This window comes from Campylobacter sp. JMF_04 NA10 (assembly GCF_027737655.1).
Classification (GTDB): Bacteria; Campylobacterota; Campylobacteria; order Campylobacterales; family Campylobacteraceae; genus Campylobacter_B.
In genome coordinates this window covers 57,672-288,357 of sequence record NZ_JAOVTZ010000002.1, presented here as the reverse complement: position 1 = coordinate 288,357, position 230,686 = coordinate 57,672, and the positions used below count along the sequence as shown (strand labels likewise).

At 41.2% G+C, this 230,686-nt stretch carries 220 protein-coding genes, 1 tRNA gene and 2 pseudogenes (2 of these 223 only partly in view); 99 read left to right on the top strand and 124 right to left on the bottom strand.

All coding sequences use genetic code 11. The features are described from left to right. Nucleotides 1-558, top strand: partial view of an HdrB C-terminal domain-containing protein gene (locus OFO12_RS04340; RefSeq protein ID WP_270869607.1) — the 3' portion only. It extends 483 nt beyond the left edge of the window; the window shows 558 of its 1,041 coding nt (coding positions 484-1,041); its start codon lies off the left edge, out of view; its stop codon occupies nucleotides 556-558. A 69-nt stretch (nucleotides 559-627) separates the two neighbouring features. Then, nucleotides 628-969, top strand: coding sequence for an LPXTG cell wall anchor domain-containing protein (locus OFO12_RS04335; protein ID WP_270869606.1), 342 nt, complete (start codon nucleotides 628-630; stop codon nucleotides 967-969). Nucleotides 970-1,002: 33 nt separating this feature from the next. Here the strand turns inward: OFO12_RS04335 and OFO12_RS04330 are convergent, their stop codons facing one another. Then, a complete protein-coding gene (locus OFO12_RS04330) occupies nucleotides 1,003-3,579 on the bottom strand; it encodes an ATP-dependent Clp protease ATP-binding subunit (RefSeq protein ID WP_270869605.1) in 2,577 nt (858 codons plus the stop codon). 184 nt (nucleotides 3,580-3,763) lie between these two features. Here OFO12_RS04330 and OFO12_RS04325 point away from each other — a divergent pair, with 184 nt between their 5' ends. From OFO12_RS04325 to OFO12_RS04285, 9 genes are all read left to right on the top strand, one after another. Continuing rightward, complete coding sequence (locus OFO12_RS04325; RefSeq protein WP_442867877.1) at nucleotides 3,764-5,110, top strand: S41 family peptidase; 1,347 nt, start codon at nucleotides 3,764-3,766, stop codon at nucleotides 5,108-5,110. 1 nt (nucleotide 5,111) lies between these two features. Next, entirely contained in the window at nucleotides 5,112-5,828 is a 717-nt protein-coding gene (purC, locus tag OFO12_RS04320; RefSeq protein WP_270859019.1) for a phosphoribosylaminoimidazolesuccinocarboxamide synthase, read from the top strand. A 3-nt stretch (nucleotides 5,829-5,831) separates the two neighbouring features. Then, entirely contained in the window at nucleotides 5,832-6,068 is a 237-nt protein-coding gene (gene purS / locus OFO12_RS04315; protein WP_270859018.1) for a phosphoribosylformylglycinamidine synthase subunit PurS, read from the top strand. Continuing rightward, nucleotides 6,065-6,730: a phosphoribosylformylglycinamidine synthase I gene (gene purQ / locus OFO12_RS04310; protein WP_270869604.1), complete on the top strand. Its 666-nt coding sequence runs from the start codon at nucleotides 6,065-6,067 to the stop codon at nucleotides 6,728-6,730. Before purS ends, purQ begins: the two co-directional genes overlap by 4 nt. After that, nucleotides 6,724-8,016, top strand: coding sequence for a hypothetical protein (locus OFO12_RS04305; protein ID WP_270869603.1), 1,293 nt, complete (start codon nucleotides 6,724-6,726; stop codon nucleotides 8,014-8,016). The genes purQ and OFO12_RS04305 overlap by 7 nt, the downstream gene beginning before the upstream one ends. Continuing rightward, nucleotides 8,003-8,725, top strand: coding sequence for a lysophospholipid acyltransferase family protein (locus tag OFO12_RS04300; protein ID WP_270869602.1), 723 nt, complete (start codon nucleotides 8,003-8,005; stop codon nucleotides 8,723-8,725). The genes OFO12_RS04305 and OFO12_RS04300 overlap by 14 nt, the downstream gene beginning before the upstream one ends. A gap of 23 nt (nucleotides 8,726-8,748) precedes the next feature. After that, nucleotides 8,749-9,822, top strand: coding sequence for a CapA family protein (locus tag OFO12_RS04295; RefSeq protein WP_270869601.1), 1,074 nt, complete (start codon nucleotides 8,749-8,751; stop codon nucleotides 9,820-9,822). Between the two features lie 21 nt (nucleotides 9,823-9,843). Beyond that, entirely contained in the window at nucleotides 9,844-10,605 is a 762-nt protein-coding gene (locus OFO12_RS04290; RefSeq protein WP_270869600.1) for a TSUP family transporter, read from the top strand. A 91-nt stretch (nucleotides 10,606-10,696) separates the two neighbouring features. Further along, nucleotides 10,697-11,071 carry a RidA family protein gene (locus OFO12_RS04285; RefSeq protein WP_270859012.1) on the top strand — a complete coding sequence of 125 codons (375 nt, stop codon included), beginning with the start codon at nucleotides 10,697-10,699 and terminating at the stop codon, nucleotides 11,069-11,071. 95 nt (nucleotides 11,072-11,166) lie between these two features. On the opposite strand, the gene OFO12_RS04280 is transcribed toward OFO12_RS04285, so the two are convergent. Then, nucleotides 11,167-12,570, bottom strand: a complete 1,404-nt coding sequence (locus OFO12_RS04280; protein ID WP_270869599.1) for a DUF4139 domain-containing protein — start codon at nucleotides 12,568-12,570, stop codon at nucleotides 11,167-11,169. 98 nt (nucleotides 12,571-12,668) lie between these two features. Here OFO12_RS04280 and OFO12_RS04275 point away from each other — a divergent pair, with 98 nt between their 5' ends. Beyond that, nucleotides 12,669-13,310 (top strand): Crp/Fnr family transcriptional regulator, encoded by a 642-nt coding sequence (locus OFO12_RS04275; protein ID WP_270869598.1) that lies wholly within the window; start codon nucleotides 12,669-12,671, stop codon nucleotides 13,308-13,310. 119 nt (nucleotides 13,311-13,429) lie between these two features. On the opposite strand, the gene OFO12_RS04270 is transcribed toward OFO12_RS04275, so the two are convergent. Beyond that, nucleotides 13,430-15,718 carry a hypothetical protein gene (locus OFO12_RS04270; RefSeq protein ID WP_270869597.1) on the bottom strand — a complete coding sequence of 763 codons (2,289 nt, stop codon included), beginning with the start codon at nucleotides 15,716-15,718 and terminating at the stop codon, nucleotides 13,430-13,432. Nucleotides 15,719-15,825: 107 nt separating this feature from the next. Between OFO12_RS04270 and OFO12_RS04265 the strand changes: the two genes are divergently transcribed. Further along, nucleotides 15,826-16,734, top strand: a complete 909-nt coding sequence (locus tag OFO12_RS04265) for a helix-turn-helix transcriptional regulator (protein ID WP_270869596.1) — start codon at nucleotides 15,826-15,828, stop codon at nucleotides 16,732-16,734. 29 nt (nucleotides 16,735-16,763) lie between these two features. On the opposite strand, the gene OFO12_RS04260 is transcribed toward OFO12_RS04265, so the two are convergent. From OFO12_RS04260 to OFO12_RS04245, 4 genes are all read right to left on the bottom strand, one after another. Further along, the gene (locus tag OFO12_RS04260; RefSeq protein WP_270869595.1) at nucleotides 16,764-17,165 is read right to left on the bottom strand and encodes a hypothetical protein; all 402 of its coding nucleotides are present in this window, start codon (nucleotides 17,163-17,165) and stop codon (nucleotides 16,764-16,766) included. Between the two features lie 42 nt (nucleotides 17,166-17,207). Then, nucleotides 17,208-19,484, bottom strand: coding sequence for a DUF262 domain-containing protein (locus OFO12_RS04255; protein WP_270869594.1), 2,277 nt, complete (start codon nucleotides 19,482-19,484; stop codon nucleotides 17,208-17,210). After that, entirely contained in the window at nucleotides 19,481-21,280 is a 1,800-nt protein-coding gene (locus tag OFO12_RS04250) for a DUF262 domain-containing protein (RefSeq protein WP_270869593.1), read from the bottom strand. The genes OFO12_RS04255 and OFO12_RS04250 overlap by 4 nt, the downstream gene beginning before the upstream one ends. A gap of 103 nt (nucleotides 21,281-21,383) precedes the next feature. Next, entirely contained in the window at nucleotides 21,384-22,991 is a 1,608-nt protein-coding gene (locus tag OFO12_RS04245) for a WG repeat-containing protein (protein ID WP_270869592.1), read from the bottom strand. Nucleotides 22,992-23,088: 97 nt separating this feature from the next. Between OFO12_RS04245 and OFO12_RS04240 the strand changes: the two genes are divergently transcribed. Continuing rightward, on the top strand, nucleotides 23,089-23,703 hold the full coding sequence (locus tag OFO12_RS04240; protein ID WP_270869591.1) for a DUF1643 domain-containing protein: 615 nt from the start codon (nucleotides 23,089-23,091) through the stop codon (nucleotides 23,701-23,703). 19 nt (nucleotides 23,704-23,722) lie between these two features. Here the strand turns inward: OFO12_RS04240 and OFO12_RS04235 are convergent, their stop codons facing one another. Continuing rightward, nucleotides 23,723-25,720, bottom strand: coding sequence for an ATP-binding protein (locus OFO12_RS04235; RefSeq protein ID WP_270869590.1), 1,998 nt, complete (start codon nucleotides 25,718-25,720; stop codon nucleotides 23,723-23,725). Between the two features lie 181 nt (nucleotides 25,721-25,901). On the opposite strand from OFO12_RS04235, the gene OFO12_RS04230 reads away from it, so the two are divergent. After that, entirely contained in the window at nucleotides 25,902-26,078 is a 177-nt protein-coding gene (locus tag OFO12_RS04230; protein ID WP_270864919.1) for a YgaP family membrane protein, read from the top strand. A 32-nt stretch (nucleotides 26,079-26,110) separates the two neighbouring features. Here OFO12_RS04230 and OFO12_RS04225 read toward each other — a convergent pair whose 3' ends face one another. Genes OFO12_RS04225 through OFO12_RS04210 form a run of 4 tightly spaced genes read right to left on the bottom strand, consistent with a single transcriptional unit; the run spans nucleotide 26,111 to nucleotide 28,901 of the window. After that, nucleotides 26,111-27,184: a TRAP transporter substrate-binding protein gene (locus OFO12_RS04225; RefSeq protein ID WP_270869589.1), complete on the bottom strand. Its 1,074-nt coding sequence runs from the start codon at nucleotides 27,182-27,184 to the stop codon at nucleotides 26,111-26,113. 31 nt (nucleotides 27,185-27,215) lie between these two features. Next, entirely contained in the window at nucleotides 27,216-27,449 is a 234-nt protein-coding gene (locus tag OFO12_RS04220; RefSeq protein ID WP_270861813.1) for a hypothetical protein, read from the bottom strand. Beyond that, nucleotides 27,439-28,485 carry a DHH family phosphoesterase gene (locus OFO12_RS04215; RefSeq protein WP_270869588.1) on the bottom strand — a complete coding sequence of 349 codons (1,047 nt, stop codon included), beginning with the start codon at nucleotides 28,483-28,485 and terminating at the stop codon, nucleotides 27,439-27,441. The genes OFO12_RS04220 and OFO12_RS04215 overlap by 11 nt, the downstream gene beginning before the upstream one ends. Then, nucleotides 28,485-28,901, bottom strand: coding sequence for an Rrf2 family transcriptional regulator (locus OFO12_RS04210; protein WP_270858996.1), 417 nt, complete (start codon nucleotides 28,899-28,901; stop codon nucleotides 28,485-28,487). The genes OFO12_RS04215 and OFO12_RS04210 overlap by 1 nt, the downstream gene beginning before the upstream one ends. Before the next feature lie 108 nt (nucleotides 28,902-29,009). On the opposite strand from OFO12_RS04210, the gene rpsO reads away from it, so the two are divergent. Next, a complete protein-coding gene (gene rpsO, locus OFO12_RS04205; RefSeq protein ID WP_270858995.1) occupies nucleotides 29,010-29,282 on the top strand; it encodes a 30S ribosomal protein S15 in 273 nt (90 codons plus the stop codon). Between the two features lie 442 nt (nucleotides 29,283-29,724). Beyond that, nucleotides 29,725-30,546, top strand: a complete 822-nt coding sequence (locus OFO12_RS04200; RefSeq protein ID WP_270861811.1) for a hypothetical protein — start codon at nucleotides 29,725-29,727, stop codon at nucleotides 30,544-30,546. Nucleotides 30,547-30,554: 8 nt separating this feature from the next. On the opposite strand, the gene OFO12_RS04195 is transcribed toward OFO12_RS04200, so the two are convergent. The 3 genes from OFO12_RS04195 to OFO12_RS04185 are packed head-to-tail and all read right to left on the bottom strand — an operon-like array spanning nucleotide 30,555 to nucleotide 34,631. Beyond that, nucleotides 30,555-30,923 carry a hypothetical protein gene (locus OFO12_RS04195; RefSeq protein ID WP_270861810.1) on the bottom strand — a complete coding sequence of 123 codons (369 nt, stop codon included), beginning with the start codon at nucleotides 30,921-30,923 and terminating at the stop codon, nucleotides 30,555-30,557. Nucleotides 30,924-30,972: 49 nt separating this feature from the next. Further along, nucleotides 30,973-32,037, bottom strand: coding sequence for a tyrosine-type recombinase/integrase (locus tag OFO12_RS04190; RefSeq protein WP_270869587.1), 1,065 nt, complete (start codon nucleotides 32,035-32,037; stop codon nucleotides 30,973-30,975). Further along, complete coding sequence (locus OFO12_RS04185) at nucleotides 32,034-34,631, bottom strand: YhdP family protein (RefSeq protein ID WP_270869586.1); 2,598 nt, start codon at nucleotides 34,629-34,631, stop codon at nucleotides 32,034-32,036. The genes OFO12_RS04190 and OFO12_RS04185 overlap by 4 nt, the downstream gene beginning before the upstream one ends. 107 nt (nucleotides 34,632-34,738) lie before the next feature. Here OFO12_RS04185 and mltG point away from each other — a divergent pair, with 107 nt between their 5' ends. From mltG to OFO12_RS04170, 3 genes are read left to right on the top strand one after another with little or no spacing between them, the layout of a single operon-like run. Then, nucleotides 34,739-35,695, top strand: a complete 957-nt coding sequence (gene mltG, locus OFO12_RS04180; protein WP_270869585.1) for an endolytic transglycosylase MltG — start codon at nucleotides 34,739-34,741, stop codon at nucleotides 35,693-35,695. A gap of 15 nt (nucleotides 35,696-35,710) precedes the next feature. Beyond that, complete coding sequence (locus tag OFO12_RS04175; protein ID WP_270869584.1) at nucleotides 35,711-37,894, top strand: NADP-dependent isocitrate dehydrogenase; 2,184 nt, start codon at nucleotides 35,711-35,713, stop codon at nucleotides 37,892-37,894. Then, nucleotides 37,894-38,775, top strand: coding sequence for a lactate/malate family dehydrogenase (locus tag OFO12_RS04170; protein ID WP_270869583.1), 882 nt, complete (start codon nucleotides 37,894-37,896; stop codon nucleotides 38,773-38,775). The genes OFO12_RS04175 and OFO12_RS04170 overlap by 1 nt, the downstream gene beginning before the upstream one ends. A 40-nt stretch (nucleotides 38,776-38,815) precedes the next feature. Here OFO12_RS04170 and OFO12_RS04165 read toward each other — a convergent pair whose 3' ends face one another. The 5 genes from OFO12_RS04165 to OFO12_RS04145 form a co-directional block, all read right to left on the bottom strand. Further along, nucleotides 38,816-39,112: a hypothetical protein gene (locus tag OFO12_RS04165; RefSeq protein ID WP_270869582.1), complete on the bottom strand. Its 297-nt coding sequence runs from the start codon at nucleotides 39,110-39,112 to the stop codon at nucleotides 38,816-38,818. Between the two features lie 77 nt (nucleotides 39,113-39,189). Further along, nucleotides 39,190-39,486 (bottom strand): radical SAM protein, encoded by a 297-nt coding sequence (locus OFO12_RS04160; RefSeq protein ID WP_270869581.1) that lies wholly within the window; start codon nucleotides 39,484-39,486, stop codon nucleotides 39,190-39,192. A gap of 41 nt (nucleotides 39,487-39,527) precedes the next feature. After that, entirely contained in the window at nucleotides 39,528-40,418 is an 891-nt protein-coding gene (locus tag OFO12_RS04155) for a radical SAM protein (protein WP_270869580.1), read from the bottom strand. A gap of 91 nt (nucleotides 40,419-40,509) precedes the next feature. Then, the gene (locus OFO12_RS04150; RefSeq protein WP_270869579.1) at nucleotides 40,510-40,830 is read right to left on the bottom strand and encodes an ArsR/SmtB family transcription factor; all 321 of its coding nucleotides are present in this window, start codon (nucleotides 40,828-40,830) and stop codon (nucleotides 40,510-40,512) included. Between the two features lie 83 nt (nucleotides 40,831-40,913). Next, nucleotides 40,914-41,417, bottom strand: a complete 504-nt coding sequence (locus OFO12_RS04145; RefSeq protein ID WP_270858980.1) for a hypothetical protein — start codon at nucleotides 41,415-41,417, stop codon at nucleotides 40,914-40,916. 87 nt (nucleotides 41,418-41,504) lie between these two features. Between OFO12_RS04145 and OFO12_RS04140 the strand changes: the two genes are divergently transcribed. Next, nucleotides 41,505-42,383: an aminotransferase class IV gene (locus tag OFO12_RS04140; protein ID WP_270869578.1), complete on the top strand. Its 879-nt coding sequence runs from the start codon at nucleotides 41,505-41,507 to the stop codon at nucleotides 42,381-42,383. A gap of 669 nt (nucleotides 42,384-43,052) precedes the next feature. On the opposite strand, the gene OFO12_RS04135 is transcribed toward OFO12_RS04140, so the two are convergent. Next, nucleotides 43,053-44,396, bottom strand: coding sequence for an ATP-dependent DNA helicase (locus tag OFO12_RS04135; protein ID WP_270869577.1), 1,344 nt, complete (start codon nucleotides 44,394-44,396; stop codon nucleotides 43,053-43,055). 55 nt (nucleotides 44,397-44,451) lie between these two features. Here OFO12_RS04135 and OFO12_RS04130 point away from each other — a divergent pair, with 55 nt between their 5' ends. After that, nucleotides 44,452-45,783 carry an SH3 domain-containing C40 family peptidase gene (locus OFO12_RS04130; RefSeq protein ID WP_270869576.1) on the top strand — a complete coding sequence of 444 codons (1,332 nt, stop codon included), beginning with the start codon at nucleotides 44,452-44,454 and terminating at the stop codon, nucleotides 45,781-45,783. Then, nucleotides 45,780-46,730, top strand: coding sequence for a hypothetical protein (locus OFO12_RS04125; protein WP_270869575.1), 951 nt, complete (start codon nucleotides 45,780-45,782; stop codon nucleotides 46,728-46,730). Before OFO12_RS04130 ends, OFO12_RS04125 begins: the two co-directional genes overlap by 4 nt. 50 nt (nucleotides 46,731-46,780) lie before the next feature. Here OFO12_RS04125 and OFO12_RS04120 read toward each other — a convergent pair whose 3' ends face one another. The 5 genes from OFO12_RS04120 to OFO12_RS04100 form a co-directional block, all read right to left on the bottom strand. Then, nucleotides 46,781-48,124, bottom strand: a complete 1,344-nt coding sequence (locus OFO12_RS04120) for an anaerobic C4-dicarboxylate transporter (protein ID WP_270868255.1) — start codon at nucleotides 48,122-48,124, stop codon at nucleotides 46,781-46,783. Between the two features lie 70 nt (nucleotides 48,125-48,194). Continuing rightward, nucleotides 48,195-49,604: an aspartate ammonia-lyase gene (locus OFO12_RS04115; RefSeq protein WP_270858973.1), complete on the bottom strand. Its 1,410-nt coding sequence runs from the start codon at nucleotides 49,602-49,604 to the stop codon at nucleotides 48,195-48,197. Between the two features lie 133 nt (nucleotides 49,605-49,737). Continuing rightward, nucleotides 49,738-50,340, bottom strand: coding sequence for a DedA family protein (locus OFO12_RS04110; protein WP_270869574.1), 603 nt, complete (start codon nucleotides 50,338-50,340; stop codon nucleotides 49,738-49,740). Nucleotides 50,341-50,418: 78 nt separating this feature from the next. Next, nucleotides 50,419-51,231, bottom strand: a complete 813-nt coding sequence (locus OFO12_RS04105; RefSeq protein ID WP_270858971.1) for a peptidylprolyl isomerase — start codon at nucleotides 51,229-51,231, stop codon at nucleotides 50,419-50,421. A gap of 113 nt (nucleotides 51,232-51,344) precedes the next feature. Next, nucleotides 51,345-52,121, bottom strand: a complete 777-nt coding sequence (locus OFO12_RS04100) for a MetQ/NlpA family ABC transporter substrate-binding protein (protein ID WP_270869573.1) — start codon at nucleotides 52,119-52,121, stop codon at nucleotides 51,345-51,347. A 188-nt stretch (nucleotides 52,122-52,309) separates the two neighbouring features. Between OFO12_RS04100 and OFO12_RS04095 the strand changes: the two genes are divergently transcribed. Next, nucleotides 52,310-52,957, top strand: coding sequence for a ferritin family protein (locus tag OFO12_RS04095; RefSeq protein ID WP_270869572.1), 648 nt, complete (start codon nucleotides 52,310-52,312; stop codon nucleotides 52,955-52,957). Between the two features lie 94 nt (nucleotides 52,958-53,051). On the opposite strand, the gene OFO12_RS04090 is transcribed toward OFO12_RS04095, so the two are convergent. The 10 genes from OFO12_RS04090 to OFO12_RS04045 form a co-directional block, all read right to left on the bottom strand. Beyond that, entirely contained in the window at nucleotides 53,052-53,285 is a 234-nt protein-coding gene (locus OFO12_RS04090; RefSeq protein WP_270869571.1) for a hypothetical protein, read from the bottom strand. Nucleotides 53,286-53,306: 21 nt separating this feature from the next. Beyond that, complete coding sequence (locus tag OFO12_RS04085; RefSeq protein WP_270869570.1) at nucleotides 53,307-54,098, bottom strand: tetratricopeptide repeat protein; 792 nt, start codon at nucleotides 54,096-54,098, stop codon at nucleotides 53,307-53,309. A 62-nt stretch (nucleotides 54,099-54,160) separates the two neighbouring features. Then, nucleotides 54,161-54,688 (bottom strand): hypothetical protein, encoded by a 528-nt coding sequence (locus OFO12_RS04080; RefSeq protein ID WP_270869569.1) that lies wholly within the window; start codon nucleotides 54,686-54,688, stop codon nucleotides 54,161-54,163. Continuing rightward, entirely contained in the window at nucleotides 54,685-55,188 is a 504-nt protein-coding gene (locus tag OFO12_RS04075) for a hypothetical protein (protein WP_270869568.1), read from the bottom strand. Before OFO12_RS04075 ends, OFO12_RS04080 begins: the two co-directional genes overlap by 4 nt. Nucleotides 55,189-55,315: 127 nt before the next feature. Next, the gene (locus OFO12_RS04070) at nucleotides 55,316-56,254 is read right to left on the bottom strand and encodes a tetratricopeptide repeat protein (protein WP_270869567.1); all 939 of its coding nucleotides are present in this window, start codon (nucleotides 56,252-56,254) and stop codon (nucleotides 55,316-55,318) included. A gap of 34 nt (nucleotides 56,255-56,288) precedes the next feature. Next, nucleotides 56,289-56,618: a DUF455 family protein gene (locus OFO12_RS04065; protein ID WP_270869566.1), complete on the bottom strand. Its 330-nt coding sequence runs from the start codon at nucleotides 56,616-56,618 to the stop codon at nucleotides 56,289-56,291. Between the two features lie 14 nt (nucleotides 56,619-56,632). Further along, nucleotides 56,633-58,657 (bottom strand): ATP-dependent helicase, encoded by a 2,025-nt coding sequence (locus tag OFO12_RS04060; RefSeq protein ID WP_442868085.1) that lies wholly within the window; start codon nucleotides 58,655-58,657, stop codon nucleotides 56,633-56,635. 221 nt (nucleotides 58,658-58,878) lie between these two features. Continuing rightward, nucleotides 58,879-60,216 (bottom strand): M48 family metalloprotease, encoded by a 1,338-nt coding sequence (locus OFO12_RS04055; protein WP_270869565.1) that lies wholly within the window; start codon nucleotides 60,214-60,216, stop codon nucleotides 58,879-58,881. A gap of 12 nt (nucleotides 60,217-60,228) precedes the next feature. Then, nucleotides 60,229-60,822: a LemA family protein gene (locus OFO12_RS04050; RefSeq protein ID WP_270869564.1), complete on the bottom strand. Its 594-nt coding sequence runs from the start codon at nucleotides 60,820-60,822 to the stop codon at nucleotides 60,229-60,231. Nucleotides 60,823-60,887: 65 nt separating this feature from the next. Beyond that, the gene (locus tag OFO12_RS04045) at nucleotides 60,888-61,979 is read right to left on the bottom strand and encodes a D-alanine--D-alanine ligase (RefSeq protein ID WP_270858963.1); all 1,092 of its coding nucleotides are present in this window, start codon (nucleotides 61,977-61,979) and stop codon (nucleotides 60,888-60,890) included. A 124-nt stretch (nucleotides 61,980-62,103) separates the two neighbouring features. On the opposite strand from OFO12_RS04045, the gene OFO12_RS04040 reads away from it, so the two are divergent. The 9 genes from OFO12_RS04040 (at nucleotide 62,104) to msrB (ending at nucleotide 78,947) form a co-directional block, all read left to right on the top strand. Continuing rightward, on the top strand, nucleotides 62,104-64,533 hold the full coding sequence (locus OFO12_RS04040; protein ID WP_270869563.1) for a transglycosylase domain-containing protein: 2,430 nt from the start codon (nucleotides 62,104-62,106) through the stop codon (nucleotides 64,531-64,533). A 79-nt stretch (nucleotides 64,534-64,612) separates the two neighbouring features. After that, nucleotides 64,613-69,766, top strand: coding sequence for an alpha-2-macroglobulin family protein (locus OFO12_RS04035; protein WP_270869562.1), 5,154 nt, complete (start codon nucleotides 64,613-64,615; stop codon nucleotides 69,764-69,766). A gap of 124 nt (nucleotides 69,767-69,890) precedes the next feature. Beyond that, nucleotides 69,891-71,036, top strand: coding sequence for a hydrogenase small subunit (locus OFO12_RS04030; protein ID WP_270858960.1), 1,146 nt, complete (start codon nucleotides 69,891-69,893; stop codon nucleotides 71,034-71,036). A 2-nt stretch (nucleotides 71,037-71,038) separates the two neighbouring features. Continuing rightward, the gene (locus tag OFO12_RS04025; RefSeq protein WP_270868243.1) at nucleotides 71,039-72,763 is read left to right on the top strand and encodes a nickel-dependent hydrogenase large subunit; all 1,725 of its coding nucleotides are present in this window, start codon (nucleotides 71,039-71,041) and stop codon (nucleotides 72,761-72,763) included. A gap of 2 nt (nucleotides 72,764-72,765) precedes the next feature. Then, nucleotides 72,766-73,434: a Ni/Fe-hydrogenase, b-type cytochrome subunit gene (gene cybH / locus OFO12_RS04020; RefSeq protein WP_270861780.1), complete on the top strand. Its 669-nt coding sequence runs from the start codon at nucleotides 72,766-72,768 to the stop codon at nucleotides 73,432-73,434. After that, nucleotides 73,431-73,979 (top strand): HyaD/HybD family hydrogenase maturation endopeptidase, encoded by a 549-nt coding sequence (locus OFO12_RS04015; protein WP_270858957.1) that lies wholly within the window; start codon nucleotides 73,431-73,433, stop codon nucleotides 73,977-73,979. The genes cybH and OFO12_RS04015 overlap by 4 nt, the downstream gene beginning before the upstream one ends. Further along, nucleotides 73,976-75,547, top strand: a complete 1,572-nt coding sequence (locus OFO12_RS04010) for a hypothetical protein (protein WP_270869561.1) — start codon at nucleotides 73,976-73,978, stop codon at nucleotides 75,545-75,547. The genes OFO12_RS04015 and OFO12_RS04010 overlap by 4 nt, the downstream gene beginning before the upstream one ends. Then, complete coding sequence (gene hypF / locus OFO12_RS04005; RefSeq protein ID WP_270869560.1) at nucleotides 75,537-77,831, top strand: carbamoyltransferase HypF; 2,295 nt, start codon at nucleotides 75,537-75,539, stop codon at nucleotides 77,829-77,831. The genes OFO12_RS04010 and hypF overlap by 11 nt, the downstream gene beginning before the upstream one ends. An 84-nt stretch (nucleotides 77,832-77,915) precedes the next feature. Further along, the gene (gene msrB, locus OFO12_RS04000) at nucleotides 77,916-78,947 is read left to right on the top strand and encodes a peptide-methionine (R)-S-oxide reductase MsrB (RefSeq protein WP_270869559.1); all 1,032 of its coding nucleotides are present in this window, start codon (nucleotides 77,916-77,918) and stop codon (nucleotides 78,945-78,947) included. 55 nt (nucleotides 78,948-79,002) lie between these two features. On the opposite strand, the gene OFO12_RS03995 is transcribed toward msrB, so the two are convergent. From OFO12_RS03995 to OFO12_RS03950, 10 genes are all read right to left on the bottom strand, one after another. Further along, the gene (locus tag OFO12_RS03995) at nucleotides 79,003-79,386 is read right to left on the bottom strand and encodes a tetratricopeptide repeat protein (protein WP_270869558.1); all 384 of its coding nucleotides are present in this window, start codon (nucleotides 79,384-79,386) and stop codon (nucleotides 79,003-79,005) included. 159 nt (nucleotides 79,387-79,545) lie between these two features. Further along, on the bottom strand, nucleotides 79,546-80,484 hold the full coding sequence (locus OFO12_RS03990) for a carbon-nitrogen hydrolase (RefSeq protein ID WP_270869557.1): 939 nt from the start codon (nucleotides 80,482-80,484) through the stop codon (nucleotides 79,546-79,548). A gap of 16 nt (nucleotides 80,485-80,500) precedes the next feature. After that, entirely contained in the window at nucleotides 80,501-81,481 is a 981-nt protein-coding gene (locus OFO12_RS03985; RefSeq protein WP_270869556.1) for an agmatine deiminase family protein, read from the bottom strand. 69 nt (nucleotides 81,482-81,550) lie between these two features. After that, nucleotides 81,551-82,342, bottom strand: coding sequence for a DUF3298 and DUF4163 domain-containing protein (locus OFO12_RS03980; protein WP_270869555.1), 792 nt, complete (start codon nucleotides 82,340-82,342; stop codon nucleotides 81,551-81,553). A 24-nt stretch (nucleotides 82,343-82,366) separates the two neighbouring features. After that, a complete protein-coding gene (locus OFO12_RS03975) occupies nucleotides 82,367-84,076 on the bottom strand; it encodes a proline--tRNA ligase (protein WP_270869554.1) in 1,710 nt (569 codons plus the stop codon). Continuing rightward, the gene (hemA, locus tag OFO12_RS03970) at nucleotides 84,066-85,373 is read right to left on the bottom strand and encodes a glutamyl-tRNA reductase (protein WP_270858945.1); all 1,308 of its coding nucleotides are present in this window, start codon (nucleotides 85,371-85,373) and stop codon (nucleotides 84,066-84,068) included. Before hemA ends, OFO12_RS03975 begins: the two co-directional genes overlap by 11 nt. After that, nucleotides 85,373-86,275, bottom strand: a complete 903-nt coding sequence (locus OFO12_RS03965; protein ID WP_270869553.1) for a polyprenyl synthetase family protein — start codon at nucleotides 86,273-86,275, stop codon at nucleotides 85,373-85,375. The genes hemA and OFO12_RS03965 overlap by 1 nt, the downstream gene beginning before the upstream one ends. A 61-nt stretch (nucleotides 86,276-86,336) precedes the next feature. Then, the gene (locus OFO12_RS03960; protein ID WP_270869552.1) at nucleotides 86,337-86,957 is read right to left on the bottom strand and encodes an HAD family hydrolase; all 621 of its coding nucleotides are present in this window, start codon (nucleotides 86,955-86,957) and stop codon (nucleotides 86,337-86,339) included. Next, entirely contained in the window at nucleotides 86,938-87,651 is a 714-nt protein-coding gene (locus OFO12_RS03955; protein ID WP_270869551.1) for an SIR2 family NAD-dependent protein deacylase, read from the bottom strand. Before OFO12_RS03955 ends, OFO12_RS03960 begins: the two co-directional genes overlap by 20 nt. Before the next feature lie 121 nt (nucleotides 87,652-87,772). Then, the gene (locus tag OFO12_RS03950; RefSeq protein WP_270869550.1) at nucleotides 87,773-88,105 is read right to left on the bottom strand and encodes a hypothetical protein; all 333 of its coding nucleotides are present in this window, start codon (nucleotides 88,103-88,105) and stop codon (nucleotides 87,773-87,775) included. A 202-nt stretch (nucleotides 88,106-88,307) separates the two neighbouring features. Here OFO12_RS03950 and OFO12_RS03945 point away from each other — a divergent pair, with 202 nt between their 5' ends. The 4 genes from OFO12_RS03945 (at nucleotide 88,308) to OFO12_RS03930 (ending at nucleotide 91,936) form a co-directional block, all read left to right on the top strand. Then, on the top strand, nucleotides 88,308-89,600 hold the full coding sequence (locus OFO12_RS03945; protein WP_270869549.1) for an O-acetylhomoserine aminocarboxypropyltransferase/cysteine synthase family protein: 1,293 nt from the start codon (nucleotides 88,308-88,310) through the stop codon (nucleotides 89,598-89,600). A 9-nt stretch (nucleotides 89,601-89,609) separates the two neighbouring features. After that, the gene (locus OFO12_RS03940; RefSeq protein ID WP_270858939.1) at nucleotides 89,610-90,023 is read left to right on the top strand and encodes an RrF2 family transcriptional regulator; all 414 of its coding nucleotides are present in this window, start codon (nucleotides 89,610-89,612) and stop codon (nucleotides 90,021-90,023) included. A 141-nt stretch (nucleotides 90,024-90,164) separates the two neighbouring features. Then, nucleotides 90,165-91,079 (top strand): cysteine synthase A, encoded by a 915-nt coding sequence (cysK, locus tag OFO12_RS03935; protein ID WP_270869548.1) that lies wholly within the window; start codon nucleotides 90,165-90,167, stop codon nucleotides 91,077-91,079. A 260-nt stretch (nucleotides 91,080-91,339) separates the two neighbouring features. After that, nucleotides 91,340-91,936, top strand: coding sequence for a hypothetical protein (locus OFO12_RS03930; RefSeq protein ID WP_270869547.1), 597 nt, complete (start codon nucleotides 91,340-91,342; stop codon nucleotides 91,934-91,936). 10 nt (nucleotides 91,937-91,946) lie between these two features. Here the strand turns inward: OFO12_RS03930 and OFO12_RS03925 are convergent, their stop codons facing one another. The 13 genes from OFO12_RS03925 to cmoB form a co-directional block, all read right to left on the bottom strand. Further along, nucleotides 91,947-92,099, bottom strand: a complete 153-nt coding sequence (locus tag OFO12_RS03925) for a hypothetical protein (protein WP_270869546.1) — start codon at nucleotides 92,097-92,099, stop codon at nucleotides 91,947-91,949. A gap of 250 nt (nucleotides 92,100-92,349) precedes the next feature. After that, a complete protein-coding gene (gene cmoA, locus OFO12_RS03920; RefSeq protein ID WP_270869545.1) occupies nucleotides 92,350-93,054 on the bottom strand; it encodes a carboxy-S-adenosyl-L-methionine synthase CmoA in 705 nt (234 codons plus the stop codon). Beyond that, on the bottom strand, nucleotides 93,044-93,964 hold the full coding sequence (locus OFO12_RS03915) for a bifunctional riboflavin kinase/FAD synthetase (protein ID WP_270869544.1): 921 nt from the start codon (nucleotides 93,962-93,964) through the stop codon (nucleotides 93,044-93,046). Before OFO12_RS03915 ends, cmoA begins: the two co-directional genes overlap by 11 nt. Further along, nucleotides 93,946-94,461 carry a lipocalin family protein gene (locus OFO12_RS03910; RefSeq protein ID WP_270869543.1) on the bottom strand — a complete coding sequence of 172 codons (516 nt, stop codon included), beginning with the start codon at nucleotides 94,459-94,461 and terminating at the stop codon, nucleotides 93,946-93,948. Before OFO12_RS03910 ends, OFO12_RS03915 begins: the two co-directional genes overlap by 19 nt. Then, the gene (tlyA, locus tag OFO12_RS03905; protein ID WP_270869685.1) at nucleotides 94,462-95,166 is read right to left on the bottom strand and encodes a 23S rRNA (cytidine-2'-O)-methyltransferase TlyA; all 705 of its coding nucleotides are present in this window, start codon (nucleotides 95,164-95,166) and stop codon (nucleotides 94,462-94,464) included. It abuts the gene before it with no gap. Further along, nucleotides 95,156-97,102 carry an NAD-dependent DNA ligase LigA gene (ligA, locus tag OFO12_RS03900; protein WP_270869542.1) on the bottom strand — a complete coding sequence of 649 codons (1,947 nt, stop codon included), beginning with the start codon at nucleotides 97,100-97,102 and terminating at the stop codon, nucleotides 95,156-95,158. The genes tlyA and ligA overlap by 11 nt, the downstream gene beginning before the upstream one ends. A 1-nt stretch (nucleotide 97,103) precedes the next feature. Next, a complete protein-coding gene (kdsB, locus tag OFO12_RS03895; RefSeq protein WP_270869541.1) occupies nucleotides 97,104-97,817 on the bottom strand; it encodes a 3-deoxy-manno-octulosonate cytidylyltransferase in 714 nt (237 codons plus the stop codon). Continuing rightward, nucleotides 97,814-99,265 carry a threonine synthase gene (gene thrC / locus OFO12_RS03890; RefSeq protein WP_270869540.1) on the bottom strand — a complete coding sequence of 484 codons (1,452 nt, stop codon included), beginning with the start codon at nucleotides 99,263-99,265 and terminating at the stop codon, nucleotides 97,814-97,816. Before thrC ends, kdsB begins: the two co-directional genes overlap by 4 nt. Before the next feature lie 9 nt (nucleotides 99,266-99,274). Further along, nucleotides 99,275-100,123: an acetylglutamate kinase gene (gene argB, locus OFO12_RS03885; protein ID WP_270869539.1), complete on the bottom strand. Its 849-nt coding sequence runs from the start codon at nucleotides 100,121-100,123 to the stop codon at nucleotides 99,275-99,277. Nucleotides 100,124-100,137: 14 nt separating this feature from the next. Continuing rightward, the gene (locus OFO12_RS03880; protein ID WP_270869538.1) at nucleotides 100,138-101,079 is read right to left on the bottom strand and encodes a tetraacyldisaccharide 4'-kinase; all 942 of its coding nucleotides are present in this window, start codon (nucleotides 101,077-101,079) and stop codon (nucleotides 100,138-100,140) included. After that, a complete protein-coding gene (locus OFO12_RS03875) occupies nucleotides 101,072-102,208 on the bottom strand; it encodes a DegT/DnrJ/EryC1/StrS family aminotransferase (protein WP_270869537.1) in 1,137 nt (378 codons plus the stop codon). Before OFO12_RS03875 ends, OFO12_RS03880 begins: the two co-directional genes overlap by 8 nt. An 8-nt stretch (nucleotides 102,209-102,216) precedes the next feature. Continuing rightward, a complete protein-coding gene (nadE, locus tag OFO12_RS03870) occupies nucleotides 102,217-103,020 on the bottom strand; it encodes an NAD(+) synthase (protein WP_270869536.1) in 804 nt (267 codons plus the stop codon). A gap of 163 nt (nucleotides 103,021-103,183) precedes the next feature. Beyond that, nucleotides 103,184-104,077, bottom strand: a complete 894-nt coding sequence (gene cmoB / locus OFO12_RS03865) for a tRNA 5-methoxyuridine(34)/uridine 5-oxyacetic acid(34) synthase CmoB (protein WP_270869535.1) — start codon at nucleotides 104,075-104,077, stop codon at nucleotides 103,184-103,186. Nucleotides 104,078-104,213: 136 nt separating this feature from the next. Between cmoB and OFO12_RS03860 the strand changes: the two genes are divergently transcribed. The 5 genes from OFO12_RS03860 to OFO12_RS03840 are packed head-to-tail and all read left to right on the top strand — an operon-like array spanning nucleotide 104,214 to nucleotide 107,458. After that, on the top strand, nucleotides 104,214-105,299 hold the full coding sequence (locus OFO12_RS03860) for a transglutaminase-like domain-containing protein (RefSeq protein ID WP_270869534.1): 1,086 nt from the start codon (nucleotides 104,214-104,216) through the stop codon (nucleotides 105,297-105,299). Beyond that, on the top strand, nucleotides 105,296-105,619 hold the full coding sequence (locus tag OFO12_RS03855; RefSeq protein WP_270869533.1) for an aryl sulfotransferase: 324 nt from the start codon (nucleotides 105,296-105,298) through the stop codon (nucleotides 105,617-105,619). Before OFO12_RS03860 ends, OFO12_RS03855 begins: the two co-directional genes overlap by 4 nt. Then, complete coding sequence (locus OFO12_RS03850) at nucleotides 105,612-105,887, top strand: heavy-metal-associated domain-containing protein (RefSeq protein WP_270869532.1); 276 nt, start codon at nucleotides 105,612-105,614, stop codon at nucleotides 105,885-105,887. The genes OFO12_RS03855 and OFO12_RS03850 overlap by 8 nt, the downstream gene beginning before the upstream one ends. 8 nt (nucleotides 105,888-105,895) lie before the next feature. After that, nucleotides 105,896-106,168: a cation transporter gene (locus tag OFO12_RS03845; protein ID WP_270869531.1), complete on the top strand. Its 273-nt coding sequence runs from the start codon at nucleotides 105,896-105,898 to the stop codon at nucleotides 106,166-106,168. Between the two features lie 9 nt (nucleotides 106,169-106,177). Continuing rightward, nucleotides 106,178-107,458 (top strand): M20/M25/M40 family metallo-hydrolase, encoded by a 1,281-nt coding sequence (locus tag OFO12_RS03840; protein ID WP_270869530.1) that lies wholly within the window; start codon nucleotides 106,178-106,180, stop codon nucleotides 107,456-107,458. Here the strand turns inward: OFO12_RS03840 and nth are convergent. Next, complete coding sequence (nth, locus tag OFO12_RS03835) at nucleotides 107,453-108,085, bottom strand: endonuclease III (protein WP_270869529.1); 633 nt, start codon at nucleotides 108,083-108,085, stop codon at nucleotides 107,453-107,455. The two genes, OFO12_RS03840 and nth, sit on opposite strands and share 6 nt — an antisense overlap. A 77-nt stretch (nucleotides 108,086-108,162) precedes the next feature. On the opposite strand from nth, the gene OFO12_RS03830 reads away from it, so the two are divergent. From OFO12_RS03830 to OFO12_RS03785, 10 genes are all read left to right on the top strand, one after another. After that, nucleotides 108,163-108,972, top strand: coding sequence for a peptidyl-prolyl cis-trans isomerase (locus tag OFO12_RS03830; protein WP_270869528.1), 810 nt, complete (start codon nucleotides 108,163-108,165; stop codon nucleotides 108,970-108,972). A gap of 124 nt (nucleotides 108,973-109,096) precedes the next feature. Next, nucleotides 109,097-109,918, top strand: coding sequence for a peptidylprolyl isomerase (locus tag OFO12_RS03825; protein ID WP_270858917.1), 822 nt, complete (start codon nucleotides 109,097-109,099; stop codon nucleotides 109,916-109,918). Nucleotides 109,919-109,938: 20 nt separating this feature from the next. Further along, nucleotides 109,939-111,003 (top strand): class II fructose-bisphosphate aldolase, encoded by a 1,065-nt coding sequence (gene fbaA, locus OFO12_RS03820; protein ID WP_270858916.1) that lies wholly within the window; start codon nucleotides 109,939-109,941, stop codon nucleotides 111,001-111,003. A gap of 10 nt (nucleotides 111,004-111,013) precedes the next feature. Then, nucleotides 111,014-112,297, top strand: coding sequence for a MotA/TolQ/ExbB proton channel family protein (locus tag OFO12_RS03815; RefSeq protein ID WP_270869527.1), 1,284 nt, complete (start codon nucleotides 111,014-111,016; stop codon nucleotides 112,295-112,297). After that, entirely contained in the window at nucleotides 112,287-113,297 is a 1,011-nt protein-coding gene (locus tag OFO12_RS03810) for an OmpA family protein (RefSeq protein ID WP_270869526.1), read from the top strand. Before OFO12_RS03815 ends, OFO12_RS03810 begins: the two co-directional genes overlap by 11 nt. Further along, a complete protein-coding gene (locus OFO12_RS03805) occupies nucleotides 113,275-114,264 on the top strand; it encodes a 1-aminocyclopropane-1-carboxylate deaminase (protein ID WP_270869525.1) in 990 nt (329 codons plus the stop codon). The genes OFO12_RS03810 and OFO12_RS03805 overlap by 23 nt, the downstream gene beginning before the upstream one ends. Next, nucleotides 114,265-117,342, top strand: a complete 3,078-nt coding sequence (locus tag OFO12_RS03800) for an Eco57I restriction-modification methylase domain-containing protein (protein WP_270869524.1) — start codon at nucleotides 114,265-114,267, stop codon at nucleotides 117,340-117,342. Between the two features lie 412 nt (nucleotides 117,343-117,754). After that, complete coding sequence (gene hisD / locus OFO12_RS03795; RefSeq protein WP_270869523.1) at nucleotides 117,755-119,047, top strand: histidinol dehydrogenase; 1,293 nt, start codon at nucleotides 117,755-117,757, stop codon at nucleotides 119,045-119,047. Next, entirely contained in the window at nucleotides 119,040-120,227 is a 1,188-nt protein-coding gene (locus tag OFO12_RS03790; protein ID WP_270869522.1) for a hypothetical protein, read from the top strand. The genes hisD and OFO12_RS03790 overlap by 8 nt, the downstream gene beginning before the upstream one ends. After that, nucleotides 120,227-121,303 carry a hypothetical protein gene (locus tag OFO12_RS03785; RefSeq protein WP_270869521.1) on the top strand — a complete coding sequence of 359 codons (1,077 nt, stop codon included), beginning with the start codon at nucleotides 120,227-120,229 and terminating at the stop codon, nucleotides 121,301-121,303. Before OFO12_RS03790 ends, OFO12_RS03785 begins: the two co-directional genes overlap by 1 nt. Nucleotides 121,304-121,834: 531 nt before the next feature. Here the strand turns inward: OFO12_RS03785 and OFO12_RS03780 are convergent. The 5 genes from OFO12_RS03780 to metK form a co-directional block, all read right to left on the bottom strand. Beyond that, nucleotides 121,835-122,197, bottom strand: coding sequence for a hypothetical protein (locus tag OFO12_RS03780; protein WP_270866288.1), 363 nt, complete (start codon nucleotides 122,195-122,197; stop codon nucleotides 121,835-121,837). A 160-nt stretch (nucleotides 122,198-122,357) separates the two neighbouring features. Further along, complete coding sequence (locus OFO12_RS03775) at nucleotides 122,358-122,720, bottom strand: tetratricopeptide repeat protein (protein ID WP_270868198.1); 363 nt, start codon at nucleotides 122,718-122,720, stop codon at nucleotides 122,358-122,360. 133 nt (nucleotides 122,721-122,853) lie between these two features. Next, entirely contained in the window at nucleotides 122,854-124,296 is a 1,443-nt protein-coding gene (gene pyk / locus OFO12_RS03770) for a pyruvate kinase (protein WP_270869520.1), read from the bottom strand. Between the two features lie 72 nt (nucleotides 124,297-124,368). Beyond that, nucleotides 124,369-125,715 (bottom strand): FAD-dependent oxidoreductase, encoded by a 1,347-nt coding sequence (locus OFO12_RS03765; protein WP_270869519.1) that lies wholly within the window; start codon nucleotides 125,713-125,715, stop codon nucleotides 124,369-124,371. Nucleotides 125,716-125,878: 163 nt separating this feature from the next. Further along, on the bottom strand, nucleotides 125,879-127,078 hold the full coding sequence (metK, locus tag OFO12_RS03760; RefSeq protein ID WP_270858903.1) for a methionine adenosyltransferase: 1,200 nt from the start codon (nucleotides 127,076-127,078) through the stop codon (nucleotides 125,879-125,881). A gap of 155 nt (nucleotides 127,079-127,233) precedes the next feature. Between metK and sstT the strand changes: the two genes are divergently transcribed. The 13 genes from sstT to OFO12_RS03695 all read left to right on the top strand — a co-directional run bounded on the left by sstT (nucleotide 127,234) and on the right by OFO12_RS03695 (nucleotide 141,816). Beyond that, the gene (sstT, locus tag OFO12_RS03755; RefSeq protein ID WP_270865003.1) at nucleotides 127,234-128,499 is read left to right on the top strand and encodes a serine/threonine transporter SstT; all 1,266 of its coding nucleotides are present in this window, start codon (nucleotides 127,234-127,236) and stop codon (nucleotides 128,497-128,499) included. Between the two features lie 91 nt (nucleotides 128,500-128,590). Next, nucleotides 128,591-130,306, top strand: a complete 1,716-nt coding sequence (locus tag OFO12_RS03750; protein WP_270869518.1) for a M3 family oligoendopeptidase — start codon at nucleotides 128,591-128,593, stop codon at nucleotides 130,304-130,306. A gap of 2 nt (nucleotides 130,307-130,308) precedes the next feature. Continuing rightward, entirely contained in the window at nucleotides 130,309-130,710 is a 402-nt protein-coding gene (locus tag OFO12_RS03745; RefSeq protein ID WP_270869517.1) for a hypothetical protein, read from the top strand. Nucleotides 130,711-130,717: 7 nt separating this feature from the next. Continuing rightward, complete coding sequence (locus OFO12_RS03740; RefSeq protein WP_270869516.1) at nucleotides 130,718-132,769, top strand: ATP-dependent helicase; 2,052 nt, start codon at nucleotides 130,718-130,720, stop codon at nucleotides 132,767-132,769. Beyond that, a complete protein-coding gene (gene truB, locus OFO12_RS03735) occupies nucleotides 132,766-133,599 on the top strand; it encodes a tRNA pseudouridine(55) synthase TruB (RefSeq protein ID WP_270869515.1) in 834 nt (277 codons plus the stop codon). Before OFO12_RS03740 ends, truB begins: the two co-directional genes overlap by 4 nt. Further along, complete coding sequence (locus OFO12_RS03730) at nucleotides 133,596-134,351, top strand: 4-(cytidine 5'-diphospho)-2-C-methyl-D-erythritol kinase (RefSeq protein WP_270869514.1); 756 nt, start codon at nucleotides 133,596-133,598, stop codon at nucleotides 134,349-134,351. The genes truB and OFO12_RS03730 overlap by 4 nt, the downstream gene beginning before the upstream one ends. A gap of 4 nt (nucleotides 134,352-134,355) precedes the next feature. Further along, nucleotides 134,356-134,811: an SsrA-binding protein SmpB gene (gene smpB, locus OFO12_RS03725; RefSeq protein ID WP_270858896.1), complete on the top strand. Its 456-nt coding sequence runs from the start codon at nucleotides 134,356-134,358 to the stop codon at nucleotides 134,809-134,811. 25 nt (nucleotides 134,812-134,836) lie between these two features. Further along, nucleotides 134,837-135,457, top strand: coding sequence for a TlpA family protein disulfide reductase (locus OFO12_RS03720; protein ID WP_270869513.1), 621 nt, complete (start codon nucleotides 134,837-134,839; stop codon nucleotides 135,455-135,457). Beyond that, nucleotides 135,441-135,737 (top strand): ATP-dependent Clp protease adaptor ClpS, encoded by a 297-nt coding sequence (locus OFO12_RS03715; RefSeq protein ID WP_270858894.1) that lies wholly within the window; start codon nucleotides 135,441-135,443, stop codon nucleotides 135,735-135,737. The genes OFO12_RS03720 and OFO12_RS03715 overlap by 17 nt, the downstream gene beginning before the upstream one ends. Beyond that, on the top strand, nucleotides 135,734-138,085 hold the full coding sequence (locus OFO12_RS03710; RefSeq protein ID WP_270869512.1) for an AAA family ATPase: 2,352 nt from the start codon (nucleotides 135,734-135,736) through the stop codon (nucleotides 138,083-138,085). The genes OFO12_RS03715 and OFO12_RS03710 overlap by 4 nt, the downstream gene beginning before the upstream one ends. Nucleotides 138,086-138,087: 2 nt before the next feature. Next, nucleotides 138,088-138,759 carry a leucyl/phenylalanyl-tRNA--protein transferase gene (aat, locus tag OFO12_RS03705; protein ID WP_270869511.1) on the top strand — a complete coding sequence of 224 codons (672 nt, stop codon included), beginning with the start codon at nucleotides 138,088-138,090 and terminating at the stop codon, nucleotides 138,757-138,759. Continuing rightward, nucleotides 138,756-140,570 carry a peptidoglycan D,D-transpeptidase FtsI family protein gene (locus OFO12_RS03700; protein ID WP_270869510.1) on the top strand — a complete coding sequence of 605 codons (1,815 nt, stop codon included), beginning with the start codon at nucleotides 138,756-138,758 and terminating at the stop codon, nucleotides 140,568-140,570. Before aat ends, OFO12_RS03700 begins: the two co-directional genes overlap by 4 nt. A gap of 10 nt (nucleotides 140,571-140,580) precedes the next feature. Next, complete coding sequence (locus tag OFO12_RS03695; protein WP_270869509.1) at nucleotides 140,581-141,816, top strand: nucleotide sugar dehydrogenase; 1,236 nt, start codon at nucleotides 140,581-140,583, stop codon at nucleotides 141,814-141,816. A gap of 19 nt (nucleotides 141,817-141,835) precedes the next feature. On the opposite strand, the gene hemH is transcribed toward OFO12_RS03695, so the two are convergent. Both hemH and OFO12_RS03685 read right to left on the bottom strand, forming a co-directional pair. Further along, the gene (gene hemH, locus OFO12_RS03690; RefSeq protein WP_270869508.1) at nucleotides 141,836-142,777 is read right to left on the bottom strand and encodes a ferrochelatase; all 942 of its coding nucleotides are present in this window, start codon (nucleotides 142,775-142,777) and stop codon (nucleotides 141,836-141,838) included. Next, nucleotides 142,774-143,634: a Gfo/Idh/MocA family protein gene (locus tag OFO12_RS03685; RefSeq protein ID WP_270869507.1), complete on the bottom strand. Its 861-nt coding sequence runs from the start codon at nucleotides 143,632-143,634 to the stop codon at nucleotides 142,774-142,776. Before OFO12_RS03685 ends, hemH begins: the two co-directional genes overlap by 4 nt. Before the next feature lie 120 nt (nucleotides 143,635-143,754). Between OFO12_RS03685 and alaS the strand changes: the two genes are divergently transcribed. The 4 genes from alaS to OFO12_RS03665 are packed head-to-tail and all read left to right on the top strand — an operon-like array spanning nucleotide 143,755 to nucleotide 149,252. After that, the gene (alaS, locus tag OFO12_RS03680; RefSeq protein ID WP_270869506.1) at nucleotides 143,755-146,307 is read left to right on the top strand and encodes an alanine--tRNA ligase; all 2,553 of its coding nucleotides are present in this window, start codon (nucleotides 143,755-143,757) and stop codon (nucleotides 146,305-146,307) included. After that, nucleotides 146,304-146,798 (top strand): hypothetical protein, encoded by a 495-nt coding sequence (locus OFO12_RS03675; RefSeq protein ID WP_270866300.1) that lies wholly within the window; start codon nucleotides 146,304-146,306, stop codon nucleotides 146,796-146,798. Before alaS ends, OFO12_RS03675 begins: the two co-directional genes overlap by 4 nt. Further along, nucleotides 146,795-147,355, top strand: a complete 561-nt coding sequence (gene maf, locus OFO12_RS03670) for a septum formation inhibitor Maf (RefSeq protein ID WP_270866301.1) — start codon at nucleotides 146,795-146,797, stop codon at nucleotides 147,353-147,355. The genes OFO12_RS03675 and maf overlap by 4 nt, the downstream gene beginning before the upstream one ends. Next, a complete protein-coding gene (locus OFO12_RS03665) occupies nucleotides 147,336-149,252 on the top strand; it encodes a transglycosylase domain-containing protein (RefSeq protein ID WP_270869505.1) in 1,917 nt (638 codons plus the stop codon). Before maf ends, OFO12_RS03665 begins: the two co-directional genes overlap by 20 nt. Before the next feature lie 54 nt (nucleotides 149,253-149,306). Here the strand turns inward: OFO12_RS03665 and OFO12_RS03660 are convergent, their stop codons facing one another. Together OFO12_RS03660 and OFO12_RS03655 are read right to left on the bottom strand one after the other, a co-directional pair. Further along, nucleotides 149,307-149,627 (bottom strand): hypothetical protein, encoded by a 321-nt coding sequence (locus OFO12_RS03660; RefSeq protein ID WP_270869504.1) that lies wholly within the window; start codon nucleotides 149,625-149,627, stop codon nucleotides 149,307-149,309. Nucleotides 149,628-149,790: 163 nt separating this feature from the next. Beyond that, the gene (locus OFO12_RS03655; protein ID WP_270865020.1) at nucleotides 149,791-150,552 is read right to left on the bottom strand and encodes a pyridoxine 5'-phosphate synthase; all 762 of its coding nucleotides are present in this window, start codon (nucleotides 150,550-150,552) and stop codon (nucleotides 149,791-149,793) included. A 55-nt stretch (nucleotides 150,553-150,607) separates the two neighbouring features. Between OFO12_RS03655 and OFO12_RS03650 the strand changes: the two genes are divergently transcribed. The 7 genes from OFO12_RS03650 (at nucleotide 150,608) to OFO12_RS03620 (ending at nucleotide 155,682) form a co-directional block, all read left to right on the top strand. Continuing rightward, nucleotides 150,608-151,651, top strand: a complete 1,044-nt coding sequence (locus tag OFO12_RS03650) for a Ppx/GppA phosphatase family protein (protein WP_270869503.1) — start codon at nucleotides 150,608-150,610, stop codon at nucleotides 151,649-151,651. 50 nt (nucleotides 151,652-151,701) lie between these two features. Further along, nucleotides 151,702-152,142 carry a GatB/YqeY domain-containing protein gene (locus OFO12_RS03645; RefSeq protein WP_270869502.1) on the top strand — a complete coding sequence of 147 codons (441 nt, stop codon included), beginning with the start codon at nucleotides 151,702-151,704 and terminating at the stop codon, nucleotides 152,140-152,142. Between the two features lie 148 nt (nucleotides 152,143-152,290). Beyond that, complete coding sequence (gene groES, locus OFO12_RS03640; protein ID WP_270858878.1) at nucleotides 152,291-152,554, top strand: co-chaperone GroES; 264 nt, start codon at nucleotides 152,291-152,293, stop codon at nucleotides 152,552-152,554. Between the two features lie 11 nt (nucleotides 152,555-152,565). Further along, entirely contained in the window at nucleotides 152,566-154,203 is a 1,638-nt protein-coding gene (gene groL, locus OFO12_RS03635; protein WP_270869501.1) for a chaperonin GroEL, read from the top strand. 143 nt (nucleotides 154,204-154,346) lie between these two features. Beyond that, nucleotides 154,347-154,673 carry a hypothetical protein gene (locus tag OFO12_RS03630; protein WP_270858876.1) on the top strand — a complete coding sequence of 109 codons (327 nt, stop codon included), beginning with the start codon at nucleotides 154,347-154,349 and terminating at the stop codon, nucleotides 154,671-154,673. Between the two features lie 14 nt (nucleotides 154,674-154,687). Continuing rightward, the gene (locus tag OFO12_RS03625) at nucleotides 154,688-155,023 is read left to right on the top strand and encodes a DUF4298 domain-containing protein (RefSeq protein ID WP_270869500.1); all 336 of its coding nucleotides are present in this window, start codon (nucleotides 154,688-154,690) and stop codon (nucleotides 155,021-155,023) included. After that, nucleotides 155,020-155,682: a tetratricopeptide repeat protein gene (locus OFO12_RS03620; protein ID WP_270869499.1), complete on the top strand. Its 663-nt coding sequence runs from the start codon at nucleotides 155,020-155,022 to the stop codon at nucleotides 155,680-155,682. Before OFO12_RS03625 ends, OFO12_RS03620 begins: the two co-directional genes overlap by 4 nt. Before the next feature lie 48 nt (nucleotides 155,683-155,730). On the opposite strand, the gene OFO12_RS03615 is transcribed toward OFO12_RS03620, so the two are convergent. From OFO12_RS03615 to murA, 14 genes are all read right to left on the bottom strand, one after another. Next, nucleotides 155,731-156,537, bottom strand: a complete 807-nt coding sequence (locus tag OFO12_RS03615; protein WP_270869498.1) for a M48 family metallopeptidase — start codon at nucleotides 156,535-156,537, stop codon at nucleotides 155,731-155,733. Then, nucleotides 156,530-157,000 carry a YbjQ family protein gene (locus OFO12_RS03610; protein ID WP_270858872.1) on the bottom strand — a complete coding sequence of 157 codons (471 nt, stop codon included), beginning with the start codon at nucleotides 156,998-157,000 and terminating at the stop codon, nucleotides 156,530-156,532. Before OFO12_RS03610 ends, OFO12_RS03615 begins: the two co-directional genes overlap by 8 nt. A 3-nt stretch (nucleotides 157,001-157,003) precedes the next feature. Beyond that, nucleotides 157,004-157,345, bottom strand: a complete 342-nt coding sequence (locus tag OFO12_RS03605) for a YbjQ family protein (RefSeq protein ID WP_270858871.1) — start codon at nucleotides 157,343-157,345, stop codon at nucleotides 157,004-157,006. Nucleotides 157,346-157,399: 54 nt separating this feature from the next. After that, on the bottom strand, nucleotides 157,400-158,569 hold the full coding sequence (locus OFO12_RS03600) for a pyridoxal phosphate-dependent aminotransferase (RefSeq protein ID WP_270869497.1): 1,170 nt from the start codon (nucleotides 158,567-158,569) through the stop codon (nucleotides 157,400-157,402). Continuing rightward, complete coding sequence (locus OFO12_RS03595) at nucleotides 158,566-159,039, bottom strand: hypothetical protein (protein WP_270869496.1); 474 nt, start codon at nucleotides 159,037-159,039, stop codon at nucleotides 158,566-158,568. The genes OFO12_RS03600 and OFO12_RS03595 overlap by 4 nt, the downstream gene beginning before the upstream one ends. An 11-nt stretch (nucleotides 159,040-159,050) precedes the next feature. Then, the gene (cysE, locus tag OFO12_RS03590) at nucleotides 159,051-159,746 is read right to left on the bottom strand and encodes a serine O-acetyltransferase (RefSeq protein WP_270869495.1); all 696 of its coding nucleotides are present in this window, start codon (nucleotides 159,744-159,746) and stop codon (nucleotides 159,051-159,053) included. A gap of 9 nt (nucleotides 159,747-159,755) precedes the next feature. Continuing rightward, nucleotides 159,756-161,591: a biosynthetic arginine decarboxylase gene (speA, locus tag OFO12_RS03585; protein WP_270861697.1), complete on the bottom strand. Its 1,836-nt coding sequence runs from the start codon at nucleotides 161,589-161,591 to the stop codon at nucleotides 159,756-159,758. Beyond that, on the bottom strand, nucleotides 161,588-162,829 hold the full coding sequence (hisS, locus tag OFO12_RS03580; protein ID WP_270869494.1) for a histidine--tRNA ligase: 1,242 nt from the start codon (nucleotides 162,827-162,829) through the stop codon (nucleotides 161,588-161,590). Before hisS ends, speA begins: the two co-directional genes overlap by 4 nt. Then, complete coding sequence (tmk, locus tag OFO12_RS03575) at nucleotides 162,822-163,451, bottom strand: dTMP kinase (protein ID WP_270869493.1); 630 nt, start codon at nucleotides 163,449-163,451, stop codon at nucleotides 162,822-162,824. Before tmk ends, hisS begins: the two co-directional genes overlap by 8 nt. Beyond that, entirely contained in the window at nucleotides 163,451-163,924 is a 474-nt protein-coding gene (gene coaD / locus OFO12_RS03570) for a pantetheine-phosphate adenylyltransferase (protein WP_270858864.1), read from the bottom strand. Before coaD ends, tmk begins: the two co-directional genes overlap by 1 nt. Next, a complete protein-coding gene (locus OFO12_RS03565; protein ID WP_270869492.1) occupies nucleotides 163,921-164,481 on the bottom strand; it encodes a UbiX family flavin prenyltransferase in 561 nt (186 codons plus the stop codon). The genes coaD and OFO12_RS03565 overlap by 4 nt, the downstream gene beginning before the upstream one ends. A 31-nt stretch (nucleotides 164,482-164,512) precedes the next feature. Then, a tRNA-Gly gene (locus tag OFO12_RS03560) sits at nucleotides 164,513-164,587 on the bottom strand. Nucleotides 164,588-164,648: 61 nt separating this feature from the next. Then, nucleotides 164,649-165,821 carry a molybdopterin molybdotransferase MoeA gene (locus tag OFO12_RS03555; protein WP_270869491.1) on the bottom strand — a complete coding sequence of 391 codons (1,173 nt, stop codon included), beginning with the start codon at nucleotides 165,819-165,821 and terminating at the stop codon, nucleotides 164,649-164,651. Next, nucleotides 165,818-167,086, bottom strand: a complete 1,269-nt coding sequence (gene murA, locus OFO12_RS03550; RefSeq protein ID WP_270869490.1) for a UDP-N-acetylglucosamine 1-carboxyvinyltransferase — start codon at nucleotides 167,084-167,086, stop codon at nucleotides 165,818-165,820. Before murA ends, OFO12_RS03555 begins: the two co-directional genes overlap by 4 nt. A 121-nt stretch (nucleotides 167,087-167,207) precedes the next feature. Between murA and OFO12_RS03545 the strand changes: the two genes are divergently transcribed. The 3 genes from OFO12_RS03545 to OFO12_RS03535 are packed head-to-tail and all read left to right on the top strand — an operon-like array spanning nucleotide 167,208 to nucleotide 168,978. After that, the gene (locus tag OFO12_RS03545; protein ID WP_270869489.1) at nucleotides 167,208-167,861 is read left to right on the top strand and encodes an NlpC/P60 family protein; all 654 of its coding nucleotides are present in this window, start codon (nucleotides 167,208-167,210) and stop codon (nucleotides 167,859-167,861) included. Nucleotides 167,862-167,880: 19 nt separating this feature from the next. Further along, nucleotides 167,881-168,456 (top strand): rhomboid family intramembrane serine protease, encoded by a 576-nt coding sequence (locus OFO12_RS03540; protein ID WP_270869488.1) that lies wholly within the window; start codon nucleotides 167,881-167,883, stop codon nucleotides 168,454-168,456. A 33-nt stretch (nucleotides 168,457-168,489) separates the two neighbouring features. Continuing rightward, the gene (locus tag OFO12_RS03535; protein WP_270869487.1) at nucleotides 168,490-168,978 is read left to right on the top strand and encodes a SixA phosphatase family protein; all 489 of its coding nucleotides are present in this window, start codon (nucleotides 168,490-168,492) and stop codon (nucleotides 168,976-168,978) included. A gap of 86 nt (nucleotides 168,979-169,064) precedes the next feature. On the opposite strand, the gene OFO12_RS03530 is transcribed toward OFO12_RS03535, so the two are convergent. From OFO12_RS03530 to OFO12_RS03470, 13 genes are all read right to left on the bottom strand, one after another. Further along, entirely contained in the window at nucleotides 169,065-169,550 is a 486-nt protein-coding gene (locus OFO12_RS03530; RefSeq protein ID WP_270867934.1) for a hypothetical protein, read from the bottom strand. A gap of 96 nt (nucleotides 169,551-169,646) precedes the next feature. Next, entirely contained in the window at nucleotides 169,647-170,126 is a 480-nt protein-coding gene (locus OFO12_RS03525; RefSeq protein ID WP_270869486.1) for a hypothetical protein, read from the bottom strand. A gap of 179 nt (nucleotides 170,127-170,305) precedes the next feature. After that, complete coding sequence (locus OFO12_RS03520; RefSeq protein WP_270869485.1) at nucleotides 170,306-170,593, bottom strand: type II toxin-antitoxin system RelE/ParE family toxin; 288 nt, start codon at nucleotides 170,591-170,593, stop codon at nucleotides 170,306-170,308. Continuing rightward, nucleotides 170,586-170,849 carry a hypothetical protein gene (locus OFO12_RS03515; RefSeq protein ID WP_270869484.1) on the bottom strand — a complete coding sequence of 88 codons (264 nt, stop codon included), beginning with the start codon at nucleotides 170,847-170,849 and terminating at the stop codon, nucleotides 170,586-170,588. Before OFO12_RS03515 ends, OFO12_RS03520 begins: the two co-directional genes overlap by 8 nt. A 47-nt stretch (nucleotides 170,850-170,896) precedes the next feature. Continuing rightward, the gene (locus tag OFO12_RS03510) at nucleotides 170,897-171,391 is read right to left on the bottom strand and encodes a hypothetical protein (RefSeq protein WP_270869483.1); all 495 of its coding nucleotides are present in this window, start codon (nucleotides 171,389-171,391) and stop codon (nucleotides 170,897-170,899) included. A gap of 444 nt (nucleotides 171,392-171,835) precedes the next feature. Next, on the bottom strand, nucleotides 171,836-172,564 hold the full coding sequence (locus OFO12_RS03505; protein ID WP_270869482.1) for an alpha/beta fold hydrolase: 729 nt from the start codon (nucleotides 172,562-172,564) through the stop codon (nucleotides 171,836-171,838). Continuing rightward, nucleotides 172,554-172,778, bottom strand: a complete 225-nt coding sequence (locus OFO12_RS03500) for a prevent-host-death protein (protein WP_442867895.1) — start codon at nucleotides 172,776-172,778, stop codon at nucleotides 172,554-172,556. Before OFO12_RS03500 ends, OFO12_RS03505 begins: the two co-directional genes overlap by 11 nt. 51 nt (nucleotides 172,779-172,829) lie before the next feature. Next, nucleotides 172,830-173,867 (bottom strand): D-alanine--D-alanine ligase, encoded by a 1,038-nt coding sequence (locus tag OFO12_RS03495; RefSeq protein ID WP_270869481.1) that lies wholly within the window; start codon nucleotides 173,865-173,867, stop codon nucleotides 172,830-172,832. 24 nt (nucleotides 173,868-173,891) lie between these two features. Next, on the bottom strand, nucleotides 173,892-174,446 hold the full coding sequence (ruvA, locus tag OFO12_RS03490) for a Holliday junction branch migration protein RuvA (protein WP_270869480.1): 555 nt from the start codon (nucleotides 174,444-174,446) through the stop codon (nucleotides 173,892-173,894). Continuing rightward, entirely contained in the window at nucleotides 174,443-175,003 is a 561-nt protein-coding gene (locus OFO12_RS03485) for a hypothetical protein (protein WP_270858846.1), read from the bottom strand. Before OFO12_RS03485 ends, ruvA begins: the two co-directional genes overlap by 4 nt. Nucleotides 175,004-175,005: 2 nt before the next feature. After that, nucleotides 175,006-175,911: an MlaD family protein gene (locus OFO12_RS03480; RefSeq protein ID WP_270869479.1), complete on the bottom strand. Its 906-nt coding sequence runs from the start codon at nucleotides 175,909-175,911 to the stop codon at nucleotides 175,006-175,008. Nucleotides 175,912-175,920: 9 nt separating this feature from the next. Beyond that, complete coding sequence (locus OFO12_RS03475) at nucleotides 175,921-176,661, bottom strand: ABC transporter ATP-binding protein (RefSeq protein WP_270866320.1); 741 nt, start codon at nucleotides 176,659-176,661, stop codon at nucleotides 175,921-175,923. Beyond that, the gene (locus OFO12_RS03470; RefSeq protein WP_270869478.1) at nucleotides 176,658-177,776 is read right to left on the bottom strand and encodes an MlaE family ABC transporter permease; all 1,119 of its coding nucleotides are present in this window, start codon (nucleotides 177,774-177,776) and stop codon (nucleotides 176,658-176,660) included. Before OFO12_RS03470 ends, OFO12_RS03475 begins: the two co-directional genes overlap by 4 nt. A gap of 66 nt (nucleotides 177,777-177,842) precedes the next feature. Here OFO12_RS03470 and murJ point away from each other — a divergent pair, with 66 nt between their 5' ends. The 4 genes from murJ (at nucleotide 177,843) to OFO12_RS03450 (ending at nucleotide 183,819) form a co-directional block, all read left to right on the top strand. Next, nucleotides 177,843-179,240: a murein biosynthesis integral membrane protein MurJ gene (murJ, locus tag OFO12_RS03465; RefSeq protein WP_442868084.1), complete on the top strand. Its 1,398-nt coding sequence runs from the start codon at nucleotides 177,843-177,845 to the stop codon at nucleotides 179,238-179,240. Next, nucleotides 179,227-180,630: a cysteine--tRNA ligase gene (gene cysS / locus OFO12_RS03460; protein ID WP_270869477.1), complete on the top strand. Its 1,404-nt coding sequence runs from the start codon at nucleotides 179,227-179,229 to the stop codon at nucleotides 180,628-180,630. The genes murJ and cysS overlap by 14 nt, the downstream gene beginning before the upstream one ends. Nucleotides 180,631-180,649: 19 nt before the next feature. After that, nucleotides 180,650-182,365 carry an ABC transporter ATP-binding protein gene (locus tag OFO12_RS03455; protein WP_270869476.1) on the top strand — a complete coding sequence of 572 codons (1,716 nt, stop codon included), beginning with the start codon at nucleotides 180,650-180,652 and terminating at the stop codon, nucleotides 182,363-182,365. Between the two features lie 302 nt (nucleotides 182,366-182,667). Next, nucleotides 182,668-183,819, top strand: coding sequence for an MFS transporter (locus tag OFO12_RS03450; RefSeq protein WP_270869475.1), 1,152 nt, complete (start codon nucleotides 182,668-182,670; stop codon nucleotides 183,817-183,819). Between the two features lie 243 nt (nucleotides 183,820-184,062). Here OFO12_RS03450 and OFO12_RS03445 read toward each other — a convergent pair whose 3' ends face one another. Further along, a complete protein-coding gene (locus tag OFO12_RS03445; RefSeq protein ID WP_270869474.1) occupies nucleotides 184,063-185,265 on the bottom strand; it encodes an MFS transporter in 1,203 nt (400 codons plus the stop codon). A gap of 155 nt (nucleotides 185,266-185,420) precedes the next feature. Here OFO12_RS03445 and OFO12_RS03440 point away from each other — a divergent pair, with 155 nt between their 5' ends. Genes OFO12_RS03440 through recG form a run of 5 tightly spaced genes read left to right on the top strand, consistent with a single transcriptional unit; the run spans nucleotide 185,421 to nucleotide 190,913 of the window. After that, nucleotides 185,421-186,356 carry an SPFH domain-containing protein gene (locus OFO12_RS03440; RefSeq protein WP_270866362.1) on the top strand — a complete coding sequence of 312 codons (936 nt, stop codon included), beginning with the start codon at nucleotides 185,421-185,423 and terminating at the stop codon, nucleotides 186,354-186,356. Next, the gene (locus tag OFO12_RS03435) at nucleotides 186,353-186,751 is read left to right on the top strand and encodes an NfeD family protein (protein WP_270869473.1); all 399 of its coding nucleotides are present in this window, start codon (nucleotides 186,353-186,355) and stop codon (nucleotides 186,749-186,751) included. The genes OFO12_RS03440 and OFO12_RS03435 overlap by 4 nt, the downstream gene beginning before the upstream one ends. An 18-nt stretch (nucleotides 186,752-186,769) precedes the next feature. Next, on the top strand, nucleotides 186,770-187,819 hold the full coding sequence (locus OFO12_RS03430) for a dehypoxanthine futalosine cyclase (protein ID WP_270869472.1): 1,050 nt from the start codon (nucleotides 186,770-186,772) through the stop codon (nucleotides 187,817-187,819). Continuing rightward, complete coding sequence (locus OFO12_RS03425) at nucleotides 187,816-189,078, top strand: M16 family metallopeptidase (protein WP_270869471.1); 1,263 nt, start codon at nucleotides 187,816-187,818, stop codon at nucleotides 189,076-189,078. Before OFO12_RS03430 ends, OFO12_RS03425 begins: the two co-directional genes overlap by 4 nt. Further along, nucleotides 189,075-190,913, top strand: coding sequence for an ATP-dependent DNA helicase RecG (gene recG / locus OFO12_RS03420; protein WP_270869470.1), 1,839 nt, complete (start codon nucleotides 189,075-189,077; stop codon nucleotides 190,911-190,913). Before OFO12_RS03425 ends, recG begins: the two co-directional genes overlap by 4 nt. Before the next feature lie 475 nt (nucleotides 190,914-191,388). Here recG and OFO12_RS03415 read toward each other — a convergent pair whose 3' ends face one another. From OFO12_RS03415 to secA, 12 genes are all read right to left on the bottom strand, one after another. Continuing rightward, nucleotides 191,389-192,204 (bottom strand): transporter substrate-binding domain-containing protein, encoded by an 816-nt coding sequence (locus OFO12_RS03415; RefSeq protein WP_270869469.1) that lies wholly within the window; start codon nucleotides 192,202-192,204, stop codon nucleotides 191,389-191,391. 189 nt (nucleotides 192,205-192,393) lie between these two features. Next, a complete protein-coding gene (ychF, locus tag OFO12_RS03410) occupies nucleotides 192,394-193,497 on the bottom strand; it encodes a redox-regulated ATPase YchF (RefSeq protein ID WP_270869468.1) in 1,104 nt (367 codons plus the stop codon). Then, on the bottom strand, nucleotides 193,497-194,960 hold the full coding sequence (locus OFO12_RS03405) for a leucyl aminopeptidase (RefSeq protein WP_270869467.1): 1,464 nt from the start codon (nucleotides 194,958-194,960) through the stop codon (nucleotides 193,497-193,499). The genes ychF and OFO12_RS03405 overlap by 1 nt, the downstream gene beginning before the upstream one ends. Next, a complete protein-coding gene (locus tag OFO12_RS03400; protein WP_270867955.1) occupies nucleotides 194,929-195,552 on the bottom strand; it encodes a DedA family protein in 624 nt (207 codons plus the stop codon). Before OFO12_RS03400 ends, OFO12_RS03405 begins: the two co-directional genes overlap by 32 nt. 1 nt (nucleotide 195,553) lies before the next feature. Next, a complete protein-coding gene (gene apt, locus OFO12_RS03395) occupies nucleotides 195,554-196,117 on the bottom strand; it encodes an adenine phosphoribosyltransferase (protein ID WP_270864995.1) in 564 nt (187 codons plus the stop codon). After that, complete coding sequence (locus OFO12_RS03390; RefSeq protein ID WP_270858827.1) at nucleotides 196,114-196,356, bottom strand: hypothetical protein; 243 nt, start codon at nucleotides 196,354-196,356, stop codon at nucleotides 196,114-196,116. Before OFO12_RS03390 ends, apt begins: the two co-directional genes overlap by 4 nt. An 8-nt stretch (nucleotides 196,357-196,364) precedes the next feature. Further along, on the bottom strand, nucleotides 196,365-196,883 hold the full coding sequence (locus OFO12_RS03385) for an RpiB/LacA/LacB family sugar-phosphate isomerase (protein WP_270869466.1): 519 nt from the start codon (nucleotides 196,881-196,883) through the stop codon (nucleotides 196,365-196,367). A 9-nt stretch (nucleotides 196,884-196,892) separates the two neighbouring features. Beyond that, nucleotides 196,893-197,738, bottom strand: a complete 846-nt coding sequence (gene lepB / locus OFO12_RS03380; protein ID WP_270869465.1) for a signal peptidase I — start codon at nucleotides 197,736-197,738, stop codon at nucleotides 196,893-196,895. Further along, entirely contained in the window at nucleotides 197,739-198,593 is an 855-nt protein-coding gene (folD, locus tag OFO12_RS03375; protein WP_270869464.1) for a bifunctional methylenetetrahydrofolate dehydrogenase/methenyltetrahydrofolate cyclohydrolase FolD, read from the bottom strand. It lies immediately after the preceding gene. Nucleotides 198,594-198,718: 125 nt separating this feature from the next. Continuing rightward, on the bottom strand, nucleotides 198,719-198,922 hold the full coding sequence (locus OFO12_RS03370) for a hypothetical protein (protein WP_270858823.1): 204 nt from the start codon (nucleotides 198,920-198,922) through the stop codon (nucleotides 198,719-198,721). A 24-nt stretch (nucleotides 198,923-198,946) separates the two neighbouring features. Further along, entirely contained in the window at nucleotides 198,947-200,137 is a 1,191-nt protein-coding gene (locus OFO12_RS03365; protein WP_270858822.1) for an ABC transporter permease, read from the bottom strand. Between the two features lie 38 nt (nucleotides 200,138-200,175). Further along, nucleotides 200,176-202,860 carry a preprotein translocase subunit SecA gene (gene secA, locus OFO12_RS03360; protein ID WP_270869463.1) on the bottom strand — a complete coding sequence of 895 codons (2,685 nt, stop codon included), beginning with the start codon at nucleotides 202,858-202,860 and terminating at the stop codon, nucleotides 200,176-200,178. Between the two features lie 121 nt (nucleotides 202,861-202,981). On the opposite strand from secA, the gene lolA reads away from it, so the two are divergent. From lolA to hemC, 4 genes are read left to right on the top strand one after another with little or no spacing between them, the layout of a single operon-like run. Continuing rightward, nucleotides 202,982-203,494: a LolA-like outer membrane lipoprotein chaperone gene (gene lolA, locus OFO12_RS03355; protein ID WP_270864989.1), complete on the top strand. Its 513-nt coding sequence runs from the start codon at nucleotides 202,982-202,984 to the stop codon at nucleotides 203,492-203,494. A 9-nt stretch (nucleotides 203,495-203,503) separates the two neighbouring features. Continuing rightward, entirely contained in the window at nucleotides 203,504-203,980 is a 477-nt protein-coding gene (locus OFO12_RS03350) for a low molecular weight protein-tyrosine-phosphatase (protein WP_270869462.1), read from the top strand. A gap of 35 nt (nucleotides 203,981-204,015) precedes the next feature. Continuing rightward, on the top strand, nucleotides 204,016-204,456 hold the full coding sequence (locus OFO12_RS03345; protein WP_270864987.1) for an FxsA family protein: 441 nt from the start codon (nucleotides 204,016-204,018) through the stop codon (nucleotides 204,454-204,456). Then, nucleotides 204,457-205,398 carry a hydroxymethylbilane synthase gene (gene hemC / locus OFO12_RS03340; protein ID WP_270869461.1) on the top strand — a complete coding sequence of 314 codons (942 nt, stop codon included), beginning with the start codon at nucleotides 204,457-204,459 and terminating at the stop codon, nucleotides 205,396-205,398. Nucleotides 205,399-205,557: 159 nt separating this feature from the next. On the opposite strand, the gene OFO12_RS03335 is transcribed toward hemC, so the two are convergent. From OFO12_RS03335 to aspS, 11 genes are all read right to left on the bottom strand, one after another. Then, nucleotides 205,558-205,698 (bottom strand): hypothetical protein, encoded by a 141-nt coding sequence (locus tag OFO12_RS03335; protein WP_270869460.1) that lies wholly within the window; start codon nucleotides 205,696-205,698, stop codon nucleotides 205,558-205,560. A 492-nt stretch (nucleotides 205,699-206,190) separates the two neighbouring features. Further along, nucleotides 206,191-206,391, bottom strand: a complete 201-nt coding sequence (locus OFO12_RS03330; protein ID WP_270869459.1) for a hypothetical protein — start codon at nucleotides 206,389-206,391, stop codon at nucleotides 206,191-206,193. A gap of 57 nt (nucleotides 206,392-206,448) precedes the next feature. Beyond that, the gene (locus tag OFO12_RS03325; RefSeq protein WP_270869458.1) at nucleotides 206,449-207,633 is read right to left on the bottom strand and encodes a replication-associated recombination protein A; all 1,185 of its coding nucleotides are present in this window, start codon (nucleotides 207,631-207,633) and stop codon (nucleotides 206,449-206,451) included. 93 nt (nucleotides 207,634-207,726) lie between these two features. Continuing rightward, nucleotides 207,727-207,900, bottom strand: coding sequence for a DUF1328 domain-containing protein (locus tag OFO12_RS03320; protein ID WP_442867994.1), 174 nt, complete (start codon nucleotides 207,898-207,900; stop codon nucleotides 207,727-207,729). A 177-nt stretch (nucleotides 207,901-208,077) separates the two neighbouring features. Further along, nucleotides 208,078-213,246 carry an autotransporter outer membrane beta-barrel domain-containing protein gene (locus tag OFO12_RS03315; protein WP_270869457.1) on the bottom strand — a complete coding sequence of 1,723 codons (5,169 nt, stop codon included), beginning with the start codon at nucleotides 213,244-213,246 and terminating at the stop codon, nucleotides 208,078-208,080. Between the two features lie 509 nt (nucleotides 213,247-213,755). Beyond that, the gene (locus OFO12_RS03310; protein ID WP_270869456.1) at nucleotides 213,756-214,139 is read right to left on the bottom strand and encodes a YgiW/YdeI family stress tolerance OB fold protein; all 384 of its coding nucleotides are present in this window, start codon (nucleotides 214,137-214,139) and stop codon (nucleotides 213,756-213,758) included. A gap of 60 nt (nucleotides 214,140-214,199) precedes the next feature. Further along, nucleotides 214,200-214,622, bottom strand: coding sequence for a Sua5 YciO YrdC YwlC family protein (locus OFO12_RS03305; RefSeq protein WP_270869455.1), 423 nt, complete (start codon nucleotides 214,620-214,622; stop codon nucleotides 214,200-214,202). A 39-nt stretch (nucleotides 214,623-214,661) separates the two neighbouring features. Then, complete coding sequence (gene ppa / locus OFO12_RS03300) at nucleotides 214,662-215,180, bottom strand: inorganic diphosphatase (RefSeq protein ID WP_270869454.1); 519 nt, start codon at nucleotides 215,178-215,180, stop codon at nucleotides 214,662-214,664. A 29-nt stretch (nucleotides 215,181-215,209) separates the two neighbouring features. Then, on the bottom strand, nucleotides 215,210-215,374 hold the full coding sequence (locus OFO12_RS03295; RefSeq protein ID WP_270869453.1) for a hypothetical protein: 165 nt from the start codon (nucleotides 215,372-215,374) through the stop codon (nucleotides 215,210-215,212). 23 nt (nucleotides 215,375-215,397) lie between these two features. After that, the gene (locus tag OFO12_RS03290) at nucleotides 215,398-215,973 is read right to left on the bottom strand and encodes an adenylate kinase (RefSeq protein WP_270858806.1); all 576 of its coding nucleotides are present in this window, start codon (nucleotides 215,971-215,973) and stop codon (nucleotides 215,398-215,400) included. Then, nucleotides 215,970-217,724 (bottom strand): aspartate--tRNA ligase, encoded by a 1,755-nt coding sequence (aspS, locus tag OFO12_RS03285; RefSeq protein ID WP_270869452.1) that lies wholly within the window; start codon nucleotides 217,722-217,724, stop codon nucleotides 215,970-215,972. Before aspS ends, OFO12_RS03290 begins: the two co-directional genes overlap by 4 nt. Before the next feature lie 86 nt (nucleotides 217,725-217,810). Between aspS and OFO12_RS03280 the strand changes: the two genes are divergently transcribed. From OFO12_RS03280 to OFO12_RS03260, 5 genes are all read left to right on the top strand, one after another. Continuing rightward, nucleotides 217,811-218,692, top strand: coding sequence for an NAD(+) kinase (locus tag OFO12_RS03280; protein WP_270858804.1), 882 nt, complete (start codon nucleotides 217,811-217,813; stop codon nucleotides 218,690-218,692). Further along, on the top strand, nucleotides 218,686-220,206 hold the full coding sequence (locus tag OFO12_RS03275; RefSeq protein WP_270869451.1) for an AAA family ATPase: 1,521 nt from the start codon (nucleotides 218,686-218,688) through the stop codon (nucleotides 220,204-220,206). The genes OFO12_RS03280 and OFO12_RS03275 overlap by 7 nt, the downstream gene beginning before the upstream one ends. 110 nt (nucleotides 220,207-220,316) lie before the next feature. Further along, nucleotides 220,317-221,108 (top strand): TatD family hydrolase, encoded by a 792-nt coding sequence (locus tag OFO12_RS03270; protein ID WP_270858802.1) that lies wholly within the window; start codon nucleotides 220,317-220,319, stop codon nucleotides 221,106-221,108. Next, the gene (locus OFO12_RS03265) at nucleotides 221,108-222,160 is read left to right on the top strand and encodes a lytic transglycosylase domain-containing protein (protein WP_270869450.1); all 1,053 of its coding nucleotides are present in this window, start codon (nucleotides 221,108-221,110) and stop codon (nucleotides 222,158-222,160) included. Before OFO12_RS03270 ends, OFO12_RS03265 begins: the two co-directional genes overlap by 1 nt. Before the next feature lie 14 nt (nucleotides 222,161-222,174). Beyond that, entirely contained in the window at nucleotides 222,175-222,933 is a 759-nt protein-coding gene (locus OFO12_RS03260; protein ID WP_270867974.1) for a septal ring lytic transglycosylase RlpA family protein, read from the top strand. A gap of 170 nt (nucleotides 222,934-223,103) precedes the next feature. Here OFO12_RS03260 and OFO12_RS03255 read toward each other — a convergent pair whose 3' ends face one another. The 4 genes and pseudogenes from OFO12_RS03255 to OFO12_RS03240 all read right to left on the bottom strand — a co-directional run bounded on the left by OFO12_RS03255 (nucleotide 223,104) and on the right by OFO12_RS03240 (nucleotide 228,804). Beyond that, a complete protein-coding gene (locus OFO12_RS03255; protein WP_270869449.1) occupies nucleotides 223,104-224,339 on the bottom strand; it encodes a multidrug effflux MFS transporter in 1,236 nt (411 codons plus the stop codon). A gap of 462 nt (nucleotides 224,340-224,801) precedes the next feature. After that, a pseudogene (locus OFO12_RS03250) lies at nucleotides 224,802-226,160 on the bottom strand (replicative DNA helicase); the annotation flags it as partial. A 59-nt stretch (nucleotides 226,161-226,219) separates the two neighbouring features. Beyond that, nucleotides 226,220-227,281 (bottom strand): flavodoxin-dependent (E)-4-hydroxy-3-methylbut-2-enyl-diphosphate synthase, encoded by a 1,062-nt coding sequence (ispG, locus tag OFO12_RS03245; protein ID WP_270869447.1) that lies wholly within the window; start codon nucleotides 227,279-227,281, stop codon nucleotides 226,220-226,222. 149 nt (nucleotides 227,282-227,430) lie between these two features. Further along, entirely contained in the window at nucleotides 227,431-228,804 is a 1,374-nt protein-coding gene (locus tag OFO12_RS03240; RefSeq protein ID WP_270869446.1) for a hypothetical protein, read from the bottom strand. Nucleotides 228,805-229,128: 324 nt separating this feature from the next. Here OFO12_RS03240 and OFO12_RS03235 point away from each other — a divergent pair. Both OFO12_RS03235 and pta read left to right on the top strand, forming a co-directional pair. Then, a pseudogene (locus OFO12_RS03235) lies at nucleotides 229,129-229,363 on the top strand (IS1595 family transposase); the annotation flags it as partial. 143 nt (nucleotides 229,364-229,506) lie between these two features. Continuing rightward, nucleotides 229,507-230,686, top strand: partial view of a phosphate acetyltransferase gene (gene pta, locus OFO12_RS03230; protein WP_270869445.1) — the 5' portion only. The gene runs 221 nt beyond the window's last position; 1,180 of the gene's 1,401 nt are visible here — the first part of the coding sequence; its start codon is at nucleotides 229,507-229,509; the stop codon falls past the right edge of the window.

Below are 230,686 nucleotides of genomic sequence, written 5' to 3'. Positions count from 1 at the left end.
GATTTTATCTGCCCGCAGCTTGTGTATTTCACGCCGTGCAATGCCCTAAATTTGGACTATGATTGCGATTTGATTTATGATAGGCTTTGCGAGCTTTGTGGGATTGATCCGGCGCGCGTGGATAAAATTTATAGCGCACAAAGCCTAGCCGAGATAGACGCAAACACTGCCCCGCACCGCTACACGGGCTTTAAAATCGCTGTTTGGGGCGATGAGGGCGCGCGGGATTTGGTGTGCAGATTTGGCGGAGATGTCGTGAGATTTGAGCGCGAAAACGAGGCGTTAAGGGCTGAAATTTACGGCGCCGAAAAGGAGTGCGCGTTGCGATTGGCTGGTGAAATTCTCTTTGACGCGTTTGATAGCGGGGCTGATTTTTTGCTGGTAAATTCTAAAAATGCGTTTGGTTTTATCGATGGCAAAAGTGATGAAATCTGCGCGCTAATGGGGCGCGAGCTAATTGATTTTTACCTGCTTAGCACGGACGAGTTTATCGCCCTTGCTCAGGGTGAAAAACCAAAAACTTTGGCGTCGCATAAACTAAAAGTCGCGTTGGTGTAGAGCGGTTTGTGAATATGAAATTTCAAATGAAAGCTAAGATTTTTTTATTTTTTATAAAAAGAACTCAAAATGATTAATGAAAAAAATTTACTTGCAGTGGTTATGATTATCGCTGGATTTAAAGTGCTTTTTGTTAAACAATTTTGGTCGCAAGGAGCCTTTCACGATTTTTCAAATCCATTATTATACATACCAATAAGTGGATTTTTGATTATTGGTGGGGCAATGTTATTGTTTAGTAAAAAAAGAAAAAATTTAAAAAATAATTTTCATTTTGTAAAACCAAAAAATAAAAAACAACCCAAAAAACCAAAAGGCGAAAAAGTCAAATTTGATAAAGCAAAAAATAAGTTAAATTTGAAAAATGTAAAATTTAAAAATCAAAAAGGCAGTATCGATGAAATGGATTAAATTTAAGGCGCAAATTCGCGCCTTAAATTTTACCTATGAGATGACCTTGATCTCGATATCCTCACCGTTGGCGTCGATTAGGATTGCATTTCCTTCTTTTAGCTCGTCGTTTAAAATCATATCGGCGATTTTATCCTCGACCAAATCATAAAGTGCGCGTCTTAGCGGTCTGGCTCCGTATTCCGCGTCAAATCCAGCCCCGGCAATGAGCTTTTTGGCATTTTCGCTTAGAGTTGCGCTGATACCGCGCTCTTCGAGCAAATGCGCTAGCTCTTTAAACATAATTCCCACGATATCGATGAGATTGTCTTCGCTAAGGGCGTTGAAAATCACAATGTCATCGAGCCTGTTGATAAATTCAGGTCTGAAATAGTTTTTCAGCTCGTCTTTTACGGCGTTTTCGCGCTCATTTTCGCCCAGACTCATAATCTTATCCGAGCCGATATTGCTCGTAAGGATTATAATGGTGTTTTTAAAATCCACGACCACGCCCTTGTTATCGGTCGCGCGCCCGTCATCGAGTATGCCAAGTAGGATATTAAAGACATCTTTGTGCGCCTTTTCGATTTCGTCGAAAAGTAGCACGCTATACGGACGGCGGCGCACAGCCTCGCTTAGCTGACCACCCTCATCGTATCCCACATATCCCGGAGGCGCACCAAGCAAGCGTGAGACGCTGTGTTTTTCCATGTATTCGCTCATATCAAATCTAATCATCGCTCGCTCATCGTCGAATAAAAATTTCGCTAGTGTTTTGGCGCTCTCTGTTTTGCCCACGCCAGTAGGTCCTAAAAACAAAAAGCTTCCAATCGGGCGATTTGCGCTAGCAAGGCCAGCCTTGTTTCGCTTCACAGCGCGCGCTATGGCGTGAAGCGCGGCGTCTTGACCCACGACGCTTTGTTTTAGGTGAGATTCGATATTTAGGTATTTTTCGCGCTCTGATGAGAGCATTTTGCTTACGCTAATTCCTGTCCATTTGCTAAGGATTCCTGCGACCATCTCCTCATCGACGCGGTTTTTGAGCAAAACTCCGCTTTCCTTCATATCCTCCCATTTGGCTTCTAACTCTTTGACTTTGGCGTTTGCGGCTGGGATTTTGCCGTATTCGATCTCGGCAGCCTTGCTTAAATCACCTTTGCTTCTAGCGTTTGCGGCTTCGATTTTTAGGCTATCTATTGATTTTTTGGCTTCGCTTATGCCGTTAAATACAGCCTTTTCGTTTTCAAATTTAGCCAAAAGCGAATTTTTGGTTTCGTTTAAATTCTCGATCTCTTTGTCGATTTGATTTAGCCTTTTGTCGTTTTTGGCGTCGTTTTCCATTTTTAGGGCTTCTTTTTCGACTTGGAGTGTTAGAATTTCTCTTTTTGCCTTGGCTAGTTCGTAAGGCTCGCTCTCGATTTGCATTTTTAGCTCAGCGGCGGCCTCGTCGATCAAATCAATCGCCTTATCAGGCAAAAATCTATCGCTAATATAGCGGTGGCTAAGCTTGGTGGCAGCGACTAGCGCGCTATCTGTGATTGTGACATTGTGATGAACCTCTAAGCGCTCTTTTATACCACGAAGTATCGCCGTAGCCTCGCTCACGGTCGGTTCAGCCACGATGACAGGCTGGAAACGGCGTTGCAAGGCGGCGTCTTTTTCGAAGTATTTGCGGTATTCTTTGAGCGTAGTCGCGCCGATAGTGTGTAGCTCGCCTCGCGCCAAAGCAGGTTTTAGGATATTTGCAGCGTCCATACTGCCTTCACTTGCCCCAGCGCCTACGATAGTGTGAATTTCATCGATGAAAAGTATCACATCGCCAGCTTTTTTGACCTCGTCGATGACGGCTTTTAGGCGGTCTTCGAACTCGCCTCTGTATTTCGCACCGGCAATGAGCGCGCTCATATCAAGTGCCATTACGCGCTTGTTTTGCAGGCTAAGTGGGACATCTTTTTGCGCGATTAACTGCGCCAAACCTTCGACAATGGCGGTTTTACCCACACCTGGTTCGCCAAGAAGTATTGGGTTGTTTTTCGTTTTGCGAATTAAAATTTGCATCATACGGGTGATGACTTCATCGCGCCCGATAATAGGATCTAACTCGCCATTTATCGCTTTTTGTGTCAAATTTAGCGCAAATTTGCTAAGCGCTTCAAGTGTGTCATCGCCTGTTTTGGTGGTGATATTTTTGCCCGCTCTTAGCATTTCTAGCTCTTTTTTTATCTCGCTAAGATCGGCAAATTTAGCCAAAATTTCTTTTAGCGGAGATTTGTCTAAATTCGCCACTAACCAAGTATCAATAGCGATAAATTTATCCCCAAGGCTCGTCATTAGGCCTTTTGCGCTCTCTAATGAATTTACCACTTCGCGCGAAATTTTGATATTATCGCGCGTGACATTTGAGCTAGTTGGCAGGGTTTGTAGCGCGCTTTTGATTTCTAATTCAACCGCGCTTTTGCTGATGTCAAATTTGTTAAAAATTTGATTTAGCACAGAGCTTGAATCCACGCACAATGCCCACAAAATGTGCAAATTCGCAACCTCGCCATTTTTGGAGTGGATAGCTAGGGAGAGCGAACTTTCGAGTAGTGAGTGCATTTTGTCGGTTAAAATTTCAAGTGTTTCGTTCATAAAAAACTCCTTAAAGTTGATTTTGTCTGTATTATATATATTTAGTCTAATTATGTCAAGGTTTTTTAGTAAATAAATTTAATCTTTCAAATTTTTTGCTCTGAATTTTAAAATTTTATCGCTAAAAATGGCTTAAATTTAACTAATATTTAGCGAAATTTTTATAGAATTTCGCCTATTTCAAATTAAGGACAAATTTTTGCAACAAAAACATCTCTTTTTTGGCTTTGGTTTTGTATTTTCACTACTTTTTGGTCTGTTTTTTGTAGGAAATTTGGAGGCGAAAGAGGCAAATTCGACCAAAAAACCTGACAGCGAAAAAACAAGGCTTGAAGCGCTGGCAAAGCTTACTAAAACCCTAGCAATCGTGGAAAATAACTATGTCGAACAGATGAGCTTTTCGGAGCTTGTGGATAAGACAATTTCTGGTCTTATGGGAAATTTGGACGCCCATTCTAGCTTTATGGATCAAAAAGCTTACAATGATACTAAGGTGCAAACTCAGGGCGAATTCGGCGGTTTGGGCATTCAGGTCGGTATGAAAGATGGCGCACTAACGATAATTTCGCCGATTGAGGGCACACCGGCTGATAAAAAGGGGCTCAAAGCAAATGATGTGATTTTGCGAATCGACGGAAATGCGACACTTGGGATTACAATCGATGAAGCTGTAAGCAAAATGCGTGGCAAACCAAAAACCAAAATCACGCTTACAATCGTTCGCAAAGGCGAGAGTAAGCCCTTTGATGTGGAGATCGTGCGCGATATAATCAAGGTCGAGTCTGCGTATTCGAAAATGATAGATGATGAGAAAATTTTGTATTTGCGCGTGACAAATTTCGACCAGCATGTTACGGCTGATACGGCCAAATTTATAAAAGAACACCCTGAGGCAAAGGGGATAATCCTTGATTTGCGAAACAACCCTGGCGGACTTTTGGAACAGGCAATTGGACTTGTGAATTTATTCGTGGATAAGGGCTTAATCGTATCGCAAAAAGGTCGCAACAAAGCCGATACCGAGGAGCATAACGCAGATCCTAAGAAAAAGGTAACCGACCTGCCACTTGTCGTGCTAGTAAATGGCGGAAGTGCGAGTGCAAGCGAGATCGTAAGCGGGTCGTTGCAGGATCTAAAACGCGCTGTAATCGTGGGCGAGAATACTTTCGGCAAGGGTAGCGTGCAGGTGATTTTGCCTATCGAAAACAAAGAAGCCTTGCGACTAACAATCGCGCGGTATTACCTTTCTAGTGGTCGCACAATCCAAGCTGTGGGCGTTACGCCTGATTTGATTGTAGCAGCTGGCAAGGTGCCTCAAAAGAGCGAAAATGAATTTTCAGTCAAAGAAGCCGACCTTAAAAAACACCTAGAAAGCGAGCTTGCAAAGGTCGAAGAGCCGAAAAAAGAAGAAGAAAAAAAAGAGAAAAAAGATGAGAAGAATTTCATCTCAAAAGAGCAGATTAACGACGATATTCAGTTAAAAACCGCAATCGATGCGATTAAAATTTTAAGACTAAGCAAAGGAGAGTAGCATGGCAAGCAAAAAAGAGCTTATTTACGAGGGCAAAGGCAAAAAAATGTGGTCTGTGGAGGGCAACGATGATTTGCTAATTAGCGAATTCAAAGATTCCCTAACTGCATTTAACGGCGTGAAAAAGGCAGAAGAGGCTGGAAAAGGTGCGCTTAATTGCAAAATTTCAACTCAAATTTTTCATTTATTAGAGAAAAACGGCATCAAAACTGCGCTAGTTGAGACGCTAAACGAAACCGAGCAATTAGTCAAAAAATGCAAAATTTTCCCACTTGAAATCATCGCGCGAAATGTCGCTACTGGCTCACTTACAAAACGCCTTGGTATCAAAGAGGGCACGATTTTGCCATTTACTTTGGTCGAGTTTTGCTACAAAGACGATGATTTGGGCGATCCGATCCTAAACGACGAACACGCCATAATCCTAGGCGCGGTAAAAGATCAAGCCGAACTTGACGAGCTTAAAGTAATCGCAAAGAAAATAAATGAAATTTTGGTTAAATTTTTCGATGAGAGAAATTTGCGCCTAATCGACTTTAAAATTGAACTTGGCAAAGATAGTAAAGGCGAAATTTTGCTAGCTGATGAGATTAGCCCTGATAGCTGCCGTTTTTGGGATAAGGATACGAACCAAAAACTAGATAAAGATGTATTCCGCCAAGGGCTCGGTGATGTAAAAGTCGCTTATGAGGAAGTTTTAAAAAGAATTTTAGGATAAAAAATGAAAGTAATCGTAAATGTAAAATTGAAAAATGGCGTTTTAGATCCACAAGGCAAGGCCGTCAAACACGCCCTAACTTCGCTTGGTTTTAGCGGTGTAAATTCTGTAAGCGTGGCTAAACAAATCGAGCTTGACATGCAAGGCGAGAACAAAGAGGCGATTTACAAAAATGTAGAGCAAATGTGCGAGGACCTGCTAGCCAACACCGTTATCGAAGATTACGAGATTGTGCTATGAAGGTAGCGGTTATCAATTTTCCGGGCACGAACTGCGAACGCGACACAAAGTATGCTTTTGAGCGTCTTGGTTGCGATGTGGAAGTGATTTGGCATAAGGATACTACGCTAAATGCCGATTTGGTCGTGCTTCCTGGCGGTTTTAGCCATGGCGATTATCTAAGAACGGCTGCGATTGCGAAATTTAGCCCTATCATGGAGGCTGTGCGCGCTCACGCCAAAAAGGGCGGGTATTTGCTCGGTATTTGCAATGGATTTCAAATGCTTTTGGAGCTCAAACTCTTAGAGGGCGCGATGAACCGCAACATAAATTTGAGCTTCATCTCTAAATATCACTATCTAAAAGTCATTAGTAATGACAATAAATTTCTTGCTTGTTGCAAAAATGGCGAAATTTTAAATATCCCTATCGCACACGGCGAGGGCAATTACTATGTCGATAGCGAAAATTTGAAAAAAATGTATGATAATGACCAAATTTTGCTTAAATACTGCGACGAAAATGGCAATGATTTAAACCCAAATGGCTCGGTTGATAGCATAGCTGGTATTTGCGATAAAAACAAAAAAATTTTTGGTCTTATGCCGCACCCTGAGCGCGCTATCGAGGAAATTCTCGGTGGAACGGACGGCGAAAAAATGCTAAAAGGGCTAGTTTGTTAAGAAGAGTTTTAGCCCTTTTTGGAATTTGCGCACTTAGCCTAGCTGCGCCAGAGGTTAGCATAGATTCGCTTGATGATTTGAGCAAATACGCTCCGAAAAAATCGGAGCAAACTAGCTCTACTGAGGGCGCACAGCGTGATAACTCTCGCGTAATGATGAAAATGAACAAGCGCGAGGTTATGAATAAAAATCTAAGCCTTGATGATTTAAAGGCGCTCGCGCCGACAAATGAGGTGGATTTGGATATTTCAGATGATAAAATTTATGAGGATATCAAACCCAAAGAACTCACCCTTAAAGTCGATGGAGCGCCTAAAAAAGCCTATTATAATGAAATTTTTAGGATAAATTTCAGCGTGTATTTAGGTCAAAAAGTAACCGTTACGCCAAAGCTAGCGATTGATCGCACGGAGAATTTAATCTGGCTAAACGAGGATAATCTCTCGTGGATACAGGGCGATGAGATGTTTGAAACGACGCTGTATTTTAGCGCAAACGGCGAGGGTGCGAAGATAAATGACATTATTCTAACCTTAGAGCGAAATGGCGAATTTTTTGAAAAAAGCTCGATTAAACCGCGCAATCCTGAGTTTATCAAGCTAGAAAAAAGGGAAAATTTCGTCCATATTTCAGCCGATGATTTGAAGCTGAAAAACTACAAAACCGCTAAATTTGATGATAATTCAAATTTACTCACCTTAGATTTAAGCGTGCGAAACGGCGCGCTTGCCTCATTTAGCGTGGATAATCCAGCCATTATCAAGCAAGGCGTGGATTCTGTGCGTGGCGGATACGCTAGCCAGAGTGGGTATTATTTCGCTGTAATCGACAAAAATGTGAAAAATTTCGATTTTAGTTATTTTAATCTGCAAACGAAAAAATTCGAAAATTTCGGTATCGAGCTAAATCCGCAGGCCGAGGATCTTAGCACGCAAATCGGGCTCAATCCGAAAGAATCCAAATTCGAAGCTTACAAACAAATCGCCATTTACACCCTTGCAGCGGTGCTTTTGGTGATGTTTTTGCTCAGCAAAAATATCACTCCGCTGATTTTTGCGGTGATTGTTTTGGCGCTAAATTTGTATTATCAAAACCCTTATGGAAACGGCAAAATCGCCAAAAATACCGCTGTGCATATCCTGCCGATACCGACATCTACGGTGTTTTATGTCACCAAAGAGCCTCAAAAGGTCGAAATTTTGGGCGAAAACAAGGGATTTTATAAAATCATGCTAAGTGGCAGCAAAATCGGCTGGATCAAAAAGGACGAAATTGTCAAGGATTAAGGCGCTTTTTTACTCGTTTTGGTTCATCGCTACGGTAATGGTCGTAATCGTGCTGATGTGGGCGAAAAACAGCTCGCACCGCACATTTCGCCGTATGTGGGGCAGGTGGCAAAGATACGCCGTGGGTTATGATATCGAAATCATCGGCTCGCCAGACCCGCAGGTGGGGCTTTTTATCGCAAATCATCAAAGCATTATGGATATCGTGGTTTTAGAAGAAACGCACCCTGCAAACATCTGCTGGATAGCCAAAAAAGAGATTGGCGAACTGCCGATAATCGGCAAAATTTTAACCCTGCCAAAGATGATTGCCGTCGATCGCAAAAACCCTCGCGAGCTCGTGCGAATCGTGCATGAAGTAGATGATCGCATAAAAAATGGCCGTGCTATCGTGATGTTTCCAGAAGGCACCAGACATCGTGGCACGAAAATGCTCAAATTTCAAAATGGCGCAAAAATGATAGCAAACAAACTAGGCCTTAAAGTCCAGCCTATCGTGCTTATCGGCACTGGGGCGATTGCGGATTCGAAGGAATTTCGCGTGCGAAGCGGGCATGTGAAAATCATCTACCTAGACCCCGTCGATACGAGTGATAGCGCATGGCTAGAAAATACCCGCGCTAAAATGCAAGCTATCATCGACGAGTACGAAAATTCAGGGCAAAATTCAGAGCAAAATTCGGCTAGTAATAGTAGCGGACAGTGTTAAATTTGGCTAAATTTGGGGAAATTTTGAAAATTTTAATTCTGTTTTTTTCATTTTTACTTTTTGGCTGTGCTAGCGAAAACACCCTCTCTCTCATCGCTGTGGGGGACAATCTAATTCACTCCAAGCTAATCGAGGGCGCGCATGATAAAACCGCCAAAAGCCACGATTTTAAGCCGTATTATCGCTTTATCAAAGATGAAATCAAAGACAAAGATATCAAAATCATAAACCAAGAAACAATCCTAATCGAAGATAAAAAAAAGCTCTCTGGCTACCCAAATTTCGGCTCTCCGCTCGAAGTAGGCGAGGCTGTGAGGGACGCTGGGTTTAATCTAATCGCCCATGCGACAAACCACGCGCTCGATAAGGGTGAAGAAGGCATACTAGATAGCGCGAAATTTTGGTCTGACTTCGAGGATATCGCGTATATCGGCATTTCGCCAGATCAAAATAGCAGTAAAATCGTTAAAATTTTGAAAAAAAACAATGTTAGCGTCGCGTTTTTGAACTACACTTATGGGCTAAACGGCCACATAATGCCAAAAGGCAAAGGGTATTTGGTGAATTTGTTAAGCGACGAGGAAGAAATTTTAAGCGACTTAGAGCTTGCGAAAAAACACGCCGATTTTGTGGTGGTTTTGCCACATTGGGGCGTGGAATACACGCACAAACCAACAGCCACGCAGAAAAAGCAGGCGCAGTTTTTGGCAAACTCTGGCGCAGATCTCATCATCGGCACACACCCGCATGTAATCCAGCCATTAGAGCTCATCACCACAGATGATAACAGAAGCGTGCCGTGCTTTTATTCGCTAGGAAACTTCATTTCTAATCAAGACGAAAGCGCGCGCATGCTGGGCGCCATGGCTGATATCGTAATCGAAAAAGAGGGCAACGCGACAAAGATAAAAAGTCTGCGCGCAGTCCCGCTAATCACGCATATTAGCCCATACTCGCACGATTTTTCGGTGCATTTGCTCGCTCGCTACCCTGAAATGCTTGCGATGACGCACAGGCTTAGGCGTGTTGGGGACTTTAAAACCGAAAATCTTAAAACGCTTTGGAACAGCGTTTTTCCTGAGTTTGAAATTAAATAAATTTGATTAAAAGGGGAGAGTGTGGAATTTGAAATTTGGCAAATTTTGATTTTAGTTGCTGCGGCGTTTGCTGGTGGATTTATCGACGCAATCGCAGGCGGAGGCGGGCTGATATGCCTACCTGCACTGCTTGCAGTGGGTATCCCGCCACACCTCGCCCTTGGCACGAACAAGCTTCAAGGCACATTTGGCACATTTTCTGCGGCGCTAAATTTCACGCTCAAAGGACTCGTCGATCCGCGCAAAATCGCCCTAGCGATAGTCTGCACGCTCATTGGCGCATTTATTGGCACGCGCGTGGTGCTTTTAATCGACGCGAAATTTCTAAACTACATTATCCCGGTTTTGCTTTTAGCACTTTTTATCTACACTGTGCTAAGCCCAAATTTAGGCGAGAGCGAGCGCGCAGCCAAGATGAGCAAAAATTTTTTTTATGTTTTATTTGGTCTGCTTTTGGGATTTTATGACGGATTTTTCGGACCTGGGGCTGGGTCGTTTTGGACTTTTGCGCTAGTTGGCGTGCTAGGGCTTCACATGAAAACTGCCGTCGCGCAGACAAAAATTTTAAATTTCGTCTCAAATATCGTATCGCTAGGCGTGTTTATTATCGGCGGACAGGTGCTGTGGATGATAGGTATCATCATGGGTTGCGCGCAGATAGTAGGCGGCTGGATGGGGTCGAATTTGGTCGTGAAAAAGGATGTGAAATTCGTGCGCACGATACTGCTTTTCGTCGTTGCATGCACGATTTTAAAGCTACTTTATGGACTGATTTTTGGCTAAAATTTGGTAGTTTTATAAAAAAACTTAAATTTATTGGCTCATAAGTTAAAAGTGGCTAGAATTTTTTAATTTTTTTTTGAAAGGATACTGTATGAAGGTAATTTCGACAAAAAAAGCCCCAGGTGCCATTGGGCCGTATTCACAAGCAATCGTTGCAAACGGATTTGTTTTCACTTCTGGTCAGATTGCGCTCACGCCAGATGGCGAGTTCGCTGGCGGCGATGTGAGAGCGCAAACTACGCAGGTTATGGCTAATTTAAAAGCGATTTTGAAAAAGGCTGGAAGCGACTTTGACCACGCGATTAAAACCACGATTTTTTTGGCTGATATGGGCGATTTCGCAGCGGTAAATGAGGTGTATGGCGAGTATTTCAAAGACACTAAACCAGCCCGCTCAACCGTTCAAGTCGCAAAACTCCCAAAAGACGCTCTTGTAGAAATCGAAGTCATCGCAAGCGTGAAATAATTCACAAAATTTTACTAAAAATTTTACAAATCATAGGAAAAAATTCCTATGATTTTTTAAATTTAGCCCAAAATTTGGGCGCGAAACTAAAAATCTCACTCGCTTCTAGCGTCGCTGATTTCATATCCGAAATTTATCGTTTTTGCCTCGCTGTTATTTAGCCTGAATTTCCAGCTTGCTCGGCCCTCAGTGTCGATATTATCAGCTTTTGTGCCACTTTTATCAGTGATTTTGACTTTCTCGTCTGCGCTTAGTGGCATTTTAGCGAGTAGTTCGATATCCCAAGCCCTTGCGCTGGTGTTTTTCACCTCGTAATTCCAGCTAGAAATCGTGGTTTTTTTGGTGCCAAAAAAGTTTTCTTTGGTGTTTTTTTCATCGATTTTTTTGGTGACTTTGATTAGGCGATTTTGTCCTAAAAACACGCTACTATCCACACCCGCAGGTATTTCCTCGCGCCAGTCCTGGCCTGCATTTACTCCGTCGATTTCGATTGTCGTAAGGGCGTGGTTGAGTGGTTTTTCAAGCTTTGTTTTGGCCTGCAAAAACGCTAAATTTTGGCTGTATGCGTCGATAAAAATGCTAAATTTCGCCTCTAAAATTTGCTTGTCAAAGTCGATTTTCGCACTCTCATTTGGCGCAATGCTTAAATTTTCAATCGTGTATGAGTTCGATAGTGTCAGCTGGGCATTTGTCGCCTGCACGGCGCGGTTGCTCATCGCAGCCCTTGGCGCGGCACTTAGCATGGCTTTTTGCATATACACGCCATCTGCTTCGTAAGTTTGCCCACCGATATAGTGCGCCCGAAACGGCCTTGGGGCGAGCAGGGCAGAATACGCATACGGATAAATCGCCACACTAAGCGCGTCAAGAGCCGAATTTAGCGGGTTTTTCACGCGGATTGATTGCGTGATAGCAAGTTTTTGCTTCTCTGTATCAGCGCTGATTTTCGCGCTCGCACCTTCGTTTAAAAACACTGCGTATCGCAATACAACGCTCTTTGGCGCGCACGCAAAGCTTAAATTCGCATGCCTCATTTGCGCGCTAGGTGTGCGTGCGATTTGCTCGTTTAGCGCGCTCTCATCGGCTTGAAGCTTTGCGATATTTTCAAAATCCCTTAGCGCGCCCATGTAAAATTCATCTGCATTTCCGCTACCAGAACTAGCCAAACTTTTGCTAAATTCAATCTTAGCCTGGATTGCCTTTTTTTGCGCTACTACCTTTGCGAGTGCCTCTTCTAGGCGTTTTCTCTCATCGCTTTTTATCTCATAAATCCCGCTGTCCCCTAGGTTTTCTAGCTCGCACTCGCTTTTGATTTCAAGCAGACCTAAATCGAGCGAGGCAGGGATTTCTACGCTAAATTTCGCAGAGCCCGGGCTAAAAGTTTGGGTCAAAAAACTATCGTTTTGATAAATTTCGATGAAATTTTGCTTTGGTTTTTCTAGCTCGTTTGCGCCACAGAGCGCGCACGATACGATTAGTGGCAGGGTTAGGCTTTTCATTGTATCTCCTTAAAAATTTTCAAAATATTAGTAATTTAAAGTAAATGGTAGTTTAAAAGTGTAAAATGAAAGCTTTATAAAATTTTTAGGGGTGAAATATGCTAGAAGCGCAAGATTGGGAGTTTTTGAAGGGAAATTTTTGCGATAAATTTGATTTTGAGGGCGATGATTTGGGCTTGATTTACAAAAACGCGTATAAAAAGCGCCTGAGAATGGGGCAGATAATCTATGCTAGCGAGGATTGTTTGGGTTATGTTTTGCTTCGTAGCGGGCTTTTGCGCGCATTTATCGGCACTGGGGGCAAGGAGCTGACCGTTTTTAGCATACAAAACGGCGAGAGCTGTATGATCTGCGATACTTGCAAGTTCGCCCTTGCCCAAAACCGCCTTAGCGTCGAGGCTAGAAGCGAGTGCGAGCTCATCGTAATCCCGCCAAGCATTTTTAAAATCCTAAAAGAACGCTACCCTGCTGTGCTAAATTTCGCCCTAGAAATCGTAGCCAAACGCTTTTCGCAAGTCATAATGGCAAGCGAGCAGGCGATTTTCGCGCCACTTAGCGAGCGCATAATGGGCTTTTTGCGCGAAAATTTGGGCGCAAACGGCGAAGTGTGCGCGACGCACGAAGATATAGCCAATCATATCGGAAGTGCCAGAGAGGCGGTATCGCGCGTGCTAAAAGAGATGGAAAAATCAGGCAAAATCGCCCTTAGCAGGGGCAAGGTCGTGGTGATTGAGATTTGAAATTTTGAAATTTTGCGTTTTGTTTAAATTTTGGTTTGAAAAATACTGCGCCGAAATTTTTTGAAATTTTAAAATTTTTAAAATTTGGCTAGATTTTAAAAATTTAGCCAAATTTCGCGCTAAAACAGCCCCTTTAAAATCCCTTTAACAGCCTCTTTTGCCTTGTCTTCACGGCTTTTTTCTTTGGCGTTGTTTTGCGCATCAGAATTCGCGCCAGTGTTTTGCCCTGATTTAGACCCCTTATCGCCTAAGAGTTTGTCGATACCCTTGCTGATTTCTTTGTTTAATTTTTCCTTCAAATACGCAGAATCGACGCTATATTTTGGGTTTTGCGTGGTGCCGGTGATTTGGACGCTAATATCCGTTTTTTCGATATTTGCCTTAACTGGGATATTGATTTGCTTGCTTTGGGTGTCAAATTTGCCCCCGCTCACATTTAGCTTGCTTTTTTGCGCGCTCATATTTGTGTTAAAAGTGATTAAATTTTGCACGATTGTGCCATCTAAGGTTACATTATTATAAACTTCGCCCGCTAAATCGCGACCTAAAATTTTGCTTACAACGCCCATAAAATCGCTACTTTTGAGGCGTCCTTGATTTATGAGGGAGTTAAATTTACCCTTTTTTGCATTTGTGTTGTAGCTAAAATCCATGTCCCCAACGCCGTCGTAAATGTGGCGCACACCAAGCATATCGGTCAGCTCTTTGACCGCGAATTTTGTGAGTTTGACGCTGACATCATCGTTTATCATCTTGCCGTTCATCGCCCCGCCAAGGATATTTGACGCAAACGAAACGGCGAAATTTTTAGGCTTGTAATCAATTTTGCCGTTTGCGTTAAATTTGCCAAACAGCTCAATGCCAGTTAGAAATTTCATTTTGCTTAAATTTGGCACATTTACGCCATAATCGGCGTTTAGAGTGCTAGTTTTGAGATTATAAGTGCCAGTTATTTTGTCGAAATTCGCCAAATCTGAGCCGAGTTTGGCGGTAAAATTCGCAAGCGAGTTTTTGATATTTGCGCCAAAATTTAGGCTAAATTTCGTATCGCTTGGGAAAGATTTGCCACTAAGTTTGTCGAGGTATTTTTTATAAAGCACGCCATTTGCGATATTTGCGCTAAGTTCGCCATTTATTCCGGAGGCGAGATTTAGTTTGGCTTCGCCGTTTATCGCGCCATTTCCGATAGCCTCTAAGCCCAAAAACGAGGTTATAACTGCCAAATTTAGCGATTTTACGCGCACGCTTAGCGCGCTAAGGTTGCCACTAGCTATCAAATTTCCACCAAGCGCGTCGAGATTTAGGGCTAGGTTAGCTAGTTTGCCCGATTTTAGCGTGATATCAGCCACACCCTTGCCAGAGCCTGAAAATTTCTGCCCTGTGATGTGAGAGAGTTTGGCAAAGTCGCTAATAGCGAAATTTGCGCTTGCTTTGCCGTCTTTGCTAGGCGCATTATACGCGCCATTTATCACGGCTTTAAGCCCATTTTTAAAGGCGTTTATGTTTGTGTTTTTTAGCGTAAAATCCTTAAAATCGCTGATTAGCTCGCCGCTAGCGAGTAAATCGCCAGAGGTTTCGTAATTTATGATTTTGGCTAAATTTTTAAGCTCAGGTACGCTTAGGGTAAAATCGCTTTGAAGGGTGCGTTTTTGCATATCAAAAACGCTTTGTTTCGCGCTTAAATTTGCCAAATTTGAGCTGATTTCGCTCGTGGCTTTGGCGATACCCTCACTCACGCTGATATCGGAGTTTAGCGCGATTTTAACGCCACTTGGGATAGTTATGTTTAAATCTTTTAGCGCCTTTTCATTTAGCAATAAATTTTGCGATTTTATGGTTGCACTGCCCTCTGGTGCGCCGTTTTTGGCGATGATATTGGAGTTAATGGCGACATTTCCAGTGGCGTAAAGCGGCTGACCTGCCACGGCTAAAATTTTGGCGACATTTAAATTTGGCGCTACGATTTGCAGGTCTGTGGGCATAAAATCTGTGAGATTAGCTAGAAATTTCACATCGCTATCAAACGCCCGTCCTGCGCCGTTTGCGCTGATTTTTTGCATATTTCCTAGCACGCGACCATTTAGCGAAATCGCTTCCCCGTCAAGTGCTACGCCAAAGCTTTTTAGATCTTTTGCATTTAGCTCGTAGTTTGTGTCGAAGCTTTTGGAAAAAATGTCGTATTTGCCCACCAAATGCGCTGAAATTTCGCCATTAATTAGCGCCGTAATGTCGAAATCGTCGCAGTTAAGGTCGAATTTATCTAGCTTAATATCAAAGCCTGTTTTTTGCGAGAGGTATCGCTCGATATATGGCTTAGTGATAGAGTTGCCAAAATCGCTCCAAAGTAGCGCAAAAACCCCGCCGAAAATCACTCCGATAAAAACCAAAATTCCTATGATATATTTCATAATCTGCCCTTTAAAATTTTTCGTAAATTTTATCGCATTAGATTAAAATTTTATGCCAAAAATTTTGATAAAATAGGGCAAAATTTACTAAATTTCAAGGATTTTTCATGCTACCGCTAAAACAAGTGGAAAATAAAAAAAATAAAAGATTAAATCAAATTTTTGAATTCGTCAAATCCCGCCCCGCAAAAACGCAAGAATTAGCCCAAATTTTCGGTGTCAATGCAAAGACGATAGGTAGAGATATGGAAATTTTAAGGGATTATGGCGTGGTGAAAGAGGGGTGGAGCTGGAAATACGACCCTAGCGCACAAATGCAGGATCTAAGCGATGAAGAGAGGCTGGTGCTAAGCCTGATAGCAAGTCTGTGCGAAAACATATCCTCTGACTTTTATTTCAAAAATAGCGAGCTGATTTCTGGGCTACTTGGGGGCATGGACGAGCAGATTTTGGCGTTTTTTGGCAACGAAAAGCTGGATAAAAAATCAATAGAAAAATTTAGCCTTGTCCAAAAAGCGATAAAAAACAAAAATATTATCAATTGCACTTACGGCAAGCATGAATTCAAAGCAAAACCCCTAAAAATCGCGTTTTTGGAGGGGTTTTGGTATTTGTTTGTGTTTGATTGCGGCGAAGGGGATAGGTTTAAGAAATTTCATTTCAAAGATATCGAAAATATAAAAATCACGCCCGAGGTTTTCAAAACATCTGTGCAGGTGCAAAAGCGCATAAAACAGGCGCGCTCGGTGTGGTTCGAGCTCGAAGATAAATATAGGGCGAGGCTGTGGATAGATGAAGTGATCGCGAAGTATTTTAGGCGCAAGCCATATATCAACTGCGATTTTACAAAGGAGTGCGAGGACGGCTCGATCGAGATTGAGTTTGGGTTTAGCAATCCTATGGAGGTAAAACCGCTGATTTATCGGTTTTTGCCACATATCAAGGTCGTCGAACCAGCCTGGCTAAATGATGAGATAAAGGCGCAAATCGCGGGGTATCTAGGCGAGATAAGCTAGTCTTGCAAACTTTGCTTATCTCGCGATTATCACAAATAACCAGCTTCAAGCCTATCGTTTATGCCATCTAGTCTGTGCTCTAAATCGATTATTGTGTTTTCTAAAACCGCTATTTTCTCTTCTAAATTTGATATTTTTTTCTCTAAGCCTAGCGGGTCTATTTTATCCTTATCATCGTAGCATGGCGAATAATCAGTAATTTTTTTATCGCCAACTTTGAAATTTTTGATTATTTGTATAGCTTCTTCTTCGTCCTTGACGCTAAATGTGCCAAAATGAGCACCTGCCGGTCTGAAAAGTCCAAAACTAATCTTGTTTTCTTTCGTATCGACAAGGCAAGCCATTCCGCTGCTATCATTAACAAACGCATTTGAGCCTTGTTTTCTTTTTAAAGCACCGATTTCTAGGGGGAATTTGTCTAAATTTAGCATATTTTTGTCCTTATAAACTTTGTATTGAGTAAAATTTGGCTCTTAAATTTGAGCCAAATTTTTTAGTAAATTTTTCAAATTTTCTATCGTGTCGCTGTTTGGGTCGTGAGCTAGGATAAATTCATTAGGATTTTCATTAGGATTTTCATTAGGTTTTAATTTATCTTTTATCGTTGAAAAATCAAAATTTCCCACAAATTCTATATGCCAGCCATCATCTAGACAATATAATTTTTCGATAAAATTTTCTATTGCTGCGTAAGAATAGCTATTATCGCCATATTTGATAAAATACTTTCTGTCATTTATTTCTTTGTCGAATTCTTTTTCTATATTTTTTATAACAGCACAATAAATAAAAGGATTAATATGCGTGTAGTATATACCAACACTTAAACCACCCATTTTTTCTATTTCAAATTTGTTTCTATATTCTTTTATTATAAATACATTTCTATATTCATTTTCTTTTTCTTCTTTTTTAAATTTACCTTTATAATCGACATTAAATTTAATATCTGTTTCTTTGAAAAATATCTCTCTATATTTCACAAAATAATATCTCCAATCTCGTTTTTGTTGATTTTCACAATCCATAATATATCGTTCGCAAGTTGTTTTAGGATTGAGATTTTCTTGCGCAAATAAGTCGATTATATCTTTATATTTGTCATTATTATTTGAAAATACAAAATTCCAACAATCTTTTAATCCTGAGCCTATATAGTATTTGTTACCGATATTTGTATCACCATGATAAATAAAATCTATATTTTCGTAACGAACAAGCATTCCTAAAATATCGACCGCTTTCGTTTGTTTGTCAAAAATATTATTAACATTGTTTAACAAATTTGAGTATTTTTCGACATTGTTTCCATAGGCTTTATATACTGCACCCAAATCGCCTTGAATAATTTCGCTGTCTTCTAATTTAAAAATAATTTCTTCTATATCTTTTAAATTTTTGCTTATGTTATTTTTCTCTTCAAAAAGTTCTTTATTTTTTGTGAAATTTATTTCTTTGCCATCAATAAAATTTAAAATAGAATAAATATCTTGCGCTCTTAAATTTGATTTATATGTAACACCGCCTCGCCCATCAGGTTGTTTTATAGAACACATTATATTTCTTGCTTGTCTAACTAGATATTTTGTATTTTCTTTTTGATAGTTAGAAATTATTATGAAGTATATAACTTTTTCATAATATCCTTTTTCAATTTTCATAAGGAATTGTTTTATATCTGTGTCTTTGTTTGTATCTTGTTTGCCCCAATAAATCGGCACTTCTTTAAAAATTTCGTTTGCATATTTTTCAATTTCATTTACATTATCCAAAGCTGAAAATAGAAATTCTATATTTTCTTGCGAATTTTCATAAATTTTTAATGCTTCTCTTTTATCAAATTCTACTTTTTTGTCATCTTTTGCTTCTTTTTGGCTGTTTTCGTTGCTTTTATAAAACAGCATTTCGCTTATGAAATAAAAATATCTCATAAAGGCTTTATCTGCACTATCTGCTGGGTTTTCTTCTTCTTTTTTATCTCTAAATTCCCAAAATTTCTCAGCCCAATCTTTATCGATTTTATTTTTAAAATAACGCAATAAGTGTCTAAATTTTTCTTTTTCTAACAAATCTTCAAATTTTGCTTTAAAATTTTCAAATTCAGTTAGCCCTTTGCCCCTTGCGTTCATTTTTATATATAGCTCGTCGCTTAGACCAAATTCGCCCATATTCAAAAAATCAAAGTCTATTTTGTTTAAATTCTCTTTGTTTAAATTTTTGCCCTTTGCTTTTTCATGTATAGCATCGAGCATATTTAGCATTGATTTTACCGTTGGGTCGTTTTGCCAAAATGCTAAAAATTTTGCATCATCTTTGATTTGAGCCGAAATTTTTTCATTATTTTTCAAAACTTCACAATTTAAATTTACCATCATATTGCAAAATTCCCTAGAACTAGCCCTTGTTTCATAACGGAATTTTGACTTTTTTTCGCCGTCTTTCAATTCGCCAAATCCAAAATACCAATGCAGTAAAAATAGCGTTGTTAGGCGTTGTTGCCCGTCAAGCGGGATAAATTTGCCGTCTTTTGCGCTTCCATATATAAATTCAAGGTGCAAATTGGCTTTTTTGCCACTTAAAACTTCAAAAATAGAAGTCAAAAATCTCTCCCTTATCTGTGCTGTTTTTGTCTCTTCTCTGCCTTGTGCGTAATCCCTTTGAAGCATAGGGATTTCTATCGTCATTGGTTTTATATTTTTTTCTTTATTACCAATCATCAACTCTTTAAAATTTCTTATATTATTACTCATTTTTCTTCTCCAAAAAATTGATTTAATGTTTTAATAATGCTTTGATGATAGTTTTTCATATCATCGTTAGTCCATTTAAATCTATCAAACGCTGTATCTGTGCTGTCGCTATAATACTTCATAAAGACATTTTTGGTGCAAATCGGTATAAATTCGCCTCGCTCGTCCATTTCTTTGATTTTTTCTCTTTTTTTTGGAAATATGGAATTGTTTAACTCGGAATTTAGATTTTTAGATAGCAATGCTAAATTTGAGATATTATGTATATCTAAACTATCTTTTCCAAAATTTTTTAAAATTTTATTTTGCAAAGTTTTAAAACTATCATCTCTTTCTTGTCTATTTTTGGTGTTTTTTTCAAATTTTTTTATAAAATCTTCAATTTCATTAATAATTTCTTCAACATTTAAAAATTTTTTTGCATTTTTCAAAAACTCACTTTGTTTGTCGAAGTCTTGTATCTCTTTTTCATTTTGTGCGTGTATATGCTCCAAACTCCACTCTTCGCTATTGAATTTATTAAAAGAAAATCTAGTGAAATTTGACTTTGAATTTAAAATCGTAGCTATATTAAACAAAAGTAATGCATTTGTTATCTGCTGATAATTGTCATTGTAGTTTAATGCGTCCTTGTCATTTTTTGATAATTTATCTAAATCCATTTTGTTTTTTATTTCTAAATTTTCTTTTTTTTCGCCCTTTATTATACTTTTTAGAGATTTTTTAAATTCTGATTTGGTTTGTTTTTTTAAATTTTCATATATATCCTTTATTTGTAAATTCGTCGCTACTAAAAACCCAACCAAATGGTAAATTTCATAGTCTTCATACCAGTATCGTAAGGTCAAAAATGTTTGCTTGACTTCTTTCCAAAAATCTTCGTAAGGGTTTTTCTCTTCGTCATTTTCCTTTTTATTTGTATTGTTTGGCTTGTATCGTTTTTGCAATTCATAAAAAGTTTCGTATTTATCACTATCGTTGTGTTTTTGGTTTAAGCAAATTTCAAAAATCAACTCTATCCTAGTCGGATACGCTTCTGCTGTCGTCAAAAATCCCCAAACTTCATCATTTTGCAAGCAATATTCTATCTCGTCCCACTCTTTGGCAAGTTCGATTTTATCTTTTTCATTATCATGCGAATTTATCAGTGTCGCCTTGATGAGTTCAGCATTAGTTAGTGGAATTTTTCCACTATTTACATTTTCAAAAGTTTGCTTTTCATTATCGTTTTCTTTAAGCTTATACCAGATGACTTTGACCTTTTCTAAAAGGGTTTTTTTGAATTTTTCTTTGTCATTATGTTTGTCAAACCACTTTTTTATGGTTTTTACTGCCGTGCTGATATAAAATTTATCGGCACTATCATAGCAAATTTTGCTAAATTCAGTGTTCAATACATTTTCTCTTTCGTATTCTAATGTAAATTTCTCATCTCCCAATTCTTTCAAAATCAAATATATAGTTGTAAGCCTTTGCTGTCCGTCGATGACGCTAAATTCGCTAGTTTTTGGGCGTTTTTTTATCAAATTTTGTAATTTTTCATATTCTATATCGCCATTTTCATCTGCTTGTTCTTTGATTTTTGATAAATTTATATTTTTTTCGACATTTAATGGTTTTACTATTAAAGGTTGCAAACAATAAAAATCACCGCCTTGCCCCTGCGCTAAATTTGAAAAATCAAAAATATCATTAAGCAGGGCTTCAACTTGCGTTTCTTCCCACCTGTATCCTCTTTGATACGACGGAACTTTAAATTTATAATCCAATAAATCTTTGATAGATTTTAACTCCATTTTATACCTTTTATAAAAATTTTTAGTTTTTACGATTATAGCTAAATTAATAGACATTTTTTGTCAAATGTATCCCCACCCAGCTTTAAATTTGCTGTTTTTATCATGAAAAAAATCGCAAACCAAAATACTCAGTTTTTTCATCTATATTCTTGAAAAAATCTATTTTATCGTAAATGCAAGGGGTTATCTCTTTGCCGTTTTTATCGCATAGTCCCCATTTGTCATTTTTTTTGAGTTGGACTACGCTTTGATATTTATACCAAAATATCTCATCATATCTGAGCGGTAGTATAAATTCGCCTTTTCTGTTTATTACGCCATATTTTTCATTTTTACACAAAATTGCAAAATCATTCTCCAATGGCTTGGCCTCATCGTATATGAAATCCACCAAAACATTGCCCTCATTATCAATCATTCCCCATTGCTCTGTCACAAAATTTTCTTTTTCATCGCAAATTGTGATACAAGCACTATCCCAAGTAAAATCTCTAAAATGTTTTAGGGTGTTATAAATACAAGGAGCCAAAAATTCGCCTTTTTTATTTATCAATCCTTTATAGAGATGGCTATATATGTCATTTTTAATTTTTGTTTCTTGGCTTACAACGGCAACTCCGTGATTAAAAATAAAAGGCTTATCAAATTTTAGTGCGATAACAAATATGCCTTTTTTGTCAATCGATCCAAATTTGCCATTTAACCCTACACAGGCAAGTTCGTCTCTAAAATAATCAGCAAAATCATAGATACAAGGTATAACTTCTCGCCCCGATCTGTCTATATAGCCGTATTTGCCATCTTTGCTAACAAGGCTCATATCATCGTGAAAAGGCTCAATAACATCGTAGATAAATGGAGTTATAACTCTGCCGTTGTGGTTGATAATACCCATTAAATTGTTGTTATCATGGGCAACAATCAAGTCTTCATAAATAATATCGATATAGCTATAAATGCAAGGTATAAGAATCTTGCCTTTATCGTCTATAAGGCCATATCTGCCACCATATTCAATCATAAATAATGCTCTTTGCGGTTGGGATAAACATAACTGATTGATATCATCGTAGATACAAGGGATAATCTCATTGCCTTTCATATCGATATAGCCAAATTTGTTGTTTTTTTCGCTTTTTATAAAATTAGATTTTAATTCGTGGTTATAGCGTATAAAAAGTTCTTGATGCAAATATGTATAATTTCCTACACTATCATACTCAAACGGAATAATAACTTTTCCAAATTTGTCGATAAATCCCCATTTGCCGTCTTTGTTCGCACCAAAAAAATTGTCTTTGCAAAAGAAAATGCCATCAAATACACAAGGAAGAATCTCTTTGCCAAAATTATCTATAACACCACGCTTTCCCGATTTATTGACTATGAAGAGTATCTCATCGTGGGTGTATATATAGTCGTAGATAAAATCCGCTATCAAATTTCCCTTTTTGTCAAAAAGTCCGCATTTTCGACCAAGTTTAATGGCAACGATAAAATTTTTGTATAAGTGAATTTCATCGTAAATGCACGGGATTATCAAATTTGCATTTTCGTCGCAAACTCCATACATAAAATCTTTCATTACAGTTGTCATACCATACCCACAGCGTATCACGCCATCATATTCACAAGGGATAATCTCATTGCCGTTTTCGTCTATTAAGCCAATTTTTCCATCTTTTTTTATCGCTGCTGCATTTTTCATTTCCGCCCCTTTTTAAAATTTTTTGCGATTTTAACAGAAAAGATAGACATTTTTTGTCAAATTTGCCTGCTAAAATTGCAAATTCAAAGGAGATAAAATGACATATTTACGAGACATTACCGCTATCTATCCGAGCCAGTATCGCCCCACAATCTGCGAAAAAGTAGAAGCTAACGACGCTAGATTTTACAGATACATACTAGAAAAACGCCCTAGCAAAGAGAGCGCAAATGACAAAAAACTGCTAATCTTGCTAAGCAACCCCCAAGAATCCGACCTTTATATCTGCAATGAAAAAATGCGAAAAATCATCGAATTTTGCGAAGCTAGCGGCTATAATGGATACTGCGTGCTTAGCATTTATCCGCTAATAAGTTCGAATCCTGCAAATTTAAGCGAAAAGCTCTATGATAAATGCGATGCGCTGTATAATTTAAATTTGATAAAATCCAAAATCAAAGCCGATTTTAGCGATATTTGGCTAGCTTATGGCGAGTATGAATTGCCGAAATTTATGGTGGAAATTTTGGTTGAAATTTTAAATTTTGCCAAAAAATCTGGGAAAAATTTTTTCACGATAAATGGCAAAATATCTGGGCTTTCGCACTTCAAAAACGGCGTCAATCAAAAGATTGAAGTAGGTGAATTGAAAAGGTTTGAAGGCTTGGAGTCTGAAATTGAAAGATTAGAAAAAATCATAAAATTTGGCTGAAATTCAGCCAAATTTCGCTTTAAATAAAGCCTATTTTGCCCGCTAGCGCATTATGATTTTTATGCGAAATTTCGCTTTCTAGCCGGTCGATAAAATCATCTGCGCTCGCGATAGGGGCGAATTTATGCGCGCGCATAATGGCGGCGAAATCGCCCGGCGTGAGAAAGGCTAAATTTGCTAGGCGCTTTTTTGCCAAATTTGTGATTTTCACGCCCATGGCCACGCAGTTATTTTCAAGTAGTCTAAGTGCTTGTTTTGCGCTTAGATAGTCAAATTTTAGTTTCATATCAAACCTGCGCAAACTAGCCTCATCAAGCGTGTCGATTAGATTGGTCGTGGCGATAAAGATTCCGTCGAAATCTTGCATTTGCGTTAGCATTTCATTGACTTGGGTGATTTCCCACGAGGCGCGCGCACCGCGTCTGTTTTGCAAAAAGCTATCGACTTCGTCGAAAACTAGCACCGCTTTTTTCTTTTTAGCCTGCTTAAACGCCATGGCGATATTTTGCTCGGTTGCGCCTACATAGGCATCTAGCAAGTCGCTGGCGGTTTTGATAATCAGCTCTTTGCCTAGCTCTTTTGCCAAAAATTTCGCAAACTCGCTTTTGCCAGTCCCGCTAGGTCCGTAAATGCAAATCCTAGCGCTCTTTGCCGTTTTTAACTCGGTGCTTAAATTTGTCAAATTTAGCGCCGAATTCACACAGGCTATGTCATAATTGGGCGAAATTTTGATTTTTTGTTTTTTCTTTTTTGTGCCGAAATTTTCGCCAAACTGCGCCTTTAAATTTCCAAAAATGAGATTTTTGAAAATTTCATCTTTATCTCCGTTCTGGATATTTGAAATGACTTTTGTTGCGCCAGAAATCAGCGCAGGCGAGATTTGGGGGATTTTGGCTAGTTTTTTGGCTGTGCGCTCGCAAATATGGTTTTGGGCGTATTTTTGGATAATTTCGAGCCTTTTGCACTTTGGCGGTAAAGAAAACTCAATCACCATATCAAATCGCCTAATATAGGCATTATCCATGCACTCTATGTTATTTGTAACCCAAAATGTCGGCACGGCGTTGGATTCTAGCGTGCGATTTATCATGGCTTTGGAGATATCGTTGCTTTTAAATACATCCTCGACTTCATCGAACATTATCAAAGCCTCGTGCGATTTTAGAATTTTGTCTGTGAATTTTATTTTGCGAAATCTAGCGTCGCCCTTTTCGGAGCGAAAGTCATCGTCATCGCAATATGGGATTTCGTATAGGCTTTTGCCTACGCTTTTGGCAAACATTTTGACAAATTCTGTCTTGCCAGTGCCCGGCTCGCCATAAAGCAAGATATTTGTGCCTTTTAGCCCACGCAATACGAAGCTTTTTAGGCTATCTTCATCGATTTTGAGATAGTCGTAATCGCTAAAATTTAGCTCGCAATCGCCACATTTGCGCAAATAGTATGAAAACAAATACTCAATATCTGTGCCACTTTCGACCATTTTGTATGGGAAATTCTCATCGGCGTAGTCAAGTATTTCGTCTATGCTGGGTTTGTAGTTGTTGTGGCACAGTTTATTAAAAATATAGCTACTCATCAAATTTGATTTTCTATCCAGTGCCTTTCTTACGGCGTCTTGGTCTAAATTTAGGATTGTTGCGATAGCGTAGTGTAGATTTGCGCTAGTGATTTTATCTGTGTATCTGCACCCTCTAAAAAAGTTGTGATTGTCAAATACACGAACGCATATCGAAAATTCGAGTATATCGCGCTCGGTATGGTTTAGATTTAAAAATTTGCAAATGAAATTTAGGTTGTCATCTAAAATTTTATAGGTTTTTAAATTTTTATTTTCATATTTACTAAGCTCGGATTTGATGAAATTTTTATCAACTTTTCTTTGATAACCAGCGAAATCATACCCGTCTTCCTCTTTTTTGTCGAACATTTTGTATTCGTTGATATAGGCTATCGTCCTTAAAACCCAAAGTCTGAACTTTTCGCTAATCTCAAATGGCACGCCTGAATTTCGCATTTTCTATCCTTTCTTTTAAATTCCGATTGGATTTTACTCAAAATTTCAGACACTTTTGTGTCAAATTTAGCCACAAAAATTTCTAAATTTGACAAATTTTCGGTGATTTTATCACTATGCGCGCGCTCTTAAAATGCTATAATCGCGCCAAATTCGTAAAATTTAGAAAAAAGGAGAGAGTATGCAAAGCATAAAAACCCGTATGATTCGCATAGTAATCGGCGCGATAATCATGGTAGTCGGGGCGTTTTATCATAGCTGGTGGGGCGCAGTGGGGCTAGTGCCGTTTGTCGTGGGGGTGAGTGGATTTTGTCCTGCGTGTTATTTTTTGAATCGTTGCAAACTGCCACAAAATTAAAATTTAAAAGTAGGGCAAGCTTGCCCTACAAATTAATTCGAAGTATTTGAATCGCTTGAAGTGTTGTTGATATAGGCGTTTGTGCTGATTTTGTTCCACTCGCGGCCGATTTTTAAAAACGCTCTTTGACTATCCAAAATCTCTTTGAAAAGCGGATCTTTCGCGCTTTCTTCATCTAAAATTTCATTTGTCGCGCTTCTTAGTTTCTCGACTACATCGGCAGGGAAATTGCGGACTTGCACATTTGGAAACTGCGCTTTAAGCTCTGCCCAAATTTTAGAATTCTCATAAAAGCCCTTGTTTTGGAAGTTTTCGCCAGCTAGGCGCGCTGCTGCTTCGATGATAGCTTGCAAATCAGCAGGAAGCTTCTCGAAAGCCTTTAAATTCACCAAAATTTGGCAATCCCCAGCTGGTTCTTGCCAGCCTGTGTAGTAGTAGTTTGCAACTTTGTGAAAGCCAAGAGGCATATCATACACCGGGCTTACCCACTCCACAGCGTCGATTGTGCCCATTTCTAACGCCATAAATAGCTCGCCAGTTGGGACTGTGTTTATCGTAGCACCTAGTTTGCTCATTACCTCGCCACCAAAGCCAGGAATTCTAAATTTAATGCCTTGCAAATCAGCTAACGAGTTGATCTCTTTTTTAAACCAACCACCCATTTGCATGCCAGTTGAGCCCATTAGAAATGTCTTCATGCCATACGCGCTAAACATTTTGTCATTTAGCTCTTTTCCGCCACCATAATAATACCAAGCGTGTTGCTCATCAGTAGTCATACCAAATGGCACGGCAGTCCATAGCATGGTCTTTGCGTCCTTGCCTTTGTAGTAATATAGCGAAGTATAGCCTAAATCATACTGACCGCTTTTTACAAAATCAAAAACGCCAAAGCTGGCTTTGTGCTTTGACGGAGTGTCGATACGGATTTCCAATCGTCCGCCACTTAGCTCTTCGGCGTATTTTTTAAACTCATTAGCCGCGTCGCCCAGAACTGGCATAGTGCTCTCCCAGGTGCTAGCTAGGCGCAAGCGGTATTTTTTATCTGCCGCGAAAGCGTGTGTCGAAAAAAGCATTACAAATGCTAAAACTAAAAATTTTTTCATAAAAATCTCCCTTCAATAAATTTTTAAAATTTTAATTAAATAATTCAGGTTTGTTTGCGCGCAAAAACTCAACCACAGCGATTGGTTCGTCTGCACCCTGCGCGTCTGAGTTTTGCAGGACTTCGTCGATATTTTCGATATAGGCTTGCGCGGCGGCTTGGAGTTTGTCGCGTCTGACGCCAGCGTAGATTAGCATGGCTTCGAGTGTGATATTTAGCTCGTAGATTAAATCATCGTTGCTTAAATTTTCGTTTTCAGATTTCATTTTCTGCCTTTTGGGTTTTTAAATTTATGAGTTGTTCGATTTGGGACTTTATCGCTTCGTATGAATTCGCGTCCTTAAAGCCGATAAAAATCCCGCCACTAGCGTTTGCGTGTCCGCCACCGCCAAGTAGATTTTTCGCCATTGCGCTCACATCGACTTTGCCGTTTGCACGGAAACTTAGCGTTTTTTTCGAGGTTACATCGATGAAAAAGTCCATATCAGGGTTGCGCGTCAAAAAGTCATTTCCGATGACGCTGACATTGCCGATATTGTAGGTCAAAATGCCTTTGTGGTTCTCGTATTTGATGATAAATTTGTCTTTTTGCGCGCCAAGGAGCGTGACGACATAATCCGAGATTAGGTTGCTTAGCGTGTCATTTCGCTCGGCGTTAAAAAAGCTTTTTTTGATAGCGTGAAGCGCGTCATCTAGGGCGATGTGAGGCTCGTTTAAATTTTGAAATTCAAAAATTTTATTTAGCAAAAAATTTATATACTCTCTGCTTTGCTCTTCGAACATGATTTTGTTGATCTCTTTTGCGCCCGCGACCATACCAAGGCAAACCTTGCCAAGCTCGAACTCGCTCTCATCTTTTAGCCAGATATCGACTGCATTTACGACCTTGACAAATTTCGCTAGCTCTTCGTCCTCGCCAAAAATCGCGCTGAAAAAATCATAGGTGATTTTGGTAGCGCAACGAGAATTATCCAGCAGATACCAAGGGTGCTTTTGCGCGCACTCTGCGCCACTTTGGTGATGATCGAGCAAGAAAATTTTGGCGTTTTTTTGCGCTAATTGTGTTTGAAATTTCTCACACTGAGCGGGGAGCAAATTTAGATCAGTTATCAAAACAAGTGATTTTGCGTCTGGGTTAGTTTGCAAATTTTCATCGATTTTGCCCAAAATTTGGTCAAATTTTTCGACGATTTCTTTGCCATAATTTGCGTTAAAAAACTCCACGCCACTAAGGTAGTGCGCGACTACGAGCTGGGCAGAGTATCCGTCTAAATCGGTGTGGCTTAGGTGGTAAATTTTCATTAACGCTCTTTTTTGATAATGTCTTGCAAGGTGACATTTTGCATATACTCATCGACTTTGTCTTGAAGCTCGTTAAACATGAGATTTACGCGACACAAAGCCCGTCCGTTTGGGCAGCCTTTGGTGCCTTCTTGTGTGCAATCAAAAATCGAAGCTTTGCGTTTTTCGGCGCTTGTGATGATTTCAAGTAGGGTGATTTCGCTAGGTTTTTTGGCTAGGCTAAATCCGCCTTTTGCACCTTTAAATGAGTTTAAAAGCTTGCTTCTAGCAAGGCTTTGCAAAATTTTGGCTAAAAAACTGCGTGAAATTTGAAGTTTTTCAGATATCGTATCGACATCCACAGATTCGCTATTTTGATTTTGAGCTATGCAAATCATCGCAAGTAGGGCGTATTCTGACGCTTTTGTAAAGAGCATTTTCTCTCCTTTTTTGATAAATCCGACTATTTTACCCAAAAAAAGCAAAAATTTAGGTAAATTTAGTATAATTACCGCTTATTTTATTTCACCGATCAGGAGGTCATTATGGCTTTAGACACGGCTCAAAAAGCACAAATAGTTGCGAAATTCGCTAGAAAAGAGAAAGATACAGGTTCAGCAGAGGTGCAAATCGCGCTACTTTCTGCAAAAATTGCATATCTTACAGATCACATCAAAGCAAATCCAAAAGATTTCTCGTCTCGCCTTGGACTACTTAAAATCGTAGGTCAAAGAAAAAGAATGATGAAATATCTAAAAAATAAAGATTACGCTACATACTCAAAACTAGTTGCAGAACTTGGTTTAAGAGATAAATAATTTCAGTTTTTATTTTGTCTTAAAGCGCGTCTAGCCTCGCTAGATGCGCTTTTTTTATAACTAAAAATTTAAAATTTTTAAGTGATAATCATCAATTTATAACGCACAAAACACAGCGATATTCAAATTTTAAAAGCCTATACCTAAAATTTAGTAATCTTATGCGAAAAATTTTCGTGTGCTGTGCTTTGTATGGGACATACAAGTTGAAATTTTTTATTATAAAAAAAATTAAACATCGCAAAGATAAATTTTGCATTATAAAATTTTATAAATTCGGTGATAAAAATTTTTCAGTTTTGACGACTTTACTTGTTATATTTACTCGTAGTAAAAAACAATAAAAATTTTCAAATTTCCTCGCAAATTCCCCAAATTTTAGCCCATTTTAAGAGGGGGGGGGATACAATATAAACTTTATTTTTTTTACAAAGGGCGAAAAATGATTGATAGCGTGGTTGCAAGCGAGCTGTTTATAAACGAGGATATTTTGACATTTTGGGCGGGCAGAAACAAAGAAATCTGCGATATGTGCGTGGCAAACGAAAATTTCGATCGTATCAAACGCTACAATATTTCGCTATCGAATCTCAAAGTCGATACTTTTAGAGCTGGCCATGTGCTTTTTGGCGATGTGGGCGATATATTTTTGAAATTCAGTGCGGGACGCATTAGGTTTTACGGCGACAAGGCTCCAAGGCTGTATCAGGGCGTGTGCCATACCAAAACCAGAATCGGGCGAAAAGATGTGGAGTTTCACTTCGTCTATGCCTCGGCTTACGACGCTAGCGACAATCTCATCGAGGTTTTGCACATCGCAAACGACAAAGAGACTATGTTTTGCCTCGTCGATATCATGCTAAATGGTCAAGATTTCAGCGTCGATGAATACCATGCGCCGACTAAAATCGACCTTGACGCTGACCACACTAGAAGGGTTGCGAGCGTAGATGTGCGAAACCAGCAGTGGAACATAAACACCGCCAAAACAGCCGAAAAAGCAAAAGACGAAAATTTGGATAGCGAGATGATTAAACGCTCTAAATTTGAGGTTGCGGGGCAGATTTCGACACTGCTAGAAAAGCACAAAGAGACGCTGAAAAATATCACAAATAGAAGTGGCGAGAATTTTTACGATTTGTATGCGAAATTTAGCGTTTATGACGATTTTTTGAAAATCGAGAGCTACAAAAGCGCGCTTGGCGATATCCAAACAATCCTAAATAAAATTTATAAAATCAAATTTGACAGGCTTTTGGACTGAAATTTGGGTCAAATTTGGCTTTTTGTTTGAAATTTGCGTGTAATTTTACGATAAATTTTATGATAAATTTTGCGCAAAATTTCAAGTAAAATTTGGGCTTGAATTTTAAAATTTAAAATTCCATTTAAATTTAGCGTTGAGCGATTTTTTGAATTTGGGCTAAATTTTAATATTTTGCAAAAATACTGCGCCGAAATTTTTGGCTCGTAGATTGCCACGGCGACTGCGTCGCCTCGCAATGACAGCGGTTTTAGGGCAATGAATTTTGCGTTCGTGGATTGCTTCGGCGATACTCGCCTCGCAATGACAGCAATTTTAGCGTAAGGCATTTTAAGCTCGTAGATTGCTTTGTCGCTTTGCTCGCAATGACAAATCAAAAAATTTTCAAAATTTCACGCTCAAATTCCGCAAATTTCACGCCAAATTTCACTCGCCAGAAAAGTCCTCCGCTACCATTGCGGCTAGGCGGAGTTTTTCATTATCGAAATGTGTGTAAATGCGCGAGGTATTCAGGCTCGCATGCCCTAGGGCTTCTTGGACTAGCACCAAATCTTTTTCACGCTTGTAAAGCATGGTTGCAAAGGTGTGGCGAAGCATGTGCGCGCCGTTTTTTTTCTTGCGAATTCCTACGCTTAAAAGCAGTTTTTCTACGATTCTGCTGATATAAGCCTGAGTGAGCGCCGAGCCTTTTTTGTTGGTAAAGACATAATCATCTTTGTTTGCAAAATTCGTTTCCAACGCGTCCAAATCGCCCTGGATAAGGCGCTTTTTTATCATTACGACGCGGTATTTATTTCCCTTGCCTCGTATCCGCAGTACATACAAATCTCCGTCCTCACTGATATCCTTGCGGCGCAGGTTTATCGCCTCTCCGACGCGGATTCCTGTGTAGATAATCACCTTTAAAATCAATCTATTTCTATGGGTAAATTTCTTAAAATCCGCGCTATTTATTGCGCCGATAAATTTCGAAATTTCATCTTCGCTTAAAAACTCAGGCAGTTTCACGCCACGATTTCCGCTCACGCCGCCCCAGCTTTTAAGCTCTATTCCGTAGTTGTGCGAGGCGCCATTAGTTTCGTTTTGGCGGTCGATGAAGCCAAAAAAGTTTATCACGGCGATTCGGTAGTTTTTTTTGCTCGCATCGCTAAGCCCTCCCGTGATAGAGGCCAAAACCTCGCTTAAAAGCTCTTCGTCGATATTTTTCATGCTTTCTAGCTCGTAGGATAAAAGCGCGTTATAGAGCTTAAAAAGCGGGTTGAAATATGTATTAATGCCCGTTAGCCCCGCGTTTCTAGCGTCTTTGGCTAGGGTTGAGAGAGCCCCTATATTTGGGACATTTTTGGCTAGTGCCATTATGGTTTTGCTAAACAGCTCCTCGTTTTTAAGCTCTTTGTTTGAAAGCGAGCTTAGCTTATACCTGACGAATTTGGCCATCCAAAAAAGTAGCGAAGCGGCGAAATTTTCTTTGGCGTCTAGGGGTTGTTTCATTTCTCGTCCTTAAAGATCACAAACGGCAACATTAGCGTGTTTTTGATGAGATTATATGGGGTTTTTAAAACATCTGTGGTGACGGCTGTCGAGTAAGTCGGCTTACTCATAGTGCCTCGAATTTCGATGATAGTCGAGATTGTCTTATCCTCGCCCAAGATTATTTGATTTAAAAGCGGGATTTTCGAGATTATCGAGCTTGCGTCTTTGAGATATTTTAGCTCCAAATCAATATTTAGCGCGCCTGATTTTAGATTTACTTCGCCGTTTCCTGCGATATCTGCGCTCGTGCCCTCAAACTGCATTGCGTTTAGATAGATTTTATCCTCGCTGCGGCGGAAGTAAATTTTGCCGTTTTTCACGCTAAATCCGCGGTCATTAAAATCTGGCGTTTTGAAAGCCAGAAGCGAAGGGACGGAGTTTAGGAAGCTAAGGAGTTTTTGATAGACGATATAATCTTTCAAAAATGTATTTTCGACCAAAATCTCCCCTCGATAGTTTCTTGGATCGATTCCGCTGGCTTTGAGCGTGAAATTTCCACTATCGAAGCTTTGCGAGCCGATGATTTGATTCAGCTCCCTGCCACTGATATTTTGCGCGAAAATTTGAAATAGGCTTTTTCTGAAAATTAGCTTAAAATCGCCTTGCTTGAATTTCGCATTTAGGCTCATATCCTTGCCAGAAAGCGAGCCTGAATACGACACCAAGTCGATAGTTTTGTTCATATCGGTTAAAATCACAGATGAATTTGTGCCAGAAAAGTTAAATTTCGAGCGCGCAGAATTCGAGCCTGAGTTAAATTCGCTGGTTTGGACGCTAGTATTTATCATGATATCGAGGTCTTTGAGCGTGATATTTGTGCCAGCCTTGCCACTGCTAAAACTTAGTTTGCCATTGCCCGTAGCGCCATTTAGCGAGCTTCCTGCGACCTTTAAATTTAGACTATCGCTATTGTAATACCTGCCATTTTTTTCTATCAAACCAAAGTCAAATTTCAAATTTTTGCTAGTGATTGTGAAATTTGAAAAATCAGCCGTGCTAATGTGCGCATCACCGCCCGTGATTCCGATAGTTTTGAGGGTTTTGGAAAAATTTATTAGATCTTTTATCTCGGCTACATTTATGTCGATTTTATCGCCAAATCTCATATCTGCACCTAAAAACTGCGAGTGCAAAATCGGCGCAGTCCCGCTAAAATCGAGCGTGAGATTGTCTTTGACATTTGAGAATTTTAAAATTTCATTATCCCCAGCCGTGATATTAAAGCTTTTTATCTCTCCGCTAAATTTAGCCTTACGCGTGGTAAAATCAATAGTCCCGTCAGCCGTGGCGTTGAAAATTTCATTGCTTAGATTTGAGTTTTTGATATCAAGCTTTTTCTCCGTGATATGCACGCTAGCATGGCTGCTTTTAAATTTGGCCTTTGAAATCATAATTTCGCCGTTTTTTAGGCTCACATTTGCATCTACGGCTGCGCTTTCATGCACTGGGTCGATGTCGATTAGCACTCGTGCGTCGATCTGCTCGGCCTTGCTGACATACACTGGCTCATTTATGCCATAAAACGCCAAAATATCAATCAAATCTTTGCCGATATTTTCTTTGGTGCGCAAATCAAGCGCGACAATCGGCTCTCCGCTAAAAATTTGCTTGATTTTCACCCCAGAGCCATCTAGGCTAATACCATTAAATGTCGGATTGCCGATAGCTATATCTAGCGTGCCATCTTCTAGCGTGATATCAGCACAATCAGCGATAACTGGCGAAACGGTGCTAGCGAAGCTCACATTTAAATCCTGCGCACTGGCTCTTGCGAAAATGCGCTTCTCATCGGCGTGGGGATCATCTAAATCAATGGCGATTTTTAGGGTGTCGATGTAGTATTTCTGCGCTACGACCAGCCCGTAAATCCACTCTTTGGCGTGAGGATTGAGGCCTGTGAGCGCGCCAAGCTCGTCCATAAAGCGTTTTAGACTCGTGGCGTGGGCGTTTGAAACCTCTAAATTTAAATTTGAGCCTACATTTAGTGCAGAAATTTCGCCTGAGATTTCATGCGAAGCAAATGTGCCGTTAAAATCATAAATGCTAGATTTGAAATTCGCGCTAGCTTCGCCTTTAAGCGTGGCGTTGAAATCTTTGAGCGAAATTTCATTTACGCTCACTTTTAGTCCGTTGCTAAGCTGGCTAAGGCCTGCGTTTATGCGAAAATAGCGAGTGTCGATAAAAAATATATCATCGTGGTATAAAACCTCGATTCTATCCTCGCCAATGCGCAAATTTTGGATATTAATCTCCTCGAAAAATTTCATCGCAAGGGTAAATTTCTTGCTATATTCGATGAGTTTTTCGTTTTTTTCCCTAAGCTCGGCTGGGGTTTTTGGCGTAGGATTTGCATCTGAGAGCTCTTTTTTGTTGATTTGCAGATCTTTTACGCGCAAGATTAGATTGTTTTCAAGCTTTAAAAAAAATCCCTCGATTTTGACGAATTTATTCTCAAATTTATCGATTTTTACCCCTGTTTTTATAAAGATAATTCCACTCATAAAAAGTAAAAGCAAAATGGTAAAAAATCCGTAGATTATCTTTCGTATCACACGCTCTCCAAACTTTTGGCTAAATAAATTTGTGCGTATAATATAAAATTTAGGCAAAATTTGGGCTTATTTTCGTATAATTTCGCAAAATTTGATTAAGGAAAATTATGCAATCTTTGGGCAGGCTTATCCGTTTTTTATCTTTTGTAGTTGAAATTTTACTAATTTTCGTAGCAGTTATTTTCTGGGATTTTCACCAAAGCGCGCAAAACCCAAAAATCGTCGCAGTAGGCCAAGGAAGCGCGGTAAAAATTTTATCTTCGCTGGGGACCGGGGCGAGATTTGGCAAGACTCACGCTAGACTTCTCTCGCTTTATGGTGGCGCAAAAACCGGTGAATTGGAGCTAAGTAGCGAAAATTTACCAAAATATAGATTTTTATACGAGCTAGCTCACGCAAAGCCTGTGATGAACGAAATCAAGCTAATTCCTGGCGAGACCACGATAGTATTTTTGCAAAATTTAGCCAAATCTCGCGCGTTAAGTTTTGAAATTTTAGAGAGCGAATACAACGCAACTGCGCCGTTTTATGAGGGATTTTTGGTGCCTGAGACCTATAAAATCAATAAAAACGAAAACGAAAAAAATATCATTAAAATTTTAAGCGCGAGTGCGAATAAATTTCACGCCGAATTTAGAGAAAAACACTGCGCCGATTGCAACGATACAGCCTATAAAGAGGCGCTAATTAAGGCTTCGATTATACAAAAAGAGGCCGCAAACGCTGATGAAATGCCAATCGTAGCCTCAGTAATTGAAAACCGCCTAAAAATCGGCATGCGACTTCAAATGGACGGCACGCTAAATTACGGGCTGTATTCGCACACTAGGGTTACGCCAGCGCGTATCCGCACCGATACTAGCCACTACAACACATATCTAAATGACGGCCTGCCACACGAGCCTGTGTGCGTGGTCTCGCCAAATGCAATAAAAGCGGTCTTTGCGCCAGCGAGCACTGAATTTTTATATTTCATGCGAAATAAAAAAACAGGCTTGCATGATTTTGCCAAAACACAGGTCGAGCACGAGCGCAATGTCAGAGCTGCGCGAAGCGCAAAATAACAAAAAGGAGAGATTATGGCGATTTATTATACTTACACGGACGAATCCCCAGCCATAGCTACATACTCGCTACTACCGATAATTGGGGCGTTTTTGCGCTCAGAAAATATCGAGGTGAAAACGGCTGATATTTCGCTTGCTAGCAGGGTTTTGGCGAATTTTAGCGAGTATTTAAGCGAGGAGCAAAAAACTAGCGATGATTTGGCGTTTTTGGCAAATTTGACCAAAAGTAGCGACGCAAATATCATAAAACTACCAAATATTTCAGCCTCGCTTCCACAGCTAAAAGCCTGCATTAGCGAGCTTCAAGCAAGAGGTTATGCTTTGCCAAACTACCCAGATAACGCGCAAAGCGACGAGGAAAAATCTATCAAAGCCCGCTATGCAAAGGTGTTAGGAAGCGCGGTAAATCCAGTCCTTCGCGAGGGCAACTCAGACAGACGCGCCGCAAAAAGCGTCAAAGACTACGCTAGGGCAAATCCTGTGTGGAGTGCCCAGTGGAGCGGGAGTGAGCAAACCTGCGTAGCAAGCATGAGCGGGGGCGATTTTTACGCTTCTGAGAAATCGAAAATTTTCGCTAATGGTGCAAATTTAAGCATAAATTTCACTTGCGCTAGTGGCGAGAAAACCTGCCTAAAAACCCTAAAAATCGAACCTGGCGAGGTCGTAGATAGCGCGTTTATGAGCGTGAGCGAGCTTGGTAATTTTATCGCCGCTAGCGCGCAAAAAGCCAAAGAAAGCGGGCTTGTGTATAGCGCGCATTTGAAGGCTACGATGATGAAGGTAAGCGATCCTGTGATTTTCGGACGATTTGTGAGCGTGCTATTTAATGGGGTTTTCGCCGAATTTAAAGATGAGTTTAAAAGCCTTGGCATAAATGCAAACGACGGGCTAAAAGCGGTTTTTGAGAAAATAAAAAATTCGCCAAATTTCGCCCAAATAAAGGCTAAATTTGACGAAGCGTTTGCAAATTTGCCCGAAATTTATCATATCGACGAAAATACGACAAATTTCGATATGCCAAATTTGGTGATAATCGACGCTTCGATGCCTGCGATGATACGAAACGGCGGGAAGCTACGCACCAAAGGCGGGCAAATGCGCGAAGCAATGGCGGCGATCCCTGATAGAAGCTACGCTAAAATTTACGAGGCGATGATTGCGGATTTGCGCTTGCACGGATTTTTGGACCCTGCTAAAATCGGAGCCGTGGCAAATGTGGGATTAATGGCGCAAAAAGCCGAAGAATACGGCTCGCACGATAAGACCTTTATCATGGAAAATGACGGGCGTATCGAGGTTGTAAGCGAAAATGGCGAAGTAGTTTTTGCGTATGATTTGCAAAAAGGCGATATTTTTCGCATGACGCAAACCAAAGAAAAAGCGATTAAAAACTGGGTAAATTTAGCGTTTTCGCGCGCTAAAATCAGTGGCGAGAAGCTGATTTTTTGGCTAGATGAGGCTAGGGCGCACGATAGAAATATAAAAGAAATTTTGCTAAGCCAAATCGCTCAAAATGCCGAATTTAAGGGCGCAAATTTTGAAATTTTAGATCCGTATAAAGCTGTAATTAAGACAAACGAGATTATTCGAAGCGGGCAAAATGTCATAAGCGCGACGGGAAATATTTTGCGCGATTATTTGACCGATTTATACCCGATTTTGGAGCTTGGAAGTAGCGCGAAAATGCTCTCAATCGTGCCACTTTTGGAGGGTGGAGCGATGTTTGAGACGGGTGCTGGTGGGACTGCGCCGGATTTGGTGGCTATGATGAGGGAGCAAAATCACCTTAGCTGGGATAGTTTGGGCGAGTTTATGGCGCTGTGTGAGGCGCTGGAATTTGTAGCGCAAAAAGAGCAAAACAAAAAAGCAAAAACCCTAGCAAATGCGCTAAATGCGGCTATTTTTAGGTATTTAAATGAAGCAAAATCCCCAAGCCGCGAAGTAGGGCAAAATGATATTCGTGCAAGCCACTATTTTTTGGCTAAATTTTGGGCGGAAGAATTGGCTAAATTCGAGCCAAAATTCGAGCAAATTTATGCAAAATTTAGCGAAAACGAGGCGGAAATTTTAGATGAATTAAACGCAGGGCAGGGCAAAGGCGTGGATTTTGGCGGATATTTTATGCTGGAATTTGACAAAATGCAAAAAATCATGCGCCCAAGCAAAATTTTAAACAAAATCATAGAGGAAATTTAATGAAAATAGCAATAATCGGAGCTGGAAATATCGGCGCAAATGTCGCAAACAATGTGATTGTAAATGAAAATTTAGCCAAATCTATCAGCGAAATCGCGCTTGTGGATATCGCAGAAAATATCGCGCGCGGTAAGGCGCTGGATTTGGCGCATTTAGCGAGCCTTTGCGAGTGCGATATGAGAGTGTGCGCTGGAAGCGAGCCAGAGCTTTTAAAGAGCGCAGATATCGTCGTAATCACGGCTGGGCTTACGCGAAAAGCGGGGCAAAGCAGGGAAGATTTGCTAAGAGCAAATGCTAAAATCGTGAGCGAGTGCGCGAGGAACACAGCCAAATTCGCCCCTAATGCGATAATCATCATCGTAACAAATCCGCTTGATTTAATGGTTTTGTGCGCGCAAAAAGCAAGCAATTTTGCCCCTAGTCGCGTCATCGGCATGGCTGGCGAGCTAGATAGTGCGAGGCTGAAATTTGAGATTGCGAAATTTAGCGGGGATAAAATTTCGGCTCTAAATGCCCCAGTGGTGGGCACTCACAACGATGAAATGGTGATTTTAAAGGACGAGATAAACGCTAAAATTTCAGCTACTGATTTAAACGCTGCCTCGCAAAATACCCTAAATAGTGGCAAAAGCGTCGTTAGCCTGCTTGGCACTTCGGCGTATTTCGCCCCTGCTGGCGGGATTGTAAAAATCATAAAAAGCATAATTGCAGATGATAATAAAACCCTAATTTGCTCTGTGGTAGATGAAAATGGCGTGCCATTTGGCAGGTTTGTGAGTATCGGCAAAAACGGCGCAACACCCTTAGAATTCGAGTATCCGTTGGAATTTAAGAAAAAATATAACAAAATGGGGCAAAGCATAAGAGAGCTTGAATTTTAAATTCGTGGCAAATTTGCAAAAACGCAAATTTGCCTAAATTTCAAAACGCCCTAACTATCATTTTGCGATACTCGCTAAGCTTTTTTTCATCGCTGTTTTGCATAAATTTTTTAATGTAAGCTAGCAAATTTTCCTTTTCGCGCGGAATTTCGCATTTGACATGAAAGAGATTTGAGCCGTGCTCGTTCATAAAAATCGTATCATTATCCAAGCAATGGATAAATTCGTAAATCTCTTCTAACTTCTCCATTTCGCTCGATTGCGTGTAAAGCCCCTTTTGCATAGCGCGGTAAAGTGGCGTGCCAGGCACCACGGTGAGCATTGAGGTATTTATCATGCTAGGGTGCAAGCCAGAGTAGAGTTTGGCAGTGAGCCTGGCATTAGCTAGTCCGTAGTCGTGCCCGCCAGCACCGTTTAGAAAAATTTAAATCCCGCAGCGTCAAGCTTTTCTAAAACCTCCCTTGCTTGCGCGCTCGTGTAGCCTTTGTTTATTTTTTTGAGCACGATATCATCGCCAGATTCGACGCCGATGTATGGGTCGGCAAACCCTGCGGCGGCTAAATTTCGAATCTGCTCGGCGCTTTTGTCGTAGAAATTATCGATTCTAGCGTATCCGCCGATACTTTTCACGCTTGGGACATATTTGTGAAGTAGTTCGGCGACTCTCATTAGCGTATCGTAACTAGCCGCAAAGCCGTCTGCGCCCTGCAAAAATATCCGTTTTGGTGCGCCAAAAACGCTTGGTATCTCCTTTATAATCTTCCGTCAATCGACACTCTGTTTAAATTTTTCTCGCCGATAGTTTTGATTGCAAAGTCTAGTTTGCTTAGCATTTTTTCTTTGTGAGTATTAAGCATGCCGTCAATTCTCACGCTATCAAACGGGTGCAATGCCCAAAAATATGTGCCTTCAAGCTCCAAATTTGCGATAAATTCGCGCTCTTCTTCTAAAATTTCCTTTTCACTGGCTGGGATAAATTCGCCGTTTAAAATTTGCTCATTTAGCCTCGTATCTTTAAACGCGGTCATTGTGTTTAGCAAAATTTTGCTTGGTTTGATTTCGTTTTCTAACCTCGCCATTGCTCGTGCAGACTCGCTTGCCATGCCACGCCCAGCCGTGCCAAGCATAAGCAAATCACAATGCGAAATGCCGATTTTATTTAGCCTTAGGCACTGAGTTTTGCTATCATCTGCGTCGTAACCTTTGCCTAAATTTCGCATTACGGCGTTAAGACCGCTTTCTATGCCGATGTATAAATCATCTACGCCAGCCTCTTTTAGCGCGATTAATTCCTCGTCGCTTTTGGTGGCGATGTTATCGATCCTAGCATACATTGTGATAGTTTTGATATTTGGCAAATATTTTTTGATTAGCTCGATTCGCGCTAAAAGTTTTTTCGTTCCTAGCGCAAATGGATTGCCACCTACTAGGTAAATGCGCGTCGCTTCCCTCGCGTATGAGCCGTGAAATTTGGTGATTTCGGATAGAAATTCCTCGACCTGCGCAAGGCTTAGCATACGAAATTTCACATTTGCATACATATTGCAATACGAGCAAGAATTGTGCGAACAGCCCTCTGTAATGGGGAGTAAAAGGGTGTTTGCCTCCACTGGTGGGCGGTAGATTGTGCCGTTGTAGTTCATTTTTTCTCCTTATTTTTAAAATTCGATATTTTTATGATTTTCGAAATGTAAATTCAAAAAAAGTAAAATTTGAAAATTTATAAAATTCGGGTTACAACTCTTTGATTATATAGCTAGCTAGCTCTTTTATCGCCTCTTCGTTTCTGCGATAATATGTCCATTTGCCGTGTCTTTCGCAGAGCAAAAGCCCAGCTCTTTGGAGCATATCGAGGTAGTTTGACACGGTAGAAGGCGACAGACCTGCCTTTTCTTGGATACTGCTGACGCACACGCCGCCTTTTAGATCGACTACTTCGCCAAGCGAATTGCCTTGTGGTGGGAAGTTTGCGTCAGGGTTTTTGAGCCAGTTAAGGATATTTAGTCTAGTTTCGTTGTTTAGTGCTTTGCAAATTTCAATTACATCAATTTTCATTTTTTACCTTTTTTAAAATCGCGAGATTTTATCATACATTTCGATAATTGTCAATATATCAAAATATCTCAAATTTTAAAATTTTATTCTTCTGGGTTGATTTCGACTATTTTATTTAGGACATATTGTTCTAAATCTCGTTTGGCGATATCGTTTTTAAGGGCTTCGTTGTAGATTTTTTCGACAGGTTTGGAGTATTTTTCGTATGGAAAATACAAAAAGTGATTTGCCCAAGCTTTTTGGATTAAATTTTTAGTGATTTCCTTGCGTCCCCATGCCTTAAAGCAGTCAAATCCGATAAAGACAGCAGAGGTCAGCAAAATGGTAAAAAGTATGGAAAAGTGAAAGTCGATTTTGGTAAAAAGCAGGTGAGTAATGCCTATGGCAAACATCACGAAAACAAAGGCAAATGTCCCAAAAATCGCATACGAGCGACCATAATTAAATCTGAAATTTAGCTTAGCGGGATCTACTAGCATACCGTCGTTAAACTCAGCGTTTGCCTCCAATAAATCGCGAAAAAGCACAGGTTTATCCGAGATATGAAACATAATATTTAAAATTTTGTCTTTGCAGTTTTTATTCATCTTTTTTCCTTGTCAAATTTGGCGCCATTATATCTGAATTTTAATTTTTATAAGATAAAATCACCTTTTAAATTTAAGGAGAGCGTAATGTTTGAGATAGCCAATATGAATAATGATGATTTTGTCTATATCAATGGCGAAATCGTGCGTGCCAAGGACGCTGCGATAAGCCCATTTGACCGCGGTTTCATGCTAGGGGACGGCATTTATGAAGCTGCGCCCGTGATAAATGGCAAAATTTGCGATAAAGCCGATTTCTGGGAGAGATTTGAAAATTCTGTCGCACAAATCGAGCTTAAAATCCCATATACTCACGAAGAATACGAGGCGTTTTTAAACGAAGTCATCGCCAAAAACGGCGTCAAAGAGGGCGTGGTTTATACGCAAATCACGCGTGGTGCGGCATTTAGGGACTTCGACTATACTGATACGAAGCCGACTGTGTTTGCCTATGCCTTTTCGAAAGTGATTTTCGATAATCCACTTGGCACCAAAGGTATCGAAATCGTAAGCCTGCCTGAGATTCGCTGGCATAGACGCGATATCAAATCAATCTCGCTTCTAGCGCAGTGTATCTCAAAGCACCTAGCGCATAAGGCTGGGGCTTTCGAGTGCTTTTTGGTAGAAGACGGCTTGGTGACTGAGTGTTCGAGTTCGAGCGCGTTTATCATAAAAGACGGCGTTTTGATTACTAGGCCGCTATCGCAAGACATTTTGCCGGGCATTAGACGCAAGGTGATTTTGGGCTTTGCGGGCGAGCTTGGGCTAAAAGTCGAGCAAAGGGCGTTTAGCATGGAGGAAGTCTATGGCGCAGACGAGGTTTTCATCAGCGCAGCTTCTTTGATGGCAATCCCTGTCATCAAAGCCGACGGCAAGCCGATAAATGGCGGTAAAATCGGCAAATTTACCCCGCTAATTCGCGAGCGCTACGCCAAACACCTAAAAGAACAAGCTGGGCTTTTATAATTTTGCTTTGAAATTTTGCTCGAATTTTATTTAAATTTGGGCAAAATTTGGCAAATTTAATCAAATTTTTAAAATTCAAAATTCTAAAATTTCGCTTCGCAACCCATAAATACTGCGCCTGGAATTTTGATTTTTGATTTTGTTTGATTTTGCATGGCAGAAATTCTTGTTTGGCATAGCGACAAGCAAGTATCTCCGCTCTATGGTGCTTAAAATTTGGATTTCAAGGAAAAACTATGTTAGATATTGTAGAGATGATTTTAGGCTATATAATCCCATACGAATTATTTTTATATATGCCGTTTCAGGTTATTTTATTTGTTTTTTTCACATGGTTTTTGATGATAATTTCATTGTTTGGAATTTTAATTTCTGCATTTTTTAAACGAGTTGCATACAAAAAAATACTCATAAAGTTATTAAAAATTACCATGCTTTTTATGTGGTTGAGTTTTATAATTTCATATTGCTATTATTGTGGCTATGTCGCTAGTTACGGAATATCGCAAGTTCATATTTATAAACCTGTTTTTTATCTATTTGGAATTGTAATAGTGAATATTTTAGTTTATTTGTATATGATATCAACGAAATAGTAAAAGAAGCTATTTTATGGTGGGTATCCTTGCCCGCCATAAAGATTAAAAACAATAAATCTAATGCAAAATTTCACAAAATTTGATTATAAATTTTAAAAAATTCATTTTCTTCGTAAAATTTCACCACGGCTTTGTCGATTTTGACTATGCGCGAAAGGTAGGCGTAAAGACCCTCTTTGCGCGTGTAGAGGATTTTTAAGCCATTTAGGCTCGTGGCGCGTGAGAGCGCGACATAGAGCTGGCCGTTGGCAAAAATCCTATCGATATCGCAGGCTAGGTTTTCGATACTCATACCCTGGGATTTGTGGATTGTGATCGCGTAGGCGAGTTTTAGCGGGAATTGATAATACCGCGCGATTAAAAAATCGCTCGCCTCGTCCTCGTCCGCTCTAATCTCGCTGTAATCATACCCCGCGCGCTCGACTCGCACGAAGGCGCCTGATTTTTTGCGCACTACGATAGATTCGATTTCGCCAAAGCCGTTTAGCTCGATATTTTCTACCACGCCACTTTCGCCGTTGTAAAACTCGCCTGATTTATTCATCGTAAAAAGCACTTTTGCGCCGACTTTTAGGCGCAGGGATTGGCTTAAATTTAGCGAATTTAGCCATTTTGAAATTTTATTATCATCGTAAGAGTTTTCGTGGATTTCGCACAGCCCCTCGCACAGATACAGCCTCGAATCTAGCGCACCAAGCCTAGCTTCGTTTATCGCATCGACCTCGGCATTTCGTCCAGAGATTATGGTCGCATCATCATCTAAACTCTCACGCGGAGTGATTAAATTCGCTAAAAATTTGGCTAAATTTTCGCTAATTTTGCCAAGCCTGATTTGCGATAAAATTTCATACAAACTCTCATCGTCCGTGCGCTTAGAACCTAGCATTTCTATGTAGAAAAACTTCATCTCCTCCCATGCGTGCGTGCCAAAGGCATACTCGCTCATACGCAAAAGCGAGCCTTGTTTGCTAGCACTTAGTTCGTCTTTTTTGACGACTGGCGGGAGTTGATAAAAATCTCCCGTTACTAGCAAATGACCGCTAAATTTGGACTTTACGAGGCGATATTCGATCATCTCAAAGACATCAGCGCCGACCATTGAAATCTCATCAAGCACAATTAAATCAGTAATTGAGAGAATTTTGTTGAGTTCAGTTATTTTGGCTTTTTGCGAGCGGTCTAATTTTTTTAGCTCTTCGAAATTTTTGCTAATGCCAAATTTAAAAAAACTATGCAAGGTTACACCGCCGATTTCTACGGCACTAATGCCAGTTGAGCCTAGCACGATGACGATTTTGCCGTGAGTGCGAAACTCTTCGATGACGCCTTTGACGACATAGCTTTTGCCTACACCGCCACCGCCTGTGATAAATACATTTTGTGATTTGAGCTTTTGTGATACGAAATTAATCAAATTTTATCCTGTTTTTTGGCAAAATTATAGCCAAAAATTTTTAAAGGTAGTAGTTTTGAGAAGGCAAATTTTAATATTTATAACATTTATGTGGATTTTGGCTGGTTGTGCCTCACACGCGCCACAAAAATCCAAATTTATCCCCGAAAATCCAGAGGTTTTGGCATTGGAATTTGAGCAAAGTGCGGAAATTTTGCCACCTGTGAGCGCCCAAAGTGTGGCAAGCGGGGAGAATTTTAAGGAAAGGTATTTTCGCGTTTGGGACGCTGAAAAAATCACCGCTAGCCCAAAGGACGCATTTTGGGGGCTAAACTACGCTAAGGGCAGGCATTTTGATCTAGGGGGAAACATCTACCCGCAAGCTGTGTATGATGCCATGCACGAAAATGCGAACAAAAAAGCCCTTGGTAGCGTAAATATCCCAGCAATTACTGTAAAAAACACTCTGCTAAGAAATATTCCAAGCGATATGCCGATTTTCGGCGATCCTAGCGAGCCGGGCGAGGGCGAGCCTTTTGATTATGCGGCAAATTCCGCTCTTGGCGTGGGATATCCGCTTTTTATCTCGCATTTTAGCAAAGACGGCGTCTGGGCGTTCGTGCAAAATGACGGCGTGTGGGGCTGGGTGAGGGCTAGCGATGTGCAAGAAATGGGGATAAACGGCGCTAGCGCGTATAAAAATTCGAAATTTATAGCGATTTTGCAGGATAATGCGCCGATTTATGACGAGAGTAGGCGTGAAATTTTTAGAGCGCGCACGGGGACGATTTTGCCGTATGATTTCGCTGGTGGCGGGCTATATGGTGGCAAGATGATTAGCAAAGAGGGCGTGAGAGCGTATTTTGTGGAGGATAAATTTGCCAGAATTTGGCCAGCCGAGCTTAATAGCGAAAATGCAAAACTAATCAGCGCAAGCCTGATAGGGCAAAAATATGGCTGGGGCGGATACAAATTGCTGCGCGATTGCTCGCTACTGACAAAGGATTTTTTGGCGAATTTTGGGCTTTGGCTCCCAAGGAATTCAAAGGCGCAATCAAAGCGTGGAAGGACATTTTCGCTAGCAAATTTGAGTGCGAGCGAGAAGCTAAATTTGATAAAAACACATGCCAAACCTTATGCGAGCGTGATTTATATGCCAGGGCATGTAATGCTCTATGTAGGCGAGATAGAGGGCGCGCCAGCCGTGCTTCACAATGTCTGGGGGCTAAGGCGTATGAATAAAGAGCGCGCGGTGATTGGCAAAACGGCGATTACCTCGCTAAGCATAGGCGAGGATAGGGCTGATATCGCAGAAGATAGACTGCTAATCTCGCGTATTAGCGCATTTAGCGTGCTTAGCGAAGATGACGGGGTTAGCATACGAGAACTTTTTGGACTAGAAAAATGAGATCGAAACTTTACAATGACAATCTTTTAATCGAAGCCCAAACCCATATTGATAGACTTCATTTAAATATCGCGTGGGAGCGGTTTTGTGAATTTTACAAAAAGGCTGGCGCGATACGCAAAAACGATGAGTATTTGCTAGGGCTTTTTGGGGCGTGTTTGGGATATCTGCCTGATGAGGGTATGAAATTTATGGATTATGGTGCGCATATCATAGATGAGGGCAGGGTCATAGGAATAATCGAAATTTTAAACGAGGAAAACCCTGATAAAAATTTGGTTATTCCAAGGGCGTTTGCTAGGCTTGGCGAGCATGAGGAGGCCAGATATCTCATCATCACAGATAAAAAAATTTTGAGATTTTACCTAGATTACGAAGCGCAGTGGCAGAGCTTTTATTTTGAAGATTTGGACTTTTTGGAATTTTGCAAATTTTACGCACTGCTAAATTACAACGCCCTAAAATCCGGTATCCCAGTGACGATGAGGGAGCGCACGGCGTATCGCGAACAAGACATTTCTAGCAAACTTTACCGAAATTTTAAAATTTTTCGTATGTCGCTTTTCGAGGATATGTGTATCCAAAACGAGAGCTTAAATCATCTTTTGCTAAGCGAGGCGTTAAACAAGCTTTGCGATAGGATAATTTTCGCGATTTATGCTTCGCATAACGAGCTTTTGCCAAGTGGAGCGCTAGAAAGCGTGCAAACATACGAGGAGTTAAAAAGCCTTTTTGCGCTTATTCACACGGGGGAGCAGGGCGTGGTAAAATTTAATGGCGATTTGTTCGCGCCTGATTTGCTTTTAGATAATCTTAAAATTAGCGATTTGGCATTGGAGTTAAATTTGATTTCCAAATACGATTACAAACTCGATGTTACGCCAGATATGCTCTCATACATACTATCGCAAATTTACAATTTTGAAGAAATTTTTCAAAAAAATTAAATTTTAAAATTTAAAATTTCTTGCAGAATAAATTCTGCAAGAAATTAGTATTAAATTAAGGCAGGAGCTACTAAGAAGCCTAACGCTACTGATAGCGCGACCATGATAGTTCCTGGGATGAAGAAGCTGTGATTGAATACATATTTTCCAACTCTTGTTGTGCCTGTATCGTCCATAGCGATAGCACCCAAAGTTGTAGGATATGTAGGTAATACGAAAAGACCTGATACAGCAGCAAAAGAAGCAACCAAAACCCAAACTTGTCCAGCTGTCTCTGGGCTAGTCATACCAAGTGCTAATGCAACTGCTGGCATCATAACTTTTGTAGTTGCAGCTTGTGAATATAGCAAGCAGCTTAGGAAATATAAAACGATAGCTAGAACAAATGGATAGTTGCTAACGATATTTTTCGCTACATCTTTGAAAAGATCGATGTGGCCATTAACAAATGTAGTTCCAAGCCATGCGATACCTACGACGCAGATACAAGCACTCATACCGCTTTGGAAAGTGTTTGCTTGTAATAGTTTGCCTGTATCGACTTTGCACAAAACTGTGATAAAAAAGCCGATTGTAAGCATAAAGCTAATAATAGCAGCGTCGCGAGAAAGGATTGGTTTTTCGACCAAACCAACGCTTTTTGAGATAGCAAGAGCGTAAGCAACGACAATCAAAACACCGATAGCAAAAATAGCAACTGAGCGTTTTGCAAATGGTTTTGGCTCAGCGTATTCTGTAACTTTAACCTCTGCAACTAAGCCTTTTGCTAATCTTTCTTGATAGATTGGATCTGATGAAAGGTCTAGTTTGAAAAATGTATTTACAATAATCGCTGTAACAATCATAGCAACAAATGTTGTTGAAATACAAATGAAAAGTAGTTTTGGATAGCTTACACCTAGTGGCTCAACAACACCTGTCATAGCTACGAACGCAGCTGAAATAGGTGAAGCTGTAATAGCGACTTGGCTTGATACAACTGAAAGCGCTAGTGGTGCGCTTGGTTTGATGTTTTGACCCTTAGCAACCTCTACGATAACTGGAATCATAGAAAACGCAGTGTGACCAGTACCAGCTAGGATTGTTAGCATATAAGTAACAGTCGGAGCTAGGATATTGATTTGTTTTGGGTGTTTGCGCAAAATTCTAGACGCAATCTGAACCAAATAATCCAAACCACCTGCAACTTGCATAGCAGCAATCGCTGAAATAACTGATGCGATGATCAAAATAACATCTACTGGAATATCTTTGAATTCCACCTTCATACCGATAATCGCCATAACGACGATACCTAAACCACCGGCGTATCCGACGCCCATGCCGCCTAAGCGAACGCCTAGGTAAATACCAGCTAGCAATACGGCTAGTTGGACAAATAGCATAATATCCATGCAAGACTCCTTTGAAAATTCAAAACTCTAAATTAGGGGTAGGTCAAAATTTGACCTACCACGATAAAATTTATTTACCTGTTTTTTTCATGCCAGGATTTAGCATGTTTTTAGGATCTAAAATTTTATCGATTTCTTCTTTTGTTAAATAACCGCGCTCTAAGCAGATATCGCCGACTGCTTTACCAGTTTGCAACGCCTCTTTTGCGATACTTGCTGATTTTTCATAACCTAAAATTGGGTTAAACGCAGTTACGATACCGACTGAGTTTAGCACTGATTTTAAGCAAGCTTCTGGATTTGCAGTTAGTTTTTTGATAGCTTTGTCGCTTAGTGTTTTAACTGCGTTTTCCAAGATTACGATTGAGTTAAATAGATTATAAGCAATGCCTGGTTCGAAAGCATTTAGTTCGAAATCGCCTCTTTCAGAGCATAGCATGATAGATACATCATTGCCGATGACTTCGTAGCATGCCTCGCCTACAACTTCGCAAATTACAGGATTTACCTTACCTGGCATGATTGAGCTACCTGGTTGCATTTGTGGTAGGTTGATTTCGCCTAGACCGCATCTTGGGCCTGAATTCATTAGGCGTAAGTCGTTGATGATTTTGCTGATTCTTACAGCAGCTGTTTTTAGTGCGCCAGATACATGCACGAAATCGCCTGTATCTTGTGTAGCTGCGATGAAATCCTCAGCTGGTTTGAACTCAACGCCAGTGATTTGGCTTAGGTGTTTTTCTACTACAAATTTATAATCTGGGTGGCAGTTGATACCTGTGCCGATCGCAGTTGCGCCCATATTTAAAAAGCTCATTGACTCTCTTGCAGCTTTGATTTTTGCTATATCGCTTTTAATGTAGCTTGCAAAAGCGTGGAAGGTGTTGCCAAGTGTAGTTGGGACAGCGTCTTCAAGCTCTGTTCTACCCATTTTGATGATATCTTTGAAAGCCTCAGCTTTTTTCTCTAATTCGCCTTTTAGCTCTTCCATAGCAGCTAGCAAATCTGTAAGTTTAGCATAAGCTGCGACTTTGATTGAGCTAGGGTATGTATCGTTTGTGCTTTGGCCTAGGTTTGTGTGATCGTTTGGATGAATGAATTGATATTCGCCTTTGGCATGACCTTGAATTTCAAGAGCGACATTTGTCAAAACCTCATTGACATTCATATTTGTGCTAGTTCCTGCGCCGCCTTGGATCATATCTACTACGAATTGATCTGCGAATTCGCCTGCGATAACTTTGTCGCAAGCTGCTACAAGCGCATCAGCAATCTCTGGTTTTAAAACGCCCAATTCTTTGTTTGAAAGTGCTGCTGCTTTTTTGATTTGTGCAAATGCTTTTACAAAAAATGGATAATCGCCAAGTTTGCGACCTGTCATTTTGAAATTGTCCAAAGCTCTGAAAGTCTGAACGCCATAATATTTGTCGTTAGGAATTTCAAGCTCACCTATAAAATCGTGTTCTTTTCTAGTTTCCATCACTAGTCCTTTCTGAAAGAATTTGTGTGATTGTAATACTAAATACCTAAAAACAATCTTAAATTTTCGTTAAAATGTTACTTTAACTTTAAAACTTTATAATTTTTAGTTTTATTTTAAGATTTTTTTAAATTTAGCGATTTTTTCGCTTGATATGAAGTATATAAAGCGCAGAAAGAAGCAGGACAAATCCCAATAAAAAAAAGGTAATTATATGCAACTTTTCCTTAATTAATTCTTGATTTTCGCCGATAAAATATCCAAGTAGCATTAAAATCAACACCCAAATCCCAGCACCAAGTGCAGTAAATGTGCAAAACCGCGCTAAATTCATCTTCGCAAGACCTGCTGGCAGGCTGATGTATTGGCGGATACCTGGGATTAGTCTGCAATTAAATGTAGAAATTTCGCCGTGTTTGTTGAAAAATGCTTCAAATTTAGCGAATTTTTCGTTTGTTACGCCGATGAATTTGCCAAATTTATCAATAAATTTGCGCCCGAAAAAATAGCACAAATAGTAGTTAAACACAGCCCCAGCCACGCTCCCTGCTAGCCCGCATGCAAATGCTATGGCAAAGCTCATTTCGCCCTTACTAGCGAGGTATCCTGCTGGAATCATCACGACTTCGCTTGGAAACGGGAAAAAACTGCTTTCTAAAAACATCATCGCAAAAATGCCGAAATATCCCCACGCTGCGACGAATTCTACGATAAAATTTACGATTGATGTAAGCACGAATTTCCCTTAAATTTGAAATTTAGAATTTGCGCGAAACTTAAATTTTATTAAATTCCGCGCATTAAATTGAAATTTTTATTTTGCGTATTCTACTGTCTGTTTGCTAAATAGCTCGTTTGCGATATCGTCGATTTTTTTGTTTAGTTTGCTTGGCGCAATTTGAGCTTTTATCATCTCTTTTACTTTGTCAAATTCCACAGGAGCGGCCTCTTTCAGGTCTTCTTTGTAGATGACATGATAGCCAAATTGAGTTTTCACAGGGGTTTTGCTAATCTCACCTTTATTTAGCGCCCACGCAGCCTCTTCGAACTCGCTTACCATCATACCTTTGCCAAATGAGCCCAAATCGCCGCCGTTTTCTTTGGCGCTTGGATCTGTTGAAATTTCTTTGGCAAGTTTGTTGAATTCGGCTTTTAATTTGTCTTTGCTGACTTTTTCTAGCTTAGCGATAGCGTCTTTTGCCTCTTTTTCATCTTTTAGCAAAATGTGGCTAGCTACGACGCTTTCTGGTTGCATGAAGCTGTCTTTGTTGTCATCGTAGATTTTTTTGGCCTCTTCGTCGGTTACTTTGACATCTTTTGTTTGCTCTTGTTGCCACAAAGCAAAGGCGATTTCATCTTTTGCAAGTTCGACTTGTTTTTTGTATTCTTCACTATTTACGATACCGCTTTTTTTAGCCTCGGCAATCATAAGTTTAAATTTAATCATTTGATCGATTAGTTGTTTTTTGTCCTCATCGCTTGGGGTAGCGTGTGGGTTTTGAGCGAAAACTGGTGCGATATCCTCGTCTGTAACCGTGATATCTGTGCCTTTGACACTAGCTAGCACGCCAGCATTTAACGAAAGTGCCATAGCGGCGACGAAACTGATTGATAAGAATTTTTTCATTTTTTTCCTTTTTTGAAAATTTTTGCGCGCATTATAAAAAAAGATTGTAAATATATGCGTAATATGATAAAAAATGCGAAATTTAGCCTACGAATTCGTAGGCTAAATTTGGATTAAAACGACGGAACAATCGCGCCTTTGTATTTTTCCTCGATAAATTTTTTCACACTTTCGCTTTGAAGTGCGCTATCAAGGGCTTTGATTTTTGGTAGGTTTTCATTGCCTTCTTTGACGACGACGATGTTTGTGTATGGGTTGCCGACTGCTTTTTCGATGAAAAGCGAGTCTTTAACTGGGTTTAAATCCGCGTTGAAAGCGAAATTTGAGTTGATTACAGCGATATCGACATCATCAAGTGTGCGAGGCAAATTTGGACCTTCAAGCTCTAAAATTTGGATATTTTTAGGATTTTTGGTTACATCTAGGGCTGTGCGAAGCTCTACATCTTTATTAACCTCGATTAATCCTGCATCCACAAGCACATCAAGAGCGCGAGATTCGTTTGTAGGGTCGTTTGGCACAGCTACTTTGGCGCCGTCTTTTAGATCTTTTAGATCTGTGATTTTTTTGCTATAAATTCCCATCGGTTCTAAATGCACGCCAACTGTTGTTTTGAGTTTTGTACCATTTTTGGCGTTAAATTCCACTAAATATGGCTCGTGTTGAAAATAGTTCGCATCCACACTGCCGTCATCTGTGGCTAAATTTGGAGTAACATAGTCATTGAAAACTTTGACTTCGAGCTCGTATCCAGCGGCTTTTAGCTCTGGCGCGATATGCTCTAAAATCTCAGCATGTGGCACAGGAGTAGCTGCGACAACTAATTTTTCTGCCAAGGCAAAACTTACAACGCTTGCACTAAGAAGTGTAGTTAGAAATAATTTTTTCATTTCTTTCCTTTGATGAGAATTTAAAAAGGTCGATTTTATCATAAAATTTAGGCGCAAAATACAACAATTATTAAATTTATATGTAAATTTGTATTTGAAATTTCACTTCTAAATAATAATTTTTATTAAGTAGAGTTTAATGAGCTTTTGGTTATCATAAATTTTGAATTTTTGATAAAGGAGAGAGTATGAGACAATACGAAACATACAAATGCGACAAATGCGGCTGTGAAGTCGAAGTGCAAAAAGTAGGCGAGGGCGCAGTTTTGACATGCTGTGGAGAGCCGATGAAATGCATCACAGAGGATTTGACACAGGTAAATTTGATGAAGGCGTTTGCTGGCGAATCACAAGCTAGAAACAAATACGATCTTTACGGCGATTTAGCCAAAGAAGCTGGTTTTCACGCTATCGCGCGCCACTTTTACGAAGCAGCAGAAAATGAAAAATGGCACGCAAGAGCCGAGCTTAAAGCTCACCACGCAGCAGCCGGAATTTCGCTAGATAAAATGGATAAAAACCTAATCGACGCCGCAGCAGGCGAGAGATACGAGCATGAGAGCATGTATCCTGCGTTTGCGCAAATCGCCACAGAAGAGGGCAAAAAAGAGGTCGCAAGGCTATTTAATGCTATCGGCAAGGTCGAAGTCGAACACGAACGCGAATACAACGAGCTTCAAAAAATCTTGCTTGAAGAGGGATTTTTCGAAAGTTTTGATGAAGAAGTTTGGGTTTGCGAAGTGTGCGGTCATGTGCATCGTGGCAAGAAGGCCCCAGGCGCATGTCCTTTATGCAAGGCTCCAAAAGAGTATTTCAAAAAACAAAGATTAGTTTAATCTTTCAAATTTTGGCGTCAAATTCGGCGCCAAAATTTTTAAAAATTTCATTGAAATTTGAGCTAAATTTACACCGTTAGCCTTTATATATTTATCATAAACTTAAATTTCGTGCAAGTAAATTAAAATAAGAACCAAGCCAGAAACAGCTATCTTTTGTTAAATTTTGTTCGCACTCATTTACATATTGTTCAAATAATTTTTTGTTGGTATTGCTTATATTTTTGTTTGAATTATCAAAATTTGTCATATTTTCTACGCTTTCTGCCATCGTAAAATTTACGCTTAACCAAAATGCGCACAGTATCACAAAAAATAATCTTTTCATTTTTTTCCTTTATTTGAAAATTTATTTATAATCTTTTTTTAATGTCTCACAAGCTTTATTAAAGCCACCATTACAAGCAATTTCAAATAGCTCTTTTGCTTTTTGATTGTCTTGTTTCACACCCAAACCTTTTTTGTAATAAATACCCAAATAGGCACAACTGAAAAAATTTTTATTTTCACAACCTATATTTACCAACTCAACAGCTTTTTGATAATCTTTGCTTAAATTATATAATTGTGCCGACCATACACAATCATCATATATTCCGTTAATGCAAGATTTTTGAAAATATTTCATTGATAAATTTTCATCTTTTAATATGTCATCAGAGCCGTTTTGATAAATATTGCCCAAAATAGAGCAAGATTGACTTATATTGTTATTGCAACTTTTTTTAAAATAATCCATAGCTAAATTTACATTTTTTTCAACCCCAAAGCCGTTATAGTATAGTTTTGCAAGCACATGTGAAGCCGTTGGCTCACCTAAATCATAATTTTTTTTCGCATAAATGAACGCTTTATCGTAATCTTGATTTCTTAAAAATTTAGCTATTAATTTATCGCAATAATATTCTGAGTTTAAATCGCAGGATTTTTGAATATAAAAGTCGGCTTTGTCGGTTATGTTTTGATCGATGTAAATTTGAGCCAAAATTTCACACGATTTGCTTTCATTTTTCTCACAATTTTTTTCTAAAATTTCCGTGCTTTGAAATTTTTGACTTAATTTTTTGTCTAAATTTTCCCCAAACAGAGCAGTATTTAAACCAAAAATCAAAAATAATAAAATTAAAATTTTGTGTTTCATAATTTTCCTTTAAATTTCAAATTTACGCCACTTTTTTGCTGTGACTTTTACTTTTCTTAGCGTTATTTTCTTCCATAGTTTTCTCTTTCTTTGTATTTTTCCATAGCTTCTATGCTACATTTTACTGGATTTATATCGTTTGTATTTTTTATACACTCGTCTATTTTTTTTGACATAAAGCAGGTTTCTTTTTTTATTATTTCATTGCTTTGTCCTAAATTTTCACATGCTATCTGCGCCACTTCTTTTGCTCGTTTTAAATTTCCCCTAGCATATACATCGAACTTGTAAAGCTCATAACAATATGCTGGTCTGCCATTTTTGCAAGCCTTGTATAATAACGAAACAGACTCTTCTCTTCTATCGAAATCAACATTTAAAATTCGTCCATATTCTCCACAATAATTCATATTGTTTTTTTTACAACCAAGCTTTAATTTTTCTAACATTTCAACGCAAGAGCCATACGCTCCATTACCATTATTACACTCTTTGCTTAAATTTATAATAGTTTTATCATCGATATTGTGGTTTAGAATATCAGCATTACAAAAAAATAAACATACAAATACTAATATAATTTTTTTCATTTTTTTTCTCCAAATATATCTTGATAAATTTTTGGTAATTTTTTGTTTGGGTTACAAGTTTTATGATTTTTTAAACACTCTGATAATTTATCACTAATAACGCAAAATTGTTGAGAATTTTCTAATTTACTATCACAAATTTTTTGTGAAGCGAATTTAATACGCTCTGAATTTCCACTAAATAATAAATCATTAAATATCAATTCTATACAAGCTTCTACTACTCCTACATCACAAGCTTTCTTCAATGGGATAATAGCTTCTTCAATTCTATATTCACTAGTAAGAAATGAACCGAAATTTCTGCAACCACAAAAGTTATTATTTTCACACTCTCTTTTTAAAATTTTTTCCAATTTTAAACAATAGCTATGTTTTTTACTTTTTACAAAACACTCGTTAAACAACTCTTTTTGCTCGTCTGTTTGCAACGATTTTTCATTGAGCGTAGTTGAGTATAAAAAAGAAAGAAAAAATATAAAAATTAATAAAAACTTCATTTTCATCCTTTTAAATTTTTAAATTTAAGCAACTAAAACATCAAATTCGCCAAGCTCTTTTAGTTCGCCATTTTGCCCAAATCTCCATATATCCAATATATCTGTAATTTTTGGCATAAATTTCTCCTTAGTTCAATTTAAATTTGTTATCGATTACTACATAATCATTAATTTTGTCACAAGCAACTTTATATTTTAATTCGCAAGCTTTTTTGTATGCATTAAAGGCAGAGATATAGCGCTCTTCCCCTTCATAAATTTTCCCTGTATTATAAAAACAAATTTCATCATTATTACATCCTTGTCGCATATATGCTTTTGCTACATTAAAACAAGCATTACTATTTTTTTCTACATTACACTGATTTTTGTCTTTATTTAAATCTAAAATTTTAGTATCTACTTTATCGTTTTCAAAAAATTTTATATGATTGACATTACAAGCCTTTTTATATCCGTTTTCGCAAGCAATTTTTATAGCGTTATTTGGCGTATTGTTATTTTCGTTTGCTTTGCCGTATAAATAACAAGCTTCGTTGTTTCCCAATTCGCATGCTTTGTAAAAATACACAAACCATGAATAAAAACAAGCTCGTCCTATCGAGGCTTTGTGACATGCTCTTTCGTATAATTCCAAAGCTTTTTCACTATCTTTGGCAACAATTTTGCCTTTTCGGTAAAAAATCCCCATTATAAAGCAACCGCGACTTTCTCTTTCGTTGCAGTTTTGTTTTGCACGCTCAAAAGCTTTCGTATCATCGCCTACATTTTCTACCACATTAACATAGGCGCTATCCAAACATGCTATGTTGTCACCATTGTTACATTTGCTCTCATAAATATCATATGCTTTTTGCATATATTTTTTCCTCATTTGTTCATCGTTAGCATAAAATTCTTGCGGTATTTCAATACACACTTTTGCGTCATTATTTTTACATTTTTGATTTTTGATATTAAAATTTGAATTTTGATTAAAATTCGACATATTTTCTACACTTTCTGCCATCGTAAAATTTACGCTTAACCAAAATGCGCACAGTATCATCAAAAATAGTCTTTTCATTTTTATCCTTTATTTGAAATTTGCAAATTTAAACCTACGAAGCAAGTAAATTTAAATTTGCAAATTCATCATCGAGCGCTAAATCAATCGCGCTGTATTCGATATGCGCCACAGAGTGCAGAAATAGGGCGTTTTTATCGACATTTTGCTTTTTTAAATTTTTGTTTTGGATTTTTATGTCTTTGACCTGTGAAATTTGGGCGAATTTTGCATAGCTAGGATTTTCGAGTGGTTTTGGCTCAAAATTTTGCTCAAATTCTACTTCGTTTTTGCAAAATTTTGCGTAAAATTTTGCAAATTTTTCTATTTTTTGGCTAGGACTGCCAGCATTTAAAATTTCCCAAATTTCTGCGTGAAAACTCATTTTAACCCCCAAATTTACGCCATACCAGCTTCTACTAAAAAGCAGCTTGGCTGATAGTTTATTTTGCGAATTTTATCAAATTTCGCGTAGCTTAGATAGAGCTCATTTCGCGCCCTAGTAACCGCGACATAAAATAGTCGTCGCTCCTCATCTAGGCTGCCACCCATGCCCATTAGCTTCAAATTCGGAAAGCGGTTTTGCGCCAAATCCACCAAAAACACGCTATCAAACTCCAAACCCTTGCTAGCATGCACGCTTAGCAGATTTACGCCCTCGCCCTCGCTCATTTCCTTCGCGCCAAGTGTGATGAAGTTATAAAAACTCCCCGCGTCCTTGTATTTGCTCGCAATCCCGCCTAAAATCGCTACTTTGTTGTAAATTTTCTCATTTTCGTTCGTTTTGCGATCGAGATCGATTTTGCCGTTTTTGAGCGTGGCTCTGTGAGTGGCGATATTATCGGCGATTATGGCAAAAAGCTTGGAGGATTTTATCAAATTTACTAGCTCGCCAGCGCCGAAATTCGGGCGAAATTTATCAAATAGCGTGTATAGCTCGTGCAAAATCACAGCCGCGCTTTCGTTTAGTTTGTTGTATTTTAGCACTGGATTTTTGGCGAAATTTTCGCTAAATCCAAGCGTGCTAAATCGCTCCAAACTCGCCTGCAAATCCATATCATCAAAAAGTCCTAGCTGATAATTTCGCTTTTTTTGCTCGTAAATTTTCGCGCTCATATCAGGGTGCAAAAAGCCATTTTTGATATTTCCGCCACCAAGCGTGATTAGCGCGTCGAAAATCTCCTTGCTAGTGGCGTTTCCTATGCCTTTGGCATACTCTAAAATCCCAAGAAATGCCATCATATCCTTTGGGTTTATCAGTGCGCCGAAAATATCCATAAACGCCTTTATTTCGCGACTTTCGAAAAAGCTCGTGCTGCCTTTGCGCTTCGCACCGATTCCTAGCTCTTTGAGCGCGACTTCGATCCCGTCAGCCGATGAGTTGTTGCGAAAAATCACAGCAAAACTCTCAGGCGCGCGCCCGCTTTGCTTGATTTGCTGTGCGATATGGCCGTATTGCGACATAATCTCATCATAAACATGCAGTTTTGGTGCGCTAAATTTGCCCGTGCGCCCCACGACTAACTTTTTGTCATACAGGCGCGGATTGTTTGAAATGACCTTGTTTGCAAGGGCTAAAATTTGGCTAGATGAGCGGTAATTTATGTTTAGCGTGTAAATTTTCGCGTCGCTAAAACGGGTGCCAAAAGAGCCGATTATATCGATATTCGCGCCGTTAAAGGCATAAATGCTCTGGTCGAAATCGCCCACGCAAAAAAGGCTTTTTGTCCTAAATGCGTCGATTAGTGAGCCTTGAAGCGAGTTGGTATCTTGATACTCATCGACTAAAATTTCATCATAGTATAGTGGCGCGCCCTTGCGCAGTTCGTGGCGCATTTTAAGCAGTATGTCGTTAAAATCGGCGTAGTTAAAGCGGGCTTTTTCTTCTTCAAATTCACGCAAAATATCCTCGTAAATTTCGCTAAATTCAGCCTGATCTTCGAAATTTCTAGCAAACCACGAGCCAAAACTCTCGCCTGTTTGTTTGTTTTGAAATAGCGAGTATATGTCGTATAAATACGCACCGCCATACGGCCTAGTATCGCTGATATGGTAAAATTTGCGATTTTCTACGATACTTTTTAAAAGCGTTTTTAACTCGCTTGGCTGCTTTAAAATCACACCCTTGCCAAGCTCGCGCAAAAGTGCGTAAGATACCGCGTGGAAAGTGCCTGCGGTGATTTTGGCGGTGATTTTTTTGTCAAAATAGCGATTTAGCCTCGCAATCATTTCGCTAGCTGCCTTGTTTGTGAAGGTTAGAAGCAAAATTTTGCTTGGATTTACGCCAAGGTGCAGTAAATGCGCAATGCGCGCTACAATGGTGCTAGTCTTGCCTGTGCCTGCGCTTGCGATTACGAGATTGTGGCCAAAGGGCGCAGTCGCGGCGGAGTATTGTTCTTGGTTTAAATTTGATATTGCGTTCAAAATTTTCCTTTAAAATCGTAGATTATAGCCTAAATTTATTATAAAAAAATTAGCCCTGCGCCTAAAATTTGGCACAAATTTGGGCGTGAAATTTAACCAAAATTTGCAAAATTTAAAATTTAACCAAAATTTGCAAAATTTAAAATTTAACCAAAATTTGCGAATTTTAAAATTTAGCCTAAATTTAGCGCGCGAAATTTAGCGCGAAATTTAGCCCAAACTCACGCGCCCATTTCTTTTAGCTTTTTTATCCGTGATTGCAGGCTAGGGTGCGTGGCGAAAAGCCCAGAAAATGCGGGCAAGAAAAACATGTGCGCGCAGGCTCTGGCGTTTGTGTTTTTGATATGAAAATTTGCGAAATTTTTTAGTGGATTTGCGCGAAAATTTCGCATTTCATCTGTGTTTATACTGCCTCTTTGGCGCGTTTTTGAGGAAAAATATCTGTTTAAATTCGGCTTTTCTTCATTTTTTGGGGCTTTAAAATCCTTTTTGCCAATTCCGTCATGATAGGCTTTGTTGAATTTTTGTATCATAAAAAGCTTATCAAGCGCCTTTTTGATACCCAAAGGATTGCGCGTGTATTTGGCTGCGCTAGCGTCTGCTAAAAACTCTTTTTGCCTAGAAATCGCGCTTTGGATAAGTTCGGCAAAAACCTTACCCAAAAGCCCAAGTAGCCAAAATGTAACGCCCACAAGTATGACTATGGCGATCCCGCTTCCTTTGGAGTTTCTGCCACTTCTACCCCTGCCAAATGCCCTTAAAATCTCATATCCGATGAAGCTTAGCGTCCCAAGTGCGCCAATGACGCTAATTAGCCTGATATTTAGCTCGATATCATCGTGAAATGCGTGCGAAAACTCATGCGCGATTACCCCTTGCATTTCGTCTCGGTTAAATGTCCTCATCGCCCCAGCCGTGACGAAAATTGCGATTTTTTCGCTATCTTTGCCGAAATTCTCCCCGCTTGCCATGGCATTTACGCCATTTTCGTTTTTCATGATAAAAACCCGTGGCATGCCTACACGCGAGGCAATCGCCATTTCCTCGATTATGTTAAGCAGAATTTTTTCGGAATTTTTGGCAGTGTGGGGGTGAATTTCTGTGGCGTCAAGCTGCCTTGCAAGGCTAGAAATGTCTGCTGTCTCAAAATAGCGTTTTTTGATATAGCTAAATACAATCACGCAGACTAAAAGCGCGGATAAAAGTAGTGGTAGGGCGTAATCCGCGCCCTCGCCAAGGGTAAAATTTTTGTAATTTAAAAAATCAAAAAATAGCGCGTATGAGAGCCAAAAAACCTGCACCAAAACGCTTGCAAAGACGAAATTTAGCCACGCAACCTTGCTTTTGGCTAGTTTTTGGTGCTCGTTTATGCTGTGAGATAGCGAGGCTGTTTTGCCAAGGAAAATGCGCGTTATGGCAAACAAAACCGCGCTACACGCCAAAACGCATAAATAATACCCGGCCTTTGGCGTGCAGGAAATCTCATTTGCGCTTAAAAAATGGCAAAATTTTTCAGGTAGGTAAAAGAGCGCTAAATTTAGCGCAGACAACGCCTCCACAAAATTTCTCGCTTAAAACTCGATTTTTGGGGCTTTTTGGATATTTTCCTCTTTGAATTCAAGCAGGGCTAAATCTTTGTGAAATTTAGGGAAAAATCCGACTAAAATATTGTTTGGAAAGCTTTGTTTATAGGTGTTAAAGTCCGTTACTGCGTCATTGTAAGACTGCCTAGCAAAGCCGATTTTATTCTCAGTAGAGGTGATTTCCTCGCTTAGTTGTAGCATATTTTCGCTAGCTTTTAGCTCAGGATAGGCTTCGACTTGGATATTTAGCCCATTTAGCGCGCTTTTTAGCTCGTTTTCTGCGCTTGCTAAATTTCGCATATCGCTATCATTTAAGCCGTTTTGTTTGATACTTTCTAGTGCGCTAGTTGCGCGGTTTCTGGCATTTACGACATTTTCTAGGGTTTGTTTTTCATGCGCCATGTATTTTTTGACAACTTCGATTAAATTTGGGATTAGATCATATCTGCGTTTTAGCTGGACATCGATTTGTGCAAAGGCGTTTTTGGCTTCGTTTAAAAGTGCGACAAGTTTGTTGTAAATACCAATGAGAAAAATTCCGACAAGAATTAAAATAGCTAAAATTACTAGCAAAATACTCATTTTTTATCCTTTTATTAAATTTGGCTAAATTTCACGCTAAATTTGGAATTTAGCGTGAAATTTGATTATTTGTTTGCTGCGATTTGCGTAACCAAATCGTAGGTTACTGGGATTTTTTTGTATTGTGGCAAAGATGTAGAAAGCCCGTCGATAATCGCGCCAAAATCGTTAAACAAATAGCTTGCAAGAGCCGCTGGGACGGGGTTGATTTCATTTAGATAGATTTCGTTATTAAACACGAAAAAGTCGCATCTGATGATCGAGCCCTCAAATCCGCTGTTGTAAATTTTAGCAAACGCATCTTTCATCTTATCTGCGATTGAAATGCCCACGGTTTGCTCTGTCACGGTGTTTGGTTGGGTAGTGTCGATGTATTTGCGGCCAAAGTCTAGGAAGTCTTTTTTCACAGGTTGGCCAAATTTTGAAAATACAATCTCGCCACCTATTTTACAACCTGCTAGGCTGTATTCTTTGACATCTTTGACGAAAGGCTCGACGATGACCTCGCTATCTAGCTTAAAGACCTTGTCGATGATTTTATCGAGTTCCATATCGCTATTTACGATACTAGCGCCGATACTGCTACCTAGGTGGGCTGGTTTTATGATGACAGGGTAGTTAAAAGACGGCAGACTCGTGCGCTTCAAAACCGCGTAATTAATCGCCTTAACCCCTGCGTTTTTGGCTAAATTTTTGGTTAAAATTTTATTATGGCTTACAGCACTTGCCTCCAATCTAGGGCCGATTTGTGGAATTTCGTAAAATTCTAAAAGTGAAGCTAGCTTGCCGTCGCAACCATCGCCACCATGGATTGTGTTGATACACACATCGATTTCTAATCTGTTTTTTGAAAACATACCGCTTGTGTAAAATCCGCCATAAGAGAGGGTTAGCTCTTTGACCTTGCTGCCATAAGAAGTTTGAGATGAAAAACCACCCTCAGCAGCGTCTGTGTTGGCAGAGTGAGATCTAGCAAAATTTCTAGCAAAGTAGCTTGCTACCATATTTCCCTCTTCGATTTCGAAAAATCTGCGGTTAGCGTCGCAGTAGATAAAGGCTAAATTTTTGCCTTTTAGTGCGTTTTTTACAGCGATTGCTGTGAGGATACTGACATCGTGCTCGTAGCTTTGTCCGCCAAAAATAATACCATATTTCATAATAACTCCTTTGAGCTCTTTAAAGTGTAATTTAACTCTCGATTTTATAAAATTTATGCTTTATATTCTCTTTTTGCGTGAAAAATTTGAGTAAATTTATAAATTTTATAGATATAATATTTTTATGAAATTTATAGGGTTTGTGAAATTTAGCGTATTTTTGGGCGCATTTTTGCTTTCGTTGTTTTTGATTTTGGATTTTTTATTTCCCCTAAATTTGGCTGGATTAAATAAAGAAAAGTCGTTAGTTTTGTATTCGAGCGAGGGGGAAATTTTAAATATGCAAATCAGCAGTGATGAGATTTGGAGGTTTTATGCCAGTAGTGATGAAATCCCACAGCGTCTAAAACAGAGCGTGGTGCATTTCGAGGACAGGTATTTTTACTACCATTTTGGCGTAAATCCATTTTCGATAGCACGGGCATTTACGCATAATATTTCGCAAAATTTTACGCATAAAAATGCAAATATAGCCAGAGTGGGCGCAAGCACCATTACAATGCAGGTTGCGCGTATGATGAACCCCAAAGAGCGCAGTTACAAAAACAAATTTATCGAAATTTTTAACGCCTTTCAACTCGAATTTCACTACACCAAAGATGAAATTTTGACAATGTATTTCAATCTAGCCCCCTATGGTGGCAATATCGAGGGTGTGGCGAGTGCTAGCTATTTTTATTTTGGCAAAAGCCTAGGTGAGCTTAGCAACGCTCAAATCGCGCTTCTTGCGGTTGTGCCAAAAAACCCGAACAAAAACCGCCTAGACCGCGCGAATTTGGATTTAAATTCGCTAAAAAACAGGCTGATTTCTAGTCTTTATAAGGCAGGAATTTTATCGCTTAGCGAATTTGAACGCGCTAGTAGCGAGAAATTTACCCCCACAAGGCACCCTGCGCCAAATTTCGCTCCGCATTATGCAATGCGCGCCTTTAAAAATGCGAAAAATTTGGGCGTGGTAGGGCGCGCTGGCGCGAGTGAGGCTGTGGGTGCGCGTATGGGCGAAACAGCGAGTAAAACAGCTGGCGTGGCAGAGGGCGTGAGCGAAACAGCTACCGAAACAAAGCGCGCGCGCACAACTTCTGTGGGGGCAAGTTCTGTGGGGGCAAGTTCTGTGGGGGCAAGTTCTGTGGGGGCAAGCCAAAGCGCGCACTCGGCGCAAAACGACGCAAATTTAATCCACTCAAATTTAAACAAAACCTATCAAATCACCCTTGAAAATTTCCTTAAATCAAGGATAAATGACCTAGCCAAATTTGGCGTCAAAAACGGCTCGGCAATCCTAATCGACAACGAAAAAATGGCGGTTGTGGCATACGCAGGTTCGCACGATTTTGGCGGATTTTTGGGGCAAAATGACGGCATAGTCTGGGCGAAAAATGTTGGCTCCACGCTAAAACCATTTATCTACGCAAGAGCCCTTGAAGAGGGGCTTATTACGCCGCGCCGTGAGCTAATCGACGCTCCGATTAGCTTCAAAAACTACTCCCCGCGCAACTACAATCTAGGCTTTATGGGGGTTGTTAGCGCAAATGAGGCGCTCGGATATAGCCTAAATATCCCGGCTTTGAAGCTTTTATTATCCCTTGGCGATGACGGGCTTTATGAGCTTTTGCTTCGTGCAAATCTCGCGCCGTATTCCAAAGAGCATTATGGGCTTGGGCTCGGGCTTGGCGGAATTAGCATAAATTTGCTAAATCTCACTCATCTTTACAGCGTTTTTGCAAACTCTGGCGAGTTAAAACCGCTAGAACTAGCAGGGGCGAAGGTAGGGCAGAGCGCGCAGATACTAAGCCCGCAAAGTGCGTATATCATCACGCAAATGCTAAAAAACGCCCCACGAAGCTATCTTGGCTCTGTGTGGCAAAATACCAAAAACATGCCAGCCCTGATGTTTAAAACCGGCACGAGTGCCGACGGGCGCGACCTTTATACGATTGGCGTAACGCCAAAATTTAGCCTTGGGGTTTGGTTTGGCAATTTCAACGGCGAAAAAACGAGCGATATAAGTGGCGGACTTAGTGCTGCACGCGTGGTTTTTGATATGTTTTCTTATCTTTCAAACACAGGCGCGATAAATGCCGAATTTGCCCGTCCTAGTGGCGTGAGCGAAAAAGAAATTTGCGTTGATTTTTTCGTAGAAAAAGAGTGTAAAAAAATGGTGCGAGATTTGGTGATAGAGAGTGTAACTTTGCGCGATGAGTGCGAATTTTACCGCCCTAGCGAGCTTTTTTATCTTTTGCAAAACGGCATAATCGACGCAAATACGACCAAAAACGGCAGGTGCAAGGATAAATTTGCCCAGATTAGCCCCGCTCTTAGCGATATAGATGGCAAAATTTACGAAGTAGGCGATAGTGGAGAGATAAATCTTAGCGCCTCTTGCACGGCTGTTTTTGGCGATGAAATCTTTATCAGCGTAAATAACAGCCCATACGAAGTGAAAAAAAATGGTGAGAATTTTATGCTAAATTTGAGCCCAGGCGAATATGAGCTTTCGTGTTTGGACGAAAACGCGAATTTTAGCGTGGCGAAATTTAGGGTAAAAAATAGATAAAATAAAAAATAAAAAATAAAAAATTACCAAAATATAAAAATTTCACAATATAATTACGCGAAATTCTTAGGGGAAAATCATGGAAAAAATTTTAATTAAATTTGGGCTTTGTAGCGCACTTTGCGCTGGGTGGCTCTTTGGCGTGGAAACGCAGATTAATGATGAGAGTTTGGTTTTTAGTGGTGCAAAAATCGCCCCTTTTGGCATAAGCGAGGAGCAAATCGCAAAATGTGAGCCAGGGATTACTGGCGTGTATGAGTATAAAAATAGCGGTGAAATAGAGTTTTATCCAAAGACTAAGCTAAATGCCAGCACTCGCTATAACTGCGAGATTGGCGGGGAGAAATTTAGCTTTACGACGGCTGAGTTTAGCGCGAGCGAGCTTAAAATACTGCGCCCGGGACTTGCAAAGATTAGCTTTAACGATAGTGTGAGCGAGGAGGGGGCAAAGGCTGGAATTCGCGTGTATTCACTGCAAAATTTAGCCAAAAACGATATTAGCTTTACCATTAGCGCGCAAAATGATAGAAGTTTTTTGATTTCTTATGACGCTAAGCACCCAAATATCGTCATCGAAGCAGGCTCTGTAAAATCAAAAAACGGCGCAACGCTAAGCGCCCCAAAAATCCTAAAAGCAGATGAGGAGCCATTTAACGATAGCATAAATGCGTCAAACCTAGACGATGTCAAAATCCGCGAAATTAGCTTTAATGACGGCTCGTTTGGAGCGAGGCTGTATTTCCCACACTATGTCGATGACGCGAATTTAGCCAAATTTATCCGCGTTAATGGCGTGGGTAAATTTAGCCTTGGCGAGGCTAGATACAGATACTACGAAGATGAGCAAAAATACCCGCAAATCAGTGATAAATACTACTATCATGTAGATATCAAAAGCGCCGAGTTTGCGCCAAATAAAAGCTATGAATTGCGCCTTTTAAAGGGCTTTGGCGATGATTCTAGAATAGTTAGAAATGAAATAAAGCTAAATTTCAAAACTGGCGATAGGAAGCCTTTCGTGCAGTTTAGTGATATGAAAAAATTCGTCCCTAAAAACGCAAATATCGCGATAAAAAGCTCGAATTTAAATGAGATTAGCATTAGCATCTCAAAAATCAGCGATGAAAATTTCAGATATTTTCTAAATTTTGAAAACAATTATCCGCACTCGCTAGCTAGCGAGGTTGTGAATAAAAAATTTGACATTGGCGGGGCGAAAAACGAGATTAGCGAGCATAAAATTGCTATGGATTTTAAGGGCTTTGAGGACGGCGTGTATGTGATATATGTGCATTACAAAGAGGGCGCTATAATGCGAACTATCACGCGCACAGCCTATATCAGCGATATTTCGGCTCAGGTTAGCATGGCTGATAGTGGCGCGCTAATCTATACTTCGCGCCTAAGCGATGCGAAGGCTTTGTCGCACGCTATTGTTAAAATTTACAATGACAAAAACGAGCTGATTTTAGAAAAACGCACGAATAGTGACGGAATTTTGCTTGTAAATGACACTAAATTTTTAGATAAAAATCCTAAATCTATCGAGATTACAGACGGCAAAGAGCGCGGGTTTGTGATATTTGACGAGGCTGTTTCTAGCAGGGAAGCGACTAGAAGCGACGCGCGAGCAATGGTGTATTTCGCTAGCGAGCTAGTAAGCCCAAATGAGGCACTAATCGGCTCTGTGGTGCTCAAAAAGAGCGATTTTACGCCGATTAAAAACACTCCGATAAAATACAAAATCACAGATCCTTACGGCGTGAATATCATCACTCGCGCCCTAAAAACTGACTCTTATGGCGCGCTAAATTTCAAAGAGAATTTGGGCGAAAAAAGCGGAAGTTATACCTTTGAGCTAATCTACGAGGATAAAATCATCGAAACCAAGAAATTTAGCGTCGAAAATTTCATACCAAACCGCGTGAAAAACGAAATTTTAACGAGCAAAGATGAAATTTACAAAGATGAGCTAATAATCGCAAATTTGATTTCAAACTACCTTGTGGGCGCACCAGCTGCGAGTTTAGCTAGCAAACTCGAAGTGAAATCTTACGAAAAAGAGCTTAAAATCAGCGGTTTTGAAGGATACAGCTTCACAAATGCAAGACTTAAAAAAGAGGGCACATTGGAGGTAAAAAGCGAGGAATTTAGGCTGGATAATAACGGCAAAAAAGATCTCGTAATCGCTCCAAAGGCGCAGGGTGTCTCAAATGTGGCAAATTTGATGATGAATTTTAGCGTCCAAGACGGTGGCAAAAATGTCAGCGCATATAAAATGCTAAGCTACTATCCATACGACAAAATTCTAGGAATTCGCGCTAACAAGGACTTCATAAGCAGTGGCGAGGAGGTAAAATTCGACCTTGCATTGCTAGATAGCCTTAGCAAAAAAGAGCAAAAAGGCAAGGTGGATTTAGAAATTTATCGCCAAGATTTCACTTATATTTACGACGGCGAAAGATATGTCGAGCAAGAGAATTTCTCGCTTGTGGATAGCATTAGCGCGCAGGGCTCACAGATTGGGTATAAATTCGAAAATGGCGGTTCGTATATCGTAGTAGCAAACGACTACGCAAGCGGGGCAAGTGCGAGTGCGAGAGTCGATGTGAGCGGATATGGATACTATGGCAGGCTAAATGCCAAAGATGTCAATACCGCCCGTATAAATTTAGAAAAATCAAAGCTCAAACCTGGCGAAATGATAAAAGGCGTGGTTACTTCGCCTATCGAAAACGGCGTGCTAAATGTGGCTTTGATAGGAGAGGGCGTGTATGATTATAAAATCACGCAAATTCGCGGAAACAGCGCAAGTTTCGAGCTAAGAGTGCCAGAGAATTTCACCGGCGGACACATTAGCGCTAGCATTTCACGCTCTGCCTCAGGCGCTGCCATGCCACTTCGCACTTATGCAAATGTAGCTGTAAGCCTCGATGTGAGCGAGAAAAAACTCCCTCTTAGCCTGCAAAGCAAGCCAGAGTATAAAAACGGCGAAAAAGCCATAATCGTGGCAAAATCAGCGCCAAATTCTAAAATCACGCTTTATGCTGTGGATTTAGGGATACTAGACGCGATAAATCAAAAAGAGCTAAATGCGTTTTCGTATTTTGATAAGCCGATATATTTCAGGCACCGATATTTCGATGTTTTCGATGATTTGAGTGTGTATAGCGCAAACGGCAAAGAACTAAGCTTTGGCGGTGATGAAATGCTAAAAAGCGCAAAGCGAAATTTAAGCCCAGTGCAAAACAAAAAAGATAAAAAATTTGTCAAAATGTATGAGAGTATCGCAAACGACGCAGGCGAGGCTAGATTTGAGGTAGATTTACCAAAACACTTTAATTCTATGATTCGCCTAAGCGCGCTAGCCCTTGATGATGAAGAAAAAATCGGCTGGGCAAACTCTCAAATCAGCGTCAAAGATGATATCGTCATCAAACCAGCAGATCTTACATATATGGTCAAAGGCGATGATATAAATATCCCGCTAACGCTCATAAATACGACAAATTCACCAAAATCGCTAAATTTAAAGGCGAGTTTTAACGACGCAGTTCAAATTTCGCTTAGTGATGCAAATATCACGCTAGGCGCGCTAGAAGCAAAGAATTTGAAATTTAGAGTAAATGCGTTAGAGCTTGGCGAGGGCGTGGTGAGCTTGGAAGCGAGCGAAGAAAATGGGGCGAAATTTGAGTATGAGTTGAAATTTGATGTCATTTCGCAGTTTCCGCGTTCGAAATTTAGTGCCAGTGCTTATAGCGACGCACCGATGAATTTTAGCCTGCCAGCTTCGTATAAAGATGTCTTTACATACATAGGCACTAGACCTAGCACTTATACGGTGGCAAGGGAGTTGGAGCGATATCCGTATGGTTGCACAGAGCAACTAAGCTCAAAAATTTTAGCCTATGATTTCTTCTTTAAACGCGATCACGACGAGGCGATGAAGGGGGCTGTTTTAGAGCATGCTACGAAAATTTTATCAAGGCTTAAAAATAACGGCGAATTTGGGTATTGGAGCGCGCATGGCGAGACGAACGCATTTGCGTCGCTGTATGCTAGCGATGTGCTTTTGGATATGGACGCGAAATACAAAATCCTAACCCCAAAACAAAAAGAGCTGATTTTAAGGGCGCTAAAATCGTCGTATTCTAGCGAGCCTAGCTTGCGATTGTATGCGGATTTCGTGCTAGATAGGGTTGGCGCATTAAGCGATGATGAGCTAAATTTCGTCTATGATAAAAAACTCTACGAAGCTAGCCCGCTAGCGACATTTTCTATGCTTGCGATTTTGCAAAAACACAAAATGAGCGCGGAATTTAGTAAAATTTATAGTTCAAATTATAAATTTGATTATGCTAATAAAGATGCTAGTAAAATTTTTGCTAGTGAGGTTAGGGACGCTGGATTTGCTCTGTATGCCCTAGGAAGCGTCGGTATAAAAGATAGTGTCTTAGATACTTTGGCACAAAATTTAAGCCAAAATTTACAAGACATTTATAGCACGCAAGAAAGAGCGTTTGTGCTAAGGGCGCTGGAAGCGTATTTTGGCGAAGATGATAAGGGCGTGGGCACAGATATCATCGCAAACGGACTTACACAAAGTATCCAAACTCCGTCAAATTCAGTAATTATGCTAAATTCTAACGACAGAGAAATCAAAATTTCGCCAAAAAATGGCGAGAAAATTTTTGCTAATTTGCTTAGCTTTGGTTACGAGCCAGTCGCGCTCAAACACAGCCCGCTTAGTATAAACAACCACACAGGAAATCTGCACGGAATCAAACAGCTAGAAATCGTGCGTGAATTTGTCGATGAGGCCGGTAATGCGGTTTCGCTTGATAATCTAAAAGTAGGGCAAAGAATTTATTCTAAGATAAATTTCCGCTCAAATTTCTTTATCAGAAATTTTGTGATTGATGAGGCGGCAAGCACATGCTTTGAGATCGTCAATGAGCGCATAAATCCGGGATTTATAAGGCCTGAGAATTTGCAGGATAAAACTAGCTTCGAGCACAAAGAGATAATGTTTGATAGAGTGCTAAGCTTCCCGGTTGGTGGGGCGTATTACAAAGATACGAAAAACGGCAATGACTATACCGGCGTATTTTACACACCACTTAATGTAGTGTATTCTGGTATGTGTGCCTTGCCAGCTGTGGGTATCACTGATATGCAAAACGAAAGCGTAATGGATTATGATTTACCGGTGCTAAATTTCAAAATAAAATAAATTTAACCTTAAAATTTAACTTACTTGTAGAAAATTTAACTACAAGTAAGTTCTTTCTTAACAAATTTTAAACAAAAAAACTATATAATTACGGATTAACGCTATAAGCGTAAAGGAGAACATAATGATTGATTTAGCAAAAGTAGCCGATAGGCTAGAACAAGTCGCTAAACTACCCAAGATAAAAGAGGGCGATAGTATCACTAAACGCCTTGCTGAGCGCGGTTTTTCACGCCGTGATTTTATGAAATGGGCGGGCGCAATGACTGCGGCGATTGGGTTACCTAGCGTATTTGCACCACAAGTTGCACGGGCGGCAGAACTCGCCGATCGCTTACCTGTGATTTGGCTTCACATGGCAGAATGCACGGGTTGTAGCGAAAGCTTACTTAGAATTGATACTCCAACTATCGATTCGTTGATTTTCGACTATATTAGTTTAGAATATCACGAGACGATTATGGCTGCTGCTGGCTGGCAAGCAGAGGAAAATTTAGATGGAGCTATCGAAAAATATAAGGGGCAATATATTTTAATGGTAGAAGGTGGAATTCCAAGCGGAAGTAGCGAATATTTCCTTACAGTAGGACCTGCTGGTAAGACAGGTGCTGAGCATTGCAGACATGCCGCTGCTGGTGCAGCTGCAATTTTTGCTATTGGAACATGTTCGAGCTTCGGTGGTATCCAAGCAGCAAGACCAAACCCAACAAACGCTGTTGCGTTAAGCAAATTAACTAAAAAACAAGTAATCAATGTCCCTGGCTGTCCGCCAAGCGAGAAAAATATCGTAGGAAATGTGCTTCACTACATACTATTTGGCACACTTCCAGCACTTGATGTTTATAATCGTCCAAAATGGGCTTACGGACTTAGAATTCACGATTTGTGCGAAAGACGCGGTCACTTCGACGCAGGTGAGTTCGTAGAGCAATTCGGCGATCAAGGCGCAAAAGACGGATATTGTTTATATAAAGTAGGTTGCAAAGGCCCATATACATTTAATAACTGCTCACGCGAGAGATTTAATGCTCACACTAGCTGGCCAATCCAAGCAGGTCATGGCTGTATCGGCTGTTCTGAGCCTGATTTTTGGGATCATATGGGACCATTTGAGGAGCCGTTGGCAGATAGATTATACAATACCGTATTTAGCGGAGCGGGTGCTGATGCGACAGCCGATAAAATCGGTATAGGAATTTTGGCTGTTACAGGTGTAGCTATCACAGTTCATGCAGCCATTGCATCATTTAAAAAGAATAAGGGAGAGTAGAAATGTCACAAAGATTAGTAATAGATCCGATAACTCGTATTGAAGGACACTTACGCATAGAAGTAGTTGTCGATGATAACGGAGTTGTAACGGATGCGTATTCTGGCTCTACTTTATGGCGTGGATTAGAGACTATCGTTAAGGGTCGCGATCCTAGGGATATCGGCTTTTTTATGCAAAGAATTTGCGGTGTTTGCACATTTTCTCACTATAATGCTGGAATTTCAGCTGTTGAAAATGCTCTTGGCATAACTCCGCCACTAAATGCGATTTTAACCAGAACGCTAATGAACACTGCGTTATTTATGCACGATCACCCAGTGCATTTTTATCAACTACACGGACTTGACTGGGTTGATATCGTAAGCGCACTAAGCGCAGATCCACACGCTGCTAGCCAAGAGGCTTTCAGATACACAGATTTGCCTTATGCTTGCGGTGAGGATCAGCTAAAAGCAGTTCAACAAAGAGTAAAAGCTTTTGTTGAAAAAGGCGCACTTGGACCATTTGCAAACGCATATTTCGGACACAGCACATACAAGCTAACCCCTGAGCAAAATTTGATTGCGCTTAGCCACTATTTAGAGTGCTTGCGTATCCAAAGAACAGCTGCGCAAATGATGGCTATTTTCGGTGGCAAACAACCACACCCACAAACCCTAACAGTCGGTGGCGTAACATGCGTAATGGATATCCTAAGTCCAGCAAGACTTGGTGAGTATATGGTCAAATTCCAAGAAGTTGCTGATTTCATCAACCGCGCATATTATCCAGACTTGCTTATGGCTGGTGGTGCGTATGCTAATGAAGCAAGTGTCTTAAACGATGTCGGTGTCGCAAATCTATGGACACACCAAACTTTCCAATATTCACGCAATGATTTCTTATTCCAAAGCGGTGTGATTTTAGACGGCGATATTAGCAAGGTTCATGAGCTAGATGAGAGCAAGATTACAGAAGAAGCTACTCACTCATGGTATAAAAATGACAAACCACTTCACCCTTATGACGGCGAACAAGAACCAAACTACACAGGATTTAAGGTAGAGCAAACTCTAAACGCCAAAGGTGAAATGGAAGATACAAAAGTCCTAAATACCGAGGGTAAATATACTTGGATCAAAGCTCCTAGATATGATGGCAAATCACTTCAAGTTGGACCACTATCAAATATCGTTGTAAATTATGCAAAAGGTAATGAATTTGTAGTAAAAGTAGTAGATAAATTCTTAGCCGATACAGGTCTTCCACTAGAAGCAGTATTCTCTACTCTTGGTAGAACAGCATGCCGTATGATCGAGGCAAAAGTCGTAGCTGATAATGGACTATTAGCATTTAATAACCTAATCGCTAATATCAAATCAGGCGACACTGAGACTTGCGCTAAATACACAATCGATAAAAAGAAATCATACAAAGGCAGATATATCGGACATGTTCCGCGCGGTAGCCTAAGCCACTGGTGCAGAATCGAAAATGGAGTAATCCAAAACTGGCAAGCAGTCGTTCCTAGCACATGGAACGCTAGTCCAAAAGACGCCCAGGGCAATATGGCATCTTATGAGTCATGTTTAATCGGTCTTAAAATTGCAGATTTAACGCAACCGCTTGAAATTATCCGCAAAATCCACTCTTATGATCCGTGCATTGCGTGCGCTGTTCATGTTATGGATACCAAAGGCAACGAGCTTAGCTCATATAAAGTAAATCCAAATATCAAGGATTAACCATGAAAAAAAGAGAAGCCGAGTATGAATTTTCGATAGGATTGCGCCTTACCCACTGGATACGCGCTATCGCTATCGTCATACTTGTAATTACTGGATTTTATTTGGCTTATGTTTTCATAGCCCCAGAGATTAGCTCTGAGCCAAATTTATTCTTGCAAGCTAAAATTCGCTTCGTGCATTTAGTGGCAGGTTTCGTGCTAATGGCGGCTATGCTTTACAAATCATATCTGTTTTTGTTTGATAAACACAGCAGAAAAGAGCTAGTTAGTATTAAGGATTTTATCAATCCTAGGGTTTGGATCGAGCAGATCAAATTTTACCTATTTTTAGGCGAACACCCACATTTGCACGGCGTTTATAATCCTTTGCAATTCATTGCGTATTTGGCATTTTACATCATTTTAGCCTTGATTTGTATCACTGGCCTTGTGCTTCATGTGCATATGTATCACGGCGGACTTGGCGGTATGATTTATGATCTAATGCGCCCAATCGAGGCTATGATGGGTGGTCTAAGCGAGGTTCGCACTATCCACCATTTATCGATGAATTTCCTTATTTTATTTATCCCTGTGCATGTTTATATGGCTGTTTTCAACGCTGTAAAAGGACAAGACGGAGCTATGGACGCTATCATTAGCGGCTATAAGTTCAAGGTTCAAAAATGAAATTAGGTGTTATCGGTATAGGTAACATTATGTACTCCGACGAAGGTGTCGGAGTACATTTTATGCACGCACTGCAACAAAACTACAAATTCACCCCAAATTCACCTGACGATAGTATCGAATTTATCGACGGAGGCACGCTGGCTGCGCTTTTAATGCATATTTTGGTCGAATTCGACGAAATTTTGCTGATTGATTGTATCGACGCAGACGAGGGCAGTATCGGCGATGTGTATTTCTTCGACTACGAGGCTATGCCAAAAAGCGTGAAATGGAGCGGTTCGGCTCACGAGGTGGAGATGCTAGAAACCTTGCAAATGCTAGATCTTTGTGGCGATAGACCGCGCACGCAAATCCTAGCCGTAGTGCCAATGCGCATAGAGCCGATGAGTTTTAGCGTGAGCGATGAGGTGCTGAAATCTAGCGAGATTATGGAGCGCACGGCGATAGATTTTATCGCTTCTCGCGGTTTTGTGTGCGAAAAAATTGGGAATTTAAGCGTGCGCGATATTGCTGAAAATTTTGATTCTAAGGGCAAAAATTGATAATTTCTTTTAAATTTGATTATTTGAATAATAACGGCTTAATCGCCTATTTTTTGGATTTTTATGCGCGCAAGGCTGGGCTGAAATACGCCCTAAATTTAGGCAAAAATTTAACCACACTCTATGTCGAAGCAGATGAAAAAGAGCTACTTGAATTTAGCGATAAATTTATGGCGCTTATCCCAAATTCTGCATTTTTAGCAAAATCGAGCGTGGAGGTGGTATCTGGCGAAGGGGATTTGAAGGAAGTTTGCGAGAAAAGCGACGAGATTAAATTTTTGCCTAAATTTTCAAATTTCACCCCAAGCCAAATTCACGAATTTTTGCAAAGTGGCGAATTTATAGAAAATGAATTTGGGGTTTTAAGCGGTGTTAGCGTCTTTGACGGCGAGAGTTTCGTCGCTGTAAATAAGCAAAATTTTGGCAAGTTAATCGAGTATGCTTACCGCATTTTGCGTCATAATCAAATTTTGCAAATTTCGCTAAATGGCGAGAAATTCAGCCTAAGTGCTGATTTAAATTTCGAAAATTCAGACTTTATGGTTGCTACTGGCCTAAAATCGTTTAATAAAATTTTCATCACCGATGACAAGCAAAAAATCGCCCTTGCGACATACGAAAAGCCGATTTTGCGCCTCAAAACAAACAGCGTTTTTCGTAGCTCCTTCTCAAAATCGCCTAAATTTTTCGATGTGAAAATGTGTAGCGATCTCTTTTCGTTCGCGCTTTTTAAACGCCTCGAAGATGATGAAATCTACTATGTCGGTGCAAAAGGCGCGCAGGGTAACAAAAATAAATTTTTAAATTTATGCGTGATTGAGGATAGATTTCTTATCACAAAAAACTCTGAATTTATGAGCGAGGCCGAAAAAACACTTCTTGCTTCTGGCGATGAAATTACGCATTTTGGGCTTATTTGCAAGGAAAAAGAGATTTTTGATTCGCGCGTGATGAGGGTTTTTGTATCGAAAAATCACGCCGATGAGATTGCGATTTACGAAGCCAAATCCAAGCGCAAACTCCTAAATTTCGCTATGCCTGCGAATTTAGACGCTCTTTTTGATGAAATCAAAAGCGACGAGACAGGCGCAAAACTTTTGGCAAATTTTGGCGCAAAATTTAGCCTAGATTATGCGCGCGCAAATGCCGATTTTAGCGAAGTAAAACCTAGTTTTTATGGCTATTTTGAACTGCTTTCTCGCGTGATTTTTGGCAAAGACGCGCAGTATTTGTTAGAGTGCGCTGGGGAGTTTTTGGGCGAAAAGGGCATGAAGCTAGACTTCGAGCTTAAAGAAAACGGCGATTTTAACTTCGCTAAAACGCTTCGTTCGGCGATGAGCTACAAGCTAGCAGGCGTCGATGACAAGGTTTTAAGCTACGGCGTAATCGACACGCTGGCTAGATTTATCGGCGATTTGGCTGACGCAAACGAGGCATTATACGATTCTGGCGTGCTTAGCGGTTCGCTCTTTGCCGAGCGCAGGTTCGCAAACATCGCCACACTCGTGCTTGGCAAATCTCGCCTTGATTTCTCGGCGTATTTGGGTTTGCAAGGCTGTGAGCGTTAAAATCGAGATTGCAGGAGCTGTGCAGGGCGTGGGCTTTCGCCCGTTTATTTACCGCATTTGCACCGATCTAGGCATAAAAGGCGAGGTTTATAACGACGGCGAGGGCGTGAAAATCCACGCAAACGCCACGAGCGAGCAAATAGCACGGCTTAAAGAGCGCATTTATGGCGAGCTTCCGCCACTTGCGCGGATTGATAAATTTGAAATTTTTGAAATCGCGCCTAAAATTTATGATGATTTTAAAATCGTTTCTTCGCAAAATTCGGCGAAATTTAACCCCATTTTGCCTGATTTTGCCATTTGCGATGATTGTAGGCGCGAATTTTACGATCCGCAAAACAAACGATATAAATACCCATTTATAAACTGCACAAACTGCGGTCCGCGCCTTAGTATCATTAAAAAGCTCCCTTATGACCGCGCAAATACAACAATGGCTAAATTTAAAATGTGTGAGTTTTGCGGTGGTGAATACACTGACCCGCTAAATCGCCGTTATCACGCCGAGCCGATTGCTTGCGCAAAATGTGGGCCAAAGCTCTTTTTGAAAAACAAAAATGGCGAAATTTTGGGTATTGGCGAAAACGCTGTTAAAAGGCTTTGTGAAATTTTATCTCGTGGCGAGATAGTCGCTGTAAAGGGGCTTGGCGGATTTCACATAATGTGCGACGCGACGAACGAAGACGCCGTAGCGACCTTACGAATTCGCAAAAATCGCCCCAATAAGCCATTTGCCGTAATGTGTAAAGATTATGAAATGGCTAAAAAATTTGCCAAATTTAGCGAGAGTGAAAAAGAGCTTTTAAACTCGCAGATTAAACCGATAGTTTTGGTTAAAAAATCAAAAAATCCGCAGAATTTTGCTCTCGCTGATGCAGTTGCGCCAAATTTAGGCAAGGTTGGCATTTTTCTAGCAAATACGGGCATTCATTTGCTACTTTTTGAGTATTTTAATCGCCCATTAATCGCCACAAGCGCGAACATTAGTGGCGAGCCGATAATTTACGATGAAGCTAGTTTGCGCCAAAAATTGGGCGGTGTGATTGATTTTTATTTGGATAATGACAGAGAGATTATCACGCCAAGCGACGATAGCGTGGGCTTTGTGGCGCAAAATCAGACGCAGAGTATCGCAGAAATCACGAAGCAAAATTCGCAAAAAATTACGCAAAATTTTACGCAATATTTACGCACTTCGCGTGGGCTAAATCCGCAAATTTTCAAAAGCAAATTTACTCATAAAGGCTCGTTTCTCGCCCTTGGCGCGGAGCTAAAAAATCAGTTTGCAATATATAAAGACGGGCAAATTTTTATTTCCCCATATATCGGCGATTTGAAAAATATCGCCACAAATGCTCGATTTTTCGCGCTTTTGGATATTTTTATCAAAACTTATGATTTGAAATTTGACGCTGTTTTGGGAGATTTGCACCCGAATTTTTTGCACACGAAACATTTTGAAAATTTGGGCTTTGAAGTGGTGAAATTTCAGCACCATTACGCGCATTTGGTCGCGAATTTGGCGGATAATGATTTGCTTGGAAGTGGTAAAAAATATCTTGGATTTAGCTTTGACGGCACGGGTTATGGCGCAGACGGCACGATTTGGGGTGGCGAAGTGCTGGAATTTGACGAATTTGGCTACAAAAGGGTTTTGCATTTCGATGAATTTGCCTTAATCGGTGGTGAGAGTTCGATCAAAAATATCTACAAACTCGCAATTTCGCTGATTTTTAAATTCGGCATTGAAAGTGAGGCGAGTGAGTTTTTGGCAAAATTTAGCCAAAATGAAATTTCAAATCTAGCCAAAATCGCCCCGCGCTCGTCAAAGACAACCTCGCTTGGGCGCATTTTTGACGCATTTGCAAGCGTGATTTGCGCCCTAAAAAGCGTTAGTTTCGACGGCCAAAGCGGTATGAGTTTGGAAAATCTCTTTGATGAGAGCAAAATCACGAGTGAGAGCGAAAAACGCTATAAATTTGAGATAATAAACGGCAAAATTAGCGTTAAAAACGCCTTTTTAAGCGCGCTAAAAGATGAGCCAGCCGTGGCTGCGTCAAATTTCATAAACGCGCTCGCTAAAATAATGCTTCAAATCGCAAAAGAGCGAAATTTAGAGGTCGTGCTAAGTGGCGGGGTTTTTCAAAACGCCACGCTTTTGGGTTTGGTAGTGCGAAAATTTAGCGAGGCCGGGGTGAGATTTCACCTACATAAAACCACTCCGAGTAACGATAGTGGCGTGGCCCTCGGGCAACTCATGGCCTATATCGCTCGCCTGAAATAATCAATAAATTTTATCAACTAACTTAAAATTTTAAAATTTTACGCTAAAATCGCAGGGAATTTTTAATCAAACAAGGCAAAAATGATGAAAATTTTAAAATTTTTACTATGTTTTGCGCTATTTTTAGGCGCAGATGAAATAAATTTAAAGGGCGAAAGCGTGCAGAGCAAAAATCAAAATTTAAAAGAAATTTATTTAGCAGGTGGCTGTTTTTGGGGTATGGAAGGCTATTTTAGGCGAGTAAAGGGCGTCGTGGATAGCGAGGTTGGCTACGCAAACGGCAATAGCGAAAAAACGGATTATTATTCGCTCAAAAACACAGGCCACGCCGAAACCATAAAAATCAAATTTGATGAAAATGTCGTGGCATTTGCCGAGATTTTGGAGCATTTTTTCAGAGTGATTGACCCGACCAGTGTCGATAAACAGGGCAATGATGTCGGCAGGCAGTATCGCACAGGGATCTACTACACCAACGAGAGCGACAAGGAATTTTTGCAAAATTTCATCGCCTTAAAACAAAAAAAATATAAGGAAAAAATCGCCGTCGAGGTCGCACCACTACGCAATTACACGCGCGCAGAAGAGTATCACCAAAACTACCTTGGCAAAAACCCAAATGGATATTGTCATATCGATCTAAATTTAGCGACCAAACCGCTTTATGATGAGAGCAGGTTCGCGCTCCCTAGCCCAGAAGAGATGAAGGAAAATCTAACGCCGTTGCAGTTTAGCGTGACGCAAGAAAAGGCGACGGAGCGCCCATACACGAGCGAATTTGATAAACTCGACGCAAAGGGCATTTATATCGATGTTGTTACGAAAAAACCGCTTTTTAGCTCGACGGATAAATTCGACGCAGGGTGCGGGTGGCCGAGCTTTTCTAAGCCCATAACTACCGACGCGCTGGATTATGCGCGCGATACGAGCCACGGCATGGTGCGCACGGAGGTTAGCTCGCGGCTTGGCGGGGCGCATTTGGGGCATGTTTTTGAGGACGGTATCAAAGAAAAGGGCGGTTTGCGCTACTGCATAAACGGCGCCTCGCTCGAATTTATCCCGCTCGAAAAAATGAGCGAGCGCGGATACGCTGAGTTTATCCCGTATGTGAAATAGGGCGAATTTGCGATAGGTGTATTTGACTAGCCAAGGCGAGGCTAAATTTTATATTTTATTTGAATTTTTTTAAAGTTTCGCAATCGTTTTTTGAGCCTAATTTGCAAGCTTTTTCGTAAAATTTCATTGCATTTGCAGGGTTTTGTTGCACCCCTTTGCCGATATAATACATAAAAGCTAAAATTTGACAGCTAGATACGATGCCGTGATCGCAAGCGTCCGTAAAAAGCGGTATAGCCGTATCGTATTTAAAGCTTCCGACATAAAATTTTCCCAGATTATCGCAAGCACCATAAAATCCATTGGCGCAAGAGTGCTGGAAATACCAAAGAGATTTTTTGTTATAAAGTGCGCCTAAATTCGAGCATGCTTTATAAAATTTTGCTTCACAAGCGGTGCGAAGCAAAATTTCAGCTTCATCAAGGCGGTAATTTGTCAAAAATTTATTTCCCTCTATATTGATTTTCGAACACGAATTTTCACTGCCTAATCTGCAAGCAATTTTTGGATAAAAGAATTTTTCATCAAAGCTTATTTGAATAAAAATCCCAATAATGCAAATTATTAAAAATAGTAAAATTTTTTTCAAATTTTGCCCCTAATCATCAAATCTTTTTAGAAGTGAGCCATAGCTCTCGATTCGGCGATCGCGCAAGAACGGCCACCACCTGCGCACATTTTCGCACCTTTGCATATCAATCTCCACGACCTCGCAAAGCTCGCTTTCGCTACCTGCGCGAAATAGCTCTTCGCCCTGCGCTCCAAAAACAAAGCTATTGCCCCAAAATTTAATCCCCTCTGCGCTCTCATCGCATGTCATCTTAGGCGCAGTATTTCCCAAAACTAAATTTGGCGAAATTTCGCTAAGTCCCGCGCTCTCAAAGCCCACGCGATTTACGGCAATCACAGGCAGTGAGTTTGCTACGCTGTGGCCTCTTTGCACAGCGACCCACGCTTCTAGCTGTCGCTCACGCTCCGAGCTTTCATCGCCCATAAACCAGCCAATCGCGGTCGGATAGATTAGCACTTGCGCCCCACGAAGCGCCATTGCGCGCGCAGCCTCAGGATACCACTGATCCCAGCACACCAGCACGCCCAGCCTTCCTACGCTCGTATCAATCGGCGCAAAGCCCATATCGCCGGGCGTGAAATAGAATTTTTCATAAAAATTCGGATCGTCTGGGATATGCATTTTGCGGTATTTGCCAAGCACTTTGCCGTCGCGCTCGAAAACCACAGCCGTGTTGTGATACAGCCCAGCACTCCTGCGCTCAAAAAGTGAAGCCACAAGCACCACGCCAAATTCTTTGGCGATACTGCCCCAAAATTTCACATCGTCTTCGAAATTCGCCGCATAGTCGAAATTTTCGGTGTTTTCGCGCTGACAAAAATAGTGAGTTTGGTGGAGTTCTTGAAGCACGATTAAATTCGCCCCTTTTTGCGCCGCCTTTGCGATAAGCTCCTTGGTGCGCGCTATCGTGGCTGATTTGGTGCCGTAAAATTTGTGTGAGATTAGTCCTACTTTTAAATTTTTCATTTTTTGCCTTTAAATTTTAAATTTTATCACTAAATTTATTCATACACGAGCAGTGAAGCGAGCCGTTTTGACGGATAAAAACCCGCGCATCTACGCCGACGACCTTGCGTCCTGGACAAGCCTTTGCTAATCGCAATAGTGCGATTTCGTCGTTTTTATCGCCATAAGTAGGCACGATAAGTCCTCCATTTACAAATACGAAATTTGCATAAGTCGCCCCCAAACGCCTATTTTCGTAAAAAATCGGCGCTGGAAGCGGAAGCTCGATGACCTCGAATCCATGCGCTAAAATCTGCTCTTTTAGCGAGCGCAGGGCAGGGTAGTGTATGTCGCTAGAATCATCGCATGAAGCCACGGCGACGAGATTTTCGCCCACAAATCTAGCCAGCGTGTCGATATGGCAGTCTGTATCATCGCCCTGAATAAATCCGCCTTTAAGCCAGATTATTTTTTTTAGCCCAAAAATTTCGCCTAGCTTTTGCTCTAAAATTTCTTTGCTAAGGGCGTTTCGGTTGTCATTTAGCAAGCACTCCTCAGTCGTCATTAGCATGCCAGCGCCGTTAAATTCAACACTTCCGCCCTCTAAAATCAAATCGACATCGCGCAGCGCTTTGCCCCAAATTTCATAAAGCGTGGCATTTAGTGCATTATCTTTTTCGCTATCAAATTTCCCGCCCCAAGCGTTGAAGGTGAAATTTAGCGCCTCTACCTTGCCTGCATTTTCGACATCAATCGCGCCATAATCGCGTATCCAAGTGTCATTTGTAGGGATCTGCACGAAATTAACGGCGAATTTTTCGTCTATTTCGCCACAGATTTTGTCGAATACTGCTCGTTTTGGTGCGATAGCTATGAGCGGCTGAAACTGCGCCACAGCGCGGATAAAGTGCGTATAAGCGCTACTAATCTCGCCCAGATACGGCGCCCAGTCGCTGTCCTCGTGAGGCAGTGAAACTAAAAGTGCGTTTTGATTTTCCCACTCTGCAAATGCTCTCATTTTCTCTCCAAAATTAAATTTGCGTTGAATTTTATGTAAAATTTAGCGTAAAATTTTACGCTAAATTTGTTAAAATTTTAAAAATTCCTCTTTGAAAATGCTTTTTAAATTTTCGTAAGGCACGATGATTTCGGGCTCGCCCATAGCATACGGCGCGATGAAATACGGCGCGAAGACAAACGCCACGCCCTCTTTGGCGAAGTAAAATTCGCTTTTAAAAACGATATCTTCTGGCAGATTATCCACCCAAAATGTCTTGATAAACTCCGTAATATCGCGCTCTTGGCAGGCTTTGTCGCAGTTCGGCTGCGAGGCTATGATATCTGCGCGAAGCATATCCTTGTAACCCTTGAAAATCTCCTTGTATAGGGGCTCCACGCTAACCGCGCCGATTAGGACATTTGTAATGTCGATTTTTTTGTCTGCGAGTAAATCGTAGATGATATAGCTCGTGTGCTCCATGCCGTGCGCTCCGCCAGAATACGAGTATGAAAACTGCTTGATTTGGGCTAGGTTGCCGATTTGAGAGACGAAGCTTTGCTCGGCGCTAAATTCGCTATGAAAGTCCAAATCGCCATTTTGAGCCATTTCTTTATCGGCTTGGGCTTTTGATTGCTCTACTAAACTTGTGGCGTATTTTTTCGCGTCCAAGCTTTTTAGCAAAAGCGCGCATCTCTCGTCGATACTCTCGCCCTCGCAAATCCCAAACAGGCGGTTTTTTAGCAAAATGTCTAAATTTTCGTTGCCGGTTTGAACTAGGGTGTAGCTGTGCGCATCGTCTGAATACAGCTCCTGGGACTGCGGATTAATCTGTGCGTAAGAAAACAGCGCAAACAGCGCAATTATGGTAAGTTTTTTCATTTTTTTCCTTTAAATTTACAAAATTTACGCCAACTTTTCTTTAATCAAATCCAAAATTTTATCCACGCTAACGCTTTGTTTTTCTAGGTTTTTGCGCTCGATAAACTCTACTTCACCGTTAGCTAGGCCTTTGCCGACTAGCAGGGCGTATGGAAATCCCATAAGCTCGTAATCGTTCATCTTAACGCCAAAGCGTTCATTTCTATCATCAAGCAAAGCGTTAATGCCTAAATTTCGGCATTTCTCATAAAGCTCGGTCGCAAAATTGACGATATTTTCATCTTTTGCATTTGAAATGATGATTTCTAGCGCAAAAGGCGATAGCTCTTTCGACCATACGCAACCTTTCTCATCGTGGCTAGACTCGACTGCGACTGCGACTAGACGGCTCACGCCGATACCATAGCAACCCATGAAAAATGGTTGTGTTTTGCCGTTTTCGTCTAAAAATTTCGCCCCCATAGGGTCTGAATATCTCTGTCCTAGCTGGAAAATGTGTCCTACCTCAATGCCCTTTGTAACGCGCAGTTCGCCCCCACAGCACGGGCATTTATCCCCAGCTTTGACCTCAGTTAAGTCTTTGAAACGAGTTTTGTTAAAATTCGTAACCGCGCAACCGATTAAATGGTAGTTCTCTTCGTTTGCCCCAGCTATCATTTCGCGCTCGTTTTCAAGCTCAGCGTCTATGTAAAAATCAATATCTCTTGGCAGTCCAAATGGCCCGCAAAACCCTGGCACAAGCCCGGCTTCGCGCACTTCGCTCTCATCTGCGTCGATTAGTTCTAGCGCGCCACAAGCGTTTTGCGCCTTTGTCTCTTGCAAATCATCATCACCTCGCACGAAGAAAACCACGATTTTTGCGCTATCTTCGTAGATTGCCTTTTTCATTACAGCTTTGATTGTAAAAAATTTATCCACTTTGAAAAATTCGGCCACGCTCTCGATTGTTTTAGTCCCTGGCGTGTGAAATTTCATCATACCCTCGGTCTCTGGCGCTTCGCAAGGGGCTGTGCGTTTAGCGCGGTGCGCTGCTTCGATATTAGCAGCATAAGAGCAGTTAGCGCAGACTAAAATATCGTCCTCGCCGTTATCCGCTAAAACCATAAATTCCTTGCTTCCGCTTCCGCCGATTGCGCCACTATCGGCTTCTACGGCACGGAAATTTAGCCCAAGACGGGTGAAAATTTTGGTGTATGTTTGCTCCATGAGATCAAATTCGCGCTTCAAATCAGCCTCATTTGCGTGGAAGCTATATCCGTCTTTCATAGTAAATTCGCGCCCGCGAAGTAACCCAAAGCGCGGTCTAGCTTCATCTCTAAATTTGGTGTTTATTTGGTAGATATGAAGCGGGAGTTGCTTGTAGCTGGTGATTTTGTTCGCTACCATTAGCACGGCGCTTTCCTCGTTTGTCGGGCTTAGGACGAAGTCATTTTCTTTGCGGTCTTTTAGGCGCAAAAGCTCTTTGCCGTATTTGTTATACCTGCCGCTTGCTTTCCACGCATCAGCTGGTGTAACCACGCTAAATGCGACCTCTTGCGCGCCTGCGTTATTCATCTCTTCGCGCACGATTTGCGTGATTTTGTTTAAAACCATTTTTCCTAGCGGCATGAAATTATAAAGCCCGCTGCCTAATTGCTCGATAAATCCAGCCCTAAGCAAGAAAATATGGCTTGGCAAAATAGCGTCTTTTGGCGCTTCTTTAAATGTCGGTGCAAAAAGTTTGCTAAATTTCATTTTTATTCTCCATTGTTTTGCTATTTTCGTAGTCTAAAAATTTTTCGTAATTTTCTTTAAGGGCGAAAATTTCATTTAACGAATTTGTCGCGAAATCGATTTCGTCCTTGCTCTTTAAATTTTTCAAATTTGTCGTTGGCGTGTGCAAAAATGATTTGAAAACTTGGTGAATTAGCTTTCTGGCTTCTTCTTTGTCGCTGTTTTTTAAATAGCCTTTTTTGATAGCTTTTTCTAGCTCGATTTCGGCTATATCCCTGGCTTTGGCGCGTAGGGCCTTGATGAGTGGGGTGGCTGCTTTGGCGTTTTGGCTATCGAAAAACTCGCTGGTTTGCGCCCCGATGATAGCGTAGGCGTTGTGAGCTTGCTCCTCGCGCAAGATTAGGTTGTTTTTGACGATTTCTTCTAAATCATCGACGCTATATACGACGATATCCTCGCTTTGGCTTAGCTCTATGTCGCGCGGGACGGCGATATCGAAAAAGTAGCGTTTGAAATTTTTGGCTTCAATGATTTCATCGGTGATTATTGGCGTAGCGGAGCTTGTCGCGCTGAAAAATAGTCTATTGATATTGACATATTTTTTTAGATTTTCTAAGCTATCAAATTTCACGCCTTCCCCTAGGCTTTTGGCTAAATTTTCGGCATTTTTTAAATTTCGGTTTAAAATTGTAATCTTCGCGCCACTTGCGAGCAGGTGTTTGCACGCTAGCTCGCTCATTTCGCCAGCCCCGCACACTATGGCTTCCTCGCCTTGAAGCGAGCCTAATTTTTCCTTTGCCATGGATACTGCTACGCTTGAAACAGATACTGGGTTTTTGGAAATTTCGGTTTTTGTGCGCACGCTAGCGGCGCATTTTAGCGAAGCGTCGATTGCGCTTTTGATATCCTCGCCTGTGTTGTTATTTTCAAGCGCAAATTTATACGCATCTTTTAGCTGGCCTACGATTTGCGTTTCGCCGACGACTAGGCTATCGAGCGAGCTTGCGACCGAAAAAAGATGATGAATCGCGCCGTCATCATCGTATAAATCAGCCCTGGTTTCTAGCTCGTCTAGCCCTACGCCACTGACGCGAGATAGCGCAAGTAGGGTAAATTTCGACGCAGCCTCATAATCGCTTACACTAGCGAAAATTTCCACGCGGTTACAGGTATTTAGCACCATGCACTCTTTGATACTCGCGTTCGAGCATAAAAGTCGCAAAATTTCTTTTTTTCGCACATCGTTTGTGAAAGATAGCTTTTCACGCACTGTAATGTCTGTGTTTTTGTGAGTAAAACTCACACTCATATAAGCCATTAAAACTCCCTATTTATCATATTTTCAGCGATTTGTATAAGTTTTTCGTTTTTGAAATCTTTTATCGCTTCTATTGCGCTAGTGCCTAAAAATTTCGCTTCATTTATACAACGCTCGATGATTTTATGCTCGCTAAATTTTGCCCTAAGCCACGAAATTTCGTCCTCGTTTAGCTCTTTTTTGAAAAGCGATTTTAGTTTTTCTTTATCATTTTCGTCCAAATTCTCGTATAGATAAATATACGCTAGCGTAGTTTTTCCCTCTTTGAAATCCCCTAAATTCGGCTTTCCTAACACTTCACTTGATTGCGTGATATCCAAAATATCATCGATTATTTGAAAGGCAAGGCCTAAATTTTTGCCATATTCGCCAAATTTTTCTACCTCCGCGCCCTCGCCAAATTTCAAATACGCCGCACTTCTTGCCACTTCCTCGATGAAAACAGCAGTTTTGTAATAAATCATTTGGGTGTATTTTTGAGCATCAGAGTTAAAATTTTGCGACATTTTTACATCCATCATTTCGCCGATTGCGAGTTTGGTGACAGCCGAGCTTAGCGAAGTAGCGATGAAAGCAGGAAATTTGCAAAGCTCGCTGTAAGCTTTGGAGTAGAGTATGTCGCCGAGCATAACAGCGTTTTTAGAGCCCTGGGTTGCGTTGATTGAGGGTTTGCCGCGGCGCATTACGCTTTCGTCGATGACATCATCATGCAGCAGGCTAGCAGCCTGAATAAGCTCGGTAATAGCGCATAGCCTTAGGCTCTCTTCACTTTCGCCTGCGATATTTAAAAGCAGTTTTGAGCGCAGTTTTTTGCCTGAACTAAGAGTCAAAAACATTTCGCTAGCCACGCTGTATCCGCAACTAGCGATGAAATTTTGCATAATTTGATCGATTTTGTCCATTATTTCTTTCTTTATTTGATAAAAAATTTAGCGATTATAGCAAAATTAAATTTAATCCAAGCTAGAATTTATCGATAATCTCCCATGCTTGCTCTGGCGTTTTTGCGTTTTTTACGCCCGCACTGAACTCGCCCATACCCCAGCTTACTTGCAGATACTGGATATTTGCCCTTTTGGCGGCGAATTCGTCCTTTTTGCTATCGCCTAAAAAAATCGCTTTTTTAAATTTGCTATTTTTCAAAACTTCTAAAATCATAGCGGGATCTGGTTTGTGCGGTACTCTCTCGCTCTCGCCCACGATAAAGTCAAAAAACTCGCTTAGCCCGGTAAATTCGGCTATGCTAGCAAGGCTAGCTTGTGGAGCGTTCGAGGCTAGGGCGACGAAAAAGCCAGCGTTTTTGCATTTTTTTAGCAAATCCAAAATCCCAGGATAGGGCAGGGCGAATTTGCGGTAATTCCCCATATACACAGCCATAAATTCAGCCCCTAGCTCCGCACTCACGCTCTGTGTGCCATATAGCGCGATAAATGGGTTTTGCGCGGGATCGTTTATCACGCTCATTATGTAATCATGCTCCAAAGGTGCGAGATCAAGGCGGTTTCTAGTGAAATTTATACTCTCGCAAATGGCCTTTTTGCTATCAAGTAGCGTGCCGTCCATATCAAAGATTATCGTTTTCATGCGCCTCGCCTTGCAAAAATTTTCTAATATCGCTCTCCCATTTTGGCGCGGCGGTTACTGCACTTTCGGTGTAGCATTTATCGAAAAATTTATCAATTCGCGAGGCGTCAAGGTTGTTTAAAACGCTGATTTTAAAGTATCTTGTATAGCCTGCTACATCGAGCACTTCCCCGCTCGTGCCGATACAGACGAACATTTCGCACTCTTGCAGTGCCTCGTATAAATCGGCGTAGTGTGGGGCTTGCTCGCCAAACATAACGATATTGTGGCGCATTTTAGGGCTTTTACATTTTTCGCAAATTTGCCCATTTATTGGCGCGTAGCCGATGTTTTGGACATGTCCGCACGCCTCACAGCGAATTTCGGGCAAAAATCCGTGCAAATGAATTACACCCTCGCACCCTGCGCGTTCTAGCAGATCATCGACATTTTGGGTTTGCACGACGATTTTTTCTCCAAATTCTTTTTTTAATTTTGCGATTGTGTAGTGGGCTAAATTTGGCTCGCAACCCGCTAATTGCGCCCTGCGCTCATCGTAAAATTTAAGCACCTTCGCTCTATCTTTTAAAAATCCCGGCACCGAGCAAACCTCTGCCACGCTGTATTGCTCCCATAATCCGCCACTCTCCCTAAATGTGCGAAGTCCGCTAGCAGCACTCAGCCCAGCCCCGCTTAAAATCAATACTTTTTTCATTTTTTACTCCATAAATTTTATTTTTTTGTGGGGGCGGCGCTCAGAGTTGCGATGGCCATCCGCCCCCGCGCCCCCACCAGGCCGACACTAGTAGTGGCGCGCTTTGCGCGCTAATTTTACTTTAAAATTCATCGTTAAATTTGCCCTTGTGCTTCTCTTTTTTGTAAGTTTTTGAATTTTTGAGTTTTTCTAGCAAATTTGCCTCTTTTATCAGCTCGTCTTTGCCCTTGTGCGCTAGGACCGATTTGACGAAGTTTTCGAGCGATTTCGTGTAGGGCTGGTCTAAATAAACAGCTTCTACTTTTTTTAAAACTTCGTAGTTTTTTTCAGTGCGAATTTTAAATAAATTCTCGTCAAAATCATCTCGTTTCAAAATCGAAATTGCCGATTTTGCGAAGCGTTCAAGGGCGCGGATGTATTTGATACGATCGCTTTTTTCATTTATTTGGCTCAAATTTAATCCTTTTAAATTCAAAAGTGCGATTATACCAAATTTAGCTTTATTTTTTATTTTGCATATTTTAATTATATATTATCAAAACTATATTTTTTTGAAACTGCTATAAATAGGGGTTTTATAAAATATATTTTATCTATTGACTTATTGATAAATAAGTGTTATAATCCCCGAAAATTTTAAAATTTAAGGAGGAAAGATGGCGGAATTTAACTTCGAAACACTAGCAACTCACGCAGGATACAGCTCAAAAGAGGGCTGTGGTGCAATGGCTGTGCCGATTTATCTAACCACAGCCTTTGACTTTGGCACGAGCGAGGAGGCGGCAGCTAGGTTTGCTTTGCAAAAGCTTGGTCCTATTTATACGCGCTTAAATAACCCAACGGTCGATATTTTCGAGGCGCGCATTGCAGCATTAGAAGGCGGAGTTGCGGCGATTGGCACTGCTAGCGGTCAAGCCGCTTCATTTTATGCGGTCGCAAATGTCGCAAGTGCGGGCGATAATATCATCATGGCGCAAAAGGTCTATGGCGGAACTTCAAATTTAATGCTCCATACGCTTAAAAAATTTGGCATTGAGACGCGTATGTTCGACGCAGACAGCGCGGACGATTTAGAAAGCTTGATTGATGAGAAAACAAAGGCGATTTTCTTCGAAACGCTTTCAAATCCACAAGTGGCAATTCCAAATTTTTATAAAATCATCGAAATCGCCGATAAATACGGCATTATTAGCATTGTGGATAACACAGTCGCCACGCCAGTGCTGTTTAATCCTATCAAAAGAGGCGCCGATATCGTCGTGCATAGCGCGAGCAAGTATATCAGCGGTCAAGGGCTAACCATCGCAGGTGCTGTCGTAAGTGGGGCTAGCACAAACAAAAAAATCGTAGGAAATTCAAGATATGCTGATTTCAACGAGCCAGACGAGAGCTATCATGGGCTAGTTTATACAGATTTGGTAGAAAATTTCGACATTTTCACGCTTCGAATTCGCCTTGGTTTGCTTCGCGATACCGGTGCGACGATGAGCCCATTTAGCGCGTGGCAGTTGATTCAGGGGCTTGAAACCCTAAGCGTGAGGGTAAAAGAACATTCTCGCAAAACGCAAAAAATCGCTGAATTTTTAGAATCTCACCCAGCGATAAAAAGCGTAAATTACCCAGGACTAAAAAGCTCGCCACTAAATAAATTTGTGAGCGAAAATTTCACTGAGGGGCTATGTAGCGGGCTTTTGTGTTTTGATGCTGGAAGCAGAAAAGTAGCCGATGATATCATGCGAGAGGTGAAAATTTTCGCCGTTGTCGTAAATATCGGCGATAGCAAATCCGTCATCACTCACCCAGCAAGTTCAACTCACTCGCAATCAAGCGACGAGGAACTTTTAAGCGCTGGGATTACTCCGGGGCTAATTAGGCTTAGCGTGGGGCTAGAAGACACTGACGATTTGATCAATGATCTTAAAAACGCAATCGAAAAAGCAACAAAATAAGGGGAATATATGGCACTTTTATCTACAAAAGGCGTTTATGGCTTAATGGCGATTTTAGAAATCGCCAAAGCTAGCGAAATTTCGCCGATTAGCATTAGTGAAATTTCAGATAGAATTTTGGTTTCAAAAAACTATTTGGAGCAAATTTTAAACGGCCTTAGAGGCGGTGGATTGATCGAGAGTATAAAGGGCAAAAACGGCGGATATTATCTCTCGCGCGATATCGAGGATATCACATTTGCCGATGTTTTTAAGGCTATGGAGAAGGACTTTAAGCTTACGAATTTGAAGCTTTTAAATCCAAATTTAGAGTTTTTTTTCAAGGAGTATGATGAAAAACTGCTAGAAATTTTCAACAAATCAATTAGCAAATTTGAAGAATATAAGGAAGAAAGCACTAAATTTTTGGATTTTAGTATTTAGGTAAAACCAGCGCGCAAAGCGCGCCACCTCTAAGGTTTTGCGGGGTGGGGGTGCGGGGGCGGAGTGCCTCCTAAAAAACGCACCGCCCCCGCGTAAAATTTAAAATTGCGAAGCAATTTTACTAAATAAAAAAGGAAAAAAATGAAAATAGCAAACGATGTAACAGATCTAATCGGCAACACTCCGTTAGTTAGGATTAATACCTTTTCAAAAAACGCGACAATACTTGCAAAAGCTGAGTTTCTAAACCCAAGCCACTCGGTCAAAGACCGTATCGCGTGGAATATCATCAAGGTCGCCTTCGTGCAAAACCTCATCAACAAAGACACAATCCTAATCGAGCCAACTAGCGGAAATACGGGCGTAGGACTAGCCATGGTAGCTGCAAAAATGGGGCTAAAACTAATCCTAACAATGCCAAGTTCGATGAGTATCGAAAGACAAAAGCTAATCGCGGCTTTTGGTGCGAAAATCGTGCTCACAGATCCGCAATTTGGCATGAAGGGTGCCGTGGATAAGGCAAACGAACTAGCCGAGGAAAACCCAAATTCCTTTATCCCAAGCCAGTTTGACAACCCAGCCAACCCACAAGCCCACTATGAAAGCACTGGCCCTGAAATTTGGCGCGATACAGACGGCAAAGTCGATATCTTAGTCGCTGGATTTGGCACGGGAGGCACACTAAGCGGGACAGCTAAATATCTCAAAGAGCAAAACCCTGATTTAAAGGTAATCGCGGTCGAGCCTGATTCGTCGCCACTAGCTAGTAGAGGGTGCGCTGGAAGCCACAAAATACAAGGAATCGGCGCGAATTTCATACCGAAAAACCTAAATTTAGACATAATCGATGAGTATATCGCGGTCGCAAATGGCGCAGCTTTCGATACTGCAAAGACTTTGGCGCAAAAAGAGGGCTTGCTAGTGGGCATTTCAAGCGGCGCAAATGTCTATGCGGCAAACATCGTCGCCAATCGCTTCGAAAATCGTGGCAAAATCATCGTAACCACGCTAAATGACACCGGCGAGAGATACCTTTCTACCGATTTATTCAAATAAAATTTAATCTCAAATTTGCGAATTTTGAAATTCGCAAATTTGCTTTTTACTACGAAAAATTTCAAACGCTAAATTCGTTGTTATTGCGAGGAGCGAAGCGACGAAGCAATCTACGAGTTAAAAATTCCAAACGCTAAATTTGCAAAATTTATAAAATTCTATAAATTTCTGCCAAAACACTGTGCTGATTAACCAAAATTTACACATTATTATCAAAATTTGCGCTAGAATTTGGCTAAATTTCATAAAAAAGGAAAGTTATGAAAAAGCTTTTTGTTTTTTTGTTTTTGTGCGCTTCTTTATGGGGCAAAATCAACATAAACGACGCGACTAGATACGAGCTAATGACCATTGGCGGGCTTGATGCGGGCAGGGCGGACATGCTCATAAACTACCGCAAATCGCGCGAAATCACAGATGAAAATCAACTAAAAAATATAACCGGTTTTGGCGGTTATGATACGACTAAGCTCGCGCAAAATTTTGATTTGCAAGCCTTGCCAAAGCCCCAGCCTGTCCCAGAACCTAAAAAAGAGAGCGAACAAAACATAATCATAATCCAACCAGAAAAAAAGGTCTATGTAAATCACCCGCCAAGATATCGCTACGAACAGAATTTCGGCAATGGTATCACTATCATAGAGGAGGGCAATCTACGACGCAGACCACTACCGCCACGCTACGAGGAGCACCGAGGGCGTCGCTTTGGCGCGCATGAGCAAAACAGAGTCGCCAAACCTGCGCCCGTGCCACAGCACCTCACTACACAAAGAGCTAAGAGCTCCCAAAATAACTGCGTCATGCGAAATGGAATTTGCATAAGTGGCGAAGTGCGCGCCAGAGGCGTGTGGAGGTAGGCTATCTGGCTTAAATTTTAAAATTATCGGAATTAAAAAGAGTTTGAATTTCTTTTTTTAATTCTAGGTCGCCAAAGTTTTCTTTTATCGCTTCGCTTAAATTTGGCGTGGTTTTGCCTAAATTTGCTTTTATGATTTTGTCGTTTCGCTCGATTTTCACCATAGTGTCGCGCTGTAATTTTTCGCTCGTGCTAGAAAATGCGTAAGGCTTGCCACTATGCTTGCGAAATCCAGGCTCTGCGACATTTAAAAGCCGTTTGGTGGTGGGTTTAAAGCCGTAAGCGCTAGCTTGCTATTTGAAAGCTATTTTATGGATTTCAAGTCATTTAAATTTTAACTTTTCAAAATGCTATAAATTTTACAAAAGACAAATTTCGGGGGCAGTGTTACCAAAAATAAGGGGCGAAATTTAGCTATTTTCTCGCCATGAAAACAGCGAAATTCGCCCATTTAAAGATAATTTCCACGCTGGCAAATCCGGCATTAAGCGCGAGCGTTTTGTTCTCGCTCTCGGTGTATGGGATTAGCACATTTTCTAGCGCTTTGCGTTTTTGGGCGATTTCAAACTTCGAATAGCCTTGATTTTCTTTGTAATTTTCGTAAATTTCAATCATATTTTTGCTAAGCGTTTTATCCTCATAAACGAGCTTTTCGGCGAAAATCAAAACCCCATTTTCGCCCAAATTTTCATAAATTTTGCGCATAAATTCTGCCCGTTTTATCGGGCGAATAAACTGCAAAGTGTAGTTTAAAATCACGGCGTCAAAGCCCTTAAAATCGCACTCTAAGATATCTTCGCACGAAAATTTTATCTGCGCGCCAAAAGCAGCGGTTTTTGCCGCGGCGATTTCTAGCATTGCTTCGGAGTTATCCACGCCAAAAAGCGCCAAATCAGGGCGCATTTGATACAAACTAAGCAAAATCCCAGCCGTCGAGCAGCCAAGGTCTATGGCTTTGGCACCATGAGCCAAAATCCGTGCCAAAAGCTCGCAAACAAGCTCGGAGCTTTGCTTGTAAAACGGCACCGAGCGCGCGATCATATCGTCAAAGACGCTAGCGACGCTTTTGTCGAACTCGAACTGCTTTTTTATCGGCGTTTTGAAAATTTCATCTTTCATATTTGTTTCCTAAAATATCCCTAGCAAGGGCGATATCGCTTGAAATTTGCGCTTTTAATTCGCCCAAATTTGCAAATTTTTTGTTTTCGCGGATAAATTTGATAAATTTCACGCTCGCGCTCTTTGGCGTGAAATTTGCGCTAAACTCCCCTAAAATGTGCGTTTCTATGGCGAAATTGCTATCCGTGCTGACTCTGTGCCCTATAAATGAGACGCTTTTGTAAATTTTGTTTTTTACCCTGCACAGCGTGGCATAAACGCCAAATTTTGGCATATAAAACTCGCTAGCATCTAGATTTAGCGTCGCAAACAGCTTCTTTGCGCCAAGCCCTTGACCGCTGATGACTTTGCCAGAGATTTCATACTCCCTCCCCAAAAACTGCGCCGCCTTCTCGCACTCGCCAGCGTTTAAAAACTCCTTAATCAGCCTCGTATGCACGCCCACGCCGTTGATTTTAAACTCGTCGATTATGAGCGTTTCGCCGGCGAAATTCGCGCGCAAAAACTCTGCGTCGCTGGCTCTATTTTTGCCAAATTTAAAATCATTTCCGACTACGATTTTTTCCAAATTTGGAAAATTTGCGTTTAAAAGCGCGATAAATTCGGCTCCGTTTAAATTCTTCACCCTAGCTAAATCGCAGTAAAAAATCTCTTTTTCGCAAATTTGACTAATTAGACTAGGTGGCGTGAGTTTGGGCGCAGTATCGGCGATGACTATGATTATGCCGCCATGCTCGCCAAGAGCGTCAAATAGCTTTTGATGAGCCCTGTGAAATCCGTCGAAATTGCCGATAGCAAGGGCTTTAATCTCGCTTTTTTTCGCTCCATTTAAATTTAGAAATTTCTCGTTTTCGCCAAATTTGGCTAGGATTGAAATTTCGCTAGGCTCACTCATTTTTGCTTCGTCCATACGATTTTTTGGGTGTCATAGCCACTTTCTTTGGCTTTGTTTAGGTAGATATTTTTGATGAGTTCGGGCATGGTTTTGGTGCGCGAAAGCATATAAAGCTCGCCTGTGTTTTCGCCAAAAATGAGTGCGTAGCTGTAATCCACATCGGTTTGAGCGACGCTAAATTTGGCATTTTTTATCATGCCTTTGCGAACTAAATTTCCCTCGGATTTTTTGCCCACAAAGGCTAGTTCTTCGCTAGATAATTTGATTTTTCCACTTTGGCTTTGGGCTGATTTTAGCATATTTATCGAGCCGTTTTTATCGACGAAAATCTCATAAGCTGTGTTTTCTAACTCGCCTGTAAAGCCCTTGATATGGGCTATCTCATACCAACCACCGCAAAATTTAGCTATATCAAAATCCCGCGTGATAGGTGCGTTTGGCGAAATGCTTTTGGCGCACGCCCCTAGGAAAAATATAGTTAAAGTTAAAATTAAAATTTGCTTAAATTTCATCTATTCTCCTTTTTTATAATGATAGAAAAACTCCTGATTTCCCTCTTTGCCTTTGATTTGACAAGGGAGTTTTTGTATCATTATAAGCCCCATTTTAGCGCAGTTTAACTCAAATTTCGCCATTGCTTGTTCGACTAGCTTTTGATTTTTTATGACGCCTTTTTTATCTCGTTTTGCACCCACGCCGACCTCGAATTGCGGTTTGAAAAGCAAGATTATATCGCGCGAAGCAAGGCGCAAAATGCTAGGCAAAATTTTCTCAATCCCGATAAAGCTCACATCGCAGGTGATTAGCTCAAAACTCGTTTGGCTCTCAAACTCCCTGATATCGGTGTTTTCGCGCACGATTACACGCGGATCGTGGCGCAAGCTATCATCTAGCTGTGCACTTCCCACATCAAGGGCTACGACCTCGCTTGCGCCGTATTTTAGCAAAATTTGCACAAATCCGCCCGTCGATGAGCCGATATCTAGGGCGCGCACGCCTGCGATATCAAGCGCGCACTCATCTAAAAATCCCTTTAATTTCAGCGCACCACGGCTTACGAAAATTTCGTCTGTCGCGCTAATCTTGCCACTTGCTACTTCGGCTGAGAGCTTGTCGCAAATTTCGCCATTTAGCAAAATTTTGCCCTCTTTAATGAGATTTTGGGCTTTGTTTCGGCTGATTTTTAGAGCATGGGCTACGAAATTATCAAATCTCACGCGCCATTTCCTCGAACTCATCTTCGCTTAGCGTGCGCACGCCAAGGGCATTTGCCTTATCTAGCTTGCTTCCAGCCTCGCTTCCATAAATCACAAAATCGGTTTTGGCCGATACTGAGCCCGAAACCTTTGCGCCCATTTGCAAAAGGCGGTTTTTGATCTCATCTCTGGGGCGCGACATGGTGCCAGTAAGCACGATAGTCTTGCCTGTAAAGGCGGTTTGCGTGGTTTCGCTCTTAGAAATTTGTGGATTTATGATATTGATTAAATTGCGAATTTTCTCTTCGTTTTCGGCGCAAAATTCGCAAAAACTCTTCGCCATAGCCTCTCCAAAATTTTCTAAATTTAGCACCTCTTCATAGCTAGCGTCTAGCCATTTCTCGCCAAAACTCTCGGCGATTTTGCGCGCTGCAACCTCGCCTATATGCTCGATACCAAGCCCGCTGATGAAGCGATAAAGCTGCGCGCCCTTGCTCGAATTTATAGCGTTTAAGAGATTTGAAATTTTTTTATCTTTAAAGCCTTCAAGCCCCACAAAATCAGCTTCGCTAAGCGCATAAATATCGGCGATTTCATTGATTTTGCCAAGGCTATGAAGCAAGCTAATCGTAGCCTCGCTTAGCCCTTCTATATTCATACATTTTTTCGAGCAAAAATAGATCAAAGCTCCCACAATCCGTGCTTTACAACTCAAATTTTGACATTTTATCAAGGCACCCTCATCGAGCAGACCGCCGCCACATACAGGACACGCGCTAGGGCGAGTTATGGGCGTTTGTGAGCCGTCTCTGCGCCCAGCAAAGACGCTTGTGATTTTTGGGATCACATCGCCGCTTCGTATAATTCCCACAAAATCGTTTTTCATCAGCCCCAAACGCTCGATTTCATCGAAATTATGAAGCGTAGCGTTGCTGACATTTGCTCCGTCGATATTGACGCTTTCGACCACCGCCACAGGGGTGATTGCGCCCGTTCTGCCTACTTGCAAAACAATGTCTTTTAGCCTTGTAACCTTTTCGATAGCTGGGAATTTATACGCTACCATGAAACGCGGAAATTTCACGGTGTATCCCAGCAAATCGCACTTTGCGACATCGTTTATGCGAAGCACCATGCCATCTAGCATCAGATCTTTTTTCTCGCGCAGGGCGTGCAAATCCTCGTAAGCCTTGCGGATTTCATTTGCACTCGCGCAAATTCGCCTAAAATCGTCCCTCTTAAAGCCAAGACTTCGCACAAACTCCATAATCTCGCTATGGCGCGTGAAATTTAATTTATTTTCTCCCACGCCCCAAGGTATGAATTGAAGTTTTCGCTTCGCTACGACCGCGCTATCTAGCTGACGAAGGCTTCCAGCTGCGGCGTTGCGCGGGTTTGAAAACAGAGCTTCGCCATTTTGTGCGCGCTCATCGTTTAGAGCGTCAAAATCGCTTTTAGCAATCAAAACTTCGCCACGAATTTCGATTTTTTCGTTATATGGGATTTGAAGTGGGACAGATTTTATCGCTCTTGCATTGGCGGTTACATTTTCGCCGATTTTGCCGTCTCCGCGCGTGGCAGCCGAGATTAAAATGCCGTCTTCGTATGTGAGATTTAGGCTTGCTCCGTCAAATTTCGGCTCGACATAAAATTCTAAATTTGCCTTTTCGCCGCGCCCAAGCCACGCCAAAAGCTCGCCGTCGTTAAAAATATCCTCCATAGACCACATTTGCGCGCCGTGAGAAAGCTTTTCGAAACCCTCGCTAAGCTCGCCTCCGATACGCAAAGTAGGGGAGTATGGTAAAATTTGCTCTGGGTGGGCTCGCTCGAAGATTTCGACCTTGCTATATAGCGTGTCGTATTCTTCGTCGCTAGCGATTGGATTATCCTGCGTGTAATACGCTCTTGCCCATAAATTCAGGGTTTGCACTGCCTCTTTGTATTCGTTAAAATCCATTTTATTTCCCAAAAATTTTCAGCGCTTTTTCATAATCTTCTTGCGTGTCGATTCCGACGCTGTTTGTAGCAATTTGCAACATTGCGATTTTTTTGCCAGCACTTAGGGCGCGAAGTTGCTCTAATTTCTCGGTATTTTCTAGCACGCTAGGCGGTAGGGTGCAAAATTCGCGCAAGGTTTTTGCGCTATACGCATAAATGCCAATATGCCCCAAATAGTCCTTAAATTCGGTTCTTGGATAAGGTATCGGCGCGCGTGAAAAATAAATCGCAAAGCCGTGATTGTCCAAAATCACCTTGACTAAATTTGGATCTTGCGCACTTTTTTCGTCGATTTTTTTGTAGCAACTAGCCATAAATGCGCCGTTTTTTATCGCGCTAGTGGCAAATTCTTTAAATTTAATTAAATTTTGTGTCTCAAAAAACGGCTCGTCGGCTTGGACATTGATTAAAATTTCATCATCGCTTAAATTTGCGTTTTTCACAGCTTCGTTTATTCTATCTGTGCCGCTTTGGTGGTTTTCATCTGTCATAACAGCGCGAAATCCATAATCCCTAGCGATTTGCAGGATTTGCTCATCATCTACCGCGATTAGCACATTATCGACTTTCGCGGCGTTTTGCGCTGTTTTGATAAACATCGGCACGCCGGCAAATTCGCATAAAATTTTGTTTTTAAACCTAGTTGAGGCTAGGCGGGCAGGTATTATAATCATAGTTTTATCCAATCAATAATCGTGTTTTTAATCTCGTTTTGCTCGATTATGCTCGTGTGAATTTCAGGGCTGGCAAAAAGGCGTGAAATTTGGGCTGGAATATCGCTTTGAAACTCTTTCGAAAGCGCGATCATATCGGCTTTTTCGTCTTCGCACGGGCGAGATTTTATCGCTTTTATCATCGACGGGGTAAATTTTATCCATTTCGCCGTAGAAACGATGAGAGTTGGCGTATCGCCACCTAAAAGCTTGAAGCAATTTGCAGTGTGCGGGTCGATGAGACGGCCACTACTGCTAGCTTCTTTGATAAATTTCGAGCACTCGTCATCGCTTGTGAAACCGGCCTCGAATTCGCTTTGAAGCTTAGTAAGCTCATCTTTGCTAAGGGCGTAGAATTTATCTTGCGCAAGGCTAGCCATAAGCTCTTTTGTGCGTTTATCGCCGAATAAATCAGCCAGCACGCGCTCGACATTTGAACTAATCAAAATGTCCATTGCAGGGCTAATCGTGCTAATTAGCTCCCTGCCACGCAAATCGTAAATTCCAGTTTTAATTAGATCGGTTAGGATATTGTTTGCGTTGGAAGCGATTTTGATTTTGCCGATACTAGCTCCCATTTTTTTGGCGAAATACGCACCTAGGGCGTTGCCGAAATTTCCGCTTGGCACGATTACATCAAATTTATCGTGCGCGCTAAATTTTGGATTTTTGCTAAATTGCACGCTAGCGTAAATGTAGTAGATGATTTGAAACAAAATTCTGCCGAAATTTACAGAATTTGCCGCACTTAGGCAAAGATTATTAGCTTTTAGCTCGTTTTTAAAATCATCATCGCTAAGTAGCGATTTTAGCGCTCTTTGCGCGTCGTCAAAATTTCCTTTTATGCCTAGAATTTTTAAATTTTTGGCTGATTGTTTTACCATTTGTTGGCGTTGGATTTCACTCGTTCCGCCAGCTGGATATAGACATACGACCTTGATATTTGGATCATTTGCGAAGGTATCTAGCGTAGCTGGGCCAGTATCGCCACTAGTAGCGCAGATTATGAGGTATTTTTCGCCTCTTTGCGCCGCTAGCTCGCCAAGAAGCGCACCAAATGGTTGAAGCGCCATATCCTTAAACGCGAGCGTCGGGCCGTGATAAAGCTCCAAAATATAGGTGTTATCGTTAAATTTAGAAATTTCAAGTGGCAGGGCAGGGTTTTCGAAACTATCATACCTAGCAAGAGCGGTTTTGAAAACCTCCGGCGAAATGTCGAAATCTAGGGCTTTTATAAGCTTTAAAGCGATTTGTTTATAGCTAAGCTCTTTGCACTCGCTCCAAAATTCAGGTGTAAGTTTTGGCAACTCGCGCGGTGTATAAAGTCCGCCAAATGCAGCACTTGGGCTTAGTAGTGCGTCGCTAAGTGTGGCGCTGGCGCTAAAATCTCGTGTGGAAACTAATTTCATAAATTCTCCTTATCTAATCAAACTTCCGATACCAGTATCAGTGAAAAGCTCTAATAAAAGCGAGTGTGGGATTTTGCCATTTATTATGTGAGCGGCCTTGGTGCCTGTGTTTATGCACTCCAAACAAGCATCGATTTTAGGTATCATACCGCCACTAATCGTGCCGTCTTTTTTCAAAGCCCAGATCGAATTTTCATCGAGTTTGCTAATGAGTTTGCCCTCTTTATCTAGCACGCCGTCGATATCGCTTAGAAAAATCACTTTGTCGGCTTTTAGGTAGCTAGCGATTTTGCTAGCGCAAAGATCTGCGTTTATGTTAAAGCTGATATTTTCGTCATTTTCGCCCCCGGCAAGTGGCGCGATGACTGGCAGATAGTCGCGATCTAGCAAATCATAAATGACTTTTGTATTTACATCTGTGATTTCGCCTACGAAGCCGTATTTTTCGCGGTCTAAAAATTTCGCCCTCAAAAGTCCGCCGTCCTTGCCGCTAATGCCTATGGCAGGGGCTCCGTTTTGGTTAAGAAGCGCGGTGATTTCTTTATTTACAAGCCCGCTTAGCACCATTTCGGTTACTTCGATAGCTTCTTTGCTTGTTACGCGCAAACCATCGCAAAATTCGCTTTTGATATCCAGCAAATCGAGGGTTTGGTTGATTTTTTTGCCGCCGCCATGCACGACGATGACCTTGATACCAACCATGTGCAAAAGCGTGATATCACGGGCGAAATTTAGCTTTAAAACCTCGTCGGTTTGGGCTGCGCCGCCGTATTTGATGACGAAAATTTTATCGCGAAATTTGCGGATATAAGGTAGGGCTGAGATGATAATTTCTGCAATTTGACTTGATTTTATCATTGTTTTCTCCAAATTTAGTGGTTTAGTTTGCTAGTAATGTAGGCTTTGATTTGGTTTTTGAAATTTTCGCTAAGCGTGGTTTTAAGCTCGATTACGCTGATATTAAGCCCGAAATTTTCGAGCTTGACGAAATCTTTGGCGGTGCAAATGATATGCGTGGCGCCAGATTTATGAAGTAAATTTTGAATTTCATCTTTTGTAAAATCATAGTGATCTGGGAAATAAAAACTAGCTTTGGCGTGTTTTTCAAACTCTTTTAGACGCCATGGCTTGGCGATTGCGCTGATTAAAATCGTATTTTCCTTGTCGGTGTGTGGATTTGGGAAATTTGAAATTTCACTAGTGGATTTTATATCATCTAGGCTGGGAATAAAATCTGCGAATTTGTAGAAATTTGGCGGATAGCGATAGCCTGCGACTGGCAGTGGCAAGGGCAAAAGCGGCGAATCGCTAGGGCGCAAAACAATCTCAAATTTTTCTATATGAAATTTAGAAAATCCATCGTCTAAAATCACGAGAGCAAAGCCGTCTTTTTTGGCCTGCATTATGGCATTTTCGCGGTTTTCGCTCACAAGAACGCTTGCGTTTTTTAGGGTTTTGGCATAGAGCATGGCTTCATCGCCACTGGTTTTTATGTCGCATAAAATTTCGCCATTTTTCGCCACATATTGTAGTCCGTGGCTTTTGCGAGCGTATCCGCGCAGTATTATGCAAGTAGGAATCTCAGGGCTAAATTCTGTAAAAATCGCCCCCACAAGCGGAGTTTTACCACTTCCGCCAAGGGTTAGATTTCCCACGCTTACTACTGCTATACCATAATCTTTGGGTTTAATTAGGGCGCGCCTAATCATCTGAATAAAGCCAAAAATGATTGAGAGTGGAAGCAAAAAAAATGAAATTATAAGCCAAATAACGCCCGGATCGTATAAATTTTTTTCGAGCCAAATTTTAAACACGGCTTCTCGCAATTTCTATAATTTTTTCGCAGATATAGGCCACATCGTCATCGCTAAGCGAGGCATAAATCGGCAAAGATAAAATTTGCTGATAATTTTTTAGCGCATTTGGGAAGTCATTGACTTTGTAATTATACTTGGATTTGTAGTAGCTTAGCAGGTGCAGTGGCACATAGTGAAGCCCCACATCAATGCCCCTAGAAATCATTTCGCGCGCGAAATCATCGCGGTTTTTGTCGATTTTGATGATAAATTGTGTATAAATGTGCTCCGCGCTATCGGTAGGAAGCTCGATATGAGGGCAATCTTCCAAAGATTTCCTAAACATTTTTGCGATATTTTGGCGACGCTTGATAAAGCTATCTGTTTTTTCTAGTTGTGATAGTGCAAATGCCGCATTTATCGAGTTTAAATCGTATTTTTGACCGATACGATCTACATTGTAAGTAAAGCCTAAATTTCCATCTTTATAAAACGCTTCGCCCACGATTCCGTTATTGCGTAAAATTTTGGCAGAATTTGCCAAACCTTCGTTGTTTGTGACGAAAAATCCAGCCGTAGAGATTGCATCTTGGGCTTGTGGATTTATCTGAAAGCACGAAAACAGCGAGTTTTCAAACGAGCCGATTTTTTTACCCTTGTATGTAGCACCTGTGGCCCTAGAAGCGTCATCTATGATAGTGATATTTTCTTTTTTGGCGATTTCGTAAATCTCGTCCATATCTGTTACGAGCCCAGCTGTGTGCGAGATAAAGGCGCATTTTAGCTTTTTGTGTCTGTTTAGCTCGATAGCTTTTGAAAAGCTTTCAGGAGTGATATTAAAGGTGTTTGTATCGATATCTACGAATATCGGCTCAGCATCAAAATGCCTAATAACCGCCGCTACATGCGGAAATGAATTAACTGAGCATAAAATTCTATCTCCGCGCTTGACACCGAGTGTGCAAAGCGCAAGATGAAGCGCAGTAGTGCCACTAGTAGTGGAGATTGCATAATTCACGCCAAAATACTCACAAATTTTGTTTTCAAAAATTTCTGAGTATTTTATTTGTGGATTGTGAAGGGCATTTAGTATAAGCGATTCTTCTTTATCATCAACCTGCGCTTTAAAAAAGGGTATTTGCTTCATGTGAAATCCTAAGCATTAGGATCTACTTGTGCTACATTTGGCATGCGTAATTTAAAGCTATTTTTTATCATTCTATTTGTGATAAATTTGCATAAATCAGCGTTGTGATTCGAATCAAGCAAGTATGCTAAATCATCTTTTGTAATCTCTTTGCCGCTTCTAATTTTTTTGCGAAGTTCAGGGCGAGAGAAGATATCTCTAAGCACGCTATCAAGGATATCATAGCTATATCCAAGCTCTCTTTCGTCGCTTTGATTTTCCCATAAATCTGCGCTTGGAGTTTTTGCGATTATGTTTTCATTGATAGTAAGCGCTTCGGCAAGCTTGCTTACTTTTGTCTTCAAAATTTCGCCGATTGGGTTAAAGGCGCATGCTAAATCACCATAAATCGTGCTGTATCCTAGCATTCTTTCGCTCAAATTTGTTGTTCCGACTACGACTGCGCGGTGTTTCGCGCTGTAATCATATAATAATCCCATGCGAATTCTTGTCGCAAAATTTCCAGTTCTTAGCTTGTCTGCGCCAGTATCAAGCGAAGCGAAAGCCTCCATAAATGGGGCGATTTCTTGGATTTCGTAGTCTATACCAAACATATCGCAATGCTCAATCGCATCGCCTAAATTTGCTAAATTTGAGCTAGGCATAGGCATGATTAGGGCGTGAGTTGGGATCTCTGTTAGGGCGCATAACGCCGATACTACGGCACTATCAAGTCCTCCGCTGACTCCGACTACGAAAGCGTCTGCTCCTGTTTTTTCAAGTTCTGTGGCCAAAAAATCGGTCAAATATGGAATTAAATTTTGAGCGTTCATAGAAAACCTTTGTAAATTATAAACTAAACTTTTAATTCTACCAATATTAAACTAAAATTAAGCTTTAAAAAAGAGAGAAAAATTTGATTAAAATTTATGATTTATTTGCAAATTCTGCCAAATTTAGCAAAATACGCAAAATTATTTGTAAAATTTTGCGTATTTACAGGCTGATTTTGACATAAACCCGTTTCGGGGCAGGGTAACCCTCGATAGTGAGATTTGGGTTTTTTGGATCTAGGAAATTTTCCAGGCTCTGACCGTCAATCCACTCAGTTTTTCGCTGTTCGTTAAAATCAGTTTGTTTGGTTTCTAAAATTTCAAAATTCTTAAATTTCGCCCTTTCGCACCAGTTGCTAAGTGCGCCGATAGTGGGCACGAAGTAGATATTTGAGATCTTAGAATACCCACCCTTTGGCGTAAGGGCAAAATCCCCGTCCATGTCTATATACATCGTATCTAAAATCACCTCGCCACCGCTATTTAGCGCAGATTTGAGCTGTTTTAGCATAGAGATAGGATCTGAGCGATGATAAATCACGCCAAGGCAGAAAATCGTGTCAAATTTCGCCCCATAAAACGGCAAATGCTCCACGCCAAGCGGCTCGAAAATTGCCTGCGCTCGCATAAAATGTTGCAAAAACAAAAATTGTAGATAAAATAGCGCGCTAGGATCAAAGCCCGTGACGCTACGCGCGCCAAGTCCTAGCATACGATACATATAATAACCATTATTGCACCCCACATCTGCGACATTTTTGCCCGCCAAATCAATATGCCCCTCTAAAAGGTTAAATTTGATGAAGCTTTGCCACTCGCTGTCGATAAAAAGCTCATTTAGCGCAAAAGGCCCCTTGCGCCAAGGTTTTAACAATAGTGCGATTTGCCTGATTTGCTTCATTTCCTCTTCATTTGCGTCGAATTTCGCACTTATAGCATCGCCAAAACTCACCTCGCAATCAAATTTTGGCAATGCCTTAATCGCGCCTAAAATTTCGGCATTTTGAGCGTTTTCTAGTTTTTTTAACATTTCGTTTTTTATGGTAGTTAAATCCATTTTTTACCCTAAATTTCATAAATTTTGCGCCATTTTATCAAAGCAAATTTAAAAAAGCAATTTTAAAGCATTAAAAGGATAAAATCTCTGCCTTTTAGAGCCAAGTTTTGGTTAGATTATTTAGGAATTTTTTCAAATGAAAAGACGAGATTTTTTTAAATTTAGTAGTATTTTAGGTGTCGCTAGCTTCGCTCCTAGCGTGGTTTTGGCTGATACGAGCGCCAAAGAAGCCGAGCAAAAAACGCGCAAATTTAGCGTTAGTTTAAAACACGCTATCAAAGAGATCGGCAAAGAGAGCAGGGTGTGGGTTCCGCTCGTGCTTCCTAGTGATTTTCAGCAGGTCATTTCGCACTATAAGGTCGGCTCAAACGCAGTGGAGAAATTTATCACTGAGGGCGAAATTCCGACATATTATGCGAAATTTAGCGGAAGCGAAACTCCGATACTAGATATCAGTTTCGATGTGCAAACCACAGAGCGAAATACCGATTTTTCAAAGGTAAATTTCAACGAAAACGAAAAACTAGCCCCCGAAATCGCTAAATTTTTGCAGCCAACTACGCAAATTCAAATCGACGGCGTGGTTAAACAAAAATCAGATGAAATCGTAGGAAATATCAAAGGCGATTTAGAAAAGGCTAGGGCGATTTACACCTGGGTGGCAAACACCATGGAGCGCGATAATAGCGTGCTTGGGTGTGGGTTAGGCGATGTCAAACAAATCCTAACTAGCGGTAAATTAAGTGGCAAATGCACCGACATAAACTCGGTTTTTGTGGCTTTGGCGAGGGCTGCTGGGATACCTGCGCGCGAAATGTTTGGTATAAGGGTTGGAAAATCACGATTTTCAGGTCAAATGGGCGCAGCACCCAAAGATGACGGATTTAGCCATATTTCAGGCGGACAACACTGTCGCGCTGAGTTTTATCTCAAAGGATACGGCTGGATTCCAGTAGATCCTGCCGATGTCACCAAAGTCAGACTTGGCGAAAAACTCACAAACGACGACCAAAAAATCGCGCAAATCCGCGAATATCTCTTTGGCAACTGGGAGATGTGCTGGATAGGGTTTAATTACGGCAGAGATTTCACGCTAAGTCCGCGCCCAGCGCAATTTCCGATAAACAATTTCGGCTATGTTTATGGCGAAACGGACGGACAAACGCTAAATTACTACGACCCGAAAGAATTTAGCTACGATTACAAAAGTCGCGAAATTTGAGTAAGCTAAAATTTATCGTTCTAGCGATTGTAAGCGCATTTATGGCGACTTTGTGCTGTTTGCCAGCGCTTTTGTTTTTGCTTTTTGGGGTGAGTTTTTCGGCACTTTCCTTTGCGGACGAGTTGGCGAGATTTCGCCCCGTTTTTACGGCGATTTCTATTGTATTTTACATTGCGAGCCTGTATTTTGTGCTCTTTCGCAAAAACTCATGCGTCATCGGCGCAGGTCGCAAAAAATGGTATTTTATTTACATTTTAAGCGGAATTTTGATATTTTTACTGCTATTTTATCCTGAAATTTTAGGGAGATTTTATGCGTAAAATTTTACTTTTATCACTCGTTTGTGGCGCGCTTTTTGCACAGCGCGAAATCGAAATCCAAGTCGGAAAAATCCATTGCAACCTATGCGCAGCTTCGATTAAATTTGCCTTGCAAAAATGCGAGGGGGTAATCAGCGTCGAGGCCAAAGAGGGCGAGAAAAAGGCGGTCGTCATCGCCGAAGATAACGCCGATACAAACGCTATGATCGAGGCTTTGAAAAATGCAAAATACGAAAAAGCCAAAATTTTAAGTATTAAACAAAAATAAGGAAATTTATGCGTAAAATTTTACTATTATTTGCCCTTGTTAGCGCGGTTTTCGCCGATAGAGAGATTGAAATTTATGTAGAGAAAATACACTGCCCGCTCTGCACGCAAATGGTGAGAAAGGCTCTTAGCGAGTGCGATGGCGTAATCAGCGCGCGCGTGGAGCTATCTAGTAAGACAGCCAGCGTGCTAGCGCGCGATGATGCCGATACAAAGGCGATGCTAGAAGCTATCGCAAAGACCACTTACGAGGGCAAAATCGTAAGTGATAAGCGAAAATAGGGCGAAAAAATGAAAAAAGTTATGAATTATTTTCGCCAAATTTGCGAAATTCCGCACCTTAGCTATGAAACTGAGGCGTTGCGAGATTTTTTAGTGGAATTTGCTAAAAAGCACGAATTTAGCGTGGAAGTTGATAGTGCCGGAAATATTTATGTCTGCAAAGGTGAGCCAAAAATTTGCCTGCAAGCGCATTATGATATGGTTGGCGTGGGACTTGCGCCGCAAATCGAGCTAGTAGAGCAGGACGGATTTTTAAGCGCGAAAAACTCATCGCTTGGGGCTGATAATGGAATCGGTGTAGCAATTATAATGGCGATGATGAGCGAATTTGATAACTTCGAAGCGGTCCTTACAAACAACGAAGAAGTGGGGCTTTGGGGCGTTAGGGAATTTAACGGCACTATAAAAAGCAAAAAAATGCTAAATTTAGACAGCGAAGATGAAAACGAAGTCATAATCGGGTGCGCAGGAAGTGCCGAAATTCGCGCTCTTTGCGACAGTGCGCGCGAGAAAAAAAGTGGCTTTTGCTATGAGATTTTTATCGATGATTTCCCGGGCGGTCATAGTGGAATCGAAATTCATAAAAATTTGCCAAATGCGATTAAATTTTTAGCCGAATTTATCGCTAAAAATGGCGGTAAAATCGCCGAATTTAGCGGTGGCGAAAGGGCAAATTCAATCCCTGCAAAAGCTAGTGCAACGGCAATTTTTAAAAATGAAATTTCAAATTTTCCAAATTTTATTAAACATAAATTTTTAGGGTTTAAAGAGTGCGAAATTTACGAAAATTCGGACAATATTTTAAATCTCATTTGCGAATTTAAACAAGGCGTTAGGGATTTTAACGATGAGTTAGGCTTGCCACAAACTAGCATAAATTTATCTTTGGCTGGTGAAAAAAACGGCAAATTTGAACTTTTGTTTTATGCTAGATCGATGAGCGAAAAGGGCTTAAAAGGGGTGAAATATCAAACCAAAATGTCGGCTGAGAATTTTGGCTTGGAATGCGTTTTTGGCGAAACTAGTGAGCCTTGGCAACCGCAACGAAGCGAATTTAGCGAATTTATCTTAAAAAATTTACAAAAATTTGTCCCAACTGCGAAGCTTGGTGCCGTTCATGCTGGGTTAGAGTGTGGCGTTTTTATCACAAAAGATAGCGAGATACAAGCGGCTTCGATTGGTCCAAATATCACTTCGCCACACAGCACGCATGAAAAAGTCGAGCTAAAATCTGTCGAAAAAATCCTAAATGCCGTGCGAGAGATAATCTCTGGCGTGCAAAATTTATAAAATTTTATCCTTACTTTTGCAAAGGTGCGCTAAAAAGCACTCTTTGCAATTTGGCTTTACAGCTTTGCAAGTGTATCGTCCAAATAGCACCAAAGCTTGGTGCAGGTAGTTTAAATCGCTTACAAATGCCTTTGTAAGGTCGTTTTCGGTAAGTTCTGGCGTTTTTGCGCTTGAAAGTCCAAGCCTGTGCGAAACGCGAAAAACATGGGTATCCACGGCGATAAAATTCGCCCCACAATGCTCGATTAGCACGACATGGGCTGTCTTTTGCCCGACCCCTGCAAGGCTAAGCAAATCCTTTTCATTTAGCGGGATTTCGCCACCGAAATTTTCCACCACAGACTTTGCCATTTTGATTAAATTTTGTGCTTTGTTATTAAAAAAACTGCACGAATTTATCAGCATTTTAACTGCGCCCAAATTTGCATTTGCCAGCGAGTATATGTCAGGAAACTCCCCAAATAGCGCAGGTGTGATTAAATTTACCCGTTTATCGGTGCATTGTGCGCTAAGCATAACGCAGACGATTAGCTCGTATAAATTCCTAAATTTAAGCTCGGTTGTCGGCTCACCAAAGTGCTCTAACAATAAATTTTTGATCTCTTTTATATCTTTTTTCGTTCTCATGCCCTTATTTTACACAAAATTTTTGATTATTAATCGCTTTTTGGCTATAATCTCGCATTTTTTTACAAGGAATTTTAATGAAAAAATTACTATTTTCAGCCCTAAGTTTAGCAGCGGCAGTAAGCCTAAATGCGACAGTTTTCGCCACAGTAAATGGCGCGCCAATCACAGAGGCCGAGGTCGCCCCGCACATAGCAGCACTTGGCAAAGATCCAGCCACGCTTAGCAATCAAGAAAAACAAATGGTGCTTGCAAGAGCGATTGATATCGAAATTTTAGCCGCTGAGGCTAGAAAAAATGGCGTTACAAATCTGCAAGAATACAAAGATGCCCTAAAAGCAGCACAAGATAGAATCGCAATCGAAATGTATCAACACCAACTATCAAAGCAAATCAAAGTAAGCGACGCTGATATCGCTAAATTTTACAACGAAAACAAATCTGCTTTCGTCGAACCAGCCGCTTTGTTGCTATCTAATATCACAGTGGAAAAAAAGGCCGAAGCTGACGCGATTATCAAAGAGTTAAAAAACACAAAAGCCGACGCTTTGGTGAGCAAATTCGAAGAGCTTGCGGTAGCTAAATCAATCGTGCCTGAGGCCAAACAAACCAAAGGTCATCTTGCGTGGGTTACCCAAGAAATGATGCCAAAAGCGTTTTGGGACGGCGCAAGCAAGCTTAAAAGAGGCGCTATCACGCAAACTCCTATCAAAACTGATTTAGGCTATCATATCGTGCTCAAAGAAGACGCCAAACTTCAAAAACAGCTTAGCCAAGATGAAGCCAAACCTTTCATCGAAAATTTAATCAAAGGCCAACAAGCAGGCGCTGCATTAGAGCAAAAACTACAAGAACTTCGCAAAAGCGCGAATGTAGAAGTAAAATAAATTTCACTTCAATTACACTGACCCGCTCATAGATACGCGAAAATGCGTATCCTAAGGCGGGCAAAATTTTAATCATTAACCAGCTTTGGCTATAATCTTGCGATTTTTTTTACAAGGAATTCAGATGAACAAATTAGTTTTTTCAGCACTTAGTTTGGCTGTGGCCATGGGCCTAAATGCGACAGTTTTAGCGACTGCTAATGGCAAAAACATCACAGAAAACGATGTTATTCCATTTCTAGTAGCCCAAGGCATAGCTCCACAACAATTCGCTTCACTGCCAGCAAACACCAAAAAAGATATCTTAAACCGCGTTATCGCTAGAAAACTTGTCGTAGAACAAGCTAAAAAAGCAGGCGTTATGAACGACGAAGTTTATAAAAAAGAGTTAGAGTTCCAAAAAGACAACCTAGCTGTGCGCGTATGGCAATCAAAAGAGGCCAAAAAAATCAAAATCAGCGACAAAGAGGTTCAAGACTTTTACAACAAAAATAAAGCAAAATTTGTAAATCCAGAACTTGCCCAAGTTCGCCATATTTTGGTCAAAACAGACGCCGAGGCAAAAGCTGTGATTGATGAACTAAAAGGTCTAAATGGTGGCGCGCTAATCACTAAATTTAGCGAAATCGCGAAAGCCAAATCAATCGAGCCAGCCGCAAAACAATCAGGTGGCGCACTACCAGCATTTCCAAAAGAGGGTGCTATGGTTAAACCTTTCGCAGACGCTGCGTTTGCGCTAAAAAAAGGTGAAATTTCAAAAACTCCTGTTAAGACAGAATTTGGCTACCATGTAATCTTAAAAGAGGATCAAATCGCAAAACGCCAAGTCCCAGTTAGCGAGGTAAAACCTCTAATCGAAGGCTCAATCCGCCAAGAAAAAGCAGCCGCAAATTCAGAAAAATTGGCGCAAGATCTGCTTAAAAAAGCAAAAATCGAATACAAATAATCTTAAAAAAGGGGTGCAAAATGGGTGTTTTAGATGTAGTTAAAGCTGGTGTATTATTTGGCGATGATGTTAGCAAGCTCTACAAATACGCGCAGAGCGAGGGTTTTGCAATCCCTGCTGTAAATGTCGTAGGAAGCCACTCTGTAAATGCTGTATTAGAGAGCGCCAAAAAGGCAAACTCTCCTGTGATTATCCAATTTTCTAACGGCGGAGCGAGTTATTATGCAGGCAAAGAGTGCGAAAACGGCGCTATTATGGGCGCAGTCGCAGGTGCTTTGCAGGTGCATTTGCTAGCTAGATATTATGGCGTGCCTGTGATTTTACACACTGACCACGCAGCGCGCAAACTGCTTCCTTGGATTGATGGATTATTAGAGGCAAGCGCAGGGTATAAAAAAGCGCACGGCGTGCCACTATTTAGCTCTCACATGCTAGATCTTAGCGAAGAGAGTTTGGAAGAAAATTTAAGCACTTGCGAAAGCTATCTTAAAAAGATGAGCGAGCTAGGAATTAGCCTAGAAATCGAGCTTGGCGTAACAGGTGGCGAGGAAGATGGCGTGGATAATACAGGCGTGGATAACGCGCTTTTATACACGCAACCAGAAGATGTCGCGCTTGCGTATGAAAGACTTAAAAAAATCAGCGATAATTTCTCGATTGCAGCGAGCTTTGGCAATGTGCATGGCGTGTATAAACCGGGAAATGTCGTGCTTCGCCCTGAAATTCTACGAAATTCGCAAAAATTCGTGCAAGAAAAATTTGGCTTAAATGACGCCAAACCTGTAAATTTCGTATTCCACGGCGGTAGCGGTAGTGAGATCAAAGATATCAAAGACGCTGTAAGCTATGGCGTAGTCAAGATGAATATCGACACCGATACGCAGTGGGCGTTTTGGGACGGCGTGAGAGAGTATGAGCTCAAAAATAGAGCATACTTGCAAGGTCAAATCGGCAACCCAGAAGGGGAAGATAAACCAAACAAAAAATACTACGACCCTCGCAAATGGTTAAGATGTGGCGAAGAAAGTATGGTAAAAAGATTGCTTGTCGCATTTGAAAATTTAAATTGTATAAACAAAAACTAAGGCAAATTTCATGGAAAAAACAACAGAAATTTTAGATTTAACGCTTCCAGAAAATCCAGAGCGCTCACTACTGGGCGTTTATCTGAAAATCGTGTTTGTTCCTGTGGCGATTTTCGCCATATTTTTGCTAGGATTTTTGAAGGTAATCGACTTCAAAGTCGAGCTTCACTCGATCGTAATGATGGGCTTTTTGCTCATCATTGCGCTATTTTTGGCTAGGCATAATGCTGAATTTGGCTGTTTGAAATTTCAAAATAGTATCGAAAATTTCAAAACCGAACTCAAAAACTATATCGTCGAAAATCTCCTTAGCATAGGCATTAAAAAAAAGTCAGACGCTAAATTTGAAAATTTCGTAGATGAATACTCGCACTCGCTTCGCAATGACAACTACGCCTCTGTCGCGGTGGGTGTTTTCCCAATGCTGGGTATTTTGGGCACATTTATCAGCATTGCGATTTCTATGCCAAATTTCTCATCATCAAATATCGCAAATTTAGAGACCGAAATCGCAGGGCTTCTAGGTGGCGTTGGCACGGCGTTTTATGTGTCGATTTATGGTATTTTTCTAGCGCTTTGGTGGATTTATTTCGAAAAAAAGGGAATTAGCAAATTCGAAAGATTACTTTTAAAATACAAAAACGCCACAAAAAACTTTTTTTGGAGCAAAGAGGAAATCACGCAAAGCTACCTTAGCGAGATACTCGATCGCAACGCCGAGGTTTCGCGCTCTTTCATGGCTATGGCTTCAAATACCCTTAGCGATAGCCTAAATGTCGCAATTGATGAAAAAATGCAAACACTTCAAGGCATAATTGACGCTGAGCAGCGCGCCCTTGCGCTAACCACAAGCGAGTTAGAAAGGGCTAATGAAATGATACTAAATGCCAACCTAACTCACGGCGAAATCAGCAAAAATTTCGATCAAATTTTATCGTCTTTAAAGGCCGTTACGAGCAATATGGTCGAGATCCAAAACGGCATTTCAGCGGGATATTTGAGCTTTTCGAAATCATCTGAGCAAAAGAGCGCAAATCTGCAAACCAGCGCAGACGCCCTAAATCAGGCAATAGTAAATTTTACCTTGCAGATTAAATCCCTAAATGAAAATATGCTAAGCGAGCAAATTAACGCAAGAGAGAGCTTTAAGGCAAGTTTTAAAGAGCTAAATAACGAAATCAAATCGCTTTTTGATTCTAGCCTAGGCAAAAACACAAGCTCAGAGGGTATCATCGACGAGCTACGCAAAACGCTTCAAAGCATAGACGAAAAAGAAAACCAAAATGAAGAGTAAAACCAGCGAAAAAGAGACCTTTTGGATAGCTTACGCTGATTTAATGGCGGGGCTTTTGTTTGTCTTTATTTTACTAATCGGCGGGATTATCGTCAAATACTATTTGGTGCAAGACGACCTCAAAGCCCAAACCATCGAGCATGAAAAGGCTATGGTCGCACTTCAATCCTCGCAGAAAAAATCTGCTGAATTAGAGGCTTTAAACAAAATTTTTTCCGAACAGCTTGAAAAGCTAAATGTCGAAAACACCGACCTTCGCAAGCAAAATTCGATCTATTTTATCCAAATCGAAGATCTAAGCGCCATGGCAGAAAAACTCAAAAAAGAGAATTTCGACATTAGCGAGCTTTTGAAAAACACTCGCACCGAAGCTACCGAAAAAGAGATAAAAATCGCGTTTTTGCTCGATCAGCTAACCCAAAAAGAGAGCGATTTCAACAAAATTTTGCACGATTTAAATGTCACCAAAAACCGAATTCGCAACCTAACCGGTCAAAAGGTCAAACTAATCGCCGAGCTTAAAGAACGCCTAGGCGGCAAAATCCGCATAGATAGCGAGAGCGGGGCGATGACGCTAAACTCGTCCGTGCTTTTTGACAAGGGTTCAAGCGAGCTTAAAGAGAGTAGCAAAGAGAGTTTCAAAACCGCGTTAGAAGGGTATTTTAGCGCACTTATGGATAATGATGAAATCAGAAATAGCTTAGATCAAATCATCATCGAGGGCCACACAGACAGCGACGGCGGGTATTTATACAACCTAGCCCTTTCGCAAGAGCGCGCACTGGCGGTCATGAATTTCATAAACGAGTGGAACAAAGACGAGAGATTGCAAAAATACCTAATCGCAAGCGGTCGCAGTTATTCTCAGCCTGTGCTAACTGACGGCGTCGAGGACAAAGACGCAAGCCGTCGAATCGAAATCAAATTTACACTTAGCAACAAAGAGGCTATGGAAGAAATCCGCAAATTTTTGGAATTTGACACAAATGCGACAAGATAGCTTTGGCGGGGCTCAATACTCGCGCGAGCTCTCGCAACGCGTCATAATCTCGCCTGAGTTTGAAGCTCATTTGCGCGAAGTAGAAAAGGCGCAAAAAACGGGCGAAATTTCGCTACAACCCCCAAAAATCCAAAAGATAAAAATCGAAAATTTTAGCTTTGCAATTTTGCGTGATGATTTGATTGGGATTTTTAACGGCAATAAAGCAAGGAAGCTCCAATCCCTGCTCGGTGCCGATTTGCGGGGCATTTCAAAGATTGTAAGCTTTGGTAGCTCGCAATCAAACGCCATGTATAACGAAAGCGTTTTTGCCCGCATAAAGGGGCTAAAATTTCAGTTTGTCATCTCGCATTTAAGCGAAAATTTAAGCGCGCGCCCGTGCGGGAATTTCGCCGCCGCACTAGAAAATGGCATGGAGATTTTCGTGGCGCAAAATCGCCGTGAATTTGCGCTTAGCCTTTGCGATGAGAACACGATTTTTATCGAAGAGGGGGTTGCACAGGGCGAGGCTGAGGCCGGATTTATCGCGCAGGCTAAATTTATCGAAGAGTATGCGCGCGAAAATGGGCGAGAATTTGACATTTTTTTGCCAAGTGGAACAGGCACGAGCGCGGCGTATCTAGCCAAACATAGCCGTTTTCGCGTCTTTACCACGCCTTGCGTGGGCGATTGCTCGTATCTGAGAGAGCAAATACTAGCCCTAGATCCGCGCTCGGGCGTGCAAATTTTGCCCCCACCACGCAAATTTCACTTTGGCAAACCTGTGCGCGAACTTTATGAAATTTGGCAAAAAGCCCGTGCGCAAACCGGCATAGAATTTGACCTCATTTATGACCCCGTGGGACTTCTCACGCTTTTAGCTAACCGCGAAAAATTCGCAAACGAAGTCCTATATATCCACCAAGGCGGAATTCTCGGCAATATCTCGCAACTGCAAAGATATGAGTATAAATTTAAAAGGAAATAAATGGCACTTTTCAAAGAAAAAATTATCAAAGAACAAAAGCAAGATGAAAAAACTCTAAACGAACGCTACGAAAATTTTCTCAAATTTCAAGCCAAAATCGACGCTATAAAAGGCTACAAAGAAGAAGAGTATCAGACCGATTTTTTGCACGATATTTTTGAGGCTTGCCTAGGATACACGCTAAAAACGAGCGATCCACAACACTTCAATCTCCAACGAGAAAGCAAAAACGAAACCGACGGCAAAAAGGCTGACGGCGCAATCCTAAGCGCAAACGGCGAAGTCATCGGCGTCATCGAGCTAAAAGACCAAAAAACGCACGATTTGGACAAAATCGAAAATCAAGCCTTTAATTATCACAATTCAAACTCAAAAAGTCGCTATATCATCATCTCAAATTTCGATGAAATTCGCCTATATATTGACAAAAAAACCGCTTATGAAAAATTTAGCCTTTTTACTATGACACGAGATGAATTCGAGCTTTTTCACCAAATTTTTTGCTTCGAAAATATAAATTCGTTTAAAACTATTGATTTGCGGGACAAAAGCGAGAATTCAGATAGAGAAATTTCAAAAAGACTTTACGCTGATTTTAGTGAATTTCGCCTAAAACTCTTTGAAAACGCCGTTTCAAACAATCAAAATTTAGGTAAAAAGCAAATTCTTAGCCTAGTGCAAAAACTCTGCGACCGCATAATTTTTGTCCTTTTTGCCGAAGATTATGGACTTTTGAAATCAAATTTTGTCGCAGATATTAACACCGAGTGGCAAAATCAAAAATTTACCGATTTTAGCCTTTATGAAATTTGGCAAAAATATTTTGAAGCTATTGACAAAGGAAATCAAAAACTAGGTGTTGAAAATGGCTACAATGGCGGACTTTTCGCCACTGATGAGGGGCTAAATTCGCTCAAATTTGATGATGAAATTTTGCAAATTTACACCGAAAAACTTTCAAAATACGACTTTGCTAGTGAAGTTGGCGTGAATATCCTAGGTCATATTTTCGAGCAGAGCCTAAGCGACCTTGAAGAACTCACCGCCGAAATCGAAAACAAAAATTTCGACAAAAAAGATAGCAAACGCAAAAAAGACGGCATTTTCTACACACCTGAATACATTGTGAAATTTATCATTAGCCAAACGCTAGGCGAGATTTGCGAAAACGAAAAGTCAAGGCTAAATTTGCACGAAATCGCAATCCCAAAAAACCCAAAACGCCTTAGTAAGGACGAAAAACAAACGCTCGAAAATATCCGCGCTTATAAAGAATTTTTGCTTGGTTTAAAAATCATCGACCCTGCTTGTGGAAGTGGAGCATTTTTAAACGGGGCTTTGGATTTTCTCATTAACGAGCACAAAAATTTAGATAAATTTCGCAAAATTTACGAAAACGAAGCTTTGCCGTTATACGACATAGAACCCCAAATTTTAGAAAACAACCTTTACGGCGTAGATATTAACGCTGACGCAGTCCAAATCGCCAAACTCTCGCTTTGGCTCCGCACCGCGCAAAAGGGGCGAAAACTCACTGATTTATCAAATAATATAAAATGCGCGAATTCGCTTTTAGATTTTCCGTTTGATTTCAAATTTGGCTGCGTTATCGGAAATCCGCCCTATGTCCGCCAAGAGATGATAAAAGAGCAAAAACCGCACTTACAAAAGCTTTACAAAGCATATTGTGGCACGGCTGATTTGTTTGTGTATTTCTATGAACTTGGGCTAAATTTGCTAAAAAATGGCGGTTTGCTAGGCTTTATCTGCTCGAATAAATTTTTCCGTGCAAGTTACGGGCAAAATTTGCGCGAATTGATACTACAAAATTCGCAAATTCTCGCAATCGCCGATTTTAATGGCGTTAAAGTTTTTGATGACGCCACCGTCGATAGCGCCATTACGATTTTACGCAAAAACGGAGCAAATTCAACTTTGTCATTGCGAGACCACGAAGTGGTCGAAGCAATCCAGAGAAATTCCGATTATCTCGCCACTTCAAAAACGGCTAACGCCGTGCTGGATTGCTTCGACGACAAGTCGTCTCGCAATGACAGCGCACAATCTGTCATTGCGAGGAGCGAAGCGACGAAGCAATCTACGAGCGAAAACAACCAAAACGCAAATTCGCAAAACTCAGAGTTCAAACTCTACTCCCCAAATTTGCAAGATTTCCAGGCCCTGCAAACTGCAAATTTAAACAAAAGCGGTTTTATTTTCTTAAATTCACTAGAAGCAAATCTCAAAGCCAAAATCGAACGCCTTGGCACACCGCTGAAAGATTGGGATATAGATATTTATCGTGGCATAACTACCGGTTTAAACGAAGCTTTTATTATAGATGAAGCGACCCGCACCGAGATTTTGAGTGGCTGTGGTAGCGCGGCTGAGCTTGAACGCACAAAGGCTATCATAAAGCCTATTTTGCGCGGGCGCGATATTAAACGCTATACATACTCGTGGGCTGGATTTTATATCATCGGCACATTTCCTGCCCTGCATTTAGATATTGACGAATTCCCAAGCCTTAAAAATTATTTGTCTAAATTTTTACCACAAATCGAGCAAAGCGGTGCAAAAGGTTGCCGTAAAAAGACAAGCAATAAATGGTTTGAAACACAGGATAATAGTGCGTATTACGCTGAATTTGAGAAACCACTTTTAGTTTGGAAAGATTTAGGCGAACATTTTGCATTTGCGATTACCAAAAAAGGAACATATTGCCTTAATACAAATTATTTTGTTACTTCTAAATTAGAAAATTTGAAATATTTTCTTGCTATGCTTTTGTCAAATTTATTTGCTTGGTATATTAGGCAAACTACCGATAGAACTGGAACTGGCGACATAAGATTAACAAGTCAAAATTTATATAAAATTCCTATCCCAAAAATTTCAAAAGAAAAAGAAGCCGAATTTGTGAATTTGGTGGATAAAATTTTAAAAATCAAAAACCAAAGCGAAATCTCAGGGGACGATGAAATAATGCTAAAAGTTTTAGACAAAGAGCTAAATTCGCTAGTTTTTGCACTTTATGATTTGAGTGCCGACGAAATCGCCTTAATCGAAAACGCTTAATCTGTCATTGCGAGAGCCGAAAGGCTCGAAGCAATCCAGTAAAATTTAGAGAGAATTTGAATTAATCAAAATTTATTTGAATTTCCCTGGATTGCAACGCTGGGCTCGCAATGACAAATCAACGCGCATTTCGGGGCAGTATTTGCAATGACAAATCAAGGCAAATTTTGCTCCACTTTTTGCAACGACAAAATCGGGGCAGTATTTAAAAACTTGCGGTAGCGAAAATATCGCAATGACAAATCAGAGGCTAGGGAATTTCCCTGGATTTCAACGCTGGGCTCGCAATGACAATAGCGAGTGAATTTGCTCCACTGGCTCGCAATGACATTAAATTCCCAAATTTATTAAATTCAAAACCAAATTATGCTATAAACTTCAAATTTTTACAATCAAAATTTTAGGATTAAATATGAAAATTTTAAAAAGCACAGACAGTAATTTCGCGCAAGAATTCGAGGCGTTGGTAAATCGTGGCAATATGGACATGCAAAAGGTAATGCCGATCGTAAGCGGTATCATCGATGATATCAAGGCGCGCGGTGATGAGGCGCTAAACGAGCAAATAGCCAAATTTGACAAATGGGAAGTTAAGGGAAATTTGGCGATTTCGCAAGATGAGATGAAAAAGGCTTTCGACGAGCTAAGTGATGAGCTAAAAACCGCCCTAAAAGTGGCGTATGATCGCATTTATGCCTATCACGAAAAGCAACTCGAAAAAAGCTGGATTGATTTCGGCGCGCACGGCGAAATTTTAGGTCAAAAAATCACGCCCGTAGATCGCGCAGGGCTGTATATCCCAGGTGGCAAGGCTGCCTATCCTAGCTCGCTTTTGATGAACGCAGTGCCTGCAATCGTCGCAGGTGTCGCTGATATCACGGTCTGCACCCCTGCTGTGGGCGGAGTGGTAAATTCGCTTCTCTTAGCTGCTATGCATGTGCTAGGAATCAAAAAAGCCTACAAAGTAGGCGGTGCGAGCGCAGTCGCAGCCATGGCGTATGGCACGGAAACGATAGAAAAGGTCGATGTCATCACAGGCCCCGGAAATATCTTTGTCGCCACAGCTAAAAAGCTAGTTTTTGGCGATGTAAATATCGATATGATCGCAGGTCCTAGCGAAGTGGGCGTGCTAGCAGATGCTAGTGCGAGTGCGTATCACACGGCTGTGGATTTGCTAAGCCAAGCCGAGCACGACGAGATCGCAAGCAGTATTTTGGTAAGCGCAGATGAGAAATTTGCGCTAGAAGTCAAAGATGAAATTTATAAAATTTTGCCTACATTAGAGCGCGAGAGTATCGCTAGAAAGAGCATTGATGACAAGGGCGCGATTATTATCGCGCGAGATTTCGACGAGGCGATAGATTTGATGAACGACCTAGCCGTAGAACACCTAGAAATCGCCATGGACAACGCCTACGATTACCTTGCGCGCATTAAGCACGCAGGCGCGATTTTCTTAGGTCACTACACGCCTGAGGCTATGGGAGATTATTTGGCGGGGCCAAATCATACTTTGCCGACAGGTGGCAGTGCTAGATTTTTCTCGCCGCTTGGGGTTTATCACTTCATCAAACGAAGCTCGGTAATCGCGCTAAACAAGGGCGCAATCGACGCTCTGGGCGAAGCGTGCATGGCACTAGCGCAGGCCGAGGGCTTAACAGCGCACAAAAAATCGGTTGAAATTCGCTATAAAAATAATGATTAAAAAAATTTTCAAATTTTTTCTTTGGGTTTTTGGTATTGCTGGTTTTTTGTTTTTGGCTTTTTGCATTGCTATTATTTTTTTATTTTCATTTTCGCCGTCAGCTGGCGATTATATAAACACAAATTACGAAAGCCAGTTTAAACACACCAAACCAAACCCCTTTCCTGCGGATTTAACCCCAAAGCCAATATTTTGGGAAAATGCGATTGAAGGGGCTTTCCCTGATGCCATTAGCGTGCCTTATATCTACTTGCGAGATAAGCATGGCGTGTGGCTTCGCTATAATGATGGCTTGTCGTTTGATTATCTTTTGGGCGAAGATATGCCGGGGGAGCATTATTTATACATAGAAGATGATTTTTCGCCAAGCGAGGAAGTGCGAAAAAAGGAGAAATTTTTCAGGCACAAATCGTGGAATATCACCCTAAAAGAGGGCGCAAACGAAATTTACAAGCAAACTGCGCATAAAATCACTAGACAATACATTGGCTCGTTTGATTTGCACTCAAACCCGGGCAAGACAGTGTGGTTTCCTAGCAGTGCCGAGCAAAATTTCGAGGCGATTTCAAGATTGCAAATCCCGCTTGAAGCTTACGATTTCCCACATAAACTAAATAGAAATACCGAAATCACGCCCAAAAAATACGGCAAATTTCGCGGTGATAGCGAGGTTTTGCCAGTAGATGAAAATGTCTATGAGATCAAAACCGCCCAAGGAGCGCAAAAAATCCGCACCTCAAATATGAGCAAATGGTCAGTAGAATACAAAAAACAAAAGGCGATTTGTGGGGATAAATTTTGCCTATTTCTTTTCACGGATACAGATAAAAAAAATAAATATTGCGAAAATATAGGCAATGAAACAGCGATACTTTTTTTAAATTTAGAGCGCAAATTCACATCTAGTTCATATAGCAATAGCCCGCTACATAGGACTAATGGCTATCATTTTGGGCTAAAAGAGGGCTACGAAATCGAGGATATAGCCTCATTTGAGATGATACCGAGCGAGTTTGCAGAGTTTAGGAAAGAGCAACAACCCGATAAAATGACCTACAAAAATGTCCCCACAGGCGAAAAATTTATCGAATATGAGCTTAAAATTTACGCCAAAGACGGCGCGCTCATCAATCAGTATTGCGACTACTACTACATGCACGAAAAAATAAGGGAGTTATAGTGAAAATAGGGCGAGTGGGCGAAATTTTTTGTTTTTTGGTTGCGTTCGTTTGTTTGTCTAGCGCAAATGAGCAGAATTTTACGCAGAATTTATCACAAAATTTTACGCAAAATTTAAGCGAGAGTGTTTCTGTGGATACTGCGCCCGATACTGCTTCTGATACTGCGCCGAATTTGGACGCAAATTCTAGCAATGGTGTTTTTGCAGATACTGCGCCAAATTTTGAAATTTTCCACGACGAAAACGCTACAAACGAGCAAATTTCTAGCGCACTAGACGCACTTTTGGACTTTGCGCGCGCAAATGCTGAGCGCATAAATGACGAATTTGGCGAGTATAGCGAGCGGATTTTTACGCATTTTATCTATAATCCCAAAATTTCGCGCACAGGCAAATTTGACTTCGACAAAATCTCTGAAATTTTAAAATTCAGCCCGAATTTGAATTATAACGAGGGCGAATTTGACAATCCATTAAATATCGTAAATTCCTATGGTTGCGATATCGGCGCAGGTGTGGCAAATGACGAAAATTCCACTAAATTTGATAGCGAGGAGCTTTTTGCGCTAATAGATTTGCTGGTAAGTAGTGGCGCCAAACCTAGCGAAAACGACGCTAAAATGGCTAGTGCGTGCGATAATTTCGACGCGTTTGCATATTTTTTGGCTAACGGCGCACCGCTAGGAAATGGCGTGGTCGCTGATATAACTTCGAGCGAGGCGGAGTTTATCAGGGATCAAAATATCACGCTTGATTATCTTTTAAAAACCCCGCCAAGCGATCTTAGGCGCATTGCGCAGAGTTACGATTTTTCGAAATTTCACGCCGATAAAATGCGGTTTTTCGAGGAAAGTTTGAAGTATAAAGGGATAAATGAGCTCGATAAAAAGGAGCTTGAAGGCTTTATTAAATTTTCTGCGCTTATGGATAATTCGCTTGCGGTGCAGTTTTTGTTGGAGCATGGCATTTGCGAGAAAGACCGCCAAATGTGCGCTTATATGAAGGCGCAGGCGAAGTATTTCGAGGCCGAGAAAATCTCGGATATGCTTAGCTTGGAGCTGAAACATAAATTTTGAAATTTTGTGAAATTTGAAATTTTGTGAAATTTGAAATTCTTTAAATTTTGAAATTCTTTAAATTTTGAAATTTCACGCTGGCGCAACCTTGAAATACTGCACCGATTTTGTGTCATTGAGAAATTTTGTAAATTTTATTTGCTTTGTCATTGCGAGACCACGCAGTGGTCGAAGCAATCCAGTAAAATTTAGAGAGAATTTTAAATTTAAAATTTTACGCTTTCCATTGTCATTGCGAGCGAGTGTAACGAGCGTGGCAATCTACGAGCCAAAATAACCAAACGCTATAATCCGTGTCATTGCGAGACCACGCAGTGGTCGAAGCAATCCAGTAAAATTTAGAGAGAATTTTAAAATTTATAAATTTCGATAAATTTATCTGTGAATTGAAATTTATCTGAATTTCCCTAGATTGCTTCGCTACGCTCGCAATGACAAAAATAATGCTTCTTACAATGACAAAGAATTTTCGGGCATAAAAAAAGCGCCGAAAAATTCGGCGCCGAAGTAGAAATAAAAGTAAAACTACGATTATTTATCGTTAGCAATTCTTTCTTTCATAGAGCAAGCTTTTTGGTGTCCTTGCTCGCAAGCCATTGATAGTGATAGCATTGCACGATCGTGATTATGCCATTTGCCGTCTAAAACTGAGTGGAAGATACCGTCGCGGTAGCAAGCCTCAGCCCATTTAGCGATATTGCAAGTTTTGTCATAATATGTGTGAGCTTTGTCATAGTCTTTTGGTAAGCCGTCTTCACCACGGAAGTATTTCATACCAAGCTCAGTGCAAGCTTGATAATCTCCTGCTTCACATTTTGCGTCCATATCCTCTGCTATACCAGCGAATGCGCAACTCGCAAAACCAAATAGTGCTAAGAAAACTAGTTTTTTCATAACTTTCTCCTTGTAAAAATAATATGTGTTTCCTTTAAAACGCGTGATTATACACTAAAATAGTTATAATAGAGTTAAATTTTAATTAAATTTTGTGTAAATTCGACAATTTGCGCCGAATTTTATCGGCGCAATGGTAAAAACAGAGTAAAAATAGTGATTAATTATCGTCTTTGATTCTCTCTGCCATTTTGCAAGCTTTTTCGTGACCTTGATCACAAGCCATTTTCAAAGATTGCATTGCGCGATCGTGGTTGTGCTCTGCACCAACGCCTACTGAGTGGAAGATACCGTCGCGGTAGCAAGCCTCAGCGTAATTGTGTTGGTTACAAGTTTTATCATAATATGAGTGAGCTTTCTCGTGGTCTTGTGGCAAACCATCTTGACCGCGGTAGTATTTCATACCAAGCTCAGTGCAAGCTTGATAATCTCCTGCTTCACATTTTGCGTCCATTTCCTCAGCTATACCAGCGAATGCACAACTCGCAACACCAAACAATGTTAAGAAAACTAATTTTTTCATAACTTTGCTCCTTTTAAATAAAATATTCGTTTCCTTTAAAACGGGGCGTATTATACTCCAAAAATTTGCTAATAAAGCTAAATTTTACTTAAATTTTTAGTAAATTCGACAAATTTTATTAATTTACTAGGTTTTACGCGTCTTGTAAGTAGTAGGATATTTGCTCGTCCTTTAACATACGGATAAGATTTGTAGTCCCGCTTACACCTGTTGGATAACCTGCCGTCATGATATATGTTCCATCAAGCTTGATCGCGCCACAATCCACGCCGCTTTTGATAGCCTTTGCCATGAGCGTGTGAAGCTTGGCTTCCTCGGCGATAACTAGGCTTTGGCCTATACCCCAACAAAGCGTGAGATAGCGCGCTGTGTTTATATCGTGAGTAACGGCTAGGATATCGATATTTGGGCGATATCTCGCCATTTGCACGGCTAGTTTGCCAGAGGAGGTTAGGGCGATGATTTTATCCGCGTTTAGCTGACCTGCTAGCCTAACGGCAGATTCTGCCATGATATCGGTGCTATCGTGGTTTTCGTGCTTGAAGCGGTTGTAAGCGTAGATCTCTTGCGCTTCTAGTATCGTATGCGACATAGCGCGCACGACAGCGACTGGATTTATGCCTACTGCGCTCTCTTCGCTTAGCATTACAGCGTCTGTGCCGTCAAGCACGGCGTTGGCGACATCGCTGATTTCGGCTCTGGTGGCTGTTTCGTTGCGCGTCATACTAAGAAGCATTTGAGTGGCTGTGATGACTGGTTTGGCGGCTTCGTTTGCCTTTTTTATAATCAATTTTTGGATTGAAGGCACCTTGTAAAACGGCACCTCGATACCTAAATCGCCCCTAGCGACCATGATTCCGTCGCTCTCGTCAATAATGCTATCTATGTTTTCCACAGCGTCGAATTTTTCGATTTTTGCCAAAACATGGGCGTGTGAGCCAGAGGCACGCAAAATTTTCTTTGCTTTGATTATGTCGTTTGCGCTTTGCACAAAGCTGATTGCCACAAAATCCACGCCAAGAGTGGCGCCAAATTCCATATCAGCTCTATCTTTTGGCGTGATGACATCTATGCCAAGAACGGTATTTGGGAAATTTACACCCTTTTTCGAGCTTAGAGTGCCGTCGTTTTCGATGACAGTTTGGACGACATCGTTTCCGCTGTGAGCGACCCTAGCGCGGATTATGCCGTCGTAGAGATAGACATATTCGCCAGCTTTTAGCATAGGCAAAATTTGGGGTTGATTAATGCTAAGAGCGTAGTGGTGTGGGGCGATTTGGGTGCCGATTTGCTCTTTGGCGTAGATATCGAGGCGATCGCCAGCTTTTAGCTCGAAAGGCGTATCAAGCTCGCCAATGCGGATTTTTGGGCCGCAGATGTCTTGCAAAATCCCGATATGAAATCCGACCTTTTTCTCCACGCTACGGATTTTTGCGACATTTTGAGCGTGGTATTCGTGCGAGTTGTGCGAAAAATTTAGTCTAAAAACATTGACCCCAGCCCTAACCATGGCTTCCATTATCTCTTCGTTATCGCTAGCTGGGCCAAGCGTGGCTATGATTTTTGCTTTTTTCATTAAATTTTCCTTTGTGTTGAAATTTGAAATTTAAAAGTAAAATTTATGCAGAAAAATTCTGCATAAATTTGATTATTTTACAAGTTCGTTTTCGAATTTTTCAGCGTCGAATTTTTTGCCTAAAAACGAGCAGATCGAGATAGCGTCGCGCTCTGCGTTGCCAAAACAGCTTGTCGCACCCGGGCTTGGAGTCATATTGAAAATCACGCCGTTGTTATCGTCGATTCTAGCCTCGCCTAAAAGCAATTCAAGCTTGTCTTGGTCGATGATTTGGGCTCTGACACCTCCAAAACCTTTGGCATAATAGATATCTTCTTCTCTAATGCTAGGTATGATTTTTTTGGCGTTTTTGACAAAGAGTTTTTTGCCCAAAACCGGCACTTCAAAAGCGATATTGCGCATTAAGAAATTTCGCACATCACTATCGCCGAAATTGTTCCAAAATACCTTTGCGACCTTTGGCGTGAAATTTAGGGATTGGAAAAACTCAGGCACGGAGCGACAGCCTTTGTAACGCTCTAATTTTGGCATAGTTAGCGCAGTAGGGCCAAATCTCGTGCAACCATCAGCTAGCAGGTCAGGGTCTCCGTGAAGTGCGGCAAATGGGAGTTTTGGGTTTTGCACCATATAGACTTTGCCGTTTAGTAATTTTTGTTTGGTTAGATAAAAGCTTCCAGCGATACAAATCGCGCTAAGGTTTTTTCCATAACCCATTTTGTGCGCTAGCCACAGCGAGTGCGCGCCCGCATCGACTACGACGAAATCAGCGCTGACTGAAATTTTATTTGCAGTGCGGATATAAAATTTATCGCCTACCTTTGTGATATTTTGAACCTCAGAATTTAGGTATAAATCGCAAATTTTGCCCTTTGTTTTTTGCGCATTTTCGACCAGGGTATTTGTCATCGCGCCAAAATCAATCGTGGTATATGCGCCAGTTTGCACACCAAGACCTGCGACATCTTCGGGGCGAGGGTTGCCATTGCTATCGAAAATGACCTTTGGCTCGATCTGTTTTAGCTTATCTTTGTCATAAAATTCCAAATACGGATAAAGCTCTTTGAAAACCTCATAGCGATCTTTGATAAAAGCGACCTCGCTATCGCCCACGCCGATTGCCATTTTTTGCCCTTCAAAGATAAATTTACCGATATAATCGTGCTTTTTGCAGTATTTCGCAATCATATCGGCTGCGCGTTTGACCTTTTTGGCTTTGTCGATTGTGTAGTTTGTCTCGATATCGCCACAATGAATCGTTTGCGAATTTGCCGTGCCTTTTGTATTTAGCGTGGCTAAACCTTCGTATTTTTCGATGATTGCGATGGATTTTATATCAGTGTATTGCGCCAAAGTATATGCTAGCGCACCGCCAGAAATACCGCCGCCGACGATGACGACTTCGTAGTGTTTTTCTTGCATTTTCACCCCTTAAAAGTATGCGATATTTTGCAAAAATTTTACTTAAAAAAGTGTTAAATTTCGCCGAATTTATCGGAATTTCTCGGAGTTAAATTTAAGATTAAATTGTCATAAAATAACTAAGAATTTAAAAATTTCGCAAGGTTAAATTCCTTGCGAAATTTTATTTTTTCAAAGATTTGAAAAGCTCTACGCTATCGAGTTGCTCCCATGGGTATTTTGGGTTGCCGACTTGGCCGTAAGCAGCTACTTTTGCGTATAAAAATGTCTGGGCACTTGGTTTGTCTAGGCCGAATTTCTCAGTAATCCAGCGCGGAGTTAGGGCGAAATTTTCGAGGACAAATTTCGAGAGTGTATCATCATCAATACCAGCGTTTGTGCCCATACAATCGACACTCACGCTAACTGGTTTTGCCACGCCGATAGCATAGCTTAACTGGATTATACATTTTTTTGCTAGACCTGCTGCGACGATATTTTTAGCGATATAGCGCGCTGCGTAAAGCCCCGAGCGATCGACTTTGGTGTAGTCTTTGCTAGATTGTGCGCCACCACCGATTGGCGAATATCCGCCAAAGCTATCGACGATGAGTTTGCGACCAGTCAAACCGCTATCGTGAAGCGAGCTGTGATTTACATAGCGACCTGTTGGGTTGATATAAATTATGGTTTTTTCTTTTTGATAAAGCTCTTTTGGAAGACCTGCTGTGTCGATTAAATTTTGGATTAATTCTCGCACATATTCGATACTCATACTCTCCACGCAAGGCGCGCTTACTACGATTGTGTGGATTGATTGTGGTTTGCAGTCTTCGAAATTTGACTTCGTGCCATAATCAAGCGTAACTTGTGTTTTAATATCCACACCAAGCTGATTTGGGTGAGTTTTGGCATACTCATAAACCTTATCGCAAAGAAGCCTTGCATAAGTAATCGCTGCTGGCATGAAATTTTGCGTCTCCGAGCTTGCAAAGCCAAACATTATGCCTTGATCTCCTGCGCCGATCTCGCCACTTTCTTGATCTACGCCTTGGTTGATATCTGGGCTTTGTTGGTTTAGATATACATCGACCTCGACATCTTGCGGGTGCAGGCACTGCTCGCGGGTAAAAAATGGATTGTCATTGTAGCCAATGTCGCTAAGAGCGCGTTTGACGATATGGCGATAATCATCGTGCGTAAAATCGACCTTAGCATTTACTTCGCCGCCGATTACGATATGTTTGCCCGCTACGAAAACCTCGCTAGCTACGCGTCCTTTGGGATCTTTTTTTAAAATTTCATCGACAATTGAATCTGCGATTATGTCGGCGCATTTATCTGGGTGACCAGGGCTTACGACCTCGCTTGTGAATAGATACATTTAAGCTCCTAAAATTTTGAAAATTTTGGGCGTAATTCTAGCGTTTAATATTTAATGTAAAATGAAATTTTATTAAATTTTTAAAGAATTTAAATAATGTTAAATAAAAATTTAGATATATTGCGACAAATTTTACTCATTGAAAGGGAGGCAAGATGACTTACTTAGATAAGCTGATACAAAGTTACAGCAACAAAAGCCTGATAATGCGCATTATCATCGGACTTTTGCTCGGTGCTGCGCTAGGGTATTTTGCTAGGGTCGGTGTATCTGGGCTGGATTTGGACGGCGGTGAAACAAATGCGTGGAGTAATATCGCGAATTTGGCTAGATTGTTTGGTGATTTTTTCGTAAGTGCGCTTAAAGCTGTCGCCCCAGTGCTAGTTTTTATTCTAATTTTAAGTTCGCTTGTCAATAAAACTTTTGGAAGCACGACAGGGCTAAAAAGAGTTATCGTGCTTTATATCGTAGGCACGCTTTTGGCTGCTTTTGTTGGCGTTGGCGTTAGCTTTATGTTTCCAACTCCGATTGCGCTTGATGGCGTTGGCGCGGCAAACTCACCTGCACCTGCAAATGTCTGGGAAGTGCTAAAAACTACATTTTTCAAAATCGTTGATAACCCTGTAAATGCACTATCTAGCGGTAATTATGTCGGTATTGTCGCATGGGCGGTAGGACTTGGAATCGCACTTAAATTTTGCACGAACGAAACCAAACGCTTCATCGGCGATTTAAGCGAAGGTGTAACGAAAATAATCCAAGTCGTAATCCAGCTTGCGCCAATCGGTATTTTTGGCATTATTACCTACACTGTGTATGATTTGGGCGTGGAAGGTCTAGCAACCTATGCTAAGCTTACAGGCGTGCTTGTGCTAGCGCTTATTTTAGTAGCTGTTGTGGTAAATCCGCTAATCGTATTTTTCGTAACCAAGAAAAACCCTTTCCCTATCGTCTTTACCTGCCTTAAAGAGAGCGGAATCCCAGCGTTTTTCACACGCTCATCGGCTGCGAATATCCCTGTGAATATGAACCTTTGCAAAAAACTCGGCGTCGATGATGAGTTAAGCTCAATTTCAATTCCGCTGGGAGCTACCGTAAATATGGCGGGAGCCGCTGTGGTTATCGCTATTTTGGCACTTTCGACTGCATACACGCTAGGAATTCACCCTGATTTTGGCACAGCTTTACTTCTATGCGTAGTCTCAGCTGTGGGCGCATGTGGTACAAGTGGCGTGCCTGGCGGTTCGCTTATGCTTATTCCGCTTGCTTGTGCGCTTTTTGGTATCGACAACGATATCGCATTTAAGGTCATCACCGTCGGTGTCATAATCTCTGTAATCCAAGACTCAATGGAAACAGCCCTAAATAGCTCTACCGACGCACTTTTTACAATTATCGTTTCACAAACTTCAAAACATTAAAATTTAAAAATTTAAGCGACCAAATTTTTGGTCGCTTACCACTGTATAACTCTTTTTGGCTAGAATTGCGCCAAAAATTTAAAGGAAAAGTATGAATTGGGATTTGAGTGAATTATTTCAAAACGAGGAAAAATTTGAGCTTGCCATAGAAAATACACGCACTAAGGCTAGCGAATTTGAGGCGAAATTTAGGGGAAATTTAGCGAATTTAACCTGCGATGAATTTTGCGAAGCGTTAGGCGAATACGAGCGCATAAACGCGCAAATTTCAAAGATTATGAGCTTCGTGCATTTAGATTTCGCCAGAGATACTACGCGTGGAGCAAGGCAGGCCAAAGTGGAGCAAATCTGCAACGATATCGCCCAAAATTTGCTATTTTTCGAGCTAGAATTTAACGAGCTTAGCGAGGAGAGAGCGCAAAATTTCATCGCGGGTAGCGGGCGTTTTGCTTACTATTTAAATTTGCTTAAAAAACACAAATCGCACCAGTTAAGCCTGCTTGAAGAAAAGGTTTTGCTAAAAACGAGCGTGGTTGGCGCAGAGGCGTTTTCGAGGCTGTTTGATGAGAGTATGGCAAGGCTAAAATTTGACTTTGGGGGCGAGAAAATCAGTGAAGAGGAGCTTTTATCACACCTTTACGATAGCGATAGAAATGCACGCAAGCAGGCCGCAGTCTCGCTAAGTGCGGTCTTAGAGCAAAATTCACACCTTTTAACCTACATTTATAATATGATAAAAACTAGCCTTAAAATCAGTTGCGAGCTTCGTGGATACGGCCAGGGCGAGCTAATCATGCACGAAGAAAACCAAATCGAAAAATCAAGCGTAGATGCGCTCATTAGCGCAACCGAGCGAAATTTTGATTTAGTGTGGCGCTACTATGATAAAAAGCGCGAAATTTTGGGGCTTGAAAAGCTCTATGATTTTGATCGATACGCACCGCTAAATTTAAACGACGATAGCAAATTTAGCTTTGATGAGGCTAGGCAAATCGTCCTTGACGCCTTTGATAAATTTAGCCCTAAATTTGGGCAAATCGCAAGGGAAGCGTTTGCGAAAAACTGGATTGATGCCATGCCAAAGCCAAATAAACAAAGTGGCGCATTTTCGCACTCTGGTTCGGCTGATACGCACCCGTTTGTGCTACTAAATTTCACCGCCAAGCGTCGCGATGTATTCACCCTAGCGCACGAGTTAGGCCATGCAATCCACCAGTATCTAAGCTACAATGCTGGATATTTTTACTCATTTACGCCACTTACCACGGCTGAGACAGCCTCTGTATTTTGCGAAATGCTAGTTTTTGACTATATGCTCTCGCGCGCGGATAAAAGCGTGGCTCGCGCCATGATAGCAAACAAACTCGAAGATATTTTTGCCACGCTGTATCGCCAGATAGGATTTACGACATTTGAGCGCAGAATTCACGCCTCGCCTGATGAGCTAGCCACCGAGCAAATCAATGAAATTTGGCTAGAAGAGTCCAAAAAAATGTTTGGCGAGGCGCTAGAACTTAGAGATGAATATAAAATTTGGTGGAGTTATATACCGCACTTTATCCATACGCCGTTTTACTGCTACTCTTATGGCTTTGCGCAGTTGCTAGTTTTGGCGCTTTATGGGCTGTATAAAAGTGGCAAAATTTCAAATTTCGCCGAAATTTACACTGAATTTTTAAGCTCGGGCGGAAGTGATTCGCCTAAAAATTTAGTCGCAAAATTTGGGCTAAATTTAGACGATGATAAATTTTGGGAGATTGGAATTTCTCAAATTCGCTCCCTTGTTAGCGAGTTTGTAAAGGAATAAAGATGATTTTAGAAAACGAAAAATTCATACAAAAAGAGATTGCGCATATAAAGGAAATTTTGGAGCTTTTTTTCGAGCTTGGCGAGAGTTTTGGCGTGGTAGCGCGCACAAGCGAGGTGAAATTCGACCCTGAACTTCCTAGCGAGGTAAGTGCAGGCTTTATCAAAAAACCTGTGATTTTCTTCGAGCTAGAAAACTACACGCTTTCAAGCGCGCATATCCAAAAAGACGATTTGAAATTTGAAGCTGGTTTTGGTAGCGAGGATTTCGCAGCGGTCGTATCAATCCCGCTGTATGCTATAATGGAGCTAGTCCAAGCTAATACCCCAGTGGCTGTAAATTTAGCCAAAATTGATAGCGAGTGGATCAAAAAAGAGAGATCTCGCAGAATTTTTGCTAGATAGGAAAGATATGAAATTTTTAGACGAATTAAACGAGGCTCAGCGCAGGGCAGCACTGCACATAGACGGAGCTATGCTGATTTTAGCAGGCGCAGGTAGTGGCAAAACTAAAACAATCACCGCGCGCCTAGCTTACCTGCTAGCAAACGGCGTGCCCGCGCAAAACACGCTCACGCTAACTTTCACAAATAAAGCAGCTAGCGAAATGCGCTCTCGCGCGCTTAATCTAATCGCAAATTTAGGGCTTGAAGTGGGTGTGCCACTGCTATGCACATTTCATAAATTTGGACTTTTGTTTTTGAAATTTTACATTAGCGAGCTTGGCCGTAAGCCAAATTTCGCCGTCATAGATACAGACGATAAGAAAAAAATCCTAAAATCGTTTGAGATAAATTTGCAAACAAGCACCATGGCAAATGAAATTTCAAAATACAAAAACGCCCTAATTAGCCCAGATGAGCTTAAAAACAATATCGCCTCGCTAAGCGATGATATCAAGCAGGCAAACGAGGGATTTTACGCCAAAATGCTAGAAGCCTACACCAGATACGAGGAGTATTTGCTAAGCAATAATTTAGTCGATTTCGATGATTTGCTCGTGCTTCCTTATAAAATTTTAGACGCAAACGAGGCTCTTTGCGATGAAGTTTCGCGCCAATACACCTACATAACCGTCGATGAGTATCAAGACACGAACGAAATTCAGTTTAAGCTGCTACAAAAGCTTTGCAAAGCGCACCAAAATTTAACCGTCGTGGGCGATGATGATCAGAGCATTTATAGCTGGCGTGGGGCTAGGGTAGAAAATATCCTAAAATTTCGCGATCAATTCGAAAATGTAAAATATGTGAAATTAGAGGAAAATTACCGCTCGACTAGCCAAATTCTCTTCGCTGCAAACGAGCTAATCTCACACAACAAAAACCGCCTTGGCAAAAATTTAAAAAGCACATTTGGCAAGGGCGAAGATATCAAAATCCTACACTGCGAAAACGAAAGCGACGAAAGCGCGCAAGTAGCGGCGAAAATCAAAGAGCTCATAAACTCAGGTATCCACCCAGCCCAAATCGCCGTGCTTTACCGCGTAAATGCCCTTTCGCGCGCACTCGAAGAGGGGCTAAACCGCGCGAAAATCGCGTATCGCATAGTAGGTGGCGTGAAATTTTACGAAAGAGCTGAGATCAAAGATATCATCGCATACCTGCGCCTAATCATCAACGAAAACGACGATTTTTCAATGCGTCGCATTATAAATGTCCCAAAAAGGGGCATTGGCAAGGTTAGCCTTGCAAGGCTCGATGAAATCGGCGCAAGGAAGCATTTAAGCCTGTTTGACGCGTTTTCGGATCAGGGTGCAAATCTAAGCGCCAAAGCAAAAGAAGCCCTAGAAAAGCTCAAACTCCACATAAACGAACTCTCGCACGAGCCAAGCGTGGAGAAAAAAATCGACGGAGTGCTGGATAAATTTGAGCTAAAAGAATACTACGAGAGCATGCCAGAGGGCGATGATAGATTGGCTAATATCAACGAATTTTGCGCTATGCTAAAAGATGAAGCCGTAAATAAGCCAAATTTTGATTTGGGCGAGTTTTTAAACGATTTGGCACTTCTTAGCGATCAAGACAATATCAGCGCAGAGGCGATAAATATCATGAGCGTGCATGCTAGCAAGGGTTTGGAGTTTTCGCACCTTTTTGTCATTGGGCTTGAAGAGGGGTTTTTCCCAATCATCAGCGACACGACAGATTTAGAAGAGGAGCGCAGGCTAGCGTATGTAGCCATAACTAGGGCGAAAAAAGAGCTAACGCTTAGTTTTGCAAACTCGCGCTTTTATCGCGGGAAACGAGATTATCTATCCAAATCACGATTTTTAGGCGAAGCAGGGCTAATCGACACCCCACTTAGCCCACAAAGCGACGGCGAGTTTAAAAAGGGCGATTTAATCACCCACAAACTCTTTGGCATGGGCAAAGTAAGCGCGGTAAATGGCGACAAACTTACCATAAATTTCGGCGGAATTGAGCGCATGATAATGAAAAATTTCGTGCAAAAACTAGTATGAATAGACTTTTTTTAGCAAACAAACCTGCCGGAATTTCATCAAATCAGTTTTTAGGACGCTTGAAGCGCAAATACAGCGTGAAAAAAGCTGGATTTTCTGGCACGCTAGATCCCTTTGCTAGCGGGGCTTTGGTCATTGGTTTTGGCGAATACACGCGGTTTTTTCGATTTTTGCGTAAATCGCCCAAAGTCTATATCGCCACGCTGTGGTTTGGTGCTAGTAGCGAAAGTGGCGATAACGAAAATATTTATAGCGTAGAAAATGTGCCAAAGCTTAGCATTGAGCAAATTTTGGGCGCAAGGGATAGCTTGCTGGGCGAAGTGCGATACACGCCACCAAAATTTAGCGCGAAAAAAATAGATGGCGTCAGGGCCTATGAGCTAGCAAGGCGTGGCGAGGAAGTAGCGCTTAAAGAGCAGGTTATGAGCGTGTATGAGTGCGAAATCCTAAGCTATCGCCACCCGTTTTTGAGCTTTAAAATTTCAGTTAGCGAGGGCGGATATATCCGCTCATACGGCAAACTTTTATGCGAAAAGTTAGGCGTGTGCGGGACACTAAGCGCGCTTTGCCGAGTAAGCGAGGGCGAATTTAGCCTAGAAAATGCCAAATTTGATGACGAAGCGAGTATAAATCCCAAAGATTATCTAAATTTAAAAGAAAATTTTTATAATGGCGATAAAAATGAAATTTTGCTCGGCAAAAAACTTCGCGCGCAAAATTTTAAATTTCAAAACAGTGGCGAATATTTGATAAATTTGGGCGAATTTCACGCAATAATCGAAATTTGCGATGGCGAAGTAAAATATTTATGGAATAGGATAAAGATTTGAAAAGTTTTGCTAAAATAAATGTTTTTTTGAAAATTACTGGCGCAAACGGCGCATTTCATAACATCGCCTCTCGTTTTGTAATTTGCGATGAAATTTACGACGAAATCAGCTTTGAGCGAGGCGAGCGGAGTGGATTTTGCATAGAGTGCAACAAAGAAATCGCCGGTAAAAACATAATCCAAAGCGCATACGAGCGGCTGTGCGAGAGCGGTTACAAAAACGAGCTCGATGAATTTTTTGCAAAATTTTATGTAAAACTTTACAAACAAATTCCAGCAGGCGGTGGATTGGGTGGCGGTAGTAGTAACTGCGCCGCGTTTTTAAAAATGATAAATGATGAGCTAAATTTGGGAATTTCAAAGCCAAATTTAATGCAAATCGCAAATTCGCTCGGAAGCGATATTTGCTTTTTTTTAAGTGGCGAAAAAAGCGCAAATGTGAGTGGCAAAGGCGAAATAATCGAAGCCTTTGATGATGAAATCCCGCCACTTAGGCTTTGCCTAAAAGGGCTATTTTGCGATACTGGCGCAGTGTATAGGGAATTTAGAAAAAATCATTTTAATAAAATTGATTTAGGCCTAGCTAGCAAGCTTTTAAAGCTAAAATCAAGCGAAATTTTAAGTAATTTTGACGCTGATAGCCTAAATGATTTGCTAGCCCCAGCGCGCGCACTTTATCCAGATTTGCGCCTAGAAAAGGGCGAGTTTTTAAGCGGAAGTGGCAGTTCGTGCTTCAAGGTAGATTTAAGGTAGAAAAATGATAAAAGAACTTACAAAAAATAGAAAAGCTTTCCACGACTTCGAAATTTTAGAAAATTTCGAAGCTGGCGTGGTTTTAAAGGGTAGCGAGGTCAAGTCCTTGCGCGCTGGCAGGGCAAATCTCAAAGACAGCTTTTGTCGCATAATAAGAGGCGAGTTGTTTTTGCTGGGGGCGCACATAAGCTATTTGGAGCATACTAACCCGCATTTTCGCCCAGACGAAAAGGCCCCAAGGAAGCTTTTAATGCACAAAAAGCAAATTGACAAACTTCTAGGTCATGTCAGCAAGGACGGCCTTACGCTGGTTGTTACTTCGCTGTATCTAAACGACAAAAACCGCGTCAAGGCTAGGGTGGCACTAGCGCGTGGTAAAAACCTGCATGATAAAAGAGAGGCGCTAAAACGCAAGGAAGCCGACAGGGAGGCTAGAAGCGCGATGAAAAATTATAAATAGAAATTATAAGTAAAAAGGAGAAATGATGAGAAAAATTTTAACGCTGATTTTTGCTGGATTGCTTCTTTGTGGTTGTAATGATGAAAGTGCGCAAAATGCGCAAAATAGCGAAGCGATGGCAAAATTTACCCCATTTAGCGTGGGCGAAAAATTTAGCTTAAAAAGCGTCGTGGGTGGCGAAGTGGTTATCGAGCGCACAAACAAGGGCTTTAAACTAGCTGGAAGCGATAAAATTTTGATGTTTGATATCTTTGGGACATATTGCGAGCCGTGCAAAATCGAGGCTCCGCACCTAATGGACTATCAGCTAAAAAACGCAGATGATTTTATAATGGTGGGCCTTATTCACTTCGAGGATATCACAGACGCGCAGGTCGTGGAGAATTTCACCAAAAAATACAATGCGTATTATTTCATAGCAAACGACAAACAAAATTCCCGAATTGTGGAGCAAATTTTAACCGATATCAACTACCGCCACGCACTTTCAATCCCATTTAAGGTGGTTTTTAAGGACGGCGAGTATCAGACACTGACAGATATAAATGAGGGAGATGAGCGCGGAAAGCCGTATTATTTAGGTATGGTCTCTACTAAGGTGATAGAAAAAGATATGCTTAGGATAAAAAATGGCAACGCAAACTAGCACAAAGGTGCGAGTTAAGACCTTCAAACCCTCGCCGTATCGCGTGGTGCTACTAAATGACGATGTTACGCCAATGGATTTTGTGGTGATAATTTTAATCGAAATTTTCGCTCACACCACGCAAAACGCAGTAAAAATCATGCTAAATGTCCATAAAAACGGGCGGGGGATTTGTGGGGTGTATGCCAAAGAGATCGCCAAAAGCAAGCAAGAAGCCGTTTTAGAGGCAGCCGCGAGAGAAGGCTTCCCGTTAAAATGCATTATAGAGGAGGATAAATGATAGGATTTTATTTACAAAAAGACATTGATAACGCTGTGCGAAACGCCGTAAAAGGCGGGTTTGAGTATGTTAGCATAGCAAGCGTGATATATGAAATTTTCTCAGATAAAAATTTTAGAAATTTTTTTGAAAACGAGTTTTCAAATTTTGAGTATGAAAATTTCAAAACCAGCATTGGCGAGCTAATCGCTTCAATGCCAAAATCAGATGAAAAAAACCGCACCAAGGTCGCAGCGACAACCGATTTGGCGCGCATTATGGGGCTTTTTGAGGAGAGCATTGACAACGAAAACGAGCTAGATTTTATATCTTATGTCCTTGCTAGCAAAGATACTGACGCGGCTAAAATTTTCGAATTTTACGGGATAAATTCTTACGATTTTGATAAATTTAGAGATAGATATTTGCAGTGGTTTGACAACCGCGATATGGCGCAAAACGGCGAAAATGGCGAGATGGACGAGGGGCTTTTTAACGATTTTTTAGGCGAAGATGACGAGAGCAAAAAGAAAAAAAAGCCAGCTAGCGAGCTATATACGACGAATTTAAACGAAATGGCAAAAAGTGGCAAAATCGACCCGCTAATCGGGCGCGAAAAAGAGATCGAAAAGACCTTGCAAACCCTTTGCCGCCGCAAAAAAAACAATCCAGTCCTTGTGGGCGAAGCAGGTGTGGGAAAGACGGCTATAATCGAAGGAATTGCGCTAAAAATCGCAAATGGCGAAGTTCCGGCAAAACTAGCTGGCAAGACGATTTTTGCCCTTGATATGGGCGCGCTCGTAGCTGGGACGACGCTAAGGGGCGAATTTGAGGAGAGATTAAAAAATGTAATCGATGAATTTAGCAAAAATGATAAAGCTATACTTTTCATCGATGAAATTCACACGATTGCTGGTGCAGGGGCAGGCTCGCGCGAGGATTTGGATATGTCAAATCTGCTAAAACCGGGCCTTGCAAACGGCACACTTAGCCTAATTGGCGCCACGACTTACGCTGAATTTCGCAATCTAAGCAAAGACAAAGCGCTTGCTAGAAGGCTATGCAAAATCGACATAAACGAGCCTAGTATCGAAGATAGCGTGGAAATTTTAAAAGGAATTGTGAAAAAATACGAAGAATTTCACAATGTCAAATTTAGCGATGAAATTTTGCGCGAGGCTGTGAATTTAGCCAAACGCTACGAAAGCGACAAATTTTTGCCAGATAGTGCGATTGATTTGATCGACGAAGTGGGCGCGAGCTACGCATTTAAAGAGCATAGCGAAGCAATAAATGTCAGCAAAGAGGATTTGGTAAATGTGCTAAGTGCTAGCGCAAATATCGCAAATTTAAGCCAAAGCGTCGATAATAAAGAGACCTTGCGAAATTTAGAGGAAAATATCAAAAAAGAAATTTTTGGTCAAGACGAGGCGGTTTCTAGCCTAAGCAAGGCACTTTTGCGCTCTTACGCGGGACTTAGGCACGAAAATTCGCCAATTGGCGTGTTTTTATTCACAGGAAGCTCAGGCGTAGGCAAAAGCGAGCTAGCCAAGGTTTTGGCTAAAAATTTAGGTGTAAATTTCGAGCGATTTGATATGAGCGAGTATATGGAAGCTCACAGCGTGAGCCGCCTAATCGGCGCGCCTCCGGGATATGTGGGGTTTGAAAATGGCGGAATTTTGACAAATCAGATCAAAAAACACCCTTACAGCGTCGTGCTTTTTGACGAAATCGAAAAGGCTCACCCTAGCATGACAAATATATTTTTGGGTATTTTTGATAACGGCGTGCTAACTGACACAAACGGCACGAGTAGCGATTTTAAAAACACCATTATCATTATGACCTCGAATTTAGGCACCAAAGAAGCGCCACAAGTGGGCTTTACCAAAGACGAAAGCTATAAAATCGATAACGCTGTGAAGAGCTTTTTCGCCCCTGAATTTCGCAATCGTATAGATAAAATCATAAATTTCAATCCGCTAAAAGGCGAAATTTTAGAAAAAATCGTGGATAAAACAGTGCGCGAAATACAATCAGGGCTAAAAAATATCGAAATTTCGCTAAGCAAAGGCGCAAAAGAGTATTTGATAAAAAAAGGTTATAGCGCAGAATTTGGCGCAAGAAATCTCAAACGAGAGGTGCAGTTGCAAATCTCAGATGAGATTAGCTCGGAAATTTTATTTGGCGCATTACAAAATGGCGGTAGGGTTTTTGTGGATTTCGCCGATGAAAAGCTTAAATTTGACTTCGAAAGCGTGCCAATGCTGGACGCGAAGGTATTAAATACTGCCCAAATTGGCGAAGATGAGAACGGCGGTTTAACCAAAAATCCAGACGAACCCCAAAACGCCACGGTCATAAAATAAAAATGTCGAAATTCTACGCCTTCCCAAACCCAAAAACCGCGCCAGATTTCGCCCCGCTAGCTAGCGGGGGAGATTTGAGCGCAGAGTGTTTGCTAAGTGCATACACGCAGGGGATTTTCCCGTGGTTTTGTGAGAGGGAGCCGATTTTATGGTGGTCGCCAAACCCGCGCGCGATCTTAGAGCCAAAGGCTGTGCGCACTCAAAAGTCGATAAAGCCATATTTAAAACGATATGAAGTAAAATTCGACCAAAATTTTGCTAGATTTATCACTCTTTGCAAACAAACCCGCCAAAACTCAGATGATGGGACTTGGATTAGCGATGAGATTGTAGAGGCGTATGTAAATTTAGCAAATTTAGGCGTCGCTCACAGCGTGGAAGTCTATGAAGAAGGCGTTTTAATTGGCGGATTATACGGGCTGATTTTGGGCAAGGTGTTTTGTGGCGAGAGTATGCTCAGCCTAAAAACAGGCGCGTCGAAGGTCGCTTTAATCACGCTTTGTAGGGTTTTGGAAAAATTTGACTTTTTGATTGATTGTCAGATTATGAACGAGCATTTGCGCTTTATGGGGGCGCAAGATATGCCAAGGGGTGAATTTTTAGCCAAATTTCAAATTTTGCAAAACTCGCCAAGTGGATTTGAAAAATTTAAAGATTTAGAAAAGTTGATATGATTTTACGGGATAAAAACTCAAATATCGGTATTTGCGTGCTTGCGGCTGTGCTGGGGTTTTTGATGTGCGTGTTTGTGTGGATGATGTTTTACTCAGCTAGTAGCGATCGCAGGCTTCCACGCCTTGACATAAACGAAACAAACAGCGCAATCAGGGGCTCAATCATCACCAAGGACAAATATGTCGTCTCAAACTCGACCAAACTCTACAAGGTCAGCATAGACTCTCGTTCTCTTGATCCGCACAAGCTCGATTTGTTTGTCAAACTCTACTGCATTTACACAGGTGATAGCGAAAAACGGGTCAAAAAAACAATCCAAAGCTCAAAGGGCACCACGGTTTTATCCTACAAAATCGACGCCAAAACAGCCGTGCATTTAAAAGAGTTAGCCTACAAGCTAAATTTAAAGAAATTTTTCGTAGCCTTTGAGACAGCTAGCGGGCGCGTAAATCCGCCAGTGCGTATGAGCGTAAGCGAAAGTGGCGAAAAGCGCACTTACAATATCCAAAACTCACTAACCCCGCTTCTAGGCTATATCAACAAAAAAGAGGTTTCAGGGATTACCAAAGTAGTCGGCATTAAGGGCGTGGAGAAATACTATGAGTATTATCTAACCCCACTAAAAGATGAGTTTATCACGGGCCCAAGGGATCTAAAAGGCAATATTATCCTAGAAAAAAGCACCAAAAAAACAAACAAAATCGACGGATATAATGTCCATTTAAGCGTGCCTTTGGCTCTACAAAGAGATGTTGAGAGGCTAATTGATAAAGCTAGCTTAGCTTACGATGCCAAAGAGATAGTCGTAGGCATAATGAACTCAAAAACAGGCAAAATTCTCTCCCTTGCCACAAACGCTAGGTATAATCCAGAAAATATCACAAAACAAGATGTGAAAAATCTAAATTCGACTGCTAGCGAATATGCTTACGAGGTCGGCTCGATTATGAAGCCGATAATTTTCTCAATCGCTTATGAGGGAAATTTAGTCAAACCGACAGAAATCATAAACACCCATAATGGCGCATACAAGCTAGGTTCGCGCACTATCCGCGACACTCACCCAGCAAAGTCAATGAGTGGCGAGGAAATCATCGTGCATTCATCAAATATCGGTATGATTAAAATCGCCGAGCGTATGAGTGGGCAGATGATTTATGACGGGCTTTTAAATTTCGGTATGGCGCAAAAAACAGGCATTGATTTGCCTTACGAGCAGATCGGAAATATCCCTAGCGTGCGAAGCTTGGAAGGTAAGGTTTATAAGGCTACGATTAGCTATGGTTATGGCGCGCAGATGACATTTTTGCAGATGTTAAGCGCGTATGGGGTTTTTAATAACGGCGGAGTTTGGATTAGTCCAAGGCTGGTCGAAAATTTAGAAATGAACGGTAAAATTTACCCTGTAAATGAGAGCGAAACACGCACCGTGCTAAGCCCGCAAACAGCAGATGTTATGAGAGAAATTTTAATCAAGGTAGTAGAGGGTGGCACAGGGCGCAAAGGGCGCACGAGCGGTATCGAAGTAGGGGGCAAAACAGGCACTGCTAGAATTGCAAAAGGTGGCGGATATTCTAGCGCGTATAATAGCTCGTTTTTTGGCTTTGCGAACGACGCTCACACTAGCTACACCATAGGAGTGCTAGTTAGAGAGCCTAAAAAAGGCAGTTATTACGCGGCGCAAAACGCCTTGCCTGTGTTTAAAAATATAGTTGATTTGCTAGTCGAAAAAGGATTTTTAACCCCTAGTGGCGATAGCGACAAAATAAATCATGTAGATATTAAAGATTTAAACGAAATCAAAGATTAAAGGATAAGCGATGAAAATAGGAATTATCGGACTTGGTTATGTGGGGCTTCCCCTAGCAGCGGCATTTAGCGCAAAACACAGCGTAGTGGGCTTTGATATAATGAAATCTCGCATAGACGAGCTAAACGGGGGCCATGATAAGACCCTAGAATTAGAAGATGACAAACTTGCCACAGCACTAAAAAACGGGCTTAAATTTACCTGCGATATAAATGATTTAAAAGATTGCAACTTTTATGTCGTTTGCGTCCCAACGCCTGTGGATAAATTCAACCGCCCAGATATCACGCCACTAATCAAAGCTAGCCAAAGCGTAGGCTCCGTGCTTAAAAAAGGTGATATCGTAGTATATGAAAGCACGGTCTATCCTGGGGCTACTGAGGAGGATTGCGTGCCTGTTTTAGAGCGCACTAGCGGGCTTAAATTTAACGAAGATTTTTTCTGCGGATACTCGCCAGAGCGCATAAATCCGGGAGATAAAATTCACACCGTAACAAAAATCAAAAAAATCGTCTCAGGTAGCAATGAGCGCACTCTCGATATCGTCGATGAAACATACTCTTCTATCCTAGAAAACGGCACTTTTCGCGCCAAAAGTATCAAGGTAGCAGAAGCTGCCAAAGTCATCGAAAATACACAGCGCGACATAAATATCGGCTTTATCAACGAGCTTGCGATTTTGTTTAACAAACTAGGAATAGATACCAATGATGTCATCGACGCAGCAGCGACGAAATGGAATTTCCTAAGCTTCCGCCCAGGGCTTGTGGGAGGGCATTGTATCGGCATAGATCCATACTACCTAGCCCAAAAAGCCACAGAGGTGGGCTATCACCCGCAAATCATACTCGCAAGTCGCCGTATCAACGACAATATGGGTAAATATGTCGCCACGCAGGTCGTGCAGATGATGATAAAATTTGACAAAAAAATCAAACATAGCAAAATTTTGATTTTAGGTCTTACCTTTAAAGAAAACTGCCCAGACATACGCAATACGCGCGTTATTGATATGATTGATGAGCTTAAAAATTTCGGTTGCGCGGTCAGTGTGTATGATCCATGGGCGAGCAAGGACGACGCGAAACGCTACTACGATATCGAGCTAATCGAAAAGCCAAATTTAGGCGAATTTGATTGCGTTGTAATCGCTGTGGCACACAATCAATTTAAAGAATTCGACTACTCTGGCTCACTGGTATATGATGTGAAAAATATCTACGAAGGCGCGCAAGGCAGGCTATAATCTGGGGCTAAATTTAGCCCTAGGTTTTTTGGGCGCGAGTGATGATAAACGAAGCAAACTCATCGCCAAAATTCGGACACTCACAAACCTCAAAATAGCTAAATTTAAGCTCTTTTGCCACATTTCTAAAATACATATCAAGCTCAAATTTCGTCTCAGAATTATCTATGCAAAACGAAATCGGAAAAATCAGCGCGCGCTTGTTTTGCAAATTTGCCAAATGCTCGTTTAGGTTTGGTTCTAGCCATTTTACGGGGCCTAGACGGGATTGATAGGCGAGCGAAATATCTTTAAATTTTATGCCAGATTTTTGCAAAATTTCACTTAGAATTTTGACATGCTCATTAACCTGCGCCTCGTAAGGATCGCCAGCGACGATGATTTTTACAGGCAGTGAGTGAGCCGAGAAAACTAAGCTTGTGCGCGAAATTTCATCAGCGCTTAAATTTTTGATTTTTTCTTTGATTAAATTTAGCAGGATTTGGTTGTAAATTTCGCTTTTGTAAAAAATATCAACTACTTTAAAATTTGAAATTTCTAAATCCACTAAGGCTTTTTTAGCGTCATCAATGCTCGATTTCACCGTTGTTTGCGAAAAATGCGGATAAAGTGGAAAAAGCAAAATTTCATCAAATTTAGCATATTTTGCCAAAACATCACGAGCAAAAGGGGCAGTGTAATTCATAGCAAAATCGCAAACAAACTCATTTTGGTATAAATTTATCTTATCGCAAAGTCGCTTTGTAAGCCCAGCGATAGGGGACTTTCCGCCAAGTTTTTCGTAGTTTTGGCACGCTTCTTTAACGCGCATTTTAGTAATCAAACTAGCTAAAATTTTGCGCAAAATTTTGCTTTTAACACCCAAAATATTTGGATCGCAAAACATATTTTTTAAAAATACGCTAACCTCGTCTAGACTATTTGGACCGCCCATATTTAGGAGAATTAAGGCTTTTTTCACGAGATTAACTCTCTTAGTTTGATTGCTTCATCAGGGGTCGCAATTCCCTCGAATTTAGAATTTTCGATTAAATTTAAAAACGCTTTGTGCTGGTATCTAAGCGCGTAATCATCGCGATCGACGCGCTGATTTATCCGTCCGTCGTTTGTAACCTTGAATAAATTTAGCGATTCTAAATCGCCAAAATAAACGCCAGAATTTGTGCAAATCTCCACGCCGTGGCGTTTGAGCGGATATAAATTTGAGAGCAAAATCGTGCAATTACTCATTGACTTTGTGCGAAATGCAACGCCAATGCCGTTAGAATCGCCATTTTTGCAGATATTTTGTGATGAAATTTCAGATTTGCTAAGCAGGGCAATCAAATCAAAATCCCTAATCAGCGCATTTTGCAAGCAGTTTGCGCTCTCAGAGCTAAATCCATCTACGAAATTTATCGAATAAATTTTCTCGTCCTTAGCTAACTCTCTACACAGCGAGATTATGACAGGATTATAGCGCCCAGCATATCCTACGCCAAGCTTTGCGCCGTTAATCGAAATAGAGTAATTTATCTCCCTAGCCTCAGCTAAATTCCCAGCTAGCGGGGATTCTACAAAGATATTTTTGGTAAAAGGTATGCATTTTAAAATGATTTCTTTGTGCGTAGCAGGCGGTGTAGCGATGACCACAGCGTCTGGTTTGGCGCTTTCGAACATTTTCGATAAATCATTATAAAGTGGATATCTAGGGCCAAAATCCTCGGTTTTTTCTTTGTCATAAAGCGCGACCAAATCGAAATAATCGCTTCTTCTAAGCTCTTTGAAATGTTTTGCGCCAAGCTCCCCTAAGCCTATTATGGCTATTTTTTTCTTCATTAATTAATCCTGTAAATTTTGCATATTTTTCATTATAACGAATAAGAGTAAAAATTTATATTTCTTAAAATCAAAATTTGCTAAAATGGGCGCTAAATTTTACTAAATTTAGGATAGTTAATGGATATTAGAAAAGCTTATTTAGACTTTTTTGCGTCAAAAGGACACGAGGTTATGCCAAGCTCACCGCTTGTGCCAGATGATGATAGTTTATTATTCACAAATGCCGGTATGGTGCCGTTTAAAAGCATTTTTACAGGTGCGGTGCCACGCCCAACTCCACCGATTCGCACGAGTTGTCAAACCTGCATTAGAGCAGGTGGCAAACACAATGACCTTGATAATGTCGGCTACACAGCGCGCCACCACACATTTTTTGAAATGCTTGGAAATTTCAGTTTCGGCGAGTATTTCAAAACAGACGCAATAGCCTACGCATGGGAGTTTGTAACCGAAATTTTAAAACTCCCAAAAGACAAACTCTATGTTACCGTCCATGATAGCGATGACGAGGCGTTTGAAATTTGGTCGCGCCATATCGCAAAAGAGCGAATTTATCGCTTCGGCGATCACGATAATTTCTGGGCTATGGGCGATACTGGACCTTGCGGGCCATGTAGCGAGATTTTTTACGATCAAGGAAGCGAGCATTTCCATAGCGATGAGGATTATATGGGCGGGGATGGCGATCGTTTCTTAGAGATTTGGAATTTAGTCTTTATGCAATACGAGCGAAGCGCGGACGGCAAACTCTCGCCACTTCCAAAACCATCAATCGACACAGGTATGGGTTTAGAGCGCGTAACAGCGATAAAAGAGGGCAAATTTAGCAATTACGATAGCTCGCTATTTATGCCATTAATCGGCGCAGTCGAAAAGCTATGTGGCAAAAAATACGAGTATGAAACTGGCGCGAGCTACCGCGTCATCGCAGATCATATCCGCTCGGTTACATTTTTGCTAGCCCAAGGCACGAACTTTGATAGAGAGGGTAGGGGTTATGTGCTTAGAAGGATTTTGCGCAGGGCGGTTAGACACGGATATTTGCTAGGCATAAAAGAGCCATTTATGTATAAGCTAGTCGATGATGTTTGCGCTAGTATGGGCTCTCACTATACATATTTAAACGAGAAAAAAGAAGCGGTAAAAGAGCTAGTAAAACTTGAAGAAGAGCGATTTTTCGCCACTTTGGCAAACGGAATCGAGCTATTTAACGAAGAATTAGCCAAAACCTCAGGCAATGTTTTCTCTGGCGATGTCGCATTTAAGCTCTATGATACCTATGGATTTCCGCTCGATCTCACAGCCGATATGCTAAGAGAGAAAAATCTCAAAGTCGATGAGGCTAAATTTGATGAGCTAATGGCGGAACAAAAACGCAGAGCCAAAGCCAGCTGGAAAGGCTCAGGAGATAAAGCGCAAGCCAAAGGCGATTTCGCACAACTTATCGAAAAATTTGGCAAAAATGAGTTTGTGGGGTATTCATGCCAAGAGAGCGAAAGCAGAATTTTAGCCCTTTTGGACGAGAATTTTAAAATTTGCGATAGTTTAGAGCCAGGACACACTGGCTGGGTAATGCTAGATATCACGCCGTTTTACGCTACAAGTGGCGGTCAGTGCGCAGATACCGGCACTATCGAAAAAAGCGAGGTTATCGACACGCAAAAATTCTTTGATTTAAATTTATCTCAAATTAAAGTAAAAAGCCTGCTTAAAACCGGCGATCTCGTAAAATGCGTGGTTAGCGCTGGCAAAAGAGCGATGATAGCGCGTCATCACAGCGCGACACACCTGCTTCACGCTGCGCTAAGAGAGGTGCTAGGCGAGCATATCGCGCAGGCTGGATCGCTTGTAGAGGCAAACAGACTTAGATTTGACTTTTCGCACCCAAAAGCGATGAGTAGCGAAGAACTCGCCAAAGTCGAGCAAATCGTAAATCGCTGGATTAGTGCGGGCGCGCAGAATAAAACCGAAATTTTAGATATAGATGAGGCCAAAAAATCAGGTGCGATTGCACTTTTTGGCGAAAAATACGGCGCGAAAGTGCGCGTGGTAAGCTTTGGCGATGTAAGCAAGGAGCTTTGCGGTGGCACCCATGTCGAAAACATAAGCGAAATCGGAGCGTTTTTAATCTCAAAAGAGAGTGGCGTAAGTGCTGGCGTGCGCAGAATCGAGGCGATTTGTTCGCAAGAAGCGCTAAATTTCACGCTAAATTTAAGATCGCAAATTAACGAAATCGAAGCTGAATTCAAAGGCGCAAACCCACTAGATGGCATTAAAAAGCTAAAAGATGAAATCAAAGGCTTAAAAGAAAAATTAAAACACGCAGGCGATCAAAAATCCCTGCCTTGCCAAGAAATCTCAGGCGTGAAGCTTTGCGTAGCAGTGGTAGAAAACGGCGAAATTAAAACCATGATTGATGAGTTTAAAAACGCGAACGAAAAGGCTGCGATTTTGCTAATGCAAGTGGGCGAAAACGATAAAATCACAGTCGCAGCCGGAGCGAAAAACGCCCCAATCAAGGCTGGCGAGTGGGTCAAGATGACAGCTCAAATTTTAGGCGGTAACGGCGGCGGACGCGATGATTTCGCTACTGCTGGCGGAAAAGATACTAGCATGGTTTCTAGCGCGCTAGCTGGGGCACTAGAATTTGCAAAAGGTAAGCTAGGTTGAACGAATTAGAAACGAGCTTTGCCAGAAGTGATCAAATTTTGCCCCTAATTCACATTTTAGGGGCGATTTGCTTTATTTGCGCGCATGTTTGCATTATCATGTTGATTCGAATTTTCAGCGATAAAGCAGACATCACAAACTCAAATTTCGAAAAAATCAAATTTTATCTTTCGAAATTTAATCTCTTTTTTGGCTCGTTTTTTTTGATTATAATTGTGAGTGGATTTTTTCTAAGCATAGGCAACAACTTCAAATTTGCAGACCCTATGATAAATGCCGTAATCGTTACGCTGTGGGTTTTGGCGGTGTTTATTTTGATAAATTTTGGCTATGTTTATTTTAAATTTTATTCGTTTAAAAAGGCGCTTTTAGCAGGCGATAAATTCGAAGCTAGCGAGCATTTGATTATCATCGCTAGATATTTTGTCCCGCTAAATGTCGCTGTATCGGTGCTTTGCACCTATCTTTGTGTAGCGGTGGGTAGATTTTGATTTATTTGGTTTCATCTTCGCCGACAAGGGCGCAGATTTTGCGGGAAGCTGGGATAAAATTCGAGCAAATTAGCTTTGAATTTGACGAAAATGTAGGCGACATAGCCGATGCCAAAACATACGCTTACCGCGTGGCAAGTGCGAAAAAATCGCAGTTTTTAGCCAAAAACAAAAATGCAAAAAATTTGCTTTTTTGCGATAGCTCGGTTTTGGTAGGTGGCAAAATTTTAGGCAAAGCAAAGGACATTAGCCACGCAAGAGAAATGCTAAACGCCCAATCTGACGCTATTAGCGAGGTTTATACGGCGATGATTTTTGTGGGCGAGGGTTTTGAGATAAGCACGCTTTTGGTAGCTAGTTATAAATTCGCCAAATTTAGCGAGGCAGATTTAGAAGCGTATCTAAAAAGTGGCGATTGGCGCGGCAAAGCAGGGGCTATGAGTATCGAGGGGTTTAATCAAAAATATATCCAAAGCTTTCGTGGCGATACTAGCACCGCTATGGGTTTAAATGTGGAAATTTTAAAAAGGTATTTAGATGGTAAGAATTTTATTTAGTTTTATTACGGTTTGTTTTTTCGCAGGGTGCGGTGTGTTTATGTATTTTTATACGCAAATTCGCCTAGAATCGAACTCAATTATTGATTATCACCCAGAGCTAACGACCAAAATTTACGATAGAAACGGTAACTTGCTTGCCAATATTTTCAACGAACAAAACCGCCTTTATACTAGATTTGACGAGATTCCAGGCCGTATGGTAGAAGCCCTAGTAGCTATCGAGGATACCGCGTTTTTCGAGCATCAGGGCATTAATACAGAGGCTATTTTTCGCGCGATTGTAAAAGATATAAAAGCGATGAAATTTGTGGAGGGAGCCTCCACTATCACGCAACAACTTGTCAAAAATTTGGTTTTATCTAGCGAAAAAAAGATAGATAGAAAAATCAAAGAGATGATTTTATCGCTAAAAATCGAAAACACCCTAAGCAAAGAGGAAATTTTAGAAAGATATTTTAACGAAGTGTATTTCGGACACGGGTATTACGGCGTCAAAACTGCCGCGCTTGGGTATTTTAAAAAGGATTTAGCTGACCTTAGTATCAAAGAAATCGCTATATTGGTGGGTTTGCCAAAAGCCCCTAGCCAGTATGACCCTACCAAGCACCTAGATTTGGCACTTTCTCGCGCAAACAATGTAATTTACCGCATGCACGAGCTTGGCTGGATAAACAAAACCGAGTATGAAATCGCAATGGCAGAAGAGCCGTTTGTCTATGATGAAACCCTAACCCAAAATGTCGCTCCATACGCAGTCGATGAGATCGTCAAAGAGGCAGAGAGACTGCTACCAGATGTGCGCACAGGCGGGTATAGAATCGAAACAAGCCTTGATTTAAAGGCACAAGAAATGGCGCAAGAGGCGCTGATTTTTGGCTACAACGAAATTTTAAAACGCAACAAAGACGCAAATGCTAGCAATGTAAATGGTGCGATTATCGTTACGCACCCGCAAAATGGCGAAATTATCGCGCTCGTAGGCGGTGTGGATTATACTAAATCAAATTTCAACCGCGCTAGCCAAAGCAGACGCCAAACAGGGTCAAGCTTCAAGCCATTTATCTACCAAATCGCCCTAGATAGCGGGTATTCGACGATGACAGAGGTCCCTGATATCGCACGCGAATTTGATGATGGAAGCAACAAAAGTTGGAAACCGAAAAACTACGATAGCACATACAGCGGCTATATCACGATAAAAGAGGCCTTGCAACGCTCTCGCAACCTCGCTTCGATAAATTTAATGCAATCAATCGGCATTGAGCGCACGATTCGCAAACTAAACGAATATGGGTTCAAAAATGTCCCGCCAGCGCTCTCTGTGGCGATCGGAAGTTACGGCATTTCGCCACTTGAATATTCGACTATGTATTCGATGTTTCCTGGACTTGGCATTAGCACCAAATCGCGTTTCATCACAGCAATTACCGACAATAACGGCACTACGCACTATATCGAACCTCAAAAACGCCGAATTTTGCGCCCCGAACAAGCATATTTGATGACAACACTGATGAAAAACATCGTCCAACGAGGCACAGGCACAAAAGCACGCGTGCAAGGCATCGAGATTGCTGGCAAAACAGGCACTTCAAACGATAGCATTGACGCGTGGTTTTGCGGATTTACGCCTGATTTGCAAATCATTGTTTGGTATGGAAACGACGATTACAAGCCTATGCGCAAGGTAGAAGGTGGCGGTAGAACAGCTGCGCCTGTGTTTGCGAAATTTTTGGAAAATTATCTTAAAGAATACCCGCAAGCTAAGCGAAATTTCAGCGTCCCAAGTGGAGTATTTACCCGTAGATACGGCGCTGGCGATGAGTATTACACCAAAATTTCCCCACTTCCAAGAAGGGTTGAAACAAACGCAGAAGACGGGTTGATGTTTTAGGACGAATTATTTATATTTATTTTAAGGTAATCTAAAAATAAATTTCGCATAAATTTACTCGCTTATAAATTTTTCGTATTCTTTTGGCACCTGGGGGTTTTTATTAAATAAAAGTGGCATATATTTATATATATCAACCATTAAAATTTCTTGATATACATTATCTAATCGCCAATCTATTGTATCGTAATGTATAGTTATGTCATTTACATTTTCTATAACCAAATCCCCATTTTTTACGCCAAAATTTATTATCTCATTTAATTCATCTAATGAATAATTCCACTCATTGTGAAAAAAATTAAAAACAACCGAAATAATTCCGTCACCTTCTATCGCCGAAGATAACAACTCTATAATATGTTCTTTTCTCATATTTTCCCTTATTTTAATGGAATTCTTACTTTTTCACTACCGACTGTTACTTTCAGATACGGATTACCATGAATATCATCTTTTGGATTTGCATATCTTTTATTTAAATTCGAAGCAATGACAAATCAGGCGTGAATTTCGCCAAATTTCACGCTAAATTCCGCTATTTTATCACCTCTTTCATCTCTTTTATCGCATTTTCAAGCCCTACGAAAATCGCGCGCGAAATGATACTTTGACCGATATTTACGAGCGAAATTTCACTGTTTTTTACGAGCGCAGAGACATTTTGATAGTTCAGCCCACCGCCAGCAGTTACATTCATACCCAGCCCCTTGGCATACGCGCTCATGTGGCGAAGCTTGGAGATTTCATCTTTTAACATCGATTTTAGCGTATCCAGCGGGAGATTATACGCCTTTATCGCATGTGGCGTAAAAGCCAAATTTGACCTAATCGTCGCAAACAGAGCAGAGTATGTGCCGGTGCGAAGCTCGATCGAGCGGACATTAAAGTCATTTGCCATGTCGATTACTTCGCGCACAGGCTCGATAAACAGCCCCACGCGCACGCCTGAGTGTTGCAAAAACTCGATATCGCTCGCAATTTGCTCAGAGTGCAGATTTAGCCCACAATCCTCGCCAGAGTGTGGCACTAGCGTGATACGATATGGCTTAGCCTTGACCAAAATCTCCAAAAGCTCGCTCCCGCCGCTACACTCGACATTTACAGGCACCTTTGAGTGGCGCACGATATCGGCTATATCATCTTCGTTGATATGGCGTCGATCCTCGTGCAAATGAAGTGTGATTTGATTTGCACCCGCGCTGATTGCGGTGTATGCCGCCATTAAGATATCAGGGTCGTTCATCGCCCTTGCCTCGCGCAGAACCGCGACATGATCGATATTTACTCCAAGTAGCATTTTAACTCCTAAGAAAATTTTCGCTATTATAACCAAAAAAGGTAAGGAGAAATTTATGGTTTTAGGCTTTGATTTGGGCTCGAATACACTGCGCGCATGCGTGATGAAGCCAGCCAAAACGGGCTTTGAGATAGTTAAATCTAGCGAGCGCATAGTAGGCTCAGCTAGGGGATTGGTGGCAAACAAACCTTTGCAAAATGACGCCAAAGAGCGCATTTTGCGGGCTTTGGGCGAAATTTTAGAAGAACTTTCGGATTTGATTTATGAGCGAAATTTGGATTTTGAAAATACTAGCGCGCGAAATTTGGATTTTGATGATACTTGCGCGCGAAATTTGGATTTTGAAAATACCTGTGCGCGAAATTTTAAAAATGCCAAATTTAGCCTACCTTACGCCGCTGTGGCGACGGAAGCCTTTCGAGTCGCCAGCGATAGCGTAGAATTTTTCGAAAAACTTTACAAAAAATTTTGCGTAAAATTTAGCATAATCGACGGCGAAAGAGAGACAAATTTGACCAGGCTTGGTATCGAAAACAGACTTCAAATTTTAGGTATTAGTGCTCAAAATGCCGTCAGTATCGACCTTGGCGGAGCTAGCACAGAGATAAGCAGTGCTAAATTTGGACAAAGCTTTAAATTTGGCATTGTGAGATTTTGTAACGAAAATCCCGAAATTTTACAAAATTTTAATTACGCCAAATTTAGCCAAATCGCAAACGAGCAGACAAGAAGCGCAAGGGAGTTTTTGCGCAGTTTAGGCGCAGGAAAAATTGTGCTCACAAGCGGTGTGCCAACCACGATAAGCGCCATTAAATTGGGAATTTGTGCCAAAGATTACGACGCAGGCAAAATCAATGGAAGCGTTTTGAGATTTAGCGATTTTGCTGGGGCGATAGAGCAAATTTTGAAATTCTCAAAGCGCGAAGCCGATGAGGCAATGGGCGAAAATAGGGCGGAGGTTATCGTGGCTGGGGCGCTACTTTTAGAGGCGATTTTGAGCGATTTTAGCGATAGCGGCGCAGATTTTATCGTCATTGATGATGGATTACGAGAGGGCGTGTGTATAAATTTGATGCAAAATTTGGCGATTAAGAATTAAATTTTAAATCCAAAAATAGTATCATACCCAAATTTTATCAAGGAGAAAAAATGGTAAGAGAGCAAATTTTAGAAGATATCAAAACCGCTATGAAATCCGGTGATACGGTGCGTAGAGACGCTTTGCGTATGCTAAATTCTACGCTTAAACAAATTGAGGTCGATGAGAGAATTGCGCTAAGCGATGAGAGGGTTTTTAGTGTTTTGCAAACCGAAATCAAGCGCAGAAACGAAAGCGCAGCGCAATACAAGGCCGGTGGGCGCGAGGATTTGGCGCAAAAAGAGCTTGGCGAGGCCGAAATTATCGGCGCGTATCTACCAAAACAGCTTAGCGATGACGAGCTTAGCGCGGCTTTGAGCGCACTGCTTGGCGAGCTTGGCGCAACGAGTGCCAAAGATATGGGGCGCGTGATGAAAGCCGCAAAAGAAAAATTCGGCGCTAGTGTCGATGGCAAACGCCTAAGCGAAGCGGTAAAATCGGCTTTAAACTAAAATTTAAAATCCACAATTTAGGCTAAAATTTAAGCAAAATTTTAGCCTAAAACTATTGACAAAAAATCAAATTTTGCATATAATCTAGCACTCAAAGATACAGAGTGACAACTTTTAGAAAATCAAAACTAATTTAGAAAGGACGAAAATGAATTTTCAACCACTTGGAAAACGCGTTTTAATCGAGCGCGAGGAAGAGACCAAAACCACAGCTAGCGGTATCATTATCCCAGATAACGCTTCAAAAGAGAAGCCATCAACTGGCAAAATCGTGGCTGTCGGCACAGAGTGCGATAGCGTAAAACTGGGCGATGTTGTAGCGTTCGCTAAATACGCTGGCGCGGATATCACAATAGATGATAAGAAATATCTTATCTTAAATTTAGAAGATGTTTTAGGAATACTTAAATAAAAGGAATCAAAATGGCAAAAGAAATTTTTTTCTCAGACGAAGCTAGAAACAAACTTTACTCAGGCGTAAAAAAACTAAACGACGCAGTTAAGGTCACAATGGGACCAAGAGGCAGAAATGTGCTTATCCAAAAAAGCTTTGGCGCACCTGCTATCACAAAAGACGGCGTAAGCGTAGCAAAAGAGATCGAGCTTAAAGACACTCTCGAAAATATGGGTGCAAGCTTGGTTAGAGAGGTCGCAAGCAAAACAAACGACGAGGCAGGCGATGGCACAACTACTGCGACCGTGCTAGCTCACGCGATTTTCAAAGAGGGCTTACGCAATGTAACAGCTGGCGCAAATCCTATCGAAGTAAAACGCGGTATGGATAAATTTAGCGCAGCCGTAATCGAAGAGCTAAAAAAATCTGCAAAAGCAGTAAGTGGCAAAAAAGAGATCGCCCAAGTCGCTACAATCTCAGCTAACAACGATGAGAGCGTGGGTGATTTGATTTCTGAGGCTATGGAAAAGGTCGGCAAAGACGGCGTAATCACAGTCGAAGAAGCAAAATCAATCAACGACGAGCTAAATGTAGTCGAGGGTATGCAGTTTGACAGAGGCTATCTAAGCCCATATTTCATCACAAACCCTGAAAAAATGCTAGTAGAGCTTAGCTCACCGCTAATTTTACTTTTCGATAAAAAAATTACAAATTTAAAAGATTTGCTTCCGGTTTTAGAGCAAGTGCAAAAAACAGGCAAACCACTTCTAATCATCGCAGAGGATATCGAGGGTGAAGCGCTTGCGACTTTGGTCGTAAATAAACTTCGTGGCGTGCTAAACATTTCAGCCGTAAAAGCCCCTGGATTTGGCGATAGAAGAAAGGCAATGCTAGAAGATATCGCTATCCTTACAGGCGGAACAGTCGTAAGCGAAGAGCTAGGCAGAACACTAGAAAGCGCAAATATGGCTGATCTTGGTCAGGCTGAGCGTATCGTAATCGACAAAGACAACACTACAATCGTAAATGGCATAGGCGAAAAAAGCGCAATAGATGCTAGAATCGCGCAAATCAAAGCTCAAATTTTAGAGACAACAAGCGATTATGATAAAGAAAAATTGCAAGAACGCCTTGCAAAACTAAGCGGTGGCGTAGCCGTAATCAAAGTAGGCGCAGCAACCGAAACAGAGATGAAAGAGAAAAAAGATCGCGTCGATGATGCGCTAAATGCGACAAAAGCAGCTGTCGAGGAAGGTATCGTAATCGGCGGTGGCGCTGCACTAATCAAAGCTAGCAAAAATGTCAGCCTAGATCTAAGTGGCGATCAAAAAATCGGCGCAGATATCGTCAAACGAGCTCTCTATGCTCCACTTCGCCAAATCGTAGAAAACGCTGGATATGATGCAGGCGTAATCGCAAACGCAGTCGAAAACGCAAACGATGAGGCGCAAGGCTTCAATGCTGCAAGTGGCGAATTTACAAATATGTATAACGCTGGAATCATAGATCCGCTAAAAGTAGAGCGCGTAGCTTTGCAAAATGCGGTTTCAGTCGCTAGCATGCTACTAACCACAGAAGCGACAGTCAGCGAAATCAAAGAGGACAAACCAGCTCTTCCTCCAATGCCAGATATGGGTGGCATGGGCGGTATGGGCGGCATGATGTAAGCTTACCTAGCGCAAATTTAAGAGGCAAATTTAAGAGGGGCATTCCCTCTTAAATTTGCAAAATTTATTCTATTTCTCGCCATAATCTTATTAAATTTTTAATTCTTTTTTTGTAAAATCAAGGCTTTTTAAAAGGAGAAAATATGAGAAGTCAAATTTTAAATTCCTTTGTTATTTTTGCCGTTTGTTTAGGGCTAGCAGGGTGTGTCCAAAACAAGCCAAAACCGCGCGTGGAGCCATATCCGATAGTCAAAGACAGCTCCAAACAACCGCCTAAAAAAACAAAAAGAATTAAGAAAAAACAAAACGCCTCCAAACAAGATAGCACGAAAAAACCTATCGCGCAAAATTCAGAGAAGCGTTGGGTTGTAGATATCGACTCTCTAAAAAGAGAAGAACCACCAGCTACGGAAAAAAAGCCAAAGGTGGATAATGGCACTCCTCGCAAATACACTGTCCCGGTAGAGTAAATTTAGGCTAAGCGATGAAACGAGTTGAGCGAGTAGAGCAAATGAGCGAGATTTTAGCAAAAGTGCAAAAGTTCCTAGATGCATTTGAACTCGCCCTTGATGAGTATAAAAATTCGCAAAAACTTATCAAAAAACTTAGCAGATATTATTCTAGTAAAATTTGGCTAAGTGATTACGAGGCCGATGAGAGCGGTAAAATACCGCGCGAAATAGGTGAAGGGAAAAGCCTTCGTGCGATCAATCGCGGTGCGCTAAGCGAAGATGGGATTTACAACGCTATTTGGCTAAACAAACAGCTAGCGTGCGATATGAAAAAATTATCAAATTTGATTTGTAAGGAACAAAAATGAACAAAAAATATGTTTTTATCTTGGTTTTGCTAGTGCTCTGCGTTGTGGGGGCGCTTTTGGGCGTGGCTAAAAAAGATGAGCTTAAATGCTACGCAAAAGATGCTCAAAGCTGCCTAAATGTCGGCATGAAATACTTCGAAAACAGCCACGACCCAGTAGCGCAAAAGTATTTCAAAAAATCTTGTGATTTAAAAAGCGCATATGCGTGCTACAATCTAGGCGTTATGTTTGATAATGGCTTTGGCGTGGCTAAAATGGAGCCAGAGGCGATTAGGTATTATACCAAAGCCTGCGATAGTGGCTACGCCCCAGCATGTGTAAATTTAAGCTACATTTACTACGACAGCTCAGTTTATAGCAACACAACCCAAGCTATCGAATTAGCCAAAAAAGCTTGCGATTTAGGCGAGGGAAGCGGGTGCTATAATCTAGGGTTTTATTATCTAAATGCTAACGGATATCGCCAAAACATACCAGAAGCCATAGCTAGCTACGAAAAAGCCTGCGATCTAAACTACGCCCCAGCGTGCGGACTAATCGGAAATATGTTTGCCAAAGGCGAGTATTTGCAACAAAACAATCAAAAAGCCATAGCTTTTCACCAAAAAGCCTGCTCTCTTGGCAACGAAAAAAGCTGCGCGCTCTTTAAAAAGCAATAAATTTATCTAAATTTCAATGGCGTTAAATTTGCAAATTTAACGCCAAATTTATCTTTTAAATTTCACTACTTCGCTTAAATTTTCATTGAGTTTGATTGTATTTTGCATGCCAAAATTTGATGATTTTATCGCGTCAATGCGCTTTTGCAAAAGCGGGTGCGATTCAAAAAGATTGATAAAGGTATCGCTATCACCAAGCTTTTTTGCGCTAGCGAAAAACTCATCTGCACCGCCAATGTGCCCATAAGCGCAGTTTAAAATCCTAAGCGCCTCGCTATCGGCGGCGGCTTCTTGCGAGCGCGAGTATTTGCCAGCAATCGCTCCGCCTAAAATTTGGCTTAATCTCTCATCGCTAAAACCGAATAAAATCGCCATTACAGCGCCATTTCCTAGACCTTTTATGTGATCGCGATGCTTAAAATGCGCTAGCTCGTGGGCTAAAACAAAAGCTAGCCCATTTTCGCTTTTAATATGCGAAAAAAGCCCGGTATTGACCGTAAGTGCGCCATTTAGGGCTGCGCTTGCGTTTGGAATTTTGCTTTCGTTTATCACGATAAAATATTCGTTTTTGACCTTGGCGCATGAATTTAGCCGTGAGGTTAGGGTGCGGATTTGCCTGACGAGCTTCTCGTGTTTTGGCTCGATTACACGCTCACTTTCACTGGCTTTGAAAATTTTATACTCTTTGCCCTCTGGGATAAATTTCACAGCCACGCCCACGAAAATATTTAGCGCGAAAAACGCACACGCGATAACTGCGACAAGCCCCACGCCAAGGGCTAGGAAATTTATAGCATGATTTTCTTTGGAATAATTTTGTTCGCCCTCGTTTTGCGAGGGAATAAATTTAGCCATTGAAATTCGCCTGTTTTGGCTCTTTGGCGTAATAAATCGCCGTAGCGTAAGCTAGGATTTCCACGCTTCCGACATTTTTCGTGGTTTGATTTATCGAGCTTGTTTCTATGCGCAAATTTATAATCTCGTCCGCGCCCAAGGCCTTTTCTTTTAGCCTAATCACAGCTTCGCGTCTAGCGCGGTCTAGCAGGCTTTCATACGGCACGACATCGCCACCGAAAAAATTTATCACGCTAGCGTAAATTCGCTTGAAATAATCAATACTTATAACCACATTTCCGCTTACAAATCTCACCCTTTCGATTTTGCCAGAATTTAGCAATGGATGTTTTGAGTTTGTGGTGGGTATGTGTAAAAACAGAGCCTCTTTTTTGCGAATTCTAGCGAAATGGCGCACCTCAGCTTGCTTGCCAAAGATATATCCAACCCCAAGCAAAATGAGAAATATTATAATATCGCTCATAGCTTACCTTGCCAAAACTGCCGTGCCATAGACATAAATTTCACTCGCACCAGCCGCAACTGAGCTAGTGGAAAATCGCAAATTTACAATCGCATTTGCCCCCATGGCTCTGGCCTGCGCGCACATACGCTCGATTGCTTGTTCGCGCGATTCTTCGAGTAGCTCGGTATATCCTACTAGCTCGCCACCTACGATATTTTTCAGGCTCGCCATGATATCGCGTCCGAAGTGCTTAGCTCTAACCGTGCTTCCACTCACCACGCCGAAAACCTGCTCGATCTCACGCCCTGGGATTGTCTCTGTATTTACCAAAGTCATCATAAGTGAATTTTTAAAATTTGCCATATTTTCTCCCAAATTTTACAAAATTTGCGAAATTTTAAATTTCGCAAATTTAGCTTATTTATAATTTTTCACAAATTCTGCTATGCGCGCGATTCCCTCTTTTATCTCGTCCATTGAGCAAGCATAGCTAATCCTAAAATGCTCGTCCATACCAAATCCCACGCCTGGCACGGTCGCCACGAGTGCTTCATCTAGCAGTTTTGTGCAAAATTTCATACTATCTTTTTCTACGCCCCCGCAGTTGATAAATAGATAAAACGCGCCGTCAGGTTTGACTACGCTAAGACCCTCTATCGCATTTATCGCATCTACGGCGTAATCACGGCGTTTTTGATACTCTTTATTCATCATAGCGATATATTCATCGGCCTTGCCTTCTAGCACAGCCACGGCACCTGCTTGGACTATGCTTGAAATATTGCTCGTGCTTTGGCTTTGAAGTTTTTTCATAGCTTTGTTTAGCTCGTCGTTCGCACACGCTGTATAGCCAAATCTCCACCCAGGCATTGCGCCACATTTGCTAAGGCCATTTACGGTGATAGTGCGATTAAACATATCCTCGCTGATACTAGCACAAGCTACAAATTCTTTATCAAAAATGATTTTTTCGTAAATTTCATCTGCGATTACGGCGATATCTGTGCCTTTTAGCACCTCAGCAATCGCAATTAGCTCATCTTTGCTATACACAGCTCCTGCTGGATTTGACGGAGAGCAAAGGCTAAGCGCTTTCGTGCGTGGAGTGATAGCTGCTTTTAACTCAGAGGCTGTGATTTTGTATTTATTTTCTGGCTTTGTGTCGATTATGACAGGTTTGCCACCGCAAAATTTAACAATCTCAGGATATGTTACCCAAAATGGCGCTGGCACGATAACCTCGTCGCCATCATCTATCAAACATGAAAAAATATTAAAAAGCGAGTGTTTAGCCCCTACATTTGTGATGATTTGGCTAGGTTTGTAATCCAGGCCATTATCTCGTTTTAGTTTTAGTGCGACTGCGTTTAGAATTTCAGCTGTGCCTGGGATTGGTGTGTATTTGCCACAGCCCTTAGCCATAGCCTCTATTACGGCATTTTTCGCCGCTTCGGCAGTATCGAAATCAGGCTCGCCTGCGCTAAAAATAATCACATCTTTTCCACTAGCTTTAAGCTCTTTTGCGCGTGTGCTAATGGCGATTGTTAGGCTTTCGCTTAGTCTGTTTATGCGTGAAGCAAGTTTCATTTTTTCTCCTTTTGGTATGTTTTTAAACAATCATAAATCATCTCTTTGACGCTGAAAGTTTCGTCTTTGCCTTCATAGTTTGCGGTATTGTAAATATCACTTATCTTGCAATCATCTTCACCGCACTCTAATTTATAGATTATTTTTTGACTTTCTGGCGCCCAACCTTTGCAAATTTGCTCTACTTCTACATCGCCAAATTTTGAGATTTCAAATTTATACTCAGGGTTATCGCAAACATCTTGTCCAGAAATCATTGGATTATAATCCAAACACCCAATCTCTCCATTTGCAAATTCCTCATCTTTCAAAAATGCGATTTTTAAAGAATTTGTGCAAATTTCGCCACAAATTTTATCAAAATTTTCTTGATTTTGATATATTTTTTTAACTGTTTCTATTTTGAGATTATCAAAATTTGAAGCGTTTAACGCACCAAAAATCCCAAACAAAAGCAAAATTTTCCTCATCTATCCCCCTGTTATTTTAGTGATTTTAGATAGTTTTCATACTCTTGGTTGATCTCTTTTTCTTTGTCACAGAGATTTTTATCGCCATTTTGTATGCAATCTTCTAAAATTTCAATTCGTTTGATTAGATATTTCATCAGCTCTTTGTTGATATCTGGGAGTTTATTGTGCGCTAGCGGATCACTTTCGCACTCGCCGATTATCCTAGCTGGCACGCCAACGGCAGTCGAGTTTGCAGGGACGTCCTTAATAACAACGGAATTTGCGCCGATTTTAGAATTTTCGCCGATTGTGATATTGCCTAAAATTTTCGCCCCAGCTCCCACGACTACGCCGTTTTCTAGGGTAGGGTGTCGTTTGCCCTTTTCCAAGCTAACGCCACCTAGGGTTACATTTTGATAAATCAAACAATTATCGCCAACAATCGCTGTCTCGCCGATGACTAAACCAGCCGCATGGTCAAAAAACACGCCACTGCCGATTTTCGCCCCTGGATTGATATCCACAGCGGTGATTAAGCGCGTAATGCCTGAGATTATGCGCGCGATAAGGCGAAATTTGCGCTCATAAAACCAGTGCGCGAAACGATAATTTATCAGCGCCCACACACCCGGATAGCAAAAAATCACCTCAAATACGCTATTGCACGCCGGATCTTGGCGAGATGGCTCGGTAAAATCGTGTTTTATAGTTTGCCAAAAAGTCATAATCCCGCCTTATTGGATAGTTTTTAAATAGCTATTATCGTTTAGGAACAAATACAGCTCGCCTAGGACATGCTTTTTCTCTTTTTCTGAAAGCAGTGGTGAGTTTGCGATTCGTTCGTTTAGGCTCTCTCTGATATCGACTACATCATAATCCATATCATCTAAGATATCAATGACAGATTGCGACTCGATAAAATCCGTAATCTCAAATCCGCCGTCTTTTAAAATCACGGTCGCCTCATTTGGGTGAGCGAAGAGGTTGTGATTCATACCAAGCACCTCTTGATACGCCCCGACTAAGAAAAATCCGAGGAAATACTCTTCTTCTTCTGGGTCGATATCGTGCAAAAACAAAGGATTATGCTCTTTATCAAATGTAATCTCGCCGTCGCTATCGCAGGTGATATCCCACAGCGTCGCAGAAAGCGTAGCGCGCTCGTCGAGGTGTTCGAGTGGCATGACTGGAAAATGCTGTTTAATGCCCCAAAAATCAGGCAAGGATTGGAAAAGTGAGAAATTTACCAAATACCGCTCTTGCGCGTTTCCGAGTGAATTTAAGAAATTTCCATACTCTTGCTTATTTCCCAAAAGCGCATAAGCCTTGCGCACGACTAGATGCACCAAAATTTCGCCATTTGAGCGATCTGTGAGATCCACATAGCCTAAATCAAAGAGCGTCAGCACGCTTTCCATGTGTGCCATAGCGTCATGCAGGTATTCTAGGGCGTTTGAGGGCTTTAACGAAGTGTAAAGATCGTAAAGCTCTGTGATGACTGGCGGATTTTCCTTTTTCAAAGCCAGTTTGGCCTCTGTGTATTCTTGGGTAAAAAGCTCCAAAACAGGCGCAACCAGCACAGCGTGGCTAGCTGCGACATAACGGCCACTTTCTATGAAAATATTTGGTTCAACCTCGTTTTTATCCTGCGCGATTGATTTTAAAAGGAAAACGACATCGTTTGCGTATTCTTTGAGGGTGTAATTTCTGCTAAAATTTTCCTTCACTTGTGAATATTCTATCGCCAAACCACCGCCTAAATTTATCGAATTTAGATTTATAGCGCCCATTTTGCGAAGTTCGGCGTAGATGTTTCCAGCCTCGACTAATGCCTTTTTGAGCGGGTGAATTTCGGTGATTTGCGAACCGATATGGAAATGAATCATCGTAAATTGCTCGATTAGATTATTTTTTTTGAGCAAATTTACAGCCTCGATTAACTCGGTCGAAGTAAGGCCAAATTTGGAGTTTATTCCGCCGCTTTTGACCCAAATTCCGCTACCTGAATTATGAAGTCGTATGCGAAGCCCGATAAATGGCTTTGGCGCAAAGCGCTCTTTGGCGGTTTCGATTATGGTTTTTAGCTCGTTTAGACCCTCGATTGTAAGCGTGATATTATGCCCCATCTCTGCGGCGATAAAGCCGATATTGATAAGCTCTTTATCCTTAAAGCCATTTACGGTGATTGGCGCGTTGTCGTTGTTATACGCCATGGCTAAAAGTAGCTCTGGCTTAGAACCAGCCTCCAAGCCATACCCGTAAGGCTTGCCGATTTCGACCAAATTTTTCACAAATCCCGGGAATTGATTTACTTTGAGCGGATAGACGGCGTTGAATTTGCCCTTGTAGTCAAATTCTTTTATCGCGCGGTTGAAATTCGAGTAAATTTCGACAATTTGTTTTTTTATAAGGTGCGGAAAACGAAGCAAAATAGGGCCTCTAATGCCATCAGCCCTGATTTCTTTAACCATATCGACAAGTGGTTGTTTAAAATCAGAATTCACGCACAACTTGCCAGAATCAATGACGAAATTTGAATTTCCCCAAATATTTAGTCCATAATCGTTCATACTCTATCCTTAAAAAAGTCTTCGATTTCGTTAAATTTAACCATGTCTTGGCTTTTATCCTCTAAATTTTTGCACCATACGCTAGCGTTTTTAAACTCATCTTCGCCGATACAAAGGCAAAATTTAGCCATTTTTGAATCTGCGCTTTTTAGGTGTTTTTGCAAATTTTTTGGCTCATAGGCGATATGAGTTTTGGTGATTGCGCGCAGTTTTTGTCCGATAGCAAACGCACAAGGCACGATTGCCTCGTCCATTGCGCCGATGTAAATTCCGCTGCGAGAACTAGGGGCTTCTTTTAATTTTAAAATTTCGATTAGCCTTTCAATTCCTATCGCAAAACCCACGCCAAATGTGCTTTTGCCACCCAAAAACTCGACTAGTCTATCGTATCTGCCGCCACCACCGACTGCGCTTTGTGCGCCAAGCTCGCCGCTGACGAACTCAAATGCGGTTTTGCAGTAATAATCTAGCCCTCTAACCAATCGTTTGTCGATTTCGAAATTTAGCCCATTTGCAAGCAAAATTTCTTGCAATTTTTCAAATTCGCCTTTGCACTCATCGCTTAGATTATCGGTGATTAGTGGAGCGGCGGCAAGCTCGCTTTGGCAGGCTTCGTTTTTGCAATCAAGCACGCGGATTGGGTTTGTGATAATGCGCCTTTTGCAATCCTCGCAAAGCCTATCCTCGCGCTCATTTAAAAATTTGATTAGTTTGTTTTTATACTCTGGCATGCACGAGCTATCACCTAGGGAGTTTAGTTTGAGCGTGGTTTTTACGCCTAGTTTGCGTAAAATTTCAGCTAGTAACAAAATCACGCTCGCGTCCTCATACACGCTTCCCTCGCCAAAACACTCCACGCCAAATTGGTGAAATTCGCGTAGTCTGCCTCGTTGCGGGCGCTCGTAGCGAAACATTGAGCCGGTGTAGTAAAATTTGCGCACGCCACCAGCCTTGTCAAATTTATTCTCGATAAATGAGCGAACGACCCCGGCTGTGCCCTCTGGGCGCAAGCAGACGCTATCGCCACTTTTATCGCTAAACTCATACATTTCCTTGCCGACTATATCGCTACTCTCGCCCACGCTTCGGCGAAATAGGGCGGTTTGTTCGAGTTTTGGGGTTTCGATTAGCTCAAATCCATAATTCCTCGCCACACTTTCACACACACGCACGATTTTTGCGAAAAGTTCGGCTTCATAGCCCATTAGGTCGTTCATACCACGCAGTGCTTTAATCATCTATAAATTCCTTTATTTTTTTTGTTATTTTATCAATATCATCGTTTGCATTGACGATTAAAAAATTTAATTTTAGCTTTTGTAAGGTAAATTTTATCTTTTCTTGCACCCTAAGCAGATACTCCACGCCACGAAGCTCGATTTTATCGTATCCCGCGCGAGTATTTAGCCTAGAAATCAAATCATCTTTACCAATCTCAAAAAATACAAATTTACCATAAATTTCACCACCAAGCGCGATTTTATTTAGCATTACAAGTTCATCAAATTTAGCGTTTTCATCATTGGCTAGGGCGTAGGCGATACCTGAGATGAAGCTTCTATCGCTTAGGATTAGATTTTGCAAATTTGGCAAAACAACCTTCTCGTGGTGTTCAGCCCGATCAGCTAAAAACAAAAACATCTCAGCAGTTTTTGAGATACTTCCGCAAATTTGACCTAAATTTATGTGGTTGTCGCCGTTAAATTTGAAATTTTCGTTTAAAATTATACTACGCAAAATTTCACCAAACCTCGTAGCGCCCGGTTCTTTGGTAACTATCGCGCCAGGATAAATTTCAGCTAGGCGCGATATTTGCGTGCTTTTGCCAACTCCGTCAATCCCCTCAAAGGCTACAAACATCAATTTTCCTTTTTAAGCAGTGGCAAAATTTGTTTTGGCACAAACTGCGAAACATCGCCGTCGTGGCGCAGTATCGTGCGAACCATAGAGCTCGAAATAAAGGCGTTTTTCAGGCTTGGCATCAAAAACACACTCTCAAATTTATCCCATAGAGATGTGTTTGTGTAGCTAAGCTGTAATTCGTATTCAAAATCGCTCACCGCGCGCAGTCCCCTAATGCAAAAATTCGTGCCGTGCGATTTAGCGAAATCGACTAGCAGGTTTGAAAACGGCTCGACTTTGACATTTTTTAGATCGCTAAGGGCAAGCCTTGTCATCTCCAAGCGCTTTTCTAGCGAAAAACAAGGGCTTTTGCTCTCGCTAAGTGCGATTGCGACGACGACCTCGTCAAAAAGGCCAAGGGCGCGTTTGATTACATCTAAATGACCATTTGTGATAGGATCAAAAGTACCGGGATAGATACATTTTCTCATTTTTGCCACCTTTTAAAGAGATTGTTTGCCACGCCCATGGCGTCGCACCATTTGCCAATTATGAAATTTTGCATATCTTCTAAATTTTTTGCACCGCTATAACCGCCGATAATGGGCGGAGCGATGATGACGCCGAGATTTGCTAACTCGCTCATTGAACGAAGCGAAATAGGCGAAAAGGGCATTTCGCGCACGCCAAGGATTAGTTTTTTGCGCTCTTTTAGCGCGACGGCTGCTGCGCGAGTGCTAAGAGTATCGGCGATACCTGCGTGAATTTTCGCTAGTGAGTTGATAGAGCAGGGGGCAAAAATCGTAGCGTCTATACCAAACGAACCAGACGCCACACTCGCGCCGATATCGCTATCATCAAAGAATTTCACAGCTTGATTTTCGCTAATGAAATTTGCAAAATTCATATTATTTTCGGATTTTAAGACGATTTTTGCATTTTCGCTTATGATTGCGTAAATTTCGTTTGGCGTGATCGATAAAAATTTGATTAAATTTAACCCAATTTCGCAAAAACTAGCACCGCTTACACAAACTAGGATTTTCATAAGCAAACTTTTTGATTTGGATTTAAAAAAGTGGAGCGGGAAACGAGAGTCGAACTCGCGACATCAACCATGGCAAGGTTGCGCTCTACCACTGAGCTATTCCCGCACGAAGTAAAAAAGAACTTGGATTTTATCTTAAAATTTCTCATTTGTCAATACCATTTTGCTTAAATTTCATAAATTTTTACAATTTCGCCATTTTTTTGCTCGCATTGCTCAAATTTTGAGAGCATAAAATGCGTCGCCCCGCATAGTGGCTTAATCATAGCTGAGTTTGATTTTATCGGCGTAAAATAGCCGTTTTCATACACGCCTAGGCTTAAATTTATGCGATTTGGGCGAAATTTTAGCTCACCATTAAATTTGGCTAAAATTTCACGCGCCTTAAAATTTTCACCAACCATTTTTTTAAGGACCGGCAAGATTATGATTTTTGCTAAAATAAACGCTGCTAGCGGGTTTCCCGGCATTACAAAAACAAGCTTTTTGCCCGCATGGTAGCATTTAATCGGCTTTCCCGGCTTTATGTCAATATGCTCAAACACTGGGCTAAATCCAAGCTCGCACAAAATTTGCGCCATGAAATCAGCCTCGCCCACGCTTGCCCCACCGCTTGTGATTATCACATCATAGCTTTGTGTTGCGCTTTTTAGGGCTTCTCGCACTGCGTTTGCTTCGTCTTTGATGATTCCAAGATAGTCGTTTGCGAAATTTTCACTCTGCAAAAGCGCGCAAATTCCACTTGCGTTTGCGTTGTAAATTTCGCGCTCATTTGCGTTTTCCCACGGCTCTTTTAACTCATCGCCACTCGAAAGCACGGCGATTTTTGGCGTGGTGCGTACGGGGATTTCATTTATGCCTTGCGCTGCTAAAAGCATGATTTTAGCAGCATTTATCCGCTCTCCTGCGCTAAGTAGCACCTCGCCCTCGCGCACTTCTTCGCCCATTTTGCGAAGTCCATCGCCTGCTTTTGCGTTAGCTGGAATTTGCAAAAACCCGTCCTTAATGCACGCGTCCTCTACGCGAAGCACGCTGTTTGCGCCCTTTGGCATAGGTGCGCCTGTCATTATTTTTTGCGCTTGATTTGGCGAAATTTCATAAAATTTTTGATCACCAGCAAAGATAGTTGGCTCTACGATTTGCAAACTCTCGCCGATTTTTTCGCTGTTATACGCATAGCCATCAAGTGCGCTATTATCGAAGCTTGGCACATTTTTTCGCGCTTTTATATCCTGCGCTAAAATAGCCCCAAGAGAGCGTGAAATTTCAATCTTTTTTTCGCCAAAAAAGCCTAAATTTTGCCTAAAAATCAATTCTTGCGCAGTGTTTATATCAATCATTCTTCTAGCCTTAGAATTTGCGCGCCTAGTGCGCTAAATTTCGCCTCCAAGCTCTCATATCCGCGATCTAAGTGATATATACGATGCACGCGCGTAGTGCCACTTGCTGCAAGAGCCGCTAAAACAAGAGCCGAGCTAGCGCGCAAATCTGTCGCCATGACATCAGCACCTGCGAGTTTGCCACCCTTGATTGTAGCGATATTGCCGTTTAATTTGATATCTGCGCCCATGCGGTTTAGTTCGCTCACATGCATAAAGCGGTTTTCAAACAGCCTCTCCTCGACCGTGCTAGTGCCCTGCGCGACGCAGGTTAGCGCCATAAACTGCGCTTGCATATCGGTCGGAAAGCCCGGATATTCGGTAGTGATGATTTTGGTCGCTTTGATTTCGTCTGCTGGCAAAATAGTGATTTTAGAGTCGTTGCCGCTGCCTGAAATTTCAAATTTAAATCCCATATCCTCAAATTTCGCTAGCACAGCGCCCAAATGCGCAGGATTTACGCTTGTAACGCTGATTTTAGAATTTGTTATCGCCCCGGCACACAGATATGTCCCAGCCTCGATACGATCGGGGATTACGGTGATTTCGTTGATATTTAAAAGTTCGCCCGCTGTGCCTGTGATTTTAAGCTCGTCAGTGCCGATTCCTTCGATTTTTACGCCAGCACTAGCTAGGGCTTCGCACACGGCCACGACCTCTGGTTCTTTGGCAGCGTTGATTATGCAAGTCTCCCCGCTAGCAAGCGCAGCCGCCATTACGACATTTTCGGTGCCTGTAACGGTGATTTTATCAAACGAAATATTCGCACCCTTTAATGCGCCCTCGCACACAACATAGCCTTCTTCGATTTTTACCTGCGCACCCATTTTTTCGACTGCCCTTAGGTGCAAATCAATCGGCCTTGCCCCTATCGCGCACCCGCCTGGCATGCTAACTTCTGCCTTGCCAAAACGCGCTAGCAATGGACCAAGAACTAAAATCGAAGCGCGCATTTTGCGCACGATGTCATAAACTGCCTTTGTTGAGTTTATCCCTCTTGGATCGATTATAGCGGTGTGAGCGTCTAGATACTCGCATTTTGCGCCTAAATTTGCCAAAAGCTGGATTAGGGTTTTGATATCTGAAACATCTGGTAAATTTTTAATTGTAACTGGGTTTTTGGATAGTATAATTAGCGCGATTAGCGGTAGTGCCGCGTTTTTGGCGCCTGAGATTTTTATTTCGCCACTAAGCTTGGCTTCGCCTTTGATTTGTAAATAATGCATTTTCTCTCCGTTTTGATTGCAAAAATTTCGCCGTGATTATACATAAATTTGCTTTAAAATTACTATTTTATTACATTTGGTTGCTAAAATGAAAACACATTTTGTATTTTTAAGGTAGTTTATGAAAAAAATTTTTGCTTTATTTTTAGGGGCGTTTTTGATGAGTGGCTGTTCGTGGCTAGCTCCGTTTTCATCGCCTGCAAATCCCACTACGCAAGCAGACTACGAGGTTTATGAAGATAACTCTGGCTCATCACAAATCCCAGGAAATACCTACAACACAACGCTTATTTCATGGGTAGATAAATACACCGGAACCAAGGTAGGCGGGGATTGTAGCGGGTTTATCACAGCGCTAAATTCTAAAAACAAAGAGATTTTTTTCAACTCAAAAGAGTTGCCTAAGTATTTCACAAACGGCAGAAAATCACAAGCGATTTATAATTATTACAAAAAACGCGACCTAATCGCGCACAAAAACCCACGAGTAGGGGATTTGATATTTTTCCAAAACACCCTTCAATCAAACAAAAAACGCATAAATAACGAAATCAGCCATATCGGCGTGATCCGCGAAATTTACGCAGACGGCAGGATAAAATTCGTGCATAATTCGCGCGGTAGAAACAAGGTCGATTTTGTAAATTTAAACAAAAAAAATACTCACAAAAACGGCAAAAAAATCGAAAATAGCTATATCGTGCGCTGCGGAAGCAACAAAGTTTCTTGCCTAGCTTCAAATCGCTTCGCAGGATATGGTCGCGTAAAACAATAAATTTAGGAAATTTATGCAAATGGCAAATTTCGGACAAAGGGCGAATTTCGGGCAGGCAGGCAAGGCCACGCTAGCTATCATCATCACAAACTGCGTGCTTTTTGTCCTAGCGAATTTAATCCCAAATTTGGGCGCGTATTTGGGGCTAAATTTGCTATTTTTTGACGGATTTTTTTGGCAAATTTTATCATCATTTTTCATGCACGCTGGAATTGCACATTTGGCTATGAATATGGCTGTGCTATATCAGTTCGGCTCTATTTTAGAGCGATTTTTCGGTAGCGTTAAATTTACGATTTTATATTTCGGGCTTGGAATTTTTACAAATTTAATCTGCCTAATTTACATTTTTTGCGCTTACAAATTTATGGGACAAAATATAAATTTAATCGGCGCAAGTGGCGTAATCTGCGCGCTTTTGGGCGTAATTTTGTGCTATGAGAGGCAAAATTTAAAAAGCGTTTTGGCTATGGTTGCACTTATTAGTTTTGCTCCGCTTTTGCTAGCTTCAAATGTGGCGTGGTATGCGCATTTGATAGGGTTTGGGGCAGGGTTTGGATTCGGCAAGATACAGCAAAAATTTAAAATTTTGTAAAATTTTGCGTAAAATTATACGAAAAGGAAATTTATGAAACAAATTTATTTTATCAGACACGCCAAAGCCGAGGCTTTCGCACAGACAGATTTCGAGCGCAAACTAAGCCAAAAGGGCGAAGATGACGCAGGCAGGCTAGGGGAGCTTTTGGCAAAAGAGGGGATAGTGCCTGATATCATCATCACTAGCCCTGCCAAACGCGCACTAAAAACCGCCAAAATCATAGCCAAAAATATCGGTGCCAAAGATATTTTAAAAGAAAAAAAAGAGCTTTACGACATTGGCGCGCGAGAGCTAGCAGAGTTTGTGCGCATGCTCAATGAAAAATACAAAGTGGTTTTCATAGTAGGCCACAACCCCACAATCGGCGCAGTGTGCGAGTATTTCAGCAACTCAGTAATCGAAAAATTCCCAACTTGTGCGATTTTCGGACTAGAATTTGAAGCTGAAAATTTCGCTGAGATTATCGAGCATAGCGGGAAAGTTTTGCTTTTTGATTATCCAAATTTGCATTTGCAATAGATTTTGCAAGGGAAATTTCAAAGTATTTGCAAAATTTAAACGCCAAAACAGCGTTTAAATTTATAAATTTTATCTCACAACGCTGATTATTCCGCTGCGCCGAGCGTTCGTTCTCTTTTGTCGATACTTATCTGTCCGGCGTAGAGATTGCGGTATTGCGCGTGTAGGTTGTATCCGTCGAAATCATCGTCCTTATAGACAGCCTTGTAAAGATCGATCGCCTTTTTTATCCTGAAATGTAGGCTGTCGCGCGGATACTTGACATCTTTGCTATACATTTTGTTAAAAATATAATTCAGCAAGATAAACGCCTCTTTTCGCGTTAAATTTTGCTTGTTTTTGAAAAACTCTTTTTCGTCGAAAATCAGAACGAAACCATAGTTAGGATCGGTGTTTGTCTCGGTTTCGTTGTAGTCAAATTTGACATAAATTTTCTCTTTGATTTGCACGAATTTCATTTCGTTGAAATCGAATTGAAAATAGTTCGGAACGCCCCTGAAATTCGAACGCCCACCAAATTGCTTTAAATATAAATTTTTGTTATCGCCGATTATTACAACATCGAAAAGCATATCAAACCTTTATCATATATATAATTCATAATTTTAATAAATTTGGGTAAAAACTCGGTAAATTTGTAAGCCAAATTTCACAATTTTCAATGAAATTTAAACGAAATTTTGCGCCAAATTTTCGCGATAATCGATACTCAAACACCCCACAAACACATTTCGATACTGCGCGTGCATGTTGAATTTATGGTCTTTTTCTTTGGTGAAATTATAAATTTTGTTTAAAAATTCAATCGTTTTTTTTATTTTTGCGTGCAGGCTGTCGCGCGGGTATTTGACATTTTTGTCATAAATTTTATCAAAAAGATAGCTTAGCATATAAAAAATCTCTTTTTTAGAAAGGTGAGTTTTGTTGTTTATAAAAAATTTATTATCCTCGAAAACGAGGTAAAATCCGTAGTCCAAATCAGATTTGCAACCTGTGGATTTGATAGAAAGTTTGTTGTTTAGCTTGACGAAAGACATCGCAGAAAAGTCGAATTTCAGGTAGTGCGGGACGCCGTTTAGGTTCGAGCGACCAAACCGCTTTAAATATAAATTTTTCGTATCGCCAATTAAACTGATATCAAAAAGCATGTCAAACCTTTCTCATCTGATTGGTCTAGGCATTATAGCGCGATAAATTTAATATAAAATTAGAAGCGTGATTGCATTTTAGGTTAGGGCAGATTAATGGGCTAGGGCACAGATACACCCTCATAGCCCAAAATTCGATTATATAGTTTTGATCTTATTTTGCCAAATTTGCCTTTTTTTTAATCTTTTTCTGCCCATAAATTCTCTTTATAAATACCCAAAATTTCGATTTTATCGTTAGTTATGCGAAAAGGAATTACATAGCCTTTATAAATGTCTTTTGTATTTTTATTGCTTGTTAGTTTATTTTGGCGATAACTAAACGGCATAAAGGGGATTTTATCTATTTTGGCGTAAATTTCATTATAAAATTTCTCTGCCCTTTGATATCCATCGTGCTGTGCGATAAACTCTACGATAAACATTAATTCATTTTCAAAGCGTTCTTTATAAGCGATTTTACGCATATTTTTCTTTCAAATTTGCTAAATGTTTATCGGTGCGCTTTTTCATCTCATCGGCACTAATAAATTTTAATTCACCTTTTTCTAGCAGTCGCAAAGTATCTTTTAAATCCGCTTCATCTTTTTCGCTCATAATATGTATTTTGCGTTTTGTGTTTTTTTTAAGTATAAATTTTAAATCGTTATGACTTTTTAAAAATGCGTTTAAAGCGTTAAAAATGCTTTGGTTTCCGTTTTCGATTTGTAAAGCTATTTGCATATTATTTCCTTTCATTGTATATAAAAGTTTTTTATTATCAATAATTATTAAAATTTATAGCAACCTTTTTGACTTTGCTCAGGCATAGATTTTATACGATATTTGTCGTTTTCAATAGAAATAATCATAGGCTTATTTTCTTTAACATTTAATGGAACAAGGTTGCCCTCAGAATTATATACGCCACAATCAATAAAAATCTCTATTGTATTGTCATCGTTCTTTTTACTAACCGAAGGATAAAGAACAAATATATAATCATCTACCTCCTTGCCATTAATCATTGCAACATTAATTTCATTTTTAACAATTCTTTCTTTTAAATCCTCTTGCGTAAGTGGCAATCCTGCCTCAGAAGGCAAGACTTGATTTGAATAAAAATCCAATATATCCATATCGCCTTTTTCAGCCATTTTAATTACTTGTCGCACAAAATTCTCAGCTTTGCTATCATCATTTGCCACATAATCATCAATATCTGCCATAAGCGAACTAGAACCTAACATTGCCATAAGCGCAACACTTAATAATGATTTTTTCATTTTTATCCTTTATGTTTTAAATTTTATTTTTAGTATTGAAAACTGCAATTTTCATTTTTACTTTTATATCCAATCCTACTATTTTAAAGTTCATCTTTTTCAATAATTACTTGTAAAATCATAGTTCGTATCCTCTCGTTTTCACTTTTGCAAATATCATTTCGTAGATAAATTTTAGTAAATTTTAAATTTTCTTTAAATTTCTCTGGATTGCTTCGTCGCCTTGCTCCTCGCAATGACACGAAATTTGCGTTTTGGTGATTTATACTCGTAGATTGCCACGCTCGTTACACTCGCTCGCAATGACAAATCAGGGGAAATTTTCCGCTGTCGTTCGCTCGCAATGACAATGGAAAGCGTAAAATTTCAAATTTAAATCCACTTTGCCATGCGAGCAATGTGCTCGCTCGCGATGACAAACAATGAAAAATAACTAAATTTGGATTATTTAAATTCAGTCGTGATTGTATCTGTGATGAATTTCGCGTGTTTTATGAAAAAAAAGTGATCCCCATCAAGCGGGTAAAATTTGCTATTTTTGATAAGCGAGTGGATTTTCTCTCCGCTACTTAGAGCTGTGGCCGTATCGCTAATACCCCAAAAAATCAGCGTTTTTTCTGGTTTAATCTCGGCAAAAATCGGCTCGAAATCCTCGCGAATCACATTTTTTAGCGTCCCAAACATCTCTTCGCTCATACCAGAAGCGTCTTTGCTGGCAAAAAATCGCCAAAACTTCGCCAACCCGACATATTTTAGGCATTTAAACACCGCGATTTTCGCCCTCACCTTCAAAGGCTTTGGCTCGATTATCCCAGCCGAGCTTAGTAAAATCAGCCTTTTTGGCGCAAGCAGTGTGGCGACCTTGCCACCAAAACTATGTCCCATAATGGCCTCTGGTGCGCCTCCAAGCGCAGCGATAAACTCACGCATAATGCCCGCATAATTCTCGCTTGTAAGCGCAAATTTTGGTTGCGAGCTAGCGCCAAATCCGGGCAAATCCACGAAAACTAGCCTGTAATTTGGGAAAAATTTCGCCTCGAAAACCCTCTGCATAAGCTCTTTTTTCGCGCCCCAGCCGTGCAAAACCAAAATATACGGCTCGACGCTTAAATTTTCGATTTCGTAGCTGATTTTGTATTCGTTGCCACCAAATTTTATGGTTTTACTGGCCATCTTGACCCTTTTTACCATAAATCGCTTTGAGTAGCTCGACTGCCTTTTCTAGGCGCTCGTATTCGCTCATGCTAAGCATTACGGCCTCAAATTTATTATTTTTGACAATCATAGCCTTTTTAATCTCTTGGCTATTTAGTTTTTTTAAAATTGAGCTAAAATTTCTCGCCATTTCCGTCGCTGTGTAAATTTCGTCTTTATTTAACATAAACAATCCTTATGTAAAATTTTACGCAAAATTTAGCGTAAAATTTTTAAATTTAGCTTATTTATTCGCTGAAATTTTTGTTATCAAATCATACGAAATCGGAATTTCCTTAGCCGCTGGAAGCGAAGTAGCTAGCTTGCCCAAAACCTCTGCAAAGTCGCTAAATAGGTAGTTTGCCATACTTCCTGGATTTGGATTTATCTCGTTTAGATACACTTCGTTATTTTGCACGAAAAAGTCGCACCTAATCAACGCCCCCTCAAATCCACCGACATTATAAAGCTTAGCAAACGCATCTTTCATCTTATCCTCGATCGACATACCGATTTGCGCCTCTTCGACCACGCCAGTGCGCGAAAAGTCAAGGTATTTTCTACCAAAATCCAAATATCCCTCTTTTTTCGGCTCTTCGATGAAGGAATACTCGATTTTGCCGTCGATTTTAGCCCCTGCTAGGTTGTATTCTTTGATATTTTCCATATATGGCTCGACGATCGCGCTATCATCTAGCTCATAGACCTTATCCATGCAGTAGTCGAACTCTTTTTCTGATTTTGCTATGCCAATACCGATACTAGAACCCAAATGAGCGGGTTTGATGATGACTGGGAAGTTGAAATTCGGCAAGCTGTTGCGATTGACGATTTCAAACGGCACGGTTTTTACACCTGCGATTTGTGCTAGGTATTTGGTTAAAATTTTGTTGTAGCTTAGCACGCTAGCCTCGATTCTAGGGCCGATATAAGGGATTGAGAAAAACTCAAAAAGGCTTGCGAATTTTCCGTCCTCGCCGTCGCAACCATGGATCAAATTCACATAAACGCTCACTTCAAGCATGCTTTTTTTGCCAAACATACCCCCACTCATATAAAATCCGCCGTTTGAGATATTTAGCTCTTTTGATTTTGTGTATTCGCCGTTTTTGAAATACACTGCGCGCATATTTTTCTCTTCGATTAAGAAAAATCTCCTATCTTTATCACAAAAAACAAACGCCAAATTCTCGCCCTTTAACGCGTCTTTGACCGCGATTGCAGAGATTATACTAATCTCGTGTTCGTAACTTTGACCACCAAAAACTATACCGTATTTCATTATTTCTCCTTGTAAATTTTAAATTTATGCTAGTTTTTTCAATGCTTCTTTGATCAAATCAGCCGTATTTGTGCTGACGCAATCAAGCAAAATTTTACTGATTCTATCGCGTTTGAAGCCTAGACTTTCAAGCGCGCTCATCGCCTCTGATTTATACACTTCGCTCTCGCCAAACTCCATTAGTTTCGCGTCTCCTAGCTCGGCGATTATGCGCCTAGCTGTCTTTGGACCGATCCCTGGCACGCTCGTTAGTAGCGCGCTATCGCCTGTGATAATCGCGCGAGAAAAGTTCTCTGCGCTAAGCGATGAGCACACAGCCATTGCCGTGCTAGCCCCTATTCCGCTTAGTTTGATTAGCATTTCAAACATATTTTTCTCTTTTGGCTCCAAAAATCCATAGAGCAAATTTGCGTCCTCTCTGATAATCTGAGTTATCAAAAACTCCACCTTTTCGCCCCGCTCTACCCTAGCGCCACACCCTAGCGAAATCGCCACAGCATAACTTACGCCACTAGCGCACTTTATCACGCATTTAGTGGGCTCTTTGTGCGTGATGATTCCTTCTAATCCTACTATCATTGAATTGCCTTTAAAATTTCATCAATTGCCAAATTTAACGCCGAATTTGTCGCATTATAAATGCTTTGCGAGCTTGGATCTGGCACGAAAACTCGCTTTGTAATCACGCCAGATTTTATACTTTGCACAGCGTTTAAAAACTCGTATCCGATCGTGATTTTAGCGTGATCGCCATCGACTTGAAGCGTGATAAGCGTGGTTTTTAGGCGCAAATCTCTCTCTTGTGGCACAAAAATCGGATTTAGCGCACAGGTCGAAAACGCCGCGTCGATTAGGGCTTTATAAAGCATTTCGCTTGGCATTGTGATATATTTGGCGTCGCTTGCGTATCTTGTGCGAGATTTCCAATCCACGATTAAAATATCGCGTCTATCGACCAAATTTGTCGCAGTTACACTCTCGATATAGATATTTTTGCGTGAATTTGACTTCGCGGCGCAGTGTTTTTGGTCGTATTTAAGCTCGTAATAAGTATATGGCTTGGCACTCTTTGCCAAACAGCCTCCTAGTAAAGCTCCAGCCAAAACTGCGCTAAATGCGCATAAAATTTTTCTCATTTTCAGTCCTTTTTGGTATCTCTAAAAAAGAATTCATACGGATTTTCTTCTAGCCTAAACATCGCGCCTTGAAATTCTCTTAAAGCCTTGTTAAACTCGGTTAGCGTGGTTTTGGCCTCGTTTAGGGTAGGATCTAGTATGGCTTTGAGATTGTATTCGCCCCGCTCTACGCGCTTTGCCATAATCTGACTTGTTTTTTCGAGTGAATTTGAAAGGCGCGTCGCACTGCTGGCAAAAGCATTAAATTTATCCAAAATTTCGTCTAATTCGTGCTCTCTTTCGTTTAAATTCGTCATTAGGGTGTTGAAATTCGCCATTAATGCGTTTAGTTCGTTAAATTTCTTCTCATCGCTAAGTTCGGCGCTAAATTTGTTAAGCGAAGTTAAAATTTCATCGACTTTTTTCATATTATCTTGCGATAAAAGCGAGTTGATTTTAAATATCATCTGCCCTACACTATCTGTGATAACTTCTGCTTTGGAGCCGATTTTATCGAGCAGGGTTTTATCTAGCTCGATGATTGGCTTTTCTTCATTTTCGCTAAATAGATCGCCACTTCCCTTTGTGATATTTAAAAACGAAATTCCACTAATGCCTTGCGTTTCGACCTTGGCGATACTATCTCGCGAGATAGGGAGTTTGCTTTTAAGCGATACTTCGATTTCGATTATTGCATTTTCGATATCGACAAAATCTATTTTTTTGATGATTCCAGCATTTACGCCGATAAATTTGACATCTGAATTCTCGCGAATTCCAGTCGGAAGCTCCTTAGTATGGATATAATACGATCTGTAAGTCTCCCTAGTATCGGTGCGAGTTAGCATCCACCACACGAAAGCTGTAAGCGCAAACACACACGCCATAACAAATGCGCCCACGATTGTATATGAGGTTCTATTTTCCAAATTTTGCTCCTATTTCGCTCTCATTTTAAATAGCTCTTCAAGCGGGTTGTTTTCTAGCTTTTCGATTTCGCTCAAAGCCCCTTCGAAGATGATTTTTTTATTATCGACTATCAAAAATCTATCAAGTATATCAAAAATACTATCCACATCGTGCGTTACCATTACCACGGTTACGCCAAGATTATCTCTTAGCTCGCACACTAGCCTATCAAGGGCGCGTGAGCTAAGCGGATCGAGCCCTGAGTTTGGCTCGTCTAAAAATAAAATCTCAGGGCTTAACGCCAATGCCCTAGCAAGGGCGACACGCTTTTTCATACCGCCACTTAGCTCGTTTGGATTTAGCATTGCGCTCTCTTTTTTAAGGCCTACCTTTTGTATCCAAAACATAGCAAGCTCGTTAATCTCTTTGTCGCTAAAATTCGAGTATTCGCGCAGTAGGACGCCTACATTTTCTAGCACATTCATCGAGCTATACAGCGCGCCGAATTGAAACATCACACCGCATTTTAGGCGAATTTCATTGCGCCTATCCTCACCCACGCTCCAAATATCCTCGCCAAAAATTTTAATCTCGCCGCTTTTTGGCTGGTTTAGGTAAATCAGCGTTTTCATTAGAGTGGTTTTTCCGCTTCCACTTCCGCCCAAAAAGCCGTAAATTTCAGCCTTTTTCACGCTAAAACTCACATTATCGTGCATTATGCGCGTCCCATACGCTGTGGTTACATTTTTTGCGCTTATTATCTCGCTCACAGCCCAATCTCCGAGAAGAGTATCGCAAAAATCGCGTCTATGGCGATGACCCAAAATATCGCATTTACCACGCTGATTGTGGTGTATTCGCCGATACTTTGGGTATTTCCCTTGACCTCAAATCCTCTCATACAGCCGATTATAGCGATAAATGCGCCAAAAAACGGAGCCTTTATCATACCGGCAAAAAAGTGGCGAATTTCGACATTTGATTTAAATCTATCCAAATAATCCAAAAATCCTATCTCCAAATACGCCTCGCAAACTATCATTTGAGCGAAAATACATATTGAATTTGCGATAAAAATGATAAATGGCATACAAATCACCATAGCCAAAATTCGTGGCATTGAGAGGAAATAAAACGGATCAAAGCCCATTGTTTTCATCGCGTCGATCTCTTCTGTGATTTTCATAACGCCAATTTGCGCCGTAAAACTCGACGCAGAACGCCCAGCAATGACAATCGCAGCGATTAGCGGGGCAATCTCGCGCATGGTTAGAGCGCCCATAATATCTATAATATAAATACTAGCCCCAAACTGCGAGAGCATATCTGCGCCAATGTAAGCTAGCACCACACCGATTAAAAACGCAGTCAAAGCCACGATAAAAAGCGAATCAATGCCGTTGTCTTTGATAAAATTTACGGTCTCTTTGAGGCGAAATTTGCGCGGGTGCAAAAATAGCGAAAATACCTTGCAAAAAAACTCGCCCAAAAATGTGGCTAAATTTACAATCCCAGCCCAGCCTGCGCAAAAATACAGCCCGATTTGAGCCAAAATCCCCATACCATGCACTTTTGGCATAAAATTATGGTCTATGCTCTCATCGCTAATAAATTCAAAAATTTTCTCTATTTTTGGATTTTGGCTCCTAAATTCCACGCTTTTGCCACGCATTAAATTTTTAATGCTATAAGCCATGAAATAATCCAGCTTTTCGACATTTGAAAAATCTGCTACGAAATTGTCTAAATTTGATAGTGTTTTTTTAAGTAAATCAAGCTGTTTTTTTCCGCTTCGATATGTCCAGCTACCCTCAAATTTTAGGGTTTTGATGAAGTTTTGCGTATCGAGCGAAAATGGCAAATTTTGCAAAATATCCTCTTTCAAAATCAAAAAATAGGCGAAATTATATTATAATCTATCTTTTTATTTTATAAAATTTAACGAGGAATTATGTTTAGAGGGTTTTTTACAAACAGCGTCGGAACGCTAGCTTCTCGCATTTTGGGCTTTGTGCGTGATTTGCTGACGGCTTCTATTTTGGGCGCTGGTGTGTATAGTGATATATTTTTTGTGGCGTTTAAACTGCCAAATTTATTTAGACGACTTTTTGGCGAGGGTGCCTTTACACAGGCGTTTTTGCCAAATTTTACCGCTTCGAAAAAAAAGGGGATTTTCGCAGCTTCCGTGCTGATTAGATTTTTTCTTTTTATTTTGTTTTTAACTGCGGTTGTGTGGGTGTTCGCGCCGTTTTTTACTAAAATTTTAGCTTATGGTTTTTCGGACGAGCAAATCACGCTAGCAACGCCATTTGTGCGCATAAATTTTATATATCTAGCTTTTATTTTTATCGTTACGCTTTTTGCCTCTATGCTTCAATACCGCGATCATTTCGCCACTACGGCGTTTTCGACCGCTTTATTAAATTTAGCTATGATTGCTGCTTTGCTTTTGGCTCGTGGCAAAGATGAGCGAAGTATCGTTTTGTATCTATCTTGTGGCGTCGTAGCGGGCGGGTTTTTGCAGTTTTTAGTGCATGTGTATGCGCTGAAATTTACCGGAATGCTTAGAGTGCTTCTTGGTGGATTTGCTAGGCTAAAAAACGGCGTAAAAGCGCAAACTAAGGGCTTTTATAACAACTTTTTTGCCGGAGTTGTAGGGGCTAGCGCTTTGCAACTTAGCTCATTTATAGATACATTTTTTGCTAGCTTTTTAGCCAGCGGAAGTATCAGCTATCTATACTACGCAAACCGCATTTTTCAGCTTCCGCTCGCACTTTTTGCAATCGCGCTTAGCACGGCGATTTTCCCGCGACTAACCAAACAAATCAAAACAAACAACCAAAAAGAGGCGTTAAATTTAATCGAGCGCGGATTTTACATGCTTTTGACGCTTTTGGCACTCTCCACAATCGGCGGAATCATGCTCTCGCACGAGATCACCAAAATTTTATTTGAGCGCGGAAATTTTACCGCCACTAACACGACCCAATGCGCGGCTGTTTTGGCAGCGTATATGGTGGGACTGCTGCCCTTTGGGCTATCGCGCATTTTTTCACACTGGCTGTATGCGCACATGAAACAAAAGCTAAGTGCCAAAATTTCGCTTTGGTGCGTCTTTATAAATGTAGTTTTGTGCGCACTATTCTTTAAACCATTTGGGGCTGTGGGTTTGGCGCTTGCTAGCTCGATTACGGGGGGATTTTTGTTTGTTTTCAATATCTATTTTTTTGGATTTAATAACTTTTTGGCTATAATCAAGGCTAAAAAAATCCTTCTAATTCTAGGGCTTTGCGCGCTTGAAATAGGAATTTTATATGTTTTAAAAGGTTTATATTATGGTAATTTATGATACTGCAAGTAAAAAAAAGGTCGAATTTATCCCGCTTAACGAAGATGAGATTAAAATTTATGTCTGCGGGCCGACTGTGTATGATGACGCGCATTTGGGGCACGCTAAAAGCGCGATTAGCTTTGATTTGCTTAGGCGCGCGCTAGAAGCGCAGGGCAAAAATGTGAAATTTGCTAGAAATTTCACCGATATCGACGATAAAATTTTAAAGAAAATGAGCGAGAGCGGAAAAACTCTAAGCGAGATTACAGAATTTTACACCAAGCGATATTTGGACGATATGGGCGCGTTAAATGTCCGTGACGCCGACATTTCGCCCAAAGCGACCGAAAATATTAATGAAATTTGCGCCCTTGTTTCAAATTTGCTAAATTTGGGCTATGCGTATGAAATTTCAGGCGATGGGATATACTTTGATACCACCAAAGATAGCGATTATTTAAGCCTTAGTGGCAAAAAAGCAGAGGATCAAAACAGCGAGTTTGCGCGCGTGGTTTCAAACGAGCAGAAAAAAAATGAAAAAGATTTCGCGCTGTGGAAATTCGACGAGGCGTGGTTTGAGGCACCATTTGGGCGTGGCAGACCAGGCTGGCATAGCGAGTGTGTGGCGATGATTTTAGCCCATTTAGATAGCCGTGACGCCGAATTTTGCATTGATATCCACGCTGGCGGGGCTGATTTGCTCTTCCCGCACCACGAAAACGAGGCCGCGCAGTGCAGATGTAGCGAGCATAGAGCTTTGGCTAAATACTGGATGCACAATGGCTTCGTGCAGGTAAATAACGAAAAAATGAGCAAAAGTCTAGGCAATAGCTTTTTTGTCAAAGACGCCCTAGCCCTCGTGCCTGGCGAGGCTTTAAGGTTTTATTTGATGAGTTCGCATTATAGGGCAAATTTCAACTACACAATCGATGATTTGCTCGCCTCTAAAAAACGCCTTGATAAATTTTACCGCCTTAAAAAAAGGGTGAATATGGCACAAAATTTGCCTTGCGAGCAAGCCAAATTTAGGGGTAAAATTTTAGAGTTTTTAAATGATGATTTAAACACATCTGGCGCGCTTGCCTGTGTCGATGAAATGGTGTCTTGCGCAAATGAAGCACTCGATAAAAACCCAAAAGATAAGGCTCTAAAAGCGCAAATTTTAGCAAATTTAGAATTTGTAAAAAATACCCTTGGCGTGCTTTATATGGACGAGGTTAGCTATTTTCAATTTGGCGTAAGCGATGATGAAAGAGCGCAAATTTTGCGTCTAATCGAGCAAAGAAGCGAAGCTAAAAAGCAGAAAAATTTCGCACTAGCCGATGAAATTCGCGCCAAACTTACAGCGATGAAAATCGAGATTATGGATACGCCAAATGGCACGATTTGGGAAAAAAGCGCGCAATAAGTAAATTTAAGGAATAGTTTTGAACGATTTTAAGACCATTTTGACAAGATTTAAACCATTTTTGATTGATTATAAAATCCAGTTTGCGTTAGCGTTTTTGGGTATGATTATGACCTCGCTTGCGACATCTGCGAGCGCGTATTTGGTAAAACCGGTGCTTGATTATATCTTTGTCGAGAAAAACACCCTCTATCTCTACCCGCTTGCATTTGCGATTATAGCGGTGTTTGCGATGAAAAGTGCCGGCACATTTATCCAGACATACTACACTTCATTTATCGGGCAAGATACCGTGCGCAGACTGCGTGATTTGCTCGTATCAAAGCTAATTAGACTAGATTTGAAATTTTTCAACACACACAGCACAGGCGAGCTGATTTCTAGGACGATGAACGATATCGAGCGAATCCGCACGGTGGTTTCAAACATGATACCTGATTTTGTGACACAAATCATCACCATTTTTGGGCTTCTTGGCGTGGTGATTTACAATAGCCCTAAGCTTTCGTTTTTTGCGCTCGTGGTCTTTCCGGCTGCGATTTATCCGCTATCGCGCCTAGCCAAACGCATGAAAAAGGTCTCGCGCCAATCGCTAGAAAAAACCTCTGATATCACATCGGCTCTAAATCAAATTTTTACAAATATCGAAATCGTAAAGGCCAGTAACGCCCAAAATTTCGAAGTAAAACACTTCGAGGAAGAAAACTCAAAATTTTTCAAGCTAAATTTAAAGGCAATAATTACAAACTCGCTCGTAAGCCCCGTAATGGAAATGCTTGGCGCACTTGGCGTGGCTGTGGTCATCATCGTAGGTGGCAAAGAGGTCATCGAGGGCAAAATGAGCATAGGAAGCTTTTTTAGCTTTTTAACCGCGCTTTTTATGGTCTATACGCCGATAAAAAAGGTCTCATCACTGCATAATAAAATGCAAGACGCCACGGCTGCTACTGAGCGGACTTTCGAGTTAATTGATTTAGAGCCAGCCATAATCGGCGGAAACCTAAAAATGGGCGATATATCCACACTGGCTTTTGAAAATGTCTCGCTTAGCTATGATGAAAAAATCGCGCTAAAAGATATAAATTTTAGCGTCAAAAAGGGGCAAATTTTAGCCCTTGTGGGAAACAGCGGCGGTGGCAAAAGCTCGGTGGTAAATCTCATAATGCGCTACTACGACGCCAAAAGCGGAAATATACTTTTTGACGGCAACGAGATTAGCGAATTTGACATCGCAAGCCTGAGGGATAATATCGGCTTTGTGAGCCAACGAATTTATATTTTTAACGATACAATCGCTGCAAATGTCAGCTACGGCGCGGAATTTGACGAAGAGCGCGTCATAAACGCGCTGCGCCTTGCCAATGCTTATGAATTTGTCGCCAAGATGGAAGACGGCATAAACACGCTTTTAAGCGAGTTTGGCGCGAATCTCTCAGGCGGACAGCGCCAGCGTATAGCGATTGCGCGCGCGCTGTATAAAAACCCGCAAATTCTCATTTTCGACGAAGCCACGAGTGCGCTAGATAACGCCAGCGAAAAGGAAATCTCATCTGTCATAGAAAAGATAAAGGCTGATAAAATCGTAATTGTCATCGCTCACCGCTTATCCACTATCAAAAACGCCAGCCAAATCGCTGTGGTCAAAAACGGCGAGATTATCGCAATGGGCGATGATGAAACACTAAGCGCGAATTGCGATGAATACAGGATTTTAAAAGGTCTAGCGAAGGATTAAATTTTGCGCTCAATTTGTCATTGCGAGCTTTCGCAGAAAGCGAAACAATCTACGACTTTAAAATTTAAGGTCAGTATTTTTGCAAATTTATCGTTTATAAATTTCAAACTCGTAGATTGCTTCGAATTTGCTATGCAAATTCTCGCAATGACAGATTATGCAAATTTTTCCTCAAATTTGTCATTGCAAAAATTTTGTGCTCGCTTGCTACGCTAAAACAAGTGCAAATTTTGCAAATTTAACCTTGAATTTTTCAAATTTCGAGTAAAATACTAGATTGAATTTCAATTTTTAGGATATTTATGTTTAAAAGCCTGCGTGCGGCAAGGACGCTAAGTGCGCTATTTCTAGCGATTTTTTTTATGTTTATCGGGGACGCGCTAGCCCTATCATCAGCCGGCGTCATACTCAAAATGCGAGGCCAAAGCGACCTAATCATCGGCATTATCTCATCGTTTTTCTTCTTAGGCGCCATTTCTAGCGTGTTTTTCACGCCCACGATCATCGGCCGCTTCGCCCATGTGCGCTCGTATTATATTTTTAGCGTGGTTTTCGCGCTGTGCGCCCTAGCCCACGATATCAACGCAAATTTGGCGTTTTGGGCGATACTTCGCTTCGGGCTTGGGTTTTGCTACTACGCACTTTTGATGATAATCGAAAGCTGGATCAACTCCAAAATCACAAACTCTATCCGCTCACGCGTCCTAGCCGTGTATGAGATCGTATTTTACGGCGCATTTACCGTGGGTGTGGGGATAATCGCGCTAAATTTAAGCGCAAATTTAATCTTTTTTCTAAGCGGATTTTTCATACTTTTTGGGCTAGTGCCTTTGAAATTTATGCGTTTCAACCCGCCCGCAAAAGCGCAAAAAACCACAATCTGTATGCCAAAAATCTCGGTTCTACCGCCACTTGCGCTTGCGACGGCAGTTTGCGGCGGGATTTTGATAAACGGATTTTTTTCAATGGCGAGCGTGTATGTACTAAGCAGTGGAAATGTCAGCCAAGTGGGCTGGTTCATGGGGCTAGCCATGGTCGGAGGCTTCATTTCGCAGATTTTTGCCAGCCCCGTGTCTGATTTTTTCGGCAGGCGCAAAGCGATAATGCTAGTGTGCGCAATCGGCGCGTGCTCGGCGCTGGGGCTGTTTGCCACCGGGAATTTCGAGGTCAAATGTGCCCTAGCCTTTTTGCTAGGATTTGGCGTTTTTCCACTATACTCGCTCGCAATCGCGCGCGCGAACGATTCCTTTACAAACAGCTCCTCAATCTCGCGCGTGCAAATCTCGGCCTCGCTTTTGTTTTCGTATTCGCTCTCATCGTTTTTCTCGCCCATAATCATAGGCGGGGCGATGAGAGTTTTCGGTGCAGAGGGGTTTAGCGCAGTGTTTTTCGTAGCAATGGTGTTTTTGTTCGTTTTCGCATACTTCCGCCCCGAAATCGCCCCTAAAATTTAAAATTTGTTAGATTTGTCATTGTGAGAATTTTGCATAGCAAAATTCGTGGCAATCTACGACTTCAAAATTTAAGGTCAGTATTTTTGCAAAATTTAAGTAGAATTTTGAATTTAAATTTTTCTGGATTGCTTCGCTCGTTACACTCGCTCGCAATGACAGTGAATTTAGCGTTTGGTTATTTTATACTCGTAGATTGCTTCGCTATGCTCGCAATGACAAATTAGGCAAAATTTACGCTAAACCTCACTCCTTGCTTAGATACCTATCATACACGATAAATTTATAATACACCGCAGCGATTATAAACATAAATCCCATTAGAAATGTTATCTGCCACAGCGCAAGCCCTAGCGAATACAGCGCACCGATAGCCGCTGAGGTCAGAGTTGCGACGATGAAATACGCCATATCGTTATACGCAATCACCCGCCCGAAAAACTCCCTATCGACATGGCTTTGGAGTTGCGTGAAAGAATACGACCACACCGTCGTGATAAAAAATCCAGCCATCACGATACCGATAAACGAAAGCCAGTAATTAAACTCCAACGCCGCCCAGAGCATGATTCCACCGCCCTGCCCTAGCAAAATCCAAAAATACCGCTTCAAATTTACAATTCGCGTCAGCCACATCTGCCCAAAAAACGCCGCGGCTGAGCGCGCCATATTCATCAGCCCAATCACCAGCGACGCGCTTAGGATTTCTTTATACTCAAATTTCGCTAGTAGCGCGATGAGATTATCATAAGTCGTAACCGCCACAAAGGCGTGAATTACGATTAAATGCACCACCAAAGGGCGCGAGCGTATGTAAGTAAAGCCCTCTTTTAGCATTTTTATCGCACCTTGCGTGCTACTTCCTGCAATATCTTTAAAATTTAGGCGAATTAGGATAAAAAACGAAAAAACATACAAACAAAAATCCAAAATAAACGCCGCCCTAACCCCAAAATAGTGTATAAACACCCCAGCTAGCGCCATACCAAGGGTATAAGTAATCGTCCAACTAATGCTAGTTAGCTCGTTTGCTAGCTTTAAATACGGCTTTGGTAGAAATTTCGGCAAGGTCGAAGACTCGGTTTGATAAAAGAGCGTCCCAGCCACGCTTCGCACCACGACAATGCCCAAAAGCAGCCACAAATACGCCAAATCATTGATAAAAATCAGCATGAAAATCGTTGCAATCTCTATGGCGAACATGCTCACCATTAGGGGCTTTGGGCGAAATTTATCCACGATAATGCCATTAATCGGGGCTAAAAATATATTTGGTATAAACGACACCACGCCCACAGCGGTGATCGCCCACACAGGCGCGCCCAGCTCGATTAGTAGCGTAGCGATACCTACTATCGAAAACCACACGCCAAACATGCAGATAAATCCCGCGCTAAATAGCAAGCGATAGTTGCGAAAATTGCGAAGTAAAATATAATATCTAACCATTTTTGCCTTTCAAAAAACTTTGCATTTTAGCCAAATTTGGCTTAATTATGTGTTTTGGATTTGTTAAATAAAACTACCAAAAATCTTAAATTTAGTATTAAACATTAACTTGCTATAATCGCCAGGTTTAAATTTTAGAAATTTTAGGAGAAAAAATGGAAGGTTTCGCAGCTACCGTTGTGGTGATTTGTGCGCTAATCGCGCTGGTTTTGAAGCTTGGTGTCAAAATCGTATCGCAATCTGAGATTATGATTATCGAGCGACTTGGTAAATTTCACAAGGTTTTAGACGGCGGATTTCATGTAATTGTGCCGTTTTTTGACAGCGTGCGCGCTAAAATGAGCGTTCGCGAACAGCTAGTAGATATCACAAAACAGCAAGTCATCACCAAAGACAATGTCAATATCATGGTCGATGGAATCGTATTTTTAAAAATCGTAAATGGCAAAATGGCGCTTTATAATGTCGAGGATTATCGCAAAGCAATATCAAATTTGGCTATGACTACACTTCGTTCAGCAATCGGCGAAATGAGCCTAGATCAAACACTTTCTAGCAGAGATCAGTTAAATTCAAAACTTCAAATCGCTCTTGGGGACGCAGCCGATAACTGGGGCGTAAAAATCATGCGTGTTGAAATTTCAGAAATTTCAGTCCCAAAAGGCATAGAAGATGCGATGAATATGCAAATGAAAGCTGAGCGCGAAAAACGGGCAATCGAGCTAAAAGCCGAAGCTGAAAAAGCTGCTCTAATTCGCACAGCCGAAGCACAAAAACAAGAAAAAGTGCTAGAAGCTGAGGCTATCGAGCGCATGGCAGACGCGAAAAAATACGAGCAAATCGCCCTAGCTGTGGGTCAAAAACACGCTATGGATAATATCAATATGGCTATGGCGGCGTCGAAATTCGCCGCTGAATACCTGCTCGCGCAAAGTCGCGTAAATGCCTTCAACGAGCTAGCAAAAAGCGCAAGCAAGGACAAGGTCATCATACCGTATGAAACCAGCGAAATCATCGGCTCGCTCTCTGTGCTAAGCGAATTTTTAGGCAAGGCTGGGGATAAAAATTTAATCACGGAAAACAATCAATGAGCCCACTTATTTTTATCATAATTGGCGTTATTTTGGTGATTATCGAGCTTTTGGTGCTTGATTTCACCTTTGTGTTTTTTGGCGTAGGATTTTTGATCGTGGGGCTATTTAGCTTCGCGCTTCCGCTATCATGGGAGGTGCAAATCCTAGCCTCTTTCGTGCTATCTTTCGCACTTTTGCTCGCCCTAAAAAAGCCACTAAAATCAAAATTTTTCAAGCCAACCGAAGAGATTAAAGACAATTTCTTAGACGAGAGTGGCGAGGGCTATGTCAAAGAGGGCATGGTCTATTTCAAGGGCACACTATGGCAAAGCGATGAGGTAAAAAACATGGCAGAAGGCACGAAAGTGCGCGTGCGTGGCGTCAAAGACGGACAAATCATACTAGAAAAATAAATCAAAAAAAGGTTAAATTTGAGTAGAATTACTAAATCACAGGCATTAAATTTGATAAAAAACGCCCCTCTTCACGAGCTTGGGGCTATGGCGTATGAAAAAAAATTAGAGCTTCACCCAGAAAAAATCACGACTTTTGTAGTCGATCGCAACATAAACTACACAAATATCTGCTTTGTGGATTGCAAATTTTGCGCGTTTTGTCGTAAAATCAATGAAAAAGACGCTTATATTTTAAGCTTTGATGAAATCGACGCGAAAATCGATGAACTAATCGCAATCGGCGGGACACAAATTCTCTTTCAAGGCGGCGTTCATCCGAAACTAAAAATCGATTGGTATGAAGATCTAGTAGAACACATAGCGCAAAAATACCCGCAAATCACGATTCACGGCTTTTCTGCAATCGAAATTGATTATATCGCTAAGATTTCAAATTTAACGCACAAAGAGGTTTTATCTAGGCTTCAAGCAAAGGGACTTTACTCAATTCCGGGAGCCGGAGCTGAGATTTTAAGCGATAGAGTAAGAGATATAATCTCGCCCAAAAAAATCGGAGCTGATACTTGGCTAAATGTCCATAAATCAGCTCACGAAATCGGTATGAAAACCACAGCAACGATGATGTTTGGCACGGTCGAAACAGACGAAGAGATTATCGAACACTGGGAAAAACTGCGAAATTTACAAGATATTACGGGCGGATTTAGAGCTTTTATCTCGTGGAGTTTTCAATCAGCAAACACAAAACTCATCGCCGAGCACCCAGAAATCAAAAAAACAAGCTCAAATCGCTATTTAAGGCTATTAGCTGTGGCAAGGCTGTTTTTGGATAATTTTAAAAATATCCAAAGCTCGTGGGTTACGCAAGGCAGCTACATAGGGCAACTCGCACTTAAATTTGGCGCAAATGATTTAGGCTCAACCATGATGGAAGAAAATGTCGTAAAAGCCGCCGGTGCGTCCTTTCGCATGAGCCAAAAAGAAATGATAGAACTCATCAAAGACATCGGCGAAATCCCAGCCAAACGCAACACAAACTATGATATTTTGGAGATTTATAAATGATAAAAAGCGAAATTTTAGCAAAAAATACCAAAGTAGATTTTCTCACTCAAATCGAAAATTCCCTGCCGGTGGCGAGTTTCAAGCTCGTTTTCAAAACCAGTGGCGCAGTGAGCGAAAAGATAAATGGCCTAGCCAAACTCACCGCAAAAATGCTAAATGAGGGCACAAAGAGCCTAGGGGTGAATAAATTTTACGAAAAACTCGATATCTATGCGATAAATTTCGATATCGACGCAGGGTTTGAGACCTTCGTAATCGAGGTAAATTCGCTCAAAGAACACTTCGAATTTGCCCTAGAAATGCTGGATAACTTGCTAAAAGAGCCAAATTTCACAGATGAAATTTTAGATAAAATCAAAACCCAAATTTTAGGCGAAATTGATATGTTAAAGAGCGAATTTGACTATATCGCAAACCAAGGCTTGCAAAACTGCCTTTATTCGGGCACCAAACTAGCCTCCCCACTAATCGGCGACGAGGATAGTATCACGCAAATCAGCCTTGAAAATGTCAAGGAATTTTTCGCCTCGCTTGATCTTGCAAACGCCTATGTCCTCATAGTGGGCGACGCGCAGGGCGCAAGCGATGAGGCTAGCCTTGTGCGCAAAAATATAACCAAAATTTTAGAGAATTTCGCCGCCACAAATGCGCGCGAACTACCCGTTTTTGCGACAAATTCTACCCCCAAATCCCAAATCATCGCCCAAAAAAGCGAGCAAGCCTATATCTATTTTGGTGCGTCATTTTACGCCGAGATCGCAGCAAAATATATCGCTAATGTGGCACTTTTTATCCTTGGTTCGAGCGGATTTGGCTCACGCCTCATGGAAAACATCCGCGTCAAACACGGACTTGCATACTCCGTGTATGCCAGAGCGAATTTCGACCTGTCTAAGCGCGATTTTTGGGGATTTTTGCAGACCAAAAACGAAAATTTAGCCAAAGCCTACGAGCTAATCAAATCCGAAATCGCAAATTTCGTCCAAAACGGCGTTACGCAAAGCGAGCTAGAAAGTGCGAAAAAATTTATCCTAGGAAGCGCGGTTTTGCAAAAAGAGACTATGTTTAAGCGCGCAAATATCAGTGCCAACGAATACTATCAAGGCTTCGAATTTGGCGAGTTTGAGCGAAATTTAGAGCGCACAAAAAACCTAGATTTGCGCACGCTAAATGAATTTATCGCCTCGCACGCTGAAATTTTAAATTTAAGCTTTTGCGTGGTTTGCTCAGAAGTCGCAAAGTCAAATTTTAAATTATGAAATTTAGCCCCAAAGACAGCGAAACACTCGCTAAAATCGGCGTTTTTTCACTGCTTGATTTAGCCTTGGCACTTCCAAAAAGCTATGATGATTTAAGCGTCAAAGATGAGCCAAACACAGGCGAAAACACGGTTTTGATCGAGTGTAATTCCGCAAGCCGTCGCGCCAATGGCATGCTAATCATCAGCGCATTTTGCCTAAGCTGGGAGTGCGAGATCAAAATCGTCATCTTCAACGCCAAAAGCTGGCATCACAGCGTCTTTAAAATCGGCAAGCAGATGTTTATCCACGGCAAAAGCGACAACGCTTACGGCGCGTGGCAGTTCGTAAATCCCAAAATCGTCACCAAAGTAGGCGAAATTATCCCCAAATACAAAAACGCCCTCACGGACGCCGCGACGCAAAAGCTTATTTCAAGCTACATTTCCAAGCAGGCCTTGCTTGATGAGGGGCTTGGCGAAAATGAGGCTGAATTTTTAATGCAAATTCACCAAAACGACCAAAACAGCGTGCGTTTAGTGCAAAATTTAGAAGAAAACGAAAATGGGCTTGAAATTTTAAAATTCGTTGAAATTTATAATTATTTAAGAAAACTAAAAGCCAAAAAAATGGATTTTAAAGCGCAAATTTACCCTTTAAACGACATTTCCTCGTGGCTTAGCACCCTGCCTTTCGCTCCCACAAACGACCAAATAAAGGCACTTGATGATATCAGAGCCGACCTATCTAGCCCACTTGCAAGGCGCAGAGTGGTAATGGGCGATGTGGGTTCAGGCAAAACGCTAATAATCCTTGGCGCAGCCTTGCTAAACTACCCACGCACCAGCTATTTAATGGTGCCAACCTCGATTTTAGCCGATCAAATTTACGCAGAAGCGGTGCGACTTTTGCCAGAGTTTATGAATATTTTGGAGGTCAAAGGTGGCGAGAAATCGCTAAATTTAGAGGGCGCGCACCTAGTCATCGGCACACACGCCCTACTCTATCATGATTTGACGCCCTCAAATCTCATCATGGTCGATGAACAGCACCGCTTCGGCTCAAATCAGCGCGAAAAAATCAACGCCCTCACCAAATGTGGCGAGTATCGCGCGCACTTCGTGCAATTTAGCGCCACGCCGATTCCGCGCACACTCTCGCTAATCCAATCCGAGCTTGTAAATTTTAGCTTTTTAAAGCAAATGCCTTACGAAAAGCATATCCGCACTCTAATCTTGCAAAACGCCGGATTTGAGGGCTTTATGAGCCATTTAAAGCGCGAAATCGACAAAGGAAATCAAGCAATCATCGTCTATCCACTCGTCGAACAATCCGAAAAGCTGATTTACCAAAGCGTCGAGGAAGCCGCGCCGTTTTGGCAGGCGAAATTTTCTGGCGTGTATGTCACACACGGGCGCGACAAGGAAAAAGAGGAAATCTTGCTGAAATTTCGCGACAATGGCTCACTGCTAATCACCACGACCGTCGTAGAAGTGGGCATTTCGCTACCAAGACTTAGCATAATTTTAATCGTCGGAGCCGAGCGCATGGGACTAGCCTCGCTTCACCAATTGCGCGGTCGCGTGGGGCGAAACGGCGGCGAGGGCTGGTGCTATCTCTACACGAAATTAAAGCAAGCGCCAGAGAGGCTACGAGAATTCGCGCAAACGCTAGATGGATTTAAGGTCGCAGGAATTGATCTCAAAAACCGCCAAGGCGGGGATTTGCTCGATGGCTCGGTTCAGCACGGAGCGACATTTTCGTGGTATGATTACGAAGAAGATATAACCGAACGCGCCAAAAGCAGAGCGCAAAATTTCGCCGACACGCAAACAAGTAGCGAGATTAAATTTTAAAATAGCCAATTTGCCCGCTATTGTCATTGTGAGCTAGTGGAGTAAATTCGTTCTGATTTGTCATTGCGAGCGAAGCGAAGCAATCCAGGGAAATTCAGATAAATTTTGATTAATTCAAATTCTCTCTAAATTTTACTGGATTGCTTCGACCACTTCGTGCTCTCGCAATGACAGATTATGCAAAATTTGCCCGCTATTGTCATTGCGAGATTTCGCAGAAAGCGAAGCAATCTACGAGTTTAAAATTCCTTGCGGTAAATTTGCAAAAATGCTGACCTTAAATTTTTCACTCGTAGATTGCCACGAATTTTGCTACGCAAAATTCTCACAATGACAAATTAGAGATTAAAGAATTTTACTGAATTGCCTCAAAAACTTAGTTTTCTCGCAACGACAGATTAGACAAATAAAATTTTCAGCCATAAAAAAAGGCGCCTTAAAAAAGGCGCCCAAGTATAGTATCAAAAAGCACTAATTATAGTAATGCTTCATAAATATCATCTAGAACGAACATTTTCTCTTCTAGCTCACCACGATAGAATAGCTCGAAAGTTTGCTCATACATATCAGCAAAGAAGCCTTCTTGTGATAGAGATAGGATTTTGCTATCTACGATTTCCATTAGATCACGGTTGCCTTTTTGAGTGCCTACGCAGTTAAAAGCAATAGCTCCTACGCGTTTAATAGCAAGCTCAAATCTATCATCAACAAATGGGATAGTAGCGATTGTAGTGATTTTTCTAGCATAGGCATCAGCATCGCCAGCTCTTAGTTTTTCCAAACACTCTTTTGAAGTAGTGCAAGGGACTTGTTGAATTTGTGGCTCTTTATTAAGAGAAGTTTCGCTTGATGTGCCTGGGACAACTAAAACTCTTCTACCTCTTAAATCGCTTAGTCTTTGGACACCTAACTCTTTTTTAGCTACAACAGCATCCATTGTTGAAAGATAAGGCATAGAAAAGTCCATTGATTTCTCGCGCTCAGGTGTTCTTGAATAATTGTGGATTAGCAAATCAACTCTGTTTTGAGTTACAGCATCCATACGCTCAGCATCTTTAACAGCGACGAATTCTACCTTACCGCCGTCTCCTAAAATGGCTTTTGCTAGTTCTTTTGCCAACTCAATTTCAAAACCTTGAAATTTGCCACTTTTTGAAACAGAACTCATTGGAGCATTGTGCTCACCTACACCAATTCTTAGCGTATTGCTCGCTTTGATTTGTTCTAGTGTGTTAGCACCAGAAAAAGTCACTGCGCCTGCTAATGCCAAAAGACCTAAAAACTTTTTCATTTTAACTCCTTAAAAATAAAACCGAAAAATACCTAAAAAAAGTAAATAGAAAGATAACACGCGCCCATTTACCATAAATTTTAGATAAATTTGCAAATTTCACCTCAAAAATTTCAAGCAATTTTAATGTAAAAAAACTTAAATTTTAAGAAAAAAAATCAAAATTTGCATATTTCAAAAAAAAATTAATTACACATTAAACCTAAAATGCATTACATCGCCATCATTTACGACATAATCCTTGCCTTCTAGACGCATTTTTCCTGCCTCTTTTGCCCTACTTTCGCCTCCATGCGCCACGAAATCATCGTAGCTAATGACCTCTGCACGGATAAAGCCACGCTCGAAATCATTATGTATCACGCTAGCTGCCTTTGGTGCTTTCCAGCCTTTGGTTATCGTCCATGCGCGCACTTCCATAACCCCAGCGGTAAAATAGCTTATCAAATTTAGCTTCGCAAAAGATCTTCTGATGATATTATCTAGTCCGCTTTCTTCTGCGCCTAGACTTTGAAGCATTTCGTGCGCCTCATCATCACCTAGACCGATTAACTCCTCTTCGATTTTAGCGCAAAGCTTGATAACTTCGGCATTTCGCGCATTTGCATACTCTTTTACGGCCGCGACATACTCATTATCCTGCGCTATGCCGTCCTCATCGACATTTGCGCCATAAATCACCTCTTTTGCAGAAAGCAGGCGCAACTCTTTGTTTAGGCTCGCAAACACTTCGCTGTCTTTGTCTGCGAAATTTGAAGCAGGTTTGCCTAAATTTAAATGCTCTAAAAGCTCATTTGCGAGTGCCAAGGCCTCTTTGGCGCCTTTGGCGTTTGCTTTGGCCTCTTTGTTTAGCCGTTCGATTTTTCTACCTAGCTGCTCGATATCGGCTAAAACAAGTTCAGTTTCGATGATTTCGATATCGCGGATCGGATCGATACTGCCCTCGACATGCGTGATATTGCCGTCTTCGAAGCAACGCACGATATGCAAAATAATCTCAGCTTCACGGATATTTGAGAGAAATTTATTTCCCAAACCCTCGCCCTTGCTAGCACCCTTTACAAGTCCAGCGATATCGACAAATTCGATTGTCGAGTGCATAATGCGCTCTGGATTTACGATTTTGGCTAGCTCATCAAGCCTAGTATCAGGCACTGGCACGATAGCCTTGTTTGGCTCAATCGTGCAAAATGGATAGTTTTGCGCCTGGGCATTTTGCGCCTTTGTTAGCGCATTAAAGGTGGTAGATTTGCCCACATTTGGCAAACCTACGATTCCAACAGAAAGCCCCATTAGCCCCTCTTTTCTAGCTCTTTTTGCAGAGCCATTAGGTAGTATAGATTTGCTCTAACTGCCGCACCTGTCGCGCCGAATTGGTTATATCCCCACGCTTTTTCGACATAGGCTGGGCCTGCGATATCGAGGTGTAGCCATTTGTCTTTGAATTCAGGTTTGATAAATTTATCAAGGAAAAGCCCCGCTGTGGTCGTGCCACCGTATCTGCTAGACGCTGTATTTGAGACATCTGCGATATTTGATTTGATAAGTTCTCGCAAATAATCATTAAATTCTAAAATCGTAAAAAGCTCGCCACTAGCTTTGGTTAAATTTTTAAATTTTAGCTTTAACTCTTCGTTATTCCCTAAAATTCCGCTTGTGTATTCGCCAAGTCCCACTACGCAAGCCCCTGTAAGCGTCGCCATATCGATTAGCAAATCAGGATTTAGATCTTGGGCATAGCTTAGACAATCAGCCAGCACTAGCCTACCCTCTGCGTCTGTATTTCGCACCTCGATACTCACGCCAGAACGAGAGATTAGCACATCGTCTGGTTTGTAGGCGTTGCCGCCTATCATGTTTTCGGTAGCGCCGATTATAGCGTGTATTTCAAAAGGCAAATCAAGCTCGGCAGCGCCTTTGATAATCGCCATAGCTGCAAGCGCGCCACTTTTGTCGGCTTTCATTGTGAGCATATAATCGCTTGGTTTTAGGCTAAGTCCGCCACTATCATAGGTCAAACCCTTGCCCACGAAAACGACCTTTTGAAGGCATTTTTCAGGTTTGTAGGTAAGGTGGATTAGGCGTGGGCGATGAGCTGAGGCGCGATTGACAGCCAAAAACGCGTTCATTTTCTCTTCTTCCAAAAATCTCTCATCATACACAGCTACGCTGACATCATCGTAGTTTGAAGCCAAAATTTCAGCCTCATCTGCCATTTTGTGCGGAGTGTAAATTTCAGGGATTTCATTGACGCCGTTTTTGGCAAAATTCGCCGCGTCCGCCATAATAGTGCCAAATTTCACGCCACGACCAGCTTTATCGGCTTCTAGCGTAGAGCCTGTGTATGTGTCGCTAGCGATAAAAATTTCATTTAGAGTGTAGGATTTTTTTTCGCTTTTGTATTTGTTAAACTCATACGCGCCCAAGACTGCGCCCTCGGCCATAGCCATTGCGCTTTTTTTCGTGCAACCACAATCATAAAATGCGATTTTGAAATTTGAAATTTTAAGATTTTTTAGCGCGTTGTATGCCTGCGCCACGCCCACTCTCACGCGGTCGTATTCTAGGGCTTTTATGCCTACATATAGCCTTTTTTGCTCGCTTAAAAGCAAATTTCCCTCGCCTTTGTAATCAAAAAAATCAAATTTATCGCCGTCTTTGACAAAGCGGTGAGCTGTGTCGCCACCGACGATAAAAATCACTTCAAAATCCGCATTTATCGCGTCAAAATTTTGATTCAATAATGTTACTTTCATCTCTATCCTTTCTTAAATTTATAAAATGATTTTCTAATCTTGCAAAAATTTTATAAAACCCAAAGACAATTCCGGCAATCAGCGGTATCGCAAAATACCAGTATTGCTCGATCAAATTTATCGCTTGCCAAATTTGCTTGCCGAAATACCACGCAGGTATCATCGTCATACTTGCCCACGCAACTGCGCTTATAAAATTTATAAATGCAAATTTTTTGGCACTATAACGGGTAATGCCGATACTCATCGGGATTATCATACGCAAACCATACATATATCGCTGGATAAATATCAAAATCCAGCCCCAACGCTGTAAAAGCAGGTGCGCGATAGCAAATTTACGGCGTTGGGTGGCGAGTTTTTTGCTAATGTAGTTTTTATTATACCTGCCGATATAAAAATAAAATTGATCGCCCGCAAACGCCCCACACGCCGCGACAAAAATACCAAGCGGTAAATTTATATGCCCCTCGTGCGCCAAAATCCCGCCCAAAACTAGCGCGATTTCGCCCTCTAATGCGCACCACGCAAAAAGCACGATATAAGCGTATTGATGATACTGGGTTAGAATTTCTTTGAGCGTTTCTTCCAAACTAAGCCTCTAAAACGCAATAAACTTTCGTTCTTGCTTCAAATTCGCCCAGATCGTTTAATGCGCGCAAATTTAGCAAAAAACACGCTTCCACGCAATCGGCGTTTGTTTGTGCAATCAAATCAAGCGCGGCTTTGGCAGTGCCACCAGTAGCGATTAAATCGTCGATTAAAAGCACTCTGGCTTTGCGGTTTTGCGCGTTTGCGACTGCGTCAAAGGCATCGACATGCATTTCAACTTGATCGAAGCCGTATTCGAGAGAGTATTTTTGCGAAATGGTGATATATGGAAGTTTTTTTGGTTTGCGAATCGGCACGAAAGCCAAATTTAGCCTAGCCGCAAGTGCCGCACCAAAGATAAATCCCCTGCTCTCAATCCCTACGATATAATCAAGCTCGTAATCCTTGTAGCGATCTACGAGATGATCTAGCAAAAAGCTAAATGCCTTTTTATCGCCCAAAAGTGTCGTTACATCGTAAAACAAAATCCCAGGTTTAGGGAAATCCTCGATAGTCCTTAATGATTTAAAAAGATAAGCTTTATCATCATTGCTTAAAGTTTTCATCCTCTATCCTTTAATAATTTTGCATTTTGCAATCTTAAATTTAACTTTTCTGCTTCGTCGCTTTGCAAGGCCTGTATGCTGAGCTCCAACGCAGATTTTAGCTTTTCTTGATTTTCTTTTAGTTTTGAAATTTCGTCTTCGCATTTTGCCAATTTATCGTAAATTTTCATATTTTTACGGATCGAAAGCACCAACAATACAGCCAAAACAAAGCTTAAAATTTCAAAAACTACTATCATATCTCGCCCTATTTTGCGCTCATATCGCAGGCAATCACGCCTAGCTTATTCACGCGTCTTTCGTGTCTGCCACCGCTAAAATTTGTGCTAAAAAATGTCTTTATCATATCCTCAATCTCGGCGATTCCTAGCACTCTTGCGCCAAATGCAAGCACATTTGCGTTATTATGCTCCCTGCAAAGCCTAGCAGTTAAGCTATCGTGGCAAAGCGCGCAACGAATATGTGCATGGCGATTTGCCGCAATCGAAATCCCAATGCCTGTGCCACAAATTAAAATTCCATAAATTCCAAATTTTGTGCTATCTTCGCTGTTTTGCTCGCCGTTTGCGCTAGCTAAATTTTTGCTTTCAGCCAAAATTTTATCAGCCAAAATTTTCGCGAAATCAGGATAATCCACGCTGATATTTGCGTCATTTGTGCCTAAATCTTCGAACTCATAGCCCAAATTTGCGATTATTTTTTTGACCTCTTCCTTCACAGCCGGCGAAGCGTGATCGCCCGCAACAAAAACCTTTTTTACCTGCATATTTTCCCTTTACTTTTGCTCATAAATCAAGCTCTCATCGCTTTGAAGCGTATCGATGAAACGCCCTATTCTCTCCCAGCGGATTTTTTTATCTGGGTCGATACTAAAATAAGTAAACCACGGCTTGCCTACGATTAGGCGATACGGCACGGTGCCCCAATACCTGCTATCGCCCGAGTTGTTGCGGTTATCGCCAATCATAAAAAACTCATCTTGCGGAACTTTGATATAAAATGCGTTAAATTTCACACCGCCGTATTCATAGACCTTCTCGCTCTCAGCCACCATTATAGGGCGCATTGCTAGGCTTTTGCGCTCTAAATTTCCAAGCATGCTTGCCCGCATGGCGTTTCTAAAATGCGGATTGTAGTTTATGCCTTTGAATTTATACGGCTCTTTGACATATTTTTGTCCGTTTAAGATGACAATATCGCTTTTATCGTAGTTTTGCTCTATAAATTCATCGCCCTCGTTTGGTCTGAGGTAGAAATTATCTAAATCAAAAATCACTTCATCTCCACCAACGGCGAAATTTCGCTTGACATAGTGAATTTTCTCGTCTTTTGGATAGCGAAATACCACGATATCACCACGAGCTGGGCGTTTGCCTTGGATTAAATGTCCGTCTCCGTCGTTATCTGGGGCTACTGGAACCTCGATAAATGGGATATGAGGAGTTGGTATTCCATAGCTAAATTTTTTCACAAACAAAAAATCACCCTCTAAAAGCGTAACTCTCATCGATCCGCTTGGAATCACGAAAGCTTGCGCCACAAAAAGTATGATAAAAAGCACAATGCAAATCGTGCCAATCCAGCTAGATGAAAAGCGATAAAGCGAACCTAAAAATTTCATTTATTTGCTTCTTTTTAGGCGGTTGCGCGCCGATGTGATTGTGTTTTGAAGTAGCATTGCTATGGTCATAGGACCCACGCCACCAGGAACTGGCGTGATAAATGAGCATTTAGGCGCGACTGCGTCGAAATCCACATCGCCAGTTAGTTTGCCGTTTTCTAGGCGGTTTATGCCTACATCAATGACCACTGCGCCATCTTTTACCATGTCAGGGGTTACGAAATTTGGCTTTCCAATCGCTGCGACTAAGATATCAGCCTGCGAGCAAATTTCGGCTAAATTTTTAGTGCGAGAGTGTGTGATAGTAACGGTAGAATTCGCGTTTAAAAGCAAATTTGCCATAGGTTTGCCGACTATATTGCTTCTGCCAATTACCACAGCGTTTGCGCCGTTTGTCGCTATGCCGTATTCAGCCAAAAGTCGCATAATGCCAAGTGGCGTGCATGGCACAAAAGCCTCTAATCCGCTAACTAGCCTGCCGACATTTACAGCGTGAAATCCATCGACATCTTTGCTAGGATCGATTTTTTCTAAAATTTTATTTGTATCAATGTGTTTTGGAAGTGGAAGTTGGACAAGTATGCCATCGACATTTTCATCAGCATTAAGCTCATCAATTAGCTCTAATAGCGCAGTTTCGGCAGTTTGCGCGCTTAGATGATATGGGTAAGAATTTATCCCGCACGCTACGCACGCCTTTTCTTTGCTAGCCACATAAGTAGCACTAGCCTTGTCCTCGCCCACTAAAATCACCGCAAGCCCCGGAGTTACACCCTTCGCACTAAGCCCTGCGGCTGCGATTTTTACCTCTTCTTTGACCTTTGCGCTTATCGCTTTTCCGTCGATTAAAGTCATAAAAAACCTTTAAATAAAAATTTAAGCTTCAATTTTACCTTAAATTTAATAAAAATCAGATTTATTTTTGGGCTAAATTTGGGAATTTTAAGTGGAAATGGTAGTTAAAAAACTACCATTGAAATTTATCGTTTTATATTTTTGTTTGCTTCTTGGGCTTTGATTACAGCGTCCATGCAGCCTGTGGTGCAACCAGCGCTATTTTGGTTGAAATTTGGCTCGATTTTTTTCTGCTCGATTGGCGCGCTCTCGCTCACGCCCGGCTCTTTCGTGCCAGCACAACCGATAAAAAACCCAGCCACTAGGGCGCATAAAATTAACTTTTTCATAAATTCTCCTTTATTAAATTTAAATTATTCATTACGCAAAGTTTGCAAAACATCGACTTCGGTGGCCTTTTTGGCTGGATACCACGATGAGAGCGCTACTATTATCACAGCTCCTACCACGGTAGAAATCAAATCGCTAAATGAGAGCTCCATAGGCAGTTTGCTGCTTCCATAAACATCGGCTGGCAGGTCGATGATATCGAAATTTCCAAGCAACCAAACCCCAAAAAGCCCCAAAATAAGGCCAAAGATTATTCCGCTTCCGCCAATCGTCGCCCCAAGCGAGAAAAATGTCTTTTTCACCTCTTTTTTGCTCGCTCCAAGGCTAAGCAAAAGCGCGATTTCTTGGCGACGATTCATCACGGTCATCAAAAGCGAACTAACGATATTTAAGCTAGCCACTAAGATTATTAGCAAAAGCACCAAAAAAAGCGCCCGTTTTTCAAGCGCAAGGGCTGAGAAAAAGTTGCCGTTTTGTTGCCACCAACCAACAGCGCGCGCGCTCGGCGGAAGATTTTCTTTAATGATTTCTAAGTCCTTAAATGGATCGTCTGAGAAAACATGCACCCCGTCATATCGCCCCTCGTCATAGCCCAAAATTTTCGCTAAATCGCCCACGCTCGCGTAAGAATACGCCTTATCATAAGCAATCAAACCAGAATCAAAGCTAGCGCGCACCTCAAATCGCTTCATTTTAGGAATCAGCGCAAATCCGCCTGGGTCGTTTTTGGTAAAAATCATTGTGATTTTATCGCCCATATCCAGCATAAATTCGTCCTTTATGCCCTTACCGACCATAATGCCAAATTCACTCAAATTCGCGTCTTTCGCCCCCTGTGCGACGACTGAGTTTATTTGAATTTCATCAGCCAAATTTACGCCAAAGATTATCCCACCCTCTAATCTATCGCCGTTTTTGGCGATGACTTGCGAGCTGATATATGGGCTAAATTTTAAATTTGGGAAATCACCCTTTAAAATTTCGACATCATCGTTTGTGATACCGCCACGAAACTGGCTGTGTATCGTGATAGGATAGTTCATCGTAAAGAGTTTGCGTTGAAATTCTTTATCGAAACCATTCATTATCGCCATTGCGATGATTAGCACCATTAGTCCAATACTCACGCCCAAAAACGCCAAAATCGCAGAAAGCGTGATAAATGGCTGAGATTTGTCGAAACGCAAATATTTAAAAAGTAGATATTTTATCAAAGTCTGCCCTGTGAATTTTGAAATTAGGCGTTTGCAAGTTACCTTGCAAAACCGCCTTTTTTAGGGCCACCTTTACCGTGGCAGTCTTTGTATTTTTTACCGCTTCCGCATGGACATGGGTCGTTTCGTTTAGGTTTTTTCGCGCCTAGCGAAAATTCGCTATTTTCCGCACTTTGATTTTCACTCGAATTTGAATTTTCACTCGAATTTGAATTTTCGCTTGAATTTGAAATTTCATCTTCATTTGTGTTAGCTTCGTTTATTTCGTTCTGCGCTTCGCTACGCATTTGCTCTTGCATAGCCTCTCTTTCGGCGTCGATTTCTTCTTGGGTTTTGAAACGAATTAGTTGCAAAGTGCGGATACTATCGCTTTTTAGGCGCAAAACAAGCTCCATAAAGAGATTGTAGCTTTCTTTTTTATACTCGGTTAGCGGGTCTTTGTGATTGTATCCCCTTAGCCCAATGCCCGTTTTTAGGGTGTCCATTTGGTATAAATGCTCACGCCAGTCGCGATCTACGATTTGTAGATAAAGCATTTTTTCGATCTCTTTGCGCTGAGCCTGATCGATTTGGCTCATTTTTTCCTCGTAAGAGTTTTGAAGTTGTTCTACAATCACGCTTTTTAACTCGCCATAATCATTAGCATTTTTCAAATTCGCCTCATCTAGCATCTCGCCAGTATCGTTTAAAATGCGGTTTATTATCGCCTCATAATCGAATTTTTCCTTCTCATCTCCGTCGAAAATCTCCAAATCATCTAGCACACTTGCGATATACTCTTCGCGGTTTTGCAAAATTTTGTCTTTTAGGTCAAATTCTTTATCCAAAAGCTCGTTTCGGTATTTATAAATCGTCTTTCTCTGCTCGTTTGCGACATCATCGTATTCTAGGATATGTTTTCTAGCCTCGAAATGCAGGCTCTCGACCTTTTTTTGCGCATTTTCTACGGCACGAGAGACCATTTTCGACTCGATATGTTCGCCGTCTTGCAAACCCAAACGCTCCATAATATTTTTAATCTTATCGCTACCAAAAATTCGAAGCAAATTATCCTCTAAGCTCAGATAAAATCTACTCTCGCCTGGATCTCCTTGACGACCTGAGCGACCGCGGAGCTGGTTGTCGATACGGCGGCTTTCGTGGCGTTCTGTGCCTAGGATATAAAGCCCCCCAAGCTCCCTGACTTCATCATTTATGCGGATATCTACACCACGACCCGCCATATTTGTAGCGATTGTTACAGCGCCCTTTGCACCGGCTTCGGCGATGATTTGTGCCTCTTTTTCGTGGTTTTTGGCATTTAACACAGAGTGAGCGATTTTTTCTTTAACCAAAAGTTCGTGAAGTAACTCTGATTTTTCGATCGACGCGGTGCCCACTAAGACTGGCTGACCTTTTTTGTTTAGCCTTTTTACTTCCTCGATTACGGCGTTAAATTTCTCGCGCTCTGTTTTGTAAATCAAATCGTTTTGATCTAGTCTTTGCACTGGGATATTTGTAGGGATTGAAACGACCTCTAATTTATAAATTTGAGAAAACTCAGTCGCCTCAGTTTGGGCTGTGCCGGTCATGCCTGCTAGTTTTTCATACATTCTAAAATAGTTTTGAAATGTAATATCAGCTAAGGTTTGGCTCTCTTCTTGGATTTGCACGCCCTCTTTGGCTTCTAGTGCTTGGTGCAAGCCCTCGCTAAAACGACGCCCCTCGCTTAGTCTGCCTGTAAATTCATCTACGATGATTATCTGTCCGTCACGCACGACATAATTGACATCTTTTTTAAATATATAATTTGCTTTTAATGCTTGGTCTAAATAGTGGCTTAAAACGGCGTTTTCAAGCTTGTATAGGTTATCTACGCCAAAGAGTTTTTCAGCCTTTGCGATACCTGCTTCGGTAATTAGCACACTTTTATTTTTTTCATCTAGGATAAAATCGCCAGTTGGCTTCTCTTTTGGATCATCTGGCGCCTGGCCTTGCACCATTTGTTTGGCTACTTCGTTTGCTTTGACATAGCCATCAAGTGTGCGGTTTGTAGGGCCTGAGATGATTAGTGGCGTTCTAGCCTCGTCGATTAAAATACTATCGACTTCATCGACGATTACGAAATGATGACCTCTTTGCACTTTGTCTTCGCTGCTAAATTTCATATTATCACGCAAATAATCAAAGCCAAATTCGTTGTTTGTGCCGTAAGTTATGTCGCAAGCGTAAGCCTCTTTGCGCTTAGTATCGTTATACTCGCCACCGACTACTACGCCAACGCTTAAACCCAAGAAATTATACAAAACGCCCATTTGCTCGGCATCGCGTTTGGCTAGGTAGTCATTGACCGTCACGACATGCACGCCCTTGCCACTCATAGCATTTAAAACCACAGGAAGAGTTGCGACCAGCGTCTTTCCCTCGCCTGTTTTCATCTCAGCTATCGCGCCGTCGTTTAAAACCATACCGCCGATTAGCTGGACATCGAAATGGCGCATATTTAGCACCCTTTTTGAGGCCTCTCTGACGATAGCAAAAACATCATATAAAATTTTATCAGTTGTCGTTTCGCCCTTTTGGATTTGCTCTTTAAGTGCGTTAAATTCAGCCTTTAACGCCTCATCATCGAGTGCTTCGTATTTTTTTTCTAGCGCGTTTATCTCTTTTGCGCGTTTTGCGTATTGTTTGACCACACGATTGTTTTTCGTGCCAAAAATCCCTCTAACTACTCTTTTAAACATTTCAAACCTTCATTTTAAAATTTTAACCGAACATATTACCATATTTTTAGTTTTTATTTAATTAAACTTAATAAAAACAGCTATAATAACGCAAAATTTTAAATTTAAAGAGGTTTGAGATATGAAAAAATCTGTTTTTGCATTGGCGTTTTGCGCTATCTTTTCGCTCGCAAATCCGCTCGAATTCGACACTCTAAGCGCAAATTTCACCCAAAGCGTCCAAAGCGAAGACGCCAAAATCAACTACACAGGCGATTTTAGCGCGACCAAAGAGCATGCCGTGTGGCACTACACAAGCCCAACGAAAAAAAATATATTTTTTAGCTTCACAAAGGTTACGGTCATAGAGCCTGATTTGGAGCAAGCTATCATCACAAATATCAAAGAAACGCCGAATTTAGTGGCGATTTTATCTGGCGCGAAACAAAACAAATCAGGTGCTTACGAAGCCGAGCTTGACGGCGTGAAATACTTCATCACTACCCAAAACGACGCCCCTAGCCAGATCTCATACACCGACAAACTCGATAACAAAGTCGTCATAAATCTGCAAAGCGTGCGCAAAAACGAGAAAATAGACGAGAAAATTTTCGCGCCAAATATCCCTAATCACTACGACATAATCACGCAATAAAGGGCAGAAATGAGAATTTTATTCGTTTGTCACGGAAATATTTGTCGCTCGCCAATGGCACAGGCCGTCATGGAAAATTTAGTAAAAATTCGCAGTTTGCAGGATAAAATTCATTGCGATTCCAAAGCCACTCACACCGATGAAATCGGCTCTGCGCCCTACTACGAAACCAAGCGAGTATTACGCGAAAAGGCCGTGCCTCTCATGGCTCACACCGCCACGCAAATCACAAAAGCTGATCTTGAAAAATTTGATTTGATTTTGTGTATGGACGAAGAAAACATGCGCGCTCTTGCCCGAATTTTTGGGCAAAATTCGCCAAAAGTAAAATTCTTGCTCGAATTTGCGGTAGGCCAAAACGCGCCAAAATCGCAAAAAATCATCGCAGATCCATACTACACGCGCGATTTTGAGAGCTGTTATGACGATATCGCTAAATCGTGCGAAGCGCTAATGCAAAAAATAGAAAATTTAGAAAGCTTTTGATAAAATTGGCGCTTTAAATTTCAGCAAGGATAGAAATGTTTAGGTTTTTGATACTTCCGTATTTGGTGCTAGAAATGATAATCACATACCATTTTTTGCACGCAAACGGATTTGTGATTTTTGTCATCGAAGTCCTTGCCAGCACGATTTTGGGGCTATTTTTGATGACAAAACGCCCAATGGTAAATTTGGCAAATTTCGCCCGTATCACGCCAAAATATATTTTGAGTGAATTTGGCTTTGTCGCGGCTGGTTTTGCGCTGTGTGTGCCACTCATACTCAGCGATATTTTGGGCGTTTGCTTGCTAGTAGCAGCGGTGATTTTATACCTGAAAAACCCCGCTTCCAAAAACGACACATTTTATCGAAACAGCAGCGATTATAGCGCGCAAAACAGCACCCATTACAGACCCAAAAACCACGCAAACGACGATATAATCGACGCTGAAATCATCGAAGAGAAAAAAGGAGAATAAATGCAAAATTTAATCATAGCCACCCGCGGAAGCGTGCTAGCTTTGTGGCAAAGCGAACACATAAAATCGCTAATCGAGCAAAAACACGGAGTTAAGGTCGAGCTAAAAAGCATGAAAACCAAGGGCGATAAAATTTTAGACACACCGCTTGCAAAAATCGGTGGCAAGGGACTATTTACCAAAGAACTCGAAGAGTGTATGCTCCGAGGCGAAGCCCACCTAGCCGTGCATAGCCTAAAAGATGTGCCGGTTATCTTCCCCGAGGGTCTAGTTTTGGCTGCAATCGGCGCTAGGGAGGACGAAAGGGACGCGATGATTAGCGAAAAATACGCTAAATTTAGCGACCTGCCAAAGGGTGCGAAAATCGGCACCACAAGCCTTCGTCGCAAAATGCAACTACTAAAAATGCGCCCTGATTTAGAGATTATTTCGCTTCGCGGAAATGTCCAAACACGCCTCAAAAAGCTAAAAGACGGCGAATTTGACGCGATAATTTTGGCAATGGCTGGGATTAATAGGCTAAATTTAAGGGCCGAAGTGGCGCATGTTTATACCTTCGAACTCGATGAAATGGTGCCTGCAATGGGTCAAGGCGCACTTGGGATTGAGTGTGCCAACAAAAAAGAGTTGCTCGAAATTTTAAATTTCATAAACGACGAAAACAGCGTGCTTGCGACAAATTTAGAAAGGGCGTTTGTGGCGAGATTGGAGGGCGGTTGCCAAGTGCCAATCGGCGTAAATGCGCAAATCTCAGATGATAGCGTGATCGTGCGCGCGGTCGTAGGACTGCCTGATGGAAGCGAGTTTATCGAGGATAAACTCTGCCTTGCACGCGCAGAAATCGATGCGAAAATGGCGCAAAAAATCGGCGCAGATTTTGCCGATAAATTTATCGCCAAAGGGGCAAAAGAGCTTCTAGCCCGCGCCGAAGCTATGGCGTAAATGTGCCTTTTATGCCTTGCGTGGCGAAAATTTGCCATTGCAAGGCATAAATCTACAAAATTTTAAAATTTCAAATTCCACGAAACACTAAGCTTGAATTTTATTTTTGGATAATTTGCGCTTATTTCAAAGAACTCATCGAAAGGCTAAAACAAGTTTTTACTCGCTACAACCGCCCAAAAGAGCCAAAAAGCCTAAAATTGACCAGCCAGTCGGCAAATCAAAAAACTTTTTCACCACCCATGAAATTAAGCCGATTATGATAAACGCATATAAAAGTCCTAACGCGACATTTTCCATAAATTTGCCTTTGTATGATGAATTTGCTCTGCTTTGGCTACGCCTTTGCTTTGCTTATTTAGATTATATAAAATTTAGTAGGACTCGCACCTACAATACGCAATCTTATCCTGCTTTTAAAGGGATTGCCCGGACTACTATGTTACCGCCATCAACTCTTAGATTTTAAAAGAGCTAGCCAAGCTCTTGGCATTTATGTTTGCGGTAAAGACCTATACCCGCGACCCTAACAAAAGGGCTGAACTTACCCAAAGTGGCTACTTTTGGGTGGCAATCGCAGTCTTAATTCAACATAAAGCTTTAATAAAAATTTCAAAGGTAATAAATGGTGACGAGAGTTGAACTCGCGATGGCACTATTTAAACGGCGCAACACGACCACATAGTATATCTGCCACTTATTACGCTTATATTGTATCAAAAAAGTGAAATTTTACCAAAATAAGGAATTTTACAACAACTCACAAAAGCGAGAGCTTAACGCATAGTAGGGTTAAAAATCCGTATCATACTCGCCACCAAAAAGGGCTAAAAACAGCGCAAAAACCAAAGAGCCATATTTTTTTATCAAAAGAAATAAGATGATAGAAAACAAAATGACCAAAAACATTTCAAGTCCCATTTTCTGCGGTTTTACAAGGATTATAGCAAGAAAATAGCAAAGATTAAAGATAAAAAAATATATAAAAGCCAAAATATCGCTTTTGCAATGATAAATTTGTAAAATTCTATGCTAAATTTTGCGTAAAATTTAAATTTCACCCTTTATCTTTTTAAGCCACTCATCTAGCGTTTTTTCGAAGCCGATTTGTTTGCTGTGATAAAATTTCACTCTCGCGCTAGTGTATTCTTGCTCCACCCAGCCACCGAAATCGTGCGGATAAAGGTAGTTTGCGATCTCTTTGTCCGAATTTATCAAGTGCCTTGGCGTAGGCAAAATTTCCCCCTCTCTCACAAATTTCAAAGCCTCGTTTATGGCGTTGTAAGCGGAGTTTGATTTGGGTGAGTGTGCCAAATACACCGCGCATTGTCCTAGAATTATGCGAGCTTCTGGGTAGCCGATTTTGCTGACTGCCAAAAGTGTATTAACCGCCATATTTAGGGCATTTGGATTGGCATTGCCGATATCTTCGCTAGCTAGAATTACCATGCGCCTAGCGATGAAATCCGCGCTCTCGCCAGCCTCGATTAGGCGCGCCACATAGTATAGGGCAGCGTTGGCGTCGCTTCCACGCAGGCTTTTTATCATCGCGCTTGCTAGCTCGTAGTGCGTATCGTCCGAGCTTACCCCCTGTGCTACGGCACTCGCGCGCAGTGTTTTTAGAGTATCGAGAGAGATTTTACTATCAGCCAAAATCGCAAATTCGAGCAAATTTAAAAGACTTCGCCCGTCCCCTGCGCTAGTGTGTATGAGATACTCTCTGGCATCATCATCGCACGCGAAGCCCAGCTCGCCCTGTACCCGCTCAAAAAGCTCGCTCATTTCCTGCGCTCCCAAAGGCTCAAACTCGAAAATCATCGAGCGAGAGCGAATCCCAGAGCTTATGACAAACTGCGGATTTTCCGTGGTAGCGCCGATTATTATCGCTTCATAATTTTCCATAGGGATTAAGAGGACCTCTTGCTGGGTTTTGCTTAGGCGGTGAATTTCGTCGATGAAAATCAGCGGTTTGGCTAGCACGCCAGAGTGCGTAGATAGGATTTTGCGGATATCTTCGACTTTTAGGCTCGTGGCGTCAAGCTCGTAAAAATCGTAGTTCAGCTCGCTTGCGAGCACGCGCGCCATAGTGGTTTTACCACACCCTGCCGCGCCGAAAAATATACTATGCGGAATTTTGCCAGAGGCGATAAATTTTTTAAAAAGCTCCACGATTTTTTTCTGACCTAGAATTTCATTTAAGCTTTTGGGACGAAATTTTAGCGCTAGACTTTGCATGATTAACCTTTGAAATTTAATGCGTGATTGTAGCGAAGTAAGGATAAATTTTAAGTTACACGCCAAATTTACGAAGCGCAAAGGCTTCGTAAATTAGCGTTTGATGAGCTTAAAAATAAATGAAATCGCAAAAAGCACAAGAAAGACAAAAAACAGGATTTTCGCAATACCTGCGCTTGTGCCAGCGATCCCGCCAAAGCCGAAAATTCCAGCCACGATTGCGATGATTAGGAAGATTATGGCGTATCTTAGCATTTTAGCCTCCATTAAAAATTTCGCCAAAGCGATTGGGGAAATTTTAACGCTATTTGGTAATAAAATGATAAAGATTTGTGAAATTTTGAGCTACGAGCCAAATTTTGGCAAATAAAAAGGGAATTTAGCAAATTTGCCAAATTCCCTTGCTGGCTAAATTTTATGAAATTTAACCATTAAATTTCAAATTTAAAACCTAAATGTCAATCCGACATTTCCGCTATATCCGCGCTCTTTGCCAGCATAACCTTTCGCGCCAATGTCAAATTTAAGCGCACCGCTGTCGTAAGTGTAGCCTACCTCAGCGATTCCGCTTGCACCTTTTAGGCTTGGGCTTGCGATACTTGCGCTTTGATTTAGCACGCTAACTCGCCCAGTAGCGTCGCCGTCAAATTCATGCTGATATGCTAGACCTGCATAAACTGCGCTAGTTTCGCTAAATTTCATAGTGTCTTTGACGCCAAATTTCACTTTATGCGAACTCATAGCGTCAAACGCCACATTTACGCCTTTTAGCGTGATTTCATCGCCCTCGGTATGAGAGTAGAAGTATTTGGCATAGATATCAAGGTCGTTTGAGGCACCTAGCGCAAAAACCTTGCCCACGCCAAAGTGCGCGCCATAATACGAGCTAGAAATTTCGTATTCGTCGTATAGACCCTTGTCGGCTTCGGTTTTTAGCTTGCCTACGCGAAGGCTTCCCTCGGTGTAGTATCCAGCCACGCTTTGGTATTTGGCAAACACGCCACCGCCTATTAGCTCGGTATCGCCCTTGCCTACTAAGCCGTTGTCTAGGTGAGTTTCAAAGCTTGCCCTGCCATACTCGATAAATGCACCAGTGGTCAAGTCTGCACCGCTTAGGCTGTGTGTGCCAGCTACGCCGACATTGACGCTAAATCCCTTGCTTTCGACATGCGAGCCTGTTTTGTATTTTTTGTCATTTCCGCTTGAAACGGCATAGACGACAGCATCGCTACCGCTCTCGCCACCATTTGCGGCCAAATTTACGATAGAATCCAAATTCGAACCCAGCATGCTACCGGCCTCGCCCACTGCGATTAGGCCTGCTAAATTTGTCTCTAATAGCTGTTTTGAGTTTTCATTAGCCTTAGCACCACCAGAACCTGAACCGCCTGTGCCTAAACCGCCAGTTGAGCCACCACCGCTATTATCAGGGTCGCCGTTAAATTTAAGGTCTAAATTCTTTTGGTTTGCATCAAGTTCTATATTTGCTTTGACATTAATCAAATTTCCTACATTTACATCAACTCCGCTTACATCGGTTGTGCTTGGAGCAGTAAGCTTTCCTGCTGTTTGGATTAGGTGTATTACGCCTGTTCCGCTTAAACCACTAGCATCAGCTAAAAACGCACTTACCTTTGTAGAGCTTAAATCAGTATTTCCTGTTGTGGTTAGTTTTAGAGCTGTGCTATCATATTTAACTGAATTTGATAGATAAAATTCTATTTCTTTTGCTTTTATATCATTTGCTGTGATTGTATTTAAATTTGAACCACTAAAAAAGCTTACCTTGTTTGCTTCTATATCTCCCGTTATAGTTGCTTTTGAATCGCCAAAAATAATGCTTCCGTTAGTTGATCTTAAACCGCCATTTAGTGTTAGATCTGCTTGATTTAGCACTATGTTATTTACGGTTAAGATGTCATTACCGGCAGTAATATCGCCTGATAAATTTAGGCTTTTTACACTTGTGCTACCATTTAGTGTAGAGTTAGTTATACTTACAACACTACTTGCGGCATTTATCTCTCCTACATTTTTAGCATTAGCTAGATTGATTGTAGTTTGTTTAGATAGATTTAGTTTTAAATCCCCATAGTCAGCGCCCTTTGTTAAATTTACGGTTATGCCGTCAGCTATACCTGCTTCGTTGTCGCCAAAAGTATCGCCTGTGATAGATTCGGTTGAGTCAGTCGTGCTAGTAATATACAAGTCTTTTTTGTCGCTACTTTGGAAAATTCCGCCTTTGGCGACATTATATTCAGTCTTTGAAATTACATTAAAGACATTGTCATAAGTCCGTGTGCCACTTAGCCATGTGCTATCTACGCTTATTTCGCCATAGCTTTTTAGCAAATAGTATTTATTTCCCGTGCCGTCAATGTATGAGCTAAGGTTATCTACGGTTATATTTGTTTTTGTAAGGTCGGTTTGTGGTGCATCAGATAATTTTAAAGCAACAAAATCATTTGCTAAACTATCTTTTAGATAGAAATTTAGATTTTCAAAGTTGTAGATATTTTTAGCACTTAGCGAATTTGCTAGTTTTTGGGTTGATGAGCCTATGTTTAGGGTGTTATTTTTACTTGCAGTAGAGCCATTTTCAAAACCCTTTATGGTAGCATGTGATAAATCTCCGCCTAGGAGTGTTACTGTATTATCACTTACTTCACCATTGCCCCAACTAGTACCACCATAAATACCGGTATGAATATAGCCATCATTTATGACAACTTCATTACCGCTAACTTTTCCTGCGGAATAAGATTTGCCGCCATAAACATCATCCATCTGTCCGCCGTTGATAAAGACTTTATTACCGCTAACTTTTCCTGTGGAAGATCTACCGCCATAGACATTGCTTAGCATTGCATCCCCACCGCCATTCATGATAACTTTATTACCGCTAGCTTCGCCGTCAGAACTATCGCCACCTACCATCTCTTCAAATGTTCCGCTATTGAAATTTATGGTATTACCGCTAACATTTTGACCAGTGCCTCCTATGCCACCATAAATTTCTTCTATCCCGCCTGAACCTAAATCTACATTTACGATATTTCCGCTAAATGAGTTAGCAAAAGTTCCCTCTGTGCCATTGCTATTAGTAGCGTCTGTGATAGTTTTTAGTTCGCTATTATCAAACCAACCTGTGATAGCAAATTCTTGCTCTTTTTCGTTGCCATTACTATCTACCATAGTGCGCGTGAATTTATCAGGTGCTGTGATATTAAAGATTTTATCCTTAGATTTCCAAGTCGCAGTCGGTGTCGGTGCTTTAAAATACAAATCCAAATTCTTCTTATCTTCTGCTAGTTTTACATAGCCTTTGACATCTAATAAACCTGCTATATTTACTTTTGTTTGCTCTGCGTCGTTGTTTGCAGGTGCAGTAAGTGTTCCAGCTGTTTGTATTAGATGAACTACGCTGTTAGCATTTAAATTTGAAGCACTATTTAGATACGCATTTACAGTTGTCTTACTTAAATCAGTCTCGCCTGTGTCAGATAGTTTTAAAGCGATTGCTTTATCAGCTATATCGCTTGGCAAGTAGAAATTTAGGTTATCAAAGTTGTAGATATTGTAAGCTTTTAGCGTTCTTCCTAGTGTGAGTGGATTTGACGGGTTTTTGCCTATGTTTAAAGTATTATTTGAGCTAGTGTTAGCACCTTTATGAGCATAGATAGAGCCTTGTATTTCACCGCCTGTGTAGTTTATGGTGTTGTTTTTGACAGTATAATCCTTTTGCCAATTTCCATGGTATGCACCATAGACATCTCCTTTTACGGTTCCGCCTTCGATAGTTACGGTATTGTTATCTATAACGCTACCACTTAGACCTGAGCCACCTATGACATCGCCCGTTACCGTTCCGCCTGATAGATATACATCGTTTTTCAACACATTAGATGATGCTGAACGCCCGCCGATGAGACTTCCTACTTCTCCGCTTTTCATCTCTATCACATTAAGAGATGAACTACCTTTTTCAGCGTATCCACCATAGATGGAAATATCGGAAAATTTTCCGCCGTTTATATTTGCTGTGTTTTCTTTGGTATTTCCACTATAACTATAACCGCCATAAATTCCTCCGCCTAGGTCAGATTTGCTACCGCCTGTGATATTTATCTTATTAATATAAGCGTCGTCGCTTAAAGCATATCCGCCATAAATATCAGTAACGCCAAAAAATATTCCATTTTTTAAATTTACAGTATTGTTTTTTATTAATTGACCACCATCTGCTTTGCCACCGTAAATATTTCTATGACCAAATGAGTCGCCCGTAAAATCAACATTTACGACATTTGAACCATAAGAAACGCTTCCGTCTGGCGCTGTTAGCTCTTCATTGTCAAAAGAGCCGTTTAGAGTAAATTCTTTATCCGTCTCATCTGCCATTTTGCGAGTGTATTTATTTTGCGCTATTATATTAAATATCTTATCCTTAGGAAGCACAACAGCATTGCCTGTGAAGCTTAAATCTAAGAATTTCTTATCAGTGCTTACGCCTATACTACCTACTATATTAAGTAAATTTGCTATATTGACCCACTTGTCGGCATTTTGGATGCTACCTGATTTTGGAGCAGTTAGTTCTCCTGTTGTTTTGATTAGGTGTATAGGGTAGTTAGCACTTAGATTTGTAGCATCGGTAAAATAAACTTCTACATTTGAATTACTTAAATCGGTCTTGCGAGTGTCTGTTAAAGTTAGAGCCACATCGTCTTTATTGATATTGCCACCTTTTAAAACAAACTGTATGTTTTCAAAATTATAGATATTTTTTGCTTTTAGCTTATTCATCGCTATCGCAGTAGTTTTATCAGAACCTAGATATAGAGTGTTGCCTGCTGTAAAATTTTGCCCGCTACCTGCTACTTTAACAAATGTTAGACCACTTGGGTCAAAGCCGCTGCCTACCATAGTGCTAATCGCATTAGGATCTATGCTAACGCCGACTCCGCCGTAAATATCTCCCTTAACTTCTCCGCCGTAGAAATACACACGATTTCCTGTGGCTGCTGTTTGAGCAGTCATACCGCCTATAACATCTTTTTCTACAATCCCGCTATTAATAAATACCCGATTGTTATTAGCAAATGCTAAACCAATACCGCCGATAGCATAATTTGTTGCATAATTTGTTGCGTCGCCATTAATGATAACTGTATTGCCGTTTGCATTGCCTGTAAATACGCAGTTATTATTAAAAGCACACGCAAAAGCATTTTCAACACCTGCGCTAAGTCCGCCTATGATACCGCCTTGAACTTGACCACTAGTTAGAGTAACCGTGTTATTACTAGCATCTTCTGGTAGATTTAAAGCTTCTAGCCTATACCCGCCAAAGATATAGTTATCAAACGAAACCAAACCAGACGAATTGTTTAAATTTATCCTTACATTGTTGCCGCTATGAGCTTTTAGCTCTTTATCACCAAATCTTTTTTCGATTTCTGTTTCAGGTCCCAAGTTATTAGTATAAACAATTTTATCTTTTGTATTGCTCCAAAAAATGTCATAATCATTTTCTGCACCAAGTGCTAAATTTGGCACCACGCTTGTTAAAGCGACAGCTGCCACAACGCTAAATTTGAGTGGATTTTTCATATTATCCCCTTTATTAAAAATGCTTTGAATTTGCTAAATCGGTAAAATTCGCCAAAATTTGGCAAAAAACTAAATTTTAAAAACCTGTGAATTTGTAAAATTTGAGATTTTTCACCTCCGATAAAAAATGGTTGTATTGTGAAATTTGTGATTAAATTTATTACTGGATTGTAAAATTTGGAAATTTGATAAAATTTGCGTTTTGCTGATACTTGCGAAGTAGCCCAAAGACAGGCTGTGGCTTTTAGTTCGCCCCCCCCCCGCAACGATTTGGTAGAAGTTTCATCATTTCCCTTAAAATATAAAATTTCAAGGCATTGTATTTAAATTTCATTAAATTTTGGCTTATTTTTTTAAATTTTGATTAAAGAATACGGCTAAATTTGGGAATTTTATCAAATTTAGCGAAATTCAAAAACGCTACCGCAAGCGAGGCAGTATTTCGGGCTTGCGGCAGCGTGGAATTTCAAGTAAATTTCGCAAAATTTTGCGCTAAATTTTACGCAAAATTATTTCACAGGCAAGACATCATCGACATCGATTTCTACGCCGACTAAATCCTTATCCACCTCGCCGACTATGCGGATTTTGGTATCAGGGCTCACGACTAGGCCGTTCCAGTCATCATCGTCGATATCGACGGTGATAGAGGCGCCACTTTTATCCACGAATAGATATTTATCGTCGTTATTTAGGCGTTTTTTGATATTTCCCACTAGGGTTACCTTCGTATCATCGCGCAAATCTTTCGCCTCTTTGACACTAACTACGCGGTATGATTTAGCGCCGTATTCGATGAACTCGCCCTTGCTGCTGCCATCGCCTCCGACAAAACCGCCCTTTGCGAAAGCAAATGCGCAAACTGCGCTAAGGATTAGAAATTTTTTTACCATAATTCGCTCCTTTTAAGAAATTTTTTGTGTGATTTTACAATATTTGAATTAAATCTAAATTTAACGAATTTTTTTAATTTTAAAATTTGAAATTTTATACATTTTCGAGGGGGCATGCTCGCTAAATTTTTCATCTACGATGATATCTGCAATATCACGCGCATACTCTTCGTCGAATTTCTCGCCGTGTAAATTCGCCGAGCTCGAATACATCGCGCCAAATTGTCGCAGAAATTTCGCATGCTCACAGCCTTGCACATAGCGAAGTGAAATTTGATTTGGGTAGATGAAGGTCGATTTTTTCGCCCTTCGCACGAGATTTTTAAATTTTTCTGGCACGCGCGCTAAGGTTTTTAGCTCGTTTAAATTCGCCGTGGTTAGCACGCAAGGAGTGTTTTTGGGGCGCATTTTCGCGCGGTTAATCTGCGTAAAGTCCTTGCTTAAAAATCCGGCTGTGGTGTCTGTCTGGGCTAGGTAAATCATAGCGGAAGTGAAATTTCGCCCGAAATTTGGGCGAAATTATTATTTGTAGTTTGCGATTGCGCGAGATAGGATTGCCTCAGCCTTGCTAGCGTCCTCGAAATCCTTGACTTTCACCCATTTGCCCGGCTCTAATGCCTTGTAAGTTTCAAAGAAATTTTTGATTCTATCAAGCGTGATTTTTGGCAAATCGTTTAGCGATTTGATATTGTCATATCTAGGGTCGATTTTGCTAACCGGCACGGCTAGGAGTTTTTCATCCATTCCGCTCTCATCTTCCATAACCAAAACGCCGATTAAGCGGCATGGGATAACTGAGCCTGCTTGAAGTGGGTATTCATTTAGCACCAAAATGTCCGCTGGATCGCCGTCATCTGCTAATGTATTTGGCACGAAGCCGTAGTTTGCAGGGTAAAACATCGCCGAATACATTACGCGATCGACACACACTGCACCGCTTTCTTTGTCGATTTCATATTTGATATTTGAGCCGTAAGGGATTTCGATTACAGCGTTGATTTTATCAGGGTTTGAACCTACTTTGATTTTAGAAATATCCATTTTTTATCCTTTTTATTAAATTTGTAAATTTACCACGCATTTATGGAAAATCCCGTGAAAACTCCGCCGCCACCGCTGTTTCCTGCCACGCTCACGGATTTTTTGGCTTCGCAACCAGCGCAAAAAACCAAAACAGCAAAAACAGCGCAAATTCTAAGGCAAAATTTCATGCCAAATTTGGGGCTAAATTTCACAGGAATTCCCTAAATTTCACTCATTAGCCGATGATTTTTTTCGCGATTATATCGTTGATATCTTCGACGATTTCTTCGATTGTGCGTTCGCCATCAACTGAGTAAAAAATCTCTTTTTTGCCGTAAAATTCGCGGATTGCGCCGATTGGCTCGTTGAAGACTTTCATGCGGTTATAAAAGACTTGCTCGTTATCATCAGCTCCCCTTGCACGACCCAAAACGCGCTCTTTGGCTGTGTTTTCGCTAACTGCAACTTCGATTACTGCGCTAAGCTCGATCTCATCGTCGCTTTTTAAAACTTCGTCGAGTTTTGTCATTTGCTCCACGCTTCTTGGGTAGCCATCGATGATGATAAAATCTTTTGGCGAGCTTTTAATCGCAGAAGTTATCGTGCCTACAACCACTTCAAGCGGGACTAAATTTCCAGCTGAGATAAAGCTGTCGATTGTTTTGCCTAGTTCGCTACCGCTTGCTACCTCTGCGCGAAGCAAATCGCCAGTAGAGTAGTGAGCGATACTCTCGTTGTTTTGCGCGATCAAGCTAGCGTCTGTGGTTTTGCCGCTGCCCGGTGCGCCGATGATTAAAAATAGATTTTTCATTTTTTATCCTTTAAATTTATTCTAAGTCCTAATTCTTGGAGCTGTTCGCTACTAACCTCGCTTGGAGCCTTTGTCATAGGGCATTGCGCTCTTTGAGTTTTAGGGAAGGCGATGACATCTCTAATGCTGCTTGATTTGGTTACTAGCATCATAAGTCTATCAAAACCAATCGCGATACCGCCGTGTGGTGGCGCACCAAAGCTAAGCGCGTCAAGCAAGAAGCCAAATTTTTCTCTTTGCTCGTCTGGCTCGATTTTAAGTAGTTTGAAAACCTTTTCTTGGATATCGGCTTTGTGGATTCTGATACTTCCGCCACCAAGCTCGACGCCGTTTAGCACGACATCGTAAGCGATAGAGGTGATTTCTTCCATATCTGGCTCATCGACATTGTTTGGCATAGTAAATGGGTGGTGCATAGCCGAGTAGCTTCCGTCGTCGTTTTGCTCGAACATTGGGAAATTTACAACCCACAAAAATTCGAGTTTGTTCTCGTCGATAATGCCAAGCTCGTTTGCAAGGAAAAGTCTAAATCTACCCATATAATCAAGCACGATTTTTTTCTTTCCAGCGCCGAAAAATACGACATCGCCGACTTTTAGGTTACAGCGTTTGACTAGCTTGGCCACATCTGCTTCATCGAAAAATTTAACCAAAGGTCCTTTAAGGCCATCTTCTTTGACTTGGATAAATGCTAGGCCTTGTGCGCCAAATTTACGCACATATTCTTCAAATCTTTGCATTTGGCGTTTGCTAAATTTCAAATCTCCACCCTCGACAACAAGGGCTTTTACGCGGTTTTTCTTAGTCTCTTTTGCAATATTAGCGAAAATTTCATTGTTTGAACGCGCGAAAATATCAGCCACATCGATAAATGGCATACCAAAGCGAAGATCTGGTTTATCGCTACCGTAATTCTCCATAGCGTCTTTATACTCCATTACGCGAAATGGCGTAGGAATATCGTGTCCGCAAGAGGCAAAAATATCTTTTAAAAATGTCTCAGCGACCTTCATTACATCGTTTTGATTGCAAAAGCTCATCTCGACATCTATTTGGGTAAATTCTGGCTGACGATCTGCGCGCAAATCCTCATCGCGGAAGCATTTTGCCACTTGGAAATATCTATCAAATCCAGAGCACATTAAAAGCTGTTTAAAAAGCTGTGGGCTTTGCGGAAGCGCATAAAAGCTACCCGGATAAACGCGACTAGGCACCAAATAATCCCTCGCACCCTCTGGCGTAGCGCGAGTTAGCACAGGGGTTTCAACCTCGACAAAACCAAGTCTATCAAGCGCATTTCGTGCTGCAATGGCCGCTTTTGAACGCATTGCAAAGCGCTCAAATTTATCGCTCGTCCTTAAATCCAAAAATCTGTATTTTAGGCGAATTTCCTCATTTACGCTCTCATCTCCGATGACAAATGGTAGCGCACGGCTCGGATTTTCGATGATTAGCTCATCGACTACGATTTCAATCTCTCCGGTTTTTAAATTTGGATTTTCCAAACCCTCGCCTCTGGCGCGCACTTTTCCGTTTGCGCGCAAAACATATTCGTTTCTGACATCGTTTGCTATTTCGTAAGCGCTTTTGCTATCTTTTGGATCGCATACTAGCTGTAAAAGTCCGCTTCTATCGCGCAAATCGATGAAAATAACGCCACCATGGTCGCGGTATGAATTCACCCAACCACAAACGCTAACATTTTCGCCGATATTTGCTTTGCTTAGATCGGTGCAATAATGACTTCGCAATGTGTTCTCCTTAAAAAAAATAATTAAAACCAATGATTATAGTTAAATTTTGCTTTTACAAAGCTAATTTTTTATAAAATCGCGCCATGGAAAATTTAATCGCATTACAAAAAAATTTAAAATTTGTCGGAATCATCGCCAAAACAGAGGCGGGAATTTTGCCTATTATGGAGGAAATTTCTAAAATTTTGCGCTTGGGGGGCATTGAAATTTTATGCGAAAAAACCTGCGCACAGTATTTTGGCAAAACTGGATTTAGCATAGATGAGATTTTATCTCGCACCAAAGTTTTAATCAGCCTTGGAGGGGACGGCACGCTAATTGGCGTAGCTAGAAGCGTGCTAAAAAAAGGCGCATATATAATAGGTGTAAATGCTGGCACGCTAGGCTTTCTAACAGACATTAAAAATAGCGAATTTAACGCATTTTGGCGCGAATTTATGGCTGGGAAATTTAGGCTAGATAAGCTACCAGTTTTGAGCGTAAGCTTGGAGCGCAAAAACGGCGAGAAGCTCGAAATCAGCGCATTTAACGATATGGTTATCACGCGCTCTCATATCTCGTCAATGGCGAAAATCGACGCGTTTTTGGACGATACGCACTTCAACACATACTATGGAGACGGCGTCATAATCAGCTCGCCAGCGGGCTCGACAGCGTATAATATGAGCGCAAATGGTGCGATAATCTACCCGCTTTGCGAAGTTTTCGCTATAACGCCGATTTGCTCACACAGCCTGACCCAACGCCCGCTAATTTTGCCAAAAAGATACAAACTAGGCTTCAAAAATAGCGGAAATTCCGAGCTTTGCGTAGTCATCGACGGGCAAAATTTTTACAATATGGACGAATTCAAAAGCGTGGAAGTAAAAATTTCAAAACACAAATCCCAAATAATCCGCGCTAGCTCATACGATTATTTCGCGGTTTTGAAGGAAAAATTGCGCTGGGGACATGCTGGATGTTAGAGAGAGTGTATATCAAAAATCACCTTAGCTTCAACGAAATCGAGCTAAATTTCGCCCCAGGACTAAGTGTATTTACCGGTGTGAGCGGTGCTGGAAAATCTGTGCTAATGAACGCTATTTTGGCTGTGTTTGGGCTAAAAGAGGCAGAAGCAAAGATCATAGAAGCTGACATTAGCCACGAATTTGGGCTTGATGAGTTTGGCATAGAAAACGAAACGCCGAATAATTTCCGCATTTTGCGGGATAAATCCGTGCGGTATTTCATAAACTCGCAACTAATTTCAAAGAAAAATTTAACCAAAATCGCGGGCGAATATGTGAAATTTCTAGGCGCAAAAAATGCCGATGAGATAAACTCTGCCTCGCTTTTGGAGTTGCTTGATTTTATGATTTGCAAAAATGATAGCACTCATGGCGCAAATTTGGCGAATTTTAGGGCTAAATTTAGCGAATTTTTAAGAGTGCAAAAAGAGCTTAGAAAAATCGAAGAAGAAGAAAACAAAATCGAAGAACTTAAAGAATTTGCCAAATTTGAAATCGAAAAAATCGAGCAAATTTCGCCTAAAATCGGCGAATACGAAGAGCTTTTAGTAGTCAAAAAAAAGCTTAGCAAAAAGGATAAAATCGAAGAACTTTGGGCGAGAGCCGAAGGGATTTTCGAATTTGAGCGAAGTGTGATAGAAGTGCTAAATCTAAGCGAAATGGATAGCGCATTTTTCGAGGACGCGATGAACGAACTGCGCGTAAAAATGGAAAGCTTAAACCTAGACGAACTAGGTGAAATCGATATCGAGGCAGTATTAAACAGGCTAGAAGCGCTTTCAGGCTTAAACAAACGCTACGGCGACATTGCCGGCGCGCTTGACACGCTTGAAAGGCGAAGGGCAGAGCTTGCGCACTACGAACAAATCAGCTTCGAAAAAAGGGATTTAAACGCGAAATTTGACGCGCTAAATTTGGAAATTTCAAATTTAGCTACTCTTATCAGCGCAAAACGAAAAGCAAGTAAAAACGCGCTAGAAAGCCTGATAAATCGCTATTTGGACGATTTGTATATGCCTAGCGTGAGGCTGGATTTTTCAGAGCAGAGCTTGGAAGCAAACGGCAGCGACGAAGTGCGCGTAATGCTAAATAATACCGAATTTAAAAATTTAAGCTCAGGTGAGACAAACCGCCTGCGCCTCGCCTTCATCGGGGCAAATTTGGAGATTACAAACCAAGGAAGCGGGATTTTAATCCTCGATGAGATTGATTCGAATTTGAGCGGAAAAGAGGCGATGAGTATCGCAACCGTGCTAGAAAAAATCTCGAAATACTACCAAATTTTCGCTATCTCGCACCAGCCACAACTCAGCTCCAAAGCTCACTCGCACTTTTTAATCACCAAAAATGGCGAAATTTCGAGCGTAAAACTGCTAAATGAAAGCGAAAAAATCACAGAACTAGCCAGAATGATTAGCGGAGAGACGATAAGCAAGGAAGCATTAGAATTCGCCAAAAAACTAAAAAATTAGCTAAATTTAAGCAAAAAATGAAACTGATTTGGTATATTTAATCTTTGTTTAATTTTAATTTGGCTATTTTGGCGTAAAATGTTTTGTTTATAAATTTTTAAGTGAGTTTTATGATTATTGATACACATTGCCATTTAGACGATAGTAGCTATTTTAGCGACCTTGACGCCGTAGTTCAAAGAGCAAGTGAGCACGATGTCGGCACTATCGTCATCCCTGGTGCTAGTATGTCGGATTTAGCGCGCGCTAGGGAGATTTCTCACACTTATACAAATGTATTCTTCGCTGTGGGCGTGCATCCTTATGAAATAGATGAATTTGACATTAATACGCTAAAAGAGTTCGCAAACGACTCAAAATGCGTGGGTGTGGGCGAGTGCGGTTTGGATTATTACCGCTTAAATGGTCTTAGCGACGAGGAAAAATCTAGCGAAAAAGCACGCCAAAAAGAGATTTTTTTGGCACAAATTGAGCTTGCCAAAGAGCTAAATTTACCACTAATCGTGCATATTAGAGATGCAAACGAAGACGCTTATCAAATTTTAAAAACTCATGCAAACGGGCTAAATGGTGGTGTTTTGCACTGCTACAATGCAAGCCCACTACTCGCAAATTTAAGCGAATTTGGATTTTATTTTGGAATCGGCGGTGTTTTGACATTTAAAAACGCAAAAAATTTAGTCGAAATTTTACCAAAACTTCCACTTGATAAAATCGTCGTAGAAACAGACGCGCCATATCTTACCCCGCACCCTCACAGAGGCGAGCGCAACGAGCCAGCCTTCACGAGCCTTGTCGTGGATAAGATAGCCGAAATTTTGGATAAAGATGTAGAATTGATTAAAAGTATCACTACGCAAAATGCTTACAGACTTTTTGCAAATCAAATTAAAGGAGATTAATGAGAGTCATTAAAATCATTTTTTTGATGCTAATTTTCGCAGGTTTTGCGCACGCTAGCCAGTCAAAAATTTCACGGGTAAATCACGACTACATTATGAACGAATTTGGCATAGAAAACAACCTTTCAAGCCAAAAAGTCGTCGCTGACATTTACCGCTCTATCGATTCTTCGGATAAAAAATTATTCAAAGACATCATCACTTCACAAGCTCACAATGCATTTTTGGTAAAAACCGAAATCGAAAGCATTGAAGCGCCTGAGTTTTTGCTCTACCTTGCTATGGTAGAATCTCACCTCAAAAACACCGTTACTTCGCACGCCAAAGCAGGCGGTATGTGGCAACTCATGCCTACAACTGCCAAAAATTTCGGCCTGCGCATAGATACGCATGTAGATGAGCGCAGAGATCCCGCAGCCTCGACGGACGCCGCGTTTTCGTATATTTTGCATTTAAGACAAAATTTCGGCAAATGGTACACTGCTCTAATGGCGTATAATTGTGGCGAAGGCTGTATGAACAGAGCCATAAAAGCGGCTGGAAACGATGATTTAGGCACCCTACTTTCTAGCAATGCAGTGCCAAAAGAGACCAAAAATTTCATCAAACGCATTATCAAATTCGCCTACATCGCCCAAAGCGATAGTATGCAAAAGGTGCTAAGATTCGAAAACGAGCCGTGGGCGCTAAAACGCATTGCCGTAGCCCCAGGCACGAAGCTAAGCGCGATCGCCAAACAAATCGGCATTTCGCAAACCCAAATGAATAGCTACAATGCACACATTACAAACGGCGTATCGCCTAGCAACGGCAAGTATTTTTTCTATATCCCAGAGAGCAAATATACAGAATTTGTCCTAAGCAGAGGCGATTTTCAGGCGTATGAACCAAACCTTATCAAAAATCGTCCAAAGCTAAGTTTTGCGAAATTTAAGCCTCAGCACGAACACATCGTCAAGGTCGAACAGATCGAAAAAACCACTCCGACATTTGCCTCTAAAACTGACGAAAAAATCCGCACAGTCGCAATGGCGTTTGATCTCAAATTTTAAATTCGGAGTAAATTTTGCATTTTAAAAAATCAATAATTTTTAGCGCGCTTGTCGCGCTAATTTTTGCTGGGTGTTTTTCATCACACAGAAATTATCCGTCATCTAGTTCAGGCTCAAAAGCCCCTAAAATCGGCAAAAACTCGCCTGCAACCATGCGCCCTTACAAAATAAATGGCAAAACCTACTACCCCGAGCAGGTCAGTATCGGCGATACACAAAGTGGCATTGCTAGCTGGTATGGGCCTGGCTTTAACGGCAAAAAGACAAGCAATGGCGAGATTTACGATATGAACGCCATGACTGCCGCACACAAAACCTACCCGATGAACACCATGGTCAAGGTCACCAACCGCGACACTGGCGCAAGTGCGACCGTGCGCATAAACGACCGCGGACCATTTGTGAGCGGGCGCGTAATCGACCTTAGCAAAAGCGCAGCCAATAAAGTAGGCGTCTTCGCCAAAGGCACGGCTCCTGTGAAGCTCGAAGTCGTGGGATTTTATGGTCAAACTATCAAAAAAGGCGCGCCAAATGCGACGATTGTGGGCGGAAATTTTATGGTGCAAATCGGAGCGTTTAGAAACCAATCTGGCGCAGCACGCTTCACGCGAGAAAACGACGCTCTGCACGGATATCCTAGCGTAATGCGCGAGTTCGACCTTGACGGCGCACCAATTTATAGGGTATTTTTAAGCGGATTTAAAAGCGAGAGCGAGGCGCGCGATTTCATCGCCAGTGGCTCACTTCAAAACGCATTTTTCGTGCGCGAGTAAAATTTATGGCTAAATTTAGGCGAAATTTCGCCTAAATTTGGTTAAATTTATCCAAATTTTTGATTTCATTTTTTCACACGCTAACGCAATTTTGAAACACTGGCTCAAAAGGAAAAGAAATTTTGGCGCAGTGTTTTGGCAAAATTTCATAAAATTTAAATTCTGCGAATTTAGCCAAATTTGCGCTTTAAATTTTTAGTGAATTTTTTATTTGCGCACAGATAGACGCCGTATCCTAGGAAAATGCAAATCGCCATTACCACAGCCAGCGAAAATGGGTGATTTGCGCCGGCAGCTCCCACGATTGCGGCGATTAGCCCAGCTACCGCCATTTGCACCGCGCCTAGCACGGCTGAGGCAGAGCCTGATTTGCCCTTAAAGCGCGCCATGGCAAGCACCACGGCATTTGGGATTATGAGACCTTTCATACCCAGCGTGAAAAAAAGACAAACCTCAAACGCCCAAAATCCAAGCCCCAAAAGCCCGCACCCAAGCAAGCACAAAGCCCCCACAATCATCGCTAAAAAGGCAAATTGCAAAATCACAAAAGGCGATATTTTTTGCACGATTTTGGCGTTTATCGCCGAAAAAATCGTCATTGACAGCGCATTTACACCAAAAATCAGCCCAAATTCCTTGCTGCTTAGCCCAAAATGCTCCTTAAAAACAAACGCAGAGCCCGTGATATAGGCAAACATCGCCGCCATTGTAAGTGCAGAGGAAAGCGTAAAAATGAAAAATTTGCGGTTTTGCAAAATTCTAGCGTAGTTTATAAAAACGGGTTTGAAGCCAAGTTTTAGGCTCTTGTCGATAATCGCGCTCTCCCTAAGCCCTAAAAATATCATCCAAAACAAAATTATTCCAAGCACAAAAAGCGTGCCAAATATCAACTTCCACCCGCCAAAATCTAGTATAAATGCCCCAAATGTGGGCGCTAGCATAGGTGCTATGGAGCCTACTATCATCATCAGCGCCAAAATCGATGCGCCCTGGGCGGTGTCAAATTTATCATTTATCACAGCGCGCGCAATCACCACGCCAGCGCACCCGCCAAGGGCTTGAACAAATCTAAAAAATATAAAAGCGTAGATATTTTGGGTATTAGCGCATAAAATACTCGCCACGATAAATAGCGCAACGCCCGCTAGCAAGGGCTTTCTGCGACCATAAATGTCGCTTAGCGGCCCATATATTAGCTGACCTAGCGCAAATGCCACAAAAAACGCGCTGATTGAGAGCTGAGTGTAAAATTCGCTCGTCTCAAAGCTGGTTTGGACATTTTTGAGCGCTGGCAGATACATATCCGTAGAAAGTGGCGCCACAGCCGACATATAGGCCAAAACTATGATTAAATATGGTTTTGCGATTTTGGGCGAATTTAAAAATTCGCCGATTTTTTCAAACATCAAATTCCTTAAATTTCAAAATTTAGCTAAATTTTGCCCCTAAATATCCACAGGGTTTTCATCATTTTCGCTCGCATTTTCATCGCCAAAAAGCTCTTCGCCTTGACTTTGGTTTTGCGTATATGTGCCCTGTTTTAGGACATTTGCCATATTTGTATCAGGGATTGCGAAGCTTTCGATATCTACGCTTTGGCTTGGCACATCTACACTTTGCATAATCTCATCTGCACCAGTTTCGATAAATTCCCCGCTCTCGCTTTCTTGCGCAAAATTTGGCGCAGTATCTCCCACGCCCTGAGACGCAAAATTTGGCGCAAATTCCGGCGCAGTATTTTGCGCACCTACCCCATTTTCTAGCGAAATTTCGCCCACCATTGGCATTGCTTCGGCAAAATCCGGCGTCATATCAGGCGTCATTTCAAACTCGCTACTCTCCATTGGCGCACCACCGAAGCTCACCAAATCCACAAAACGCGTATAAGGCCCCTGAAATGCGACCTCTATCGTGCGCCCTGCTTCGCCTGAGCGGTTTTTACCGATGATGATTTCGGCCTTTTCTTCTAGCTCATTTCGCTTAAATTCCTCGATTTCGCTCGGATCCTTGCCCGCCATTTCCAGCGCAGCTCTTTTCTCGCGATACGCCCTTTCTTTATAGACCTCATCACGATAAACAAAAAGTATAATATCCGCGTCCTGCTCGATTGCCCCACTCTCGCGCAAATCCGCCATTTGCGGGCGTTTATCCGATCTAAGCTCCACGCCACGGTTAAGCTGTGAAAGCGCGATAATCGGTATATTTAGCTCGCGCGCAAGCAGCTTTAATCCGCGCGAAATTTCGGCGATTTGCAAATGCCTTTCGCTAAAATTACTAGTGCTTGTCATAAGCCCTATATAATCCACCACACAAAGCTCGATATTTTCGTGCGCGGCTTTGAGTTTGCGCATTTGGGTGCGCACCTGCTGGATATTGACATGACCACTATCATAGACGAAAAGTGGCAAATCCATCATACGCTCACACTCGGCATTAAACCTGCTCCAATCATCATCGCTTAGCGTCGCGCTTAAAATCGAATTTAGTGGCACAGAGCTTCCGATACTTAGCATTCTATACATAATCTGCACGGCTGGCATTTCCAGCGAGAAAAACACCACGCCCTTGCCCTTTTCGAGCGTTTTTAGCATGGAGTTTAGCACGAAGGCTGTCTTTCCCATACCTGGGCGCGCAGCGATGATGATAAGCTCGCCCGGTTTGTAGCCTTTGGTGAATTTATTAAGATATGTAAAGCCCGTGTCAAGCCCCACTAGCTCGGAGCCTGCTTGCTCTTTTTGTTTGCGTAGCTCGCTGACGACTTCAGTGATGATTTCGGGGCTGGTTTTGACACCGCCGTGCTTTTCCTCGTCGATTAGTTTGTAGATTTCTGCGCTGATTTTATCGGCGGCTTCTTTGGCTTTTTGGGTTTCATTTACGATAGTAGGCGTTCTGTGCGCGATAGAATTTAGCCCGCGTTTTATGGATTTTTCTTTTAGCTCGTTTGCGTATTTTCGCGCGTCGATTAGTCCGCTCGTGGCTAAAATTTCGGCGAAAATTTGCTCGTTATACCTGCCTTCTAGCCATTTTTTGATAAAACTAGGCGCGATAGGCTCATCATGCGCCACGCATTTCGCGATAGCCTCATAAACATCAGCGTGTGGCTTGAAATAAAAGTCCCCCACGCCAATCATATCGCCGATTTCGCTGTATGCCTCGTCGTCTTGTATGAGTGCGCTTAAAATCGCTCTTTCCATATCCAAATCATATAAATTTGCAGCTACTTCCATAAATTTGCCTTGATTAAATTTGATTAAATTTGATTAAATTTCATTAAATTTGCCAAAATTTAGCGCTCTTCGTAGCGCTTCACTTCGTCCTCTACTTCGCTTAAAAATCTCTCCACTAACTCGCTCTCTTTTAGCTTTGCTACTATTTCGCCATGGCGAATCACTAGCCCGTTTCCCTTGCCAAAGGCGATTGCGACATCTGCGCCTTTGGCTTCGCCAAGCGCATTTACCACGCAGCCCATGACTGAGATATTTAAAGGTGCTTTTATGTGTTTTGTTCGCTCTTCTACGATTTTAATCGCACTTACTAAATCGCTCTGCAAACGCCCACAAGTAGGACATGAGATAATATTTATGCCACTTTTTTGCACTCCGGCGTCTTGGAGTATGGCTTTGGCGACTTTGATTTCTTCTTCGAGTTCGCCCGTGATCGAAACTCTCATCGTATCGCCGATACCTTCTAATAAAAGCGTTCCGAGTGCGATTGCGCTTTTTATCGTCGCGTGGAAGGTCGTCCCGGCTTCGGTAACGCCTAAGTGAAACGGATACTCGCAAAGCGGACGAAGTGTGCGGTAGGCTTCAACCGTGCGAGGCACATCGGAGCTTTTTAGAGAGATTGCAATGTCGGCAAAATCGAAGTCTTCGAGCAATTTGAAATTATAAAGCGCACTCTGGATCATACCTTGCGGGGTTCTGCCAAATTTGGCTTCAAACTGCTCTTCGAGTGAGCCCGAATTTACGCCTATGCGAATCGGCAAATTTCGCTCTTTACACGCTTTTACGACTTCTTTTATGCGCTCACTTCCGCCGATATTGCCCGGATTTATGCGAATCGCATCGACGAATTGGGCGACTTCCAACGCCAAGCGATAGTTAAAATGAATATCCGCGACTATCGGCAAAGGCGAGTTTTTCTTTATCTCTGCCAAAGCTTTTGCGTCGTCGTGATCCAGCACAGCACATCGCACCAAATCAGCCCCCGCAAAATAAAGGCGGTTGATTTGCGCAAGTGTGCCATTTATATCTTTTGTCTTTGAAAATGTCATCGACTGCACCGAAATCGGCGCGTCCCCACCGATAGCAACAGAGCCCACTTTTATCTGTTTTGTTTTGTATCTCATCACTAAATTTACCTTAAAAATTTTAAAAAATTTGCATTTTTGGATTTTACCAAAATGCGGTTTAAATTTTGATTTCTATAAAGAGTTTTGTCAAACAAAGCGAATTTAACATTATAGGGCGACCATCATTTGTCACCCTACGACGCTTTTTAATATCCACCTAAATTTGAATAATCTTGTATGGTTTTATATTGTTGACAACTATAACCATCACCTTTACTACAATCTCTTTGTAGTAAGGCAAGAGCTTTTTTGCGATATTGCATAGCCTGTGGCTTGTTAAGAGCTCTTCCCTTTACATAATTAGAAGGTCCAACATCTTTAATTTTATTATCTGTAAAAACGCTAAAAGGAGTGCTATTTTCCCAACACTCCATTTTATACCCATATTCATAACGACAAGTTTTGCCTCTATCTTTTTTTTCACGAACTCTGCGATATGTTTTTTCTTTATAATAAAAACCTTCCGCTTTTAAACAAGATTGCGCATAACCATAATTGCAACCTTTTTTTATATAATTTTCAGAAATTGAAATATCGGAATCAAAATAAGCGATTCCTATAAGAAAACAAGCCTTGCCATTTTTTGAATTGCAAGCTGATTGACAAATACCTTTAATATCAGAAGGACTTTTTGCCGTAAATGGAGTATAAGAATTAACTATGCCTACAAGCTGTTTGCCAGCGGCTTTACCACCCAATAAATTTCCAATTAAATTAGCCATTTCGCTAGTTTCTTTGGCAGCAACAGCACCTGCAACGCTGGTTTCATTTAAAGCCAAACATTGATTATCAGCCTCCATTACTCTTTGTTCTTCCGCTCTTTTTTGTAGAGCTAATCTTTCTTGTTCAGCTTTTTTAATATTTTCTTGTTCCATTTTTTTAAGCTTAGCAATTAATTTCTGTTCTAGTTGCTGATTGTATTTTAAAAAGTAATCTTTTCTTTGTAAAAAAGTTTTTTGTTTTTTGCATAAATTTTTATCTAAATTCTCATTTTCACAACCTTTTAACCAATAATTTGTGATAATTTCCTCCATTTTTTTACTTTTTTCTCCATCATTATAGCCAGCCAATAGCTTAGTCCTATCCATAAATAAAGCAGCCATTAAGCACTCAGTTCCAAACAAGTCACACTCGGTTTGCAATGTTAGTGCTTTGTATGGAATATCTTCTTCGTAAAACGCTTTGTTAAAAGTATTCCTTCTGACATCTATCATCGCATTCAGTCTTGCTAAACAATCTTTTTGACTTTCACTATCTGTTAAAGCTCTACATTTATCTATCTGAGCCAAATAAACATCTATATTTTCACGAACACCATTAAAACACTCTCTTTGAATTTCAGGCGTAGGACTTGTTTTACACTGCTGAATTATCTCTGCTTTTCTTACTGCTGAATTTTCATGACTTTTAGCATTAGTAGCGCTTGATTGAAAAAAATTTACACTAGCACAAGAACTTAAAAATAGACTAAAAAAAGCAATAAAGAAAATTTTTAAGCCAAAGAAAAATTTTATTTTCATAAACTTCACCTTTTGATTTTAAAATAAAATAAGTATTATATTCTTTTTTTTACAAAATTTTGTCTTAAATGACAAAATTAAGGATACACTTTATCAATTAAAGTATTTTTTGATACTGTTTTTGATATCGTTATTTATAAAAAAATACCAAGATATAAATTTCTTGGGTCAAGTAAAGCAAAAGCATAATAAAAAGAGCTTTTGGTTACTATGACAACAATAAAACAGCAAATATATGAAAAATTCAAAAATGTTGGAAACTAAATTTAGAGAAATTTTGAAGTATTTTTGCTAAGATTTAGAGATAAATAAAATCTCTAAATTAGGATTAAACACTGCAAAAATGAATTTGCAAATAGTAAAAACCAAATCAATGAAATTGAGAGTTTCACAGCTTATACAAAGCATATATTAACTAAGATTCAAGGGTATAAAAAAGGATTTTTTCTATCTTTATCTTAAAGAAAGTGAATTTAGATACAATACAAAAATTAGTAAAGAAAATTTGTATAAAGTTTTGTTAAAAATAGTAAGAAAAAATCAAATTTGCCTTACTTGACCCTATAAAATTGCATAAATTTGTCCTTAAATAAAAAACAAAATGAAATTTTATTTCGCCCAAATTTGCCAAATTTAAAACAAAACCCAACTTTAATATGATAAAATGCAAGTGTTTTTTTAATTTTTTTATAAGGATTGCTTATGAACGCATTTTTTGTTTTAGGCGACGATGTGCGCGATGTCACAGCCAAATTTGACGGCGCTGTGGCGCTAAATATCGTCCCAGATGTGGCGAGCGAGAGCGAAATCATATCGCTTTTAGAAAAAGGCGAGATTGCACAAATCTCAAAAATGGCAATAGCCAATTTTGACGCAGTCTCAAAAAACGCAAAATGCGTAATCGTCTATGGCGCAAAAGGCTTCGATGAGGTGCTAAATTTCGGCCTTAGCAAGGATTTGGCTCTGCCTGTGGTGGGACTATATACGAGCGAGAGCAAGGCGAAAATCGCCGAGAATTTCGCCAAAAAATGTGGCGCACAAATTTTACGCTTCACCACAAAAGATGTCTGCGCTGATTGCCTAGGCGAGGCGCTAAAAGGCGCAAAATGCGAAATTCTAACCCCAGTGAGATTTGAGAGCACTCTTTATGCCAAAGCAGCGTCAAACAAAAAATCAGTCGTCTTACCAGAGGCCGATGACGAGAGGATTTTGCGTGCTAGCGAAATTTTGCTAAAAAGTGGCGCGGTAAATTTAGTCTTGCTTGGCGATGAAGCGCAAATCAAAGAAAAAGCTGGAAATTTAGGGCTGAATTTAGACGGCGTCAAAATCATAAACCCAGCAAACAACGAATTCTCTGATGAGTTTGCAAACACCCTTTACGAGCTTCGCAAAGCCAAAGGCATGGAGCTAGAAAAAGCGCAAAAACTAGTCAAAGACCGCACATTTTTCGGCACAATGTTAGTGTATAGCGGCAAAGCCGACGCTATGGTCAGTGGCGCTAGCACGACCACAGCCGAGACTATCCGCCCAGCACTACAAACAATCAAAACAATGCCAGGCGTTAGCACGGTTAGTGGCTCATTTATCATGTGCCTAGATAGCCAAATTGTGATTTTCGCAGACTGCGCCGTCGTGCCAAACCCAGACGCAAACGCCCTTGCAAGTATCGCGATTAGCTCGGCAAATACTGCGCGCGCATTTGGACTAGAACCTCGCGTAGCCATGCTAAGCTACTCTACCAAAGGAAGTGGCTCAGGCCCAAGCGTAGAAATCGTAGAAGAAGCCACCAAACTAGTTGGCGAACTAGCCCCTGATTTGGCAGTCGATGGACCATTGCAATTCGACGCAGCGTTCGATTCTACAACCGCAAGCAAAAAGGCCC

What these genes read in the sequence shown, in the direction of transcription:
- OFO12_RS04335 (WP_270869606.1), top strand. Translation starts at nt 628, where the DNA reads ATGATTAATGAAAAAAATTTACTTGCAGTGGTTATGATTATCGCTGGA.
- OFO12_RS04330 (WP_270869605.1), bottom strand. Translation starts at nt 3,579, where the DNA reads ATGAACGAAACACTTGAAATTTTAACCGACAAAATGCACTCACTACTC.
- purC (WP_270859019.1), top strand. Translation starts at nt 5,112, where the DNA reads ATGGCAAGCAAAAAAGAGCTTATTTACGAGGGCAAAGGCAAAAAAATG.
- purS (WP_270859018.1), top strand. Translation starts at nt 5,832, where the DNA reads ATGAAAGTAATCGTAAATGTAAAATTGAAAAATGGCGTTTTAGATCCA.
- purQ (WP_270869604.1), top strand. Translation starts at nt 6,065, where the DNA reads ATGAAGGTAGCGGTTATCAATTTTCCGGGCACGAACTGCGAACGCGAC.
- OFO12_RS04285 (WP_270859012.1), top strand. Translation starts at nt 10,697, where the DNA reads ATGAAGGTAATTTCGACAAAAAAAGCCCCAGGTGCCATTGGGCCGTAT.
- OFO12_RS04280 (WP_270869599.1), bottom strand. Translation starts at nt 12,570, where the DNA reads ATGAAAAGCCTAACCCTGCCACTAATCGTATCGTGCGCGCTCTGTGGC.
- OFO12_RS04275 (WP_270869598.1), top strand. Translation starts at nt 12,669, where the DNA reads ATGCTAGAAGCGCAAGATTGGGAGTTTTTGAAGGGAAATTTTTGCGAT.
- OFO12_RS04270 (WP_270869597.1), bottom strand. Translation starts at nt 15,718, where the DNA reads ATGAAATATATCATAGGAATTTTGGTTTTTATCGGAGTGATTTTCGGC.
- OFO12_RS04265 (WP_270869596.1), top strand. Translation starts at nt 15,826, where the DNA reads ATGCTACCGCTAAAACAAGTGGAAAATAAAAAAAATAAAAGATTAAAT.
- OFO12_RS04260 (WP_270869595.1), bottom strand. Translation starts at nt 17,165, where the DNA reads ATGCTAAATTTAGACAAATTCCCCCTAGAAATCGGTGCTTTAAAAAGA.
- OFO12_RS04255 (WP_270869594.1), bottom strand. Translation starts at nt 19,484, where the DNA reads ATGAGTAATAATATAAGAAATTTTAAAGAGTTGATGATTGGTAATAAA.
- OFO12_RS04250 (WP_270869593.1), bottom strand. Translation starts at nt 21,280, where the DNA reads ATGGAGTTAAAATCTATCAAAGATTTATTGGATTATAAATTTAAAGTT.
- OFO12_RS04245 (WP_270869592.1), bottom strand. Translation starts at nt 22,991, where the DNA reads ATGAAAAATGCAGCAGCGATAAAAAAAGATGGAAAAATTGGCTTAATA.
- OFO12_RS04240 (WP_270869591.1), top strand. Translation starts at nt 23,089, where the DNA reads ATGACATATTTACGAGACATTACCGCTATCTATCCGAGCCAGTATCGC.
- OFO12_RS04235 (WP_270869590.1), bottom strand. Translation starts at nt 25,720, where the DNA reads ATGCGAAATTCAGGCGTGCCATTTGAGATTAGCGAAAAGTTCAGACTT.
- OFO12_RS04230 (WP_270864919.1), top strand. Translation starts at nt 25,902, where the DNA reads ATGCAAAGCATAAAAACCCGTATGATTCGCATAGTAATCGGCGCGATA.
- OFO12_RS04225 (WP_270869589.1), bottom strand. Translation starts at nt 27,184, where the DNA reads ATGAAAAAATTTTTAGTTTTAGCATTTGTAATGCTTTTTTCGACACAC.
- OFO12_RS04220 (WP_270861813.1), bottom strand. Translation starts at nt 27,449, where the DNA reads ATGAAATCTGAAAACGAAAATTTAAGCAACGATGATTTAATCTACGAG.
- OFO12_RS04215 (WP_270869588.1), bottom strand. Translation starts at nt 28,485, where the DNA reads ATGAAAATTTACCACCTAAGCCACACCGATTTAGACGGATACTCTGCC.
- OFO12_RS04210 (WP_270858996.1), bottom strand. Translation starts at nt 28,901, where the DNA reads ATGCTCTTTACAAAAGCGTCAGAATACGCCCTACTTGCGATGATTTGC.
- rpsO (WP_270858995.1), top strand. Translation starts at nt 29,010, where the DNA reads ATGGCTTTAGACACGGCTCAAAAAGCACAAATAGTTGCGAAATTCGCT.
- OFO12_RS04200 (WP_270861811.1), top strand. Translation starts at nt 29,725, where the DNA reads ATGATTGATAGCGTGGTTGCAAGCGAGCTGTTTATAAACGAGGATATT.
- OFO12_RS04190 (WP_270869587.1), bottom strand. Translation starts at nt 32,037, where the DNA reads ATGAAACAACCCCTAGACGCCAAAGAAAATTTCGCCGCTTCGCTACTT.
- mltG (WP_270869585.1), top strand. Translation starts at nt 34,739, where the DNA reads ATGCAATCTTTGGGCAGGCTTATCCGTTTTTTATCTTTTGTAGTTGAA.
- OFO12_RS04175 (WP_270869584.1), top strand. Translation starts at nt 35,711, where the DNA reads ATGGCGATTTATTATACTTACACGGACGAATCCCCAGCCATAGCTACA.
- OFO12_RS04170 (WP_270869583.1), top strand. Translation starts at nt 37,894, where the DNA reads ATGAAAATAGCAATAATCGGAGCTGGAAATATCGGCGCAAATGTCGCA.
- OFO12_RS04165 (WP_270869582.1), bottom strand. Translation starts at nt 39,112, where the DNA reads ATGATAAATACCTCAATGCTCACCGTGGTGCCTGGCACGCCACTTTAC.
- OFO12_RS04155 (WP_270869580.1), bottom strand. Translation starts at nt 40,418, where the DNA reads ATGAACTACAACGGCACAATCTACCGCCCACCAGTGGAGGCAAACACC.
- OFO12_RS04150 (WP_270869579.1), bottom strand. Translation starts at nt 40,830, where the DNA reads ATGAAAATTGATGTAATTGAAATTTGCAAAGCACTAAACAACGAAACT.
- OFO12_RS04145 (WP_270858980.1), bottom strand. Translation starts at nt 41,417, where the DNA reads ATGAATAAAAACTGCAAAGACAAAATTTTAAATATTATGTTTCATATC.
- OFO12_RS04140 (WP_270869578.1), top strand. Translation starts at nt 41,505, where the DNA reads ATGTTTGAGATAGCCAATATGAATAATGATGATTTTGTCTATATCAAT.
- OFO12_RS04125 (WP_270869575.1), top strand. Translation starts at nt 45,780, where the DNA reads ATGAGATCGAAACTTTACAATGACAATCTTTTAATCGAAGCCCAAACC.
- OFO12_RS04120 (WP_270868255.1), bottom strand. Translation starts at nt 48,124, where the DNA reads ATGGATATTATGCTATTTGTCCAACTAGCCGTATTGCTAGCTGGTATT.
- OFO12_RS04115 (WP_270858973.1), bottom strand. Translation starts at nt 49,604, where the DNA reads ATGGAAACTAGAAAAGAACACGATTTTATAGGTGAGCTTGAAATTCCT.
- OFO12_RS04105 (WP_270858971.1), bottom strand. Translation starts at nt 51,231, where the DNA reads ATGAAAAAATTCTTATCAATCAGTTTCGTCGCCGCTATGGCACTTTCG.
- OFO12_RS04100 (WP_270869573.1), bottom strand. Translation starts at nt 52,121, where the DNA reads ATGAAAAAATTATTTCTAACTACACTTCTTAGTGCAAGCGTTGTAAGT.
- OFO12_RS04095 (WP_270869572.1), top strand. Translation starts at nt 52,310, where the DNA reads ATGAGACAATACGAAACATACAAATGCGACAAATGCGGCTGTGAAGTC.
- OFO12_RS04090 (WP_270869571.1), bottom strand. Translation starts at nt 53,285, where the DNA reads ATGAAAAGATTATTTTTTGTGATACTGTGCGCATTTTGGTTAAGCGTA.
- OFO12_RS04085 (WP_270869570.1), bottom strand. Translation starts at nt 54,098, where the DNA reads ATGAAACACAAAATTTTAATTTTATTATTTTTGATTTTTGGTTTAAAT.
- OFO12_RS04080 (WP_270869569.1), bottom strand. Translation starts at nt 54,688, where the DNA reads ATGAAAAAAATTATATTAGTATTTGTATGTTTATTTTTTTGTAATGCT.
- OFO12_RS04075 (WP_270869568.1), bottom strand. Translation starts at nt 55,188, where the DNA reads ATGAAGTTTTTATTAATTTTTATATTTTTTCTTTCTTTTTTATACTCA.
- OFO12_RS04070 (WP_270869567.1), bottom strand. Translation starts at nt 56,254, where the DNA reads ATGAAAAGACTATTTTTGATGATACTGTGCGCATTTTGGTTAAGCGTA.
- OFO12_RS04065 (WP_270869566.1), bottom strand. Translation starts at nt 56,618, where the DNA reads ATGAGTTTTCACGCAGAAATTTGGGAAATTTTAAATGCTGGCAGTCCT.
- OFO12_RS04050 (WP_270869564.1), bottom strand. Translation starts at nt 60,822, where the DNA reads ATGAGTATTTTGCTAGTAATTTTAGCTATTTTAATTCTTGTCGGAATT.
- OFO12_RS04045 (WP_270858963.1), bottom strand. Translation starts at nt 61,979, where the DNA reads ATGAAATATGGTATTATTTTTGGCGGACAAAGCTACGAGCACGATGTC.
- OFO12_RS04040 (WP_270869563.1), top strand. Translation starts at nt 62,104, where the DNA reads ATGAAATTTATAGGGTTTGTGAAATTTAGCGTATTTTTGGGCGCATTT.
- OFO12_RS04035 (WP_270869562.1), top strand. Translation starts at nt 64,613, where the DNA reads ATGGAAAAAATTTTAATTAAATTTGGGCTTTGTAGCGCACTTTGCGCT.
- OFO12_RS04030 (WP_270858960.1), top strand. Translation starts at nt 69,891, where the DNA reads ATGATTGATTTAGCAAAAGTAGCCGATAGGCTAGAACAAGTCGCTAAA.
- OFO12_RS04025 (WP_270868243.1), top strand. Translation starts at nt 71,039, where the DNA reads ATGTCACAAAGATTAGTAATAGATCCGATAACTCGTATTGAAGGACAC.
- cybH (WP_270861780.1), top strand. Translation starts at nt 72,766, where the DNA reads ATGAAAAAAAGAGAAGCCGAGTATGAATTTTCGATAGGATTGCGCCTT.
- OFO12_RS04015 (WP_270858957.1), top strand. Translation starts at nt 73,431, where the DNA reads ATGAAATTAGGTGTTATCGGTATAGGTAACATTATGTACTCCGACGAA.
- msrB (WP_270869559.1), top strand. Translation starts at nt 77,916, where the DNA reads ATGAAAATTTTAAAATTTTTACTATGTTTTGCGCTATTTTTAGGCGCA.
- OFO12_RS03990 (WP_270869557.1), bottom strand. Translation starts at nt 80,484, where the DNA reads ATGAAAAATTTAAAAGTAGGACTAATCTCACACAAATTTTACGGCACC.
- OFO12_RS03985 (WP_270869556.1), bottom strand. Translation starts at nt 81,481, where the DNA reads ATGAGAGCATTTGCAGAGTGGGAAAATCAAAACGCACTTTTAGTTTCA.
- OFO12_RS03980 (WP_270869555.1), bottom strand. Translation starts at nt 82,342, where the DNA reads ATGAAAAAACTTACCATAATTGCGCTGTTTGCGCTGTTTTCTTACGCA.
- OFO12_RS03975 (WP_270869554.1), bottom strand. Translation starts at nt 84,076, where the DNA reads ATGAAATTTAGCAAACTTTTTGCACCGACATTTAAAGAAGCGCCAAAA.
- hemA (WP_270858945.1), bottom strand. Translation starts at nt 85,373, where the DNA reads ATGGCTTATATGAGTGTGAGTTTTACTCACAAAAACACAGACATTACA.
- OFO12_RS03965 (WP_270869553.1), bottom strand. Translation starts at nt 86,275, where the DNA reads ATGGACAAAATCGATCAAATTATGCAAAATTTCATCGCTAGTTGCGGA.
- OFO12_RS03960 (WP_270869552.1), bottom strand. Translation starts at nt 86,957, where the DNA reads ATGAAAACGATAATCTTTGATATGGACGGCACGCTACTTGATAGCAAA.
- OFO12_RS03955 (WP_270869551.1), bottom strand. Translation starts at nt 87,651, where the DNA reads ATGAAAAAAGTATTGATTTTAAGCGGGGCTGGGCTGAGTGCTGCTAGC.
- OFO12_RS03945 (WP_270869549.1), top strand. Translation starts at nt 88,308, where the DNA reads ATGGCGGAATTTAACTTCGAAACACTAGCAACTCACGCAGGATACAGC.
- OFO12_RS03940 (WP_270858939.1), top strand. Translation starts at nt 89,610, where the DNA reads ATGGCACTTTTATCTACAAAAGGCGTTTATGGCTTAATGGCGATTTTA.
- cysK (WP_270869548.1), top strand. Translation starts at nt 90,165, where the DNA reads ATGAAAATAGCAAACGATGTAACAGATCTAATCGGCAACACTCCGTTA.
- OFO12_RS03930 (WP_270869547.1), top strand. Translation starts at nt 91,340, where the DNA reads ATGAAAAAGCTTTTTGTTTTTTTGTTTTTGTGCGCTTCTTTATGGGGC.
- OFO12_RS03925 (WP_270869546.1), bottom strand. Translation starts at nt 92,099, where the DNA reads ATGGTGAAAATCGAGCGAAACGACAAAATCATAAAAGCAAATTTAGGC.
- cmoA (WP_270869545.1), bottom strand. Translation starts at nt 93,054, where the DNA reads ATGAAAGATGAAATTTTCAAAACGCCGATAAAAAAGCAGTTCGAGTTC.
- OFO12_RS03915 (WP_270869544.1), bottom strand. Translation starts at nt 93,964, where the DNA reads ATGGACGAAGCAAAAATGAGTGAGCCTAGCGAAATTTCAATCCTAGCC.
- OFO12_RS03910 (WP_270869543.1), bottom strand. Translation starts at nt 94,461, where the DNA reads ATGAAATTTAAGCAAATTTTAATTTTAACTTTAACTATATTTTTCCTA.
- ligA (WP_270869542.1), bottom strand. Translation starts at nt 97,102, where the DNA reads ATGGATTTTAACGAATACAAAGAGGCAGTGCAAACCCTGAATTTATGG.
- kdsB (WP_270869541.1), bottom strand. Translation starts at nt 97,817, where the DNA reads ATGATTATAATACCTGCCCGCCTAGCCTCAACTAGGTTTAAAAACAAA.
- thrC (WP_270869540.1), bottom strand. Translation starts at nt 99,265, where the DNA reads ATGAAATTAGTTTCCACACGAGATTTTAGCGCCAGCGCCACACTTAGC.
- argB (WP_270869539.1), bottom strand. Translation starts at nt 100,123, where the DNA reads ATGATAAAATCAAGTCAAATTGCAGAAATTATCATCTCAGCCCTACCT.
- OFO12_RS03875 (WP_270869537.1), bottom strand. Translation starts at nt 102,208, where the DNA reads ATGAAGCAAATACCCTTTTTTAAAGCGCAGGTTGATGATAAAGAAGAA.
- nadE (WP_270869536.1), bottom strand. Translation starts at nt 103,020, where the DNA reads ATGAACGCTCAAAATTTAATTCCATATTTGACCGATTTTTTGGCCACA.
- cmoB (WP_270869535.1), bottom strand. Translation starts at nt 104,077, where the DNA reads ATGGATTTAACTACCATAAAAAACGAAATGTTAAAAAAACTAGAAAAC.
- OFO12_RS03860 (WP_270869534.1), top strand. Translation starts at nt 104,214, where the DNA reads ATGAAAAGACGAGATTTTTTTAAATTTAGTAGTATTTTAGGTGTCGCT.
- OFO12_RS03850 (WP_270869532.1), top strand. Translation starts at nt 105,612, where the DNA reads ATGCGTAAAATTTTACTTTTATCACTCGTTTGTGGCGCGCTTTTTGCA.
- OFO12_RS03845 (WP_270869531.1), top strand. Translation starts at nt 105,896, where the DNA reads ATGCGTAAAATTTTACTATTATTTGCCCTTGTTAGCGCGGTTTTCGCC.
- OFO12_RS03840 (WP_270869530.1), top strand. Translation starts at nt 106,178, where the DNA reads ATGAAAAAAGTTATGAATTATTTTCGCCAAATTTGCGAAATTCCGCAC.
- nth (WP_270869529.1), bottom strand. Translation starts at nt 108,085, where the DNA reads ATGAGAACGAAAAAAGATATAAAAGAGATCAAAAATTTATTGTTAGAG.
- OFO12_RS03830 (WP_270869528.1), top strand. Translation starts at nt 108,163, where the DNA reads ATGAAAAAATTACTATTTTCAGCCCTAAGTTTAGCAGCGGCAGTAAGC.
- OFO12_RS03825 (WP_270858917.1), top strand. Translation starts at nt 109,097, where the DNA reads ATGAACAAATTAGTTTTTTCAGCACTTAGTTTGGCTGTGGCCATGGGC.
- fbaA (WP_270858916.1), top strand. Translation starts at nt 109,939, where the DNA reads ATGGGTGTTTTAGATGTAGTTAAAGCTGGTGTATTATTTGGCGATGAT.
- OFO12_RS03815 (WP_270869527.1), top strand. Translation starts at nt 111,014, where the DNA reads ATGGAAAAAACAACAGAAATTTTAGATTTAACGCTTCCAGAAAATCCA.
- OFO12_RS03810 (WP_270869526.1), top strand. Translation starts at nt 112,287, where the DNA reads ATGAAGAGTAAAACCAGCGAAAAAGAGACCTTTTGGATAGCTTACGCT.
- OFO12_RS03800 (WP_270869524.1), top strand. Translation starts at nt 114,265, where the DNA reads ATGGCACTTTTCAAAGAAAAAATTATCAAAGAACAAAAGCAAGATGAA.
- hisD (WP_270869523.1), top strand. Translation starts at nt 117,755, where the DNA reads ATGAAAATTTTAAAAAGCACAGACAGTAATTTCGCGCAAGAATTCGAG.
- OFO12_RS03790 (WP_270869522.1), top strand. Translation starts at nt 119,040, where the DNA reads ATGATTAAAAAAATTTTCAAATTTTTTCTTTGGGTTTTTGGTATTGCT.
- OFO12_RS03780 (WP_270866288.1), bottom strand. Translation starts at nt 122,197, where the DNA reads ATGAAAAAACTAGTTTTCTTAGCACTATTTGGTTTTGCGAGTTGCGCA.
- OFO12_RS03775 (WP_270868198.1), bottom strand. Translation starts at nt 122,720, where the DNA reads ATGAAAAAATTAGTTTTCTTAACATTGTTTGGTGTTGCGAGTTGTGCA.
- pyk (WP_270869520.1), bottom strand. Translation starts at nt 124,296, where the DNA reads ATGAAAAAAGCAAAAATCATAGCCACGCTTGGCCCAGCTAGCGATAAC.
- OFO12_RS03765 (WP_270869519.1), bottom strand. Translation starts at nt 125,715, where the DNA reads ATGCAAGAAAAACACTACGAAGTCGTCATCGTCGGCGGCGGTATTTCT.
- metK (WP_270858903.1), bottom strand. Translation starts at nt 127,078, where the DNA reads ATGTATCTATTCACAAGCGAGGTCGTAAGCCCTGGTCACCCAGATAAA.
- sstT (WP_270865003.1), top strand. Translation starts at nt 127,234, where the DNA reads ATGACTTACTTAGATAAGCTGATACAAAGTTACAGCAACAAAAGCCTG.
- OFO12_RS03750 (WP_270869518.1), top strand. Translation starts at nt 128,591, where the DNA reads ATGAATTGGGATTTGAGTGAATTATTTCAAAACGAGGAAAAATTTGAG.
- OFO12_RS03745 (WP_270869517.1), top strand. Translation starts at nt 130,309, where the DNA reads ATGATTTTAGAAAACGAAAAATTCATACAAAAAGAGATTGCGCATATA.
- OFO12_RS03740 (WP_270869516.1), top strand. Translation starts at nt 130,718, where the DNA reads ATGAAATTTTTAGACGAATTAAACGAGGCTCAGCGCAGGGCAGCACTG.
- truB (WP_270869515.1), top strand. Translation starts at nt 132,766, where the DNA reads ATGAATAGACTTTTTTTAGCAAACAAACCTGCCGGAATTTCATCAAAT.
- smpB (WP_270858896.1), top strand. Translation starts at nt 134,356, where the DNA reads ATGATAAAAGAACTTACAAAAAATAGAAAAGCTTTCCACGACTTCGAA.
- OFO12_RS03720 (WP_270869513.1), top strand. Translation starts at nt 134,837, where the DNA reads ATGAGAAAAATTTTAACGCTGATTTTTGCTGGATTGCTTCTTTGTGGT.
- OFO12_RS03715 (WP_270858894.1), top strand. Translation starts at nt 135,441, where the DNA reads ATGGCAACGCAAACTAGCACAAAGGTGCGAGTTAAGACCTTCAAACCC.
- OFO12_RS03710 (WP_270869512.1), top strand. Translation starts at nt 135,734, where the DNA reads ATGATAGGATTTTATTTACAAAAAGACATTGATAACGCTGTGCGAAAC.
- aat (WP_270869511.1), top strand. Translation starts at nt 138,088, where the DNA reads ATGTCGAAATTCTACGCCTTCCCAAACCCAAAAACCGCGCCAGATTTC.
- OFO12_RS03700 (WP_270869510.1), top strand. Translation starts at nt 138,756, where the DNA reads ATGATTTTACGGGATAAAAACTCAAATATCGGTATTTGCGTGCTTGCG.
- OFO12_RS03695 (WP_270869509.1), top strand. Translation starts at nt 140,581, where the DNA reads ATGAAAATAGGAATTATCGGACTTGGTTATGTGGGGCTTCCCCTAGCA.
- OFO12_RS03685 (WP_270869507.1), bottom strand. Translation starts at nt 143,634, where the DNA reads ATGAAGAAAAAAATAGCCATAATAGGCTTAGGGGAGCTTGGCGCAAAA.
- alaS (WP_270869506.1), top strand. Translation starts at nt 143,755, where the DNA reads ATGGATATTAGAAAAGCTTATTTAGACTTTTTTGCGTCAAAAGGACAC.
- OFO12_RS03665 (WP_270869505.1), top strand. Translation starts at nt 147,336, where the DNA reads ATGGTAAGAATTTTATTTAGTTTTATTACGGTTTGTTTTTTCGCAGGG.
- OFO12_RS03660 (WP_270869504.1), bottom strand. Translation starts at nt 149,627, where the DNA reads ATGAGAAAAGAACATATTATAGAGTTGTTATCTTCGGCGATAGAAGGT.
- OFO12_RS03655 (WP_270865020.1), bottom strand. Translation starts at nt 150,552, where the DNA reads ATGCTACTTGGAGTAAATATCGATCATGTCGCGGTTCTGCGCGAGGCA.
- OFO12_RS03650 (WP_270869503.1), top strand. Translation starts at nt 150,608, where the DNA reads ATGGTTTTAGGCTTTGATTTGGGCTCGAATACACTGCGCGCATGCGTG.
- OFO12_RS03645 (WP_270869502.1), top strand. Translation starts at nt 151,702, where the DNA reads ATGGTAAGAGAGCAAATTTTAGAAGATATCAAAACCGCTATGAAATCC.
- groES (WP_270858878.1), top strand. Translation starts at nt 152,291, where the DNA reads ATGAATTTTCAACCACTTGGAAAACGCGTTTTAATCGAGCGCGAGGAA.
- groL (WP_270869501.1), top strand. Translation starts at nt 152,566, where the DNA reads ATGGCAAAAGAAATTTTTTTCTCAGACGAAGCTAGAAACAAACTTTAC.
- OFO12_RS03630 (WP_270858876.1), top strand. Translation starts at nt 154,347, where the DNA reads ATGAGAAGTCAAATTTTAAATTCCTTTGTTATTTTTGCCGTTTGTTTA.
- OFO12_RS03625 (WP_270869500.1), top strand. Translation starts at nt 154,688, where the DNA reads ATGAAACGAGTTGAGCGAGTAGAGCAAATGAGCGAGATTTTAGCAAAA.
- OFO12_RS03620 (WP_270869499.1), top strand. Translation starts at nt 155,020, where the DNA reads ATGAACAAAAAATATGTTTTTATCTTGGTTTTGCTAGTGCTCTGCGTT.
- OFO12_RS03615 (WP_270869498.1), bottom strand. Translation starts at nt 156,537, where the DNA reads ATGGCTAAATTTATTCCCTCGCAAAACGAGGGCGAACAAAATTATTCC.
- OFO12_RS03610 (WP_270858872.1), bottom strand. Translation starts at nt 157,000, where the DNA reads ATGAGCGATATTATAATATTTCTCATTTTGCTTGGGGTTGGATATATC.
- OFO12_RS03605 (WP_270858871.1), bottom strand. Translation starts at nt 157,345, where the DNA reads ATGGCAAATTTTAAAAATTCACTTATGATGACTTTGGTAAATACAGAG.
- OFO12_RS03600 (WP_270869497.1), bottom strand. Translation starts at nt 158,569, where the DNA reads ATGAAACTTGCTTCACGCATAAACAGACTAAGCGAAAGCCTAACAATC.
- OFO12_RS03595 (WP_270869496.1), bottom strand. Translation starts at nt 159,039, where the DNA reads ATGAGGAAAATTTTGCTTTTGTTTGGGATTTTTGGTGCGTTAAACGCT.
- cysE (WP_270869495.1), bottom strand. Translation starts at nt 159,746, where the DNA reads ATGACTTTTTGGCAAACTATAAAACACGATTTTACCGAGCCATCTCGC.
- speA (WP_270861697.1), bottom strand. Translation starts at nt 161,591, where the DNA reads ATGAACGATTATGGACTAAATATTTGGGGAAATTCAAATTTCGTCATT.
- hisS (WP_270869494.1), bottom strand. Translation starts at nt 162,829, where the DNA reads ATGATTAAAGCACTGCGTGGTATGAACGACCTAATGGGCTATGAAGCC.
- tmk (WP_270869493.1), bottom strand. Translation starts at nt 163,451, where the DNA reads ATGTTTGTAGCCTTTGAGGGGATTGACGGAGTTGGCAAAAGCACGCAA.
- coaD (WP_270858864.1), bottom strand. Translation starts at nt 163,924, where the DNA reads ATGAGAAAATGTATCTATCCCGGTACTTTTGATCCTATCACAAATGGT.
- OFO12_RS03565 (WP_270869492.1), bottom strand. Translation starts at nt 164,481, where the DNA reads ATGAAAATCCTAGTTTGTGTAAGCGGTGCTAGTTTTTGCGAAATTGGG.
- OFO12_RS03555 (WP_270869491.1), bottom strand. Translation starts at nt 165,821, where the DNA reads ATGATTGATATAAACACTGCGCAAGAATTGATTTTTAGGCAAAATTTA.
- murA (WP_270869490.1), bottom strand. Translation starts at nt 167,086, where the DNA reads ATGCATTATTTACAAATCAAAGGCGAAGCCAAGCTTAGTGGCGAAATA.
- OFO12_RS03545 (WP_270869489.1), top strand. Translation starts at nt 167,208, where the DNA reads ATGAAAAAAATTTTTGCTTTATTTTTAGGGGCGTTTTTGATGAGTGGC.
- OFO12_RS03540 (WP_270869488.1), top strand. Translation starts at nt 167,881, where the DNA reads ATGGCAAATTTCGGACAAAGGGCGAATTTCGGGCAGGCAGGCAAGGCC.
- OFO12_RS03535 (WP_270869487.1), top strand. Translation starts at nt 168,490, where the DNA reads ATGAAACAAATTTATTTTATCAGACACGCCAAAGCCGAGGCTTTCGCA.
- OFO12_RS03530 (WP_270867934.1), bottom strand. Translation starts at nt 169,550, where the DNA reads ATGCTTTTCGATGTTGTAATAATCGGCGATAACAAAAATTTATATTTA.
- OFO12_RS03525 (WP_270869486.1), bottom strand. Translation starts at nt 170,126, where the DNA reads ATGCTTTTTGATATCAGTTTAATTGGCGATACGAAAAATTTATATTTA.
- OFO12_RS03520 (WP_270869485.1), bottom strand. Translation starts at nt 170,593, where the DNA reads ATGCGTAAAATCGCTTATAAAGAACGCTTTGAAAATGAATTAATGTTT.
- OFO12_RS03515 (WP_270869484.1), bottom strand. Translation starts at nt 170,849, where the DNA reads ATGCAAATAGCTTTACAAATCGAAAACGGAAACCAAAGCATTTTTAAC.
- OFO12_RS03510 (WP_270869483.1), bottom strand. Translation starts at nt 171,391, where the DNA reads ATGAAAAAATCATTATTAAGTGTTGCGCTTATGGCAATGTTAGGTTCT.
- OFO12_RS03505 (WP_270869482.1), bottom strand. Translation starts at nt 172,564, where the DNA reads ATGGCCAGTAAAACCATAAAATTTGGTGGCAACGAATACAAAATCAGC.
- OFO12_RS03495 (WP_270869481.1), bottom strand. Translation starts at nt 173,867, where the DNA reads ATGAAATACGGTATAGTTTTTGGTGGTCAAAGTTACGAACACGAGATT.
- ruvA (WP_270869480.1), bottom strand. Translation starts at nt 174,446, where the DNA reads ATGATAGTAGGATTAGAAGGAATCATCACGCACAAAGAGCCCACTAAA.
- OFO12_RS03485 (WP_270858846.1), bottom strand. Translation starts at nt 175,003, where the DNA reads ATGAGAAAAATTTTATGCGCATTTAGCGCAGTTTTGGCTGGAGCTTTA.
- murJ (WP_442868084.1), top strand. Translation starts at nt 177,843, where the DNA reads ATGTTTAGAGGGTTTTTTACAAACAGCGTCGGAACGCTAGCTTCTCGC.
- cysS (WP_270869477.1), top strand. Translation starts at nt 179,227, where the DNA reads ATGGTAATTTATGATACTGCAAGTAAAAAAAAGGTCGAATTTATCCCG.
- OFO12_RS03450 (WP_270869475.1), top strand. Translation starts at nt 182,668, where the DNA reads ATGTTTAAAAGCCTGCGTGCGGCAAGGACGCTAAGTGCGCTATTTCTA.
- OFO12_RS03445 (WP_270869474.1), bottom strand. Translation starts at nt 185,265, where the DNA reads ATGGTTAGATATTATATTTTACTTCGCAATTTTCGCAACTATCGCTTG.
- OFO12_RS03440 (WP_270866362.1), top strand. Translation starts at nt 185,421, where the DNA reads ATGGAAGGTTTCGCAGCTACCGTTGTGGTGATTTGTGCGCTAATCGCG.
- OFO12_RS03435 (WP_270869473.1), top strand. Translation starts at nt 186,353, where the DNA reads ATGAGCCCACTTATTTTTATCATAATTGGCGTTATTTTGGTGATTATC.
- OFO12_RS03425 (WP_270869471.1), top strand. Translation starts at nt 187,816, where the DNA reads ATGATAAAAAGCGAAATTTTAGCAAAAAATACCAAAGTAGATTTTCTC.
- recG (WP_270869470.1), top strand. Translation starts at nt 189,075, where the DNA reads ATGAAATTTAGCCCCAAAGACAGCGAAACACTCGCTAAAATCGGCGTT.
- OFO12_RS03415 (WP_270869469.1), bottom strand. Translation starts at nt 192,204, where the DNA reads ATGAAAAAGTTTTTAGGTCTTTTGGCATTAGCAGGCGCAGTGACTTTT.
- ychF (WP_270869468.1), bottom strand. Translation starts at nt 193,497, where the DNA reads ATGGGGCTTTCTGTTGGAATCGTAGGTTTGCCAAATGTGGGCAAATCT.
- OFO12_RS03405 (WP_270869467.1), bottom strand. Translation starts at nt 194,960, where the DNA reads ATGAAAGTAACATTATTGAATCAAAATTTTGACGCGATAAATGCGGAT.
- apt (WP_270864995.1), bottom strand. Translation starts at nt 196,117, where the DNA reads ATGAAAACTTTAAGCAATGATGATAAAGCTTATCTTTTTAAATCATTA.
- OFO12_RS03390 (WP_270858827.1), bottom strand. Translation starts at nt 196,356, where the DNA reads ATGATAGTAGTTTTTGAAATTTTAAGCTTTGTTTTGGCTGTATTGTTG.
- OFO12_RS03385 (WP_270869466.1), bottom strand. Translation starts at nt 196,883, where the DNA reads ATGCAGGTAAAAAAGGTTTTTGTTGCGGGCGATCACGCTTCGCCGGCT.
- lepB (WP_270869465.1), bottom strand. Translation starts at nt 197,738, where the DNA reads ATGAAATTTTTAGGTTCGCTTTATCGCTTTTCATCTAGCTGGATTGGC.
- folD (WP_270869464.1), bottom strand. Translation starts at nt 198,593, where the DNA reads ATGACTTTAATCGACGGAAAAGCGATAAGCGCAAAGGTCAAAGAAGAG.
- OFO12_RS03370 (WP_270858823.1), bottom strand. Translation starts at nt 198,922, where the DNA reads ATGAAAAAGTTAATTTTATGCGCCCTAGTGGCTGGGTTTTTTATCGGT.
- secA (WP_270869463.1), bottom strand. Translation starts at nt 202,860, where the DNA reads ATGTTTAAAAGAGTAGTTAGAGGGATTTTTGGCACGAAAAACAATCGT.
- lolA (WP_270864989.1), top strand. Translation starts at nt 202,982, where the DNA reads ATGAAAAAATCTGTTTTTGCATTGGCGTTTTGCGCTATCTTTTCGCTC.
- OFO12_RS03350 (WP_270869462.1), top strand. Translation starts at nt 203,504, where the DNA reads ATGAGAATTTTATTCGTTTGTCACGGAAATATTTGTCGCTCGCCAATG.
- OFO12_RS03345 (WP_270864987.1), top strand. Translation starts at nt 204,016, where the DNA reads ATGTTTAGGTTTTTGATACTTCCGTATTTGGTGCTAGAAATGATAATC.
- hemC (WP_270869461.1), top strand. Translation starts at nt 204,457, where the DNA reads ATGCAAAATTTAATCATAGCCACCCGCGGAAGCGTGCTAGCTTTGTGG.
- OFO12_RS03335 (WP_270869460.1), bottom strand. Translation starts at nt 205,698, where the DNA reads ATGGAAAATGTCGCGTTAGGACTTTTATATGCGTTTATCATAATCGGC.
- OFO12_RS03325 (WP_270869458.1), bottom strand. Translation starts at nt 207,633, where the DNA reads ATGCAAAGTCTAGCGCTAAAATTTCGTCCCAAAAGCTTAAATGAAATT.
- OFO12_RS03320 (WP_442867994.1), bottom strand. Translation starts at nt 207,900, where the DNA reads ATGGAGGCTAAAATGCTAAGATACGCCATAATCTTCCTAATCATCGCA.
- OFO12_RS03315 (WP_270869457.1), bottom strand. Translation starts at nt 213,246, where the DNA reads ATGAAAAATCCACTCAAATTTAGCGTTGTGGCAGCTGTCGCTTTAACA.
- OFO12_RS03310 (WP_270869456.1), bottom strand. Translation starts at nt 214,139, where the DNA reads ATGGTAAAAAAATTTCTAATCCTTAGCGCAGTTTGCGCATTTGCTTTC.
- OFO12_RS03305 (WP_270869455.1), bottom strand. Translation starts at nt 214,622, where the DNA reads ATGATTTACCTAGCCCAGACAGACACCACAGCCGGATTTTTAAGCAAG.
- ppa (WP_270869454.1), bottom strand. Translation starts at nt 215,180, where the DNA reads ATGGATATTTCTAAAATCAAAGTAGGTTCAAACCCTGATAAAATCAAC.
- OFO12_RS03290 (WP_270858806.1), bottom strand. Translation starts at nt 215,973, where the DNA reads ATGAAAAATCTATTTTTAATCATCGGCGCACCGGGCAGCGGCAAAACC.
- OFO12_RS03280 (WP_270858804.1), top strand. Translation starts at nt 217,811, where the DNA reads ATGGAAAATTTAATCGCATTACAAAAAAATTTAAAATTTGTCGGAATC.
- OFO12_RS03275 (WP_270869451.1), top strand. Translation starts at nt 218,686, where the DNA reads ATGTTAGAGAGAGTGTATATCAAAAATCACCTTAGCTTCAACGAAATC.
- OFO12_RS03270 (WP_270858802.1), top strand. Translation starts at nt 220,317, where the DNA reads ATGATTATTGATACACATTGCCATTTAGACGATAGTAGCTATTTTAGC.
- OFO12_RS03265 (WP_270869450.1), top strand. Translation starts at nt 221,108, where the DNA reads ATGAGAGTCATTAAAATCATTTTTTTGATGCTAATTTTCGCAGGTTTT.
- OFO12_RS03255 (WP_270869449.1), bottom strand. Translation starts at nt 224,339, where the DNA reads ATGTTTGAAAAAATCGGCGAATTTTTAAATTCGCCCAAAATCGCAAAA.
- ispG (WP_270869447.1), bottom strand. Translation starts at nt 227,281, where the DNA reads ATGAGATACAAAACAAAACAGATAAAAGTGGGCTCTGTTGCTATCGGT.
- OFO12_RS03240 (WP_270869446.1), bottom strand. Translation starts at nt 228,804, where the DNA reads ATGAAAATAAAATTTTTCTTTGGCTTAAAAATTTTCTTTATTGCTTTT.